This is a genomic window from Pseudomonas sp. TWRC1-2 (assembly GCF_049896685.1).
In the GTDB taxonomy this organism is placed as follows: Bacteria; Pseudomonadota; Gammaproteobacteria; order Pseudomonadales; family Pseudomonadaceae; genus Aquipseudomonas.
This window is the reverse complement of sequence record NZ_JAFCUU010000010.1, coordinates 1-226,133: the sequence shown is the minus strand read 5'-3', so window position 1 is coordinate 226,133 and position 226,133 is coordinate 1. Positions and strand designations below refer to the sequence as shown.

At 60.1% G+C, this 226,133-nt stretch carries 200 protein-coding genes, 2 tRNA genes, 1 other RNA gene and 1 pseudogene (1 of these 204 running past the window's edge); 108 read left to right on the top strand and 96 right to left on the bottom strand.

Going from position 1 to position 226,133, the window contains the following annotated elements:
* Positions 1–548, top strand: the 3' portion of a protein-coding gene (locus tag ACP7B3_RS25860) for a DUF1190 domain-containing protein (RefSeq protein ID WP_159960212.1). Its footprint begins 166 nt before the window's first position; only the last 548 of its 714 coding nucleotides appear in the window; its start codon lies off the left edge, out of view; its stop codon occupies positions 546–548.
* Between the two features lie 12 nt (positions 549–560).
* Positions 561–1,718, top strand: a complete 1,158-nt coding sequence (locus tag ACP7B3_RS25855; protein WP_426181844.1) for a glutathionylspermidine synthase family protein — start codon at positions 561–563, stop codon at positions 1,716–1,718.
* Positions 1,719–1,874: 156 nt separating this feature from the next.
* On the opposite strand, the gene ycaC is transcribed toward ACP7B3_RS25855, so the two are convergent.
* Positions 1,875–2,507 (bottom strand): isochorismate family cysteine hydrolase YcaC, encoded by a 633-nt coding sequence (gene ycaC / locus ACP7B3_RS25850; RefSeq protein ID WP_242201397.1) that lies wholly within the window; start codon positions 2,505–2,507, stop codon positions 1,875–1,877.
* A 450-nt stretch (positions 2,508–2,957) separates the two neighbouring features.
* Here ycaC and ACP7B3_RS25845 point away from each other — a divergent pair, with 450 nt between their 5' ends.
* Entirely contained in the window at positions 2,958–3,194 is a 237-nt protein-coding gene (locus ACP7B3_RS25845) for a DUF6124 family protein (protein ID WP_426181839.1), read from the top strand.
* Between the two features lie 301 nt (positions 3,195–3,495).
* Here the strand turns inward: ACP7B3_RS25845 and ACP7B3_RS25840 are convergent, their stop codons facing one another.
* The 9 genes from ACP7B3_RS25840 to exaC all read right to left on the bottom strand — a co-directional run bounded on the left by ACP7B3_RS25840 (position 3,496) and on the right by exaC (position 13,019).
* Positions 3,496–4,266: a LexA family transcriptional regulator gene (locus ACP7B3_RS25840; RefSeq protein WP_145162536.1), complete on the bottom strand. Its 771-nt coding sequence runs from the start codon at positions 4,264–4,266 to the stop codon at positions 3,496–3,498.
* A gap of 214 nt (positions 4,267–4,480) precedes the next feature.
* The gene (ppa, locus tag ACP7B3_RS25835; RefSeq protein WP_003176323.1) at positions 4,481–5,008 is read right to left on the bottom strand and encodes an inorganic diphosphatase; all 528 of its coding nucleotides are present in this window, start codon (positions 5,006–5,008) and stop codon (positions 4,481–4,483) included.
* Positions 5,009–5,101: 93 nt separating this feature from the next.
* Entirely contained in the window at positions 5,102–5,932 is an 831-nt protein-coding gene (locus tag ACP7B3_RS25830; RefSeq protein ID WP_426181835.1) for a zinc-dependent peptidase, read from the bottom strand.
* 6 nt (positions 5,933–5,938) lie between these two features.
* The gene (locus ACP7B3_RS25825; protein ID WP_106579396.1) at positions 5,939–6,595 is read right to left on the bottom strand and encodes a DedA family protein; all 657 of its coding nucleotides are present in this window, start codon (positions 6,593–6,595) and stop codon (positions 5,939–5,941) included.
* A gap of 420 nt (positions 6,596–7,015) precedes the next feature.
* Entirely contained in the window at positions 7,016–7,474 is a 459-nt protein-coding gene (locus ACP7B3_RS25820; protein ID WP_145162530.1) for a GNAT family N-acetyltransferase, read from the bottom strand.
* A gap of 96 nt (positions 7,475–7,570) precedes the next feature.
* Positions 7,571–8,401, bottom strand: a complete 831-nt coding sequence (gene eutC / locus ACP7B3_RS25815; RefSeq protein WP_426181830.1) for an ethanolamine ammonia-lyase subunit EutC — start codon at positions 8,399–8,401, stop codon at positions 7,571–7,573.
* Positions 8,398–9,792, bottom strand: coding sequence for an ethanolamine ammonia-lyase subunit EutB (locus tag ACP7B3_RS25810; protein WP_426181827.1), 1,395 nt, complete (start codon positions 9,790–9,792; stop codon positions 8,398–8,400). The genes eutC and ACP7B3_RS25810 overlap by 4 nt, the downstream gene beginning before the upstream one ends.
* Positions 9,793–9,845: 53 nt before the next feature.
* Positions 9,846–11,279: an ethanolamine permease gene (gene eat, locus ACP7B3_RS25805; protein WP_145162522.1), complete on the bottom strand. Its 1,434-nt coding sequence runs from the start codon at positions 11,277–11,279 to the stop codon at positions 9,846–9,848.
* A gap of 219 nt (positions 11,280–11,498) precedes the next feature.
* Positions 11,499–13,019 (bottom strand): acetaldehyde dehydrogenase ExaC, encoded by a 1,521-nt coding sequence (exaC, locus tag ACP7B3_RS25800; protein WP_369302435.1) that lies wholly within the window; start codon positions 13,017–13,019, stop codon positions 11,499–11,501.
* A gap of 272 nt (positions 13,020–13,291) precedes the next feature.
* On the opposite strand from exaC, the gene ACP7B3_RS25795 reads away from it, so the two are divergent.
* The 6 genes from ACP7B3_RS25795 (at position 13,292) to ACP7B3_RS25770 (ending at position 22,243) form a co-directional block, all read left to right on the top strand.
* A complete protein-coding gene (locus ACP7B3_RS25795) occupies positions 13,292–15,193 on the top strand; it encodes a sigma-54-dependent Fis family transcriptional regulator (RefSeq protein WP_426181823.1) in 1,902 nt (633 codons plus the stop codon).
* Between the two features lie 392 nt (positions 15,194–15,585).
* Positions 15,586–18,606: a hypothetical protein gene (locus ACP7B3_RS25790; protein WP_426181820.1), complete on the top strand. Its 3,021-nt coding sequence runs from the start codon at positions 15,586–15,588 to the stop codon at positions 18,604–18,606.
* A 195-nt stretch (positions 18,607–18,801) separates the two neighbouring features.
* Positions 18,802–19,773, top strand: coding sequence for a hypothetical protein (locus ACP7B3_RS25785; protein ID WP_426181817.1), 972 nt, complete (start codon positions 18,802–18,804; stop codon positions 19,771–19,773).
* Between the two features lie 217 nt (positions 19,774–19,990).
* Complete coding sequence (gene mpl / locus ACP7B3_RS25780) at positions 19,991–21,340, top strand: UDP-N-acetylmuramate:L-alanyl-gamma-D-glutamyl-meso-diaminopimelate ligase (RefSeq protein WP_145162507.1); 1,350 nt, start codon at positions 19,991–19,993, stop codon at positions 21,338–21,340.
* The gene (ubiX, locus tag ACP7B3_RS25775) at positions 21,337–21,966 is read left to right on the top strand and encodes a flavin prenyltransferase UbiX (RefSeq protein ID WP_003219402.1); all 630 of its coding nucleotides are present in this window, start codon (positions 21,337–21,339) and stop codon (positions 21,964–21,966) included. Before mpl ends, ubiX begins: the two co-directional genes overlap by 4 nt.
* Complete coding sequence (locus tag ACP7B3_RS25770; protein ID WP_145162504.1) at positions 21,959–22,243, top strand: YceK/YidQ family lipoprotein; 285 nt, start codon at positions 21,959–21,961, stop codon at positions 22,241–22,243. Before ubiX ends, ACP7B3_RS25770 begins: the two co-directional genes overlap by 8 nt.
* Before the next feature lie 147 nt (positions 22,244–22,390).
* Here ACP7B3_RS25770 and ACP7B3_RS25765 read toward each other — a convergent pair whose 3' ends face one another.
* From ACP7B3_RS25765 to ACP7B3_RS25755, 3 genes are all read right to left on the bottom strand, one after another.
* On the bottom strand, positions 22,391–23,032 hold the full coding sequence (locus ACP7B3_RS25765; RefSeq protein ID WP_106579386.1) for an oxidoreductase: 642 nt from the start codon (positions 23,030–23,032) through the stop codon (positions 22,391–22,393).
* Between the two features lie 29 nt (positions 23,033–23,061).
* Positions 23,062–24,780, bottom strand: a complete 1,719-nt coding sequence (locus ACP7B3_RS25760; RefSeq protein ID WP_145162501.1) for a C13 family peptidase — start codon at positions 24,778–24,780, stop codon at positions 23,062–23,064.
* Between the two features lie 105 nt (positions 24,781–24,885).
* The gene (locus ACP7B3_RS25755; RefSeq protein WP_145162498.1) at positions 24,886–25,341 is read right to left on the bottom strand and encodes a MaoC family dehydratase; all 456 of its coding nucleotides are present in this window, start codon (positions 25,339–25,341) and stop codon (positions 24,886–24,888) included.
* Positions 25,342–25,499: 158 nt separating this feature from the next.
* On the opposite strand from ACP7B3_RS25755, the gene ACP7B3_RS25750 reads away from it, so the two are divergent.
* From ACP7B3_RS25750 to ACP7B3_RS25740, 3 genes are read left to right on the top strand one after another with little or no spacing between them, the layout of a single operon-like run.
* Entirely contained in the window at positions 25,500–25,853 is a 354-nt protein-coding gene (locus ACP7B3_RS25750; RefSeq protein WP_145162495.1) for a CidA/LrgA family protein, read from the top strand.
* Positions 25,850–26,566, top strand: coding sequence for an LrgB family protein (locus ACP7B3_RS25745; RefSeq protein WP_106579382.1), 717 nt, complete (start codon positions 25,850–25,852; stop codon positions 26,564–26,566). Before ACP7B3_RS25750 ends, ACP7B3_RS25745 begins: the two co-directional genes overlap by 4 nt.
* Before the next feature lie 22 nt (positions 26,567–26,588).
* Entirely contained in the window at positions 26,589–27,182 is a 594-nt protein-coding gene (locus tag ACP7B3_RS25740; protein ID WP_145162492.1) for an LON peptidase substrate-binding domain-containing protein, read from the top strand.
* Here the strand turns inward: ACP7B3_RS25740 and ACP7B3_RS25735 are convergent.
* Together ACP7B3_RS25735 and ACP7B3_RS25730 are read right to left on the bottom strand one after the other, a co-directional pair.
* Positions 27,176–28,492: a bifunctional DedA family/phosphatase PAP2 family protein gene (locus ACP7B3_RS25735; RefSeq protein WP_426181808.1), complete on the bottom strand. Its 1,317-nt coding sequence runs from the start codon at positions 28,490–28,492 to the stop codon at positions 27,176–27,178. The genes ACP7B3_RS25740 and ACP7B3_RS25735 overlap by 7 nt on opposite strands.
* 196 nt (positions 28,493–28,688) lie before the next feature.
* The gene (locus tag ACP7B3_RS25730) at positions 28,689–29,372 is read right to left on the bottom strand and encodes a DNA-3-methyladenine glycosylase (RefSeq protein ID WP_426181805.1); all 684 of its coding nucleotides are present in this window, start codon (positions 29,370–29,372) and stop codon (positions 28,689–28,691) included.
* A 174-nt stretch (positions 29,373–29,546) separates the two neighbouring features.
* On the opposite strand from ACP7B3_RS25730, the gene ACP7B3_RS25725 reads away from it, so the two are divergent.
* The 13 genes from ACP7B3_RS25725 (at position 29,547) to ACP7B3_RS25665 (ending at position 42,067) form a co-directional block, all read left to right on the top strand.
* On the top strand, positions 29,547–30,812 hold the full coding sequence (locus ACP7B3_RS25725) for a glutamate-5-semialdehyde dehydrogenase (RefSeq protein WP_426181802.1): 1,266 nt from the start codon (positions 29,547–29,549) through the stop codon (positions 30,810–30,812).
* Positions 30,812–31,456 carry a nicotinate-nucleotide adenylyltransferase gene (gene nadD, locus ACP7B3_RS25720; protein ID WP_106579377.1) on the top strand — a complete coding sequence of 215 codons (645 nt, stop codon included), beginning with the start codon at positions 30,812–30,814 and terminating at the stop codon, positions 31,454–31,456. Before ACP7B3_RS25725 ends, nadD begins: the two co-directional genes overlap by 1 nt.
* 69 nt (positions 31,457–31,525) lie before the next feature.
* Positions 31,526–32,020 (top strand): ribosome silencing factor, encoded by a 495-nt coding sequence (gene rsfS, locus ACP7B3_RS25715; protein WP_003215432.1) that lies wholly within the window; start codon positions 31,526–31,528, stop codon positions 32,018–32,020.
* A gap of 9 nt (positions 32,021–32,029) precedes the next feature.
* Positions 32,030–32,497, top strand: a complete 468-nt coding sequence (rlmH, locus tag ACP7B3_RS25710; protein ID WP_003176297.1) for a 23S rRNA (pseudouridine(1915)-N(3))-methyltransferase RlmH — start codon at positions 32,030–32,032, stop codon at positions 32,495–32,497.
* Positions 32,498–32,512: 15 nt separating this feature from the next.
* Positions 32,513–34,411, top strand: coding sequence for a penicillin-binding protein 2 (mrdA, locus tag ACP7B3_RS25705; RefSeq protein ID WP_242201786.1), 1,899 nt, complete (start codon positions 32,513–32,515; stop codon positions 34,409–34,411).
* 31 nt (positions 34,412–34,442) lie between these two features.
* Positions 34,443–35,546: a rod shape-determining protein RodA gene (rodA, locus tag ACP7B3_RS25700; protein WP_057703348.1), complete on the top strand. Its 1,104-nt coding sequence runs from the start codon at positions 34,443–34,445 to the stop codon at positions 35,544–35,546.
* 17 nt (positions 35,547–35,563) lie between these two features.
* The gene (gene mltB, locus ACP7B3_RS25695) at positions 35,564–36,574 is read left to right on the top strand and encodes a lytic murein transglycosylase B (protein WP_426181797.1); all 1,011 of its coding nucleotides are present in this window, start codon (positions 35,564–35,566) and stop codon (positions 36,572–36,574) included.
* Positions 36,574–37,584 (top strand): septal ring lytic transglycosylase RlpA family protein, encoded by a 1,011-nt coding sequence (locus ACP7B3_RS25690; protein WP_426181794.1) that lies wholly within the window; start codon positions 36,574–36,576, stop codon positions 37,582–37,584. The genes mltB and ACP7B3_RS25690 overlap by 1 nt, the downstream gene beginning before the upstream one ends.
* Positions 37,585–37,762: 178 nt before the next feature.
* Complete coding sequence (locus tag ACP7B3_RS25685) at positions 37,763–38,920, top strand: D-alanyl-D-alanine carboxypeptidase family protein (RefSeq protein WP_106579372.1); 1,158 nt, start codon at positions 37,763–37,765, stop codon at positions 38,918–38,920.
* 85 nt (positions 38,921–39,005) lie between these two features.
* Positions 39,006–39,287 carry a DUF493 domain-containing protein gene (locus ACP7B3_RS25680; protein WP_017136054.1) on the top strand — a complete coding sequence of 94 codons (282 nt, stop codon included), beginning with the start codon at positions 39,006–39,008 and terminating at the stop codon, positions 39,285–39,287.
* On the top strand, positions 39,287–39,934 hold the full coding sequence (gene lipB, locus ACP7B3_RS25675; protein WP_426181789.1) for a lipoyl(octanoyl) transferase LipB: 648 nt from the start codon (positions 39,287–39,289) through the stop codon (positions 39,932–39,934). Before ACP7B3_RS25680 ends, lipB begins: the two co-directional genes overlap by 1 nt.
* A 2-nt stretch (positions 39,935–39,936) precedes the next feature.
* Complete coding sequence (lipA, locus tag ACP7B3_RS25670; RefSeq protein WP_090401916.1) at positions 39,937–40,956, top strand: lipoyl synthase; 1,020 nt, start codon at positions 39,937–39,939, stop codon at positions 40,954–40,956.
* Positions 40,957–41,134: 178 nt separating this feature from the next.
* Positions 41,135–42,067, top strand: coding sequence for a S66 peptidase family protein (locus tag ACP7B3_RS25665; protein ID WP_426181785.1), 933 nt, complete (start codon positions 41,135–41,137; stop codon positions 42,065–42,067).
* A gap of 176 nt (positions 42,068–42,243) precedes the next feature.
* On the opposite strand, the gene ACP7B3_RS25660 is transcribed toward ACP7B3_RS25665, so the two are convergent.
* From ACP7B3_RS25660 to leuS, 5 genes are all read right to left on the bottom strand, one after another.
* Positions 42,244–43,569 (bottom strand): lytic murein transglycosylase, encoded by a 1,326-nt coding sequence (locus ACP7B3_RS25660; protein ID WP_145162466.1) that lies wholly within the window; start codon positions 43,567–43,569, stop codon positions 42,244–42,246.
* 61 nt (positions 43,570–43,630) lie between these two features.
* Positions 43,631–43,795, bottom strand: coding sequence for an alternative ribosome rescue factor ArfA (gene arfA / locus ACP7B3_RS25655; RefSeq protein ID WP_003176285.1), 165 nt, complete (start codon positions 43,793–43,795; stop codon positions 43,631–43,633).
* A gap of 219 nt (positions 43,796–44,014) precedes the next feature.
* Entirely contained in the window at positions 44,015–45,052 is a 1,038-nt protein-coding gene (gene holA, locus ACP7B3_RS25650) for a DNA polymerase III subunit delta (RefSeq protein WP_426181781.1), read from the bottom strand.
* Positions 45,053–45,091: 39 nt separating this feature from the next.
* Positions 45,092–45,697: an LPS assembly lipoprotein LptE gene (gene lptE, locus ACP7B3_RS25645; protein ID WP_145162460.1), complete on the bottom strand. Its 606-nt coding sequence runs from the start codon at positions 45,695–45,697 to the stop codon at positions 45,092–45,094.
* A gap of 88 nt (positions 45,698–45,785) precedes the next feature.
* On the bottom strand, positions 45,786–48,392 hold the full coding sequence (gene leuS, locus ACP7B3_RS25640; RefSeq protein WP_426181778.1) for a leucine--tRNA ligase: 2,607 nt from the start codon (positions 48,390–48,392) through the stop codon (positions 45,786–45,788).
* A 262-nt stretch (positions 48,393–48,654) separates the two neighbouring features.
* Here leuS and ACP7B3_RS25635 point away from each other — a divergent pair, with 262 nt between their 5' ends.
* On the top strand, positions 48,655–48,966 hold the full coding sequence (locus tag ACP7B3_RS25635) for a hypothetical protein (RefSeq protein WP_426181775.1): 312 nt from the start codon (positions 48,655–48,657) through the stop codon (positions 48,964–48,966).
* A 97-nt stretch (positions 48,967–49,063) separates the two neighbouring features.
* On the top strand, positions 49,064–49,825 hold the full coding sequence (locus ACP7B3_RS25630; RefSeq protein ID WP_426181772.1) for a YdcF family protein: 762 nt from the start codon (positions 49,064–49,066) through the stop codon (positions 49,823–49,825).
* A gap of 138 nt (positions 49,826–49,963) precedes the next feature.
* Here the strand turns inward: ACP7B3_RS25630 and lnt are convergent, their stop codons facing one another.
* The 5 genes from lnt to miaB all read right to left on the bottom strand — a co-directional run bounded on the left by lnt (position 49,964) and on the right by miaB (position 55,376).
* On the bottom strand, positions 49,964–51,487 hold the full coding sequence (gene lnt / locus ACP7B3_RS25625; RefSeq protein ID WP_145162444.1) for an apolipoprotein N-acyltransferase: 1,524 nt from the start codon (positions 51,485–51,487) through the stop codon (positions 49,964–49,966).
* A gap of 8 nt (positions 51,488–51,495) precedes the next feature.
* On the bottom strand, positions 51,496–52,335 hold the full coding sequence (locus tag ACP7B3_RS25620) for an HlyC/CorC family transporter (RefSeq protein WP_015373027.1): 840 nt from the start codon (positions 52,333–52,335) through the stop codon (positions 51,496–51,498).
* Positions 52,336–52,362: 27 nt separating this feature from the next.
* On the bottom strand, positions 52,363–52,836 hold the full coding sequence (gene ybeY, locus ACP7B3_RS25615) for an rRNA maturation RNase YbeY (RefSeq protein ID WP_426181769.1): 474 nt from the start codon (positions 52,834–52,836) through the stop codon (positions 52,363–52,365).
* Positions 52,829–53,830, bottom strand: a complete 1,002-nt coding sequence (locus tag ACP7B3_RS25610) for a PhoH family protein (protein WP_145162438.1) — start codon at positions 53,828–53,830, stop codon at positions 52,829–52,831. Before ACP7B3_RS25610 ends, ybeY begins: the two co-directional genes overlap by 8 nt.
* Positions 53,831–54,047: 217 nt before the next feature.
* Positions 54,048–55,376 (bottom strand): tRNA (N6-isopentenyl adenosine(37)-C2)-methylthiotransferase MiaB, encoded by a 1,329-nt coding sequence (miaB, locus tag ACP7B3_RS25605; RefSeq protein WP_145162435.1) that lies wholly within the window; start codon positions 55,374–55,376, stop codon positions 54,048–54,050.
* A gap of 131 nt (positions 55,377–55,507) precedes the next feature.
* Here miaB and ACP7B3_RS25600 point away from each other — a divergent pair, with 131 nt between their 5' ends.
* On the top strand, positions 55,508–55,834 hold the full coding sequence (locus ACP7B3_RS25600; protein ID WP_003194436.1) for a DUF1820 family protein: 327 nt from the start codon (positions 55,508–55,510) through the stop codon (positions 55,832–55,834).
* Between the two features lie 128 nt (positions 55,835–55,962).
* Here ACP7B3_RS25600 and ACP7B3_RS25595 read toward each other — a convergent pair whose 3' ends face one another.
* The 4 genes from ACP7B3_RS25595 to ACP7B3_RS25580 form a co-directional block, all read right to left on the bottom strand.
* Positions 55,963–56,517 (bottom strand): tetratricopeptide repeat protein, encoded by a 555-nt coding sequence (locus ACP7B3_RS25595; protein ID WP_145162432.1) that lies wholly within the window; start codon positions 56,515–56,517, stop codon positions 55,963–55,965.
* Positions 56,518–56,742: 225 nt separating this feature from the next.
* A complete protein-coding gene (gene hemL, locus ACP7B3_RS25590; protein ID WP_106579359.1) occupies positions 56,743–58,026 on the bottom strand; it encodes a glutamate-1-semialdehyde 2,1-aminomutase in 1,284 nt (427 codons plus the stop codon).
* Between the two features lie 11 nt (positions 58,027–58,037).
* On the bottom strand, positions 58,038–58,667 hold the full coding sequence (thiE, locus tag ACP7B3_RS25585; protein WP_145162429.1) for a thiamine phosphate synthase: 630 nt from the start codon (positions 58,665–58,667) through the stop codon (positions 58,038–58,040).
* Positions 58,668–58,686: 19 nt separating this feature from the next.
* Positions 58,687–59,484, bottom strand: a complete 798-nt coding sequence (locus tag ACP7B3_RS25580) for a hydroxymethylpyrimidine/phosphomethylpyrimidine kinase (RefSeq protein WP_124418525.1) — start codon at positions 59,482–59,484, stop codon at positions 58,687–58,689.
* Between the two features lie 286 nt (positions 59,485–59,770).
* Here ACP7B3_RS25580 and ACP7B3_RS25575 point away from each other — a divergent pair, with 286 nt between their 5' ends.
* The 4 genes from ACP7B3_RS25575 (at position 59,771) to ACP7B3_RS25560 (ending at position 66,255) form a co-directional block, all read left to right on the top strand.
* Entirely contained in the window at positions 59,771–62,149 is a 2,379-nt protein-coding gene (locus tag ACP7B3_RS25575; protein WP_262206751.1) for a hybrid sensor histidine kinase/response regulator, read from the top strand.
* Between the two features lie 89 nt (positions 62,150–62,238).
* Entirely contained in the window at positions 62,239–63,888 is a 1,650-nt protein-coding gene (locus ACP7B3_RS25570) for an acyl-CoA dehydrogenase family protein (protein WP_145162423.1), read from the top strand.
* 186 nt (positions 63,889–64,074) lie between these two features.
* Positions 64,075–65,547, top strand: coding sequence for an AMP nucleosidase (gene amn / locus ACP7B3_RS25565; RefSeq protein WP_178119700.1), 1,473 nt, complete (start codon positions 64,075–64,077; stop codon positions 65,545–65,547).
* Positions 65,548–65,619: 72 nt separating this feature from the next.
* On the top strand, positions 65,620–66,255 hold the full coding sequence (locus ACP7B3_RS25560) for a pseudouridine synthase (protein ID WP_426181760.1): 636 nt from the start codon (positions 65,620–65,622) through the stop codon (positions 66,253–66,255).
* Here the strand turns inward: ACP7B3_RS25560 and ACP7B3_RS25555 are convergent.
* Both ACP7B3_RS25555 and ACP7B3_RS25550 read right to left on the bottom strand, forming a co-directional pair.
* A complete protein-coding gene (locus ACP7B3_RS25555) occupies positions 66,250–66,459 on the bottom strand; it encodes a DUF2788 domain-containing protein (protein WP_007975837.1) in 210 nt (69 codons plus the stop codon). The two genes, ACP7B3_RS25560 and ACP7B3_RS25555, sit on opposite strands and share 6 nt — an antisense overlap.
* A 195-nt stretch (positions 66,460–66,654) precedes the next feature.
* The gene (locus ACP7B3_RS25550; protein WP_003194418.1) at positions 66,655–67,134 is read right to left on the bottom strand and encodes an Lrp/AsnC family transcriptional regulator; all 480 of its coding nucleotides are present in this window, start codon (positions 67,132–67,134) and stop codon (positions 66,655–66,657) included.
* Positions 67,135–67,576: 442 nt separating this feature from the next.
* Here ACP7B3_RS25550 and ACP7B3_RS25545 point away from each other — a divergent pair, with 442 nt between their 5' ends.
* A complete protein-coding gene (locus ACP7B3_RS25545) occupies positions 67,577–68,671 on the top strand; it encodes a DUF6515 family protein (RefSeq protein WP_426181757.1) in 1,095 nt (364 codons plus the stop codon).
* Here the strand turns inward: ACP7B3_RS25545 and ACP7B3_RS25540 are convergent.
* Both ACP7B3_RS25540 and ACP7B3_RS25535 read right to left on the bottom strand, forming a co-directional pair.
* Entirely contained in the window at positions 68,668–69,561 is an 894-nt protein-coding gene (locus tag ACP7B3_RS25540) for a cation diffusion facilitator family transporter (RefSeq protein ID WP_426181754.1), read from the bottom strand. The genes ACP7B3_RS25545 and ACP7B3_RS25540 overlap by 4 nt on opposite strands.
* A 15-nt stretch (positions 69,562–69,576) precedes the next feature.
* The gene (locus tag ACP7B3_RS25535; RefSeq protein ID WP_106579351.1) at positions 69,577–69,996 is read right to left on the bottom strand and encodes a polyribonucleotide nucleotidyltransferase; all 420 of its coding nucleotides are present in this window, start codon (positions 69,994–69,996) and stop codon (positions 69,577–69,579) included.
* 252 nt (positions 69,997–70,248) lie between these two features.
* Between ACP7B3_RS25535 and hrpB the strand changes: the two genes are divergently transcribed.
* Positions 70,249–72,756: an ATP-dependent helicase HrpB gene (gene hrpB, locus ACP7B3_RS25530; protein ID WP_426181751.1), complete on the top strand. Its 2,508-nt coding sequence runs from the start codon at positions 70,249–70,251 to the stop codon at positions 72,754–72,756.
* A gap of 137 nt (positions 72,757–72,893) precedes the next feature.
* Here the strand turns inward: hrpB and ACP7B3_RS25525 are convergent, their stop codons facing one another.
* Complete coding sequence (locus ACP7B3_RS25525) at positions 72,894–73,982, bottom strand: endonuclease/exonuclease/phosphatase family protein (protein ID WP_262206748.1); 1,089 nt, start codon at positions 73,980–73,982, stop codon at positions 72,894–72,896.
* A 39-nt stretch (positions 73,983–74,021) separates the two neighbouring features.
* Entirely contained in the window at positions 74,022–74,681 is a 660-nt protein-coding gene (locus ACP7B3_RS25520) for a YciC family protein (RefSeq protein ID WP_416364965.1), read from the bottom strand.
* A gap of 180 nt (positions 74,682–74,861) precedes the next feature.
* On the opposite strand from ACP7B3_RS25520, the gene ACP7B3_RS25515 reads away from it, so the two are divergent.
* From ACP7B3_RS25515 to ACP7B3_RS25505, 3 genes are all read left to right on the top strand, one after another.
* Positions 74,862–75,629, top strand: a complete 768-nt coding sequence (locus ACP7B3_RS25515; protein WP_416364966.1) for a DUF2076 domain-containing protein — start codon at positions 74,862–74,864, stop codon at positions 75,627–75,629.
* A 128-nt stretch (positions 75,630–75,757) separates the two neighbouring features.
* Positions 75,758–76,234, top strand: a complete 477-nt coding sequence (locus ACP7B3_RS25510; RefSeq protein ID WP_119740929.1) for an NYN domain-containing protein — start codon at positions 75,758–75,760, stop codon at positions 76,232–76,234.
* Positions 76,235–76,263: 29 nt separating this feature from the next.
* Positions 76,264–76,875, top strand: coding sequence for a 3'-5' exonuclease (locus ACP7B3_RS25505; protein WP_145162310.1), 612 nt, complete (start codon positions 76,264–76,266; stop codon positions 76,873–76,875).
* Between the two features lie 256 nt (positions 76,876–77,131).
* Here ACP7B3_RS25505 and ACP7B3_RS25500 read toward each other — a convergent pair whose 3' ends face one another.
* Both ACP7B3_RS25500 and ACP7B3_RS25495 read right to left on the bottom strand, forming a co-directional pair.
* A complete protein-coding gene (locus ACP7B3_RS25500; protein ID WP_426181744.1) occupies positions 77,132–77,440 on the bottom strand; it encodes a DUF3077 domain-containing protein in 309 nt (102 codons plus the stop codon).
* 331 nt (positions 77,441–77,771) lie between these two features.
* On the bottom strand, positions 77,772–78,224 hold the full coding sequence (locus ACP7B3_RS25495; protein ID WP_145162303.1) for an Lrp/AsnC family transcriptional regulator: 453 nt from the start codon (positions 78,222–78,224) through the stop codon (positions 77,772–77,774).
* 160 nt (positions 78,225–78,384) lie between these two features.
* Between ACP7B3_RS25495 and yedA the strand changes: the two genes are divergently transcribed.
* Together yedA and ACP7B3_RS25485 are read left to right on the top strand one after the other, a co-directional pair.
* Entirely contained in the window at positions 78,385–79,281 is an 897-nt protein-coding gene (yedA, locus tag ACP7B3_RS25490; RefSeq protein ID WP_242200337.1) for a drug/metabolite exporter YedA, read from the top strand.
* 48 nt (positions 79,282–79,329) lie between these two features.
* Entirely contained in the window at positions 79,330–80,667 is a 1,338-nt protein-coding gene (locus tag ACP7B3_RS25485; protein WP_426181739.1) for a DEAD/DEAH box helicase, read from the top strand.
* A gap of 122 nt (positions 80,668–80,789) precedes the next feature.
* On the opposite strand, the gene ACP7B3_RS25480 is transcribed toward ACP7B3_RS25485, so the two are convergent.
* Together ACP7B3_RS25480 and ACP7B3_RS25475 are read right to left on the bottom strand one after the other, a co-directional pair.
* Positions 80,790–82,016, bottom strand: a complete 1,227-nt coding sequence (locus tag ACP7B3_RS25480; protein WP_426181736.1) for a TIGR03862 family flavoprotein — start codon at positions 82,014–82,016, stop codon at positions 80,790–80,792.
* A 170-nt stretch (positions 82,017–82,186) separates the two neighbouring features.
* Positions 82,187–83,107: a histone deacetylase family protein gene (locus tag ACP7B3_RS25475; RefSeq protein ID WP_145162292.1), complete on the bottom strand. Its 921-nt coding sequence runs from the start codon at positions 83,105–83,107 to the stop codon at positions 82,187–82,189.
* Positions 83,108–83,183: 76 nt separating this feature from the next.
* Here ACP7B3_RS25475 and ACP7B3_RS25470 point away from each other — a divergent pair, with 76 nt between their 5' ends.
* From ACP7B3_RS25470 to ACP7B3_RS25460, 3 genes are read left to right on the top strand one after another with little or no spacing between them, the layout of a single operon-like run.
* Entirely contained in the window at positions 83,184–83,753 is a 570-nt protein-coding gene (locus ACP7B3_RS25470; protein WP_242200343.1) for a GNAT family N-acetyltransferase, read from the top strand.
* A gap of 41 nt (positions 83,754–83,794) precedes the next feature.
* Positions 83,795–84,664, top strand: a complete 870-nt coding sequence (tesB, locus tag ACP7B3_RS25465) for an acyl-CoA thioesterase II (protein WP_145162285.1) — start codon at positions 83,795–83,797, stop codon at positions 84,662–84,664.
* A complete protein-coding gene (locus ACP7B3_RS25460; RefSeq protein WP_426181730.1) occupies positions 84,661–85,248 on the top strand; it encodes an HAD family hydrolase in 588 nt (195 codons plus the stop codon). The genes tesB and ACP7B3_RS25460 overlap by 4 nt, the downstream gene beginning before the upstream one ends.
* Before the next feature lie 135 nt (positions 85,249–85,383).
* Here the strand turns inward: ACP7B3_RS25460 and ACP7B3_RS25455 are convergent, their stop codons facing one another.
* The 3 genes from ACP7B3_RS25455 to ACP7B3_RS25445 all read right to left on the bottom strand — a co-directional run bounded on the left by ACP7B3_RS25455 (position 85,384) and on the right by ACP7B3_RS25445 (position 87,846).
* Positions 85,384–86,370 carry an alpha/beta hydrolase gene (locus ACP7B3_RS25455; protein ID WP_426181727.1) on the bottom strand — a complete coding sequence of 329 codons (987 nt, stop codon included), beginning with the start codon at positions 86,368–86,370 and terminating at the stop codon, positions 85,384–85,386.
* Positions 86,371–87,258 (bottom strand): KPN_02809 family neutral zinc metallopeptidase, encoded by an 888-nt coding sequence (gene ypfJ, locus ACP7B3_RS25450; protein ID WP_119740949.1) that lies wholly within the window; start codon positions 87,256–87,258, stop codon positions 86,371–86,373.
* A gap of 171 nt (positions 87,259–87,429) precedes the next feature.
* The gene (locus ACP7B3_RS25445; protein WP_145162277.1) at positions 87,430–87,846 is read right to left on the bottom strand and encodes a membrane lipoprotein lipid attachment site-containing protein; all 417 of its coding nucleotides are present in this window, start codon (positions 87,844–87,846) and stop codon (positions 87,430–87,432) included.
* A gap of 197 nt (positions 87,847–88,043) precedes the next feature.
* Here ACP7B3_RS25445 and ACP7B3_RS25440 point away from each other — a divergent pair, with 197 nt between their 5' ends.
* Positions 88,044–88,922 (top strand): DMT family transporter, encoded by an 879-nt coding sequence (locus tag ACP7B3_RS25440; RefSeq protein ID WP_145162274.1) that lies wholly within the window; start codon positions 88,044–88,046, stop codon positions 88,920–88,922.
* A 1-nt stretch (position 88,923) separates the two neighbouring features.
* Here the strand turns inward: ACP7B3_RS25440 and ACP7B3_RS25435 are convergent, their stop codons facing one another.
* The gene (locus ACP7B3_RS25435; protein ID WP_145162271.1) at positions 88,924–90,258 is read right to left on the bottom strand and encodes an MFS transporter; all 1,335 of its coding nucleotides are present in this window, start codon (positions 90,256–90,258) and stop codon (positions 88,924–88,926) included.
* A 221-nt stretch (positions 90,259–90,479) separates the two neighbouring features.
* Between ACP7B3_RS25435 and quiC the strand changes: the two genes are divergently transcribed.
* Both quiC and ACP7B3_RS25425 read left to right on the top strand, forming a co-directional pair.
* On the top strand, positions 90,480–92,381 hold the full coding sequence (gene quiC, locus ACP7B3_RS25430) for a 3-dehydroshikimate dehydratase QuiC (RefSeq protein WP_369302463.1): 1,902 nt from the start codon (positions 90,480–90,482) through the stop codon (positions 92,379–92,381).
* An 81-nt stretch (positions 92,382–92,462) separates the two neighbouring features.
* A complete protein-coding gene (locus ACP7B3_RS25425; RefSeq protein WP_145162264.1) occupies positions 92,463–93,128 on the top strand; it encodes a TetR/AcrR family transcriptional regulator in 666 nt (221 codons plus the stop codon).
* Between the two features lie 124 nt (positions 93,129–93,252).
* Here ACP7B3_RS25425 and ACP7B3_RS25420 read toward each other — a convergent pair whose 3' ends face one another.
* The 4 genes from ACP7B3_RS25420 to ACP7B3_RS25405 form a co-directional block, all read right to left on the bottom strand.
* Positions 93,253–94,101: a shikimate dehydrogenase gene (locus ACP7B3_RS25420; RefSeq protein WP_426181720.1), complete on the bottom strand. Its 849-nt coding sequence runs from the start codon at positions 94,099–94,101 to the stop codon at positions 93,253–93,255.
* Between the two features lie 5 nt (positions 94,102–94,106).
* Positions 94,107–94,547, bottom strand: coding sequence for a type II 3-dehydroquinate dehydratase (aroQ, locus tag ACP7B3_RS25415; protein ID WP_145162258.1), 441 nt, complete (start codon positions 94,545–94,547; stop codon positions 94,107–94,109).
* 175 nt (positions 94,548–94,722) lie between these two features.
* Positions 94,723–95,802, bottom strand: coding sequence for a tRNA (uridine(54)-C5)-methyltransferase TrmA (trmA, locus tag ACP7B3_RS25410; protein ID WP_262206738.1), 1,080 nt, complete (start codon positions 95,800–95,802; stop codon positions 94,723–94,725).
* The gene (locus ACP7B3_RS25405) at positions 95,799–97,094 is read right to left on the bottom strand and encodes an NCS2 family permease (RefSeq protein WP_426181716.1); all 1,296 of its coding nucleotides are present in this window, start codon (positions 97,092–97,094) and stop codon (positions 95,799–95,801) included. Before ACP7B3_RS25405 ends, trmA begins: the two co-directional genes overlap by 4 nt.
* A gap of 210 nt (positions 97,095–97,304) precedes the next feature.
* On the opposite strand from ACP7B3_RS25405, the gene ACP7B3_RS25400 reads away from it, so the two are divergent.
* The 4 genes from ACP7B3_RS25400 to ACP7B3_RS25385 all read left to right on the top strand — a co-directional run bounded on the left by ACP7B3_RS25400 (position 97,305) and on the right by ACP7B3_RS25385 (position 101,535).
* Positions 97,305–97,748 (top strand): DUF4879 domain-containing protein, encoded by a 444-nt coding sequence (locus ACP7B3_RS25400; protein WP_242200359.1) that lies wholly within the window; start codon positions 97,305–97,307, stop codon positions 97,746–97,748.
* A 96-nt stretch (positions 97,749–97,844) separates the two neighbouring features.
* Positions 97,845–98,369 (top strand): (2Fe-2S)-binding protein, encoded by a 525-nt coding sequence (locus tag ACP7B3_RS25395; RefSeq protein WP_145162245.1) that lies wholly within the window; start codon positions 97,845–97,847, stop codon positions 98,367–98,369.
* The gene (locus ACP7B3_RS25390; RefSeq protein ID WP_242200360.1) at positions 98,366–99,355 is read left to right on the top strand and encodes an FAD binding domain-containing protein; all 990 of its coding nucleotides are present in this window, start codon (positions 98,366–98,368) and stop codon (positions 99,353–99,355) included. The genes ACP7B3_RS25395 and ACP7B3_RS25390 overlap by 4 nt, the downstream gene beginning before the upstream one ends.
* Positions 99,352–101,535 (top strand): xanthine dehydrogenase family protein molybdopterin-binding subunit, encoded by a 2,184-nt coding sequence (locus ACP7B3_RS25385; protein WP_262206735.1) that lies wholly within the window; start codon positions 99,352–99,354, stop codon positions 101,533–101,535. Before ACP7B3_RS25390 ends, ACP7B3_RS25385 begins: the two co-directional genes overlap by 4 nt.
* 145 nt (positions 101,536–101,680) lie before the next feature.
* Here ACP7B3_RS25385 and ACP7B3_RS25380 read toward each other — a convergent pair whose 3' ends face one another.
* Positions 101,681–102,937 carry an MFS transporter gene (locus ACP7B3_RS25380; protein WP_426181711.1) on the bottom strand — a complete coding sequence of 419 codons (1,257 nt, stop codon included), beginning with the start codon at positions 102,935–102,937 and terminating at the stop codon, positions 101,681–101,683.
* Between the two features lie 329 nt (positions 102,938–103,266).
* On the opposite strand from ACP7B3_RS25380, the gene ACP7B3_RS25375 reads away from it, so the two are divergent.
* Genes ACP7B3_RS25375 through ACP7B3_RS25365 form a run of 3 tightly spaced genes read left to right on the top strand, consistent with a single transcriptional unit; the run spans position 103,267 to position 105,895 of the window.
* Entirely contained in the window at positions 103,267–104,706 is a 1,440-nt protein-coding gene (locus ACP7B3_RS25375) for a cytochrome ubiquinol oxidase subunit I (protein ID WP_106579300.1), read from the top strand.
* A 1-nt stretch (position 104,707) separates the two neighbouring features.
* Positions 104,708–105,715, top strand: a complete 1,008-nt coding sequence (gene cydB, locus ACP7B3_RS25370) for a cytochrome d ubiquinol oxidase subunit II (protein ID WP_124418507.1) — start codon at positions 104,708–104,710, stop codon at positions 105,713–105,715.
* Positions 105,716–105,727: 12 nt separating this feature from the next.
* A complete protein-coding gene (locus ACP7B3_RS25365) occupies positions 105,728–105,895 on the top strand; it encodes a DUF2474 domain-containing protein (protein ID WP_071489954.1) in 168 nt (55 codons plus the stop codon).
* Positions 105,896–105,962: 67 nt separating this feature from the next.
* On the opposite strand, the gene ACP7B3_RS25360 is transcribed toward ACP7B3_RS25365, so the two are convergent.
* Positions 105,963–107,087 carry a methyltransferase gene (locus ACP7B3_RS25360; protein ID WP_426181706.1) on the bottom strand — a complete coding sequence of 375 codons (1,125 nt, stop codon included), beginning with the start codon at positions 107,085–107,087 and terminating at the stop codon, positions 105,963–105,965.
* A 166-nt stretch (positions 107,088–107,253) separates the two neighbouring features.
* Entirely contained in the window at positions 107,254–107,964 is a 711-nt protein-coding gene (locus ACP7B3_RS25355) for a helix-turn-helix transcriptional regulator (protein ID WP_426181703.1), read from the bottom strand.
* 456 nt (positions 107,965–108,420) lie between these two features.
* Between ACP7B3_RS25355 and ACP7B3_RS25350 the strand changes: the two genes are divergently transcribed.
* Positions 108,421–109,197: a ferredoxin--NADP reductase gene (locus tag ACP7B3_RS25350; RefSeq protein WP_404485099.1), complete on the top strand. Its 777-nt coding sequence runs from the start codon at positions 108,421–108,423 to the stop codon at positions 109,195–109,197.
* A gap of 57 nt (positions 109,198–109,254) precedes the next feature.
* Here the strand turns inward: ACP7B3_RS25350 and mscL are convergent, their stop codons facing one another.
* Positions 109,255–109,671 carry a large-conductance mechanosensitive channel protein MscL gene (gene mscL / locus ACP7B3_RS25345; RefSeq protein WP_106579295.1) on the bottom strand — a complete coding sequence of 139 codons (417 nt, stop codon included), beginning with the start codon at positions 109,669–109,671 and terminating at the stop codon, positions 109,255–109,257.
* 287 nt (positions 109,672–109,958) lie between these two features.
* Between mscL and katB the strand changes: the two genes are divergently transcribed.
* Genes katB through ACP7B3_RS25325 form a run of 4 tightly spaced genes read left to right on the top strand, consistent with a single transcriptional unit; the run spans position 109,959 to position 114,262 of the window.
* Positions 109,959–111,500, top strand: coding sequence for a catalase KatB (gene katB, locus ACP7B3_RS25340; protein WP_426181698.1), 1,542 nt, complete (start codon positions 109,959–109,961; stop codon positions 111,498–111,500).
* Positions 111,501–111,558: 58 nt separating this feature from the next.
* Positions 111,559–112,098, top strand: a complete 540-nt coding sequence (locus ACP7B3_RS25335) for an ankyrin repeat domain-containing protein (protein WP_404485097.1) — start codon at positions 111,559–111,561, stop codon at positions 112,096–112,098.
* A 35-nt stretch (positions 112,099–112,133) separates the two neighbouring features.
* A complete protein-coding gene (radA, locus tag ACP7B3_RS25330; protein ID WP_426181693.1) occupies positions 112,134–113,501 on the top strand; it encodes a DNA repair protein RadA in 1,368 nt (455 codons plus the stop codon).
* Positions 113,502–113,527: 26 nt separating this feature from the next.
* Entirely contained in the window at positions 113,528–114,262 is a 735-nt protein-coding gene (locus tag ACP7B3_RS25325; protein WP_426181690.1) for a hypothetical protein, read from the top strand.
* 25 nt (positions 114,263–114,287) lie between these two features.
* On the opposite strand, the gene ACP7B3_RS25320 is transcribed toward ACP7B3_RS25325, so the two are convergent.
* The 3 genes from ACP7B3_RS25320 to ACP7B3_RS25310 are packed head-to-tail and all read right to left on the bottom strand — an operon-like array spanning position 114,288 to position 115,873.
* Positions 114,288–115,034: a sulfite exporter TauE/SafE family protein gene (locus tag ACP7B3_RS25320; protein ID WP_426181687.1), complete on the bottom strand. Its 747-nt coding sequence runs from the start codon at positions 115,032–115,034 to the stop codon at positions 114,288–114,290.
* 38 nt (positions 115,035–115,072) lie between these two features.
* Positions 115,073–115,498 carry a hypothetical protein gene (locus ACP7B3_RS25315; protein WP_242200445.1) on the bottom strand — a complete coding sequence of 142 codons (426 nt, stop codon included), beginning with the start codon at positions 115,496–115,498 and terminating at the stop codon, positions 115,073–115,075.
* Between the two features lie 6 nt (positions 115,499–115,504).
* Positions 115,505–115,873, bottom strand: coding sequence for a PilZ domain-containing protein (locus ACP7B3_RS25310; RefSeq protein ID WP_404485088.1), 369 nt, complete (start codon positions 115,871–115,873; stop codon positions 115,505–115,507).
* Positions 115,874–116,047: 174 nt separating this feature from the next.
* Here ACP7B3_RS25310 and ACP7B3_RS25305 point away from each other — a divergent pair, with 174 nt between their 5' ends.
* The 3 genes from ACP7B3_RS25305 (at position 116,048) to yjiA (ending at position 119,467) form a co-directional block, all read left to right on the top strand.
* The gene (locus ACP7B3_RS25305; RefSeq protein WP_106579291.1) at positions 116,048–118,114 is read left to right on the top strand and encodes a carbon starvation CstA family protein; all 2,067 of its coding nucleotides are present in this window, start codon (positions 116,048–116,050) and stop codon (positions 118,112–118,114) included.
* 15 nt (positions 118,115–118,129) lie between these two features.
* The gene (locus tag ACP7B3_RS25300; RefSeq protein ID WP_003194308.1) at positions 118,130–118,327 is read left to right on the top strand and encodes a YbdD/YjiX family protein; all 198 of its coding nucleotides are present in this window, start codon (positions 118,130–118,132) and stop codon (positions 118,325–118,327) included.
* A 180-nt stretch (positions 118,328–118,507) separates the two neighbouring features.
* Complete coding sequence (gene yjiA / locus ACP7B3_RS25295; RefSeq protein WP_145162221.1) at positions 118,508–119,467, top strand: GTPase; 960 nt, start codon at positions 118,508–118,510, stop codon at positions 119,465–119,467.
* 183 nt (positions 119,468–119,650) lie between these two features.
* Here yjiA and glyA read toward each other — a convergent pair whose 3' ends face one another.
* Positions 119,651–120,904, bottom strand: a complete 1,254-nt coding sequence (glyA, locus tag ACP7B3_RS25290; protein ID WP_145162219.1) for a serine hydroxymethyltransferase — start codon at positions 120,902–120,904, stop codon at positions 119,651–119,653.
* Between the two features lie 230 nt (positions 120,905–121,134).
* Positions 121,135–124,986, bottom strand: a complete 3,852-nt coding sequence (locus ACP7B3_RS25285; RefSeq protein ID WP_426181680.1) for a sensor domain-containing protein — start codon at positions 124,984–124,986, stop codon at positions 121,135–121,137.
* Between the two features lie 284 nt (positions 124,987–125,270).
* Between ACP7B3_RS25285 and ettA the strand changes: the two genes are divergently transcribed.
* Positions 125,271–126,935 carry an energy-dependent translational throttle protein EttA gene (gene ettA, locus ACP7B3_RS25280; protein ID WP_426181677.1) on the top strand — a complete coding sequence of 555 codons (1,665 nt, stop codon included), beginning with the start codon at positions 125,271–125,273 and terminating at the stop codon, positions 126,933–126,935.
* Between the two features lie 349 nt (positions 126,936–127,284).
* Entirely contained in the window at positions 127,285–128,622 is a 1,338-nt protein-coding gene (gene gdhA / locus ACP7B3_RS25275) for an NADP-specific glutamate dehydrogenase (protein ID WP_369302476.1), read from the top strand.
* Here gdhA and ACP7B3_RS25270 read toward each other — a convergent pair.
* Both ACP7B3_RS25270 and ACP7B3_RS25265 read right to left on the bottom strand, forming a co-directional pair.
* Entirely contained in the window at positions 128,619–129,107 is a 489-nt protein-coding gene (locus tag ACP7B3_RS25270) for a GreA/GreB family elongation factor (RefSeq protein ID WP_369302477.1), read from the bottom strand. The two genes, gdhA and ACP7B3_RS25270, sit on opposite strands and share 4 nt — an antisense overlap.
* Positions 129,108–129,177: 70 nt before the next feature.
* Positions 129,178–129,534 (bottom strand): hypothetical protein, encoded by a 357-nt coding sequence (locus ACP7B3_RS25265; protein WP_242200372.1) that lies wholly within the window; start codon positions 129,532–129,534, stop codon positions 129,178–129,180.
* A 428-nt stretch (positions 129,535–129,962) separates the two neighbouring features.
* Between ACP7B3_RS25265 and ACP7B3_RS25260 the strand changes: the two genes are divergently transcribed.
* The gene (locus ACP7B3_RS25260; RefSeq protein WP_426181672.1) at positions 129,963–130,253 is read left to right on the top strand and encodes a DUF3077 domain-containing protein; all 291 of its coding nucleotides are present in this window, start codon (positions 129,963–129,965) and stop codon (positions 130,251–130,253) included.
* A 190-nt stretch (positions 130,254–130,443) separates the two neighbouring features.
* Here the strand turns inward: ACP7B3_RS25260 and ACP7B3_RS25255 are convergent, their stop codons facing one another.
* The 4 genes from ACP7B3_RS25255 to ACP7B3_RS25240 all read right to left on the bottom strand — a co-directional run bounded on the left by ACP7B3_RS25255 (position 130,444) and on the right by ACP7B3_RS25240 (position 135,044).
* Positions 130,444–131,529: a type I restriction endonuclease gene (locus ACP7B3_RS25255; protein WP_426181669.1), complete on the bottom strand. Its 1,086-nt coding sequence runs from the start codon at positions 131,527–131,529 to the stop codon at positions 130,444–130,446.
* A gap of 178 nt (positions 131,530–131,707) precedes the next feature.
* Positions 131,708–132,034, bottom strand: a complete 327-nt coding sequence (locus ACP7B3_RS25250; RefSeq protein ID WP_426181866.1) for a chorismate mutase — start codon at positions 132,032–132,034, stop codon at positions 131,708–131,710.
* A 577-nt stretch (positions 132,035–132,611) separates the two neighbouring features.
* Entirely contained in the window at positions 132,612–134,465 is a 1,854-nt protein-coding gene (locus tag ACP7B3_RS25245; protein WP_426181666.1) for a DUF4105 domain-containing protein, read from the bottom strand.
* Between the two features lie 90 nt (positions 134,466–134,555).
* Positions 134,556–135,044: a DUF3015 domain-containing protein gene (locus tag ACP7B3_RS25240; protein ID WP_083356699.1), complete on the bottom strand. Its 489-nt coding sequence runs from the start codon at positions 135,042–135,044 to the stop codon at positions 134,556–134,558.
* A 280-nt stretch (positions 135,045–135,324) separates the two neighbouring features.
* On the opposite strand from ACP7B3_RS25240, the gene ACP7B3_RS25235 reads away from it, so the two are divergent.
* On the top strand, positions 135,325–137,763 hold the full coding sequence (locus ACP7B3_RS25235) for a Lon protease family protein (protein ID WP_426181663.1): 2,439 nt from the start codon (positions 135,325–135,327) through the stop codon (positions 137,761–137,763).
* A gap of 334 nt (positions 137,764–138,097) precedes the next feature.
* Positions 138,098–138,427: a hypothetical protein gene (locus ACP7B3_RS25230; RefSeq protein WP_145162200.1), complete on the top strand. Its 330-nt coding sequence runs from the start codon at positions 138,098–138,100 to the stop codon at positions 138,425–138,427.
* 4 nt (positions 138,428–138,431) lie between these two features.
* On the opposite strand, the gene ACP7B3_RS25225 is transcribed toward ACP7B3_RS25230, so the two are convergent.
* On the bottom strand, positions 138,432–140,252 hold the full coding sequence (locus ACP7B3_RS25225; protein WP_426181659.1) for a hypothetical protein: 1,821 nt from the start codon (positions 140,250–140,252) through the stop codon (positions 138,432–138,434).
* A 165-nt stretch (positions 140,253–140,417) separates the two neighbouring features.
* Between ACP7B3_RS25225 and ACP7B3_RS25220 the strand changes: the two genes are divergently transcribed.
* Positions 140,418–140,906, top strand: a complete 489-nt coding sequence (locus ACP7B3_RS25220; RefSeq protein ID WP_106579278.1) for a TIGR00645 family protein — start codon at positions 140,418–140,420, stop codon at positions 140,904–140,906.
* A 16-nt stretch (positions 140,907–140,922) separates the two neighbouring features.
* On the opposite strand, the gene ACP7B3_RS25215 is transcribed toward ACP7B3_RS25220, so the two are convergent.
* From ACP7B3_RS25215 to ACP7B3_RS25165, 11 genes and pseudogenes are all read right to left on the bottom strand, one after another.
* Positions 140,923–142,356: an ArnT family glycosyltransferase gene (locus ACP7B3_RS25215; RefSeq protein WP_426181655.1), complete on the bottom strand. Its 1,434-nt coding sequence runs from the start codon at positions 142,354–142,356 to the stop codon at positions 140,923–140,925.
* Positions 142,357–142,483: 127 nt separating this feature from the next.
* The gene (locus ACP7B3_RS25210; RefSeq protein WP_426181652.1) at positions 142,484–143,509 is read right to left on the bottom strand and encodes a hypothetical protein; all 1,026 of its coding nucleotides are present in this window, start codon (positions 143,507–143,509) and stop codon (positions 142,484–142,486) included.
* 106 nt (positions 143,510–143,615) lie between these two features.
* On the bottom strand, positions 143,616–143,870 hold the full coding sequence (locus ACP7B3_RS25205) for a DUF6124 family protein (RefSeq protein WP_426181649.1): 255 nt from the start codon (positions 143,868–143,870) through the stop codon (positions 143,616–143,618).
* 457 nt (positions 143,871–144,327) lie between these two features.
* Entirely contained in the window at positions 144,328–144,981 is a 654-nt protein-coding gene (locus ACP7B3_RS25200) for an RraA family protein (protein WP_426181646.1), read from the bottom strand.
* Between the two features lie 27 nt (positions 144,982–145,008).
* Entirely contained in the window at positions 145,009–146,064 is a 1,056-nt protein-coding gene (locus ACP7B3_RS25195; protein ID WP_426181643.1) for an NAD(P)-dependent oxidoreductase, read from the bottom strand.
* A gap of 64 nt (positions 146,065–146,128) precedes the next feature.
* On the bottom strand, positions 146,129–148,816 hold the full coding sequence (locus ACP7B3_RS25190; protein ID WP_426181640.1) for a phosphoenolpyruvate carboxylase: 2,688 nt from the start codon (positions 148,814–148,816) through the stop codon (positions 146,129–146,131).
* A gap of 637 nt (positions 148,817–149,453) precedes the next feature.
* A pseudogene (locus ACP7B3_RS25185) lies at positions 149,454–149,841 on the bottom strand (integrase arm-type DNA-binding domain-containing protein); the annotation flags it as partial.
* A 187-nt stretch (positions 149,842–150,028) separates the two neighbouring features.
* Positions 150,029–150,425, bottom strand: a transfer-messenger RNA (tmRNA) gene (ssrA, locus tag ACP7B3_RS25180).
* A 103-nt stretch (positions 150,426–150,528) separates the two neighbouring features.
* Positions 150,529–150,810 carry a hypothetical protein gene (locus ACP7B3_RS25175; protein ID WP_106579272.1) on the bottom strand — a complete coding sequence of 94 codons (282 nt, stop codon included), beginning with the start codon at positions 150,808–150,810 and terminating at the stop codon, positions 150,529–150,531.
* A gap of 135 nt (positions 150,811–150,945) precedes the next feature.
* Positions 150,946–153,756, bottom strand: a complete 2,811-nt coding sequence (locus ACP7B3_RS25170) for an FAD-binding and (Fe-S)-binding domain-containing protein (protein WP_426181637.1) — start codon at positions 153,754–153,756, stop codon at positions 150,946–150,948.
* 70 nt (positions 153,757–153,826) lie between these two features.
* A complete protein-coding gene (locus tag ACP7B3_RS25165; protein WP_426181634.1) occupies positions 153,827–155,521 on the bottom strand; it encodes a lactate permease LctP family transporter in 1,695 nt (564 codons plus the stop codon).
* A gap of 251 nt (positions 155,522–155,772) precedes the next feature.
* Here ACP7B3_RS25165 and ACP7B3_RS25160 point away from each other — a divergent pair, with 251 nt between their 5' ends.
* The gene (locus ACP7B3_RS25160; RefSeq protein WP_242200392.1) at positions 155,773–156,540 is read left to right on the top strand and encodes an FCD domain-containing protein; all 768 of its coding nucleotides are present in this window, start codon (positions 155,773–155,775) and stop codon (positions 156,538–156,540) included.
* Between the two features lie 37 nt (positions 156,541–156,577).
* Here the strand turns inward: ACP7B3_RS25160 and smpB are convergent, their stop codons facing one another.
* Positions 156,578–157,060 carry an SsrA-binding protein SmpB gene (smpB, locus tag ACP7B3_RS25155; protein ID WP_003176160.1) on the bottom strand — a complete coding sequence of 161 codons (483 nt, stop codon included), beginning with the start codon at positions 157,058–157,060 and terminating at the stop codon, positions 156,578–156,580.
* Positions 157,061–157,226: 166 nt separating this feature from the next.
* On the opposite strand from smpB, the gene ACP7B3_RS25150 reads away from it, so the two are divergent.
* Both ACP7B3_RS25150 and ACP7B3_RS25145 read left to right on the top strand, forming a co-directional pair.
* Positions 157,227–157,661 carry a type II toxin-antitoxin system RatA family toxin gene (locus ACP7B3_RS25150; protein ID WP_124418492.1) on the top strand — a complete coding sequence of 145 codons (435 nt, stop codon included), beginning with the start codon at positions 157,227–157,229 and terminating at the stop codon, positions 157,659–157,661.
* Positions 157,654–157,956 carry an RnfH family protein gene (locus tag ACP7B3_RS25145; protein ID WP_426181629.1) on the top strand — a complete coding sequence of 101 codons (303 nt, stop codon included), beginning with the start codon at positions 157,654–157,656 and terminating at the stop codon, positions 157,954–157,956. The genes ACP7B3_RS25150 and ACP7B3_RS25145 overlap by 8 nt, the downstream gene beginning before the upstream one ends.
* Before the next feature lie 65 nt (positions 157,957–158,021).
* Here ACP7B3_RS25145 and ACP7B3_RS25140 read toward each other — a convergent pair whose 3' ends face one another.
* Positions 158,022–158,549: an outer membrane protein assembly factor BamE gene (locus tag ACP7B3_RS25140; protein WP_106579266.1), complete on the bottom strand. Its 528-nt coding sequence runs from the start codon at positions 158,547–158,549 to the stop codon at positions 158,022–158,024.
* A gap of 98 nt (positions 158,550–158,647) precedes the next feature.
* Between ACP7B3_RS25140 and fur the strand changes: the two genes are divergently transcribed.
* Complete coding sequence (gene fur, locus ACP7B3_RS25135) at positions 158,648–159,052, top strand: ferric iron uptake transcriptional regulator (RefSeq protein ID WP_024077449.1); 405 nt, start codon at positions 158,648–158,650, stop codon at positions 159,050–159,052.
* 87 nt (positions 159,053–159,139) lie between these two features.
* On the opposite strand, the gene recN is transcribed toward fur, so the two are convergent.
* Complete coding sequence (gene recN / locus ACP7B3_RS25130; protein WP_426181626.1) at positions 159,140–160,813, bottom strand: DNA repair protein RecN; 1,674 nt, start codon at positions 160,811–160,813, stop codon at positions 159,140–159,142.
* A 254-nt stretch (positions 160,814–161,067) separates the two neighbouring features.
* Between recN and grpE the strand changes: the two genes are divergently transcribed.
* The 8 genes from grpE (at position 161,068) to ACP7B3_RS25090 (ending at position 171,534) form a co-directional block, all read left to right on the top strand.
* Complete coding sequence (grpE, locus tag ACP7B3_RS25125) at positions 161,068–161,628, top strand: nucleotide exchange factor GrpE (protein WP_017139264.1); 561 nt, start codon at positions 161,068–161,070, stop codon at positions 161,626–161,628.
* 102 nt (positions 161,629–161,730) lie between these two features.
* On the top strand, positions 161,731–163,647 hold the full coding sequence (gene dnaK / locus ACP7B3_RS25120; RefSeq protein ID WP_106579264.1) for a molecular chaperone DnaK: 1,917 nt from the start codon (positions 161,731–161,733) through the stop codon (positions 163,645–163,647).
* Positions 163,648–163,963: 316 nt separating this feature from the next.
* Positions 163,964–165,088, top strand: coding sequence for a molecular chaperone DnaJ (gene dnaJ, locus ACP7B3_RS25115; RefSeq protein WP_426181622.1), 1,125 nt, complete (start codon positions 163,964–163,966; stop codon positions 165,086–165,088).
* A gap of 10 nt (positions 165,089–165,098) precedes the next feature.
* A complete protein-coding gene (gene dapB / locus ACP7B3_RS25110; protein ID WP_242200398.1) occupies positions 165,099–165,905 on the top strand; it encodes a 4-hydroxy-tetrahydrodipicolinate reductase in 807 nt (268 codons plus the stop codon).
* A gap of 259 nt (positions 165,906–166,164) precedes the next feature.
* Positions 166,165–167,301: a glutamine-hydrolyzing carbamoyl-phosphate synthase small subunit gene (carA, locus tag ACP7B3_RS25105; protein ID WP_124418491.1), complete on the top strand. Its 1,137-nt coding sequence runs from the start codon at positions 166,165–166,167 to the stop codon at positions 167,299–167,301.
* Between the two features lie 105 nt (positions 167,302–167,406).
* Positions 167,407–170,628 (top strand): carbamoyl-phosphate synthase large subunit, encoded by a 3,222-nt coding sequence (gene carB, locus ACP7B3_RS25100; RefSeq protein WP_145162157.1) that lies wholly within the window; start codon positions 167,407–167,409, stop codon positions 170,626–170,628.
* Positions 170,625–171,101: a transcription elongation factor GreA gene (greA, locus tag ACP7B3_RS25095; RefSeq protein ID WP_083356716.1), complete on the top strand. Its 477-nt coding sequence runs from the start codon at positions 170,625–170,627 to the stop codon at positions 171,099–171,101. Before carB ends, greA begins: the two co-directional genes overlap by 4 nt.
* A gap of 28 nt (positions 171,102–171,129) precedes the next feature.
* A complete protein-coding gene (locus tag ACP7B3_RS25090) occupies positions 171,130–171,534 on the top strand; it encodes an MFS transporter (protein ID WP_106579259.1) in 405 nt (134 codons plus the stop codon).
* Positions 171,535–171,542: 8 nt separating this feature from the next.
* Here ACP7B3_RS25090 and ACP7B3_RS25085 read toward each other — a convergent pair whose 3' ends face one another.
* Positions 171,543–171,851 carry a YhbY family RNA-binding protein gene (locus tag ACP7B3_RS25085; RefSeq protein ID WP_106579258.1) on the bottom strand — a complete coding sequence of 103 codons (309 nt, stop codon included), beginning with the start codon at positions 171,849–171,851 and terminating at the stop codon, positions 171,543–171,545.
* 106 nt (positions 171,852–171,957) lie between these two features.
* Here ACP7B3_RS25085 and rlmE point away from each other — a divergent pair, with 106 nt between their 5' ends.
* From rlmE to ACP7B3_RS25005, 16 genes are all read left to right on the top strand, one after another.
* Positions 171,958–172,608: a 23S rRNA (uridine(2552)-2'-O)-methyltransferase RlmE gene (gene rlmE, locus ACP7B3_RS25080; RefSeq protein WP_034117848.1), complete on the top strand. Its 651-nt coding sequence runs from the start codon at positions 171,958–171,960 to the stop codon at positions 172,606–172,608.
* 200 nt (positions 172,609–172,808) lie between these two features.
* Positions 172,809–174,719: an ATP-dependent zinc metalloprotease FtsH gene (gene ftsH, locus ACP7B3_RS25075; protein WP_426181614.1), complete on the top strand. Its 1,911-nt coding sequence runs from the start codon at positions 172,809–172,811 to the stop codon at positions 174,717–174,719.
* 8 nt (positions 174,720–174,727) lie between these two features.
* A complete protein-coding gene (gene folP / locus ACP7B3_RS25070) occupies positions 174,728–175,579 on the top strand; it encodes a dihydropteroate synthase (RefSeq protein ID WP_145162154.1) in 852 nt (283 codons plus the stop codon).
* Between the two features lie 16 nt (positions 175,580–175,595).
* Positions 175,596–176,933, top strand: coding sequence for a phosphoglucosamine mutase (gene glmM / locus ACP7B3_RS25065; protein WP_426181610.1), 1,338 nt, complete (start codon positions 175,596–175,598; stop codon positions 176,931–176,933).
* Positions 176,934–176,999: 66 nt separating this feature from the next.
* Positions 177,000–177,755, top strand: a complete 756-nt coding sequence (tpiA, locus tag ACP7B3_RS25060) for a triose-phosphate isomerase (RefSeq protein ID WP_426181607.1) — start codon at positions 177,000–177,002, stop codon at positions 177,753–177,755.
* Between the two features lie 4 nt (positions 177,756–177,759).
* Positions 177,760–178,143 carry a preprotein translocase subunit SecG gene (secG, locus tag ACP7B3_RS25055; RefSeq protein ID WP_010206600.1) on the top strand — a complete coding sequence of 128 codons (384 nt, stop codon included), beginning with the start codon at positions 177,760–177,762 and terminating at the stop codon, positions 178,141–178,143.
* A gap of 22 nt (positions 178,144–178,165) precedes the next feature.
* Positions 178,166–178,251 (top strand) — tRNA-Leu (locus ACP7B3_RS25050).
* Positions 178,252–178,347: 96 nt separating this feature from the next.
* Positions 178,348–178,424: transfer RNA gene (locus ACP7B3_RS25045), tRNA-Met, on the top strand.
* Between the two features lie 140 nt (positions 178,425–178,564).
* Entirely contained in the window at positions 178,565–179,023 is a 459-nt protein-coding gene (gene rimP / locus ACP7B3_RS25040; protein ID WP_003235029.1) for a ribosome maturation factor RimP, read from the top strand.
* 47 nt (positions 179,024–179,070) lie between these two features.
* On the top strand, positions 179,071–180,552 hold the full coding sequence (gene nusA / locus ACP7B3_RS25035; RefSeq protein WP_426181604.1) for a transcription termination factor NusA: 1,482 nt from the start codon (positions 179,071–179,073) through the stop codon (positions 180,550–180,552).
* 27 nt (positions 180,553–180,579) lie between these two features.
* Positions 180,580–183,105 carry a translation initiation factor IF-2 gene (gene infB / locus ACP7B3_RS25030; RefSeq protein ID WP_426181601.1) on the top strand — a complete coding sequence of 842 codons (2,526 nt, stop codon included), beginning with the start codon at positions 180,580–180,582 and terminating at the stop codon, positions 183,103–183,105.
* A gap of 159 nt (positions 183,106–183,264) precedes the next feature.
* Positions 183,265–183,660 carry a 30S ribosome-binding factor RbfA gene (gene rbfA, locus ACP7B3_RS25025; RefSeq protein ID WP_016973761.1) on the top strand — a complete coding sequence of 132 codons (396 nt, stop codon included), beginning with the start codon at positions 183,265–183,267 and terminating at the stop codon, positions 183,658–183,660.
* Positions 183,661–183,663: 3 nt separating this feature from the next.
* Positions 183,664–184,581 carry a tRNA pseudouridine(55) synthase TruB gene (gene truB, locus ACP7B3_RS25020; protein ID WP_106579253.1) on the top strand — a complete coding sequence of 306 codons (918 nt, stop codon included), beginning with the start codon at positions 183,664–183,666 and terminating at the stop codon, positions 184,579–184,581.
* Positions 184,582–184,696: 115 nt separating this feature from the next.
* Positions 184,697–184,966, top strand: coding sequence for a 30S ribosomal protein S15 (gene rpsO / locus ACP7B3_RS25015; RefSeq protein ID WP_003176135.1), 270 nt, complete (start codon positions 184,697–184,699; stop codon positions 184,964–184,966).
* A 194-nt stretch (positions 184,967–185,160) separates the two neighbouring features.
* Entirely contained in the window at positions 185,161–187,266 is a 2,106-nt protein-coding gene (pnp, locus tag ACP7B3_RS25010) for a polyribonucleotide nucleotidyltransferase (protein WP_119741048.1), read from the top strand.
* Between the two features lie 294 nt (positions 187,267–187,560).
* Positions 187,561–188,181, top strand: a complete 621-nt coding sequence (locus ACP7B3_RS25005) for a BON domain-containing protein (RefSeq protein ID WP_119741050.1) — start codon at positions 187,561–187,563, stop codon at positions 188,179–188,181.
* 288 nt (positions 188,182–188,469) lie between these two features.
* On the opposite strand, the gene ACP7B3_RS25000 is transcribed toward ACP7B3_RS25005, so the two are convergent.
* From ACP7B3_RS25000 to dksA, 14 genes are all read right to left on the bottom strand, one after another.
* Complete coding sequence (locus ACP7B3_RS25000) at positions 188,470–191,403, bottom strand: DUF748 domain-containing protein (protein ID WP_426181596.1); 2,934 nt, start codon at positions 191,401–191,403, stop codon at positions 188,470–188,472.
* A gap of 87 nt (positions 191,404–191,490) precedes the next feature.
* On the bottom strand, positions 191,491–192,507 hold the full coding sequence (locus ACP7B3_RS24995) for a class I SAM-dependent rRNA methyltransferase (RefSeq protein WP_145162111.1): 1,017 nt from the start codon (positions 192,505–192,507) through the stop codon (positions 191,491–191,493).
* A gap of 54 nt (positions 192,508–192,561) precedes the next feature.
* Positions 192,562–193,431, bottom strand: coding sequence for an oxygenase MpaB family protein (locus ACP7B3_RS24990; RefSeq protein ID WP_145162109.1), 870 nt, complete (start codon positions 193,429–193,431; stop codon positions 192,562–192,564).
* Positions 193,432–193,447: 16 nt separating this feature from the next.
* Positions 193,448–195,385, bottom strand: a complete 1,938-nt coding sequence (acs, locus tag ACP7B3_RS24985; protein WP_426181591.1) for an acetate--CoA ligase — start codon at positions 195,383–195,385, stop codon at positions 193,448–193,450.
* A gap of 105 nt (positions 195,386–195,490) precedes the next feature.
* On the bottom strand, positions 195,491–197,155 hold the full coding sequence (gene pgi, locus ACP7B3_RS24980; RefSeq protein ID WP_426181588.1) for a glucose-6-phosphate isomerase: 1,665 nt from the start codon (positions 197,153–197,155) through the stop codon (positions 195,491–195,493).
* A 237-nt stretch (positions 197,156–197,392) separates the two neighbouring features.
* Positions 197,393–198,244 (bottom strand): pantoate--beta-alanine ligase, encoded by an 852-nt coding sequence (panC, locus tag ACP7B3_RS24975; protein WP_426181585.1) that lies wholly within the window; start codon positions 198,242–198,244, stop codon positions 197,393–197,395.
* Entirely contained in the window at positions 198,241–199,041 is an 801-nt protein-coding gene (gene panB / locus ACP7B3_RS24970) for a 3-methyl-2-oxobutanoate hydroxymethyltransferase (protein ID WP_145162101.1), read from the bottom strand. The genes panC and panB overlap by 4 nt, the downstream gene beginning before the upstream one ends.
* Positions 199,042–199,412: 371 nt before the next feature.
* A complete protein-coding gene (gene folK / locus ACP7B3_RS24965) occupies positions 199,413–199,898 on the bottom strand; it encodes a 2-amino-4-hydroxy-6-hydroxymethyldihydropteridine diphosphokinase (protein WP_426181582.1) in 486 nt (161 codons plus the stop codon).
* Positions 199,899–199,900: 2 nt separating this feature from the next.
* A complete protein-coding gene (locus tag ACP7B3_RS24960; protein ID WP_145162099.1) occupies positions 199,901–201,304 on the bottom strand; it encodes a polynucleotide adenylyltransferase PcnB in 1,404 nt (467 codons plus the stop codon).
* A 708-nt stretch (positions 201,305–202,012) separates the two neighbouring features.
* Positions 202,013–203,452: a sigma-54-dependent transcriptional regulator gene (locus tag ACP7B3_RS24955; protein ID WP_145162098.1), complete on the bottom strand. Its 1,440-nt coding sequence runs from the start codon at positions 203,450–203,452 to the stop codon at positions 202,013–202,015.
* A 22-nt stretch (positions 203,453–203,474) separates the two neighbouring features.
* Positions 203,475–206,429 carry a sensor histidine kinase gene (locus ACP7B3_RS24950; protein WP_426181577.1) on the bottom strand — a complete coding sequence of 985 codons (2,955 nt, stop codon included), beginning with the start codon at positions 206,427–206,429 and terminating at the stop codon, positions 203,475–203,477.
* A complete protein-coding gene (locus ACP7B3_RS24945; protein WP_003176118.1) occupies positions 206,413–206,589 on the bottom strand; it encodes a hypothetical protein in 177 nt (58 codons plus the stop codon). The genes ACP7B3_RS24950 and ACP7B3_RS24945 overlap by 17 nt, the downstream gene beginning before the upstream one ends.
* Before the next feature lie 62 nt (positions 206,590–206,651).
* Positions 206,652–207,539 (bottom strand): tRNA glutamyl-Q(34) synthetase GluQRS, encoded by an 888-nt coding sequence (gene gluQRS / locus ACP7B3_RS24940; RefSeq protein WP_426181574.1) that lies wholly within the window; start codon positions 207,537–207,539, stop codon positions 206,652–206,654.
* An 83-nt stretch (positions 207,540–207,622) separates the two neighbouring features.
* Positions 207,623–208,063 (bottom strand): RNA polymerase-binding protein DksA, encoded by a 441-nt coding sequence (gene dksA, locus ACP7B3_RS24935; RefSeq protein ID WP_034100675.1) that lies wholly within the window; start codon positions 208,061–208,063, stop codon positions 207,623–207,625.
* 320 nt (positions 208,064–208,383) lie between these two features.
* Here dksA and ACP7B3_RS24930 point away from each other — a divergent pair, with 320 nt between their 5' ends.
* Complete coding sequence (locus ACP7B3_RS24930) at positions 208,384–209,556, top strand: pyridoxal phosphate-dependent aminotransferase (protein ID WP_262208919.1); 1,173 nt, start codon at positions 208,384–208,386, stop codon at positions 209,554–209,556.
* Positions 209,556–210,269 (top strand): DNA/RNA nuclease SfsA, encoded by a 714-nt coding sequence (sfsA, locus tag ACP7B3_RS24925; protein ID WP_242200429.1) that lies wholly within the window; start codon positions 209,556–209,558, stop codon positions 210,267–210,269. The genes ACP7B3_RS24930 and sfsA overlap by 1 nt, the downstream gene beginning before the upstream one ends.
* Here the strand turns inward: sfsA and ACP7B3_RS24920 are convergent.
* Positions 210,266–210,583, bottom strand: coding sequence for a Rieske (2Fe-2S) protein (locus ACP7B3_RS24920; RefSeq protein WP_119741079.1), 318 nt, complete (start codon positions 210,581–210,583; stop codon positions 210,266–210,268). The genes sfsA and ACP7B3_RS24920 overlap by 4 nt on opposite strands.
* An 83-nt stretch (positions 210,584–210,666) precedes the next feature.
* Here ACP7B3_RS24920 and ACP7B3_RS24915 point away from each other — a divergent pair, with 83 nt between their 5' ends.
* From ACP7B3_RS24915 to ACP7B3_RS24905, 3 genes are read left to right on the top strand one after another with little or no spacing between them, the layout of a single operon-like run.
* Positions 210,667–211,545 carry a heme/hemin ABC transporter substrate-binding protein gene (locus ACP7B3_RS24915; protein WP_426181569.1) on the top strand — a complete coding sequence of 293 codons (879 nt, stop codon included), beginning with the start codon at positions 210,667–210,669 and terminating at the stop codon, positions 211,543–211,545.
* Positions 211,542–212,579, top strand: a complete 1,038-nt coding sequence (locus tag ACP7B3_RS24910; protein ID WP_369302506.1) for a FecCD family ABC transporter permease — start codon at positions 211,542–211,544, stop codon at positions 212,577–212,579. The genes ACP7B3_RS24915 and ACP7B3_RS24910 overlap by 4 nt, the downstream gene beginning before the upstream one ends.
* Entirely contained in the window at positions 212,579–213,346 is a 768-nt protein-coding gene (locus tag ACP7B3_RS24905; protein WP_404485000.1) for a heme ABC transporter ATP-binding protein, read from the top strand. The genes ACP7B3_RS24910 and ACP7B3_RS24905 overlap by 1 nt, the downstream gene beginning before the upstream one ends.
* A gap of 255 nt (positions 213,347–213,601) precedes the next feature.
* Here ACP7B3_RS24905 and ACP7B3_RS24900 read toward each other — a convergent pair whose 3' ends face one another.
* The 3 genes from ACP7B3_RS24900 to ACP7B3_RS24890 form a co-directional block, all read right to left on the bottom strand.
* Positions 213,602–213,874 carry a TfoX/Sxy family protein gene (locus ACP7B3_RS24900; RefSeq protein ID WP_010562703.1) on the bottom strand — a complete coding sequence of 91 codons (273 nt, stop codon included), beginning with the start codon at positions 213,872–213,874 and terminating at the stop codon, positions 213,602–213,604.
* A gap of 201 nt (positions 213,875–214,075) precedes the next feature.
* Positions 214,076–214,420: a pentapeptide repeat-containing protein gene (locus ACP7B3_RS24895; RefSeq protein WP_426181564.1), complete on the bottom strand. Its 345-nt coding sequence runs from the start codon at positions 214,418–214,420 to the stop codon at positions 214,076–214,078.
* Positions 214,421–214,513: 93 nt separating this feature from the next.
* Positions 214,514–216,070, bottom strand: a complete 1,557-nt coding sequence (locus tag ACP7B3_RS24890; RefSeq protein ID WP_145162078.1) for an AAA family ATPase — start codon at positions 216,068–216,070, stop codon at positions 214,514–214,516.
* 118 nt (positions 216,071–216,188) lie between these two features.
* Here ACP7B3_RS24890 and mrcB point away from each other — a divergent pair, with 118 nt between their 5' ends.
* From mrcB to msrQ, 9 genes are all read left to right on the top strand, one after another.
* On the top strand, positions 216,189–218,513 hold the full coding sequence (gene mrcB, locus ACP7B3_RS24885) for a penicillin-binding protein 1B (RefSeq protein ID WP_145162075.1): 2,325 nt from the start codon (positions 216,189–216,191) through the stop codon (positions 218,511–218,513).
* Positions 218,514–218,529: 16 nt separating this feature from the next.
* Positions 218,530–219,264 (top strand): tetratricopeptide repeat protein, encoded by a 735-nt coding sequence (locus tag ACP7B3_RS24880; RefSeq protein ID WP_145162072.1) that lies wholly within the window; start codon positions 218,530–218,532, stop codon positions 219,262–219,264.
* A complete protein-coding gene (locus tag ACP7B3_RS24875) occupies positions 219,264–219,593 on the top strand; it encodes a YqcC family protein (RefSeq protein ID WP_145162069.1) in 330 nt (109 codons plus the stop codon). The genes ACP7B3_RS24880 and ACP7B3_RS24875 overlap by 1 nt, the downstream gene beginning before the upstream one ends.
* A 431-nt stretch (positions 219,594–220,024) precedes the next feature.
* The gene (locus tag ACP7B3_RS24870; protein ID WP_106579404.1) at positions 220,025–221,749 is read left to right on the top strand and encodes an acetolactate synthase 3 large subunit; all 1,725 of its coding nucleotides are present in this window, start codon (positions 220,025–220,027) and stop codon (positions 221,747–221,749) included.
* A 2-nt stretch (positions 221,750–221,751) separates the two neighbouring features.
* Positions 221,752–222,243 (top strand): acetolactate synthase small subunit, encoded by a 492-nt coding sequence (ilvN, locus tag ACP7B3_RS24865; protein WP_003176102.1) that lies wholly within the window; start codon positions 221,752–221,754, stop codon positions 222,241–222,243.
* 47 nt (positions 222,244–222,290) lie between these two features.
* The gene (gene ilvC / locus ACP7B3_RS24860) at positions 222,291–223,307 is read left to right on the top strand and encodes a ketol-acid reductoisomerase (protein WP_003176099.1); all 1,017 of its coding nucleotides are present in this window, start codon (positions 222,291–222,293) and stop codon (positions 223,305–223,307) included.
* 145 nt (positions 223,308–223,452) lie between these two features.
* Complete coding sequence (gene pssA / locus ACP7B3_RS24855; RefSeq protein WP_145162066.1) at positions 223,453–224,310, top strand: CDP-diacylglycerol--serine O-phosphatidyltransferase; 858 nt, start codon at positions 223,453–223,455, stop codon at positions 224,308–224,310.
* A 63-nt stretch (positions 224,311–224,373) separates the two neighbouring features.
* Positions 224,374–225,387 carry a protein-methionine-sulfoxide reductase catalytic subunit MsrP gene (gene msrP, locus ACP7B3_RS24850; protein ID WP_426181557.1) on the top strand — a complete coding sequence of 338 codons (1,014 nt, stop codon included), beginning with the start codon at positions 224,374–224,376 and terminating at the stop codon, positions 225,385–225,387.
* Complete coding sequence (gene msrQ / locus ACP7B3_RS24845; protein ID WP_426181554.1) at positions 225,387–226,007, top strand: protein-methionine-sulfoxide reductase heme-binding subunit MsrQ; 621 nt, start codon at positions 225,387–225,389, stop codon at positions 226,005–226,007. The genes msrP and msrQ overlap by 1 nt, the downstream gene beginning before the upstream one ends.
* Positions 226,008–226,133: the final 126 nt, after the last annotated feature.

Genomic DNA, 226,133 nt, shown 5'->3' with positions numbered 1-226,133 from the left:
CCTACATGACGGCCATGGCCGAGCATCGGCGCATTGCCCCGGTGTACGACAGCCAGGCCGATTGCGATGCCGACTTTGTCGCCAACTGGTGTCAGCAGGACTCCAACGGTAAGTTCATCCCCAAACTGGGCGGTTTCGAACTGACCGCCGCCGGCCAGGTGACGCAATCCCAGGTCGATGCGGCCAACGCGCAAGTCGGCGGCGCCCAAGCGAACAGTGGCGGCTCAGGCTTCTCCACCAGCAGTCTGCTGACGGGCCTATTGATCGGCAACATGCTCAGCAACAATCGCAACAGCTACCGCTCCGAACCGGTGTACCGCTACCGCGATGATCGCGGCGATTACGGTTCTTCGACGCTCAACCAGCGGGTCTCGAATGGGGCGACGTTCGGCCGGTCCAACCAGGCCAGGTACGGCAGCAGCAATTACACCAACACGCTGCGCTCCTCCAGCAAGCCGGTGTCCGTGGCGTCCTCTACCTCCCGTGGTGGCTTTGGCAGCAAAGCCAGCGCCCGCAGCGGCTGGGGCGGCGGCGGGTCGAGCAGTTAAGGAAACCGGGCCATGAAAAAGATCCACTGCGCAGAGCGTCATGACTGGAAACAAACCGCCGACAGCCTCGGCTTCCTGTTCCACACCATCGACGACGAACCCTACTGGGACGAGCACGCGTACTACCAATTCACGCTCGAGCAAATCGAGCGCGACCTTGAAGACCCGACCACCGAGATCCATGACATGTGCATGGACCTCGTGGCCCGCGTGGTTCAGAGCGAAGAGCTGCTGGAACGCCTGAGCATTCCCGCGCCGTTCTTCGACATGATCCGAACCTCATGGCTCGAAGGCCACCCGCACCTGTACGGGCGCATGGACTTCTCCTACAACGGCAGCGGGCCCGCCAAGCTGCTCGAACTCAACTACGACACACCGACCAGCCTCTATGAAGCCGCGGCGTTTCAATGGGGCTGGCTGGAACAATGCATCGAACGCGGCCTGCTGCCCAAGCACGCTGACCAGTTCAACAGCATCGACACCAAACTGCATCAGGCCTTCGCCCAATTGCAGGTCAACCAGCCGTTCTACTTTGCCTCGATGAAAGACTCGGTCGAAGACAAAGGCACCACCGACTACCTGCGCCTGGTCGCGGAAAAGGTCGGCATCGAATCCCGCCACATCGACATCGAAGACATCGGCCTGACCAGCGAAGGCCGTTTCGTCGACCTGGAAGATCGCTGGATCCCGCACCTGTTCAAACTGCACGCCTGGGAGTTCATCTTCCACGAGCCCTTCGGCGCCGCGATTGCCCAGTGCGATACCCAGTTCTTCGAGCCCGCCTGGAAATCCATCCTCTCCAACAAAGGCATCCTGCCGCTGCTGTGGGAATTCAACAAAGGCCACCCTAACCTGCTCGCATCCCACCTGGATACCGACCCCGGCAAAGCCGTGCCAAAGGGCTGGGTGCGCAAGCCGTTCTTCTCCCGCGAAGGCGCCAACATTGAACTGCACACCGCCGACGGCCTGATCGTAAAAGAAGACGGCCCCTACACGGATGCGCCGTTTATCCTCCAGGAGTTTGCGCCGCTGCCGCGCTTTGGTGACAGCTACACGCTGATCGGCTCCTGGGTGATCGGCGATCAAGCCGCCGGCATCGGCGTGCGCGAAGACAACAGTTTGATCACCAAAGACTCCAGCCGGTTTCTCCCGCACCTGATCCTCGACTGATCGCGCGGGCTTGCCCCAATACTCAAAGGAGCAAAGAACAAATGTGGGAGCGGGCTTGCCCGCGAAGACGGTGTATCAGCCACTGAGTAAATGACTGATTCACCGCCATCGCGGGCAAGCCCGCTCCCACAGGTTTTTTGGGAAACCCTGTCAACCTCAGCCCTGACGCGCCGTCACCGCCGCATACCCATTCATCAAATTCCGATAGTTAGGAATCCGCTGAGACAACAAATTCCCCAACCCTTCCATGTCATTGCGCCAGTCACCCTGCAACTCACACGCCACCGAAAACCAATTCATCAACTGCGCACCGGCCTGCGTCATGCGGCTCCACGCCGCCTGCTGCACCGTGGTATTGAAGGTGCCCGACGCATCCGTCACCACAAACACCTCAAACCCTTCTGCCAGCGCCGACAACGTCGGGAACGCCACACACACATCCGTCACCACACCCGCAATGATGATCTGCTTGCGCCCGGTCGCCTTGACCGCCTTAACGAAGTCCGCGTTATCCCACGCATTAATCTGACCCGGGCGAGCGATATACGGCGCCTCCGGGAACATCTCCTTCAACTCCGGCACCAGCGGGCCGTTAGGGCCTTGCTCGAAACTGGTGGTGAGGATGGTGGGCAGGTTGAAGAACTTGGCCAAGTCCGCCAGGGCCAGCACGTTGTTCTTGAACTCGTTGGGGGAGAAGTCCTGCACCAGCGAGATCAGACCGGTTTGGTGGTCGACCAGCAGGACTACGGCGTCGTCTTTGTTCAAGCGGCTGAGGGTTGGAGTGCTCATGGTTGAAATCCTTTTTTGGTTGGGTTGGTTGGGCGTTGCGTTCAACATGGGCACAGATTAATGGGTGGGGGGTGAGGGATAAATCGGGCGGGAGGGGTAATACTGTCAACTCAGAGGTGACAGTGGTTGGAGGGCCAGCAGTACCGGTCCCTTTCATTTGCAGGACGTTTCCTAGAGAATCCCAGCGGCTTGCGCCAGCAAAATCCCGCGACTAGGCTGCGGACCGTCACTGCATATTCAGTGGTCGGGTTTAGTCGCCCGGACTTCGCTAGGCGCACGCGCCATCCCAAAGCCAGGTGTTTCCTCATCTGCACTTTATGGTGGCTGTGCGCAGGGCACCTTCGGGTGCGCCGGTGCCTAGCGGCCGGTCGACTAACCTGCGTACAGCCGCCACCTCTGCTCGTTTAGTCGCGAAAGGACGGTGGTATCACTTACCGCTAGAGGTTTTCTATGGATAACGTTGTTTCAGATTTGCCGTCATCGGCTGCGACTAACCCATTTACTGTTAACGAAGAGCTGAGCTTTGAAGATGCCTGGGTGCGTGTGGCGGAGTTGCTGCAATGTGCGGTGGCTACGTCGCAGGCGCTGGGTAAACCGCTGGAGGCGCCGCATCGGGCGGTGATGCATTTAGTGGAGATGGCGAAGATGGTGGCGGATCGGGCTGTGGAGTGTATGCAGCCTAAATAACGCGACTGAGGGGAGGGCGAGGCGATTAGCGGCCTGCTTTTGCTTATCCAATAGTCCAACAACGGTTGGACTATTGGTCTGTGGTTCTTACAGGCATTAAAAAGCCGGCTTGTGGCCGGCTTCTCGGGGACTGCCTCAGCTTGTTTTTGACAAACCTCACCAGCCTTCAAATCGCTCAGCCCACATCACGTCTGGCTGAATAGTAAGGGCATCAGCGGGAACTCCTCCGCATCGCCAGGCAGGATGGATAGCGCAAAGCCACCCCCTGCCAAATGTGCGGCGGATGATACCCACATTCACCTCAAATGCCTACCTCCGGGTCCGATTTAGAGCCTTCCCAGCCCAGCAGGTGTTCGTCCAGCGGCACCGGTCGGCGGTTGTTGAGGGTGGACCACCAGAACACCCAGCCCACGATCTGAAAGTTCTGTTCGAAGCGTTGCTCGTGGGTGAGGTATTCATCCGGGTGTTCGCTTGCGTTGTGGCTGCGCATGCGCAGGCCGCCGCCGGGGCGGTTGTAGAGGTATTTGATGCGCAGCATGCCGTCGTGTTCGACGGCGTAGATTTCGCCGTCGGTGATTTGGCTGCGGCCGCGGTCGATGGCGAGGGTGGCGCCTTGCTGGATGATGTCGATCATGCTGTTGTCGACCATGTAGGCGCCTATGGCGCGGTCGGGGTTTACGTTGAGGGTTTCCAGAGTGTGAAGGGAGACGCGGATGCGCTCGGTGGAGGTGAAGGTGGGGTGGAGGGCGATCTCCACGTCGATTTTTTCCGGGAGGCAGGCGGGGCCTGTGAGGTATTTGCCGCTTTCTTCGCGGGTGGGCAGTCCTTTGGTGGTGCCGGGGCCTTCCAGCAGGAAGTTGGCCGGTGGGTGTTTGAGGCCTTCGCCGGTGCGTAGCCAACGGCTGGAGACGCAGAGCAGTTCTGCGATCTCGTTGAGTCGGCCCATGGGCACGCCGCGTTTGAACCAGTTGTTCACGTGTTGAGGCGTGACGCCGCGGTTCTTGGCGAAGTCGGAGGCGGAAAGATGAACTTCCCGTAATAACGCTTTTAGTCGATCACCTGATGTATTCATAAACGCAGAGTTTACTGGCCGGAAAAAGACATCAAATAAACTATGCGTTGAATTGCGCGTGTAGGGATTTACTTAGTTGTAGGTCGATATGTCAGTGTCTTAACGCTGTTAAACATTGCGCATTAAACATTGCACTTGGAGTTTAATTTTTCCCACAAAAAAAGCCCCGAATAGTCGGGGCTTTTTTGATTGCCGGGGCAATGAGGAGCGGGTATCAGCCTTTGTAGGCGGCTACCGACTTCATGATCTCGGCGCGGGCAGCGTCTGCGTTGCCCCAACCGTCGATCTTCACCCATTTGCCTTTTTCGAGGTCTTTGTAGTTCTCGAAGAAGTGCTTGATCTGTTCCAGCAGCAGTGGCGGCAGGTCAGTGTATTCCTTCACGTCCACGTACAGCTGGGACAGCTTGTCGTGGGGCACTGCGATAACTTTGGCATCGCCGCCGCCGTCGTCGGTCATGTTCAGGATGCCGACTGGGCGCGCGCGGATAACCGAGCCTGGGGTAACCGGGTAAGGGGTTACAACCAGCACGTCGAGAGGGTCACCGTCGTCAGCCAGGGTGTTGGGGATGAAACCGTAGTTGGCCGGGTAGAACATTGGGGTGGCCATGAAACGGTCAACGAACAGGCAGTCGCTGTCTTTGTCGATTTCGTATTTGATCGGCGCGTGGTTGGCCGGAATTTCGATGGCGACGTAGATGTCGTTCGGCAGGTCTTTGCCAGCCGGAATCTTGCTGTAGCTCATTGGGCGATGCCCCCGTAGTTGGCCATTGAACATGGCCGGATTGGCCTAAAAGTGGCGGCGATTATAGGCATATTCTGACGCCGATGCCATGCGTCAGACGTCGTACGGCGCGTGGCGTTCCGTCTGATAGCGCGCGTCGCTGGCTTGCAGTTGGTGCAGGCGGGCCAGGGGATCCTGGCGATAGAAGCGGCTCAGTTGCACGTACACCTGTGGATAAGTGCTGACCAGTAAATCCGGGGCGCTGAAAAAATATTCGCTGGTGACGGCAAAGAACTCCGCCGGGTTTTCGGCGGCGTAGGGGTCGATCTCGGTGTCGGCGTCCGGGTTGGTGTCCAACTGGCGATTGAGGTCATCAAAGGCGCTTTGCATCACGCTGGCCCAGTCCTGCACGCGCATGTCGTGGTGCAGCGGCGGCTGGCCGTTGGCGTCGCCGTTGAGCATGTCGAGTTTGTGCGCCAGCTCGTGGATCACCAGGTTGTAGCCTTCCCACTGGCCGCTGGCCAACACGCCGGGCCAGGCGAGAATCACCGGGCCTTGCTGCCAGGCTTCGCCGCTGTGTTCGCCGTCCCACTCGTGTTCGACGCCGCTGACATCGCGATGGCGCTGAGGGCTGATGAAGTCGTCGGGGTACAGCACGATTTCGTGGAAACCCTGATACCAGTCGAGGTCGCCGAGGTTCATCAGCGGCAACTGCGCCTGGGCGGCGAGCAGCAGGCGCTGTTCCTGGTGCAGCTCGACGCCGGGCAGGGCGGTGAGGTGTTTTTCGGCGAGGAAGACTACGCAGGCTTCGCGCAGCCACTGGTCTTGCTCGGCGCTGATGCCATCGAGGAAGCTCAGGTGGTGGCGCACCCGTTGCCAAGTGTCATCGGCAATCGGGTGCTTGGCCAGCAGGCGCCGGCGACGCCAGGCGCTGAGGGACCACATCGCAGGTTACTGCGGTTTGGCTTCGGAGGACGAGCGGCCAAAGCGGCTGCGGAACACACCGATGATCATCGGGATCAGCGACAGCAGGATGATAAACACCACCAGCAGCGACAGGTTCTTCTTGATGAACGGCACATTGCCGAAGAAGTAACCCAGGGTCACCAGGCCGCCGACCCACAGCACGGTGCCGAACACGCTGAACCCAAAGAAGCGCGGGTAAGGCATTTTGGCGATGCCGGCGACGAAGGGTGCGAAGGTGCGCAGGATCGGCAGGAAACGCGCCAGGGTCACGGTTTTGCCGCCGTGCTTGTCGTAGAACTCGTGGGTTTTTTGCAGGTAGTCGCGGCGGAAGATTTTCGAGTTCGGGTTGCTGAACAAGCGTTCGCCCACTGTTCGCCCGATCACGTAGTTGGTGCTGTCACCCAGGATGGCCGCCAGCATCAGCAAGCCGCCCAACAGGATCGGGTCCATGCCGCCGCCTGCCGCGATAGCGCCAGCGATGAACAGCAAGGAATCACCGGGCAGGAATGGCATGACCACCAAGCCGGTTTCGCAAAAGATAACCAGGAACAGAATGGCGTAGATCCACACTCCGTAGTTTCTCACCAGCATGTCGAGGTACACGTCGAGATGCAGGATAAGGTCGAGCGGGTTGAAATCCATGGATGGCACCTGTGTGAATGGCCCGGCTCAGCAGGCCAGTGCGGGGTCTACGGGTAAGTAAGGCTACAAGTGTATGCCGTATTTCTTACAACCCTGAAAGGTCCGCATTATACGTATTGAGAGGTGAAAAGCGTGTGGGTTTTGTAGCGGGGCGTGTCGTGGGTATGTCCGATCTACATTGATCCAAATAGGGGAGCGGGCCTTCTGTGGCCAGCGGGCTTGCTGTGGCGAGCGGGCTTGCCCCGCGTTGGGCTGCGAAGCAGCCCCCCGAGAAGTTCTGCATTCCTTCAGTTATAACTCGGCGGCTGGTTTTGGGGCTGCTGCACAGCCCAACGCGGGGCAAGCCCGCTCGCCACACTCAGCCCGCTCGCCACTGTAAGGCCGTTCACCACAAGGGGAAGCCGAAGCCATTCGGCGTTATCAGTTTTCGCTGATCGGCAACACGTAGTTCTTGAACTCCGTATCTTCGCGAAAGCCGATCGACTCATAAGTCTTCTGCGCCACCTCGTTATCACTGCTGGTCGACACCCGCAGCCGCACCGCCTGGGTTTCCTTGGCCATTTTCTTGGCCGTGCGCATCAGGTTGTCCGCCACCAATTGCCGGCGAGCATCTTCGGCCACGTAGATGTCGTTGAGGATCCACACGCGCTTAAGCGACAGCGACGAAAAGCTCGGGTACAGCTGACAAAAGCCCAGCAACCGCTTGTCATCATCGTCGGCCAGGGCCAGGTAGATCACCGACTCCTTGCGGCGCAGGCGTTTTTCCAGAAACGCCCGCGATGAGTCCGGAAACGGCAGCGCGCCATAGAACTCGCGGTATTTGACGAACAACGGGGTCAACAGGTCCAAGTGTTCCAGGGTCGCTTGAGTAATCCGCATGCCAGGCCTCAACTTCCAAAGGGGGGATGACCACACAAGCGGCCGTGACCGGATGCTGCCTAATGGCGCGAAAAAGCGCAATCGTGCGGCTATCGTTCATTCCGGCGGGCTGAGCAGGAAATTGCCTTTCATCAGGTCAGGATCATCCGATTCAATGGTCTGCACCTGTGCCTCGTCCTTGAGATTGACCCCCGACAGCTGCCGGCGACACGCCTCTTTCATCAAGTAAAGCAGGCGATGCGCGGCCATGCCGTAGCTCAGGCCTTCCAGTCGCACGTTGGAAATGCAGTTGCGGTAAGCATCGGTAAGCCCGACCTTGGGGTTGTAGGTGAAATACAGCCCCAGGCTGTCCGGCGAGCTGAGCCCCGGCCGCTCGCCGATCAGAATCACTACCATCTTGGCGCCCAGCAACTGGCCGATTTCATCGGCCACCGCCACGCGGCCCTGTTCCACCAGGATGACTGGCGACAAGGACCACCCTTCGGCGTGAGTCTGTTCTTCCATGCGTGTCAGAAACGGCAGCGTGTGTTTATGCACGGCCAGCGCCGACAGCCCATCGGCCACCACCACGGCAAGGTCCACACCGCCAGGGTTGGCGGCGGCGTAGTCGCGCAAGCTCTGCGCCGACTCATCACTGAGGCGTCGCCCCAGGTCCGGGCGTTGCAAATACATATGCCGGTCAACAGCGGCGCTGTGCAGCAACAGGCTGTCACGGCCGCGCTCGGCCAATTGGCTGCTCAGGCCTTGATGGTCAAAAGGCAGGTGCACCGCATCGCGCGCCTGGGCGTGGGCGAATTGAAAATCCAGCTGCGCGCTGGTGGGAATGCTGGTGCCGGTGCGGCCCAGGGCGATGCGCGCTGGGGTCAGGCGGCGCAGTTCCAGCCACGGGTTGTCAGGCAGTTCTACTTGCACAGGCGGCTCCTTCATCCCAATTGCTTCAAGGCGTGGCGAAACGCCGGTGGCAGGCTGTTGCCGAAGTGCACCTTGCCATCGGCTTGCGTGAAGATGCCCATCTTGGCCAGCCACTGTTCAAACTCCGGCGCCGGTTTTAAACCCAATGTTTGCCGGGCGTATAACGCGTCGTGGAACGAGGTGGTCTGGTAGTTGAGCATGATGTCATCGGAGCCGGGGATGCCCATGATGAAGTTGATCCCGGCCACGCCCAGCAAGGTCAGCAGGGTGTCCATGTCATCCTGGTCGGCTTCGGCGTGGTTGGTGTAGCAGATGTCGCACCCCATCGGCACGCCGAGCAGCTTGCCGCAGAAGTGGTCTTCGAGGCCGGCGCGAATGATCTGCTTGCCGTTGTACAGGTACTCGGGGCCGATAAAACCTACAACGGTGTTGACCAAAAACGGCTTGAAATGCCGCGCAACGGCGTAGGCGCGGGTTTCACAGGTTTGCTGGTCGACGCCAAAGTGCGCGTTGGCCGACAAGGCGCTGCCCTGGCCGGTTTCGAAATACATCAGGTTCTGGCCCAAGGTGCCGCGGTTCAGGCTCAAACCCGCCTCGTAACCTTCCTGCAGCACGCTCAGGCTGATGCCGAAACTGGCGTTGGCCGCTTCGGTGCCGGCAATCGACTGAAACACCAAGTCCAGCGGTACACCTCGGTTGATGGCCTCGATGGACGTGGTCACGTGGGTCAGCACGCAGGCCTGGGTGGGGATTTCGTAGCGCTGGATGATCGCATCGAGCATCTCGAGCATGGCGCAGATCGAGGCGATGCTGTCGGTGGCCGGGTTGATGCCGATCATGGCGTCACCGTTGCCGTAGAGCAGGCCGTCGAGAATGCTCGCGGCGATGCCCGCCGGTTCATCCGTCGGGTGGTTGGGCTGCAGGCGCGTCGACAGGCGCCCGCGCAGGCCCATGGTGCCGCGAAACTGGGTAACCACGCGGATCTTTTGCGCGACCAGTACCAAGTCCTGCACGCGCATGATCTTGGACACGGCGGCGGCCATTTCCGGTGTCAGCCCGGGCGCCAGGGCGCGTAGGGAATGTTCATCGGCCGCGTCGCTGAGCAGCCAGTCGCGCAGGCCGCCGACGGTCAGGTGGCTAACCACGCTAAACGCCTGTTTATCGTGGGTGTCGATGATCAGCCGGGTGACTTCGTCGCTTTCGTAGGGGATCAGCACTTCTTCGAGGAAGTGTTTCAGCGGGATGTTCGCCAACGCCATCTGCGCGGCCACGCGTTCGCCGTCGTTCTGCGCGGCCACGCCGGCCAGGAAGTCCCCGGAACGCGCCGGGCTGGCCTTGGCCATCACGTCCTTGAGGCTGTCGAAGCGGTAGGTCTGTGCACCCACCGCGTGGGAAAAGCTTGCCATACAGTGTCTCCTTGGCGACGCGGGCCAGTTGCCCGCGTCGAGGTTTACGGCATTCAGTGCAAGGCGGCCTCTGCGGCCTGGATCGCGGCGAATTCTTCTTCGGGCGTACCTGCTACCAAGTGATGCCGGCTGTAGAAAGCAAAGTAAGCAATTAATACTCCATAGATGATCGCGGCGCCAATCACCACCCGTGGATCCACCAGAAAGCCCGCCACTACCGCTACGCAGGCCAGTACCAGCGCGACACCAGAGGTGAAAATGCCGCCCGGCGTACGGTACGGACGGTCCATTTTGGGGCGGCGGATGCGCAGGGTGATGTGCGCGGCCATCATCAGTACGTAGGAAATGGTCGCGCCAAACACCGCCACCAGGATCAGCAAGTCACCCTGGCCGGTCAGCGACAGGCCAAAACCGATGATGCCCGGGATCACCAGCGCCAGCACCGGCGCCTTGCTTTTGTTGGTCTGCGACAGCTTGCGCGGCAAGTAACCGGCGCGGGACAAGGCGAATATCTGCCGCGAATACGCGTAAATAATCGAAAAAAAGCTCGCGATCAGCCCGGCCAGGCCGACCAGGTTGACGAAGCTGCCCATCCAGGTCGAACCGCCGTAGGACAGTGCCAGCGCCTCAACCAATGGGTTGCCCGACTTGATCAACGCGTAAGTGCCGGCGCCGCCGGGGGCGATGACCAGAATCAACAGGGCAAAACTGGTCAGCACCACAATGGCGCCGATCAGGCCACGAGGTAGGTCACGCTTGGGGTTCTTGGTTTCTTCGGCAGCCAACGGCACGCCTTCGACGGCGAGGAAAAACCAGATTGCATAGGGAATCGCCGCCCATACGCCGACGTAGCCGAACGGCAAGAACGTGCTGGCGCCCTTGGCCTCGGTCACGGGGATGTCCAGCAGGTTCGCAACGTTGAAGTGCGGCACCATCGACACCAGGAACACGCCCAAGGCAATCGCCGCAACGGCGGTAATCACAAACATCAGCTTCAAGGCTTCGCCCACGCCGAAGATGTGGATGCCGATAAAGATGATGTAGAACGCCAGGTAAATCATCCAGCCGCCAATGCCGAAAAGCGACTCGCAATAAGCGCCGATAAACACCGCAATGGCGGCGGGGGCGATGGCGTATTCGATCAGGATCGCAGTGCCGGTGAGGAAGCCGCCCCAGGGGCCAAAGGCGCTGCGGGCAAAGCCGTAGCCGCCGCCAGCGGTGGGGATCATGGAAGACAGTTCGGCCAGGGAGAAGCACATGCACAGGTACATGGTGGCCATCAGCAAGGTGGCGAGGAACATGCCGCCCCAGCCACCTTGGGCCAGGCCGAAGTTCCAACCGGCGTAGTCGCCGGAGATCACATAGGCAACGCCAAGGCCGACCAACAGCACCCAGCCGGCGGCGCCTTTTTTAAGTTCGCGTTGTTGGAAGTAGTCGGTGCCGACTTTTTCGAAGTCGACGGAAGAGCCAGTAGGTTCGCTAGGCATGGGAAAGTACCGTCCATTCTTATTGTTTTTAACTCGGCCTCTTTGTGCCGAATGCGAGTTGCGAGTACTTGCGAAGATCTAATGTGGGCGCTGGCTTGCCTGCGAAAGCAATGTGTCAGCCACCACACGCTTAGTTGATACACCGCCATCGCAGGCAAGCCAGCTCCCACACTTGATTGCATTTCAAGTTGAGAACTGGTCGCCTGTTACAGGTTTAAGTTAGAAGAAACCCAACGGATTAATGTCGTAGCTCACCAGCAAGTTCTTGGTCTGCTGGTAGTGATCCAACATCATCTTGTGCGTCTCACGGCCCACGCCGGACTTCTTGTAACCGCCGAACGCGGCGTGCGCCGGGTACAGGTGGTAGCAGTTGGTCCACACGCGGCCGGCCTTGATCGCGCGGCCCATGCGGTAGGCGCGGTTGATGTCGCGGGTCCACACACCGGCGCCCAGGCCGAACTCGGTGTCGTTGGCAATCGCCAGGGCTTCGGCTTCGTCCTTGAAGGTGGTGATGCTCACCACCGGGCCGAAGATTTCTTCCTGGAACACGCGCATTTCGTTGGTGCCCTTGAGCAGGGTCGGCTGGATGTAATACCCGCCGGCCATGTCGCCGCTGAGCTGCTCGACCTTGCCGCCGGTGAGTAGCTGCGCGCCTTCGCCTTTGGCGATTTCCAGGTAGGACAGGATCTTGTCGAACTGCTGCTCGGACGCCTGGGCGCCGACCATAGTGTCGGTGTCCAGCGGGTCGCCGCGTTTGATCTGCTCGATTTTCTTCATCACCACTTTCATGAAGTCGTCGTAGATCGACTCTTCCACCAGCGCGCGCGATGGGCAAGTGCACACCTCGCCCTGGTTGAAGAAGGCCAGCACCAGGCCCTCAGCGGCTTTTTCGATAAACGATGGCTCGGCTTTCATGATGTCGGCGAAGAAGATGTTCGGCGATTTGCCGCCCAGCTCAACGGTGGACGGAATAATGTTCTCGGCCGCCGCGTGCATGATGTGCGAGCCCACCGGTGTGGAGCCGGTAAAGGCGATCTTGGCGATGCGCTTGCTGGTGGCCAGGGCTTCGCCGGCTTCTTTGCCGTAACCGTGCACCACGTTCAGCACGCCTGGCGGCAGCAGGTCGCCGATCAGCTCCATCAGCACGTTGATGCCCAGCGGCGTTTGCTCGGCAGGCTTGAGCACCACGCAGTTACCGGCGGCCAGGGCCGGGGCGAGTTTCCACGCGGCCATCAGCAGCGGGAAGTTCCACGGGATGATCTGGCCGACCACGCCCAGCGGCTCGTGGAAGTGATACGAGGCGGTCAGTTCGTTGATTTCGGCGCTGGTGCCTTCCTGCGCGCGGATGCAGCCGGCGAAGTAGCGGAAGTGGTCGGCCGCCAGTGGGATGTCGGCGTTGAGGGTTTCACGCACGGCTTTGCCGTTGTCCCAGGTTTCGGTGATGGCCAGCAGTTCGAGGTTCTGTTCGATGCGGTCGGCGATTTTCAGCAGCACCAGCGAGCGGTCCTGAGCCGAGGTCTTGCCCCAGGCATCTGCGGCGGCGTGGGCGGCGTCGAGGGCTTTGTCGATGTCTTTGGCCGTGGAGCGCGGGAAGTCGGCGATAGGCTTGCCGTTGACCGGCGAGGTGTTGGTGAAGTAGTTGCCATCCACCGGCGCGACGAATTCGCCGCCGATGTAGTTACCGTACTTGGCCTTGAACGAAACGATCGCGCCTTCAGTACCGGGATGTGCATAACGCATGGTGGGTATCTCCTGACTTTTATGTTTATTGGAGTTCAGCGGTGTTGCGCTTGATAAAGCGTAGAGCAAAGGTCGGGCCACTGCTTTGCAGGCCAGGTAAATCAAGGGCTTGAGGTTTATTGCAAAGCGTTGCTGTGACAGGGCTGGTACAGGCAGGGTGACAGTGTGTGCCACAAACGGTACAGCCTGTGACCGGCGGGTCTGCCCGGGATTGCAATGCCTGGATGGCTGGGGGATGCTGGCTGTTCTCACGCAGAGAGAATAATAAGAACATGCAAAACGATCACTTCAGTCGCCATGCCCAGCAAGTCCTCACCGTCACCCGTGGGCAGGACCTTGCCCAAGGCCCCGGCAGCGACCCGTCCATCGCCCGCTCCTGGCTGCGTTGCCTGGAGGATTATCACCTCGACCCCGCGTTGAGCGTCGCCCCCACCGTGCTCGAACATGGCCGCCTGCTGGAAAGCCGCGAACGCCTGCAGCAGGTGCTGCACATTGCCGGCAGCGAAATGAACAGCCTGCATCAGCAGCTTTCCGGCGCCGGCCATGCGGTATTGCTCACCGATGCGCGTGGGGTGATTCTCAACTGTGTGACAGCACCTTCGGAACGTAAGATTTTCGAGCGCGCCGGGCTGTGGCTGGGCGCCGACTGGAGCGAAGCGTGCGAAGGCACCAACGGCATCGGCACCTGCCTGGTGGAGCGCCAGTCCCTGACCATTCACCGTGATGAACATTTTCGCGGCCGCCACACCGGCCTGACCTGTTCGGCAAGCCCGGTGTTCGACCCTCAGGGTGAGCTGTTGGCCGTGTTGGACGTGTCGTCGGCGCGTGAAGCCGTGTCGCGTCAGAGCCAATTCCACACCATGGCGCTGGTGAACCTGTCAGCGAAGATGATCGAGAGTTGTTACTTCCTGCGTCATTTTGAAAACCAGTGGTTGCTGCGTTTTCACCTGCAGGCCGAATCCGTGGGGCTATTCAGTGAAGGGTTGCTGGCGTTCGATGGCGAAGGGCGGATCTGCGCCGTCAACCAAAGCGCGCTGAACCTGCTGGCACAGGCGCGTGGCGGTTTGCTGGGGCAACCTGTGGAGGCGTTTTTCGAGTGTTCCCTTGATCAGCTGCTCGGCTGTGCCAGCGCCAACGCCACGGCCAGTTGGCCACTGCGTACCCGTGATGGCCGGCATTTATTCGCCGCATTACGCGGCCAGGCGCGCAGCGTACCGGCACCGCTGGCCAAGCCCGAGGCGCCGCGCCTGGCGGGCATCTGCCTGGGCGACCCGGTGCTGCAGAATGAGTTTCGCAAGGCGCTGCGGGTGTTCGAACGCGACGTGCCGTTGCTGATCAACGGAGAAACCGGTTCGGGCAAGGAAGCCTTCGCCAAGGCCGTGCATCAGGCCAGTCAGCGGGCTGACAAGGCGTTTGTTGCGCTCAACTGTGCCGCCATCCCTGAAAGCCTGATCGAAAGCGAGCTGTTCGGGTATCGCGGCGGCAGTTTTACCGGCGCGCTCAAGGAAGGCATGCGCGGCAAGTTACAGCAGGCCGACGGCGGTACCTTGTTTCTCGACGAGATCGGCGACATGCCCCTCGCATTGCAAACCCGCCTGCTGAGGGTGTTGGAAGACCGTCTGGTCGTGCCCATCGGCGGTGAGCCGCAAGCAATCAATGTGCGGATCATCAGCGCAACCCACCGTGATTTGTTGGCGCGCGTGGCCAGCGGCAGCTTTCGCGAAGATTTGTACTACCGCCTCAATGGCCTTGAAATTGACGTACCGCCTTTGCGCGAGCGCAGCGACAAAGCCCAATTGCTGGACTTTTTGCTCGCCGATGAGGCGCCAGGGCAGGTCGTGTTGCTCGACCAGATAGCGCGCCAGGCGCTGCTGGACTTTGCCTGGCCGGGCAACGTGCGGCAGTTGCGCAACGTATTACGCACCTTGGCGGCGTTGTCCGAGGATGGGCGCATCAGGTTTGACGACTTGCCGCCAATCATTCGTCGGGCCCGCCCCGTCGTGGCCTCTGAACCGGTTCCCGGTCTTGCCTTGAACGATGCGGAGCGCGTGGCCTTGCTTGAAGCGTTGCAGCAACACCATTGGCACATGACCCACACCGCTGAGCATTTGGGGGTGAGCCGAAATACGCTTTACAGAAAGTTGCGCAAACACGGGATTGAACGAAGTTCTTGAGCTTAATCAGGCCATTAACGCCGGTTATGTGTTGCGTAATGTAGAGAGAGAAACAAACAGTAATTGACATATCCGAACGCAGACTTTTCGGCAGTCTGTTGTGATGTTTGTAGGCGGTTGCACCACTCAGTGCGTGAACAGTCAGCCAGACTGTTTTGCCTGCGAGGTGTTGAATGACTAATGTTTCGAAGTTTAGTCCACAGCCAATCTTTGCAACTCATGCAGCGGCGCCGGTCGTGAAGTCCGCCCCGGCGCCTGCCGATAACCCTGCCATTGGACAGGCGCGCAATACCGCGTTGCCGGACAGCACCGAGTGCCGTGCTACGGGTGATGCCCAATTGGCGAGGTTCTTCGCTAGCGCATTGGCCACGCGTTCCTACCAGACGTCGGGGATGTCGCCTGATATTCAAGTGCCCGCGGGGTCCACGCTTGGGCGTTGGCGCGCCCAGCTGGACAGCGCGTTCAAAGCCCCTGGGTTCCTCGCATGGGCAAAAGGGCAGGGGCTTGATACGGCGGGCATGCAGCTGGACCCGGCACGCGGGGAGCTTGCCGGTATCGTCGACGGCAAGGTGCGGACTTTTACGCTGCGGGACGATTCGGGGTGGTCCGATGTTTCCCGAACACTGTTGTCGATTGCCAGGGTGATCGCGCCTCAACCCGAGCATGGGTTCAGTTACCCCTGGCCGGAAGGCAAAGTGCCGTTGTACACAGTGGGCCGGTTTTACAACCAGCCGATAGACCTCACGCCGGCGCAAGCGGCCTTGCACCGCAAGAAGCTGGCGAATAAGGCGCTGTTTGAATTCGCGCCCTCGGCTTATGCATCGCTGCGGTCTGCAGAGGCGTTGGCCCAGCAGCAGACGGCGCTGGGTGATGACGCTGACCGTCATGCGCTCATGACTGCGCTGAGGTCTCAGGCAGACGACGCCAACGGGAGCATCGACCTGGACCAGGTCATGCTCCAGATCGACCCGCGTTCCAGCCGATTTGCCAGCGAGCAGCGCCGCCAGATGAGCGTGGCGCAAATGCTCAGGCAGGATGGGCATAAAGTGCCCGTCAATAGTCAGCAGGCCCAGGGTTTGGCGCTGGCGTTATCCTTTGACCTTGCTCATCGGGCGCCGCGGGCGAACGCTGGCGGGGCAAGGCCGATTGCTGGTTTATTGAGCGCTACCTCACTGCGCAAGGTCCGCGCAACGGTAGTTCAATGGCACAAGGCCCAAGTAAACCACCGTTCAAATCCTCAAGCGGGTGCCGGTGCGGGCAGCTTGTTACGGGGGTTGATCAGTGAGCTTCCTCAGGCCACCAGGGCGACGATGGCGAGCAACCCTGCGTCGGCATTGGACCAGCTGATTCGATCACCCAAGGCGCGGGCCCTGGGTCAGGAGATACAAAAAAAGATCAAGGTGATTGAGACGCCCACCAGTGTCATTGAGAGTGTAAGTGTCGCTCTGGTGCAAGAGCTTGATCCTGGAATGGGCAAGTCCTGCTTCAACCTGGCGGGCTACAACCTGTATCAAAGGGACAACGCAGGTTACTCACCTGCAACCATCGTCAAAAGTTTCATCACTCACCTTGAGCGTAAGGTCGGAGTTGAAGCGGCGCCTCTTGCTGCGCAGCTGTTATTAGCGGCAGCCGCCCCGGAGTTCTTGGTAAAAGACATCCCGCCTAACCTTGTTTACGGCTCTCATACATGGGCGAACTTTTCCATCGAAGTTTCACGTATAGAGCAACAAGTGCCTGGCGCTTCGGGGAACATGACGTTCAGCCAGGTCATGGCGTTTGGTGAAGCGCCACTTACGTCCCTGGAAAGCGAGGATCAGCTGAGCGCTGCGTCAGGCATTGCGATTATTACCTGGGGCCTGGCCAACGGTGTTATCGCGCATAAACCCGACCACAACTATACGTACACAGACGTCAAGCGTTCCCAAGAGGCGTTGAATAAACAACAAAAAGAACTGGCATGGGCGCGTGATACCTTGTCAGCGCCTGCGACGACGCGAGAGCAGTTGGCGGCGGCCGAGTTGAAGCGGGTGTTTCCTGAGTTGGACCCCACCCAAAAAGTATTGCAGGCACCGTGGGTCAAACATGACCCTGTTTCGCTGCTTGATGTCTATATGAGCGGGCCGATCAAGCCAGAGCGCTGGCGGTCGCTGAATAACAAGGTGCTGCCTTGGGCGGCAATAACGCCACGCCTTACTCAACTTGTTCCCGATATCAATCAGGTATTTTCTACAACGTTTGAGAACTATAAAGTGGCGCACGACAGTGCCTGGGCCATTCAGTTTAAGTATCAGCTTTCGCTTTTACCCAGGGAGGATCAAGCGCGGATCGAACAGTCGGCGGTCAGTTTTATCGAGGTGTCTCGCCCCTTTCTCAATACAGCGCCCGCACCGGGATTGTCCTGGAACAGTGCAGAGCCTGTATCAGGGCTCTCCTTGTACGCCGATATCAAGCCCCGCACGCCGACAGCACAGGAGATAGAGGCACTCAAGGGCCGGCATGGTTTGCTCATGAAAGTAGCGGGGAGTGCGGGCCAGGCCAGCTACTACAGTTACTTCCCGGCATTGGGGCGGTTCGTCAAGGAAAGCGGGTTTCCGGGTGAACACACCAATGCTAACGATGGCGCTTATTTTGGCGGGAGCACCCAAGGCCGTGTTCCGGGCACGTACAACGTCTATACGCAATACGGCGCGACCCACCACGGGCCTGATCCCCTTGAACGCCCCGGTACATTACACGGGACGTATTTTTCCGCCAAAAGCGGTGCCCTTGGTATCACCGCAGCCAGCTTTTTTACCCGTGACTATGAGGCGCTAAAGTCCAAAGCGGCCGGCATGACAGCGATAGAAAAAGGAAAGCGCTACGACAAACAGTTGAAGGCTTTTTTTCTTGGGCTTATCCCTTTCTACGACGGTATTCAGGACGCGATTAAGGGTGACGTATCGGGCGCGATCTTTAATATCGGCTTCGATATTTTAGGCTTTGCGCTTCCGGCGCTTAACACGGCTCGAAAAGCAGTCAAGGGCGGTCAGTCGCTCGGCAATGTCATCAAGAGTTCGGTCTTTTCCGGTGTCGGCGCTTCGGTGGGCTATACCGATGCGGCCGATATTGCAAAAAACCTTAATCGAGGCGCGAGCGCTGGGTATAAAGATATCAAGTACGTGCTTGAACATGGCGACGAGGTGTTGTCCCGATTAAGAGGGCGCTGGCGCAGCTATGATGTGACAAAAGTTTATAAGGACGATGATATCGTTAAGGGGTTTCATCGCGCGCAAAGCAATAATTTGTGGGTCCCCGTGGTTGCAGTTTTCAAGAAAGGTGCATGGTACGCCTACAATATTCTCACTAATACGCCGTTTGGGCCTCAGTTGCTGCAGTTCGGTGTAGTAAGTGCGATAGCCCCTGCGGCCAAATAATTTGGCAAGTAGTTACATTGTGCTATGTGACGGTCTCTTGGTATTTGAGAAGTTATGGCTGTGGGTAAGTGGCATGCTAATTAATCGGTTGTATATTTATAGGCTCTGGTCGGAACGTTATTGATTGTTTTGCCACGTATTAAATGAAGGAAATGGATGACTTTCTAATGTTAATCAACCATTAGGTAAATCATTATGATGTTTTCAAATTCAATCTCGCGGCCATTGGCATTCTCAAAGATCGGCGATCTTTTCTCCACGGGTTTCAACAGGGTGGATGTCTCGGGTGTTCCTTCCGGTTCTACGCGAGTGATTGACGCGCCGAAACTGGAAGGCGGGGCAGGCAGTAAACCCGGGGCTGGCAATCAGGCCTATGATCAGCAGTTCGTGGACGCACACGTGAATGGCTTCAGCGCGCCAGGCCATGCGAGCGGTACCCGCACGCCGGGAGAGGCACCTGATACGCCTGACACACCGGAAATGGCTGATTATCACGCCAAGCATCAAAAAGAATGGCAAGCCCAGAAAGATGCTGGATTGCGAGATAAGCTGTTTGCGCAGCCGACGCCCGGTCGAGTAGAGGGCCAGGAAGTCGAACCGTTTTCTGCACAGGGCCTGGAAGACAACGCAGTAGAGTTGGTGAAAGCCAGCAGTGCGAAAGCGGACCGCGCGCTTCCACTTCAGCGCAAGGACATTGCAAAAGTCGCCAGCATCACGGCCGCGGTCACAGTACCGCTGTCGACGGTCGGCGTGGTCGTCAGCGGAGCCATTCTGGAGGTTGTAAAACCCCTCATCAGTTCGACGCAGACGGCCGCCACCGAGCAAAGTGTTCAGGATGGGCGTTTGGTGGATCATAGTCAGAAGAGCGTATTCCTGTTGGCGAATACCTTGGCGGATCTTCGTTCCGAGCCGCATGTACAGCCAGGCTTGGAATGGGTAGCGAAAACAAATGAAGAGCGAATGGATTATCTCGAGGAGATGCTTGATTACATTGAGCCGGCATTTGCCAACGAAGCGCAGAAGCTGAGTATTTCCTTTCAGGCCGCCTCAACCGGTGCCGCAAAAGACGACATCAAAAGCCGGGCGCTTGGCTTGGAGTCCAGGATGGCGGCCCTTACCGCGTTGATGGGGGCAATGAAAGTCAAGCATAGGGCCAGCGCCGCCTAGGTGAGCGCCGACGTTCCAGGCTCCGAGCCACGGAGCCAGCAATGAAAGAAGTGCTGTCGATGGGTTGCGTACTGGCAACCACAGCGTATGCGGCGGCACTTCTTTTTCGGTAAACGCACGTCGGGATTGACCCCCGTCAGCGCTGCACGGCGACAGCTAAAGAGTGCGATTTTCCCCTCCCTGCGCTAACCTGCCTCGATGTTTTACGAGGTCAACCATGCACATTCATATTCTCGGTATTTGCGGCACCTTCATGGGCTCGATGGCGGTTCTGGCCAAAGAGCTGGGCCACCACGTCACCGGCTCCGACGCCAATGTTTACCCGCCCATGAGCACGCAACTACAGGCCCAGGGTATCGAGTTGACCCAAGGCTACGATCCGTCGCAATTCGACCCGGTGCCAGACCTGGTGGTGATCGGCAACGCCATGGTGCGTGGCAACCCGGCGGTCGAGTATGTACTCAATAAAGGTTTGCCTTATGTCTCCGGCCCGCAGTGGCTGGCGGACCACGTGCTGCAAGGTCGCTGGGTACTCGCGGTGGCCGGCACTCACGGCAAGACCACCACCAGCAGCATGCTCGCCTGGGTGTTGGAACACGCGGGCATGAGCCCAGGCTTTTTGATTGGCGGTGTGCCGCAGAACTTCGCGGTATCGGCGCGCCTGGGTGACACGCCGTTCTTTGTGATCGAGGCGGATGAATACGACAGCGCGTTCTTCGACAAACGCTCCAAGTTCGTCCATTACCGCCCGCGCACGGCGATCCTGAACAACCTTGAGTTCGATCACGCCGACATCTTCCCCGATCTGCCGGCCATCGAGCGCCAGTTTCACCACTTGGTGCGCACCATTCCGAGCGAAGGCCTGGTCATCCATCCGACCACCGAGCCGGCGTTGCAGCGCGTGATCGACATGGGCTGCTGGACCCCGGTGCAAACCACCGGCGCGGGCGGGCAGTGGCAGGTCAAGCTGCTCAGCGAAGACGGTTCCAGATTTGAAGTGCTGTTTGAAGGGCAAGCCCAAGGCATCGTCGAGTGGGGCATGACTGGCCAGCACAACGTCGCCAACGCCTTGGTCACCCTGGCGGCCGCGCGACATGTGGGCGTGGTGCCCGCCATGGGCATCGCCGCGTTGAGTGCCTTCAAAAGCGTGAAACGCCGCATGGAGAAAGTCGCCGACGTCAACGGCATTACCATCTACGACGACTTTGCCCACCACCCGACGGCCATTGCCACCACGCTGGATGGCCTGCGCAAGCAGGTTGGCGATGCGCCGATCATTGCCATTGTCGAGCCGCGCTCCAATTCCATGAAGCTGGGCGCGCACCGCGATGGCCTGCCGGAAAGCGTCAACGACGCCGACCAAGTGGTCTGGTATGCGCCGCCCAACCTTGGCTGGGACCTGCCGGGCATTGCAGCGCTGTGCACTGTGCCTTCCACCGTCTGCGATTCCATCGAGGGCATCATTGAACACGTCAAGCATCAAGCCACGCCGGGCACCCACATCGTGGTGATGAGTAACGGTGGCTTCGGCGGCCTGCATGGCAAGCTGGCCGAGGCGCTGAAATGAGCGGCCCGGAACGCGTCACGCTGGCGATGACCGGTGCCTCCGGCGCGCCCTATGGCCTGCGCCTGCTCGATTGCCTGGTGCGCGAAGACCGCGAGGTGCATTTTTTGATCTCCAAGGCTGCGCAGTTGGTGTTGGCCACCGAAACTGATGTCGCGCTGCCGCCCAAAGTGCAGATGATGCAAGCCTTCCTCACCGAATACACGGGGGCGGCGGCAGGGCAGATCAAGGTTTACGGCAAAGAGGATTGGATGTCGCCCGTGGCCTCAGGCTCCGGAGCGCCGGCGGCGATGGTGGTGGTGCCGTGCTCGACCGGCACCTTGTCGGCGATTGCGACGGGCGCCTGCAACAACTTGATCGAGCGCGCGGCGGACGTGACCTTGAAGGAGCGCCGCCAGCTGATTCTGGTGCCGCGCGAGGCGCCGTATTCGAGTATCCATCTGGAGCACATGCTCAAGTTGTCGAACATGGGCGTGACCATCTTGCCGGCGTCGCCCGGCTTCTATCACCAGCCACAGACCATTGATGACCTGGTGGATTTCGTGGTCGCGCGGATTCTCAACCTGCTGAATATTCCCCAGGACATGCTGCCGCGTTGGGGCGAGCACCATTTGAGCAGCGATGAATAAGGCGCTGCTGGTGATGCTGGCGCTGCAACTGACGGGCTGCGCCACCGCGCGCACGCTCGACGCCGCGCAGCCTGGCGCGCCGGTGGTGTACGCCGGCACACGGCTGGATTTGTATGCGATTAACGGCGGCTGTTGCGCCAAGGACCGGTTTGGCGCTGAAGCGCCGAGCTATCCGCACATCGACCTGCCGGCCAGTGCGTTGCTCGACACGCTGCTGTTGCCGTTGTCGGCGTTGACGGTATTGGGCGTGGGTTTCAATGCAACCGGTGGTCTGTAGCACTGACCTCGCAGGCAACACAAAACCAATGTGGGAGCGGGCTTGCTCGCGAAGGCGGCGTGTCAGTCGATGCCTAAGTTGACTGGTCCACCGCCTTCGCGAGCAAGTCCGCTCCCACCGTTTGTTGCGTGCCAGAGCTCAACGACGTTACTTGCCGAGTTTGCGTAGCTCATCCGACTCGACCACCCGCACCCCGTCCTGCTCTTCCAGCGCCAGGCGCCACATGGCCCGGGCCAGCTCGCAGACTTCAATGCCGTGGTACTTGCCTGGAATCAACCGCGACAACGGCCCGGCGAGCTGTTCAGCCAAGCGTGGTTCCAGGCGCTCTCCCAGCAGCAGCGAAGGGCGCGCGATGGTCAGTTGCGGCCAGTCCTGAGCCTTCAACGCCTGTTCCATTTCGCCTTTGACGCGGTTGTAGAAGATCGAGGATTTCGGGTCGGCGCCAATTGCACTGATCACGATCAGGTGCCGCGCGCCCATTTCCCGAGCGCGCTTGGCGAAGGCCACCACCATGTCCAGGTCGACGGCGCGAAAGGCCGCTTCGGAGCCAGCCTGTTTGATTGTGGTGCCCAGGCAGCAGAAGGCGATATCGACCTGGCCGCTCAGTTGCGGCAGCAACGCCACTGGGTCACCCACCGGGTTTTCCAGGTGCGGGTGTTCAGCCAGCGGCTTGCGGCTAGGCGCCAGTACGCGGGTCACGGTAGGTTCGTTGAGCAGGCGGTCGAGCAGGTGTTCGCCGGTGAGGCCCGAGGCCCCGGCGAGCAAGATATGTTGTGGTGTCAGGTACATGGTGTTTCCCCCTTGTAACACGTTACAGCTTAGTTGCCTTTGGCTTCCTTGCTATTCATTGAGACGCTTTCGAGCGCCTTTCGTGCCTGCTGTTTACGTAATAACTGCCAATGGGCGATCACGCCTTTGGGCGCCCAGATCTGCGGTTCGGACGCTTCGAAGTTGTCCGCCTGTTCGCGCTCGGCCACGTGCATTTGTGCCAGTTTGAAAGCCTGCTGTAAGTCATCTGTCTGGTTTAAAGCTTGTGCGAAAAGGGCATCGCCAAAGTAGGTGAAGTCCGCTTCCTCGGAGCAGCCAAAGGACACGCGATCGGCACGCGAGGCGGTCATGATCAGCGTGCGCTCATCTTTGAGCGCCGGGATAAACCCACCGGAGTAGCAGGCGGAAATCACGATGACCTTGTCGCGGTTTTTCAGGGGGGCGAGCACGGCGGCGAGTTCATCGGCCGGCAGGTCGGCCAGTTCCATGCGCGGTTGGTCGAGCACCAGTTCGTGTTCGTGGGTGCCATGGCTGGTCATGTAGATAAACACCAGGTCCTCCGGCCCCGTGCGCTCGGCAAGGGTTTGCACGGCGCGGCGCAGGCTTTCGCGCGTGGCCAGAGGGCGGTCGGCAATATGGTCACGGTGGTTGACCAGGCGAATCTGCCCGCGCGCGCCGAAACGGGTAGCGAGCATGTTGCTCACGTAATCGGCTTCGCGCAGGAACACGCTTTGCTTGCCGTCGCCGGCCAGCACCAGGGTGTACAACTCGACGGCGGGGGTGGAGGCGGGCACGGCGGCGAGGGCGGCATCGAGCAAGCGGCCTTGGGCCAGTATGCCGATTTCCAGCGGGTCGGGCAGCAGCTTGCCGTCGGCGTCGCGCACGCGCATGCCGTTGACCCAGGTGCCGGCCTCTACCGTGCCATCGGTGAGCACGAGGGTGCCCTTGCCTTGATAGCTGTCGCTGTCGAAACCCCCGATATAGAAGCTGCCGTCAGTGAGGTTCAAGCGGCCTTCGCCGGTGAAGCGCCAGTCGCTGAACTGGCCGACATAGTGGCTGCCGTCCACGCCGATCAGCTCGCCTTTGCCGCTGAGGGCGCCTTCCTTGAACTGGCCGATCCACACGTCGCCGTCGGCGTTTTCATAGCGGCCTTTGCCGTTGAGCTGGTTCTGTTTGAACTGGCCGACATAGATGTCGCCGTCGGCGCTGTTGAACGTGCCATTGCCTTCGAGTTGGCCATCGACAAAGTGACCGCTGAACTGGTTGCCACTGTCGTCGTTACGCTGGCCTTCGCCATTCGGTTTGCCGTGGGCGAACTGGCCCTGGTATTGGCTGCCGTCGGCCAGCTCGAGGCGGCCAAGGCCGGAATATTGATCGTCCTTGAATTCGCCGCGATAGGTCATTTGCCCCTCTTTGAGGGTGCCCTCGCCGTTGCGCCGGCCATTCTTGAAACCACCGACGTAACTGCTGCCCGCCGTGGTCAGGCTGCCCTGGCCATCGAACAGGCCTTGCTTGAACTGACCTTTATAGACCTCGCCGTTACTGCCATGCCATTCACCCTGGCCGTGCCATTGGCCTTTGTCGAACTGGCCGGCGTACCAACTGCCGTTGGGGTAGTCGACCCGGCCTTGACCTTGCAGCAAACCATTGACCACATCGCCCCGGTAACGGCCGCCGTCGGGCAGGCGCGCATCGGGCGGCAACAGCGATTCGCCGTCTCCGCAAGCGGTGAGCAACAGGGCAAGGGCAAGGGGAGCGAGTGGGCGCATAGCGGGATCCGGATAATTGAGCGCCGAGTATGCCGCAGCTGCGAGTTTCATACATAAATTTACATACGCTGTGGTGAGGTTTATATCCCCACCACAGGCGCGGGCTTACACGAAGTAGAGCGACAACGACTCGGCGACGTAAGCCGGTTTTTCCTGCCCGTCGATTTCCAGGGTGGCGGTGGCTTTGAGTAGCCATTGGCCAGGCTTTTTCTCGGTGACGTCATTGAGCGTCACGTTCAGGCGCACCTTGGAGTTGACCTTGACCGGTTGGATGAAGCGCACGCTGTCCAGGCCATAGTTGACCGCCATCTTCAGGCCCTCAGGCACGATCAGAAGGTCTTCCATCAGCTTGGGTATCAGCGACAGCGACAGGAAACCGTGGGCGATGGTGCCGCCGAACGGGGTCTGCGCGGCCTTGACCGGGTCGACGTGGATGAACTGATGATCGCCGGTGGCCTCTGCGAACAGGTTGATACGCGCCTGGTCGATGGTGAGCCATTCGGAACGTCCCAGTTCCTTGCCGACATAATCTTTGAGCTGCGCTACAGGTACATAGGGCATTGCGACTCTCCTTGGTTCATCGTTTTTATAGGTGGGCCAAATCCAGGGTAGATCATCATGGGCAACCCACCCGGTCAACCCACCATGCTTTTGGCGAATGCCGAAGCATAGAGCCGGCGTGCTTATAATGCGGGCGGGTTTTGAGGGGGAGATAACCGATGCTGTTAAGGGGCCTGACATGGCTGGTGCTGTTTCAATTGATCGGCACCGCGATCAACCATTTGCTGGTGCCGGTGCTGCCTGGGCCGATCATCGGCTTGCTGCTGATGCTGGGCTTTCTGATCTGGCGCGGTGAAGTCGGCGAGCCCTTGAGCCTGGCCGCCAGCAGCCTGTTGCGTTATTTGCCATTGCTGCTGGTGCCGCCGGCCGTGGGCGTGATGGTGTACGCCAGGGACATCGCCGCCGACTTCTGGGCTATCGTCGGCGCACTGGTGTTGTCGCTGGTGATCGCCATGGGCTTTGTCGGCGTGCTGATGCAGCAGATGGTCAAGCGCAAGGAGAAGGATCAATGACCTTCGATTGGCAAGGCGCATGGACGGCGGTCATTCATCACCCTCTGTTCGGCATCGGTATCACCCTTGGTGCCTATCAACTGGTGTTGGCGGCTTTCGAGAAAACCCGCTGGATCTTCCTGCAGCCGGTGCTGGTGTCCATGCTGCTGGTGATCGGCGTATTGCTCAGTTGTGGCCTGACTTACGTCGAGTACCGCAAAAGCACCGAGATCATGGGCATCCTGCTCGGCCCGGCGACCGTGGCTCTGGCGGTGCCGCTGTTTCTGAACCTGCGGCGGATCCGCCAATTGTTCTGGCCGATTTTTACTACGCTGGTGGTAGGGGGCGTGTTGGCCACTGGCCTGTGTGTGCTGCTGGGCTGGTGGTTTGGCGCTGAGCATAGGATGCTGATGACCATGGCGCCCAAGTCGGTGACCTCGCCGATTGCCATGCTGGTGGCCGAGCAGATCGGTGGCGTGGCGGCCCTGGCGGCGGTGTTTGTGTTGATCACCGGAGTGGTCGGCGCGATGATCGGCCCGGCGTACCTGTCGCGCCTGGGCGTGCACAGCCCCGAAGCGCGTGGCATGGCCCTGGGCATGACCGCCCATGCGGTCGGCACCTCGGTCGCGCTGCAGGAAAGCGAAGAGTGCGGCGCCTTCGCGGCGTTGGCCATGAGTCTGATGGGCGTGGCCACGGCGGTGTTCCTGCCGCTGGCCGTGTCCGTGATCGTTTAAACCGGGTTTGAAGGAAACCTCTATGAGTCTGGCGCTGTTCCCGCTCAATACCGTGCTGTTCCCTGGCTGCACCCTCGACTTGCAACTGTTCGAGGCGCGCTACCTGGACATGATCAGCCGCTGCATGAAAAAGGGCGAAAGCTTCGGCGTGGTGTGCATCTTAAGCGGCAGGGAAGTGGGCATGGCCCCGGACGGCTACGCGCTGATCGGCTGTGAAGCGCTGATTCGCGACTTCAAGCAACAGGACAACGGCCTGCTGGGGATTCGCGTCGAAGGCGGGCGCAGGTTCCGCGTGCGTGATACCGGCGTGCAGAAGGACCAGCTACTGGTCGCCGAGGTGCAGTGGCTCGAAGAGCTGCCGGATCAACCGCTGGAAGAAGAGGACGCCGACCTGCTGGCATTGCTCCAGGCGCTGGCTGAGCATCCGATGGTTGCCTCGCTGGACATGGGCACCCACGCCGATGGCCAGCAAGCCTTGGGTAACCAGCTGGCCTATCTGCTGCCGTTCACCGAGGCCGACAAGATCGACCTGCTGCAACTCGACGACCCGCAGCAACGCCTGGACGCCATCCAGATGTTGCTCGACGAGTTGCAGGGCGAGCTCTTCACTCAGTAGGCGTAGCGCAGCAGGGCGTGCGGGGTGCCGGTCAGGGCGATAAAACTCATGAGCGCCACCAGCACCGGCAGCAGCAGCCACCAGGTCGTGCGCGGCATGGCCGGCAGCGGGCTTTGATACTGGGTGACGGTCAGGCTGAACGCACACACCGTCATCGCCAGCAACGTGCCGGCCAGGATGTCCGTGGGCCAATGCGCGCCGAGATAGACCCGCGACAGCGCAATGAAGGCCGCCGGAATACAGCCCAGCAGCATCCAGGTCAGGCGCAATCTGGTGGGTTGGCCGCGACCGGCCAGTACCGCCAGCGCCAGGAAAAACGCAAATGCGCCGGAGGCGTGGCCGCTGGGCATGCTGAAACTGGTCAGCGGGTCGGTGAGGATTTCCGGCCGGCCACGGGCGAAAAACAGCTTGGTGCCGGTGTTGATCACCGCCGCGCCGGCCAGCGTCGCGCCGACGAACACCGCATGACGCCACTGCCGAGCCAGCAGCAACAAACCGGTGAAGATGGCGCTGGCGACAAACATCTTCCTGAACTCACCCAGCTGGGTGATCCGCACCATCACCTCGTCCAGCCATGGGCTACGGTGTTCCTGCACCAGTGCGCTCAACCCTTGATCAAAGTCATTGAGGTGCGGGTAGCCAATGAACAGGGCGATCAACAGCGTCAGGCTGGCGCAACCCATCCACAAAGTGGCGCGACGATGGCCGCGCAGGCTGCTGTTCAAGCTCAGGCCCAGCAACACCGCCAGGCAGGCCGCGACGATACCTGCCTGCGGCCAGAAAGCGGCTGGCAGTGGCAGGCGAAAGGCCGCGCCGGTGGCCCAGCCCGGCAGCAGATAGGCCACCGACCAGCCGGCTGCCGCCAACACGCTCACGGCGGCAAAGCGCGGGAAGGGCATGTCGCACATCCCGGCCACCATCGGTAGCATCGGGCGCAACGGGCCGATGAAACGTCCTACCAACAGGCTGGCGATGCCGTATTTGTGGAAGTAGGTTTCCGCGCCGTTCATCCATTCAGGATGGTGGCGCAGGCCGGGCAAGCGTCGGATGTTCTGATGGAAATGTCGGCCCAGGTAGTAGGAAACCCCATCGCCCAGCAAGCCGCCGAGGAAACCCAGCAACAGGGTTTCACTCAAGGACAGCGCGCCACTGCCGGCCAGCGCCGCAATGGCAAACAGCAACACCGTGCCCGGCACGATCAGCCCGGCGATGGCCAGGCACTCCACGCACGCGACGATAAACACCGCGACGGCCAGCCATTGCGGGTTCAGGGTCAGCCAGCCGGTAATGCTATCGAGCCATTGGCCCATACAATCAACTCCATATCTGTATTGCGAAACCTGAGACAGTGAAGATCAATTGTGGGAGCTGGCTTGCTCGCGAATGCGGTGTCTCAGTGAAGGAATCCGCCGCTGACACACCGCATTCGCGAGCAAGCCCGCTCCCACATTGGATCTGCTGTGTGGCTGGTATCAATGACCCGCGCGAGCAGCAGTCTCAGTCTGTTCAAACCAAAAAGTAATCGCGGCCTTCGACCTGGCCCCGGCGCAGCGGGTTCCGGGTGCAATAAGGCGCATAGCCAGCATCGACAAAGCGGTACATCAAATGTTCATCGCGCCCGCTGGGGATGCCCAGGCGCGTGGTCTGGATGATCTGCGACGGCGCCTGGCCGACGTCTTCAACGTAGAGCAGTTCCTGGTCAAAACGCTTGGCATCCCACATCGGCACTTTCAATCCCAAGGCTTTGCACAGCAGCGTCTGGCCCGCACAGAGTTTCTGCGTGGGGCGAGGGTGGCCGTTGGCGTCGGGGTTGTTGAGCAGCATCTGCGCCAGGCTCGCCGGGCCGGAGATGTCATCGACCCACGGATACGCCGATTTGATCAGCACGGCATTGCCTGGGCCCTGGGCGCTGAAGTTCAGCGAATCACCGCCACGGGCGTAGTACATGTAGATGTGCCCGCCATCCAGAAACAAAGCCTTACGCTTTTCTGTGTAGCCGAGCGACGCGTGACTGCCTTTTTCGGCCACGTAATAGGCTTCGGTTTCAATAATTCGCGCTGAAAGCCAGATATCGCCCACGCGGTGGCGTATGACTTTTCCGAGTAATTCGCGCGCGAGTAGTTGCGCGTCACGGTCGAAGAAGCTGTCGGGCAGGGCGCTGGCGGGGAGCAGAGGGGCAAAACTGGACATGGCGATCAGGGTTAATGCGGCTAAATGTGACGGAATAATAACAACTCCCACCTTAATTACCGCTGAACCCTAAGTTTTTACAGTTCATTTCGACCATCCGCCCCTCACCGCTGTCAGTCGGGCGGCGTCACAGCTATAATCTGCCGCTTTCCTCTTTGCCAAGACTCCCTGACCATGACTGAGTCCGTTCTTGACTACATGACCCGCCTGGGTCGCGCTGCCCGGCAGGCCTCGCGGTTGATCGCCCGTGCGAGCACTGCGCAGAAGAACCGTGCCCTGTTGGCCGCCGCCGATGCTCTGGATGCTTCGCGCTCCGAGCTGGCCGCCGCCAATGAACTGGACCTGGCCAATGGCCGCGCCAATGGCTTGGAGCCAGCCCTGCTGGACCGCCTGGCGCTGACCCCGGCGCGTATCGACGATATGATCGAAGGCCTGCGTCAGGTGGCCAAGCTGCCTGACCCCATCGGTGAAATCCGCGACATGCGTTACCTGCCGTCCGGTATCCAGGTCGGCAAAATGCGCGTGCCCCTGGGCGTGATCGGCATCATCTATGAGTCGCGCCCGAACGTGACCATCGACGCCGCGAGCCTGTGCCTCAAGTCGGGCAACGCTACGATCCTGCGTGGCGGTTCCGAGGCGATTAATTCCAACCGCGCCATCGCCGCCTGCATTCAGCAGGGCCTGGCCGTGGCCGAGTTGCCGGCTGAAGTGGTGCAAGTGGTGGAAACCACCGACCGCGCCGCCGTTGGCGCGCTGATCACCATGCCGGAATTTGTCGACGTGATCGTGCCGCGCGGTGGCAAGAGCCTGATCGAGCGCGTGAGCCGCGATGCCAAGGTGCCAGTGATCAAGCACCTGGACGGCGTGTGCCACGTGTTCATCGACATCGCCGCCGACATCGACAAGGCGATCCGCATCGCCGACAACGCCAAGACCCACCGCTATGCCCCTTGCAACACCATGGAAACCCTGCTGGTGCACGTCGGCATTGCCGATCGCGTGCTGCCGCCGCTGGCTGCCATCTACCGTGACAAGGGCGTGGAACTGCGCGGTTGTGAGCGTACCCGTGAGCTGTTGGGCGCGGACGTGATCGAGGCGATAGAGCAGGACTGGTACACCGAGTACACGGCGCCGATTCTGTCGATCCGCATCGTCGACGACCTGGACCAGGCCATCGAGCACATCAATAAATACGGCTCCAAGCACACCGATGCCATTGTTTCCGAGCATTTCAGCGATGCCCGGCGTTTCCTCAACGAAGTGGATTCCGCTTCGGTGATGGTCAACGCCTCGACGCGTTTTGCTGATGGCTTCGAATATGGCCTGGGGGCGGAAATCGGCATCTCCACCGACAAGCTCCACGCACGCGGCCCGGTTGGCCTTGAAGGCCTGACCAGCGAGAAATACGTGGTGTTCGGCGACGGTCACGTGCGCACTTGATGGCTAAACGCATCGGGCTGCTCGGCGGTACCTTCGACCCCGTGCACATCGGCCATTTGCGCAGTGCCCTGGAAGTGGCGGACGCCCTCGCGCTGGATGAGCTGCGGGTGATGCCCAACGCGCGGCCGCCGCATCGCGATACGCCGCAGGTATCACCGCAACAACGCCTGGAGATGGTGCGCCTGGCGGTAGACGGCATTGCGCCGCTGGTGGTGGACGACCACGAGCTCAAGCGCGATAAACCGTCCTACACTGTCGATACCCTGGAACTGATGCGTGCCGAGTTGGCCGCAGACGACCAGTTGTTTCTGCTTTTGGGCTGGGACGCATTTTGCGGCCTGCCCTCTTGGCATCGCTGGGAGGAACTCCTCCAGCATTGCCACATCCTGGTTTTGCAACGCCCGGATGCCGACAGCGAACCGCCGGATGCCTTGCGCAACCTGCTGGCCGCGCGGTCTGTAAGTGACCCCTTGGCCCTGACCGGGCCAAACGGGAATATTGCATTCGTCTGGCAGACCCCGCTTGCGGTGTCCGCCACCCAGATCCGTCAACTGCTGGCCAGCGGGAAGTCGGTACGTTTCCTGGTGCCTGACGCGGTCCTGGCCTACATCGATGCGCACGGGCTTTACCGTGCGTCGAACTGAAAAGGCGCGTTTGATCGCACGCACAGTCGTGCAGCAAGCGCCCGAACATACGAGCAAAACGAGTTTTATATGACGAACAAAGACGTAAGCAAAGTTAAGCGCAAAGGCACTTTCAAAAGCGCCCCGCTGCCAGTTGAAGCGCACACCGGCCCTGAGCTGGCTGGCGAAGAGCTGGTAAAAGTCGCCGTGGCTGCCCTGGAAGACGTTAAGGCCCAGGACATCCAGGTGCTGGACGTGCGCGACAAGCAAAGCATCACCGATTTCATGATCATCGCCACCGGTACCTCCAACCGCCAGATCGGCGCGATGCTGGACAAGGTTCGCGAAGCCGTCAAAGCCCAAGGCGTGAAGCCGCTGGGTGAAGAAGGCAAGGGCGACAGCGACTGGGTGTTGCTGGATATGGACGACGTGATCGTTCACATGATGACGTCCAACGCCCGTCAGTTCTACGACCTGGAGCGTCTGTGGAAAGGCGCCGAGCAGAGCCGTGCCGCTGATGGCAAGCACCACAGCCCGGAAGTGGGCCACGCGCACTTCGACAAGCTCAACAAAGACCAGGAATAAGGAACGGCTGTGCGCCTGCGTCTGATCGCTGTCGGTTCACGCATGCCCAAGTGGGTGGAAGAAGGTTGGCACGAATATGCCAAGCGTCTGCCCGCTGAGCTGTCGCTGGAACTGGTGGAAATACCGCTCAACACCCGGGGCAAGAATGCCGACGTGGCGCGCTTTATCCGTCAGGAAGGCGAAGCCATGCTGGCCAAGGTCGGCCCCAACGAGCGCATCGTCACCCTCGAGGTGCACGGCAAACCCTGGAGCACCGAGCAATTGGCGGTGGAGCTGGATCGCTGGCGCCTGGATTCGCGTACGGTCAACTTCATGGTCGGCGGCCCCGAAGGGCTGGCGCCGGAAGTCTGTGCGCGGGCGGACCAGCGCTGGTCGCTGTCAGCGCTGACGCTGCCGCACCCGTTGGTAAGGATTCTGATCGGTGAACAGCTGTATCGCGCCTGGACAGTTCTGTCCGGGCACCCTTACCACAAATAATCTGCGCCCCTGCCGATGACCCAGCCGATCCGCATCAAGGACCACGAGAAAGACGCACGTCTGGTACGCGCGCGGGTCGTGTTCGGCGCCTTTCTGGTGGTGGGGCTGATCGGTGTGCTGATTGCGCGCCTGTATTTCTTGCAGGTGATCCAGTACGACTATCACTCCACGCTGTCGGAAAATAACCGGGTGCATGTGCAGCCGATTCCGCCGACCCGTGGGCTGATTTTCGACCGCAATGGCGTGGTGGTGGCCGATAACCGGCCCAGCTTCAGCCTGAGCATGACCCGTGAGCGTTCCGGTGACTGGCAGCAAATCCTCGACGTGATCGTCGAGGTGCTGCAACTGACGCCGGAAGACCGGGTGATCTTCGAAAAACGCATGAAGCAGGGGCGCCGGCCATTCGAGCCGGTGCCGATCCTGTTCGAGCTGACCGAAGAGCAGATTGCGCGAATCGCTGTGAACCAGTTCCGTCTGCCCGGTGTGGAAGTGGTGGCGCAGTTGGTGCGTCATTACCCGCAAGGCCCGCACTTTGCCCACTCTGTCGGTTACATGGGGCGCATCAACGAGAAAGAGCTTAAAAGCCTCGATCCGGTGAATTACAGCGGCACCCACCATATTGGCAAAACCGGTATCGAGCGTTTCTACGAGCCCGAGTTGCATGGCCAGGTGGGTTACGAGGAGGTCGAGACCAACGCCCGCGGCCGCGTGCTGCGCGTGCTCAAGCGCACCGACCCGGTGCCGGGCAAAGACATCGTGTTGAGCCTGGACATCAAGTTGCAGGAAGCGGCCGAAATGGCCCTGGGTGGCCGGCGTGGCGCGGTAGTGGCACTGGACCCGAGAACCGGCGAAGTGCTGGCGATGGTCAGTCAGCCAAGCTTCGACCCCAACCTGTTCGTCACCGGCATCAGCTTCAAGGCCTACGCCGAACTGCGTGATTCCATCGACCGGCCGCTGTTCAACCGCGTGCTGCGCGGGCTGTATCCGCCGGGCTCGACCATCAAGCCGGCGGTGGCAATTGCCGGCCTGGATTCGGGCGTGGTCACCGCGTCAAGCCGTGTGTTCGACCCGGGCTACTACATGCTGCCCAACTACGATCACAAATACCGTAACTGGAACCGCACCGGTGACGGCTATGTCGACCTGGACACCGCGATCATGCGCTCCAACGACACCTATTTTTACGACCTGGCCCACAAGCTGGGCATCGACCGGCTGTCTGCCTACATGGGCAAGTTTGGCCTGGGTCAGAAAGTCTCCCTGGACATGTTCGAAGAATCCCCCGGCCTGATGCCGTCGCGGGAGTGGAAACGCGCAACCCGTCGCCAGGCCTGGTTCCCGGGCGAAACCCTGATTCTTGGTATCGGCCAGGGTTACATGCAGGCAACGCCTTTGCAGCTGGCGCAGGCCACGGCGCTGGTTGCCAACAAAGGCATCTGGAACCGTCCGCACCTGGCCAAGACCATCGAAGGCGAAAAGCCTGTGGATGAAAACCCGATTCCCGACATCGTGCTGCGTGACCCGTCCGACTGGACCAAGGTCAACCACGGCATGCAGCAAGTGATGCACGGCGCCCGTGGCACCGCGCGCAAAGCGGCGGCCGGCGCGCAATACCGCATCGCCGGCAAGAGTGGTACTGCGCAGGTGGTGGCGATCAAGCAGGGCGAGAAATACGACCGCTCCAAGGTTCAGGAACGCCACCGCGACCACGCCTTGTTCGTCGGTTTTGCCCCGGCAGACGACCCGAAAATCGTCGTGGCGGTGATGGTCGAAAACGGCGAGTCCGGCTCCGGCGTGGCTGCGCCCGTGGTGCGCCAGATCATGGACGCCTGGCTGTTGGCCGACGACGGCCGGCTCAAGCCCGAATATGGCGGCCCCCCTTCAAGCACCGAGGTTACGGCCCGTGAAGAGTAATTTTGACCGCATCCTCTCCAGCGAGGATGTGATGCGTCGCCGCGCGACGTTATTGCAGCGCATGCACATTGATGGCCCGTTGCTGATCCTGCTGCTGACCCTGGCGGCCGGCAGTCTGTTCGTGCTGTATTCGGCCAGCGGCAAGAACTGGGACCTGCTGATCAAGCAGGCGTCGTCGTTCGGCCTGGGCCTGTTGTCGATGGTGGTGATCGCCCAGCTCGAACCGCGTTTCATGGCGCGCTGGGTGCCGCTTGGTTATGTCGCTGGCGTATTGCTGCTGGTGGTGGTGGACGTGATGGGCCACAACGCCATGGGCGCGACGCGCTGGATCAACATTCCAGGGGTGATTCGCTTCCAGCCGTCGGAATTCATGAAGATTTTGATGCCGGCAACCATCGCCTGGTATTTGTCCAAGCGCACCTTGCCACCGCAGCTCAAGCATGTGGGCATCAGCCTGATCTTGATTGGCGTGCCGTTCATCCTGATCGTGCGCCAGCCTGACCTCGGCACCTCGTTGCTTATTCTCGCGGGCGGTGCGTTCGTGCTGTTTATGGGCGGCTTGCGCTGGCGCTGGATCCTCAGCGTGCTCGCGGCCGCCATCCCCGTGGCCGTGGCCATGTGGTTCTTCTTTATGCACGACTACCAGAAGCAGCGGATCCTGACGTTCCTCGACCCGGAGAGTGACCCGCTGGGCACTGGCTGGAACATCATCCAGTCCAAGGCCGCGATCGGTTCCGGCGGAGTATTTGGTAAGGGCTGGTTACTGGGCACTCAGTCGCACCTGGACTTTTTGCCCGAAAGCCACACCGACTTCATCATTGCCGTGATGGGCGAAGAGTTCGGCCTGGTAGGCATTTGCGCGCTGTTGCTGATTTATTTGCTGTTGATTGGTCGCGGTTTGGTGATCACTGCACAGGCGCAGACGCTGTTCGGCAAACTGCTCGCCGGCAGCCTGACCATGACTTTTTTTGTTTACGTTTTCGTCAACATCGGTATGGTCAGTGGCCTGCTGCCGGTGGTTGGGGTGCCGTTGCCGTTCATTAGCTACGGCGGAACTTCGCTGGTGACATTGCTGTCAGCGTTTGGGGTTTTGATGTCGATTCACACGCATCGCAAGTGGATCGCACAGGTTTGAATAAGGTGAAGATGTCAATGCAAGTAATGCGCGGCTGGGCGACTCGGCATGCGTCCTGGATGAGCCTGATTGGGCTGCTGGGCGCGACGCAAGAGGCGCAGGCCGGTGACTACGATGGCTCACCCCAGGTCGCCGAATTTGTCGGTGAAATGACCCGCGACTACGGTTTCGCCGGTGAACAGCTGATGGGCGTGTTCCGCGAAGCCCAGCGCAAGCAGGCGATCCTTGATGCGATCTCGCGTCCCGCCGAGCGCGTGAAACAGTGGAAAGAATACCGCCCGATGTTCCTCACCGACGCCCGTGTGGCGCGGGGTGTGGACTTCTGGCGCCAGCATGAAGCCGTGCTGGCCCGCGCCGAGCAGGAATACGGCGTGCCGGCCCAGGTTATCGTCGCGATCATCGGCATTGAAACCTTTTACGGGCGCAATACCGGCAGTTACCGGGTGATCGACGCCTTGTCGACCCTGGGCTTCGATTACCCGCCGCGCGCCGAGTTCTTCCGCAAGGAGCTGCGCGAATTCCTGCTGCTGGCCCGCGAAGAACAAGTCGACCCGCTGACCCTCAAGGGCTCCTACGCCGGTGCGATGGGCTTGCCGCAGTTCATGCCGAGCAGCTTCCGTGCTTACGCGGTGGATTTCGACGGCGACGGCCACATCAATATCTGGAGCAATCCGGATGACGCCATTGGCAGCGTGGCCAGCTACTTCAAGCGCCATGGTTGGGTGTCCGGCGAGCCGGTGGTGATCCGTGCCGATGTCACCGGGGAGCGCGCCGACGAAGGTTTGACCCAGGGAATCGAGCCGGTCAAGACCGTCGGGGAGTTGCGAGCCCTGGGCTGGTCGAGTCAGAATGCGCCACGCGACGATATGCCGGTGACGGCGTTCCGCCTGGAAGGCGAAAACGGCCCGGAATACTGGATGGGCCTGAAGAATTTTTACGCAATCACGCGTTATAACCGCAGTGTGATGTACGCCATGGCCGTGCATCAGCTGTCAGACATGCTGGTCCAAGCACGGGGCAACAAGTAATGCGGGCATCGCCGTTCAATAAACCGCTCAAGCTGGTGGCGTTTGCCGCGTTGTCCTTGCTGGTTGTCAGTTGCTCTTCCACCACCACCAAAAGCCGCGCGCCGGCCCAGAAGGGCGGTGGCGGTATCGTCCGCGCCCAGCCGGGCCTGGACATCAACCGCGCGCACAAAGACGGCGCGCCGTGGTGGGATGTCGACGTGTCGAAAATCCCGGATGCCACGCCGACCCTGCACACCGGGCCTTATAAGGCCAACCCGTATACCGTGTTGGGCAAGAATTACTTCCCGCTGCAGGATTCCAAGACCTACGTCCAATCGGGCACGGCGTCCTGGTACGGCACCAAGTTCCATGGCCAGAACACCGCCAACGGCGAAGTGTATGACTTGTACGGCATGAGCGCGGCCCACAAGACCCTGCCGCTGCCCAGCTACGTACGTGTGACCAACCTGGACAACAACCGCACGGTGATCCTGCGGGTCAACGACCGTGGGCCGTTCTATTCGGACCGGATCATCGACTTGTCCTACGCCGCCGCGAAGAAACTCGGTTACGCCGAAATCGGCACCGCGCGCGTCAAAGTCGAAGGCATCGACCCGGCGCAGTACTGGGCCCAGCGTGGCAAACCGGCGCCGTTGATGCTCAACGAGCCGCAAACGCCACAGCCGCAAGTGACCGCGTCAACCGGCAAGATCGAACAGTGGACACCGCCACCGGCGCAGCACGCACCGGACACGGTGGTCGTGCCGCACGCAGCACCGGGCGCTTCCACGGTGGGCGGTCAGTACCTGCAGGTCGGCGCTTTCGCCAACCCGGATGCGGCAGAACTGTTAAGGTCCAAGCTGAGCAGCATGGTCAATGCGCCGGTTTTCATCAGCTCCATCGTGCGTAACCAGCAGACCCTGCACCGTGTGCGCATGGGGCCAATTGGTTCGCCAAGTGAAGTGGCGCAAGTACAGAACAGCGTGCGCCTGGCCAACCTGGGGCAACCCAGCGTGGTCACCGCCGAATAAGAAAGATTGATGGCTCAGGCGCGTGCGCGGGTCTGGGCCCTGGTTGTTGGCTCGTTGAACAATAAAAACCCAGGGGCAAGGGGTGAGCGGGCAACCGAACACGTGACAGTCTGGCAGCGGGCTGTCTGAATAGTTTTGCCCGCGAGGGCAAGTTTCCATAAGCAATTTCGAGAGACGGATGAACATCACCACCTTAGCCAAACGCACGTGCCTGCTTCTTTCGCTGATCATCACCCCGGCCGCCTGGGCGGTTGAAATGGTGCCGGCTTCCCCGCAACTGGCCGCCAAGGCCTGGGTCCTCATGGATGCCGCCAGCGGCAACGTGCTGGTCGAGAACAACGGTGACCAGCGCCTGCCACCCGCGAGCCTGACCAAGCTGATGACGGCGTACATCGCGACCCTGGAAATCCGTCGCGGCCAGATCGGCGAAAACGACCCGGTTACCGTCAGCGAAAACGCCTGGCGTACCGGCGGTTCGCGGATGTTCATCAAGGTGGGTTCGCAGGTGACTGTCAGCGACCTGCTGCACGGCATCATCATCCAGTCCGGTAACGACGCCAGCGTGGCCTTGTCCGAGCACATCGCCGGCAGCGAAGACGCCTTTGCCGACATGATGAACAAGACGGCCGGCGACCTGGGCATGACCAACAGCCACTTCATGAACCCGACCGGTCTGCCGAACCCGGAGCACTACTCGTCGGCTCACGACATGGCGCTGCTGGCACGCGCGATCATCCGCGTCGACCCGGTGCACTACGCGATCTACTCCCAGAAGGAGTTCTTCTGGAACAACATCAAGCAGCCTAACCGCAACCTGCTGCTGTGGCGCGACAAGACTGTCGATGGCCTGAAAACCGGCCACACCGACGAAGCCGGCTACTGCATGGTGTCGTCTGCTGTACGTGACGGCCAGCGCCTGATCGCCGTGGTCTTCGGTACTAACAGCGAGCAGGCCCGTGCGGCCGAGACGCAAAAGCTGCTGACCTACGGTTTCCGCTTCTTCGAAACCCAGACCTTCTACCAGAAGGGTGCTGAGCTGGCTCAAGCCCCGGTATGGAAAGGCGCTACCCACCAAGTCAAAGCCGGCCTGGCTGATGACCTGACGTTGACCATGCCTAAAGGCCAGCTGAAAAAGCTCGCTGCCAGCATGACCATGAACCCGCAATTGGTTGCGCCAATCGCCAAGGGTGACGTTATCGGTAAAGTCGAAGTGAAGCTGGACGACAAGGTGGTGCACAGCGCCGACCTGATCGCGCTGGACGCCGTCGACGAAGGTGGTATCTTCCGCCGCGTGTGGGATAGCATCCGTCTATTCTTCTACAGCTTGTTCAACTGATAAGTGTGCACCTGCAAAGCCCCGCGTCGACCTGACGCGGGGCTTTGCCCGTCGCCACGGCTTACGCTTACGAGGCCGTTACGCCATGACCGATAAAGAAGTAGAAGTAAAGGCGCCAAAGATCGAATTCCCTAACGTGGACTATCCCGTCAAGGTGATCAGCGATACGGGTGTGGGCAACAAAGACAAGATTCTGGAGATCGTGCGTAAACACGCGACGATCAACGACAACCGTGTGGACGAGCGTTTGAGCTCCAACGGCAAGTACACCACGATCCAGTTGCACATCGTTGCGACCGGTCAAGACCAGCTCTACGACATCAACAGCGAACTGCGGGCCACCGGCTTCGTGCACATGGTGCTGTGATGTCTCAGGTCCTGGGCTTTCGCGAGCTCGGCCAGATGGTCTACGAGCCGGTCTGGCATGCCATGCAGCGCTTCACCAACGAGCGCGGCAGCTCGGCCCCGGATGAAATCTGGCTGGTGGAACACCCGCCGGTATTCACCCAGGGCCAGGCTGGCAAGGCTGAGCATCTGCTGCTGCCGGGGGATATTCCGGTGGTGCAGGTCGACCGAGGTGGTCAAGTGACTTACCATGGGCCGGGTCAGCTTGTTGCTTATCTCTTGCTGGACGTGCGCAAGCTGGGTTTTGGCGTACGTGACCTGGTGAGCCGCATGGAAGCTTGCCTGATCGAGCTGTTGGCCAGTTACGGCGTGAGCGCCGCGGCCAAGCCCGATGCACCCGGTGTGTATGTGGACGGCGCGAAAATCGCCTCCCTCGGTTTACGGATCCGCCACGGTTGTTCCTTTCATGGCCTGGCCCTGAACGTGGACATGGACCTGGCGCCATTCGGGCGCATCAACCCGTGCGGTTATGCAGGGTTGGCGATGACCCAACTGAGCGATCACGCCACACCGATTAAATTTGCCGAGGTAAGTGCCCGGCTGCGTGCGCAGCTCGTCAAACACCTCGACTATGCTGAGCAGACGACCCTTACGGGCGGAATCGACTGATTATGACTACTGATGCAGTGCAAACCATGATCCCGACGCTGGACATCACCGAGCGTCCGGCCCCGCGTGCCAAGGTGGAAGCCGGCGTCAAGCTGCGCGGCGCCGAGAAGGTTGCACGCATCCCGGTCAAGATCATCCCGACCACCGAACTGCCGAAAAAACCTGACTGGATCCGCGTGCGCATCCCGGTTTCGCCGGAAGTCGACCGTATCAAGGCCCTGCTGCGCAAACACAAGCTGCACAGTGTGTGCGAAGAGGCGTCCTGCCCGAACCTGGGCGAATGCTTCTCCGGCGGCACCGCCACCTTCATGATCATGGGTGACATCTGCACCCGTCGTTGCCCGTTCTGCGACGTTGGCCACGGCCGGCCGAAGCCTCTGGACGTCAACGAGCCGGAAAGCCTGGCCATCGCCATCGCCGACCTGAAACTCAAATACGTGGTAATCACCTCGGTAGACCGCGACGACCTGCGTGACGGCGGTGCCCAGCACTTTGCCGACTGCATTCGCGAGATCCGCAAGTTGTCGCCGAACGTGATGCTCGAAACCCTGGTGCCGGACTACCGCGGCCGTATGGACGTCGCGCTGGAAATCACCGCGGCCGAGCCACCGGATGTGTTCAACCACAACCTGGAAACCGTGCCACGCCTGTACAAGGCCGCGCGTCCAGGCTCGGACTACCAGTGGTCGCTGACCCTGCTGCAGAAATTCAAGCAGATGATGCCGCACATCCCGACCAAATCCGGCCTGATGCTGGGCCTGGGCGAGACCGATGAGGAAGTGATCGAAGTCATGAAGCGCATGCGCGAACACGACATCGACATGCTGACCCTCGGCCAGTACCTGCAGCCGTCGCGCAGCCACTTGCCGGTGCAGCGCTTCGTGCACCCGGACACCTTCGCCTGGTTCGCCGAGGAAGGTTACAAAATGGGCTTCAAGAACGTGGCGTCTGGCCCGTTGGTGCGTTCCTCGTACCACGCTGACGAGCAGGCCAAGCTGGTCAAGGCTAGCCTGGTTTCGTAATAACGATGTGCGCAACACCGCAGATCCAATGTGGGAGCGGGCTTATGTAGAAGTGGGCTTGCCCGCGTAGCATCGCCTCGGTTTGACTGAAAACCGAGGCGTTTGCGTCGCAGGCAAGCCCGCTCCCACAGGGTCCGGCTCCCACATTTCGTTCCGCGTCATACAGGGAGACCCATGGATGACAACTCAACTCGCGGCCGCGGTACCTGCACTTCGCCCCGAAGGCATCATCGGCCTGATCGCCCCCGCCGGCCCTGCCGCCCTCGACGTTGAAAAAGCCGGGCAATGGATGCGCGCCCGTGGCCATGAGCTGCGGATTTTCCCAGGTGTATACGAACGCGACGGTTACCTCGCAGGCAGCGATGACGTGCGCCTGCGTGACCTTCACGCGGCCTTCGCCGACCCCGACATCGATGCCATCTTCTGCCTGCGCGGCGGCTATGGCACGCCACGCTTGCTGGATCGTCTGGATTACGACCTGCTGCGCGCCAACCCCAAGCCTTTCGTGGGTTACAGCGACATCACCGCGTTGCACCTGGCGATCAGCCGCTACGCGGGCTTCGTGACTTTCCACGGGCCGATGTTCAATGCCGATTTGCTGGGCGACAAGCAACAGCCCACGGAGTCATCGCTGTTCAGCATGCTGCGCGGCCAGCTTGGCGCCGGCAGTGTAGTGGCGCACCCGGTGGCCTACCCATTGACCACCCTTGAGCCAGGTATCGCCTGTGGACGCTTGTTGGGTGGCAACCTGTCGATGATCGCGGCGGTGATGGGCACGGCTTATGAGATTGATGCCGAAGGCATCATTTTGCTGATCGAAGACGTCAACGAGCCGATCTACCGTATCGACCGCCTGCTGACTCACCTGCGCCTGGCGGGCAAGCTGGAGCAGATTGCCGGTGTGCTGGTGGGCGATGTGGCGGGTGTGGATAAAGCAGCGCTGGAGCGACTGCTGAAGCAGACCTTCGCACCGTTGTGCATTCCGGTGTTGTCCGGCTGGCGCAGTGGGCACTGCGACCCGAACCTGACGCTGCCGATGGGCGCATTGGTACGGCTGGATGCGGGGGCGCAGCGGGTGGTGTTGGAGCAGGATGTAGTGTTCAAGCCCTGACGTGGTGATAAAACCACCGCACGGGCCTTTTTTGTGGCGAGCGGGCTTGCCCCGCGTCGGGCTGCGCAGCAGCCCTAAAACCAGCCACTCAGGCGCAGCTGATACACCGTATTCTGCTTGATCAGGGCCGCTTCGCGGCCCAGCGCGGGGCAAGCCCGCTCGCCACCATTGCAGGTCTATCGGCTCTGCAACGATTCCAGCAACTTCACCGTCGGATACCCATCCGCCGGCCAGCCCAACGACTGCTGCGCTGCGCGGATCGCCTTGCGCGTGTTGGCGCCGATGATGCCGTCTGCATTGCCCGCGTCATACCCTTTGGCGCTCAGCACTGTCTGCAAATCGATGCGCTGGGAGCGGCTCAGTGGAAGCTCATCTTTGGGCCAATCGCCACGAATCACACCACCGCCACCAAACCGCTCTGACAGCAGGCCAACCGCCAGCGCGTAGGACGACGAGTTGTTGTACTTGAGGATGGCGCGGAAGTTGTCCAGTACCAGAAACGCCGGGCCACGGTAGCCTGCCGGCAGCAACAGGGCGGCGGACAGTTGGTCGACGTTGGGCGGCATGCTCGCGCCAGGTGGCAACTGGATACCGAGTTTCAGCCACTCGGCGACGGTCTTGCGCACGCCGCCGTCTGCCAGGGCGTAATCAAAGTTGGCCGGCAGCTGTTGCACCTCAAAGCCCCACGGCTGGCCTTTTTGCCAGCCAGAGCTTTGCAGGTAGTGCGCTGTGGAGGCGAGGGCGTCGGCTGGGCTGTTCCAGATGTCACGGCGACCGTCACCGTCGAAGTCGACCGCGTGGGTGTTGTAGGTGGTCGGGATAAATTGCGTCTGGCCCATCGCGCCGGCCCAGGAGCCTTTCATCTGGTCGGCCTGGATGTCGCCATGCTGGATGATCTGCAGCGCCGCCAGCAGTTGCGCCTGGGCGAATGCCGGGCGACGGCCTTCGTAGGCCAGGGTGGCCAGGGAGCGGATCACCGAATTATTGCCCTGGAACTGGCCAAAATTGCTTTCCATGCCCCACACCGAAACCAGCGCCTGGCGGTCGACGCCATAGCGTTGTTCGATGCTTTGCAGGATGTCGGCGTACTTGATCAGCAACGCTTGGCCATTGCGTACGCGCACCGGCGAGAGTGCGCCGTCGAGGTATTCCCAAACCGGGCGGGAAAATTCCGGTTGGCTGCGGTCAGCGCGAATCACCGCCATGTCGGGGGTGACGCCGGCAAAGGCGTTGTCGAACACCGCGGGCGTGATCCCAGCTTTCAGGGCGTCCACGCGAAAGGCCGCCTGCCATTCGGCAAAGGTCTGGGTCGGTTGGATATCGAGGTTGTCCACGGCCAACGGCGCAACGACGGCGGGCGCGACGGCCGGCACAGTCTGCAGTTTTGGCAGGGGTTGCGCGTCTGCGGCGGTGGGTTTTTCCGCGCAGGCGACAAGCAGAATGAGGCTGGAGGCAGCGATCAATTGGCGAAGGTGCCAACGACGGGAAAGACTAGAGGGCATGCACAGGTCCAGGGATTACAAATCAGGTACAGACCTTATCATGCCGGAGGGGCGCTTGCCTTCAGGCAGCCAGAAAGTAGGAAGCCTCCCAGCTATTAGACTGGAAGGCTTCGCGGCGGTAGCTGCCTTTGCCCTTGCCGGCGCGTTCCTGACGGCTGCGGAACAGTGGCTGGGCGATGATGGATTTGGCCTTGTTGGGGCCATGCTTGGATGGCTTTTTGCTCATGTCGATACTCTCTGTCGGTGGGATGAAGCGGTGCAAATCATCTGCCGAAGTGACGCCGCTGTAAAGCCCGGCGCGGTGTAGGAAAGGTGCACGATCAAAATGTGGGAGCGGGCTTGCTCGCGAATGCGGTGGGCCAGTCGCCTGATCTATAAACTGACACACCGTCTTCGCGAGCAAGCCCGCTCCCACATTGGGATTGTGGTGTTTTTGAGAGCGGTGTTATTCAGCCGGCAACGACAGGCGCTGACCAGACATCAAAAGTGACAAACGGCTCAGGCTCATCCACGGCGAACCGGCCGCCTGGCCCTTGATCTGCGCGTCTATTCGTTGCGCTTCCAGCAGCAATTGCGCCCAGCGTTGCGCCGAGTGCCGTTGCAGGGCTTTGCTCATCAGGGGTTTGCGTTTGTCCCAGACCGGTGGCCGCGCCTGGCTGAAGCATTTGTCCAGCGGAGTGCCCTGGCTGTATTGCAGCGAAATATTGGCCAGCACCCGCAACTCACGGGCCAGCGCCCATAGAATCACCGGGGGTTCCACGCCTTCGCCGCGCAGCCCTTCGAGCATGCGCAGGGCGTGGGCGGGTTCACCGTTAAGAATCGCGTCCACCAGCCCGAACACGTCAAAGCGAGCGCTGTCGGCCACTGCGCCTTGCACGGTTTCGACGGTGATTTGCCCGTCTTCGGCCATCAACTTAAGCTTTTCGATCTCCTGGGCGGCAGCAAGCAAGTTGCCTTCGACCCGGGCGGCGATCAGCTCAACAGCGTCTTGCGTCGCTGACAACCCCGACTGGGACAGGCGCTGACGAATCCACTGCGGCAACTGGTTGCTGTCCACTGGCCAGATCTGGATGAACTGGGTCTGTGGCCCCTCTACCAGCGCCTTGCCCCATTTGGTTTTCTGCGCACTGCCGTCGAGCTTGGGCAAGCTGACCAGCAGCACCGTGTCTTCAGCGGGACGCGAGCAGTATTCCATCAACGCCGCCGCGCCCTTGTCCCCGGGTTTGCCCGAGGGCAGGCGCAATTCCAGCAGGCGTTTTTCGGCGAACAGCGACATGCTCGCACCGGCTTGCAGCAACGTGCCCCAGTCGAAACTGGCGTCGGCGCTGAAGACCTGGCGTTCATCGAAACCCTGCTGGCGCGCGGCGTTGCGAATAGCGTCTGCCGCTTCCTGGCACAACAGCGGGTCATCACCGCTGACGATATAGACAGGCGCGAGGCCACCTTGCAGGTGTTTGGCGAGTTGGGCGGGGGCGAGCTTCATAGGCGGGGCAAACGGGGCGCCAGGGGCGCCCCGTCTGGCTTACTCGACAGGGACTTCAACAGGCGATTGTTTCGGCGTGTTGTCTTCGTACTCTTTTGCGGCTTTCAGGGCGTCGGCGTCAGCCTTGGCCTTGTTGTCGGCGGTTTGCTGCAGAGCGGCCAGTTTTTCCGGCGTCAGCTGTTGCAGACGTACCATCAGGCGCTGGATCAGCTCACGACGCATTTCCTTGCGAACCTGAATGATCTCCGAGTCCGAACCCACCAGGTTGTTGCCGTCGTGGCTCACAACTTTCTGGACTTCGAGCTTGTCGGCCATCAATGACAGGTGGTCACGGCCTTGTACTTCATAGTTGACGGCCGTATTGAGCTCAACGTCCGACGCGCGGCCGGCGCTGGCGTAGCTCAGGCTACGCTGGGATTCCTGCTCGTCCACCAGGACCAGTTTGTAGGTTGCACCGGTGTAGACGTGCACACCGCTGTTTTCCAGGGTCTGGCGCAGCTGAACCACGGTGTCGCCATAGGCGTTGCGGGCGCTGACGTCCAGTTCCTTGATGCTCAGTTCATTGGTGCCGGTGCCGCGCAGCTGGAAGCCGCAAGCGCTCAGCAGCACAGCGAGGCCCATCACCAGCAAATTGCGTTTGATCATTTTGTTGCTCCCCTTGAAACCATGTGGGCCTTATCGAGGCCTTAAAGGTTTGGTTCGGCGCAGGGCCCAAGCCCTGCGCCCGATCCGATTAGCTGGCGACGATGTTGACCAGTTTGCCAGGCACTACGATCACTTTGCGGATCGTCAGGCCTTCGGTAAAGCGCAGCACGTTCTCGTTGACCCGTGCAGCCGCCTCGACGTCTTCACGGCTGGCGCTGGCTGGCATATCAATATGGCCACGCAGTTTGCCGTTGACCTGGATCACCAACTGCAACGTGTCCTGCACCAGTGCGCTGTCATCCTGTACCGGCCAGCCGGCGTCGATCACCGCGCCACTGTGGCCCAAGCGGCTCCACAGGTCATGGCTGATGTGCGGCGTGATCGGAGCCAGCAACAGAACGACCGTTTCCAGGCCTTCCTGGACCAGCGCGCGGTCTTGTTCGGTCGCCTGCGGTGCTTTTTCCAGCACGTTCATCAGCGTCATCACCTGAGCGATAGCGGTGTTGAATTTGTGGTTCTGGCCCACGTCCTGGCTGGCCTGGCGAATGGCCAGGTGAGTGCTGCGGCGAATGGCTTTCTGTTCATCGCTCAACGACGCCACGTCCAGCTTGCCCGGCAGGCCCTGGCTGACATGGGCATGCGCCAGGCGCCAGACGCGCTTGAGGAAACGGTGCGAGCCTTCGACGCCGGAGTCGGACCATTCGGCGCTCATGTCGGGCGGCGAGGCGAACATCATGAACAGGCGGCAGGTGTCGGCGCCGAACTGATCGATCATCGACTGTGGGTCGACGCCGTTGTTCTTGGACTTGGCCATCTTCTCGGTGCCGCCGATTTCCACCGGCAGGCCGTCGGATTTCAGCTTGGCGCTGATCACCTTGGCTTTGCTGTCACGCTCAAGCTCTACGTCCGCCGGGTTGAACCAGGTGTAGGCGCCATTGGCTTCGCGGCGATAGTAAGTCTCGGCGATCACCATGCCCTGGGTCAGCAGGTTCTTGAACGGCTCGTCGGAGCTGACCAAGCCTTCGTCGCGCATCAGCTTATGGAAGAAACGCGCGTACAGCAGGTGAAGAATGGCGTGTTCGATGCCGCCGATGTACTGATCCACCGGCAACCAGTGGTCGGCCGCGGATTTTTCCACCAGGCCGCCTTCATAGTGCGGCGAGGCGTAGCGAGCGTAGTACCACGAGGACTCGACGAAGGTGTCCATGGTGTCGGTTTCACGCTTGGCCGGTGCACCGCATTTCGGGCAGGCGCACTCGTAGAACTCGGGCATGCGCGCCAACGGCGAACCGGCGCCATCGGGCACTACGTCTTCGGGCAGTACCACCGGCAACTGGTCTTCCGGCACCGGCACGTCACCGCAGGTTTGGCAGTGGATGATCGGAATCGGGCAGCCCCAATAGCGCTGGCGGCTGATGCCCCAGTCGCGCAGGCGGAACTGGGTGCGCGAGGCACCGAGGTTTTTCTTGATCAGTGCCACTTCAATGGCGTCGAAGGCACCCTGGAAATCCAGGCCGTCGAACTCGCCGGAGTTGATCAGTTCGCCGTGCTCGCCGTAGGCGTCTTGCCACGGGGCCGGGTTGGTATCACCCGAGCTGGTACGCACGACCGATTTGATCGGCAGGTCGTACTGGGTGGCGAATTCGAAATCGCGCTCGTCGTGAGCCGGCACGGCCATTACTGCGCCATCGCCGTAGTGCATCAGCACGTAGTTGGCGACCCACACCGGCAGTTTTTCACCGGTCAGCGGGTGCTCGACGAACAGGCCGGTTGGCAGGCCTTTTTTCTCCTGGGTGGCGACGTCGGCTTCGGCCACGCTGCCGCCTTTGCATTCGGCGATGAAAGCCTGCAGCTCTGGGTTGTTCTGTGCAGCCTGGGTGGCCAGCGGGTGTTCAGCGGCCACGGCGACGTAGGTCGCGCCCATCAGGGTGTCTGGGCGGGTGGTGAAGACTTTCAGTGCGCCGGCAACGCCAATGGAATCGACGTTGTACGGGAACTGCACTTCCATGCCCTTGGACTTGCCGATCCAGTTGCGCTGCATGGTCTTGACCTGTTCAGGCCAGCCCGGCAAGTCGTCGAGGCTCGACAAGAGTTCATCCGCGTAGGCGGTGATCTTGAAGTAGTACATCGGGATTTCGCGCTTTTCGATCAGCGCGCCGGAGCGCCAGCCGCGACCGTCGATGACCTGCTCGTTGGCCAGTACGGTCTGGTCGACCGGGTCCCAGTTCACGGTGCCGCTTTTCTTGTAGATCACACCTTTTTCGAACAGGCGGGTGAACAGCCATTGTTCCCAACGGTAGTAATCGGGCTTGCAGGTGGTCACCTCGCGCGACCAGTCCACCGCCAGGCCCAGGCTGCGCAGCTGGGTCTTCATGTAGGCGATGTTTTCGTAGGTCCACTTGGCGGGCGCCACGTTGTTTTTCATCGCGGCGTTTTCCGCCGGCATGCCGAAGGCGTCCCAACCCATGGGTTGCAGAACGTTCTTGCCGAGCATGCGCTGGTAGCGCGAAATCACGTCGCCGATGGTGTAGTTACGCACGTGCCCCATGTGTAGCTTGCCGCTGGGGTAAGGGAACATCGATAGGCAGTAGTAAGTCTCCTTGCCTGGCTGTTCACTGACTTCAAAGGACTTTTGCTCGTCCCAGAAGGTTTGGGCGGCATTTTCTATTTCACGGGGCTGATATTGTTCGTGCATGGCTACTTTTGAACTGAATAGGGGTGGCCTAATCCTCTTCGGTGCAATGTTCAGGTTGATCGACACCAAAAAGCGGCGCGTCCGTGCCCAAACCCTGCGGGAAGTGGAGTTACAGGAAGCGCCGTAGCATACATGACCCCACTCTATCGAGGGAAACCCTGATTGCGCAGGCAGGGCCGTCTGTCGCGGCGCCGGGCAGGCGCAGCCACGGGGACTACGCTGTTTATTGGGGAGTGAGTCTTATCTTCAATGAGGTGAGGGGATGGTTGAATCGCAGCGAACTTTAACGAAACCGCAGTTGTACCAAGGACTGATCGACCGTTTGGGGCGGGCATTGGATGCCGCCAGAACCGCAGGCCGATTGCGTGATGAACGGCCTCTGGAATTGGAGTTGCGAGGCTTGAGCCAGGCTGAGCTTGAATTGATCAAGGTTTACCTGGAATTGAATCACCAGCGTGCCTCTCAAGGGCCGGCTTCCCCGCCAGCCCAGGCGCCATCACGTTCGGCCAAGGTAATCTGGTTGAAGGATGTGACGGCCGGTCGCGGCCCCGAAAAGCTTCGGGCCGTTCGGTGAAACATCGCGTTATCCAGTGACCTTCTCGAAATGTGTGGGTAAAGATTGTCGCTAAATCCCGTTGCATCTAGGCTTCGGGCATCTTTGGAGATGCCCGATGCCTTTTCGTTATTTCATTAAACAATTGCTCTTGCCGCCCGGCATTTTTTTGCTGCTGCTGGTGTTTTCCTGGTGGTTTCGTAAAAGCCGTCCGCGCCTGGCCGGGTTTTGCTTTGTGGTGGGGTTGGGCGGGATGTGGCTGACCAGCCTGCCGGTGATGGTGCAATGGGGCGCGCATGCGCTGGAAACCGAGCCACCGTTGGCGCGTGACGCGTGGGCAACGCTGGCGCAGCGCGCCGATGCCATTGTGGTGCTGGGCTCCGGGCGCGAACGCGGTGATCCGGCCTGGGGCAGTGATCAGCCCACCGGCATCGGCCTTGAGCGCCAGCGGTATGCCGCGCGACTGGCCAAGGCCTCCGGGTTGCCGGTATTGACCAGCGGCGGCTTGCACTACGGCACGCCGCCCAGTGAAGCGGAGTTGATGGCCGTGTCGATGCAGGATGACTTCGGCGTGACGGTGCGCTGGAAGGAAGAACGCAGCCGTACTACCTGGGAAAACGCGCAGATGAGTGCCGAGATACTGCTGCCCCAAGGCATCAAGCGCGTAGTGGTGGTGACTCAGGCCTGGCACATGCCGCGCGCGGTGTGGAGTTTTGAGAAGGCCGGCTTCACCGTGGTGCCGGCGCCGGTGGGATTTTTGGGCGTGGACAATGCCCGGCCGCTCGGCGGCTGGATGCCCGAGTTTGTGTCGGTGTGGCGCAGCGGGCAGTTGATCAATGAGGCGGTGGGGCAGGTGGGGTATCGGGTGTTTTATCGATAACACCGTAAATCAACGGTGCGGTGGGCCTATGTGGGAGCGGGCTTGCTCGCGAAAGCGGTGCGTCAGTCAGCCTGTTCATTAGCTGATGCACCCTATTCGCGAGCAAGCCCGCTCCCACATTGATTTTGGGTTTGTCTGTCAGACCGTCTTGGACATCCGCCCCGCCAGCAACGCCCAGCCAAACAGCCCCAGGCACACGATGATCAACGGCCATGAGCGCCATTGCAGGTACGGCGTGAGGTTGTGCATCGGCACCACCTCGCCGTACAGGATCCCGCGCTCAAACTGCGGGATCTGCGCGGTGATCTGCCCGAACGGGTTGATCAGGCCGGTAACGCCGTTGTTGGTCGCCCGAATCATCCAGCGACCAGCTTCCAATGCGCGCATCTGCGCCATTTGCAGGTGTTGCAGCGGGCCGATGGAGCGGCCAAACCAGGTGTCATTACTGATGGTCAGCAACAGATCGCTCTGGGCCGACAGGCCGGCGGCAAATTCCGGGTACACCACTTCATAGCAAATGAAAGGCGCAATCTGATAGCCCTTAGCCTGCAGCATCGCCTGGTCGGACGGGCCGCGAGCGAAGTCCGACATGGGCAGGTCGAAGAACGCAATCAGCCCGCGCAGCATGTCCTGCAGTGGCACGTATTCGCCAAACGGCACCAGCTTTTGCTTAAGGTAAGTGCCTTCGCCTTCGCCGACCACGGTGATGCCATTGAAGAAACGCTTCTGGTGGTGCACTTCCTGGCGGATCGGCACGCCGGTGATCAGCGCCGTGTGCCGGTCTGCAGCAAACTTGCCCATCATGCCCAGATAGCCTTCGACGGAATCCTTGAGCACCGGCACGGCGGTTTCCGGCCACACCAGCAGGTCGACACGCTTGGAGCTGAAGCTCATGTCGCGGTACAGCGCCAACTGCGCATTGAGCTGCTCCGGGTCCCACTTCATGCTTTGTTCGACGTTGCCCTGGATCGCTGCCACCGTCAGGGGCGCGCCCGAGGGCGTGGTCCAGGCGTGGTGCTTGAGCGCCAGGCCGATGGCCCAGGGCGCAACCAGCAGAACCAGGCCTGCGCCGATGAACCCGTTGCGCTTGCTCGCCAGCAGGCGTGGCAGGTTGCACAGCACCGCAGCGGTCAGTGCCAGCGCGAAGGAAATCAGCCACATCCCGCCCAGCGGCGCAAGGCCGGTAAGTGGGCCGTCGAGTTGACTGTAGCCAGAGTAGAGCCAGGGGAAACCGGTGAGGAACCAGCCGCGAAACGCCTCCTGGCCGACCCACAACGCAGCAAACGTCAGCGCGTCGGCCAACGGTGCTTCATTACGGCGCAGCCAGCGCGCCCACAGCCAGGCGGGCAGGGCGAAAAACCAGGCGATGGCGGCGGTAAACAGCAGCATCAAAAAGCCAGCCAGCAGCACCGAAGCGCCGCCGAAATGGTGAATGCTGTAGTAGATCCAGCTGGTGCCGGCGCCAAACAGGCCGAAGCCGAAACACCAACCACGGCCCAGGGCCTGACGTGGCGTCAGCTCGCGCAGGCCGATATAGAACAACCCGACTGCCACCAGTGCAAATGGCCACAGATCGAACGGCGCCAGCGCCAGGGTGGTGATGGCGCCGGCCACCACGGCCAGCAAGTTACCGGGCCAGCCGGGGCGGGTCAGACGGCGCATATCAATCCTTAGCGGGCAATAGGTGTCAGGCGAATCAAATGGATGCGGCGGCTGTCGGCATTCAGGATGCGGAAGCGATAGGCGCCGATCTCGGTGGTCTCGTTACGCTTGGGCAGATGCCCGAACGCGCTCATCACCAGGCCGCCGACGGTGTCGAACTCGTCGTCGGAGAATTCGCTGTCGAAGAACTCGTTGAAGTTCTCGATCGGCGTGAGCGCCTTGACCAGGAAATCACCGCTGGGCAGCGGCTTGATGTAGCTGTCTTCTTCGACGTCGTGCTCGTCTTCGATGTCGCCGACGATCTGTTCCAGCACGTCTTCGATGGTCACCAGACCCGCCACGCCGCCGTATTCGTCGATCACGATGGCCATGTGATTGTGGTTGGCGCGAAATTCACGCAACAGCACATTCAGGCGCTTGGATTCAGGCACGAAGGTGGCCGGACGCAGCAGGTCCTTGATGTTGAAGTTGTCGCCGTTCTCCTTGAGGATCAACGGCAGCAGGTCCTTGGCCAGCAGAACACCCATGACGTCGTCATGGCTTTCACCGATCACCGGGTAGCGCGAGTGCGCCGAGTCGATCACGGCCGGGAGGAATTCCCGAGGGGTCTGGGTCGCCTTGATGCTGATCATCTGCGAACGCGGGACCATGATGTCCCGGACTTGCAGGTCAGCCACCTGAATGGCGCCTTCGACGATGGCCAGCGCTTCGCTGTCCAGCAACTTGTTCTGATGGGCCTCGCGCAGCAGCTCAAGCAGCTCCTGGCGGTTTTTCGGCTCGTGGGCAAAAGCCTGGGTCAATTTACCCAGCCATGACTTCTGCCCGTTGCTCGATCGGTCTTCGCTCATAGCGATTACTCTAAATCCTTTGTTGTTTCAGTGAGGTGTAGTTTCGATTTCGTCGTCTGCATAAGGGTCGCGGTGACCCAATTCAGCAAGCAACGTTTGTTCCAGTGTTTCCATCTCCAGCGCTTCGTCATCGTCTATATGGTCGTAACCCAAGAGATGCAAGCAGCCGTGGATCACTAGATGGGCCCAATGGGCCTCAAGTTCCTTGCCTTGATCCTTTGCTTCGCGTTCCACCACCTCGACACAGATCACCAGGTCGCCCAGCAGCGGGATGTCCAGTAACTCATCCGGCACGTCGGCTGGGAAGGACAGCACGTTGGTCGCGTAATCCTTTTGGCGCCACGTGTGATTCAGTTCGCGGCCTTCGGGCTCGTCCACCAGGCGGATGGTCAGCTCCGAGTCGGCGGTGCGCTGGCGCAGGGCCAGCGTGCACCATTGACGGAACTGTTCTTCGCTGGGGGCGGGCGCCTCGGTGGCCAGCTGCAGGTCAAGCTCAAGCATCGCGGCGAACGTCCTTGGCGGGTGCGTCGTCCTTGTGGTCGAAGCGCTCGTAGGCTTCGACGATGCGCTGCACCAGCGGGTGACGCACCACGTCTTTGGGCATGAAATGCGTAAAGCTGATGCCCGGCACGTCCTTGAGCACTTCGATAACTTGGGCCAGGCCCGACTTGGTGCCCTTGGGCAGGTCGACCTGGGTCACGTCACCGGTGATCACGGCGGTTGAGCCGAAACCGATACGGGTCAGGAACATCTTCATCTGTTCGACGGTGGTGTTCTGGCTTTCGTCGAGGATGATGAAGCTGTTGTTCAGCGTACGGCCACGCATGTAGGCCAGCGGGGCGATCTCGATCACCTGGCGCTCGATCAGTTTGGCCACGTATTCAAAGCCGAGCATCTCGTAAAGCGCGTCATAGAGCGGGCGCAGGTACGGGTCGATCTTCTGGGCCAGGTCGCCGGGCAGGAAGCCAAGCTTTTCGCCGGCCTCGACCGCCGGGCGCACCAACAGAATGCGGCGTACTTGCTCGCGCTCCAGGGCGTCCACCGCACAGGCCACGGCCAGGTAGGTCTTGCCGGTACCGGCGGGGCCGATGCCGAAATTGATGTCGTTACCGAGGATTTCTTTGACGTAGCGCTGCTGATTCAAGCCGCGCGGGCGAATCATGCCTTTTTTGGTGCGCAGGGCCACGCTGGCTTCGGCCACCGGGTTGTTGGCCAAATCTTCCACGGCAGATTCCTGCAGGTACAGGTGCACGGTCTCCGGCGACAGCTCACTACCCTTGGTTTCGCGGTAGAGGCGGCGGAGCAGGTTTTCTGCAGACGTGGTGTGCTGGGGTTCACCAATAAGCTCGAACTGATTGCCGCGGTTGCGGATCTCGATGCTCAGGCGTTGCTCGATCAGGCGCAGGTGCTCGTCGAACTGTCCGCACAGGTTGGCGAAACGGCGAGCCTCAAAAGGCTCGAGGAGAAAACGATGGGGTTCTATGGGTGCGTTCAAGGTCGCTTTTAGCCGCCCTTTGGCTGTTGAGGTGAAAGAGAGGATAACGCCAGCCGTCGACGTGCGAAAGCACTTATCTAGCCCAAGTGCAGCACGGATCCCATGTGGGAGCTGGCTTGCCTGCGATAGCGGTGTATCAGCGCCAGTTGTATCGGCTGACTCACCGCTATCGCAGGCAGGCCAGCCCCACATTTTGATCTACATCAGGTCAGAGCGATCAGTTAACCAACGACCCGCGCAACGAGTGCGGTTGCGCCGCATCAATGTGCACATCCGCAAACTGGCCGATCAGGGTTGGGTTGTCGCAGCGGAAGTTGACGATGCGGTTGTTCTCGGTACGCCCTTGCAGCTCGCCCGGGTCTTTTTTCGAATAGTCGGTGACCAGGATGCGCTGGATCGAGCCGACCATTTGTCGGCTGATCTCGAAACCTTGCTGGTTCAGACGGTGCTGCAGCGCGTTCAAGCGCTCTTTTTTCAGCGCTTCCGGGGTTTCATCCGCCAGGTCGGCAGCCGGGGTGCCCGGTCGCTGGCTGTAGACGAACGAGTAGGAGAAGTCGAAACCGACGTCTTCGATCAGCTTCATGGTCTGCTCGAAATCTTTCTCGGTCTCCCCAGGGAAGCCGACGATAAAGTCCGAGCTGATGCAGATACCCGGCACCGCCGCGCGCAGTTTGCGCAGCTTGGATTTGTATTCCAGGGCCGTGTGGTTGCGCTTCATCGCCGACAGAATGCGGTCCGAGCCCGATTGCACCGGCAAGTGCAGGTGTTTGACCAACTCCGGCACTTCGGCATGGGCCTGGATCAGGCTGTCGGAGAACTCCAGCGGGTGCGAGGTGGTGTAGCGAATGCGCTCGATGCCATCGACGGCGGCCACTACGCGGATCAACTCTGCCAGGTCGGCCAGGCGACCATCGTGGGTCTGACCGCGATAGCCGTTGACGTTTTGGCCCAGCAGGGTGACTTCGCGCACACCGTTTTCGGCCAGGTGGATAATTTCTGCCAGCACGTCATCAAACGGCCGGCTGACTTCTTCACCACGGGTGTAGGGCACCACGCAGAAGGTGCAGTACTTGCTGCAGCCTTCCATCACCGACACATAGGCGCTCGGGCCGTCGATGCGCGGCTCGGGCAAGTGGTCGAATTTTTCGATTTCCGGGAACGACACGTCCACCTGCGGCAGCTTGGTGATGCGCGCGGCGTCGATCATTTCCGGCAGGCGGTGCAGGGTTTGCGGGCCGAAGACCACGTCGACATAGGGCGCGCGGTCGCGGATCGCGGCGCCTTCCTGGCTGGCCACGCAGCCGCCAACGGCAATCACCATGTCCGGGTTGGCCAGTTTCAGCTCACGCCAGCGGCCCAGCTGGGAATACACACGGTCCTGGGCGCGCTCACGAATCGAGCAGGTATTGAGCAGGATAACGTCAGCATCTTCGGCGCGGGCGGTGACTTCCAGGGCCTGATGTTCGCCCAGCAGATCGACCATGCGCGAGCTGTCGTACTCGTTCATCTGGCAACCGTGGGTTTCGATGTAAAGCTTCTTGGCCATGGGAATCGTCAACTGGTGGTAAAGAACCGCGCATTATAGGGGGCATGTCCATTGGTTCCTAGCGTTGTGCATCGGGTGCCATGCTATAGTTCGCGCCCTCTTTTATATCCCCGATGTGTTATTCGCCCACCATGACCAAACGTGAAGCTCCAATCTATAAGGTGATTTTCCTTAACCAGGGCCAGGTGTTCGAAATGTACGCCAAGCAGATCTATCAAAGTGATCTGTGGGGCTTCCTGGAAGTGGAAGAGTTCGTCTTTGGCGAGCGCACCCAGTTGGTCGTCGATCCGGGCGAGGAAAAGCTGAAAGCGCAGTTTGAAGGCGTGGTACGCAGCTTTGTACCGATGCATTCGATTGTGCGCATCGACGAAGTCGAGCGCCTGGGCACGCCAAAGATCAGCGAAGCGCGTGGCACCAGCAATGTGATGCCGTTTCCGATGCCAATGCCTGAGAAGTAGCGCGTTAGACCGAGGTGTGCCCATCGCAGGCAAGCCAGCTCCCACATTCGATTGCATTCCAATCTTGGAGCGCGTTCAAGTGTGGGAGCTGGCTTGTCTGCGATAGCGGTAGAAGGGTTTAGCTGAAATCAGGGAAGGGGCGAGAAGGGCGAACGCCCATCCGCACTCTGCAATTCCTGCAAGTAATTGCGGAAGATCTGGCCCAGCACCTGGGTCGCCACTTCCAACTCATCACGCTGCATGTGCTCGGCGACTTCGTCGGCGGTGTCCAGCGCGTCTTCAGCGCCGTTGACCGCGGCCATTTTCAGCACGATATAGGCCTGGACGTTATTGGCCGGCACGCCTTCGCCATGGAAAAACATTTTTCCCAGTTCGAATTGCGATTGGGCATGGCCCTGCAGCGACGCTTTCTCGAAATAGCTCAAGGCTTTGTTGAGGTCGCGGGCGGGGTTTTTGTCGTCGTGGTAGTACTCGCCCAACTCGTATTGCGCCTGCGCATCCCCGCCGTCGGCCTGTTTCTGGCACGCGCTCAGGGCTTCGGCCTGGCTGTCTGGCTGGGTATTGAGGGTGCAACGACCCATCGCTGGGATTAACAACGAGTTGCCGCCTGCTTGTGCATGTGCCAGCAGCGGCTGAAGGAGCAACAGGCAGCCCAGAACCAGGGTGCGGCCGGTGCGTTTCATGGGAATCGACTTACCTCTGACGGGGCGCGCGGACCCTCGCGGGTCCAATAAGCGCGCATTATGAAATAAGCAGGCCTCTGCTTACAAAGTCTTTACTCGTTTTTCTGCTGCGTGGGCAAGTTATCTGCCGGATTGCAGGTGATTTCTCGAAAAATGCAGGAAAGCGCTGTAAGCAAAGTAGCAAATTCTGACGTCACCCAAGGCAACGTCAGCTTGATAGGCCCCTTATTTCAGGGCAGCGAAGGCGCGCTCGGCAGCATCCAGGGTCAATTTCAACTCTGCATCGCCATGGGCGATCGAGGTGAAGCCCGCTTCGAAGGCGCTCGGTGCCAGGTAAACGCCGCCTTCCAGCATCAAGTGGAAGAAGCGCTTGAACAGGTCGGCATCGCTGCCCATCACGTCATCGAAGGTGACGATATCGTCGGCACCGCTGAAGTACAGGCCGAACATGCCACCGGCTTGCGTGGTGACGAACGGGATGCCGGCCGCATCGGCGCGCTGTTGCAGGCCATCGAGCAGGCGCGTGGTGTAGTCGGTCAGCTCGGCGTGAAAGCCCGGGCGGCTGATCAGGCGCAAGGTGGTCAGGCCGGCCGCCATCGCCAATGGGTTACCCGACAAGGTGCCCGCCTGGTACACCGGGCCCAGTGGCGCGATGTGCTGCATGATGTCGCGCTTGCCGCCGAAGCAACCCACCGGCATGCCGCCGCCGATGATCTTGCCGAAGGTGCTCAGGTCGGGCGTGACGCCGTAGTAAGCCTGGGCGCCGCCGAGGGCGACACGGAAACCGGTCATGACTTCGTCGAAAATCAGCACTACGCCGTGCTTGTCGCACTGCTCGCGCAGGCCTTCAAGGAAACCAGGCGCCGGCGGCACGCAGTTCATGTTGCCGGCGACCGGCTCGACGATGATGCACGCCACCTCTTGGCCCACTTCGCTGAGCATCTGCTCGACGGCGGCGATGTCGTTGAATGGCAGGGTCAGGGTGTGCTTGGCGAAGGCCGCCGGTACACCGGCCGAGCTCGGCACGCCCTGGGTCAGCGCGCCGGAACCGGCTTTTACCAGCAGGCTGTCGGAGTGGCCGTGGTAGCAGCCTTCGAACTTGATGATGCTGTCGCGGCCGGTAAAACCACGGGCCAGGCGAATGGCACTCATGGTGGCCTCGGTGCCTGAGCTGACCATGCGCACCATCTCCATCGACGGCACGATCGAGCACACCAAGTCTGCCATCTCGGTTTCCATGGCGGTCGGAGCGCCGTAGGACAGGCCGTGTTGCAACTGCTGGCGCACCGCATCGAGCACGTCCGGGTGGCTGTGGCCGAGGATCATCGGCCCCCAGGAACCCACGTAGTCAACGTAGCGCTTGTCATCTTCGTCGGTGACGTAGGCGCCTTCGGCATGCTTGAAGAACAACGGCGTACCGCCCACGCTCTTGAACGCACGCACGGGGGAGTTCACACCGCCGGGAATGTGTTTCTGAGCATTGGCAAACAGGGTTTCGGAACGGGACATGGTCGGGCTCTCTAAACTGAAATTTTAAGAAGATCGTTGAATGCGCGCGCGCGGCGCGTGACTTCCTGGGTGCTGTCGGCACCGAACAGGCCGTGCACCACGGCGAGCAGGTCGGCACCGTGGGCCACCAGCGGTTCGGCGTTTTCCAGGGTGACGCCGCCGATCACGCAGATCGGCAGCTGCAGGCGCGCGCGGGCCTGGGCCAGCATGTCAACGGTGGCGGCGGGTGCGCCGGGCTTGGTGTTGGAATTGAAGAAGCGGCCGAAGGCGACGTAGCTGGCGCCTTCTTTGGCGGCCTGTTCGGCCAGTTCGATCTGGCTGTGGCAGGTGGCGCCGATGATCGCTTTGGAACCGAGCAACGCTCGGGCCGGAGTCAGTGGGCCGTCGGTTTGGCCCAGGTGTACGCCCACGCCCAGGCGCGCGGCCAGTTCGGCGTCGTCATTGATAATGAGCTGGGTCTTGTAGCGCGAGCACAGCTCGCGCAGTTTCTCCGCCTCTCGCAGGCGGCGGGCTTCGTCGCTGCTTTTGTCGCGGTACTGCAGCAGGGTTACGCCGCCGTCCAATGCCGCTTCGACGTAGGCGAGAAATTTGCCGGCCAACAGTTGGCTGTCGGTAATGGCATACAGGCCACGTAGTTTCATCGGGCAGGCCTCTTGTGCTTTAAGAGCAGAAATCCAGCGGCAAACGGCGCGGCACGAACTGGCCCTGGCCGAGTTGTTCGGCGTCACGCAAGGTGCGCCAAGTGTAGTTGAGCGCCGACTGCACAGCACTGACCAGGCCTTCGCCCTGGGCGATGCGACCGGCCAGTGCGCTGGCCAGCGTGCAGCCCGAACCATGATAGCTGCCGGGCAGGCGCTGGCAGGTAAAGGTCTGGCGCGTGCCGTCGCGGCTGTACAGGCGATTGTGCACTTCATGCTCGTCGCCGTGGCCGCCGGTTATCAGCAGGTGCTTGATAAACGGCAGCAGCTTCTCGGCGCATTCGTCCGCGGTGCCTTCAGGCAATTCGGCGAGGATGCGCGCTTCAGGCAAGTTGGGCGTGGCGATCAGCGACAACGGCAGCAGCCGCTCGCGCATCGCGTAGCCGACTTCGTCCTTGCCCAGGCTGCCACCGCCGCCGGCCCGCAGCACCGGGTCGCACACCACCGGCAGGTGCGGGTGCGCCTGCAGCAGTTCGACCACGGTGTCGACCATCGCGGTAGAGCCGAGCATGCCAAGCTTGACCGCCGCCACTTCGGAATCGCCGAGCACGGCATTCGCCTGGGCCAGGACCCACTCGCGGTCGAGCACGCGGAAATCGCTGACATTGACGGTGTTCTGCACGGTCAGGGCGGTAACGGCCGGAGCCGCATGACAGCCTTGGGCGAGCAGGGCTTCGATATCTGCCTGCAGGCCGGCGCCACCACTTGGGTCATGGCCGGAGAGACAGAGGACAACGGGGCGAGAGCTGTAGATATTCATGGTGCGCGAGCTTACCACCAAACGCTTTTTGCGTGGCTGTCTGGCGAGGGTTGAATTTTGCCGCTGTCCAGGCGCATTTATGGCTGATAGCCATTATCGAGTGTTGGGTCATAAATGCGTTGAAAGCCGCGTGCTAGAGCCTTTCAAAAAATTATTTCAATGGTGTCTAATGGCCTCCAGCGGCTATGCTAGAGTGGATCCAAACAACTTACTGTATCGCCGGCATACGTCTTCTCAAAAGGAATGGGGGCTTTTGACATAACCGGACAGGCCACGCTGGGGCTCTATGCGCTATTTGCTGATCTTATTATTGTGCGGGCTGCCGATGCTCGCCGGCGCCGTCGAGTTCAATCAGAGCACTCGAAGCCTGCCGCTGGGCCGGGTCATGCAAGTACTCGAAGACCCTACCGACGCCCTCACCATCGCCCAAGTCAGTTCCCCCGCCTACGCCGCCCAGTTCAAGACCCACGACCAAGCCACCCTCAATGCCGGTTATTCACGCTCGGTGTTCTGGCTCAAGGTCGATCTGCATTACACCGCCACTGACCCTCGCGCGCCGCGTACCTGGTTTCTGGAGCTGGCGTACCCGCCGCTGAACCGTCTGGACCTGTACCAGAACGACGGCACCGGCGGCTACCGACTGACCACCCGCACCGGCAGTGCACTGCCTTTTTCCAGCCGTGAAGTGCGCCAGAGCAATTACCTGTTCAAGCTCAACTTTGTGCCCGACCAGCAGCAAACCGTGTACCTGCGCCTGCAAAGCGAAGGCTCGATCCAGGCGCCGTTGACGCTCTGGGCCGGCACAGCCTACCTGGAAGAACAGCCGCTGCGCTTGTATGTGCTGGGCGCCATCTATGGCGTACTGCTGGGGATGCTGGTCTACAACCTGTTTATCTACCTCAGCGTACGCGACACCAGCTACCTCTATTACATCCTGTATATCGCCTCGTTCGGCCTGTACCAACTGTCAGTCAATGGCGTGGCCGTGGAGTACTTCTGGCCGAACAACCCGTGGTGGTCGAATGCAGCGGTGCCGTTCCTGATCGGGTCGGCAGCGCTGTTCGGCAGCCTGTTCGCGCGCAGCTTCCTGCACACCGCGCAGCACAGCCGCTGGCTCGACCGGATCTTGCTGGCGCTGGCGACCTGCGGCGCGGTGGTGATGGTGCTGGCGCTGCTGACCAGCTATGCGGTGGCCCTGCGCCTGGCCACCGGTCTGGCGCTGGTGTTTACCGTGACCATCTTTGTTGCCGCGATCAAGGCCTGGTATTGCGGCCAGCGCATGGCGCGGTATTTCATCATCGCCTGGTCGGCATTCCTGCTCGGCGGGGTGGTCAACACGATGATGGTGTTGGGCTACCTGCCGAATATGTTCCTCACCATGTACGCCAGTCAGCTCGGCTCGGCCATCGAAGTGGCGCTGCTCTCACTGGCCCTGGCGGACCGCATCAATGGCATGCGTGAGCAGCAGGCGCAAATCCTGTTCGACGCCAGCCAGAAACTCGAAGTGCTCAACCAGCAACTCGCGCGCAGCAATCGTCTGAAAGACGAATTCCTCGCCACCCTGACCCACGAACTGCGCACACCGATGAATGGCGTGATCGGCTCCCTTGAGCTGATGCAAACCGTGCCGTTGGACGATGACCTGGCGCAGTACCAGCAAACCGCCGCCGGCTCGGCGCGGGACATGATGCGCATGGTCAACGGCATCCTCACCCTGACCGAACTGCAAGCCGGGCGCCTGACCGCCCAGCCCCAGGTGTTCAGCCTGCGCGGTGCGCTCGACACCTTGCGTCAGCAGTTCAGCACCGGCGCGCAGAACAAGGGCCTGGCATTTTCCATCGACGTGGCGGACGAGTTGCCGGACCGCGTGATCGGCGATGCCGACAAACTGATCCAGTGCATGGATTGTCTGCTCGACAACGCGTTCAAGTTCACCCACGAAGGCGCGGTGCGCCTGCGCGTGGTGGGTGTTCCACAAAACGATGGCAGCTTGCGCCTGAGCTTTATCGTCACCGACAGTGGTATCGGCTTCGCTTTCCTCGACGAGGCCACGCTGTATCAGCGCTTCTTCCAACTCGACGGCTCAACCACCCGCGAATACGGCGGCCTGGGCATCGGCCTGGCGATCTGCCGACAGCTGATCGAACTGCTCGGTGGGCGCCTGACCCATCATTCCGAGCCGCGCAAGGGCAGCCGTTTCCAACTCGAGGTGACGGTAAGCCCGGTGCCACCTGAGCCCAAAGCGACGCCCCAGGAAACCTTGACGCAGCGCGCGCCCCACGAGTGCGCGGTGCTGCTGGTGGACGACAACAGCGTCGGCCAACTGGCGGTGCGTGGCATGCTGCTCAAGCTGGGTTATCGGGTGAAAACCGTGGACAACGGTTCGTCTGCGCTGGCGATGCTGCAGAGTGAAACATTTGATGCGGTGCTGCTGGATGTGCCTGAAGGCGGGTTCTCATTGTGCTGTCAGATTCGTGCACTGCCGGGGTGTGGCGAACTGCCGGTGATCGCCCTGAGTACCTCACTGAATGGGACGGACCGGGAGCGCTGCCATGGCATCGGCATCACTGACCGGCTGGCCAAGCCCGTGCGTTTTGAAGCGCTGCAGGCGGTGCTGGAGCGTCGGCTGCTGTGCCCGTTAGAGGGCGAAAGTGCCGGACATTAGGCGCGTATGCCACTTTTTTAAGCCCGGTGACGGTGCTTAACTGAAATTCAGGCCTCAACTGCACGTGGCCTTTTTTCAGGAGGCCCGTCATGAACCTGCATCAGTTCGCCGAAACCCACGACGTCACCAATCAGCCACCGTCTCTGGACGGCACCAACCTGTACCGCATCGACGTGCCCCTGCAAGAGTGGTCGCGCCGCTTTGGCGCCGGCTGGGCCCATGCGCGTATCGATGCGTATGGCGCACTGGCGGGCGGGCCGTTGATGGCGGCCGGGTTCCTGGCAAACGAGAACAAGCCGGTGTTCAACAGCCATGACCGCTATGGCCATCGCATCGACTGCGTGGCGTTTCATCCGGCGTACCACGAGCTGATGCGCACCGCCGTCGAGCATGGCCTGCCATCGCTGCCGTGGGCGCACCCACAACCCGGCGCCCATGTGGCGCGCGCCGCCATGACCTACCTGCACAGCCAGGCCGAAGCGGGCACCGGCTGCCCGCTGACCATGACCTTCGCCTGCGTACCGGCCCTGCGCCTGCAACCGGATCTGGCGCAGACCTGGCTGCCGAAAATCCTCAGCACCGAATACGACCCGCGCAATGTCGGCATCGCCCACAAGGCCGGGGCCACCATCGGCATGGCCATGACCGAGAAGCAGGGTGGCACCGACGTGCGCGCCAACACCACCCGCGCGTATCCAGTGGGCGCGGGCGGCCCAGGGCAAGCCTATGAACTGGTGGGGCACAAGTGGTTCTGCTCGGCGCCGATGTGTGATGCGTTCCTCACGTTGGCGCAGACCGACAAAGGACTGACCTGTTTCCTGCTGCCCCGGCACCGCCCGGATGACACCCGCAACGAGTTCTACATCCAGCGCCTGAAAAACAAACTCGGTAACTGCTCCAACGCCTCCAGCGAAGTGGAGTTTCGGGGCGCGTTGGCCTGGATGATCGGCGAAGAGGGCCGTGGCGTGCCGACCATTATCGAAATGGTCGCCATGACCCGCTTCGACTGCATGGTTGGCTCCAGCGCGCTGATGCGTCAGGCGTTGACCCAGGCCAGTCATCATTGCGCGCACCGCTTGGTAGGTGGCCGTGTGTTGAGTGAGCAGCCGCTGATGCAAAACGTATTGGCCGACCTGGCCCTGGAAAGCGAGGCGTCGCTGGCATTGAGCATGCGCATGGGCCGGGCGCTGGATCATCTGGATAACGAGCAGGAAGCCAAATTTGCCCGGCTGGTGACGGCAGTGGGCAAGTATTGGATCTGCAAGCGCGCGCCAGCAATGATCAACGAGGCGGCCGAGTGCATGGGCGGTGCCGGGTATGTCGAGGACAGCATCCTCCCGCGCTTGTACCGTGAGGCGCCGGTGAATTCAACGTGGGAAGGTTCCGGCAATGTGCAGTGCCTGGACGTGTTGCGGGCGCTGTCGAAAGAGCCGGGCGTGCTGGAGGCGCTGTTTGTCGAACTCGGGGACGGGCATGGCCACACGCAACTGGCGCGGCATATCGAGCAGCTGAAGTCGGCGTTCATGGACACTCAGGACATCCAGTACCGCGCCCGCCAACTGACCGAGGATATTGCCGTGGCGTTGCAGGCCAAACTGTTGCTGGAGGCCGGGAACGCGGCGGTCAGTGATGGCTTTATCGCCAGCCGCTTGGGCGAGTCGTCCGGTCGGGTGTATGGCACCTTGCCGCGAGGCGTGGATGTAGAAGCGATCGTCGCGCGTTCAACCCCAACCCTCTGACTACATTCGGTCAAAATGTGGGAGCGGGCTTGCTCGCGAATACGGTTCTTCAGTGACTGAGCAGGTGACTGATACACCGCATTCGCGAGCAAGCCCGCTCCCACATTATTAACCGCATTCCAATCACTACTGTTTCAGTGAGGCCGGGATACAGGCAAGATAAAGGCCTGCAAGTCAGAACACAGGATGCTTACCGTGACCGAAGCTTTTGTTGTCGTTCAAACCGCCGAAGAAGCCGTGGATCGGCTGGCGGCTCTTCACGAGCGCGCTACCGGCGCGCTCAATCAAGCCCTCAAGCAATACCTCAAGGACCGCGTCGAGCCCGACGCCGCGCAACGCGCACTGTTTCGCTATCCAGAACTGCGCCTGACCTACCATTGCCATGGCGAAGTCCCACAGACCACTCGGGCGTACGCCAAGGTTCAGTTGCCGGGGACCTACAGCGTCACCGTCACCCATCCGGGCGCATTCCGTAAGTACCTGCTGGAGCAGCTGGTGCCGCTGATGCACGACTTCACCGTGACGGTGGAAGTCGGCGTGAGCCAACAGAATATTCCGTACCCGTATGTGGTGGAGCAGGGCGACGAACTGGCCGGCTCCGGCGTGACCGCCGCGACCCTGGCGCGCGTGTTCCCCAGCACCGACCTGTCCGCGGCCACCGACGGTATCGCCGATGGCCTTTACGACTGGGAAAACACCGACCCGCTGCCGCTGGCGCTGTTCGATGCCGCCCGCGTGGACTTCTCCCTGCGCCGCCTGGTGCACTACACCGGCAGCGACTGGCGCCATGTGCAGCCGTGGATCCTGCTGACCAACTACCATCGCTATGTTGACCAGTTCATCCTGCATGGCCTGGAGCAATTGCGCAGTGACCCGCGGTTTATCCGCATGGTGCTGCCGGGCAACGTGATCATCGACAAGAGCATGGACCACGGCGAAGCCTCGGCGATTGCGGCGGGCGTGGTCTGGCACCGTTACCAGATGCCTGCCTATCACCTGCAGGCCACTGATGGCCACGGCGTGACCCTGGTGAACATCGGCGTCGGCCCGTCCAACGCCAAGAACATCACCGACCACCTGGCCGTGCTGCGCCCGCATTGCTGGCTGATGATTGGTCACTGCGGCGGCCTGCGCCAATCCCAGACCATTGGCGATTACGTACTGGCCCACGCCTACATGCGCCGCGACGGGATTCTGGACCGCGTAGTGCCGCCGAATATTCCGATCCCGGCCCTGGCCGAAGTGCAGATGGCCCTGCAGCAAGCGGCGGCCAACGTTACCGGCGAAAAAGGCGAGGAGCTGAAAAAGCGCCTGCGCACCGGCACCGTGTTGACCTACGACGACCGCAACTGGGAGCTGCGTTGGGCCCAGGAACGGCCGCTGATCAACCTGTCCCGCGCCGTGGCCGTGGACATGGAAAGCGGCACCATCGCCGCCCAGGGTTATCGTCTGCGGGTGCCATATGGCACGTTGCTGTGCGTCTCGGACAAACCGCTGCACAGCGAGATCAAGCTGCCAGGTTCGGCCAACGCGTTCTATGAGCGTGCGGTCAGCCAGCACTTGAAGATCGGCATCGAGGCGGTGGACCTGTTGCGCACCGAACTCAACTCGCTGCACTCGCGCAAACTGCGCAGCTTCGACGAGCCGCCGTTCCGCTAAGCGGTTGGGATGGTCATTTAGCGGTCAGGCCACTAGCATTGTCGGTCCTGACCGTTAGATGTTCCTTTTGCCATGTCCCGTCCCACCCGTCCCGACTCGCGCCGCCCTGGCGTGAAACCTGCGTATCCCGCTCCCCGGCGTGTCGCCAAGGCGCCACCGGCCGAGCCGAAACTGATCCTGTTCAATAAACCGTTCGATGTGCTGACCCAGTTCAGCGACGAAGGCGGGCGCGCGACCCTCAAGGATTTTATCAACATCCCCGGTATCTACCCGGCTGGCCGCCTGGACCGTGACAGCGAAGGCCTGCTGCTGCTGACCAACGATGGCCAACTGCAGGCGCGGATTGCCGACCCCAAGCACAAGCTGGCGAAAACCTACTGGGTGCAAGTCGAGGGCGAACCGACCGAAGAGCAATTGCAGCGCCTGCGCGACGGCGTGGAGCTTAATGACGGCATGACCTTGCCGGCGCAAGCCCGGCAGTTGGACGAACCTGAATTATGGCCGCGCAACCCGCCGGTGCGCTTTCGCAAGAGCGTGCCCACGCACTGGCTGGAGCTGGTGATTCGTGAAGGGCGTAACCGCCAGGTACGGCGCATGACCGCTGCGGTGGGCTTACCGACCTTGCGCCTGGTGCGCGTGCGTATCGGGGATTGGTCGATTGATGGCCTGGACCAAGGCCAATGGAAGGAAGTGCCGGCGCGTTTATAAGGCGCCGGATTCGATCAGGCCGATCACCACGCTCTTGATGATGAACGCGGCCACGCCCAGGCCCAGTACAAAGAACAGAATGAACGAGCCAAAGCGCCCGGCTTTGGATTTCTTCGCCAAGTCCCAAACGATAAAGCCCATGAAAATGATCAGAATGGTGACCAGGCCAGTCATCATCCATTCTTCAAACACGGCGGGGTCGATGTTGTTCATGTGGGAATTTTCCGGCAGGGCAGGCGGGAAGTATAAAGCAGGGCATCAGGCGCAACATTGACCTGAGTCTTGACGCGGTCAATGTGGGAGCTGGCTTGCCCGCGATAGCATCAACTGGGGCTGGCTGATACACCGAGTGGCCTGTATCGCAGGCAAGCCAGCTCCCACATTTGATCTTCTGCAACCTTAAGTACGCAGGTGGGTCAGCGGCAATTCGGTGCTGTTGAGTACCTGATTGAGTACAAAGCTCGAGCGCACGCTGGTCACGCCTTCAATGCGGGTCAGGTGGCCCAGCAGCAGTTTCTGGTAGTGATCCATGTCCGGCACCACCACTTTCAACTGATAGTCCGCATCCATCCCAGTGACCAAACTGCATTCGAGCACTTGCGGCAGGGTGCGAATCGCCGCTTCGAAATTCTCGAAACGCTCGGGTGTGTGGCGGTCCATGCCGATCAGCACATAGGCCGTTAGGCTCAGGCCGAGCATCTTGCGATCGAGCAAGGCGACCTGGCGCGCGATGTAGCCATCGTCTTCAAGCTGCTTGACCCGGCGCGAGCAGGGCGAAGGCGACAAGCCGATACGCTCGGCCAACTCCTGGTTGGAGATCCTCGCGTCGCGCTGCAATTCCGCCAAAATACTCAGGTCGTATCGGTCAAGCTTGCTCATTGGGTTGGCCTTTGTCGTAACTATTGCGGCGAATTATCTATGAAGGGTTAAAAATTGCGCAAGCACTGTTTATTGACGCAATCTTCGCAATCATCTGTCGGCGCGGCGGGCCTATGATTACCAACAGAATCACCGCCTGGACAACAGTCCACTGCAGCCCGCCCAATCAGGCCCGCTGCGGCCGCCGCCCGAGCAGGGTTGAGTCGGCCTCCAGGCTGCACACTGTCCACAAGACGGCGTGAGGTGAGCCAACGTCAAAAGCGTTGAGCACGGACGAAATTCTCAAGGGGTGGCCGACGGGTCACCCCTTTTTCTTTGCGCGCGTTTTTACCCAAAAAAATACTTCTCGTGACTGATAACCTGTCTCAGAACCGGGCGAGGCTTTTCCAGTCTCATCTATGAGGCCGGACGTTCTAGGCCCTTATCCGCAGTGAGGAATAGCATGAAGCGCATCTGGCGTATGGCAGGTGTAGGTTTGCTGATGATGACCGTTGGCTCGCAAGTAATGGCCGACGACCCGCGCTCTGAAGGGGGCGGTCAGCATGAAAGAGGTCCCGAAGGCGGACGGCAAGGCAACGAACAGCCGCGACCGCAAAATAACCAACCACGCCCGCAGAACAATCAACCGCGCCCGGAAATCAACCAGCCGCGCCCGCAGAACCCGCGTGTCGAGAACAATCAGCCTCGGCCGCAAAACCAGCATTTTGATCGCGCCGAACAACAGCAGCACGGCGGTGGGCAATGGCAAGGTCGCCCGCAAGGTGCCGAACAGCCTCGGCCAGCGCCACAGCCCGCGAATAACCTGCCGATTCAGGGGCGCCCGGACACGGTTCGGCAAACCCAGGAGCCGCGCCAGGGTCACTATCAGGACATCCCGCGCCGTAACGATGGCAACCAGCATTGGCAGGCCGGCAATGGCCCCGGGCGCCCAGGTGGCGGGTTCAATAATGGTCACCCCAACGACAACCGCTGGCCGGGTCGCCCCAGTGGGCACGGCACTGGTTGGGGCCCTGGCCCGCAATATCGCCCCGGCTATACGGTAGATCGGTTCCCCGACCGCAACTACCGCGTGCCTTACCGTGGCCAGGATTATTTCTTCTCCGGCGGCTACTGGTATCGCCCGCAAGGCCCGCGTTATGTCGTGGTGACGCCGCCGTACGGCATCCGCGTGCAATACCTGCCGGACTATGCGCGCGAAGTGTGGGTGGGGAGCGCGCTGTTCTTCCTCGCAGCGGGTTCGTACTACACCTACGAAAGCGCCACCCAGCAGTACGTGGTAGTGCAGCCGCCGACAGAAGTGCCGGCACCGCAACCCGCGCCGCAGGGCAATGGCTATGACGTGGTGGCCTACCCGGCCAACGGCCAGTCACCGGCGCAGGTGCAGCAGGACGGCTACGACTGTTATCGCTGGGCAGTGCAACAAAGCGGTTTCGACCCACGGACCGTCACCTACGCCCCGGACCCCGCGGTGGTGCAAACCTACCGCCAAGCCCAGGGCAACTGCCTCACCAGCCGCGGGTATCAGGTGCAGTACTAGGCCTTATTGCCCGTGACCACTTCCCGCGGGTCGGCGTGCACCAGCACTTCGGCGCGCGGGTAGGCGTTGTGAATGGCATCGGCGGCCTGGTCGCTGATGCCGTGGGCAACCGACAACGATAATTCCCCCGGCAACTCCAGATGCAGTTGCACAAACCAGTGGCTGCCGGAAATCCGCGTGCGCAAATCATGTGCACCCAACACGCCTGGCACACCGCGCGCCAGTTCCAGCATGTGCTGGCTCACATCGGCTGGCAGTTCCTCGTCCATCAACACCGCAAAGCTTTCACGGGCGATCTGGATGGCGCTCCACAAAATGTACGCGGCGATGCCCAGGCCGAACCACGCATCGACCTGATTGAAGCCAAACCCCGCCAACACCAACGCCACCAGAATGCTGCCATTGAGCATCAAGTCTGAACGGTAGTGCAGCGAGTCCGCGCGCACGGCGTAGGAGCCGGTTTCGCGGATCACCCGGTGTTGCAGCATCAGCAGCGCCACCGTCATCACCAGCGAAAACACGATGACCCCGATGCTCAGCCAAGGCGCGCCGACCGGTTCCGGATGGTGCAAACGCTGGTACGCCTGGAACGCGATCAACACCGCACTGCCGGCGATAAACAACGCCTGGGCCATGCCCGACAGCGACTCCGCCTTGCCATGCCCATAACGGTGGTCATCATCGGCCGGGCGCAGCGCGTAATGCACTGCCAGCAGGTTGAGCAACGAGGTCACGCCATCAAGCAGCGAGTCGGTCAACCCGGCGAGCATGCTCACCGAGCCACTGAACCACCAGGCAATGGCCTTGGTAATAATCAGCGCACAGGCCACGCCCACCGACGCGCGGGTGGCCAGGCGCAAGAGCCTTGCGTGTTCGGGACTGCTGGTCATAAGCGGGTCGAATCCTTAAGCGGCGGGCTGCAGGCCCAGGGAGGCGAGTTGTTGCACGCTGCCCTTGAACTGGATCATGCGCGGGTCATCCAGCGGCAGAGTGCGGCCGGTTTCCTTCTGGATGATGGTTTGCAGCTTGGCGTTATCGACCTTGCCGTCGGCGCCGATGGCTTCATGCAGTTTCTCGGGCGCGACTTGAGCCGTTTTGCCGGGCTCGAAGTAAATCGCGCCGGTGGCGAAGTCCACGCCGAATGCGATCAGGCCGGGGATCACATAGAACAGCAGGCCCACGGCGTCGAGCACGGCAATCGCCGGGTCGATCTTGCCGTCGATCTGGCCACGGCGGTCCGGGTAGAAAATCGAGCCGCAGGCGGTCAGTTGGCTCAGCAGGGTGACGGCGAGGACACCGCCGATGACACGGGAAGCGATACGCATGGGAATCTCCTGAACACGGTTGAAAGATGACTATAAGCAAGTCTACAAGGCAACGCTGATCAAGTGTGGGAGCGGGCTTGCTCGCGAATGCAGTCTGCCAGTTGATAAGTCTGTTGACTGACCCACCGCTTTCGCGAGCAAGCCCGCTCCCACACTTAACCGCGTTACCCGTGGGATTGTGCGGTGTCTTTGAGACCAGCACCGGCACCCGGCAGTTCGCCGTTATACTCGCCGCTCTGCTTTGGAGCCAGTATGAATTCGTTGCCGATCGATGATGTTTTACCCGCCCTGCGTGACGCCTTGGCGATTCGCCATGAAGCCGTGCTGGAAGCGCCGCCCGGCGCCGGTAAAACCACCCGCGTGCCCTTGGCATTATTGAAAGAACCGTGGCTCGCCGGGCAGACCATCCTGATGCTCGAACCCCGGCGCCTGGCCGCGCGTGCGGCCGCCGAACGGTTGGCCAGCGAGCTGGGCGAAAAGGTCGGCGAAACCGTCGGCTATCGCATCCGTCTCGACAGCAAGGTCGGCCCCAATACACGCATCGAAGTGGTCACCGAAGGCATCCTCACCCGCCGCTTGCAGGACGACCCGGCGCTGGAAGGCGTGGGCCTGCTGATCTTTGACGAATTCCACGAGCGCAGCCTCGACGCCGACCTCGCGCTGGCCCTGAGCCTGAATGGCCGCGATCTGTTTCGCGACGAACAACCGCTGAAAATCCTGCTGATGTCCGCCACCCTCGAAGGCGAACGCCTGTCCGGCCTGCTGGATGACGCGCCGATCCTGCGCAGCGAAGGGCGCATGTTCCCGGTGCAGATGCGCTGGGGCCGCCCGTACCAGGCCGGTGAATTCATCGAGCCGCGTGTGGTGCAGACCGTCCTTGAAGCTGTGCATGACGAGACCGGCAGCATTCTCGTCTTTCTGCCAGGGCAGGCCGAGATTCGCCGGGTTAATCAACAACTCGCCGACGCTTTGGGTGATCGCCCGGATGTGCTGCTGTGCCCGCTGCATGGCGAGCTTGACCTCAACGCCCAACGCGCCGCCATTGACCCGGCGCCCGCCGGCAAACGCAAAGTGGTGCTGGCCACCAACATCGCCGAGACCAGCCTGACCATCAACGGCGTGCGCGTGGTGATCGACGCCGGGCTGGCGCGGGTCCCGCGTTTCGACCCCGGCAGCGGCATGACCCGCCTCGACACCCAACGCATCTCCCGCGCCAGCGCCACCCAGCGGGCCGGCCGGGCAGGGCGCCTGGAGCCGGGCGTGTGTTATCGGCTGTGGTCCGAAGACCAGCATGAAGGCCTGGCGGCGTATGGCAGTGCGGAAATCCTCGCCGCCGACCTTGCCGGGCTGGCCTTGCAACTGGCGCGTTGGGGCGTCACGCCCACGCAACTGGTGTGGCTGGATGTGCCGCCGACTGCCGCGTACGCCCAGGCTCAGGATTTGCTGGTGCGTCTGGGCGCGTTGAACGACGACAAACTCACCGCCCATGGCCAGAAGATGGCCGAGTTGCCCGCGCATCCGCGTATCGCCCACCTGTTGCTGCGCGGGCAGGACCTGGGGCTGGCGGCCACGGCGTGTGACGTCGCCGCGCTGTTGGGCGAGCGTGACATCTTGCGCGGCGCCGGTGCCGATTTGCACAGCCGGCTGGCGCTGATGTCCGGCGAGGAGCGTGCGCGAGGTACTCAAGGCGGCGTGCAGCGCGCCAAGCAACTTGCCCGGCAATACCGCAGCTATTTAAGAGGCCAGGCGACTCAGGCCGTGCCCGATCCCGATCACCCGCGTTGGCTCGGCGCCCTGCTGGCGCTGGCCTACCCGGACCGCGTCGCCCAGCAACGTCGCCCCGGCGGCGCCGAATACCGCCTGGCCAATGGCCGTGCCGCGCTGTTCGCCGAGGCCGACAGCCTGATGAAACAAGCGTGGCTGGTGATCGCCGACCTCGGCAGCCGTCAGGGCCAGCGCGAAGAGCGCATCTACCTCGCGGCCGACTTCGATCCGGCGCTGTTCGACACAGTGCTTGCCGAGCAAGTGCGCAACGTCGATCAGCTGGATTGGGACGAGCGCGAAGGCGTGCTGCGCGCGGAGCGCCAGCGCAAAGTCGGCGAACTGGTGCTCAGTCGCGAACCGCTGAGCGGTCTGGACGAGTCCGCGCGCAGCCAGGCGTTGGTCAACCTCGTGCGCCGCAAAGGCCTGGAGCTGCTGCCGTGGACGCCTGAACTGCGCCAATGGCAGGCCCGCGTCATGCTGCTGCGTCAGCTGGACGCCGGCAAAACCAGTGAGTGGCCGGATATCAGCGACAAGGCTTTGCTCGCCAGCCTGGAGCATTGGCTGATGCCGTACTTGGGCAAAGTCTCGCGCCTGAGCCACTTCGCCAACCTGGATATCTCCAGTTTCCTGCACAACCTGTTGCCCTGGCCGCTGCCCCAGCGCCTGGACGAGCTGGCGCCGCAGCACGTGAAGGTGCCCTCGGGCTCCTCGGTGCGTTTGGACTACAGCGAACAGCCGCCGATTCTGGCGGTGCGCTTGCAGGAATTGTTCGGGCTGGCGGACACGCCGCGTATTGCCGGTGGGCGCCAGGCGGTCAAGCTGCACCTGCTGTCCCCGGCGCGCCGGCCGGTGCAGGTGACCCAGGATCTGGCGAACTTCTGGCGCAGCACGTATGCCGAGGTGAAAAAGGATTTGAAGGGGCGGTACCCGAAGCATTACTGGCCGGATGACCCGTTGGTGGCCGAACCCACCGCCCGGATCAAACCGCGCAAGTAAAGCTTGTGGAGAGCAAATTTGGGAGCTGGCTTGCCTGCGATGCAGACGACTCGGTGTACCTGTTTCACCGAGGCGATGCTATCGCAGGCAAGCCAGCTCCCACAAAAGCCCACACACATTGAGCTTTGTGGTGTGGGTTATTGCGCGGCCGGGAGCAGGAACCGGGCGATCACTGGTAGGTGGTTGGAGATACGCAGTGTGTCTTCTTGCCGTACTTTGGCCTCTATCCGCTTGATCCTTGGGCTGTAGAACAAATAATCCAACGTCCGATCCGGCCCATCCACACTTGGGTCATTGGGGAAGTGCGTAAGCCACTTCGCCCGGTCAATCCCACTGGATTCACTGTTACTGGGGATCATCGGGTATTTATCCCACAGCAAATGCAGCTCGCTGTCTGGCGAATACTGCCCGCGCTTATCGGCGTCCAGGCGCAGGAATTGCCCCAGTGGCAGCAAGTTGAAGTCCCCACCGATCAGCCATGGCGTGCCACGCCCTTCGAATTTATCCAGCAGCTTCACGGTGGCTTTAGCCTGCTCCTGTACCGCCGACCGCCCAGGCATATCGCCATCCAGCCGGGTGTTGAGCACGGCCAATTGGCCACCATCGCTCAGCGGCAGGTAGGTCAGCAGCAACGCAGGCTTGGGTTGGAACTGGCGGCTGATGATGTTAGCTGGGGACACCGGCAGTTGCAGGCGTTCGGCGTGTTCGATCTGGTAGCGGCTGAGGGTCACCAGCTTGCGGCCGACGCTGCCGAAGATATGCAGGCTGGGCACAAAGTCGGCTTTCCAGTCGAAGGCCTGGGCGCTGCACGGGTAGAGATCGACCAAGCGTTCCTGCAGCAGTGCGATCTGGTCCTGGTAATGGGAGGGCTTGGCGTTTTCGTCGAGTTCCTGCAGCAGCAGGATGTCGGGTTGTTCGTCGCGGATCACCCGCGCCACTTCGTCGAGGCTGGAGGCCATGTCTTCCACGGTAGGGCGATCATCCGGGCCGTTGCCGTCGGCGGTGTCGTACCAGAACACATAGTTCTTGCCCGCCAGGTATTGCACATTCCAGGTCATGACCTTCAGCGCCTGCCCGGGCAGCAGCGTTGGCGCACGCGGCGCGACGCAGCTGACGGGCAGGGTTTGTTTGTCGGCAGGGCGCCAGGTCAGGCTGTAGATCAGGGCGGCGAGCAGGCCCGCGATAATCAGCAGGCTCAACAGGGTGATGCGCAATAAACGGGTCATCGGCTCGGCTTATGGCGTTTCAGGAGTGGCAGGAGCATATCACCGCGCGTCGGCATCGCCACCGATCAGCATGAATAAACGGAACAGCACCACGCTGGTAAACAGTTGCAAAAAGCTTTGGGCGCTGTCGAGCACGGTGGCGAGCATTGGGCTCGGGCTGGGGTAGACGGCATCAGTGGCTTCCTTGAGCAGCAACAGCGGCATCATCACACACAGCAGGCATACCAGGATTCGCCAAAAATGCCCGCGAGTCAGGCGCAAACTTTCCTGCATCGCCCCCAGCGCCGACAGGCCGCGCAGCACCAGCAGGTACTCGGCAAAACCGAGCACGACCATCAGCCACAGGCCGGGTAGGTAAAACAGTGACAGGCCCAGCCAGACCAGCAATGTACTTATCGCGGTCAGCACGGCGAAACGTGGCCATAGGGTCAAGGCCGTCGCCCACAAGTCTTTAGTGCGCGGCGAGTCGCCACGCGTGCGGGCATCCAGAAACAAGATCAAGGCGCCGACGTACAGCGGGTACATCACCAACCCCACCACAATGCTGTAGGCGCGCGAAGCATCCGGCGCCAGCGTGTGCTCGATTACCTGTTGCAGCAGGGCTTCGAGGATCACCAGGGGCAGGCACAGCTGTACGATGGCGCCCAGGTTACGCTGAGTAAAACGGAAGGAGTCGCGCAATACGTCTAACGGATTCATCAGGTTCATCACAGACCGAAAAGCAAGGCCCACATTTTAACCGATCATGACGAGAGGTAAGCAAACGTAAACCTTGCGTAAAGACCATTGAAACGTCTGGTAACAGCCCCATAACTAGTGCGTAGCTCGCCTGATCACAGGCGGGCCCATGATTTTTACCGGCAATCTAACGAGGTCGCCATGAACAGCGAAGAGCAAACCCTGATCGATGGACTGTTTTCACGGCTGCAGCAAGCCGAAACGGACTCAGCCCCCCGCGACGCCCTGGCCGAAGCGCGGATCAAGGAGCACATGACTCGCCAACCGGCCGCCGGGTACTACATGACCCAGTCGATCCTGGTGCAAGAACACGCGATCAAGAGCCTCGACGCGCAGAACAAGCAGCAGGCGCAGCAGATCCAGCAATTGCAGGATGAGTTGCAGCAGGCCAAGGCTCAGGCAGCACAGCCGGCGCCGAGCAGTGGCGGTTTTCTGTCGAGCATCTTTGGCGGCGGCTCCCGTGACCCGCAACCTACGCAAAGTGCGCCGGCGGCTTCCGGTGGCGGCTGGCGTGAGCCTGGGCGGCCTTCGTTTGGCCAGCCTGCGCCCCAGCAAAACTACGGCGCGCCGCAGCAAAACTATCAACAGCCACAACAAGCGCCTGCAGCACCGATTGGCAGCGGCTTCCTTGGCGGGGCGTTGAAAACCGCTGCCGGTGTGGCCGGTGGTGTGATGCTGGCCGAAGGCATCAGTAGCTTGTTCAACCACAACTCGCAACAGCCGCAAGTGGTGGAAGAAATCATCCGCGAAGAACCGGCGCCCGCCAGTGATAACGGCAATTGGGGCAACGACGACCAGAAGTTTGCCGGCAATGACAGCTGGGGCAGCGACAACGCCTCGGACAGCTTCGCCGACAGCGACTACAGCGACGATTCTTCCTCGTTTGGCGACGACGATTCCTTCGTCTGACCCGCCTTCAACCGGGGCGCTTCGTCGCCCCGGGCTGATTTTTCGCTGAAACTTTCCCATGGCTGGCATACTGGCGCCTTTGCGGGCTCTCACGTCCGAGGTCCAAGTGGCATCCATGGGGAAGTGCGGTGAAGAAAATTGCGGTGTTCGCCGATGTACAAAACCTCTATTACACCGTGCGCCAGGCCTACGGTTGCCACTTCAATTACGCCGCCCTGTGGGCTGACATCAGCGCGCGCGGGCAGATCGTCGAAGCCTATGCGTACGCCATCGACCGTGGCGACAGCAAGCAGCAGCAATTCCAGCAGATCCTGCGCAACCTGGGCTTTACGGTAAAACTCAAACCCTACATCCAACGCAGCGACGGCTCGGCCAAGGGCGATTGGGACGTGGGCATCACCCTCGACATCATGGACGCCGCCGACCACGTCGACGAAGTGGTGCTGGCCTCCGGCGACGGCGATTTCGACATGCTGCTCGAACGCATCATCCAAAAGCATGGCGTCGAAGCCGTGGCCTATGGCGTCCCGGGGCTGACGGCCAACTCGCTGATCCGCGCCGCCAGCCGCTACGTGCCGATCGAAGGCGCGCTGCTGCTTAAATAAGTCAATTGTCAGACGGAGTTGGAACAGGTTTGGAACGTATAGCGGTCATCGACTTTGAAACCACCGGCATCACCCCGAGCAGCCACTGCCGGGCCACGGAAATCGCGGTGGTCATCCTTGAACGCGGCCAGATCGTGGACCGCTACCAGAGCCTGATGAATGCCGGCGTGCGCGTGCCGGGGTTTATCGAACAACTCACCGGCATCAGCAACGCCATGCTGCGCAGCGCGCCACCGGCCGAGCGGGTGATGAACGAAGTGAATGAATTCGTCGGCACCACGCCGCTGCTGGCGCACAACGCCGCGTTCGACCAGAAGTTCTGGGATTTTGAACTGGGCCTGATCCGTCGCACCCGCCTGCAAAAATTCGCCTGCTCGCTGCTGCTGGCCCGCCGCCTCATGCCGTCGGCGCCGAACCACAAACTCGGCACCCTCAACAGCTACGCCCAACTGCCCCACACCGGCAAGGCCCACCGGGCGATGGCGGATGCCGAAATGGCAGCTAACTTGACGGCGCACCTGGCCGAGCAATTGCGCGGTACGCATGGGTTGCGCGAACTGTCCCACGACCTGCTGTGCACCTTGCAGAAAGTGCCGGCGGCGAAGATCAATGAGCATCTGAAGAAGCATCGCGGGTTCTGAACCCTGCGCAGATCTCATGTGGGCGGAGGACTAATTGTGGAGAGCGGGCTTGTTGTGAGGAGCGGGCTTCTGTGGCGAGCGGGCTTGCCCCGCGTTGGGCTGCGCAGCAGCCCCAAACCCTGGCACCCATTTCCAACTGACAGAACGCGGTGACTTCATTAGGGCCGCTTCGCAGCCCAACGCGGGGCAAGCCCGCTCGCCACAGAAGCCCGCTCGCCACAACAAGCCCATTTGCCCCTAAAGCTCGCTTGTCAGGCTATCTAGGCTGCACGCATTCCAACGCCCGACCCACCACCTCCTTCGCCATCCCCACCAAATGCATCACCGCTCGCTGCTGCGCGCTGATCGTCTCACCCGCCACCTGCGCCGTCTCCACCGCGCAATGCAGCAAATCCGCCGCATGGGCGAGGGCGTCTTCGAAGCTCAGGTTGTCATTCAGCACAAAGTTGGGCGCATCCGGGGCGCAGGCTTTGAGGTAGTAGTCGATGGCTCGTCGGTTGAGCAGGGCGTCTTCGCTGAGGAAGTTTGTATGGTTATCAGTTGAAGCAGAGGTTGTTTTGACCATGTTGAGTCTCCGGGACTTGTAACTCTCTCCTTCGTCAATTTCGGCTTGCACTTCCGGTCACCGAAGGGCCGATGACGTGGGGAAGACTAGCGGCTGAATTTAGCTGGAACAAGGCATGAAATGTCGCTCGGAAACGTCCTTCAAAAGAATGGGAAGCGGTGACACAACTGACGCCATCGCAGGCAAGCCAGCTCCCACAGTAAATTTCCTGTTTGTTCGTTCCCACGCTCCGCGTGGTGACGCATCCTGTGACGCTCCGCGTCACGACCTCAAGAGCGGACGCAGAGCACCCTTGGCGGCACTCCCAAGCAGAGCGTGGGAACGATCGGTGTCAGGTGGCTTTCCCTTCCAACTGCCCCAACGGCACCCGCCGCGCTATCGCGCTCGACAAAATGATCGAGGTTTTACTGAACCCGAACTTCGCCACCCGGTTTATCAGGTTCTCCAGTTCCGGCATCGAGCCCACCGCGGCCTGCATGATCACGCACGGGTCGCCTGTCACGCGGTGGCATTCAGTCAGTTCGGGTATTTCCGCCAAGGCGTCGTAGACCTTCTGGCTGCCATTGTTGGTCAGGCGCAGCTCTATCGTGCATTGAATCGGCAGGCCAATTTTCGACAGGTCGACCTTGGCCTGATACCCGGTGATCACCCCGCTGGCTTCCAGCTTGGCCACGCGTTCAGCCACAGCAGGGGCGGAGAGGTTTACGGTGCGGGCCAACTGCGCATAGGAAGCGCGGCCATCTTCGAGCAGGGCGCTGAGGAGCATGCGGTCGTATTTATCCATGATAAGGCTCCGGTGATGCGTGGCTTTCGAATGCACGGGTTATAGCCTTCATAACCATGTTTTGAAAAGTGTATGGGCGCTTTAAACAGGTTTTGTAACTTATGTTCAGCGTGCTGCCTTTTTAGAATAAGCCTCCAATATTCTGCCGCAGAGCTACCCAATGCCTGGCCCACGTCGCTTTCCCTTACCGTTGATTGCCGCTTTTTTTGCGCTGTATGTGATCTGGGGTTCTACCTACCTGGTGATTCGAATCGGCGTGGAGTACTGGCCGCCGTTGATGCTGGGCGGGATTCGATTCCTGGTAGCGGGGTTGGTGATGTATGGCTATTTGCGCTGGCGCGGGGCGCCTGCGCCGACGTGGGTGCAGTGGAAGGCGGCGGCCAAGATCGGCGTTTTGCTGCTGACTTTTGGTAATGGTGCGGTGACGGTGGCCGAGCACACGGGCGTTGCTTCCGGCGTGGCCGCGTTGGCGGTGGCGACGGTGCCGTTGTTCACGTTGCTGTGTGGGTATTTCTGGGGCGCACGCAATACGCGTCTGGAGTGGGCCGGAGTGGTGCTGGGGATTATCGGCATCGCCATGCTCAACATGGGCTCCAACCTGCAATCGAGCCCCACCGGCGCCATGTTGCTGCTGTTCGCCGCTGCCTCCTGGGCCTTCGGCTCAGTGTGGAGCCGGCACTTGCCGTTGCCTGCCGGCGCCATGGCCAGTGCGGCCGAGATGATCATCGCCGGTGCCCTGCTGCTGGTGGGCAGTGCGCTGACCGGTGAGCGCCTGCATGCCGTGCCGCCGATTGAAGGCTGGCTGGCCTTGGCTTATTTGGCTGTGTTCGGCTCGATCATCGCCTTCAATGCCTATATGTACCTGCTCAAACACGTGCGCCCGGCGGCGGCGACCAGTTATGCCTACGTGAACCCGGCCGTCGCGGTGTTGTTGGGTATTGTCTTCGTCGGCGAGACCATCGGCATGGAGGAAGCCTTGGCGATGCTGGTGATCATCAGCGCGGTGTTGCTGATCAGCCTGCCCCAGTGGCGAAAGCCCAAGCCGGAAATAAGGTAAACTGCCGCGCATTACGCCCTTGCGCTGAATTTTTCCTACGGTAAACACATGACTTTCGCCACCCTTGGCCTGATCGAACCCTTGCTGCGCGCCCTTGAGACGCTTGGCTACCAGACCCCGACGCCGGTGCAGGCGCAAGCCATTCCGGCGGTGCTGGCCGGTCGCGACCTGATGGCCGCGGCCCAGACCGGCACCGGCAAGACCGCAGGTTTCGCCTTGCCGCTGCTGCAACTGCTGACCATGGAAGGGCCGAAAGTCGCCGCCAACTCGGCGCGTGCGCTGATTCTGTGCCCGACCCGCGAGCTGGCCGAGCAGGTTCACGCCAGCGTCGCCGAATACGCCCAACACCTGCCGCTGACCACCTACGCGGTGTACGGCGGCGTGAGCATCAACCCGCAGATGATGAAGCTGCGCAAGGGCGTCGACATTTTGGTCGCCACCCCTGGCCGCCTGATCGACTTGTTCCGCCAGAACGCGCTGAAGCTCAACCAGCTGCAAACCCTGGTGCTGGATGAAGCCGACCGCATGCTCGACCTGGGCTTCTCCGAAGAGCTGGCGAACATCTACCGCATGCTGCCGAAAAAGCGCCAGACCCTGCTGTTCTCCGCGACCTTCTCCGATGAGATCCGCTCGCTCGCCGGGCAGATGCTCAACGACCCGCTGAGCATTGAAGTCAGCCCGCGCAACGTCGCCGCCAACACCGTGAAGCAATGGGTGGTGCCGGTGGACAAGAAGCGCAAGCCGGAGCTGTTTGTGCACCTGATGCGCAAAGGTCGTTGGAAGCAGGTGCTGGTGTTTGCCAAGACCCGTAACGGCGTGGATGCGCTGGTGGACAAGTTGCAGGGCCTGGGCATCAATGCCGACGGCATCCACGGCGACAAACCGCAAGCAACCCGCCAGCGTGCGCTGGATCGCTTCAAATCCAGCGACGTGCAGATTCTGGTGGCCACCGACGTGGCAGCCCGTGGCCTGGACATCGAAGACTTGCCGCTGGTGGTCAACTTTGACCTGCCAATCGTGGCCGAAGACTACATTCACCGTATTGGTCGTACCGGCCGTGCGGGCAACACCGGTGAGGCGATTTCGCTGGTGTGTGCCGATGAGGTGAACATGCTGTCGGCCATCGAGATGCTCACGCGTCAGACCCTGACCCGCAAAACGGAGCCGGATTTCGAACCCGAGCACCGCGTGCCGGACACCGACGCCAGTGGGCAAGTGGTGAAGAAACCGAAAAAGCCGAAGAAACCCAAGACGTCGGGCGGTGGCGGCGGTAAACGTAATTTGGGTAAGTGGGTGGACAGCGGGGACGTAGCGCCGGCTGAACCGTCGATCAAGCCGGTGCGCAAAGTGCCGGTGTTCAACACAGGTCCGCGCAAGAAGAAGTGATTTTGCGGCGCTGCTGATGGCCTCATCGCAGGCAAGCCAGCTCCCACCTTTTGAATGTATTCACAGCTCAAAATGTGGGAGCTGGCTTGCCTGCGAGGGCGGCTCTGAATTCACCGCCGATTTCAGCGCCTAAGCCACTCCAGCATGCCCCGCGCCGCTGCCCGCCCACTGGCAAAGCACCCCGTCAGCAAATAGCCGCCCGTCGGCGCTTCCCAATCGAGCATCTCCCCGGCGCAAAACACGCCCGGCAATTGCTTGAGCATCAACCGCTCATCCAGCGCCTCAAACGGCACACCACCCGCCGTACTGATGGCTTCATCCATCGGCCGCGTTTTCACCAGCGTCAGCGGCAATGCCTTGATATCCACCGCCAGCTGCGCCGGATCATGAAAGTGTTCCGCAGGCGCCAACTCACGCAACAGCGCCGCCTTGACCCCATCCAGGCCCAACTGACTGTGCAAATGCTTGCTCATCGAGCGCGAACCACGCGGCTTGGCCAGTGCAGCCTGCACCTTGTCCAGCGGCTTGCTCGGCAGCAGGTCGATATGCACCGTGGCGGAGCCATCGCGATTGATCGCTTCACGAATCGGCGCCGAGAGCGCGTAGATCAAGCTGCCCTCGATGCCCATGGCGGTGACCACGCATTCGCCCAACCGTGGCTTGTCATCCGCCACACCAATGGCGACGTTTTTCAACGGCGCGCCGGCGAATTTGCTCACCATCAATTCGCTCCAAGCTGACACCTCAAAGCCGCAATTGCTTGGTTGTAACGGCGCGTAAGGCACGCCTTTGTCTTCCAGCAACGTGAGCCAGGCGCCATCGGAGCCCAGGCGCGACCAGCTGCCGCCGCCTAGGGCCAGCAACACCGCATCGCTGTGGACAGTTTTTTCGCCGTCCGGGCTGTGGATAAGTAAACCGCCGTCGGCCGTCCAGCCCAGCCAGCGATGGCGGGTGTGGATAACCACGCCTTGATCGCGCAGGCGTTTGAGCCAGGCGCGCAGCAGCGGGGCGGCTTTCATGTCGGTAGGAAACACGCGGCCGGAAGTGCCAACAAAGGTTTGTATGCCCAGCCCATGAATCCACTCGCACAACGCCTCGGCACCAAACGCTCGCAGCAGCGGCGCCATGTCCGGCGCGCGTTCGGCGTAGCGCGACAGGAACGCCGGGTACGCCTCGGAGTGGGTGATGTTCATGCCGCCCACGCCCGCGAGCAGAAACTTGCGGCCCACCGATGGCATGCCGTCATACAGGTCTACCCGCACGCCCGCCTGGCTCAGGACTTCAGCGGCCATCAGCCCGGCTGGGCCGCCGCCGATAAGAGTGACGTGTCGAGAAGGGAGCTGAGGCATGGGCAAGGCTACGGTCGCTGAATAGGCCGAGCATTCTACCCGACGGCAGCGTGGCTGCCTGATCAAAAAACGTACACTTTCCTACAGGCCATACGGCTGTTCGCTTTCAGGCGCTTACGCTCAAGTTATCCACAGGCCGTTCCACAGGCATTGTGGGTAACGCTCACACTTCAATGACAGCCTGATGACGTCCACACCCGCTGAGCGCTGTGGTGCAGGATGCCATGGCGGCGGGCCAGGGCCGGGCGGTCTTTGCTGTAGCCGCCACCGATCACGCCCATCACCGGAATGTCGCGGCCTAGGCAGTGGCGCATCACGCTTTCATCACGGGCGGCGACGCCTGCGTCTGTCAGCTTGAGGTAACCGAGGGCGTCGTCTTTGTGCACATCGACACCGGCGTCGTACAACACCAGGTCAGGCTGATAGAGCGGCAGCAAGTAGTTGAGCGCATCGTCCACCACCTTGAGGTAATCGGCGTCGCCCATGCCCATGGGCAGCGGGATGTCCCAGTCGCTCTGGGCCTTGCGTGCGGGGAAGTTCTTTTCGCAATGCAGCGACACGGTGATGGCATCCGGCGTGTCGTGGAGGATGCGTGCAGTGCCGTCGCCCTGGTGCACGTCGCAGTCGAAGATCAGCACGCGGTTGACCCGGCCGCTGGCCAGCAGGTAATGGCTGATCACCGCCAGGTCATTGAAGATGCAAAAGCCGGCCGGGTAATCGTAATGGGCGTGGTGGGTGCCGCCCGCGAGGTGGCAGGCCAGGCCGTGTTGCAGCGCTTGTTCGGCCGCGAGGATCGAACCGCCGACCGCGCGCACGGTGCGCCGCGCCAGGGCTTCGTTCCACGGCAGGCCGAGGCGCCGTTGGTCTTCGCGGGACAACTCGCCGCCCATGTAGCGTTCGATATACCCAGCGTCATGGGCCAGGGCCAGAATCTCGGGTGGGCACAGTTCGGGGCGCAGCAATTGGCTGTCCTCGGTCAGCCCGCTGTCCACTAGGTGATCGCGCAACAGGCGAAACTTGTCCATGGGAAACCGGTGGTCTGCCGGGAACTCAGGGCTGTAGTCATCGTGGTAGATCAATGGCAAGGGCATGGGATTTTCTGACGGGAACCTGCGAAGGATCTTACCAGCGCTGTACACTCACGCACATGGCAAGGGAGGGGGACCCATGGAGCCGATACTGGAATTGGAAAGCGCGCGCTTGCTGCTGCGCCAATGGCGCGACAGCGACTTAACGGAATTTGCGCGCATGTGCGCCGACCCGCAGGTGATGCGTTATTTCCCGGCCAAGTTGAGCCACTTGGAAAGCGCGGCGCTGATTGGCCGGATTCGCGGGCATTTCGCTGAATACGGCTTTGGCCTGTGGGCCTTGCAGCGCAAGGACACTGGCGAATTTATCGGCCTGACCGGGCTGCTGAATGTCAGCTTTGAAGCGGACTTTACCCCGGCGGTGGAAATTGGCTGGCGCCTGGCCCGCGAACATTGGGGTTTGGGCTACGCCAGTGAGGCCGCGTGGACCGCGCTGCGGTGTGGTTTCGACCGACTGCAGTTGGATGAAATTCTCGCCTTCACCACCGAAACCAATCTGCCATCACAAAAAGTCATGCAGGCCATCGGTATGCATTACGATCCCCAGGCAGATTTTGAACACCCCAAGGTCGCAGCCGATGACCCGCTGCGCCATCATGTTTTGTATCGCATCACCCGCGCCCAATGGTTGGACACGCTGCACGGATAAGCAGCCCGGAATGCCCTCTCGATTGTTGTAGGAGTTGCTCTATGAGCCAAGTATTGGAAGATCTGGTGGACTTGCTGACGCTGGAGCCGATCGAGGAAAACCTCTTTCGCGGCCGCAGCCAGGACCTGGGTTTTCGCCAACTGTTCGGTGGCCAGGTGCTGGGCCAGTCGCTGTCGGCTGCCAGCCAGACCGTAGAAGAAGCACGACATGTGCATTCCCTGCATGGTTATTTCCTGCGCCCCGGCGACGCGTCATTGCCGGTGGTGTATTCGGTTGACCGCGTGCGCGATGGCGGCAGTTTCAGCACGCGCCGCGTCACGGCTATCCAGAAGGGCAACCCGATTTTCACCTGCACCACGTCGTTCCAATATGACGAAAAGGGCTTTGAGCACCAGACCACCATGCCTGTGGTGGTCGGCCCGGAGAACTTGCCGTCCGAGCTGGAACTGACCAAGCAGCGTGCGCACCTGATCCCCGAGCACATGCGCGACAAGTTGCTGTGCCCCAAGCCGATCGAAGTGCGCCCGGTGACTGAAAAAGACCCGTACAACCCGCAGCCGTCCGACCCGGTCAAGTACGTGTGGTTCCGCGCCGACGGCGCGCTGGCCGACGCGCCCGCGCTGCATAAATACCTGCTGGCCTACGCCTCGGATTTCGGCTTGCTGACCACCTCGTTGCTGCCCCATGGCAAGACCGTGTGGCAAAAAGATATGCAGGTCGCCAGCCTCGACCACGCGCTGTGGTTTCATGCCGACTTGCGCGCCGATGACTGGTTGCTGTACGCAATGGACAGCCCGTGGGCCGGCAACTCGCGCGGTTTTTCGCGCGGCAGCGTGTACAACCGCGCCGGGCAACTGGTGGCCTCGGTGACCCAGGAAGGCTTGATTCGTCATCGCAAGGACTGGGCATGAGCCTGTCGGACGTTAAGCATTGGGTGTTTGACATGGACGGCACCCTCACGGTGGCCGTGCATGATTTTGCGGCGATCCGCGTGGCCCTGGAGATTCCGCCCGAAGACGACATCCTCACGCACCTGGCGGCCTTGCCGGCGGACGTGGCGGCGGCCAAGCACGCGTGGTTGCTTGCGCACGAACGCGAGCTGGCTGTGGGGTCAGTGGCGGCGCAAGGTGCGGTGGAGCTGGTGCGCGAGCTGGCCGGGCGCGGGTATCGCCTGGGCATCCTGACGCGCAATGCGCGCGAGCTGGCGCACATCACGCTGCAGGCGATTGGCTTGGCGGACTGCTTTGCCGTCGACGATGTGCTGGGGCGTGAAGATGCGCCGCCCAAGCCGGACCCGGGTGGGTTGCTGAAACTGGCAGAAGCTTGGGAGGTTTCGCCGGGCGAAATGGTGATGGTCGGGGATTACCGCTTTGACCTCGATTGCGGGCGGGCGGCGGGGACGCGCACGGTGCTGGTGAACCTGCCGGAGAACCCGTGGCCGGAACTGGCGGATTGGCATGCGGCGGATTGCGCAGTGCTGCGCCAGATGATTTAGCCCAAGCACTGAAGATCGAATGTGGGAGCGGGCTTGCCCGCGAAAGCGGTGGATCAGTCACTGATGAGTCGACTGAAAATCCGCCTTCGCGAGCAAGCCCGCTCCCACATTTTTATCCGGTTTCGTCAGCTGTTTTTACTTAGGGAACAACACCTTCTCGCCCTCAGGCGAAGTAAACATCTTATCCCCATCGTGCCCAACCCCTGGCACTTCCACCAACCTCTGAGTCATCTGCGGATGACGCTGCTTGAGGTAGTCAAAATAGTTGTGCCCACGAATCAGGCGATACGCACCCTGGGTTTCGGCCTCGCAGCTTTTATCCAGCGCCGGGTGGTTCGGGTCGGTGTCCTGCTGACCGAGCAAGTAGGTGATGTCGCGTGACACGTAAGCCTGCTCAAGCTGCTGCGCGCTCTGGCCCTTGGCGTAGTCCGGCAGGTTTTGCATGCCGTACTTCCAGTCGTTGAAGCCAGGGCAACTGGCCGTGTCGAATTTCACCGGGCGTTGCGGGCTGAAATAGGCGTAGGACGACGGGTTGGCCACCACATAACGCAGGCTGATGCCTTCGGTTTGCAGCAGCGGGTGGTCGTGGCCGGTGAGGGCGAAACGCTGCACCACCTGGCCGCCGCCGGAATGGCCGGCCACCACGATTTCCTTCAACGCCGGGAACAGCTTGCGGTTGCCCAGGTGCTTGATGATCTGGTCCAGCGCGCCGTAGGAGCTGAGCTGGCCAGGGCCCGTCGAGGCGTCGCCGGCCATCCAGTCATTGCCGTTCCAGCGCAGCACCTGGCTGCCCAAGTGGTTGCGCTTTATGTCGGACTCGTTGAGAAATTGCGGCGCGATCACCAGGGTTTTGGCCGCAAGCCCGGCGTTTTCGGCGGCATCTTCGCCGCTTTGCAGGTAGGTCTGTGCATTGCGCAGGCGGCCATGCACGATGATCAGCGCGCGGGTCACGTTGGGCAGCGGCTGGTTCCAGTCCTGGCTCAAGCCCAGGCTCAGGTCACCGGCGTCCAGGTGGAAACGATCGGGGCTGACCACCTTGACGCCGTGTTCTTTTTCGGCGGCCCAGGTGGAGGAGGAACAGGCAATCATCACGCCGAACAGCAATCCCAATCGTTTATTCATCTAAAGACTCTTCGCTGTAAAAGTGTCGCATTGAGTGATCTGGCCCGCTGCGAAGCCGGTTTTGAACCAGCGAACGCGCTGCGCAGAGGTGCCGTGGGTAAAAGAGTCCGGCACCACGCGGCCCTGACCCTGCTGTTGCAAACGGTCATCGCCGATGGCGTTGGCCGCATTCAGTGCTTCTTCGATATCGCCGGGCTCCAGCCAGTTCAGGCGTTTTTGCGCACGGTTGGCCCACACGCCGGCAAAGCAGTCGGCTTGCAGCTCCTGGCGCACCAGCAGGCCGCCGTCGCCTTGCATCTGGCGGCCCTGTTGGCGCGCGGCTTGAATCTTGGCCGAGATGCCCAGCAGCGTTTGCACGTGGTGCCCGACTTCGTGGGCGATCACGTAGGCCTGGGCGAAATCGCCGGCGGCCTGGAAGCGCTGCGACATTTCCCGGAAGAAATCCAGGTCCAAATACACCTGCTGGTCAGCCGGGCAATAAAACGGGCCGCTGGCCGAGGTGGCGCCACCGCAGGCGGAATTGACCCGACCACGGAACAGAATCAGTTTCGGATTCTTGTAGACCAACCCGTTTTCCTTGAACACCTGGCCCCAGGTGTCTTCAGTGTCACCCAGAATCGCGCGGACGAAATCGGCCTGCTGGTCATTGGCCGGCGGTGCCTGGCGCGACTGCGTGCTCACTGACGGCGCTTGCTCCGCCTGGCCGGTCAACTGGCCGAGGATCTGCAGCGGGTCCTGGCCGGTCAGCCAGCCAATACCGACGATCAGCACAATTGCCGTCAGGCTCAGCCCCTTGCCGCCGCCAAACCGCATGCCGCCACCGCCGCCGCCACTGTCATCGCGGGCATCTACCACGTTGTCGCTGCGTCGGCCTTTTTTCCATAGCATGGGGCAATCCTCTCGTTAAACCTGTCGAACACTTTTGTAAGAGCAGTGTTGTTGGTGCGTATGAATGGCGCCAGCCCGGCTGTCCGACAAGCAACAAGAGTTGCCTAGTATTGCTGCTGTCAGGCCGTGCAGGCAGGGGCGCCAGATGAAAGTTGTGTCAGCTTGATTGGGTCAGTCGCGGCAATAGCCTTCGCCGGTATCGACGATCAGGCAGTCCTTTTTATCCGCCAGCCATTTCAGGCCAGTGGCTTCACCGTCACCGGCGCTCAATTGTTGCGGGCCGTCCGGGCGGGTAAAGGCGATACCGTCTTCGTTGGCTTCACCTTTGAAGGTGCCTTCGTCGTCGGCGTCAAGGCCGTACTTCATGGTCAGAACGTAGTGGCCGCGGCCGATGCTGTCGTCCTTGGCGATGGTCAGGTTCAGGCCTTCGACGCCGATCCACTTGCCGACCCATTTGTCGGTGGGCGGCGTGGCCGGTACCAGGGTGGCCTGCACCGAGGCCGGGGCGGGCTTGGGCGCTTCTTTGGACTCTTGGTTACAAGCAGTGAGCAGGACGAGAGCAGAAAGAGCAAAGAGTGTCTTTTTCATAGCGGCAAGGCCTTGGTTAAAAAGTGCAACGCGCGGGCAAAGGTGCAGCGTTGGACTCGAATCCGGTGATTTAGTGCGCTGTTCGCACGGTGTTTGGTTATGCTCTTGGGGCGCACGCAGGCCCGCCTGCTAGATTACCGGGTTGAGCGCTTGCGTGTTCAGTGCTCAGCATTCAGCCCGCCATGCAAGAGAATTCAATGACTGTCAGTACACCCCTTTCCGGCGTCAACCATCCCTTCAAAGGCATTTTGCTGATTGTGGTGGCAACGTTTCTGTTTTCCAGCCACGACGCCTTGTCCAAATACCTGGCCGGGTTCTACCCGATCGTGATGGTGGTGTGGGCGCGGTACCTGGTGCACACCTTGTTGATGGCCGGCATTTTCCTGCCGCAGTCGGGCTTGCGCGTACTGCGCAGCAAACGCCCGGGCATGCAGGTGGTGCGTGCGTTGTGCCTACTGGGCACCAGCCTGTTTTTTACCGCGGCGCTGCATTACATCCCCTTGGCGGAAGCCACGGCGGTGAACTTCCTGGCGCCGATCCTGGTGACAGCACTGTCAGTGCCCTTGCTAGGTGAACACGTGACACGTGGCCAATGGCTGGCGGTGATCTGCGGGTTTGTCGGCGTGCTGATCATCATCCACCCCGGCGGTGAGCTGTTCACGCCTGCGGTGCTGCTGCCGCTGTGTTCGGCGTTGTTCTTCTGCTTCTACCAGCTGCTCACGCGCATCCTCAGCCAATACGACACGCCGACCACCAGTAACTTTTTCGCTGGCCTGTGCAATACCCTGGTGATGAGTGCGATGGTGCCGTTCTTCTGGCAGTTGCCCACGGTGTGGCATGGCGTGCTGATGCTGGCGCTGGGCACGTGCGGCATGACCGCGCACTTGATGTTGACCCAGGCCTTCCGCTTTGCGGCGCCGGCCTTGCTGGCGCCGTTCGGCTATTGCCAGATCGTGTTTGCGGGGTTGTTGGGCTGGCTGGTGTTCAACCATACCCCCGACATGACCACGGTGGTCGGCATCGGGGTGATCTGCATGAGTGGGTTGGCCGCTGCCTGGCAGCAGCGGCGGCGCTGAATCAAGCCTCGACGGTCGGAATCTTGCGAGGCGCCATGAAGTACATCCAGGTCAGCGCGATGAAGTACATCGCCGGGATCAGGGTGAACAGCACGGTGTAGTTGTTGTTCGTGACCGTGAGGATGTGGCCGACGATCTGCGTCATGAACATGCCGCCGATGGCTGCGCACATGCCGCCGAAACCGAACACCGTGCTCATCATGTGCTTGGGCGTGTAGTCCATTACCAGGCTCCAGATGTTGGCGGTCCAGGCCTGGTGCGCGCCGATGGCCAGGGAGATGGCGAACACGGCGACCCACAACTGGCTGGAGCCGGCGGCCATGATCACGCCGACGATGCAGCAGGCAAACAGCAGCATCGACAACAGCCGCGCCTTGATCGGATTCATCCCACGGCCGATCAGGAATGACGACAGAATCCCCCCACCCACGCTGCCGAAGTCGGCTGTCAGGTAAATGATGATCAGCGGGATGCCCATTTGGGTCACGTTGATGCCCAGGTTGTATTGCTGGTTCAGAAACGGTGGCAGCCAGTACAGGTAGAACCAGAACACCGGCGCGGTCAGTGCGTAGGCGAGGGCGAAGGCCCAGGTGCCGCGCATGCGCAGGATACGGCTGAAAGGCACACTGGGTTGCTCCGGTTCGACTTCCTGTAGCACGTAGTCCAATTCGGATTTTTTGACCGTCGGGTGGTCTTCCGGGTTGTAGTACTTCAGGCCCCAGCACACCAGCCAGATCCCGCCCAGTGCCGACATGCACAGGAACGCCGCCTGCCAGCCCCACACGTGAAGGATCAATGGCAGCAGCATCGGCGTCATCATCGCGCCCACATTGGTGCCGGCGTTGAAAATACCGGTGGCCACCGCGCGCTCACCGGCCGGGAACCACAACCGCGTGGTCTTGACGCAGGCCGGGTAGTTGGCGGCCTCGGTCAGCCCGAGAACGAAGCGGCAGACCATAAAGCCGACGGCCGACGTCGCCAGGCCATGGGCGCCCGTGGCGATGCTCCACAGCAACACGGCGCAGAAAAACACGCGCTTCACGCCAATTCGGTCAATCAGCCGGCCTTGCAGCACAAAGCCGATGGCGTAGCCGACTTGGAACCAGAAGTTGATGTTGGCGTAGTCCATCGCCGTCCAGCTCATCTCCTTGGCCAGGATCGGTTGCATCACGCCCAGCGCGGCGCGGTCGATGTAGTTCAGGGTGGTGGCGAAGAACACCAGGGCCAGCATGCCCCAGCGGGTTTTGCCCACGGCCATGGCGCCGCGGATTTTGTCGCCGATGCCGCTGTGCGGATTGCTGTGGCGCACGGCCACGGCGGGAGTTTGCGAAGGCATGAGGTCGTACCCGTTTTTTTGAAATTTTTATGGTGTGTTCTGGGTCTTGATACGTGTTCGATGGTGCGCAGTGGCTAAAAACTCGTCAATTCGCGGATTACCATTTTGTTCGATAATCGCCCAAAAAACTAACCGGTTCGTACATTTCAATTGCTGTGCACAGTTTAGCGGCCAATAATTTGCCGTAAATAAGACGAGCCTCATTTGTCGGGAGTCGCCCCATGCAACGCTCCATTGCCACTGTTTCCTTGAGTGGAACCCTGCCGGAAAAACTCGAAGCCATCGCCGCTGCCGGGTTTGATGGCGTGGAAATCTTCGAAAACGATCTGCTGTATTACGACGGCAGCCCACGGGAAGTTAGGCAGATGTGCGCTGACCTGGGTATCGCCATCACCTTGTTCCAGCCGTTTCGCGACTTTGAAGGCTGCCGCCGCGACCGTCTGGCGCGCAACATCGAGCGCGCCGAGCGCAAGTTCGACTTGATGCAGGAACTGGGCACCGACCTGGTGCTGGTGTGCAGCAACGCTTCGGCCGATTGCGTCGGCGATGAGCAGATTCTGCTCGACGACCTCAGCCTGCTCGCCGAGCACGCCGGCCGCCGTGGCCTGCGCATCGGCTATGAAGCGCTGGCCTGGGGCAAGCACGTGAATACCTGGCAGCAGGTGTGGAACCTGGTGCGCCAGATCGACCACCCGAGCCTTGGCGTGTTGCTCGACAGCTTTCACACCCTGTCGCTCAAGGGCGACCCGAGTGCAATCGCCCAGATCCCGGGCGACAAAATCTTTTTTGTGCAAATGGCCGACGCGCCGATCCTGGCCATGGACGTGCTGGAGTGGAGCCGGCATTTCCGCTGCTTCCCGGGGCAGGGCGAGTTCGATCTGGCGGGGTTTCTCGCGCCGATTATCCAGAGTGGCTACAGCGGGCCGTTGTCTCTGGAAATTTTCAACGATGGTTTCCGCGCAGCCCCGACGCGGGCGAATGCGGCGGATGGCCTGCGCTCGCTGTTGTACCTGGAAGAGAAAACCCGCGAGCGCCTCAAGCAGCAAGCGCCTGCTCAACCGGTCGACCTGCTGTTTGATACGCCGGCCGCCAGCGAGTACGACGGCATCGAATTTCTTGAGTTTGCCGTGGATGAAAACCTCGCTGCCAAGCTCACCCAATGGCTGGAACGCTTGGGTTTCGTCAAGGCCGGGCAGCACCGTTCCAAGAGCGTGAGCCTGTTGCGCCAGGGCGATATCAACTTGATCCTCAATTGCGAACCCTATTCTTTTGCCCACAACTTTTTTGAAGCCCACGGGCCGTCGCTGTGCGCCACTGCGATTCGGGTCAAGGACAGCGCCAAGGCGTTGCAGCGGGCGGTGGCTTACAAGGGCCAGCCATATCGGGGGCTTGTAGGGCCAAATGAACTGGAGTTGGCCGCCGTGCGTGCGCCGGACGGCAGCCTGATTTACCTGGTGGATCAGAACGCAGGCGGGCTGTACGGCACCGACTTCAATCTGCAACCGACTACCACCTCAAGCGGCGGCCTGCTGCGCATTGACCATATGGCCATGGCCTTGCCCGCCGACAGCCTCGACAGTTGGGTGTTGTTCTACAAGAGCCTGCTGGATTTCGAAGCCGATGATGAAGTGGTGCTGCCTGACCCGTACGGCCTGGTGAAAAGCCGCGCGTTGCGCAGCCGCTGCAGCTCGATTCGCCTGCCGTTGAACATTTCCGAGAACCGCAACACGGCGATTTCCCACGCGCTGTCGAGCTACCGCGGCTCGGGTGTGCACCACATCGCCTTCGACTGTGCGGATATCTTCGCCGAGGTGAGTCGGGCCAAAGAGGCAGGCGTGCCGTTGCTGGACATCCCGCTCAACTACTACGACGACCTGGCGGCACGCTTTGATTTCGACGACGAGTTCCTCAGCGAGCTGGCGTACTACAACGTGCTGTACGACCGTGACGCTCAGGGCGGTGAGCTGTTTCATGTGTACACCGAGCCGTTCGAAGGGCGGTTTTTCTTCGAGATCATCCAGCGCAAAAACGGCTATGCCGGGTATGGCGCAGCCAACGTGGCAGTGCGCCTGGCGGCGATGGCCAAATCGCGTAGCGGGGCGCCGCGACAAGCACGGTTATGACGGCGCGGCCAGGTGCTTCCTTCGGGAAGCGCCTCGGCCCATAATCGCGGCCTGCACAACAAAAATGGCCGTGAGCGCACCATGACCCTGACCCCCGACCTCTCCGCTGTGTCAGACGCACCGCGCAAGAGTCGTAAGAACAATCCGGAAAAGACCCGCGAAAACATCCTGCAGGAAGCGATCGTCGAGTTTGTCCAGCAGGGCCTGTCCGGCGCTCGCGTGGATGCCATTGCCGAACGCATCCACACCTCCAAACGCATGATTTATTACTACTTCGGCAGCAAGGAGCAGTTATACGTCGAGGTGCTGGAGAAGCTCTACGGCGACATTCGCAATACTGAAACCCGCATGAACCTCACCGCCCTGGAGCCGCGCGAAGCGATTCGTCGGCTGGTGGAATTCACCTTTGATCACCATGACCAGAACGTGGATTTCGTGCGCATCGTCTGCATCGAAAACATCAACAACGCCGAATACGTGAAGCGCTCGGATTCGATCAAGGCGATGAACAGCAATATTCTCGAAGCGCTTGGCGCAACCTTGCAGCGCGGCGTTGAGATGGGCGTGTTCCGCCAAGGGCTGGACCCGTTGGACGTGCACCTGCTGATCAACTCGTTCAGCTTTTACCGAGTGTCCAACCGCCATACGTTCAGTGAGATCTTTCAGATCGGGTTGTCGGACGAGGCGGTTAAACAGCGGCATCGGGAGATGATTTGTGAAGCGGTGATGCGTTACCTGCAAGCCTAAATCCATCGAATACCCTTGTGGGAGCGGGCTTGCTCGCGAATGCGGAGTGTCAGTCAATACATCCAGCGACTGACACAGCGCTTTCGCGAGCAAGCCCGCTCCCACATGGGGTCGGTTTCGGCAGTCAGGTATTCATGCTCTGGAAGTGCGCCAACATCCTCTGCGCATCCGGCCTCTCACCACTGAACAGCTCAAACGCTTTTACCGCCTGAAACACCGCCATGTTGCCGCCGTCCAGCGTGCGGCAGCCCAAGGCGCGGGCATCGCGCAGCAGCTCGGTTTCCAACGGGAAATACACGATTTCTGCGACCCATAATGCCGCCCGCAACAGATGGGCAGGCACCGGCGTGCCGGGCAGCTTGGCCATGCCCATCGGCGTGGTGTTGACCAGCCCATCGGCCTCGGCCATGGCGCTTTCCAGGTGGTTGCCGACCTGCGCCCGCCCGGCGCCGAAATGCTGGGCGAGGTTATCCACCAGGTCCCGAGCGCGGGTCACGTCCACGTCGAAAATGCTCAGGTGGTGCACGCCCTCGGCCAGCAGCGCGTGGGCCACCGCCGCGCCCGCACCGCCGGCGCCCATCTGCACGACATGCTGGCGCGCGACGTCATTCAAATTACGCCGGAACCCTTCGGCGAAGCCCAGGCAGTCGGTGTTGTGGCCGATGCGTTTGCCGTTCTTGAACACCACGGTGTTGACCGCGCCAATGCCCCTGGCTTCGTCGGACAATTCGTCGAGCAACGGCAGAATCGCCTGTTTGCACGGGTAGGTAATGTTCAAGCCGGTGAACTGCATCCTCTCGGCGGCGTGCAGCAGGTCGGGCAGGGCATCAATATTCAGTTGCAGCGGTTCCAGGTCGATCAGGCGATACAGGTAGCGCAAGCCCTGGGCATCACCTTCCTGCTCATGCAGGGCAGGCGTGCGGGAGGCTTGGATACCTGCGCCGATCAGGCCGGCGAGGATGCGCGGTTTCATCGGCTTCACCCTTTCAACGTGTGGCTGAAGTGTTCCAGGGCCAGGTGGTAACCATGGCTGCCGAACCCGGCGAGCACCGCCTTGGCAATGGGCGACACAAACGAGTGATGCCGAAACGCCTCACGCGCGTGCACGTTGGATAAATGCACCTCGATCACCGGCACTTCGCTGGCCACCAGTGCGTCGCGAATCGCTACCGAGGTGTGGGTCCAGGCTGCCGGGTTGATCACGATGCCGGCGCACCGGGCGCGGGCGCCGTGGATCCAGTCGAGCAGTTCGCCTTCGTGGTTGGTCTGGCGGAATTCGATTTTCAGCCCGAGTTTTTCCGCGCTGCGCCCGCACAGGGCGGCAATGTCGGCCAGGGTTTCATGGCCGTAGGTGGCGGGCTCGCGGGTGCCGAGCAAGTTGAGATTAGGGCCGTTGAGCACCAGCACGATGGGCGGCATTTTGGGGTATCTCCACAGTTATTATTGGTTGTGGAGATAAAATGTACTGGATGGTTAATTTGGTCAATTGACGGCGGCGGATCTGTTCGATTATCGAACCGTAAATCAGCGCGCGGGAGTTTTCGGTGGTCGGCGACCGCCCTTGCCAATGGCGGTCGCACGCGTGTGAGACGGGTTACCGGCGGGTCAGCAATACGCCGGATTCCATATGGTGCGTCCATGGAAACTGGTCAAACATCGCACACTGGGTAATCCGGTGCGTGTCATGCAGTTGCGCAATGTTCGCCGCCAACGTCTCCGGGTTGCAGGAGATGTAGAGGATGTTGTCAAAGCGCCGCGTCAGCTCGCAGGTGTCCGGGTCCATGCCGGCGCGTGGCGGGTCGACGAACACGCTGCCGAATTCGTAGCTTTTCAGGTCGATGCCATGCAGGCGGCGGAACGGGCGCACTTCGTTGAGCGCCTCGGTGAGTTCTTCAGCCGACAGGCGCACCAGGGTGACGTTATCCACCGCGTTTTCATCGAGGTTGCTCAACGCCGCATTCACTGAGGTCTTGCTGATTTCGGTCGCCAGCACTTTACGCACACGGGTCGCCAGCGGCAGGGTGAAGTTGCCGTTGCCGCAGTACAGCTCCAGCAAATCATCCGGGCGATCGCCCAAGGCTTCATACGCCCAGTTGAGCATCTTCTGGTTCACCGTGCCGTTGGGCTGAGTGAATGCGCCTTCGGGTTGGCGATAGCTGAACGTGCGCCCGCCGACGTCGAGTTTTTCCACCACGTAGTCGTGGCCGATCACATCACGTTTGCCCTTGGAGCGGCCGATGATGCTGACATTCAAGTCGGCAGCGAGTTGGTTGGCGGCCGCGTGCCAATGCTCGTCCAGCGGGCGGTGGTAGCACAGGGTGATCATCGCGTCGCCGGCCAGGGTAGTGAGGAACTCCACTTGGAACAGCTTGTGGCTCAAGGCCGCGCTGGCTTGCCAGGCGGCCTTGAGTTGCGGCATCAACTGGTTGATGCGCTGGCTGGCAATCGGGAATGCTTCGATCAGAATCGGCGTGCGCTTGTCGTCCTGGGAAAACATCGCGTAGTGGCGCTCGCCGCCTTCGCGCCACAGGCGGAACTCCGCACGCAAGCGGAAGTTCTGCAGCGGCGAATCGAAGACCTGTGGCTCGGGGGCGTCGAACGGTGCCAGCAGGTCACGCAAGCGCGTGACCTTGTCTTGCAGTTGAGCGGTGTAGCTTGCGGCGTCAAAAGTCATGCGTTGAACCAGCCCAGCTTGATCACAAACAGAATCGACAGGATCACCAGTGCCGGGTTCAGCTCACGGTAGCGGCCCGAAAGCAGCTTGATGGCGGTCCAGGCGATGAAACCGAAGGCGATGCCGTTGGCGATGGAGTAAGTGAAGGGCATCGCCAGGGCGGTGATCACCACCGGCGCTGCAACCGTAATGTCATCCCAGTCGATTTCGGCCAGGCCCGAGGTCATCAGCACGGCCACGAACAACAACGCAGGCGCGGTGGCGAAGGCCGGAACGCTGGCCGCCAGTGGCGAGAAAAACAGCGCCAGCAGGAACAGGATCGCGACCACGATGGCGGTCAAACCGGTACGGCCACCGGCGCTCACGCCTGCAGCGGACTCGATGTAGCTGGTGGTGGTCGACGTACCCAGCAGCGAACCGGCCATGGCCGCGGTGCTGTCGGCGATCAGCGCACGGCCCATTTTTGGCATGTGGCCGTCCTTGCCCATCAGGCCGGCGCGCTTGGCGACGCCGATCAGGGTGCCGGAGTTGTCGAACAGGTCAACGAACAGGAACGCGAAGATCACGCTGACCAGGCCGATATCCAGCGCGCCTTTGATATCCAGCTGCAGGAAGGTCGGGGCCAGGGACGGTGGCATCGAGATCACGCCGCCGAACGGGGTGACATTCAACAGAATCGAGACAATGGTCACGGCCAGAATGCCGATCAGCACTGCACCGCGTACGGCCAGGGCTTCCAGCGCAACGATGAGGATAAAACCAAAGGTGGCCAGGATAGACGCCGGTTGTTTCAGGTCGCCCAGGCCCACCAGGGTGTTCGGGTTGCCGACCACGATCCCGGCGTTGTGCAGGGCGATCAGCGCCAGGAACAGGCCGATACCGGCGGCAATCGCCGAGCGCAGGGGCAAGGGGATGCTGTTGATGATCCACTCACGGATGCGGAAGATCGACAGCAGGAAGAACAGCACCGCCGAAATAAACACCGCGCCCAGCGCCACTTGCCAGGTGTGGCCCATGTGCAGCACCACGGTGTAGGTAAAGAAGGCGTTGAGGCCCATCCCCGGCGCCAGTGCGATCGGGTAGTTGGCGATCAGGCCCATCACGGTCGAACCGATGGCGGCGGCCAGACAGGTCGCGACAAACACCGCGCCCTTGTCCATGCCGGTCTCGCCAAGGATGCTCGGGTTCACGAACAGAATGTAGGCCATGGCCAGAAAGGTCGTGATACCCGCAAGAATCTCGGTGCGCACGTTGGTGTTGTGTGCTTTGAGTTGAAACAGCTTTTCCAGCATGCCGGCTCCCTGTGACGCTATTTTGCGTCGTTATTTGTTGACCTCTAAGTCAAAGCACAAACTGCGCCAAGCGCCTGTGGTTTCAGAGAGGATCGGAAAAAGCGGCGCATCATACCAGCAGCCGAAGGCCAATGGCGCATAGGCTTGGTTTTGTGGGTGGATGGCCTTGAGGCATACTGCGCCGACGTTTAATCCAGAGTCGTCAACAGCATGAAAAAAGCCAACGCCAGCAGTCTAGCTCTGTTCGCCATAATCGGCCTGGGGCTGGCGGCACCGGCTTGGGGCGCGACTGCACCGGCATTGAGCGAGGTGCGCGTGTTTAAAGTGGAGTCTGCCGGTTGCGCTGAAACTATCCCGGAGCGCGCGACCAGCACGCAGATGTGCACCCATCGCGGGCCCACCAAGGTGTCGGTGATGGAAGTCGGCCTGGGCAAAAGCCCGATGGGCCGTTTCGATGGCGCAGAGTTGAACGGGCAACGCTCGCCGATATGCCAGGTCGGCAACATCAGCCAGGCCTGTCATGGCGTGGGCACTGTGATGGGCTACATCTATGTGTTTGACCTGAACGTCCAGGCCCCGGGCTGGTTCGAGTACAGCAATTCCTCAATCAACGGCTCGCAAACCCCGCTGACGACGATGCTCAACATCCGCTGATCAATCCTCTTGAACGCTCAATACCCCGGGAAGTCGTACCCCTGAGACGGCGACTTTCCTGAACGCCGCGGATATACCCCAACCCGTGAGGTGTTTATGAGCGCAACCCCCAATGGCGCGGCGGCCAGACCGTTCGTCAGCCACCCGATTCGTCTGACCCTGAACGGCCAGGACCGCCAACTTGACGTGTTGCCGTGGACCACCTTGCTGGACCTGCTGCGCGAACAGTTGGACCTGGTCGGCAGTAAAAAAGGCTGCGACCACGGCCAATGCGGTGCCTGCACAGTGTTGCGCGACGGCAAACGCGTAAACGCCTGCCTGACCCTGGCGGTGATGTGCGATGGCGCCGAGTTGACCACCATCGAAGGCCTGGCCGATGGCGACGTGCTGCACCCGATGCAGCAGGCGTTTATCAAGCATGACGCCTTTCAGTGCGGCTATTGCACCCCAGGGCAGATCTGCTCCGCCGTGGGCCTGGCCAATGAAGGCCGCGCCCACGACACCGCGCAGATCCAGGAGCTGATGAGCGGCAACCTGTGCCGCTGCGGCGCCTACAGCAACATCCGTGATGCCATCGAAGACGCCTTGCCGGCCTGCCGTGCTCAGGGAGGTGAGCAATGAACCCTTTCCAGTACAGCAAGCCAGCCGATGTGCACGAGGCCGTGCACATGAGCAGCGCGGCTTCACGCTTTATCGCCGGTGGCACCAACCTGCTGGACCTGATGAAAGAAAACATCAGCCGCCCCGAGCACTTGATCGATATCACCGGCCTGCCGCTGCAGGGCGTTGAAGAAACCGCCAGTGGCGGCGTGATGATTGGCGCGTTGGTGAGCAACGCCGACCTGGCCTGGCACCCCGTGATCGAGGCGCGTTACCCACTGCTGTCCCAGGCCATCCTGGCCGGAGCCTCGCCGCAGTTGCGCAACATGGCCAGCACCGGCGGCAACTTGTTGCAGCGCACCCGCTGCTACTACTTCTATGACGCCAGCGTGCCCTGCAACAAGCGCGAACCCGGTAGCGGCTGCCCGGCGCGCACCGGCTTGAACCGTATCCACGCGATCCTCGGCGCCAGCGAACACTGCGTGGCCACGCACCCGTCGGACATGTGCGTCGCCTTGGCGGCGCTGGACGCGCGGGTGCATGTCGAAGGCCGCGCAGGTGCGCGGGTCATCGAATTTGCTGACTTCCATCGACTGCCCGGCGATACGCCGCAGCGCGACAACCTGCTGGCCGACGATGAGTTGATTACCGCCATCGAGCTGCCCGCCAACCAGCTGGCCAGTCACAGTCATTACCTGAAAATCCGCGACCGCGCCTCTTACGCGTTTGCCCTGGTCTCCGTGGCTGCCGCCCTCGAACTGGACGGCGACCAAATCATCGACGCCCGCGTTGCGCTTGGTGGCGTGGCGCACAAGCCTTGGCGTGACCGCGCGGTGGAAGCCTCGCTGATTGGCCAGACGGTCAGCCGCGAAACCTTCAGCAACGCCGCCGACGCCTTGCTGCAAGACGCCGTACCGCTGGAACACAACGGCTTCAAGATCAAGCTGGCGCGCCGTGCAATTATTCGCGCCCTGAGCGACGCCGCAGTCGCAGGAGAACGCCCATGACCGCTATCGGCAAACCTCTGGACCGCGTCGACGGTCTGCTCAAGGTCACCGGCCAGGCGCGCTATGCCGGCGAGTTTCCAGGCAATGACTTGCTGCACGGCAGTGTGGTCTCCAGCACCATCGCCAAGGGCCGGGTTATCAAGATCGATGCCTCAAAGGCCCTGGCGCTGCCGGGCGTGGTCATGGTGCTGGATCACCACAATCGCCCCAAGCTTGCCAGCTACGATGACGCGTTCGCCGACGACGATGCGGCGGATGGCTCGCCGTTTCGCCCGCTCTACAACGACCGCGTCCTTTATAGCGGCCAGCCCTTGGCGCTGGTGATTGCCGACAACCTGGAGCTGGCGCGACATGCCGGTTCTCTGGTCGAGATCGAGTACGCAAGCGAAGCCTTTGAAACCGACTTGCTGGCCATGCAGGAGCAGGCGCACCCCTCGCCGCAAACGCCGCCCGCGCCCCGCGGCAACTTCCAGGCCGAGTGGAGCGCGGCCGCCGTCAGCCTCGACGTGCACTACAGCACGCCCATCGAACACCACAACCCGATGGAGCCCCACGCCAGTACGGTGCTGTATCAGCCGGACGGCACCCTGCATATCCACGACAAAACCCAGGGCCCGCAGAACTGCCAGGCCTATGTGCAAAAAATCTTCGGCCTGGACAAGAGCCAGGTGAGGATTTTTGCCGCGTTCGTCGGCGGCGCTTTCGGTTCGGGCCTGCGCCCGCAATACCAGTTGCCCCTGGCGGTGATGGCGTCCTTGGCGCTCAAGCGTTCGGTGCGCGTCACCCTGACGCGTCAACAGATGTTCACCTTTGGCTACCGACCGCGCACCTTGCAGCGGTTGCAGATGGGCGCGGCCGCCAACGGTCGGCTGCTGGCGTTGGGGCACACCGCGATTGGCCAGACCTCACGCTTTGAAGACTTCAGCGAGCACGTCGTGGAATGGAGCGGCATGCTCTACCACTGCGACAACGTGCAGCTGACCTACAACCTGGTGCCGCTGGATGTGTACACGCCGCTGGACATGCGCGCGCCAGGCGCTGCGCTGGGTGTGATCGGCCTGGAGTGCGCCATGGACGAACTGGCCTGCGCCTTGGGCATGGACCCGGTGCAATTGCGCCTGATCAACTACGCCGAGCGCAACCAGAACGAAGACAAACCCTGGTCGAGCAAAGCCCTGCGCGAGTGCTACAGCGAAGGTGCCGAACGTTTCGGTTGGGGCCAGCGCAACCCGGAGCCGCGCAGCATGCGTGACGGCAACCAGTTGATCGGCTGGGGCATGGCCGGTGGTGTGTGGGAAGCCATGCAGATGAAGGCCAGCGCCAAGGCGAGCATCGACGCCGAAGGCAAATTGACAGTAAGCAGCGCCACCACCGATATCGGCACCGGCACTTACACGGTGATGACCCAGATTGCCGCGCAGGCCAGTGGTGTGGCGATGGGCGATATCCAGTTTTTGCTGGGGGATTCGTCCTTGCCCACCGCGCCATTGCAGGGCGGCTCGTTTACCGTGTCGTCCGTCGGCACCGCCGTGCAACAGGCATGCGAAGCGCTGAACGCCAAACTGCTGAAGGTTGCCCGCCAGACGTACCCGGTGTTCAAGGACGCCGAGTCCGTGCGCTTTGAAGACGGCCAATTGCACACAGGCGATGTGAGTGTGTCGTTGGCCCAACTGGTTAAAGACAGCGGTGAGGACGCGCTGCAAGTGCAGGTTGACAGCGAGCCCGACAAAAAACGCGAGGGCTACGCCACGGCCACTCACTCGGCGGTATTTGTGGAAGTGCGGGTCGATGAAGACCTGGGCACCATCAAGGTCAGCCGCGTGGTCAGCGCGATTGCCGCCGGTCGTGTGGTCAATCCGAAGATGGCCCGCAGCCAGATCCTCGGCGGCGTGGTGTGGGGCATTGGCATGGCGCTGCATGAAGAGACGCAGATCGACCATCACCTGGGGCGCTACATGAACCACAGCCTGGCCGAATACCACATCCCGGTGAACGCCGACATTGGCGAGATTGACGTGATCTTTGTCGAAGAACACGACGACGTCGTCAATGCCCTGGGCTCCAAAGGCGTGGGCGAAATCGGCATTGTCGGGGTGGCGGCGGCGGTGGCGAATGCGATTTATCACGCCACTGGCAAACGGGTACGCGACTTCCCTATCACCCTGGATAAGGTGCTCTAGCACGCACCTCAAAACCACTGTGGGAGCGGGCTTGCTCGCGAAATCGGAGCGTCAGTCAGTGAATGTATCGACTGACGCACCGCATTCGCGGGCAAGCCCGCTCCCACATTTTTTTGTAGTCCTGCACCCAGTCAGGCGGCGGTGCTCAGACCTTCGCCGCTTCAGCCTTCGGCTCTTCCACCGGCACATGCATCCGGTCGCGATTGGCCAGGGTTGGGAACAGTTTTATCCACACCCCGGTCACCAGCAGCGTGCCGATCCCGCCCATGACCACGGCGGGCACGGTGCCGAACCAGTGGGCGGTGATCCCCGATTCGAACTCGCCCAGTTGATTGGACGCGCCGATAAACAGGCCGTTGACCGCACTGACGCGGCCGCGCATTTCATCCGGCGTTTCCAGTTGCACGAACGACGCACGGATCACCATGCTGATCATGTCCGCCGCGCCCAGCACCACCAGCACCGCCAGGGAAAACCAGAACGATGTCGACAGGCCGAACGCGATGGTCGCCACGCCAAACACGCCGACGGCAGTAAACATCACGCGCCCGACATGCCGGTCCACCGAGAACCGCGCCAGCCACAACGACATCAACAACGCACCCACCGCCGGTGCCGAGCGCAGCAGGCCCAGGCCCCAGGCGCCGGTCAGCAGGATGTCCTTGGCAAACACCGGCAGCAACGCGGTGGCACCGCCCAGCAGCACGGCGAACAGGTCCAGAGAAATGGCGCCGAGGATGTCCGGGCGGCTGCGGATAAAGCGAATCCCGGCCAGCAGCGAGTCCATGGTGGCCTTGGCTTTGTTCAGCGGGGTCTGGCGCGCGGGCAGGTTGAGGGTCAGCACGCAGGCGATCAGGTACAGCGCCACTGTCGGGCCATACACCCACACGCTGCCGAATGCGTAGAGCAAACCGCCCAAGGCCGGCGCGACGATGGTTGCCAGTTGCTGCGCCGATTGCGACGAGGCCACGGCCCGCGGGAACAGTGCGCTGGGCACGAGGCTTGGCAGCAGCGCCTGGGTGGTCGGCATTTCAAACGAACGCGCGGCGCCCAGCAGGAAGGCGAGGATAAAGATCATCTCGCGCGTCACGTTGCCGGTCAGGCCGCCGATGGCCAGGGACAAGGCAATCAGCGCCTGCACGGTTTGGCAGATGGCGGCGACCTTGCGCCGCTCATAGCGATCGGCCACATGCCCGGTGTGCAGCATGAACAATACGCGCGGGATGAATTCCACCAGGCCGACCAAGCCCAGGTCCAGCACGTTGCCGGTCAGTTGGTAGAGGTTCCAGCCGATGGCCACGGTGAGCATCTGGAAGCCGCTGGCGGTGAAAATCCGAGCCAGCCAGAACGCGATGAAAGGGCGATGGTGACGCAACAGCAACGCAGGTTCACTCGTAGGCATCGGAATTCAGGTCGGGAGCAGAGGGAACGGCGAGATTAGCATCATGCTGTAACAAATAGTTGCAAGGGTTTGCTGTGCACCGGCATGAGGCAAGCTGTCACGCGGCAAAAGACCACGCCGTCCTACAGCGAAAATGGGACTACTCTTTGAGCAATGCTTGATCCAGATCAAAACCGGCCCCGGGATTGTTCTGGAGGCCGAAAGGCCCGATTCCCTACGTGGTTGGTTAAAAAAAGAAACGAATTGAAATTCGCCACACTCCATATCCGTGGGGGCAGTGGGTGCAGGCTTCCAGCCAGCAGCCGGTATTACCTGACAGAGGAAGACTTATGTTCGGTTTGGAGGCGCTAGATCTCGCCCGAATTCAATTCGCATTCACTATCTCGTTCCACATCCTGTTCCCGGCGATCACCATCGGCCTGGCCAGTTACCTCGCGGTGCTGGAAGGTTTGTGGCTCAAGACCCATAACGACACCTACCGTGACCTCTACCATTTCTGGTCGAAGATCTTTGCCGTCAACTTCGGCATGGGCGTGGTCTCGGGCCTGGTCATGGCCTACCAGTTCGGCACCAACTGGAGCCGCTTCTCGGACTTCGCCGGCGCGGTAACCGGGCCATTGCTGACGTACGAGGTGCTCACGGCCTTCTTCCTGGAGGCGGGTTTCCTCGGCGTGATGCTGTTCGGCTGGAACAAGGTGGGGCGCAAGCTGCACTTCTTTGCCACGGTGATGGTGGCCGTCGGTACGTTGATTTCGACCTTCTGGATTCTTGCGTCCAACAGCTGGATGCAGACCCCGCAAGGCTTTGAAATCGTCGACGGGCGCGTGATTCCTACCGACTGGCTGGCGGTGATCTTCAACCCGTCCTTTCCGTACCGGCTGATGCACATGGCCACGGCGGCCTTTGTGGCCACGGCGTTCTTCGTCGGTTCGTCGGCGGCCTGGCACCTGTTGCGCGGCAAGGACAACCCGGCGATCCGCACCATGCTCTCGATGGCAATGTGGATGGCGCTGATCGTGGCGCCTATCCAGGCGGTGATCGGTGACTTCCACGGCCTGAACACCCTCAAGCACCAGCCGGCGAAGATCGCCGCGATTGAAGGCCACTGGGAAAATATCGGCAACGAGCCGACGCCGCTGATCCTGTTCGGCCTGCCCGACATGAAGGCCGAAAAAACCAAATACGCGGTCGAAATTCCTTACCTGGGCAGCCTGATCCTGACGCACTCCCTGGATAAACAGGTGCCGGCGCTCAAGGAGTTTCCGCCTGAAGACCGTCCTAACTCGACCATTGTGTTCTGGTCGTTCCGGGTCATGGTTGGCCTGGGCTTCCTAATGATCTTCACCGGCCTGTTCAGCCTCTGGCTGCGCCGGGGCGACAAGATGTACACCTCCAGGCCGTTCCTGTACCTGGCGCTGTGGATGGGCCCGTCCGGCTTGATCGCGATTCTCGCCGGCTGGTTCACCACCGAAATCGGCCGCCAGCCGTGGGTGGTCTACGGCCTGATGCGCACGGCGGATGCGTCCTCCGGGCATAGCCTGGCGCAGATGACGATCACCCTGGTGCTGTTCGTGGTGGTGTACTTCGCGCTGTTCGGCGCAGGGCTGGGCTACATGATGCGCCTGGTGCGCAAAGGGCCGCAGACCCACGAAGGCAGCGAGCCAACCCATGGTGGCCCTGGCCAGAAACGCACGCCGGCCCGTCCGTTGTCCGCCGCCGATGATGGCAGCGATGACGACCACGCCCACATTCAGCACAAGGGGAATTGAGATGGGTATTGATCTTCCGCTGATCTGGGCCGTGATCATCATCTTCGGCATCATGATGTACGTGGTCATGGACGGCTTCGACCTGGGTATCGGCATTCTCTTTCCGTTCATCCCAGGCAAAGTCGACCGTGACGTGATGATGAACACGGTTGCCCCGGTGTGGGACGGCAACGAAACCTGGCTGGTGCTGGGCGGCGCGGCGTTGTTCGGCGCGTTCCCGCTGGCCTACTCGGTGGTGCTGTCGGCGCTTTACCTGCCACTGATCCTGATGTTGATCGGGCTGATCTTCCGTGGCGTGGCCTTCGAGTTCCGTTTCAAGGCCAAGGACGACAAGCGCCACTTGTGGGACAAGGCGTTTATCGGCGGTTCCATTGCGGCGACCTTCTTCCAGGGTGTGGCGTTGGGAGCGTTCATTGATGGCATTCCGGTGGTCGACCGCCAGTTTGCCGGGGGCTCGCTGGATTGGCTCACGCCGTTCACGATGTTCTGCGGCGTTGCGCTGGTCATCGCGTATGCCTTGCTCGGCTGCACCTGGCTGATCATGAAGACCGAGGGCAAGTTGCAGGAGCAGATGCACAACCTGGCGCGGCCATTGGCGTTCGTGGTGTTGGCGGTAATCGGCGTTGTCAGCCTGTGGACGCCTCTGGCGCACCCGGAAATCGCCTCGCGCTGGTTCACCCTGCCGAACCTGTTCTGGTTCCTGCCGGTGCCGATTCTGGTACTGGTGACTATGTACGGCTTGATCCGCGCGGTGGCGCGAAATGCGCACTACACGCCGTTCCTGCTGACGCTGGTGCTGATCTTCCTCGGCTACAGCGGCTTGGGTATCAGCCTGTGGCCGAACATCATTCCGCCGTCGGTCTCCATCTGGGACGCCGCTGCACCGCCGCAAAGCCAAGGCTTCATGCTGGTGGGCACGTTGTTCATCATCCCGTTCATCCTGGGCTACACCTTCTGGAGCTACTACGTGTTCCGCGGCAAGGTCACCCACGAAGACGGCTATCACTAGGAGGGTCGTTTCATGTCCGGCAAACCTTCGTTGCACGAGATCGAACAGGCCGAGAAGCAGCCGTTGTGGCGGCGCCTGGGGTGGCTGGCGATGATCTGGACCGGCAGCGTGCTGGCCCTGTTTGTCGTGGCCAGCCTGATGCGCATGTTCATGAGCGCGGCCGGCCTGACCACCCACTGACATCCCAATCCGGGCCTCGCGGCCCGGCTTTTCAGCCCTGCCACTCGCAAGAGCGGCAGGGTTTTTTTTATTTGCGCGCTTTGAGAATCACAAACTTCGGCGTGGCCGCGACTTGCTCGACGCCACGGAACAGCTTCGCCAGCTTGCTGTGATAGCCCAGATGGCGGTTGCCGACGATATACAGCGCGCCACCAACGACCAGGGCGTCACGCGCCTGCTGGAACATGCGCCAGGCAAGGAAGTCACCGACCACCTGCTGCTGGTGGAAGGGCGGGTTGCACAGCACCACGTCCAGCGACTGCGGCGCCTGGCCGGCCAGGCCGTCGTCGGCGCGCAGGGTGACCTCGCGAGCGCCCAGGGCGGCCTGCCAGTTCTCGGCCGCCGATTGCACGGCCATGTAGGACTCATCCACCAGCGTGTAGTGCGCGTCGGGGTTTTGCAGCGCGCTGGCGATCGCCAATACACCATTACCGCAGCCCAGGTCGGCCACGCGGGCGCTGCCGAGGCTTTTTGGCAGGTGTGGGAGGAAGGCGCGGGTGCCGATGTCCAGGCCTTCGCGGCAGAACACGTTGGCGTGATTGAGCAGTTCGATGGCCGGTGCGTCCAGGGTGTAGCGGGTAGGGTAGGGCGACACGGCGGTTGGGCGAGCCTCTGCGGTGGCGATCAGCAGCCGGGCTTTCTTGACCGCAAGCGAGGCGTGCATCGGCCCGATGTAGCGCTCCAGCAGTTCACCGGCGGCCCGTGGCAGGTGTTTGATCATCGCCCCGGCGATCACTTCGGCGCCTGGCGCCAGCTGGCCTTGCAGGCGAATCAACTGTTCTTCGAGCAGGGCCAGGGTTTTCGGCACGCGGATCAGCACGCGGTCGAAAGGCCCGGTGGCTACTTGCGAGGCTGGCACAAACGCTACGGCGTCAAACGCCTTGGCGTTGCGCACCAGGTTTTTCTCAAGGCCAAGGGCTGCCAGAAACGAATCGCCACTGGAGGTCACCTGCACCTGGCCTTCGAGGCTGGCCGCCAGGGCACCGAAGCCGTCATTGAGCACCAGCACGCGGGTTGCCGAACTCAGCGACTGTTCGGCCAGGTAGTTGAGCAAGTACTCATCGGCGGCATCAAAGGCCTGCAGCGGGTCATTGTGTTGCTCTGGCTGGCGAATCAGATCGAGCTGGGCGAAGGGGCTGTCAAGCAGGGGCATGGCGGGGGAGGCTCTGGTCATCGATGGGCGTTCGACGGGCGTGGTACCCGGCGTAACCGTCTGAGTGTACGGCGAGGCGGCATTAAAGGCGCAGCTTCAACACTCAGAATTGGCCGTAAATGTTACGTTTTTTTCAAGGGGATTACATGCGGTGTTTCCAGCTTGGCTAAAACCACCCCGCTTTTGAGGCGCGCAGTACAGCTGCGATCTTGTTGGTAACGCCCAGTTTCTTCAGGCAACTGCTGATATGAAAGCCCACCGTACGCTCCGACAAGCACAGAATCGTGGCGATTTCCGAGGCGGTCTTGCCGATGGCTGACCATCTGAGAATTTCTATTTCCCGTGGGGTCAGTTTGCAAGGCGGCGTGATACTCGGTGTGTCGGCATATGTTTGCGCTACAACGGCGTGCATGGCGTGACACAGCCACAGTACCTGGCCTGCTTTCTCGTACAGCTCTTCAGGGCTGACGTTGCCGGCACTTCGGGCCAGGGTCAGCATGCTGAACACACCCTGGAAGTCATGCACGGCTTGAGTCCATCCCAGATGCACGCCAAACGATTGGGCCAGCGTCCATAGATGCGGCGCGGTGCTGAACGTTTTTTCATCCCAGACCAGCGGCATTACGCTGCGTTTGCAGTGGGCGACTACGGGATCCACACCAAAAAAATGCGCTTGGTTATAAAGTGTATTCCATTCATTTGGATAGTTGTTTAATCGAATAGGTTTTGTTTGGTTAGCAGGTTGTTGGGAACTCATCGTAAATGAGCAATATTCAAAACCGAGCTGGAAAGTTTGATTGACGATCATCTCGTAAACAGTGGTGATCTTATTCTCGCCTTCCAGTTTTGGGAGTCTCGTGTTGCGCCAGTTAACCATAGGGTGAATCTCCATGGGGTAGGTGTGAGTTGGGTACGTCCTGGCTCCCAATGCGCCACGAACAGGAGTGTAGGATAAAGACTACATATTGAGATGAAAAAAATGTCAGTAAGATCGGCTATTTAAACTTCTTGAACTTGTACAACAACTGGGCTTTTGTGAAGGTTAGTTGCTGGATGAAGAAAACTTATTGATTTTAATAGGTTGCGGAAACGGCCGATTCAGGGCTGTTTTTATGAACGCCATCATCTAATGGCCTATTGGATGAGGGGCGATAGCTAAATAGTTAGTGTGAGCACGACATTCCCGACGAAGGTGCAATTGCCTCGAAAACATCAGCGTTTCACTGGCGTTACATTTGCGAATGCCCGAGCAATGAAAATGCCAGTACAAACCACCGGTGTTTCCCAGCGACGCTTTGAGGGACACTAGGGCACCTGTTCAACGGAGCCCCCCATGACGGCCAGTGCTGAGAAATTTACCCGCCAGACCTTGCTCGACGTGCAATCGCTGACCCCCAGCCTGTTTACCTTGCGTACCACTCGCGACCCGGGTTTTCGGTTTACCGCCGGCCAGTTCGTGCGCCTGGGGGTGAACACGGCGGATGGCAGCACCGTGTGGCGCGCTTATTCAATCGTGTCCTCACCGTTCGACGAGCACCTCGACTTCTTCTCCATTGTCGTTCCGGGTGGCGAGTTCACCAGTCAATTGAGCCGCCTGCGAGTGGGCGACACCTTGATGGTCGAGCGCCAGGCCACGGGTTTTCTGACGCTGAACCGATTTGTGGACGGGCGAGATTTGTGGCTGCTGGGCACTGGCACAGGCGTGGCGCCGTTCCTGTCGATCCTGCAGGACTTCGAGGTCTGGGAGAAATTCGAGCGCATTGTCCTGGTGTACAGCGCCCGCGAGGCCAAGGAGCTTGCGTATCAGGAACTGATCCACGCGCTGGGCGAGCGTGAGTACCTGGCCGAGTATGCGCACAAGCTGGTCTACATCCCCACCGTCACCCGCGAGCAATACCCTGGCGCCTTGAACGGTCGCATCACCACCTTGATCGAGAATGGCGAACTGGAGCGCGCGGCCGGCGTCGAGTTGACCCCCGAACACTCCCGCGTGCTGATTTGCGGCAACCCGCAGATGGTCGACGACACGCGCCAATTGCTCAAGCAACGCGACATGCAACTGAGCCTGAGCCGGCGCCCGGGCCAGGTGGCAGTGGAGAACTACTGGTAATACGGCGCATAAAAAAGGCGCCTGCAACAGGCGCCTTTTTTGCCAAACCCGTGCCGGTTAAAGCGGCTTGTCGTTCTGTGCCTTGAGCAGATCGCGGATCTCGCCCAGCAACACCTCTTCCTTGGTCGGCGTCGGCGGCAGGCTCGGGGCCACAGCCTCTTCACGCTTGAGGCGGTTGATCGCCTTTACGCCCATGAATATTGCAAACGCGACAATCAGGAAGTCGACCACGCTCTGGATAAACTTGCCGTAGGCCAACACCACCGCGGGGACGTTGCCCTGAGCGGCCTTGAGTGTGATTGCCAAATCGCCGAAGTCCACACCACCGATCAACAGACCGAGAGGCGGCATCACGACGTCGCCTACAAACGAGGAAACAATTTTGCCGAAGGCGGCGCCGATGATGATACCGACGGCCATATCGACCACATTGCCTTTGACCGCGAAGGCCTTGAACTCACTGATCACGCCCATAGGTTATTCCTTGTTACAGATGAGAAGGGTGGAGGTCAGTGTAAGTCAGTCGTAGAGGGCTTGCGCGACACAACCGTTAACACTGTCAGTTTTTATCGACACATTAAAACGCAAATAGTTTGCAAAGTGCCACCAATCGCGCGCGAAATACTCGCTATTTCAGTGGCTTACCATCGTATTTTCTTAATCGTCCCGGTGGGGTTTTTCTATTTATCTTCTGCGTCGCGGGTCACTAGCCTCTGGCAAGCACAACTGAATGTGCACTAGAAAAACCAGAGGAAACCTCGATGAAGAATCCAATCAAGCGCCGCCCGGTTATCGCGCGACACGCGCTGATACTGGCGAGCGCCAGCCTGCTTTCACTCTCCGTACACGCTGCCAACCTGACCCGCGATAACGGCGCGGCGGTGGGCGACAACCAGAACTCGCAAACGGCCGGCGCCAATGGCCCGGTGCTGTTGCAAGACGTGCAACTGATTCAAAAACTGCAGCGCTTTGACCGGGAGCGCATTCCCGAGCGCGTGGTGCATGCCCGTGGCACCGGCGCCCACGGCACCTTCACCGTCACTGACGACCTCAGCGACCTGACCAAGGCCAAAGTGTTCGCGGCAGGCGAGGCCACGCCAGTGTTCGTGCGCTTCTCGGCCGTGGTGCACGGCAACCACTCCCCGGAAACCCTGCGCGACCCGCGCGGCTTTGCCACCAAGTTCTATACCGCCGAAGGTAACTGGGACCTGGTCGGCAATAACTTCCCGACGTTCTTTATCCGCGACGCTATCAAGTTCCCGGACATGGTTCATGCGTTCAAACCCGACCCACGCACTAACCTGGATGACGATTCCCGCCGTTTCGACTTCTTCTCCCATGTTCCAGAGTCCACTCGTACGCTCACCGAGTTGTACTCCGACTCCGGCACCCCGGCCAGTTACCGGGAAATGGACGGCAACGGCGTACATGCCTACAAGTTGATTAATGCCAAGGGCGAAGTGCACTACGTCAAGTTCCACTGGAAGAGCCTGCAAGGCATCAACAACCTCGACCCCAAGCAAGTCACCGAAGTGCAAGGGCGTGACTACAGCCACATGACCCATGACTTGGTTACCCACATCAACAAGGGTGACTTCCCCAAGTGGGACCTGTATGTGCAAGTGCTCAAGCCTGAGGACTTGGCCAAGTTCGACTTCGACCCGCTGGACGCCACTAAAATCTGGCCGAACGTACCGGAACGCAAAGTCGGGCAGATGGTGCTGAACCGTAACCCGGCGAATGTCTTCCAGGAAACCGAACAAGTGGCCATGGCGCCGGCCAACCTGGTGCCAGGTATCGAGCCTTCTGAAGACCGCCTGCTGCAAGGCCGGGTGTTCTCCTACGCCGACACGCAGATGTATCGCCTGGGCCCGAATGCCCTGCAACTGCCGATCAACGCCCCACGGGTAACCGTTAACAACGGTAACCAGGACGGCGCGATGAATGCAGGCAAAACCACTACCGGCGTGAACTACCAGCCAAGCCGCCTGCTGCCGCGCGAAGAGCCGCAAACCGCGCGCTACAGCCAGTCGGCGCTGTCGGGCAGCACCCAGCAAGCGAAGATCCAGCGTGAGCAGAACTTCAAGCAGGCCGGTGACTTGTACCGCTCGTACAACGAGAAAGAGCGTCAGGACTTGATCGACAACTTTGGCGGCTCGCTGGCCACCACCGATGACGAGAGCAAGCACATCATCCTGTCGTTCCTCTACAAGGCCGACCCGGAGTACGGCACCGGCGTGACCAAGGTCGCCAAGGGCGATTTGGCTCGCGTGAAAGCGCTGGCAGAAAAACTCACTGACTGACGTTGGTTCCGGTCGGCGCCCTTGTACGGGCGTCGACCCCTGGCAGGAGAACACCCTCATGCGTATTTCGATTGGTTTACTGATGGCGATGCTGGCCTTTGTCGCCCATGCCGAGTCGCCTGACCCGGTCGCGCTCAAGGCGCAGTTGCAGGACTACTATTTCGACGCCGCCCGCCGTGGCGATATCGACATGCTCAACACCTTCATCGAGTCCGGCTACAGCCTCAACACCCAGGACGACAAGGGCTACACCGCGCTGATCCTCGCCGCCTATCACGGCCAGGGCCCGTTCGTGGAGCGCCTGCTCAGCGCCGGCGCCGACGCCTGCGTGCAAGACAAACGCGGCAATACCGCCCTGATGGGCGCCATCTTCAAAGGCGAGCTGAAAATCGCCCAGCGTCTGCTGGCCACCGACTGCAACCCCGACCAACGCAACGGCGCCGGGCAGACCGCGGCCATGTACGCCGGGTTGTTCAAGCGCGTCGAACTGCTCGATGAACTCAAGGCCAAAGGCGCCGACCTCAACGCTGAAGACCCGATCGGCAACAGCGCTTCACGATTGGCCAGTGGTGAAATCCGGACCCCGGCGCCGCGCTGAGCTATCATCGCGGTTTTTCGGTTGGAGGTTCTCAAATGGCAAAGGCCAAGCGCATGTACGGCTGCACGGAGTGCGGCGCGACCTTTCCCAAGTGGGCCGGCCAATGCACCGAGTGCGGCGCGTGGAACACCCTGACGGAAACCATGATCGAAAGCGGCGGCGCCGCAGCGCCCACCGGCCGTGCCGGCTGGACCGGGCAACAGGCGCAGATCAAGACCCTGGCCGAAGTCAGCGTCGAAGAAATCCCGCGTTTCTCCACCGCGTCCGGTGAGCTCGACCGCGTGCTTGGCGGCGGCCTGGTGGACGGCTCGGTGGTGCTGATCGGCGGCGACCCGGGCATCGGCAAATCGACCATCCTGCTGCAAACCCTGTGCAGCATCGCCAGCCGCATGCCGGCGCTGTACGTCACCGGCGAAGAATCCCAGCAGCAAGTGGCGATGCGCGCCCGCCGCCTGGGCTTGCCCCAGGACCAACTGCGGGTGATGACCGAAACCTGCATCGAAAGCATCATCGCCACGGCGCGCATCGAAAAGCCCAAGGTCATGGTGATCGACTCGATCCAGACGATTTTTACCGAACAGCTGCAATCGGCGCCGGGCGGCGTGTCCCAGGTGCGCGAAAGCGCGGCGCTGCTGGTGCGTTATGCCAAGCAGAGCGGCACGGCGATCTTCCTGGTCGGCCATGTGACCAAAGAAGGTGCGCTGGCCGGTCCGCGGGTACTCGAGCATATGGTCGACACCGTGCTGTATTTCGAGGGTGAATCCGATGGCCGTTTGCGGTTGCTGCGGGCGGTGAAGAACCGCTTCGGCGCGGTGAACGAACTGGGCGTGTTTGCCATGACCGACCGTGGGCTTAAAGAAGTCTCCAACCCCTCGGCGATTTTTCTTACACGCGCACAAGAAGAAGTCCCAGGCAGCGTGGTGATGGCAACGTGGGAAGGCACCCGCCCGATGCTGGTGGAAGTGCAGGCGCTGGTGGATGACAGCCATTTGGCCAACCCGCGCCGCGTGACCCTTGGCCTGGACCAGAATCGTCTGGCGATGCTGCTGGCGGTGCTGCATCGTCACGGCGGCATTCCCACCCACGACCAGGACGTATTCCTCAACGTGGTCGGTGGGGTCAAGGTGCTGGAAACCGCCTCCGACCTGGCGTTGATGGCGGCGGTGATGTCCAGCCTGCGCAATAAACCGTTGCCGCATGATTTGCTGGTGTTTGGTGAGGTCGGCCTGTCGGGTGAAGTACGCCCGGTGCCGAGCGGCCAGGAGCGTCTGAAGGAGGCGGCCAAGCACGGCTTCAAGCGCGCGATTGTGCCCAAGGGCAACGCGCCGAAGGAATCGCCGCCGGGCTTGCAGGTCATTGCAGTCACGCGCCTGGAACAGGCGCTGGATGCGCTGTTCGAATAACCGTGGGGCAATCAGGGATGAACGCAATGCAACAGACCAATCGTTGGGGGGTATGTGCCCTGTTCGTGGCCTTGCTCGGGTTGCCGGGCATTGCCTTGGCTGAGTCGGCCCCACTGCCGGCCGGTTACCGCCTGGCCCAGAAACTGGCGACAGCAGACGGCAGCGTGCTGCAGGTGCTGGAAGACCAGCGCATCAGCGCGCAGTTGCACAAAGACAGCTGGGGCAATGGCCTGGATGAGGACTCATTTGAGGAGCCCGGCGATTGGGTGGAAAACCCGTTGCTCAACGCCCAGGTACGTTTGTTGTCGGCGTCCGGCGCTGTGCTGGCGCACGACGATCTTGGCTACCCCTTGGCCAAGGTCAAGAAGGCCCCGCTTAAAGGCCTGCCGGATACTGTGTACTTTTTGAGCATCGACCAGACGGCGCCGATGGGCAGTTACAGCGGCCCGGCGACTCAGCTGCTGCTGCCGGCCAAACAGCAACTCAAACCAATGAGCTATAAGAGTGCGGACGGTAAGGTCGAGCCGCTGACCCTGGCCCAGACCGGCAAAGCCGCCTGGCAGATCGCCACGCCAGCCGCCGGCGGTACGGATGAGTTACTGCAGGTCTCGTCCTTTATGGACGGTGATGGCGACGATGATTTCGCAACCCGCTACACGACCTATCGTTTTATCGATGGGCAATGGCAGGCCGTGTCGCGTCAGAAGGCGGGTTATTGGGACACGGAAAGCGACTTCCCCCCGAGTGCCGCGTTTCCCTGACTGTCGCTTTTGCGTGAGAGAGTCACTACCAAAAGATCATTTTCAACGCCAAGGCAATCACGACTACGTTGAAAGCGCTTTCCATCCACTTATCGCCTTTGTGTAGAGCAAACTTGGCGCCCGCATTGGCGCCAAATAGCGTGCCTATGATCAGGCAACACCCGTACTGCCAATTAATGATTCCGCTGACACCGAATATTATTAACGAGCCGACTGAGAGGATGAGGCCTCCCACCTTACGCGTGCCAATTGACTCACTGATCGATTTTTTAAAAAATATAATATACAAATAAGTTGATAGCTTGGCCTGCCCGCCGAACAGGCCGCCAATCATGCCGACGGGAATAAAGAGGATATAGCCGCAAAAGCGTCTGAGCGAAGAGGGGGCCGTCTTCGGCGAGTGGGGCTTCCTGATGAGTGAAAGCCCCACCAGTAGCAGTGTCAGGCCGCCAATGGTTTTATGCAGCAGCGCCGGATCTATTTGCACGAGTAGACTTGCACCGACCAAGGCGCCAGCCAACCCAAGTGCGGCGGCGGGGGCCGCTAACCTGTAATCCACTTTTCCATTGTTATGAAAGTGTCTTAATCCGGCAAACATCGTCCCTACCGAAGCCAGGCGGGCTGTCGCTATCGACGCCTGTGGGGATATTCCGAGCCAGATCATCACCGGCACTGTTAGAAATACACTGCCGCCGGTATTGGTGCCGATAAAACCCGTCATAACACCCAGTACGACCAACCCTGCGCCTATCAGCCACTCATGCTCAATCATATTGAAAGACCTGCATCCCTGATGACGTGCATTAATTGTTATTCGTTCAAGTAGAGGGGGTCTACCCAATGGTAGCAATTGCGGTCCCTGCTATTAGCGGTTAGATGCAGTTTTGCGGTGTGCACAAAGCTATATTCACCAATGATCGGACGACGGCGATCAAAGGTGTCGCCCATCGCTTTTGAAACAAGACTACTGAGTTTTAATACTTTTTGGCTTTTGCCGCTGCACAATATTGAATTGAAATGAAGATTTGTAATCAGTAGACATGTCTCAGTGATACCGCAGCGTTCGCCGATGCCATTCACGGTGCACGACACAAAGGTAGCGCCTGCTTCGATGGATGCCAGTGTATTGGCCATTGCCAAACCTCTGTCATCATGGAAATGCACTTCTAAGTCAACGTTGGGTAATGCCTGTTTAATCAGCTGAACTGTGGATCGAACCTTGAAAGGCTCACAGATGGGTTTTCAAATCTCTAACAATGCGCCCAGCTCACGCTCCAGTTCTTCCTGATCGCCCACATTCAGCTCAATCAACCGCCGCAGGTGGCTGATCGAGTCCAAGTCAATGTGTTCGCACACAAACCCCAATTGCCCGTGGTCGTCATGGGCCAGCTTCACCTGCATCTTTATATGCGCCTGCGGGTCAAGGCGGATGTCCACGTCGAACGACTCCGTGCGATTGCCCTGCCAGTCATCCGGGCGTTGCACCAGCAAACCTTTGAGCGACACGTCCACCAATTGCACCGGCCAATTCCAGCCGTTCTGCGCAATGGTGGTTCGTGCATCGAAGGCGATACGCCGAAAATGGCGTCGATCGGACGACTGTTCGTTCATGCTCAAATCCTCTGTGGATAGAAGGATTGTAGCCCGGCGCCATCATCGAGCTTTTATTTGTGCTTTTTTTGCCCCTGCAAGGCTCTAGACCAATGTAGGGGGGTGGTCTTTAAAGCCAACAGCGCTAAACTCGGATTCGCTGTCCTTTCTGTCCACCCTGGCTGGAATATAAAAATGAAAAATAATAATAGCCTGCTACGCCACCTACCCTGGCTGGTGCTGGCGATCGTAGGAGCGTGCGCCCTGGGCGTAGTGGCCTTGCGCCGCGGCGAGGCGATCAACGCCTTGTGGATTGTGGTCGCTGCAGTGGCCATCTATCTGGTTGCGTACCGTTACTACAGCCTGTTCATCGCTAACAACGTGATGCAACTCGATCCACGGCGGGCCACCCCCGCAGTGCTTAACAATGACGGTCTGGACTATGTGCCGACCAACAAACACATCCTTTTTGGCCACCACTTTGCGGCGATTGCCGGTGCAGGCCCGCTGGTCGGCCCGGTACTGGCGGCGCAAATGGGCTACCTGCCCGGCACCCTGTGGCTGATTGCCGGCGTGGTGCTGGCCGGTGCAGTGCAAGACTTCATGGTCCTGTTCCTGTCCACCCGTCGCAATGGCCGTTCCCTTGGCGACATGGTTCGCGAAGAGATGGGCCGCATTCCGGGGACCATCGCGCTGTTTGGCTGCTTCCTGATCATGATCATCATCCTCGCGGTGCTGGCGCTGATCGTGGTCAAGGCCCTGGCCGAAAGCCCATGGGGCATCTTCACCGTAATGGCGACCATCCCGATTGCGATGTTCATGGGCGTGTACATGCGCTACATCCGCCCAGGCCGCATTGGTGAAATCTCAGTGATCGGCGTGCTGTTGCTGCTCGGTTCGATCTGGCTGGGCGGGCAGATTGCCGCTGACCCGGTGTGGGCCAAGGCGTTCTCCTTCACCGGGATCCAAATCACCTGGATGCTGATCGGCTACGGCTTCGTTGCCGCAGTACTGCCGGTGTGGCTGATCCTGGCGCCGCGTGACTACCTCTCTACGTTCCTGAAAATCGGCACCATCATCGCCCTGGCGATCGGCATTCTGGTCACCATGCCAGAGCTGAAAATGCCGGCGCTGACCCAGTTCATCGACGGCACCGGTCCGGTGTGGAAGGGCGGCCTGTTCCCGTTCCTGTTCATCACCATCGCCTGTGGCGCGGTTTCGGGTTTCCACGCGCTGATTTCCTCGGGCACCACGCCCAAGTTGCTGGATAACGAAGTCAACGCCCGTTACATCGGTTACGGCGCGATGCTGATGGAATCGTTCGTGGCCATCATGGCAATGGTTGCCGCGTCGGTGATCGAGCCTGGCGTGTACTTCGCCATGAACAGCCCGGCCGCCGTGGTCGGTGGTGATGTGATGGCCGTGGCACAAACCGTCAGCAGCTGGGGTTTTGCGATTACGCCGGAAGCGCTGCAAGCAGTGGCCCATGACATCGGCGAAACCACCATCCTGGCACGTGCCGGCGGTGCGCCGACCCTCGCGGTGGGTATCGCGCAGATCCTGCACAGTGTGTTGCCGGGTGAAAACACCATGGCGTTCTGGTACCACTTTGCGATCCTGTTCGAAGCGCTGTTCATCCTGACGGCGGTTGACGCCGGTACCCGTGCCGGTCGCTTCATGCTTCAGGACTTGCTCGGCTCCTTCGTGCCGTCGCTCAAACGTACCGAATCCTGGACCGCCAACCTGATTGCAACCGCAGGTTGCGTGGCAATGTGGGGTTACCTGCTGTACCAAGGCGTGATCGACCCACTGGGCGGCATCAACACCTTGTGGCCGCTGTTCGGTATCTCCAACCAGATGCTGGCCGGGATCGCGCTGATGCTCGCCACGGTCGTGCTGATCAAAATGAAACGCCAGCGCTACATCTGGGTGACCATGCTGCCGGCGGTCTGGCTGCTGATCTGCACCACCACGGCGGGCTTCATCAAGTTGTTCGACGCGAACCCTGCGATTGGCTTCCTGTCGCTGGCCAAGAAGTACAGCGATGCCCTGGCTGGTGGCCAGATCCTGGCGCCGGCCAAGAACATCGACCAGATGCAACACGTGATCTGGAACGCCTACACCAACGCAACGCTCACGGCGCTGTTCCTGTTCGTGGTGTTCAGCATCCTGTTCTATGCGCTCAAGGTCGGCGTCGCCGCCTGGGGCAACAAAGAACGTACGGATAAAGAAGCCCCGTTCCAGGCGGTTCCGGACGCGTAATCGAGGATTGCAACCATGTTCAATGACATCAGTCGCCTCGGTAAATACCTCGGTCAGGCCGCGCGCCTGATGGTCGGCATGCCCGACTACGACACCTACGTCGAGCATATGCAAACCAAACACCCGGACAAACCGGTGATGGACTACAAGGCGTTCTTCCGGGAGCGCCAGGAAGCCCGTTACGGTGGCAAGGGTGGGCCTAAATGCTGCTGACCTGCCTTTTGGGTTAGCGCAATTGCCCTGTGAACGCAGGGCGTTATGTGGGAGCTGGCTTGCCTGCGATAGCATCACCTCGGTCTGATTGAAAAACCGAGTGGTCTGCATCGCAGGCAAGCCAGCTCCCACATTTGTTTTGTGTTCCTTCAGTCATTTCATCTGAAAAGGAGAATTTTTTTGTCCTCTCCCATCCCCGTCACCATCCTCAGCGGCTTTCTCGGCGCGGGCAAAACCACCTTGCTGCGCCATCTGCTCAAGGCCGAGCACGGCCTGAAAATCGCCGTGATCGAAAACGAATTCAGTGACGCCGGTATCGACACCCAGCTGCTGGGCGCAGAACCGGTGCAGGTCATGACCCTGTCCAACGGGTGCGTGTGCTGCACCATCCACACTGACCTGACCAAAGCCCTGTACCTGCTGCTCGAGCGCCTGGACAGCGGCGAGATTGCCTTCGACCGCCTGGTGATCGAGTGCACCGGCCTGGCCGACCCGGCGCCGGTGGCCCAGACCTTTTTCATCGACGAAGAACTGCGCGAGCGCTACCTCCTCGACGGTATCATCACCTTGGTGGACGCGGCCCACGCCGAACACCACCTGACCCAGACGATCGCCCAGGCCCAGATCGGTTTTGCCGACCGCCTGCTGGTGAGCAAGCGCGACCTGGTGGACGCGGCGACCTTCGACGCCCTCAGCCAGCGGCTGACCCGCATCAACCGGCGCGCGCCGATTCGGGTGGTCGACCACGGCGCCATCGACCTGGCGGAATTGCTCGATGTGCGCGGCTTCAACCTCAACGCCGGCATGAGCCTGCGCCCGGTCAGCGCGGCGCCGGCCATCGACCGCATTTCCAGCCTGGTGCTGCGCACCGACCAGCCGCTGGATATCGACCGCCTCAGCGAGTTCATGAACGAGCTGCTGGAAGACCACGGCAAGCAACTGCTGCGCTACAAGGGCGTACTGAACATTGCCGGCGAAGACCGGCGCATGGTGTTCCAGGGCGTGCTCAAGCTGTACGGGTTCGATTGGGACACCGAATGGGCCGAGGGCGAGGCGCGTGAAAGTGTGATTGTGTTTATTGCTGATGAGTTACCGGAAGACAAAATCCGCGACGGCTTTGCCAAGGTCTACCAATCCTGACTTGAAACATGGTCCACTGTGGGAGCTGGCTTGCCTGCGATTGCGGTGGGTCAGGCAATGATGTGCCCGCTGACAGGCCGCTATCGCAGGCAAGCCAGCTCCCACAGGTGATTGCATTTCAAGTTAATTTGGCCATAAAAAAGCCCGGCGCTAAGGCCGGGCTTTTTATTCAAGCTATTGCAATCAAGCGCCGTACACCGGCAGCTTTTTGCAGATGGCCTTGACCTTCTCACGCACCGCGTCGATCACGGCTTCGTTGTTCAGGTCAGCCAGGATGTCGCAGATCCAGCCAGCCAGTTCCTTGCACTCTGCTTCCTTAAAGCCGCGCGTGGTCACAGCCGGGGTGCCGAAGCGCAGGCCGGAGGTGACGAACGGCGAACGTGGGTCGTTCGGCACGGAGTTTTTGTTCACGGTGATGAAGGCTTTGCCCAGGGCAGCGTCAGCATCTTTACCGGAAATGTCCTGCTTGATCAGCGACAGCAGGAACAGGTGGTTTTCAGTACCGCCGGACACCACGTCGTAGCCGCGTTCAATGAACACGCCGGCCATGGCCTTGGCGTTCTTGACCACTTGTTGCTGGTAAGTCTTGAACTCAGGCTGCAGGGCTTCTTTGAAGCAGATCGCTTTGGCGGCGATGACGTGCTCCAGCGGGCCACCCTGGGCACCTGGGAATACGGCGGAGTTCAGCTTCTTCTCGATCTCGGCGTTGGCGCGCGCCAGGATCAGGCCGCCACGTGGGCCGCGCAGGGTTTTGTGCGTGGTGGTGGTGACCACGTCAGCGTAAGGCACCGGGTTCGGGTAGACGCCAGCGGCGACCAGACCGGCTACGTGAGCCATGTCGACGAACAGGTAGGCGCCGACTTTGTCAGCGATGGCGCGGAAACGTGGGAAGTCCAGGATCTGCGAGTAGGCAGAGAAACCGGCCACGATCATCTTCGGCTTGTGTTCAACCGCCAGTCGCTCGACTTCGTCGTAGTCGATCAGGCCGTTGGCATCGATACCGTACTGAACGGCGTTGTACAGCTTGCCGGAGGAGGAAACGCTGGCGCCGTGGGTCAGGTGACCGCCGTGAGCCAGGCTCATGCCCAGGATGGTGTCTCCGCCTTGCAGCAGGGCCAGGTACACGGCGCTGTTGGCTTGGGAACCGGCGTGTGGCTGGACGTTGGCGTAATCGGCGCCGAACAGTTCCTTGGCACGGTCAATGGCCAACTGCTCAACCACGTCGACGTACTCGCAACCACCGTAGTAGCGCTTGCCTGGGTAGCCTTCGGCGTACTTGTTGGTCAGAACCGAACCTTGAGCCTCCATGACCGCTGGGCTGGTGTAGTTTTCCGAAGCGATCAGCTCAATGTGCTCTTCCTGGCGCACGGCTTCTTGCTCCATGGCGGCAAAGAGATCGGCGTCGTACTTGGCAATAGTCAAATCACGGCTGAACATGGCGGTCCTCAAGGATCGGGGGCAGAAAAGGAGGGCATTCTAACCCAATGGGTTTTAGATGGCATATGAAAGGACATCATGTCGCGGACAAGTGGGGCTCATCTGGGGATAAGCGGTGACTGTGCTGACCCTATCGCAGGCAAGCCAGCTCCCACACTTGAATGGGTTCACAGATCAAAATGTGGGAGCGGGCTTGCCCGCGATGAGGCCATCAGCCGCACCGCAAGATCTCAGTCGAACATGAACAGCGCATCGTTGCTGAACTGCGCCTCAAACCGATTCGCCGGCATCGGCCGTCCAAACAGATACCCCTGCACTTCATCGCAGCCATGCTCGCGCAGGAAGTCCAGCTGCTCATGGGTTTCCACACCCTCGGCGATTACCGCCAGGTTCAGGCTGTGGGCCATGGCGATAATGGCGCGGGCGATTTGCGCGTCTTGCTCGCCGGAGGGCAGGCCATCGACAAAGGTGCGGTCGATCTTCAACACGTCGATGGGGAATTGCTTGAGGTAGTTGAGCGACGAATAACCCGTGCCAAAGTCGTCCACCGCGATGCTCAGCCCGAGGTTTTTCAGGCTGGCGAGAATCTGCATCGCTTCGTTGACTTCGCGCATCAGGATACTTTCGGTCAGCTCCAGCTCCAGGCACGCCGGCGGCAGGCCGGTGTCCCTGAGAATGGAGGCGATGCGCTCGCCCAGTTGGCCATCGGAGAACTGCCGCGCCGAGATGTTCACCGAGACTTTCGGCACCCGCACCTTGTTCTGGTGCCAGGTCTTGAGCTGGCGACAGGCCTCGCTGAGCACCCAGTCGCCCACGTCCACCACCAGTCCCAACTCTTCCAGCACCGGAATGAAATCACCCGGCGGCACCAGCCCGCGGCGCGGGTGGCGCCAGCGCAGCAGGGCTTCGGCGCCGGTCAACCGTTTGCCATCGCCACTGAATTGCGGCTGGTAATACAGCACGAATTCGTTCTGATCCAGCGCGTGGCGCAGGTCGCTTTCCAGCTCCAGACGCTCCAGGGCGCTGGCGTTCATGTCCGCCTGGTAGAACTGGAAGTTGTTTTTGCCGCGTTCCTTGGCGTGGTACATCGCGGTGTCGGCGTTCTTCATCAGCTGGCTCAGTTCGTTGCCGTCCTGCGGGCTCAAGGCGATACCGATACTGGCGGTCACAAAGAACTCGCGGCCTTCGAGCACAAACGGTCTCACCAGGCTGGCCAGGATCTGCTCGGCCACGTGAATCGCGCGGTTCAGCGCCATGTCGCGGCTCACCCGTGGTTGCAGGAGCAAGGTGAACTCGTCGCCGCCCATGCGCGCCACGGTGTCGTCCTCGGCCACGCAGCCCAGCAGGCGCGTGGCCATTTCCTTGAGCATGCGGTCGCCGGCGGCGTGGCCCAGGGAGTCGTTGATCGGCTTGAAACGGTCGAGGTCGAGGAACATCAACACCACCCACGACTTCTGCCGTTCCGCTGCCTGCAAGGCCGTGTGCAGGCGGTCCTGGAACAGCGTGCGGTTGGGCAGGTGGGTCAGGGCGTCGTAATACGCCAGGCGGTGGATGCGCTGCTCGCTGGCCTTGCGCTCACTGATGTCGCTGAAGAAACACACGTAGCTGGCCAGGTCGCCTTCATCATCGAACACGGCGGTAATGCCGACCCACGCCGGGTAATGCTCGCCGTTGCGGCGCTTGAGCCACACTTCGCCTTCCCAGGTGCTGTGCTGGTGCAGTTGCTTGAGCACATAACGCAGGTGGGCTTCCTGTTGTTCGTCAACGGTGAGCATGTTCGGCAACTGGTCGAGCACATCCGCGACGGCATAGCCGCTGACCCGGCTGAAGGCCTCGTTGGCCTGCACGATATAACCGGCCGGGTCGGTGATCAGGATCGCTGAAGTGGAGTGTTCGAATACCGTGGCCGCCATGCGCAGGTCTTTTTCGGCGCGGCGTTGCTGGCTGATATCGCGGCCCACGCCGAGGATGCCCTCAAACGCGCCGTGTTCGTCCCACACCAGCACCAGGCGCAGCTCGATCGGCACCTTGCGGCCATCGGCGCGCAGGCAGTCGAACAGGAACAGCTGGGTTTGCACCTCATCGCGCAGCTTGTTCAGCGCCGCAGTGTCGCCCAGCGAGCGGCTGACCTGCTCCATCAGGCTGTAAATGCCGGACAGTTGTTGCGGGTTGGCGATGATCGACTGCCAGCCATTCTTGAACACCCAATCCACGTCATAACCCAGCACGGCATTGACCGATGGGCTGATGTAGTTGAGGGCCAACTGGCTGTCGGTGGAGCAAATCACGTCGCTGATGCTTTCAGCCAGCATGCGGTAGCGCTGCTCGCTGTCGCGCAGGGACTCGCTGGCTTCTATCTGATCGGTAATGTCTTTGGCCACGCCGATAATGCGCGTGACCACCGCCGTCTTGTCGCGGGCCAGGGCTTGCTCGCGGATATCGAAGCGGCGCCATTGGTTGTTGCGGTGCCGAAAGCGCAGTTGGCAATGCAGCTGCGTGGTGTAGCCGACTTCACGTTGTTGCTGGCGCAGGTCGTGGTAATACTGGGCATCGTCGGGGTGCAGCAGGATTTCCCAGAAGTACTCGCCCATTTGCGCCAGTTCGGCTCTGTTATAGCCAAGGGTGTGGCCCAAATGGTGGTTGCTGAAAATCATCCGCTGGCTGATCACATCCTGCACATACAGGTGATCCGGCACGGTGCGCACCACGTCTGACCAGAAACGCTCACGCTCCACCAGCGACAGCTCGATCAGCTTGCGGCTGGTGATGTCACTGATACTGAGGATGACCGCCTTGAAGTCGTCTTGCTGCTCGGGCAGGCGCATCACCAGCCACAGGTACTGGTCGTTGCCGGCGAGGTCGTTGAGCTGAATTTCCAGCTCCAGCTGTTTTTGCTGGGTCAGTACGGCTTCCAGAACCTGATAACCGATGGCCGTGGCGTTGCGCGGGCAGTCATCGATCAGACGCTCCCAGGCTTGCTCGCAAGAACTGACGTTCAACAGGCGCACAGCCACCTGGTTGACCTCGGTGACGCGTAACTCCTTGAGCAGTTGCTGGCGTTCTTCGACGTGGGTGTGCAGCCAGGCCTGTAATTGCTCGCGGGTGCGCATGTTGGTTTTGTCGAAAAAGGCCTTCAACCCCGACAGATCGAGCACACAAAGCGCCACGCCGGTGCCTTCGAAAATATCCTGATAGCGGCGCCGGCCCTCATGCACCTGGCGCTGGCGACGACGCATGTTCAGCAGCACGATCACCGGGATCAGCGAAAAGGCCAGGCCCAGCAGGCATTTGCCGATGAAGGCCGGCAGCAGTTGCTCCAGCACGGCGCTGCGGTCGAACAGCCCGCGCAACTGCCAGTCACTTTTGCTCAGGGGCGTGACCAGTACGCTTTTGTTCAATTCGTCCGGGGTCAGCGCAGAGGCCCATTGCGCCGGCATGCCGCTGTCACGGCTGACCACGCGGTGGTTGAGGCGGTTCTCGATGGCCCACATCGGGCGCTGGCCCTGGCCGTCCTGGCGGGTCAGGTTGACCAGGTAGTTGGGCGCCAGGCGCAGCGCCCAATACATCCGCGAGCCGCCGCTGGGCTGGTGCAGCAATAAATAGATGATCGTGCCGTCGGGGTTGTTGCTCAGGTAATAAGGTTGCGAGTGACTGCGCTGTACCAGCTCTTCAAGCCAGGCGCTGTCCTCGCTGTCTTTGGCGCTGTCGCTGATCATCGCGCCGCTGGGGGCGAGCAGGGTGACACTGCGCAGTTCCGGCAGCGAACCTTGCAAGGTGCGCACCAGCGCCTGTTGCTGTTCGTCATTGCGCGGCGGCTCGACCATCGGCAGCAAATTCAGGGCGATTTTGGCGCTCAGGGCCATGTTCAAGCTGATCTGTTCAGCCAGGTCGGCGCTGTAGTCGATGGTGTATTGCTGTTGGTTTTTCTGGTTTTGCTGCAGTTGGTCCAGCAGTTGCCAGAACAATAACGCGAGCAGCAGCAGGACAAGCGTCGCCAATGCGCCTTTGAGGGTGCCGTGCAGGGGCGCTCCCGGCGCTATATGAGCGGCGCGCAGGGGAGTGGGCGGCGTGACTTTGGACAAGCTGTGATCCTGCGGTTTGGCTGGACTGGCGCGCGACGTGCACTATAAGCCGGACGCCCGGAGGGCGGCTAGCATGCCTTGACTTGTGGCAAAGTGCCAGCCCTGCCTGGCTGGACTGACCAAGCGCATTCAGGTAGCTTTGCCGGTTACGCGGGGGCGTTCCAGCCCCAGACATTCAGGCTTTTTGCGCACGAAGGCATTGACCACCGTCAACGGCCCGCGCGGCGCATGGCCTGCACGGGCTTCGCCCGCTCAATTCATCAGTCACTGACGCTAGGTTCACCATGGCTCAATACGTCTTCACCATGCATCGGCTGGGAAAAGTTGTTCCGCCGAAGCGGGAAATCCTGAAAAACATTTCACTGTCCTTCTTCCCTGGCGCCAAGATCGGCGTGCTCGGCCTTAACGGTTCGGGTAAGTCCACGCTGCTGAAAATCATGGCCGGCGTCGACACCGAGTTCGAAGGCGAAGCCCGCCCGATGCCCGAGCTGAACATCGGCTACCTGCCGCAAGAGCCGATCCTGGACCCGACCAAGACCGTGCGCGAAGTGGTCGAAGAGGCCGTGGCTGTGATCAAGGACGCCCAGGCGCGCCTGGACGAGGTCTACGCCGCCTACGCCGAACCGGATGCCGACTTCGACAAACTGGCCGCCGAACAGGCCAAGCTCGAAGCCATCCTGCAGGCCGGTGACGGTCACAACCTGGAGCGCCAGCTGGAAGTCGCCGCCGATGCGCTGCGCCTGCCGGCGTGGGACGCCAAGGTCGAATTCCTCTCCGGTGGTGAAAAGCGTCGCGTGGCCCTGTGCCGCTTGCTGCTGTCGGCCCCCGACATGCTGCTGCTCGACGAACCGACCAACCACTTGGACGCCGATTCCGTCGCCTGGCTGGAACACTTCCTTCACGATTTCCCGGGCACCGTGGTTGCGATCACGCACGACCGGTACTTCCTGGACAACGTCGCCGGTTGGATTCTGGAACTCGACCGTGGCGCCGGTATCCCTTACGAGGGCAACTACTCCGGTTGGCTGGAAGCCAAGTCCGACCGTCTGGCCGCCGAATCCAAGCAGCAATCGGCCCACGAAAAAGCCATGAAGGAAGAACTGGAGTGGGTGCGCAAAGGCGCCAAGGCCCGCCAGTCCAAATCCAAGGCTCGTCTGCAACGTTTCGAAGAAATGCAGTCGCAGGAATTCCAGAAGCGCAGCGAAACCAACGAGATCTACATCCCGGCCGGCCCGCGCCTGGGTGACAAGGTCATCGAGTTCAAGAACGTCACCAAAGGCTATGGCGACCGCGTGTTGATCGACAACCTGTCGTTCTCCATGCCAAAAGGCGCGATCGTCGGCGTTATCGGCGGTAACGGTGCGGGTAAATCCACCCTGTTCCGCATGCTGATGGGCAAGGAAACCCCGGATTCGGGCACCATCGAAGTCGGCGAAACCGTGCAACTGGCCTGCGTCGACCAGAGCCGCGAAGACCTGGATGGCAGCAAGACGGTGTTCCAGCAAATCTCCGACGGTTCCGACCAGATCCGCATCGGCAACTATGAAATCCCGTCGCGCACCTACGTAGGCCGTTTCAACTTCAAGGGCGGCGACCAGCAGAAGTTCGTCAAGGACCTGTCCGGTGGTGAGCGCGGCCGCTTGCACCTGGCCCTGACCTTGAAAGAAGGCGGCAACGTGTTGCTGCTCGACGAACCGTCAAACGACCTCGACGTTGAAACCCTGCGTTCGCTGGAAGAAGCCCTGCTGGACTTCCCGGGCGCCGCCATTGTGATCTCTCACGATCGGTGGTTCCTTGACCGCGTCGCGACCCACATCCTGGCGTACGAAGACGACTCCCAAGCGGTGTTCTTCGAAGGTAACTACACCGAGTACGAAGCGGACCGTAAAAAGCGCTTGGGCGAAGCGGCTGCCCAGCCGCACCGTGTGCGCCACAAAAAACTGGCCTGATTTGGGCTGGTTGGAAAAAACGGAGCCTTCGGGCTCCGTTTTTTTTGCGCGTTTTTTCAAGGAGACCGAGGTGGATTCATTCGCGAGCAAGCCCGCTCCCACATTCGACCGCATTCCATCGTTGGAAATCGATCAAATGTGGGAGCGGGCTTGCTCGCGAAGGCGGTTTAACTGCTGGTGCATGCCCTAAGTTGAAATCCCTCTCATGGTGCAAAAAAGCCCACTTATTTATATCAAATGCACCATTTAAATTCACAAAGGCGACATTTTGCGCTTTTCAGGTGCAACATGAATTGCTAAGGTCCGGCTCAATCTCCTTTAAAAACAATCAATTTGCCGAGACTTTTTCATGATCGAATCCGTTGAATCCTTCCTTGCCCGCCTTAAAAAACGCGACCCCGACCAGCCAGAATTCCACCAGGCCGTGGAAGAAGTCCTGCGCAGCTTGTGGCCGTTTCTTGAAGCCAATCCCCACTACCTGACCTCGGGCATTCTGGAGCGCATCTGCGAGCCGGAACGCGCGATCACTTTCCGGGTGTCGTGGGTGGATGATCACGGCAAGGTCCAGGTCAATCGCGGCTTTCGTATCCAGATGAACAGCGCCATCGGCCCCTACAAAGGCGGCTTGCGCTTTCACCCGTCGGTGAACCTGGGCGTACTGAAATTCCTCGCCTTCGAGCAGACGTTCAAAAACTCCCTGACCTCGCTGCCCATGGGCGGCGGCAAAGGCGGTTCGGACTTTGACCCCAAGGGCAAGAGCGACGCCGAAGTGATGCGTTTCTGCCAGGCGTTCATGAGCGAGCTGTACCGCCACATCGGCGCCGACGTGGATGTGCCGGCCGGCGATATCGGCGTGGGCGCGCGCGAAATCGGCTTCCTGTTTGGCCAGTACAAACGCCTCAGCAACCAGTTCACCTCGGTGCTGACCGGCAAAGGCATGACGTACGGCGGCAGCCTGATCCGCCCCGAGGCCACCGGCTTTGGCTGCGTGTATTTCGCCGAAGCAATGCTCAAGCGCGACGGTCAGCGGGTTGAAGGCAAGCGCGTGGCGATCTCTGGTTCCGGCAATGTCGCGCAGTACGCGGCGCGCAAGGTTATGGACCTGGGCGGCAAGGTGATTTCTTTGTCTGACTCCGAAGGCACCCTGTACGCCGAAAGCGGGTTGACCGAGGCGCAATGGTCGGCCCTGCTGGAGCTGAAAAACGTGCAGCGCGGGCGCATCAGCGAACTGGCTACCCGTTACGGACTGGAATTTCGCGCCGGTAAAACGCCCTGGGAACTGGCCTGCGACATTGCCCTGCCATGCGCGACCCAAAACGAACTCGACGCCGACGCGGCGCGCACCCTATTGCGCAACGGCTGCCTGTGCGTCGCAGAAGGTGCCAACATGCCGACCACGCTTGCGGCGGTGGATATCTTTATCGAAGCCGGCATTCTGTTCGCCCCGGGCAAAGCCTCCAATGCCGGCGGTGTGGCCGTCAGCGGTCTGGAAATGTCGCAGAACGCCATGCGCCTGCTGTGGACCGCAGGCGAGGTCGACAGCAAGTTGCACAACATCATGCAGTCGATCCACCACGCCTGCGTGCACTACGGCGAAGAAAACGGCCGGGTCAACTACGTGAAAGGTGCAAATATCGCAGGCTTCGTAAAAGTCGCTGACGCGATGCTGGCCCAAGGCATCGTCTAAACCTCGGGCTCGACGCGCAGCACTTCGATCACTTGATCACCGACGGGGCGCTTCCACAGCACCTCGTCGCCCACCTCGGCGCCCAATAATGCGCGGCCCAGAGGCGAACCCCAGTTGATCAGATTGGCGGCGGCGTCGGCCTGGTCTTCACCCACCAACTGAATGCGCTGGTGTTCGTCCTGTTCGTTGGCAAAGGTGACCCAGCTGCCGATCTGCACCTTGTGGGTGGACGTCGCCGGCGCCACCACTTGGGCGCTTTGCACCCGCTGGTTGAAGTAGCGCAGGTCCCGCTCAAGATCTGCCTGGCGCTGTTTGTCGTCCTTGGCAGACTCGAGGCTGTATTCGTGCTGCAACTGCGCGACCTTGGCCTGCAATTGCGCCAACCCTTGCGCGGTGAGGTGGTTGGGTTGCTCACTGACCTGGCGCTCTACCGGTTGGTCGGCCTGGGCGGCAGCGTTGTCTTCGTTAACAAAAGCTCGGCTCATGACAATCTCCTTCAATGGAGTTTGGGCCATGTTCGCCGCGCTTTAGTTTCGATGGATGTCTGAAAGCGACCTACTGCGCGCGATAAGCCTTGGCGGCGTCACGGTCTTTTTCCTGCTGCCAGTCCCGTTCGCGGTCATCCCAGTGGTTGTCCTTGTAGTCGCGCAACTCTTCGTTCTCGCGCATGGCCTTGCACTGGCGAAAGCCGTCTTCCCAGCCTTCGGCGTACTGGCGGTCTTTCAGATACCGCGGCACGTTCTTGCGAAACTCCCCGCTGATCACACCGGCGGCCTGGCGACCGCTGCTGCAACCGTCATCAAAGCCATCGGCAAAGGCCGGTGGATAACCTTTGGCCAGCAAATCCTGGTGGGTTGATTGGCAACCTGACAACCACACTACTGCGCACAGCATTACCGCAGACCGCCACATGGCGTACTCCCTGACCGTTTCACGGCTGATAGGGTGAGTCTAGTCAGGGATTTGTCGGGCCGGTGTGAAAGAGAGGTGAGAAAGGTGTTGGGTTAAAGGGCCATCAACGACGATTCTCTTTAAATCGCAGGACGTTTCCTAGAGAATCCTTGGCCTATTGCGCCATAGGATTTGAGTGTCTAGCCTCCTCGGGTCGCTGCAAAACAGCGACTGGGTTTAGCGACCCGAGAAACGTAGATACGACCTCTTCAACAAGTTTGGCAGGCATTTTTTGCCTGCCTTATCGTGTTATGGCGGCTGTGCGCGGGAGACCTTCGGGTCTACCGGGTTTCTAGGTTACCGGTTCGCTAACCCGCGTACAGCTGCCACCTCTTCATGTTTAGCGACATGCTGCGGCAGTTTCTACTTCTTAACCTAAGAGAAACACCATGTCTAAAGTTGTCCCCGATCCACCCCTGTCCTCAATCACCACCCTCGGCGTCGTCACCTTTGGCGATTACGGCGAAAACGAAAAACCGCTGTTCCGCGTCAATGCCGGTATGCCGATTGACGAAGCCTTGGAGCACGCCTCCACGTTGCTTTTTTACTCCAAGAAACTTGCCATGGAAGCCGCCATGGACGTGCGCGGCGAACAATACGCCTGGGCCGCGCATTATCTGTGCGAGATGGGCAAAGCCGTCATCGATGACCTAACCCAAGCGATGACACCCGCCGCTTAAAAGGCAGAGCCTGCTTCTGTGGCGAGCGGGCTTGCCCCGCGTTGGGCTGCGAAGCAGCCCTAATAAAGAGGCGCGCGGTGTATCTGATCCGCCTTGGTTGATTGTTTTGGGGCTGCTGCGCAGCCCAACGCGGGGCAAGCCCGCTCGCCACAAGGAGATATCGACAGTTCTGGCTATTCCAGCGCCGCCGTCAGTCGTAATAGCCCACAGTCTTTTTCAGTTGATCCGCATACTCATAAATCTCATCGATAGACGAAATAGCGTGTCGGGTCTCATTTTTTTCCTCGTCGAATATCCCGAGGTACTTTTGACTTCGATTGAAGTGAAGGCGGCAAATCGGCTTGCGATTGTTGTCGTCCAGCAGTATCCCAAAATAGCTTTGGGTATCTCGCTGCACGATCCGCTTTGCATCGACCACTGATCGGACAAGGGCGCGCACGATGTGATAACCCTCAAGCTCTTCCAGAGTCGTCAAAATTTTGTCTTCTGACTCGTCCCTATCTTGTTTCTCTGCGTCCGCGCTGTTCGCGACGGGGATCGATGCCATTGTCGGTTGGATCGTACCGCTCATTGCGGACTTCAACCGATCGTTGATCTGGTCGTTCAGAAATTGCGCTAACGCTTTTCGGGTCAGTTCGAAAAACTGCTCACGCACTTTTTGCGTGATCACTCCCTCGTAAACACGGGATGCAAAGAATTTCACGAAATCGTCTTCTGGTTTGCTGACCTGACTGCCAATAAGCTTTTTAAGCTGGCCGACATACTTCAGCTCCCCAGCGGCATTGATGATGGAGTCAACATCGAAAGCCGACTTGGTGAGTTTGATCAACTCCGGTACCGCATACTCATCAATGTCCAGCAGGTCTAGCTCTAGAAACGGCTTCTCGTCCATTTTGTTGGGGGCGTCCAAATCGGTAAAAAACCTGTAGACCTGGCCGTTGGTAAGAATTGAGATTCTTGCGCTCGTCACGTGAAAATATCGAAAAAGCTGTGAGGCATGGTTGATGCTCAATGACTCACCGATTTTTTTGCATTCAATGAGTATTTGGACTTCGCCCTCTTTCATGATTGCGTAGTCGATTTTTTCACCTTTCTTCGTCCCGACATCACAGACAAATTCTGGCGTTACTTCCTGTGGATCAAATACGTCGTACCCCAATACGGTGTTGATGAAAGGCATTACGAAAGCATTTTTTGTCGCCTCTTCTGTTTGAATGGCGGGGCCTTGTAACCGAACTTTCGCTGCCAAACTGGTTAGCTTTTCAAAGAAATCCATGGTGAGCCTCTTACCTATTCAGATCCGTGTATAGATGGGATGGCAATTTGATTGCCATCCGATACTAATCACAAAACCCCAATAAAGAGAATAAAGTAAGAGCCAGTTAGGCTTGACTGAAAAAAGCTAAAAAACCGTCTTAAATTTCCTGCCTATTTATCAATGGGTTAGACGCGGGCTATGAGCTTGTGTGTGTTGATGATGGTTTCTCTGGATTCGTTAGAACCGCATGCTCGGCCAATTCCTGCTGGATAAACGCCGCAATCATCGCGCGATACACCTGCTCAGTGACCTCGGGGTTGGCACCCACCGCCTCGGATAAACCCCGCACCTTGGCGATTACCTGTTCAACCCGCTGCGGCGCCTTGACGCCATCGGCGTCCTTTTTGAAGCGCGCTGCCTGGGAGACGTAATGGCCGCGCTCGGCCAGCAGCGTGACGATGTGTTGGTCGAGGCGGTCGATGTTTGCGCGGACTTCTTCGAGGGTGGTGCAGTTAACGGCCATGTTGATGAAACTCCTGATGGGATGGGCAATGCGATGTGCCTGAATGTACGCGAGCCAAATGTGGGAGCGGGCTTGCTCGCGAATGCGGTGGGTCATTCAATACATCATTGCCTGAGCGAGCGCCATCGCGGGCAAGCCCGGCTCCCACATTTGAGCGGCGGCGGGCACGGAATTCAGGCCTGGCACAAAACCAGTGTGGGAGCTGGCTTGCCTGCGATGGCGGTGGGGCAGTTAGCCTGGTTGTTACTGATACACCGCTTTCGCGGGCAAGCCCGGCTCCCACATTTGAGCGGCGGCGGGCAGGGAATTCAGGCCTGGCACAAGACCAGTGTGGGAGCTGGCTTGCCTGCGATGGCGGTGGGGCAGTTAGCCTGGTTGTTACTGATACACCGCTTTCGCGGGCAAGCCCGGCTCCCACATTTGAGCGGCGGCGGGCACGGAATTCAGGCCTGGCACAAGACCAGTGTGGGAGCTGGCTTGCCTGCGATGGCGGTGGGTCAGTTAGCCTGGTTGTTACTGATGCACCGCCATCGCGGGCAAGCCCGGCTCCCACATGTTGATTGTTGTCAGGCGTTATTTAGTAGTGATACCACTTCACTTCGAGCAGTACTTCATTCACTGGCGTCGACAAATGGCTGTATTCGCGTTGGGCGCTCAGGCGTAATCCGAGGTTGCGCGACAACTCCCACTGCTGGTTCAGGCTGACACTGCGTCGCACTTCGCCATTGGTGAAGAAATCCCCTTTGGCTTCCAGGCTCAAATTGCCCAGCGGGTTTTTCCACAGCACGCCGGTGTTGAACCCGGCAGCCGGGGAGATGGCTTCGCTGAAGTCGTTGTTGTGTTCCACGCGCACGGTGCCGAGGGCGAAGCCGAGCATGTCGTCGGTGAGTTGCCAGGTGCCGCCGGCGCCGCCGTTGACGTGGGCCACGAGGGTCTCGTCGTCGTGTTTGCCTGGCACGCGCTCCAGGCCGCCAGTCACTTGCCATGACCACGGCTGCAACAGGGCGTTGCGCGGGGTCAGGGAGCGGATGGTGGCCAGGTCCAGTTGCTGCAGTTGCCAGTGGTTGCCTTCGTACTGGCGCAGTTTCATCTGCAGGATTTCAATCTGCGCGCCCAACGGGAAGCCTTCGGCGTTGTCGTTGAGGTCGTGGTAGGCCATGCGCAGGCCGTATTCGCCGAAGGTCTTGCTGCCACGGGTGCCGATGCCGGCCTGCCAGGTGCGCGACTCATGGCCGTCTTCCGGCAGGCCGGGGCGCTCGACGTTCAGGTCTGGCGCCGGGTTCTGGTTGATCGCGCGCAGCAGTTCGAAGCTGCGTTGCGAGCGTTCGGTGTCGCGCTCAAGACCATTGGCGCGGTAGCGACCCAGGCGATAGGCGGCGTCGATGATCAGCGCCTGGCGGTCGCGGGGCAGCGCCTTGAAGGCGGGCTCCTGCAGTTGCTTCTGGTCGTCGCTGATGCTCAATACCCATTGCTGCTCATCACTGTCCAGCGGCTTGGCACGTTCGAGCAGTTCGCGTTCACGGGACGGGCGATAGTCGATCTTCTCCACCAGGCCAGCCTCTTTCACCGCCTTGACGGTGTCGGTGGGGATCGCTGTCAGCGGGAATTGCTCGGTCAGGCGCAGGCTTGGGCGCGCCACTTGCAGCAGCTCCAGCAGGCGATACGAGCAGTTTTCGTCGAAGAAGAAGTAGTCGAACTGGATCTGCTTGAGCTCCCACACGTGCCGGACCATGCGTTCGGTCTCGACCTGGGTGAGGTTCAGGCGGTATTCCCACAGGTCGCGGTTCTCGAGGCTACGGTACTCCGAGAGTTTTTCCTGGTAGGGCACCAACGCAAACAGGCCCGGATAGCCGCCCATCAGGCCTTTCCAGGCGTAGAGAATGCTGTTGTCGGAGCCTTCGATGTAGGCACCGAAATTGATCGCGTAGCTGAGCAGGGCGGTCTTGTCTCTTTGCACGTCAGCCTGGTCGATGCGCAGCAACGTGTGGCCGAACATCGACGACGGGCTATTGAGGTAGGCCGCCGGGAAGATCATCACCGCGCTGTGGGGCGCGACGTCCTTGAACCACTGGGTGAATTCTTTGCACTCCAGGGTGGGCAAGTCGGTCAGTTGCAACTGTTCCTTGAGCCAGCGCGTACGTGCGGGGTAAACACATTGGGCGTGTTTTTCGCCGAGGCTGGCCGGGGCGTACAGCGCCTCTACGGTCGCCTTGAGTTCCTGGTCCGGATGGTGGGCGCCATCAGAGGCGAGGAAGAATTTTTTGTCGCTCACATAGCTGCGCCAGCCCTTGAGCTTGCCGGCTTCGTAATGGCCCAGAGACAGCCAGAACGGATCGTTGGCCAATTGCTGCAAACGTTGATCATCAATATGCGGGGCCGCATACAGCGGGGCGCAGGCGAAGAGTGCCAACCAGGCAAAGCGTTTGAGCATAGGGGCAACTTAAGTCGGAAATAGTGAGACCCAAAGGGGAGGCGGGTCCAAAATAAAACCCGCGCCTCGAAAGGCGCGGGCGGGTCGAGCTTAAGCCTGGGTAGCGTATTTTGCCAGGCGGGCATCGCTTTTCAGTACAGCCAGGGTGTTGTTGTGCACGTCATCGGCGGTCACGTCAGCTTTGCTGAAGATCTGCTGGAAGTGCTCGTGGGTCACGGCCGCGAAGTGATCGCGATCTTCCGGTGCAACGCCCAGTACCACCGCGTAGGTGGTCAGCGCTTCGCCGTTGCCCTTGGCCATGTCTTCGGACAGCTCGTTCATCATGCCATTCATGGCAATCCAGGACTTGCCGCCGTAGGTCAGGGCGCTGTTGGTGCTGCAACCGTTGGTGCCCGAGGTCATGCCGAAAGTGGCGTTACCCGAGGTGCCGTTGGTGGTGGAAGCGAGGAAGTGAGCTGGAGTACCGCGCTGGCCTTCAAACAACATGTTGCCCCAACCGCAGTTCGGGCCACCTGGTGCTTCTGCCATTGCATTGAGGGAGACGACGGTGAAGAGAGTACCAAGAAGGATCCGTTTCATAGCTTTGTTCTCTTTGTGTGCAAACCAATGGACAAGGGTTCAGGCGCGTTGCAGCGCCCTAGGGGCCAGTTATTAGTCCAACCCGCGCAGTTTGGAGTTTAGGCACGTTCCTGGGGTTCCGTTATTTTTTATAAAACAATCGAAGTGATTGCGCACGGTTGTCGCGATTTTTTTGTAGGACGCCTCCCGTGTCTACGCTTTCCCACAGGCGCGCCTTGCCAGAGCGCGCAACCGAGAGCCAGAATGCCGTCATCTGCCCCGCCTGATGTAAGGAAGCCCGATGCCTGATCCTGTTGCTGCCAGCTTGCGTCTAGCGCCTGAAGCGCTGACTCGCCCTTTCTCCGCTGAACAGTTCAGCTTCTCGACCACCAATGATTTGGAGCCCTTTCGCGGTGTGCTTGGCCAGGAACGCGCAGTTGAAGCGTTGCAGTTCGGTGTGGCGATGCCACGCCCCGGTTACAACGTGTTTGTCATGGGCGAGCCTGGTACCGGCCGCTTTTCGTTCGTCAAACGCTACCTGAAAGCCGAAGGCAAACGCCTGCAGACCCCGTCGGACTGGGTCTACGTCAATAATTTCGATGAGCCACGTGAGCCACGCGCCCTGGAATTGCCGGGCGGCGGCGCAGCGGCGTTCATCGCCGATATCAACGCTCTGGTCGACAACCTGGTCGCCACCTTCCCGGCGGTGTTCGAACACCCGACTTATCAACAGCGCAAAAGCGCCATCGACCGCGCCTTCAACCAGCGCTACGACAAGGCCCTGGACGTGATCGAGCGTCTGGCCCTGGAAAAGGACGTGGCGCTGTACCGCGACAGCACCAACATCGCGTTCACGCCGATGCTCGATGGCAAGGCGCTGGACGAGGCCGAGTTTTCGCAGCTGCCGGAAGCTGATCGTGAGCGCTTCCACACTGATATTTCCGAGCTGGAAGAGCGCCTTAACGAAGAGTTGGCCAGCCTGCCGCAGTGGAAACGTGAGTCCAACAACCAACTGCGCCAATTCAACGAAGAAACCATCACCCTGGCCCTGCAGCCTTTGCTGGCGCCGCTGTCGGAAAAGTACGCAGAAAACGCAGCGGTGTGCGGCTACTTGCAAGCCATGCAGGTGTACCTGCTCAAAACCGTGGTCGAGCAACTGGTGGATGATGCCAAGACCGACGCTCAGGCCCGCAAGCTGCTCGAAGAGCAATACTGCCCCAGCCTGGTGGTGGGCCACCCGGTCAACGGCGGCGCGCCGGTGGTGTTTGAGCCGCACCCGACTTACGACAACCTGTTTGGCCGTATTGAATACAGCACCGACCAAGGCGCGCTCTACACCACGTATCGCCAGTTGCGCCCCGGTGCGTTGCACCGTGCCAATGGCGGTTTCCTGATTCTGGAAGCCGAAAAAATGCTCGGCGAGCCGTTTGTATGGGACGCGCTCAAGCGCTCCCTGCAGTCGCGCAAGCTGAAGATGGAATCGCCGCTGGGCGAGCTGGGCCGTCTGGCCACGGTGACCCTCAACCCGCAGATGATTCCGTTGCAGGTCAAGGTGATCATCATCGGTTCGCGCCAGCTGTACTACGCGCTGCAGGACGCCGATCCGGACTTCCAGGAGATGTTCCGCGTCCTGGTGGATTTCGACGAAGACATCCCGATGGTCGACGAAAGCCTGGAGCAGTTTGCCCAGTTGCTTAAAACCCGCACCTCGGAAGAAGGCATGGCACCGTTGACGTCGGACGCGGTGGCGCGGCTGGCGACTTACAGCGCCCGCCTGGCCGAACATCAGGGGCGTTTGTCGGCGCGCATTGGCGACTTGTTCCAGCTGGTCAGTGAGGCGGATTTCATTCGCCACCTGGCGGGCGACGAGATGACCGACGCCGGGCATATCGAACGCGCGCTCAAGGCCAAAGCCACGCGTACTGGCCGTGTGTCGGCACGCATTCTCGACGACATGCTTGCCGGGGTGATCCTGATCGACACCGCCGGTGCGGCAGTCGGCAAGTGCAACGGGCTGACGGTGCTGGAGGTCGGCGATTCGGCGTTCGGCGTGCCGGCGCGGATTTCCGCCACGGTGTACCCGGGCGGCAGCGGCATCGTCGACATCGAGCGCGAAGTTAACCTCGGCCAGCCGATTCACTCCAAGGGCGTGATGATTCTCACCGGTTACCTGGGCAGCCGTTATGCCCAGGAATTCCCGCTGGCGATCTCGGCGAGTATCGCGCTGGAGCAGTCCTACGGTTATGTGGATGGCGACAGTGCTTCGCTGGGCGAGGCGTGCACTCTGATTTCGGCGCTGTCGAAGACGCCGCTCAAGCAGTGCTTTGCCATCACCGGCTCGATCAACCAGTTTGGTGAAGTGCAGGCGGTGGGCGGGGTCAACGAGAAAATCGAAGGCTTCTTCCGCCTCTGCGAAGCACGCGGGCTGACCGGCGAGCAGGGCGCGATCATCCCGCAGGCCAACGTCGCCACGCTGATGCTTGACGAGAAGGTGCTGCAGGCCGTGCGCGCCGGGCAGTTCCATATCTATGCCGTGCGTCAGGCGGACGAGGCGCTGAGCTTGTTGGTCGGTGAGCCCGCCGGTGAGCCGGACGAGCAGGGCCAATTCCCTGAAGGCACCGTGAATGCGCGCGTGGTAGAGCGTTTGCGCGCGATTGCCGAGATGATCAGCGAAGATGACTTGAAGGAAGCGGAAAAGGAGCTGGCACAGCAGGCGCTGGCGGAAGCCAAGCCGACCTGATGGTGCGTAGCGAGCGGGCTTGCCCCGCGTTGGGTGGCGAAGCCGCCCCAAACCAGCCAGTCCAATCTGCCTGACAGATTGCAGTGGGCTTATTGGGGCTGCTTCGCAGCCCGACGCGGGGCAAGCCCGCTCGCCACAACAGGCCCGCTGCCACGACGAGCGCGTTCGCCACAATTTTGACTCGCGTGTAGGGCCAACGCCCGTTGGTCCCTACAAGCTTGGTTTGTACTGGTTTTCTTCTATTCTCACTTCAAGGGATATCCACAGGAGTCGCTGGACAGAGACAGCCTTGCCCTGCGCGAGGTTGAACACCGATCTACCGAGGGTCGCCGCCATGCCGCGCAACCTTTGCCTTACCCGCCAATGCCTGGGCCTGGTCACCCGTATCGAATGCTCCATTCGCCCTCTCGCCGGGGATAACGGGATGTGGACGCTGTTGTTTGCTGCCGGAATGACCGGCGAACAGCCTTCCACCATCAAGTCTCAAGGCCCGTTTCATGGGCCCTTCGTGGCAGAAACCATTCTGGGGTCGATCGTCGAAAGCTTGACGCTGCACGGCTACGAGCTGGCGGACGACCCGCAGATCTGGTGCCTGCACCTGCAGGCACATCTGCGACAGCTCAATGGCGGGCGAGCCCAGACGCTCAGCGATACTCGCCACTGAGCGTTTATTTGCTGTCGGGCTTGTCCAGTTTGACCTCAAAGCCGTATTGCACGGTGTCGAGGTCGGTGCGCTGGTAGCTTTCCAGGCTGGTCGGCTGGCCGTAGAAATAGTGCACGTCAAACAACGCTGTGCCGTATTCCTCGGCACGGTGGCTGACGCCGAGAATTTCCTTCAGGTAGTTGCCGCTCGCGTCCTTGGCGTAGAAGCGCCAGCTGTCGGCGGGAAATTCCTTTTGATCGACGATCAATGCGTTGTCCTTGAGCGACAGGCCCTTGGGCAGCTTGGCAACGTCAATCGTGGCTTTCTCGATGGTGGCAAGAAACAGCGGAATCGAGCCCACCGCAAACGCCGGGGTTTCCGGGAACAGGTTGAGATCGTAGGTGAGCGTGCCGGTGGCGGCGTTCAGCTCGAAGGCCTCGGCCGGCAGTTCGATGGGCTCGCCGCGTTCACCTTTGTCGTCCGCCGCAAAGAAGGTGATGGGCGCGTCGCTGTTGTTGCGATCGGCACCGACCAGGTCGTCATTGAAGGTGAACGGGTGGTCAAAGACGATCTTCGCAGCGCTGGCGTCTTCGGTTGATTGGCTGATCGTCACGCTGTTTTTCAGTTGGTCCTCCGTCATTGCGGCGTCTTTGAGCCAGCTGGCAGCGCTGTCGTCATACACGGTGACCGGCATCGGCAAGGCTTGCACGGTCTTTTGCAGGCTGTTCTTGTCAAAACGCAGCACCGGCAAGTCGAGGTCCTTGCGGGTGACGGTGGCCTTGGAAAAATCCAGGACGTCGACCTGCAGGTTGTCGATCAGGCCATTGAAATACACCTTGGCGTAGTGGCTGCTTTGTTTGTGCTCGAAGGCTTTTTGCTCCTCCGTCAGCTGTTTTTCAAAGGCATCCGACCAGGCTTTCTGTTTTTGCATCTCGGCCAGTTGTTTCTCGTAAAACGCCACTTGCGCGGCGTTTTCATTGATCGAGCCTGAGCGAGTGAGAAATTGCCCGGTGCTGTCGCGCGCCTGCACCAGCAATGGGTTTGGCGATTCGTCGCCGACTTCCGGCGCCAGCGGCTCGCTGTTGGTCAGCTCGATCTCGGCGTAGTTTTTCTCAAGCAGCAGCAGGTTGAGGGTGATGTTGCCCTCGGTGCGTTTGTGGCCGACGTCTTTTTTCGACAAATCGAAGGTCAGCACTTTGCCCGGCGCCACCACCTCGACCGCGCCCTTGAGGCTGACGGGCTGCGGCTGGCTCTTGTTCTCGGTTTCTACGCCCTCGATGAACGGGTAAGTCACCGTCAGGTCGTCGGGGTTGGTCAGGTTGGAACTGCTCGGGCTGAGCTGGATACCCGGGTCGGTTTCCGACCATTCGGGCTGAAAGGGAATGACCTTGTTGTTGCTCAACGTCACCGACTGCCATTCAAGGCCGTGGGGGAAAGGGAATTGGTCCGGGGTGTTGAAGTTGAAGGGGAACACCGGCTGCAAATCGGTCAGGTAGTCGGAATGCGAGGCTTTGCGCAGCACGAACAGGCCATTGATGTAGGTGTCCACCAAGGCCTGGGGCGTGGGGTAGTGCTTGAGCAGGGCCAGGGTGTCTTCGCCGTATTCGGCTTCGATGGGCTTGTTGGCGAGCTTGACCCGCGCCCGCTCCAGCAACAGCAGCGAGCCACCAAGGTCGGCGATGGCGTCTCTGAGCTTGGGGTCTTGAATGCTGTCCAGCGATTGTTCGAACTTCGCGGTTTTCTCTTCGAGGGTGGCCTGCTTCTGCTCTTCTTTGGGCGAGCAGCCGCCAGCCATCAGCAACACCGCACACAGGCCGAAAGTGGCCAAAGGGGATCGCACATCCATTATTCGAGTCTTCCTGTTCGTCAGCATCGAGCCGATTTGATGGGCTCGACACTAGCAGAAAAATTCTCTTACAGATGCCGCTCAGGTCAGTTTTCTCGCGGTTACAGGTGTTTGGTAGCGGCTGGTATACTCGCGGCCATTCTTAGCCAGGCTGTGTGAGATTCAATGGAACGCTTTATCGAAAATGCTATGTACGCCTCGCGATGGCTGCTGGCGCCGATTTATTTCGGCTTGTCCCTGGGGTTGCTGGCGCTGGCGCTGAAGTTCTTCCAGGAAGTGATTCACCTGCTGCCGAGCGTGTTCTCGATGGCCGAGTCCGACCTGATCCTGGTGCTGCTGTCGTTGATCGACATGGCCCTGGTCGGCGGCTTGCTGGTGATGGTGATGATTTCCGGCTACGAGAACTTCGTCTCGCAGCTGGATATCGATGAGAGCAAGGAAAAGCTCAACTGGCTGGGCACCATGGACTCTTCATCGCTGAAGATGAAAGTGGCGGCGTCTATCGTGGCGATCTCGTCCATTCACCTGCTGCGCATCTTCATGGACGCCAAGAACGTCGATCCGCAGCATTTGATGTGGTACGTGATCATCCACATGACCTTTGTGATCTCGGCGTTCGCCATGGGTTACCTGGACAAGCTCACCAAGCACTGATACCCCCGCGCCAGCCTTACTGCTCGACGAAGTAGTAAGGCTGACGGTTGATCGAGATTTGCTTGATCACCGTGACCTTCTCGGCCAACTGCTCCGTGCGGTCCAGCAACGCGATGTTGCCAGGCTTGGCCGTGAGATAGCTGCGCAACTCAGCTTCGGTTTGCAGGATCGGCAAGTAGGCCTGCAGATAGAACACGCTGGCCCCGGCGATGCGTTCGTTGGGCTGGAACAGCACCACGTCCTTGCCTTGGGCCTGGTAGGCCTGAACCTGACTGATAACGGGTACAAACGACTGGCGCACGTCGGCTTTGGGCGCAAACCAGAACGCGGCCGTCAGGTAGCAGGCGATCGCCAAGGTGAAAACCCCGCCGATCACGCCACGGTGATAGCGGTACAGCGCCGTCCTGTTCGCTTTGAGCCATTCCAATAACACCCCGGCGTATTCCGCTGCCAGTACGGCGGCGGCGGGTGTGAGTGCCATCAGGTAAACCACGCGCTTGCTCGAAGCCAGGGTCAGCAGGGTGAACTGCGCCACCAGCCACACGCTGAAAAACAGCCGGTAGCGGTTACGCACCAGGCTTTTGCGAAAGTGCCACAGGCCCAGGTACACCAGGATGTTCCACGGCAGGAAAGCCTCGGGCAGTTTGGCGATGTAGTAGTAGAAGGGCTCATAGTGCCCGGCCTCGACAAACGAACCGCTGAAACGCCCGACGCTGTTGGTCCACAGCACTTCGGCCACAGCCTGCATGCCGCCGCGCTGGAACAGGAAGCCCAACCAGATGAGCAACGGCACCAGGGCCAGCAGCGTGAACAGCGCTGGCTTGAGCCAGTCGCCAATGCGCACACGCTTATCCATCACGCTGGTGCTGGCCAGGTACACGAAGATCACAATGCCCGGCATCGCCAGGCCCAGTACACCTTTGCTCAGGGTCGCGATGACCATGCCGACGGTGAACAACGCCCAGGCCCACGTACTCGAACCCTGGCGCTCGGGGCGCACCGCTTGGTAGAACGCCAGCAGCGCGGTGGTCACGCCGAGGCTGAGCAGCGAGTCTTCACCCACGCCCCGCACGTTGCCCCAGTAACTGGCCATGGTTGCCAGAATCAGCGCCGCGCAGAATGCCATTGGCTTGGGCCGTCCAAACTTGCGCAGCATCGCGTAAAACAGCATCACGCTGAACAGGCCGGCAAATGCCGACGCCAGGCGCACGGCCCATGTCGTGCCGCCGAACAGGCGAATGGCGCCGGCGTCCAGCCATAGGCTCAGGGGCGGTTTTTCCAGGAAGGGTTCGCGGAACAGCCGCGGGATGACCCAGTCATTGTCCAGGTGCATGGCCATGGCGATCCCGGCGACGCGGGCTTCGGTGGAGCCTTGCAGCTCATGGCCACCCAAGGCAAAGAAGAACAACACACCAGCGAGAAGGAGCAGCAGAGGAGCGGGACGCGTCATGGTTTCTGGCTACCGGAGCAAGGGACCGTTCGGGGGAACGGCCGTGGCGATCGGCTAGTATCTGTCAGCACTTCTGAACATTTCATGAATGAGTGTCAGTTTTTTGTAAGGCTGGCTGGCGTGCAACTCAGGGCAGTTTCAAGCTTGGCACGGCTGCCTTGCCTTGCGCTGTGAGTACCGGCTCCAACTGCTCCCAGGTGAAGGACAGGTCGTTGTCGCAGCCGTCTCCCGTGGCCGGTGTCGAGAGTTGCAGGCCTTGGGTGGTGAAGCTCAGGTCAAAGGAGGAATAGCTATTGATGGCCGGGCAGCCCTCGTCAGTGGGGGCTTGCTTGGCCAGCCAGCGGCTGAATGCGCTCGGCAGCTTGATTTGGCCGGAATACGGGCTGTCCCATTCTTCGCGCCCACCCAGCCAGGTCCACGGGTCTACGCTGTCGCCGGTTTGCAGGTTCCAGCTGTGCAAGCCCCAACTGATGCCGCCGCGACCGTAACCGGCTGTCCAGCGGTAAAAGCGCACGGTGATCCACTGCGACGACCAGTAGAAGGGCTCTACGGTGATTTCACTGGTTGAGGTGCTGCCGCTCTGATCCAGCGCGTTGCGCCGCTCGCGGTAGAAGTCTGCCTGGCCCTCGGGGCTGATTGCCAGGCGCGCCAGGTCGCGGTTGATCTTCTCGATCGCCGGCCCGTCGCCTTCGAGTTTCAAGGTGACCTGCCCGCCCTGGGTTTTCACTTGGTAGGCGTGCTCGCCGAACGTTTTCTTCTCGACCGTCACTGCCGGCGGCACCGCCTCCAGCGGGTTGTTATAGGTGTCGCTGGCGCAGCTGTCCGAATCCGCCCGCTTGAGCGCCAATGCCAGGCTTTTACCGCCCAGTGTTTTACTCCAGGTTCCCGTCAGCGTGTCGCCCTGCGGTTCGTCCAGTTGCCAGAAACCGGTATTGCCCTCTTCGGCCCACGGCTCGCTGGCGTTGGCTTGGGTCAGTTGGATGGGGGTGAGAATGCGCTGGTAGTAATAACTGCCATTGGCCCCGTGAGCCCCGTTGAAACAGGCCGTAATGGAAGACTTGCCCAGCGTGCCTTTCCAGACACCTGCCAGGTCGGCAGCAGAGACGAGCAACGGCGCGCAGGCGAGCGCGAGGACAGCGAGAGGCTTGAGCACGGGTATCGGACTTCCGGTTGTCTGATAAAGGCGTCAGGGTAATGGGAAGTGTGAGGCGTTTCCAGAGGGCGAGGCGTTGTGAGGCGGCTCGCCCTTTTTACGTCGCTTAAGGCTGAGGCGTGTGGCTGGGGAAGGGCTGGGTGCTCAACACACGGTCGATGAGTAGCTCGCCCAGAACGGTCAATTGCTGAGCCGCCAGCAGCGTGTGGCGATGCGAGCCTTCAAGCTTGAAGGCCAGGTCTGTGGTCATGGCGTTCAGGGAGGCGAGGGTTTCGCTGGCTTGGATCAGCAGGGTTTCGGGATCGACGCCTTCAGTAATCGTGAAGAGCGTTGTTGGAGGATTGGGGGTGATTTTTTTCATGGCGCAAACTCCTTGATTGATGGAGTCGCCAGACATCGCTGCTAAACGAGAAGGGTGGCGACTGTACGCGGGTTAGCAGACCAGGAATCAAGGAACCCAGCGCACCCGAAAGTGCCCCACGCACAGCCGCCATAATGCAGTCCAGCAGATGCTGGGCAGGTGGTGGCGTTGCAGGCCTTGATATTAACCGAGCTGCTAAACCCGGTCGCTGATTTTGCAGCGACTGGGGGAGGTTAGCGGGGAGGGGAAAGCGCGGCCAGTTCACCAACAGCGCGACATATCGAAGGAAAAATCCGAAGGCCCGCCGGCTGGGCTTTCCACCCTCCAGAAACAACAAAACCCGCACTGGGCGGATTTTGTTGATGCTTCGAATGGGTAAATACCAACTGGAATACCGTGCGAAATGGCATTTCACTTGAGCACCCACAGACACACTCGCCAGCAGTCAACGCTATCGTCAGCTGCGTGGGGTTTGGAGTGCGTGGTAACCATAGTCGGCCCGAGCCTGGCGCAACGGCACGCCTGCCTCGATAGCCGCGCGGATATGCTCTTCGGCCTGGTGGACTTCTTCGGCCACCGCCAGCACTTCGCTCAGCGAACCGGCCGGAATCACCACCAGGCCATCGCCATCGCCGCGCAACCAATCATCCGGTTGTACCCGCACGCCGCCCAGCGTCACGGGCGCCTGGATCGCCTCAACACGCACCCGATCCTTGCCCGTGCGCATCCAGTTACCCCGGGAAAAGATCGGGTAATTAAGCTCCAGCGCACGGTCGACATCGCGGCAGATACCGTCAATCACCGTCCCGGCCAACTGCTTACGGGCGGCGGTAGAGGTCAGCAAGTCGCCCCACACGGTGGTGTCGAGCCGCCCCTGGTTGTCGATCACCACCACCTGGCCGGCCTCAAGGTCGTCGATGTAATCCCCCACCGAGCCGCCGTCCAGACCAATAGGGCCGTAGCGCAGGGTCCAGGCTTTGCCGGTGAGATTGAACGTGCGATCCAGGGGCATGATGTCGGTGCACTGGCAAACGATTTTCAGGCGGTCCATCGCATCGCTGAGGTCGGTGCAACTCAGGGCGTTGAGACGGGTAAAAATAGAGGTTTGCATGGTGTGGCCTTCCTTGTGTCCGATAGGTTAACGCACGCGGGCGGCGTTACTGAATGCATGGATTTTGTCGACGATCTGGCGCGATGCCGTCCTGATTGCCGTGGTGGTATTGCCGGCGATATGCGGCGTCAATTGCGCGCAGGGAATGCCGGTCAGTGGCGACTCGAACCGGTCCTTTTCCAGGGCAAAGGTATCGATGGCGACCGCCTTGATATGCTTGGGAAACTGGCGCATGAAGGCTGCCAGCTGGTGTTCGTCGACGATCCCGCCGCGTGCGGTATTGATCAGGATTGAACCTGGGCGCATCTGCCGGAACTCGGCAGTGCCGAACAAGCCTCGGGTCAGCGTGGTGAGCGGGACGTGGATCGAAACGATGTGCGCCTCGGCCAGTAACTGCGCAAGGTTTGCTCGTCGCTCAAGCTCAAGGCTGCGTGCTACCTGTTCGGTGAAGCGCTCCGACCCGGTGGCGATCACCTTGATGCCCAGCGCTGCCGCCTTGCGTGCCACCTGCCGGGCAATGCTGCCGGTGCCCACCAGCCCAAGCGTGAGTTCGGCGTATTCGGGTGTAGGTGCCAAGGTGCCTTTTGCCCAATGGCCGTTGTGGGTTTGGGCGTTGTAGTAATCCAGGTCGCGAGACAAAAACAGCGTCTGGGCCACGACGTACTCGGCAACAGCGGCCGCGTTGGAACCTGGCGTGTTGAGTATCGCCACGCCGCACTGCTCGCACTCGAGCCGATCAATATGATTAACCCCGGTGCCGGCCTGGGCAATAGCGCGCAGTGGTGTGGCCAACGCGGGCGAGCTGGCGGCGCGGATCAGGCTGGCGCCCAGGGGGATGTTCAAGCGCGTCTTGAACACGCTGTAACCCCCGGCCCGATTCACGGCGGCAATAAAGGCAGGCTCGTCGTGGCAGTTGATCTCGGCATAGTGAATGCGCGTGGTGTAGTGCTGCCGGATGCGCTCTTTGTCCGCGAAATAGTGCAGGTTGAGGGTGACGGCCAGGCCCAGCTCAAGAAAGCGATCAACTTCCTCAAACAGTAACGGTGGGCCGGGGGCATCGAGTATCAGGGTAGTAAATGCCATACAGTTGATCCTCTTGCAGGGTAGCGCCTGCCGATACCCAGGTTGCCCTGGGTATCGGGGCTGATCACCAGGTGAAATGGTGGGCGCTGATGGGATCGACCAGACCTGCATCGGTACTCACGGCTGCGAGGAACCCGCTGTAGAAATCATTCAGCGATGAAGACTGGATGAACTCGGGATTGCTCTTGGCGTAGATAAGAAACAACCGATAGATTCTCAGGTTCTTTTCCTTGCGGTAGACCTCTGCCTTGAGGCTAGGCCACAGGTTGAGCAAGCTGCCTTCCTTGATTTTCCAAGGGTCCGCCGGCTCGGTGCCGATGGTGGCTTTGTAGACGAAACGTTTACCTTCAATCACCTCCAAGTGCAGGCTGGCCAACAGCTGTTCAGCCGTGCCGACGGCTTCGCCCTTCAACGCTTCAGCCAGCGCCAGGATGTGGGCCTTCTCCGGGATGCTGCCGGTCAAGGTCAGCCAGGCGCATTTGAGGTCGGTTCGCGCAATGGCATAGGCCATGCCTTTGACGTAGGTGTGAAAGCTCTCATCTTCGTTGAAGGCCTTCGTGACCTGCGTTGCCGGCTCTTGCGCGAACTGCCCGACGCCGATCAGTTCGCTGTGCAACCCACCGGCCAGCAGGGCGCGGGTCCAGGGAATCGCACGAATGGCATCGGGTCGCGACTCGAAAACCTTGATGTTGAAGATACGCGAAGGCGGCCGGGTGCCCTTGGCGGTGGCCCTGACCACATCAAATCGCGCCAGGTCCCGCAGCAGGGAGGGCAGCGCCGGGTGCTCGAAGAACGTCGCTTGATAGCGTCGCACCACCTCAGCCCAGCGTTGGATCCTGCCCGCAACGACCTCTTCGGACGGTTGCGGCTGGGGCTCGGCGTGCATGCGGTACAACTGGCTGAGGAAGTTGACGGACTGGTTGCGGGTCAGCAGATGAGCGCGCATCTCCGCGCACCCGGCCAGCATGAAGCGGGTTTCCGGGCCCTCCAGCGCGCCGAACTCCTGCAAGGTCTCGGCGATCACGCCGTTACACCGTGCATGTTCCCCGCCCATGATCACGTGGACAACCACCTCGACACCGTAGCGGGCCGCGATCCGCTTGTGCTGGTTGGCAATCGCCATGTTCAGTTTGTGCATGGCCTTGCCGCCTTGTTTGCCGGTGTCGCTGGGGCCAAACGTGATGTATTGGCGGTTGCCCCGCGTTGCCAGGTGCTGGCGGTACAACGGGTTTTCGTACACCTCATGCACCGTCGCCAGCGTGCGCTCGGCACCCGCCAGGTCTTCGGGTTGCAGGGCGATGTCGATACCGTCCCGCACCTGGGCCGCCTTCATCAGGAACAGCACCTCCAGCGCGCTGAGGGCCGAGGTGTATTCGGCGATCCCGTGGATTTTCATGCGGTCGCGATACCGATCGATCATTTCAAACCGCTCGAGCGCGTTGCGCGCATCGTGCATGCGGATGTAGCTCGGGTCCTGCTCCATCAGCGCGATGTAATCCTGGCCGGCGTATTGCTGGGCTTTCTTGGTGTAGATCGACGTGGTGCGTTGCAGATAGCCTTGCCACAGGGCAGCGGGAGCCTGGGACTCGTCGCCTTCCAGCGCGACCTCAAGCGCGGCCTGGCGCGCACGCTCATCCAGCTCGTGATAGTGCCGGCCTTGGCCCAGGCCGATGGTTTCCAGCCACTGGCTGGAAAGAATCTCATCGACCACGCTGCTGAACATCTCGGCGTTTTCACGAAACTCGATATCCAGGTAGTGAAAGCCAAACGCATGCACCCGCAGCAGCAAGCGGTCAATGGCGGCCGGCTGGGTAAAACGGATGCTGCCCAGTGCTTCGATCAGCTCGGCGGGCTGCTCGAAATGCTCGGGATGATCCTTGCCCAGGCGTGCGCGAATCTCTTCCAGGCGATGCCGTGCGCCGCCGTCCTTGATCAGGCTGTCGATATCAGCGATGTAGCGATTACGCAGCGCGGTTTCCAGCGCCACGACCAGGGTTTCGGTGTGCTGGTTGGTGTCATAGGGGCGGCCATCTTTGTCGCCGTATAACCAGGTAAACAAGGTCAGCCATTTTTCCTGCGGCGCCAGGCCCAGGGCGTGATGCACGTCGGGTAACGCGTCATACACACTGTTGGCGTAAAAAATCTGCGACTCGATGTCGGTGCCATTACTGCCCGACCACACGGCGTTGTACAACTCCAGCAGGAGCTGCGCAGTGACTTGGGTTTTTTTCAGGCCACGGTCTTCGATGTGCTGCGCCAGTTTCTGCAAGACCAGCACGACGGAATGCTTGAGCTGGTCGGTCTCTTTGCACAGCAGCCCCAGGCTGATATTTACCCCCGACGGCGCTGCAATCAACTGCGAGTCGAGCGTGAGCAACTGACGGGGCAGGCCGGCTTGCGAAGCAATCTGGGTCGCCACACTCCTGACCGACAATTCGAACAGCAGCTGCTTGATCAGCAACAGCTTCCAGAACGCCTCGACGTCTTTGCTGGAGCGGGATTCGAAGAACGCCTTGCCCAGAGCCGCCGCCAGCTTCGAATCAGCCTTGTCCAGATACGACAGCGTATCGATTTCGGCGTAGATCCTCAGGCAGGCGCGAGTGTGCGGGGTTTGCGAAGCATCATCCGTATTTGCCTTGAGTGCGTGCTCCAATGCCCGCCATAGAACGTCATGCAGTAACGCAGGGTTGGTATGGCCGATTGATGGGCGAGTTGATGCATTTTCCAGTATGGAGTTGATCACATGATTCATGGGTTCAAGCCTCGATAATTACAAATCCCTTATTTGCATTGCGCCAAACAGGCACAAGCAAAATCATCAATGTCCCAGGCTTAACCCACTGCGTCGCAACGAACGGAACTCACCTGTTCGCCGACAGAAAGCCCCCCTTGTCGGTACCGAAAAACGGCAAAAAATTGAAACAACTTGTTACATCTGTGAGCAATAAAGCATGTCCCCGTTTTCTCGACAAAAGACCTTTTTGGAATAAACGGCATCGAAAAAATGATAGCGAGCTATTCAATATTGTTGGGCGAAGTTCTGGTTTTGAGCGCCGATATTTTCTTAAGCTTCTGTTTTTTCGAGATGAAAAAAAGCTAAAAGAAAAAACAGCCAGAAAAGCGTTGGTGGAACGGCGAGGTATTTTCTAGAGGGATATGAAAAAAGTTTCATGAGGCTAACAGCCGCTCCCCGCTCCCATGCACGAGCCTTTATATGGTCCAAATGAAACTCTCGGAGGTTAAATACGCCCGTTGGCGCTTCGAACCTCGTCTTTATCGACATGCGCCAGCGCGACGTCGATCAGCTCCGGATCCCACCCATGCTCATTCAGGACGGTGCTGGCCATCGAGCGCATGTCGGGAAGCACATGCAGCGTGAGCGACCGCTAAATGTCCTCGGCCAGGGCCTGCGTGGCCGTGTCTTTTTTAAGCTCGAACCAGGCAGTGCTACGTTCTCGAAGGTGTGTTCCGTTTCTGCGCGGCGGGCCTCATTTAGCGTATCGCGCTGCACTTTCGGATCGATGCCTTGGGCGAGCAGCTCTCGGGCTTGCACTGCCATCTTTCGGGTGTTCGCCAGCGAAAGCTCTGGGTAGGTACCCAAGCCCTCGTTAATTCAGTTCTTGGTCACCGGTTCACGGTAGTTGAAATTCCATAGCAAAGAGCCGTTGCTGCGTACTTGGAGTTGCAAACCGTCCCCGTCGATGAGGACGTAATCCTCGGACGCGGGTTGACTCCCTTGAGCTGTCGATCGGAAAGGCGCAGGGTTTGAGCAGTCATGAGAGTTCCCTCACACGCTGATTTGGTATTCCAAAGGTGAGCACCGGGGGGGCTGGAATACCATTTGGAATACCCAAACGGTTGGAACTCAAAAAACCTCTGCGGAGCCCAATAGCGCTTAAACCCTTGATTTTGCTGGATTTCAGGCACAAAAAAAGACGTCCGTGGACGTCTTTAGTTGATCAAATGGTGGAGCCGGGGGGATTTGAACCCCCGTCCGCCAGTACTCCGCTGTCGGTACTACATGCGTAGCCGTATCTATTAAGTTAACCCTCAGCGACCCGAAGGGCAGGGTGCTTTGGGCGAGTTGTGTAAGTTTTAGCCGCTTCGTCCACAACGTACTGCACGGCGATTCTGTTCTATATGACAATCACTTTGGGTTTACAGACATCCCCTGGTGATTGCTGGACCCGAAGGTACCAGAAGCTCAGGTCTAAGGCTGCTTACGCAGCGATAGCGAATTCCTGGCCGTAGTTTTCGTCATTGGCAACTATAAGAAGTTGCAACAGTGGATTTACGAGTTCTGTTACCAACTCGGCATGCACCTAAAGTTTCGCGACCGGCGTCGAATCCTAAACGGCCCCGTGCTTGTAACTCGTTGTTTCATAGTGAGTGACAAGCCTGTGCAGTGTACGCCAAACCGTCACAGAAGGCCAACCCGAAGGTTGACCTCTACCGCTGGCGTGGTTACTGATTGCCACCTTTGTCGCTGTTCTGCAGGTCTTGCAGGGCTTTGGAGGTGATCTCGATGCACTTCTTGTCATCACCGGCCGCGTGCGCGGCTTTGGCTTGGGAGACAGCGGTATCGATTTCGCCTTTTTTGCCACTGGTATCGGTTGCGAGCAGGGCTTGGCCGTTATTGATTTTGTCCAGATTGATTTTGCACAGATCAGGCTCACCGGCAGCGAAAACAGGGGAGGCCATCATCGCAGCGGTAATGAACAAGCCAGCAAGAGCGGAACGCTTCATAGGGTATCTCCTTGCGAAAAAAGGCTCGACGCTGCTGGCGTTCAGAGGCGGCCAGCGACATCACTGTTAAGCCTCGTACGCCGAGGCCTATTCAAATGACTACGCAGACGCACAGGCGTTCGGTTTAGTGGCTATTTAATGCACTCGAGCTTGCGTTACCCGGTCCACCAGGTACACCAACCCGTGATAATCAATGCCTCCATGCTGGCTCAGGCCGATCTCGCAGGTGCGGCTGGTGGAAATGCCTTCGCTGCAATGTTGCACGGCGTCCTTGAGCGATCGCAGTGAGTGGGCGTTGAGCTCGGGCGTGGTAAAGCCTTTGTCGCCGGCAAAACCGCAGCAATGGATGCCTTCCGGGATCACCACGTTTTTTGAGCAGCGTCGCGCGAGATCAATCAACGCCTGGCTCTCGCCCAGGTGCTGAGTGCTACAGGTGACGTGCACAGCGATGGGCGCCTCCTGCGGCGTGAAGTCGAGACGGTCCATCAGGTGGGTGCGGATAAAACGCACCGGGTCGTAGAGGTCCAGGCGTGTTTCGCCCAGGTCTTGTACCAAGCGCAGGGTGCAGGGGCTGGTGTCGCAATAGATCGGGTCGAGGCCGCCGCGGCTGGCGTGGAGCAGGGCGCCGATCAGTTCCTGGCGTTTGTGCTCGGCTTGTTCGGCATAGCCTTTGGAGGCGAAAGGCTGGCCACAGCACAGGCTGTCCTGATTGTCGGGAAAGACTACCTGGTAACCGGCTTTTTCCAGCAGCCCTCGGGTCTTTTCGTACAGCGACATCTGCTCTTTATCACCCGCCGCCGGGCCCATGGCGCGTGAGACGCAGGCTGCCAGGTAGACCACGCGCGGTCGCTCATCCGTCACGGACGGACTGAAGCGAATGGCTTTTTCCGGCTGTGGCATGGCGCTGCTCCACTGCGGGATTTGCCCCTTGGACAGCTTAGTCACCGTGGCGGACAGTTTGGCCAGACGTGGCGCGCCCAAGAGCATGCGTGCGCCATTGGCGATATGCAGGGTAAAACGCGCACCTTGCAGTGCCGTGGCGAAATGGCTGGCGAGCCATTCGGCGGTTTTCTGACTGTCGGCGTCACGGGCGCGCAGCTTTTTCACCAGGTCGCCGGTATTGATGCCTACAGGGCAGCGTTGAGCGCATAACCCCGTGGCGGCGCAGGTGTCGATGCCCTGATAGTGGTAAGCCGCTTCCAACTCGGTGGTGTCTGCACCCGCGCGTTTCTTCGCCTGGATATCGCGCCAAATCACAATGCGCTGGCGCGGGCTCAAGGTCAGGCCCTTCGAGGGGCATACCGGCTCGCAGAAACCGCACTCGATGCACTTATCCACAATCTCGTCGGCCGCAGGCAATGGCTTGAGGTGTTTGAGGTGAATGTGTGGGTCTTCGCTGAGCACCACGTCGGGGTTGAGAATGCCGTTGGGGTCGAGCAAGCGTTTGAGCTGCCACATCAATTGATACGCATCGCTGCCCCACTCCAGTTCAACGAACGGCGCCATATTGCGGCCAGTGCCGTGTTCGGCTTTCAGCGAGCCACCGAACTCCACTGCTACCAGTTGCGCGACGTCGTCCATGAACGCTTGATAGCGTGCGATTTCTTCTGTGCTGTTGAAGCCTTGGGTGAACACAAAGTGCAGATTACCTTCCAGGGCATGTCCGAAAAGGATGGCTTCGTCGTAGTGATGTTTGTCGAACAACTCGATCAAGCGATTCACGCCGATGGCCAGTTGCTGGACCGGGAAGGTCACGTCTTCGATGATTACGGTGGTGCCGGTTTTACGTACAGCACCCACTGCGGGGAAGGTGTCTTTGCGGATGGCCCACAGCCTTGCGTTTTCGACCGGGTCTTCGGTGAAGTCGACCTGTTTTTCCACAGGCAAAGGTGCCAGTGACGCCATGATCAGCGACAGCTGCTCGTGCAGCAACGATGGCGACGCGGCGCGGGATTCGATCAGCAGCGCGCAGGCGTTTTCCGATAACTGCTGTACGAAAGCGGGCATGCCCGGTTTGTCCTGTACCGAACGCATGCTGCGCCGGTCCAGCAACTCGACGGCCGAGACCGGCTGGGTTTTCAGCACCGTCACCGCGTTGCAGCAGGTTTCGACATCCGGGAACACGATCAGCGCCGAAGCTTTGTGCGGGTGATCGATCACCGTGTCGTAAGTCACCGCGCTGATAAAACCCAGGGTGCCTTCGGAACCCACGAGCAAGTGGCTGAGGATGTCCAGTGGCTCGTCGAAGTCCACCAAGGCATTGAGTGACAGGCCGGTGGTATTTTTCAGACGGTATTTGTGGCGGATTTTGGCCGCCAGTTCAGCGTTTGCCCGCGTCTCACGTCCCATCGTCGCCAGACGCTCCAGCAGCGCGCCATGTTGGTTGCAAAAAGCCGCGACGCTGGCCGCATCTTCGGTATCCAGGCGGCTGCCATCGGCCAGTACCAAGCGGATGCCAGCCAGGGTGTGATAAGTATTCTGCGCCGTACCGCAGCACATGCCGCTGGCATTGTTGGCGACGATGCCGCCAATTTTGCAGGCATTGATCGACGCGGGGTCCGGGCCAATCTTGCGCCCGAACGGCGCAAGCCACGCATTGGCCTGCGCGCCAATCACGCCGGGTTGCAGGCGGATCTGTGTGCCTTGCCCACGAATCTCGCGACCGTTCCAGTTGTCACCCAGCACGATCAGCACCGAGTCGCTGATGGCTTGGCCTGACAGGCTGGTGCCCGCCGCGCGGAAGGTGACGGGTACGCGATCACGCTGAGCCAATTGCAGCAGTGCAACTACTTCGTCTTCCGACTCCACGCGAATCACCAGCTGTGGGATTAGTCGGTAAAAGCTGGCGTCGGTGCCGAAGGCCAGGGTGGAAAGTGGATCGTCGAAGCGACGATCTTTCGGGATCAGTTGTGCGGCGTCGCTCAGAAAAGCAGCAGGCAGGCTCATCGGTCCTCCAGAAATAGCTGACGCCGGCATGCGTGTCCGGCGTCGATTCTTACCCTATTACGTGCAGGTTTCAGTGCACCAGCATACCGGTGAACCAGTAGGCCTGCGCCAGCGTGATCAGCCCGACGATGGTGGCAAAAAACAGGCTGTGCTTGAGGGTAAAGCGGAACAGATCGGATTCCTTGCCCACCAGGCCGGTGGCGGCGCAGGCGACGGCGATCGACTGCGGCGAGATCATCTTGCCGGTCACGCCGCCGCTGGTATTGGCGGCAACCAAAAGCACGTCGTTGACGCCGATCTGGTGGGCAGTGGTGGCTTGCAGCGAGCTGAACAGGGCATTGGACGATGTGTCAGAGCCTGTCAGAAAAACGCCCAGCCAGCCAAGGAACGGCGAGAAAAACGGGAATGCGGCACCGGTTCCGGCCAGCACCAGTGCCATGGTCGAGGACATGCCGGAGTAGTTGGTGACGAAGGCAAACGCTAGCACCATGCCAATCGAGAGGATCGGCCAGCGCAGCTCGTAGAAGGTCTCTTTTAAAGTGGTCAGACCAGTTTTTACGTTGATCTTGAGCACCAGCATCGACACGAGTGCGGAGAAGAAAATCGCCGTGCCGGTGGCTGAAATGGGGTCCAGTTTGAATATGGCTGGAATCGCCGTTGGGGTGGTGACGATCGGGGCGACCTTGATCACCAACTGGTCCAGGTGCGGGATCGCGAAGTTGAAGACCCAGCTGTACATCGAACCGCCTGCCGCGAACATTGCCTTGAAAGGTTTGAGGGTCCAAAGGGTGACCAGGACGGTCAGGATCAGGAACGGCGACCAGGCTTTGAAAATCTGCCCCAGGCTGTAGGGCGAAGCGACCGTTTGGCGTGGTTGGCCGAAGCCGCCGGCACTGGCGGTAACTGCGGCGCTGGACGTCGCGCCGGCAATCTGCGCGCCCGCGGTGCGCGTGGGCTGCCAGACTTTCAGGAACAAGGTCAGGGCTATCAGGGCGGCCAGCGCGGAAGTGATGTCCGGCAGCTCCGGGCCGATGAAGTTGGAAGTGAAATATTGGGTAACGGCAAAGCTCAGGCCTGCCACCAAGGCGGCCGGCCAGGTTTCACGAACGCCACGCAGGCCGTCCATCATGAACACCAGCCAGAACGGCACGAACAGCGACAGCAGGGGCAGTTGGCGGCCGGTCATGGCGCCGATTTTGAATGCGTCAATGCCGGTGACCTGGCCTGCGACGATGATCGGAATACCTAGCGCGCCGAAGGCCACCGGCGCCGTGTTCGCGATCAGGCACAGACCGGCGGCGTACAACGGGTTGAAACCCAGGCCGACCAGCAGGGCGGCGGTGATCGCCACAGGTGCGCCGAAGCCGGCCGCGCCTTCGAGGAACGCGCCGAAGCAGAAACCGATCAGCAGCACTTGCAGGCGCTGGTCGTCGGTAATCGACAGAACTGAGCTGCGGATGATCTCGAACTGGCCGCTCTTGACCGTCAGTTTGTAGAGGAACACGGCCGTGACGATGATCCACGCGATAGGCCACAGGCCGTAGGCAAAGCCATAACCAGCGGCGGCCAGTGCCATGTCCACGGGCATCTGGAAGGCAAAGATAGCCACCAGGACCGACAGCCCCAAGGTGATGCTCCCGGCGACGTGGCCTTTGAGGCGAAACACGGCCAGGGCGAGGAAGAAAAATACGATTGGAATGACGGCGGCCAATGCGGACAGGCCGAGGCTGCCGAGCGGGCTGTAGAGCTGTTGCCAGGTTTGCATATGGGGTGGCCCCTGATTGTTGTTGTTAGGTTAGCGTGGGTAATTGGTAATACCAATTTACAGTTGCTGTTGGCTAGAGTAAAAGCCTGGGATAGGGTGTGTCAATTTGCCGCTCGCGAAACTTTGGTCGTAGCTGGGCGGCGCAGAGGTTCTGCTCGGGTAAATCGAGGGCGTTCTGATAGGTGCCGCAAGCGCGGCGATAGGCCAGAATAGAGGGCCCGGCGAGTGGTCGGGATTGTGGAGAGTGAGTTATGGGGTTTGATCAGGTGCGTCAGCGCCGTTTGTCTGACGATATCGTCGAGCAGCTTGAGGGCATGATCCTCGAGGGCACGTTGAAGTCGGGCGAGCGCTTGCCGGCCGAGCGCGCGTTGGCTGAGCAATTTGGCGTGTCGCGGCCGTCGTTGCGCGAGGCGATCCAGAAGCTGGCGGCCAAGGGGTTGCTGGTCAGTCGCCAGGGCGGCGGCAACTATGTGGCGGACTCCCTGGGGTCAACGTTCAGCGACCCGCTGCTGCACCTGCTGGAAAATAACCCCGAGGCCCAGCGGGATTTGCTGGAGTTTCGCCAGACGCTTGAAGCATCGTGTGCTTTTTACGCCGCACAGCGCGCCACCGAAGTTGATCGTGAGCGGCTGACTGCAGCGTTTGAGGCATTACAGGATTGCTACACGCGCGTTGATGAAGTGAGTCGGGTGGAGGAGGGTGCGGCGGATGCGAGGTTTCACTTGGCTATCGCCGAGGCCAGTCATAATGCGGTGTTGCTGCACACCATCCGCGGCTTGTTTGATCTGCTTAAGCGCAACGTGGTGACCAACATAGGTGGCATGTATCAACAGCGTACGGAAACCCGCGACATGCTGATCAGTCAGCACCGGGATTTGTACCTGGCGATTATCGAGGGACGGGCCGAACAGGCGCGTGAAGTTTCAACACGCCATCTGCTGTATGTGCAGGAGGTGTTGGAGGAGGTGCGTCAGGAGGTCCAGCGAGTGGCGCGGGCGGAGCGACGTAAAGGCCTGTAGCCCGGGTGAGTCACCCAGGGCTACATTGTCACAAGGATTATTCTTCCTTGCCCTTGTTACGTACGGCGCGATGCAGCTCACGATTGGAATCACGCTCGCGCTCGGTATCGCGCTTGTCGTATTCCTTTTTACCCTTGCCCAATGCGATCTCGCACTTGACCAGATGCTTGCTCCAGTACCACGACAGGCAGATGCAGGCATAGCCCTTCTGCTGTACAGCGGCGGCGAGCTTTTCGAGTTCGCGGGCGTTGAGCAACAGCTTGCGCGTGCGCACCGGGTCAGCAATCACGTGGGTGCTCGCGGTGGTCAGCGGGGTGATATGACTGCCGAGCAGCCATGCCTCGCCATCCTTGAGCAATACGTAGCTGTCGACCAGTTGCAGCTTGCTGGCGCGCAGACTTTTTACTTCCCAGCCGGCCAGGACCAGACCAGCCTCGAACCGATGTTCGATGAAGTAATCGTGTCGCGCCTTTTTATTTTGCGCGATGGTCCCTGTGGGGTGTTTCTTTTGTTTAGCCATAGGGGCGGCATTATAGGGAGTTGCGAGCGTGTCGGCTACGGTCAACCTGCGTGCTTGAGCGTGTTGGACGAATCCCGGACAATACCGGCAGTTCTTTGGTTTTTTTCTCTCGCGGATTGGGCTGTTCTTTCGCGATGTTTGCCTCAGCAGTGGAAGTAACGCTCACATGACGACGCATATTCAACGTTCGGCTTTATTGCCTTATCCGGCGCAGGCGCTCTATGACCTGGTCAATGACGTGGCGCGTTACCCGGAATTCCTGCCATGGTGCAACACCGCCGAGGTACTGGAGAGCAGTGATGAGCACATGGTTGCCAGTGTCGGTGTGGCCAAAGGTGGCCTTAGCCAGCATTTTGTTACGCGCAATGTGTTGGTCCCTGGGCAATCCATCGAAATGAATTTGCAAGAGGGGCCGTTCACCCAGCTTCATGGGGTATGGGTGTTCAAGGCGCTGACTGACAAGGCCTGCAAGATCAGCCTGGACCTGTCTTTTGATTATGCGGGGCCGATTGTGCGGGCAACGTTGGGGCCGTTGTTCAACCAGGCGGCCAATACGCTGGTGGACGCGTTCTGCCAGCGGGCCAAGCAACTGCATGGTTGAGATTGAGGTGGTGTATGCCGCCGAAGACCGCCAGGTCTTGTTGGCGATCACGGTGCCGGCGGGCACAAGCCTGAGGGCTGCGGTGCAGGCGTCGGGTATCGCGGTGCACTTTCCAGCAGTGGCATGGGCTGATTGCCCTTTGGGCATATTCGGCAAGGTAGTTGCGGATGCGGATACGCGCGCTGTGCAGCCGGGTGACCGTATCGAGATTTACCGGCCCTTGCTGGCAGACCCCAAGGAAGTACGCAGGCTGCGCGCGGCCAAGGCGGCGATAGCCCGGCAGAAAATTTCATGACCCCCTGCTAAAAGGCAGGCAACAAAAAGCCCGGCATGCCGGGCTTTTTATCGAGCGCCGCAAACTTACTGCGGGCCGGTGTCCAGAGGCTGAGGCGTCGGGACTGGAACGGTTTGCACGCCGTCCACGTCCTTCTGGATCTGATCCAGCAAGGAGCCTGGCTTGGCCGGCACTTCAGACTTCGGCTTCTCTGCTTCCTGCGCGGGCGCAGTCACATTGGTGCCGTTGTCCTTGCCCAGCAAGGCTTCATCACGGCTTACGCCAGGCATGAAGTCACCGGACAGGCTGACAAGCTGGTCATTGCCATTGAAGATGACACTGACGCGTTCCTGCTGGCGTTCACCGCCACCAGGCTGGATGCTGTAGAGATAATCCCAGCGATCGGCATGAAAAGTGTCGGTCAGCAGGGGGTTGCCCATAATAAACCGTACTTGCCGTCGGGTCATTCCCGGGCGTAACTGGTCTATCATGTCCTGCGTGACGACATTGCCCTGCTGGATGTCGATTTTGTAAACCCCGGGGAATGAACAACCGGCGAGTGCGAGCAGTCCCACAAGGGTGAAACTGGTTAGCAAGAGCTTGGTGTTTTGCATCGGTGGGCGACTTCCACTATCTTGGCTGGGACAACGTAAACGCCGATCATACCCGTATTAAGAGAAGCTGCGAAGCAGCATCCGCGAGAAAGCTAACCATGGTTGAAAATAGCGAACTACGCAAAGCCGGTCTTAAAGTGACTCTGCCACGAGTCAAGATTCTACAAATGCTCGATTCTGCTGAGCAGCGCCACATGAGTGCCGAGGATGTTTACAAGGCGCTGATGGAGTCTAACGAGGACGTTGGCCTGGCCACGGTTTACCGTGTGCTGACCCAGTTTGAAGCCGCAGGGCTGGTGGTTCGTCATAATTTCGACGGCGGTCATGCGGTGTTCGAATTGGCTGACGGTGGTCATCACGATCACATGGTTGACCTGGATACCAACGAGGTTATCGAGTTCACCAGTCCGGAAATCGAGAAGCTCCAGAAGGCTATCGCCGAAGAGCATGGTTTCGATTTGGTGGACCATAATCTGGTGCTGTACATCCGTAAGAAAAAGTAAAAATCGACGCAGATTTGCTCTGCAAAACGATTGAAGGCGACCCTAGGGTCGCCTTCGTGCTTTCTAAATAGAAGAAATTACCGGGTTTTAGGCCTTGGCTGCCACGACCATTTTCTTCGCGTGGGCCAAAGACTCTTTGGTCAGGTCGATCCCGCCCAGCATCCGCGCCACTTCTTCCACACGTTCCGACTTGTTCAGTTTGGAGACGGCCGTGTGGGTCGCATCGCTGCCGCGTACTTTATGTACAAACAGGTGCTGATGCCCTTGAGCGGCCACTTGCGGCAAGTGGGTCACGGTCAAGACCTGCCCACGTTCGCCCAGGCGGCGCAGCAATTGGCCAACAATTTCCGCAGTCGGCCCGCCGATACCCACGTCTACTTCATCGAATACCAGTGTGGGTACCCGTGAGGTTTGCGCGGTAATGACCTGGATCGCCAGGCTGATTCGCGACAGCTCGCCGCCAGACGCCACTTTCGCCAACGCCTTGAGCGGCTGACCGGGGTTGGCGCTCACCAGCAGCTCCACCTGTTCCAGGCCGTGGGGTTGCAGCTCATTGCTGGTGTTGGCATGCAGTTCGATGGTGAAGCGCCCGCCCGGCATGCCCAGGCGCTGAATTTCCTGTTCTACCGCTGCGGCCAGGCCTGTGGCCGCCTGCTGGCGCAGGTCGCTTAATTCGTGAGCTTTCTCCTGGTAGTGGCGAGCAAAGGAGGCGAGCTCGTCACCGAGGCGCTCAATGGATTCGTCATTCGCGTTCAAGGTTTCGATTTCATCCAGCAACTTCTGCTGCATCGTCGCTACTTCGGTTGGTTGAATTCGATGTTTGCGGGCCAGGGTGTAAATAGTGTCCAGACGTTCTTCGATTTCCTGCAGGCGCGCTGGGTCCGCGTCGAAGTGATCAAGGAAGCGATTCAGTTCGCCCACGGCCTCTTCGACCTGGATCTGTGCGCTGGTCAACAGTGTTGTGGCTTCACTCAGCGAGCCGGACGCGTTGTTCACGCTGGACAGTCGATTGAGGCTGGCGGTCAATGCGTTCAGGACATTGCCCGAATCACTTTCGCTGCACTGCTCCACCACTTGGCGACAGATACCCAGCAGGGTTTCGGCATTGGTGAGGTTCTTGTGCTCCTGCTCGAGCTGCTCCAGCTCGGTTTCGCCAAGGCCCAGGCTTTCGAGCTCTTCAAGCTGATAGCTAAGCAACTGATGGCGAGCGCGCTGCTCGTCGCCGGAATTGGAAAGACGCTCCAGCTCCTGACGAGTCTGACGCCAGCGCTGGGCGGCAAGTTGTACCTGCCGGGCCAGGTCGGTGGCGCCGGCATATTCATCGAGCAGGCGGCGATGGGTATCGGTTTTCAGCAGGGATTGGTGTTCGTGCTGGCTGTGGATATCGATCAGCAGCTCGCCCAGGGCTTTCAAGTCGCCAAGAGGGCAGGGCGTGCCATTGATGTAGCCGCGCGAGCGGCCTTCCGCGGTGATGACCCGGCGCAGGATGCACGGGCCTTCATTATTAAGGTCGCGCTCGGCCAGCCAGGTTTCGGCTTCTGGAATGTCTGCCAGGTCGAAGGTCGCCAGGATATCGGCCTTGTCCGCACCGGGTCGTACCACGCCGCTGTCGGCACGGTCGCCAAGCGTCAGGCCTAGGGCGTCGAGCATGATCGACTTGCCGGCACCGGTTTCGCCTGTGATTACGCTCATCCCGCGATCCAGTTCGAGGTCCAGATGTTCAACGATGGCGTAGTTATGTACAGACAGGTGCACGAGCATGGCGGCCGCTCCGAGGCGTTAGGTCTGGTTATTTATACAGTGTTTTGTTTGAGGCTGACAATCCTGATGCTTAGCTCGATTTGCTTGATTGCAGAAGTTTCTTAGCTCAATGAGGAATGAGTGCGCAGGAATTGATCCAGAGCAGGCGAAAGACTTTTGGTAACGCCTGCGCTCTTGAACCTGGAAATTGTGGCCCCATATACCGGAACAGAAGCGCGAGTTGAGTTCGCGCATGATTTTGAAAGGAGAAATCTATGGCTGACGAACAGACGCAGGATACGCAAACTCCAGACGCCAATTCGGCTGCCGGTGATGAGCTGGCGACTCGTGTGCAAGTGCTCGAAGAGCAATTGGCTGCTGCGCAGGATCAGTCTTTGCGTGTTGCCGCCGATCTGCAGAACGTCCGCCGCCGTGCCGAGCAGGATGTCGAGAAGGCTCACAAATTCGCGTTGGAAAAATTCGCCAATGACCTGCTGCCGATTATCGATAGCCTGGAGCGTGGCCTTGAGCTGTCTAACCCGGACGATGAAAACATCCGCCCGATGCGCGAAGGGATTGAGCTGACGCTGAAAATGTTCCAGGACACCCTCAAGCGTTATCAGCTGGAAGCTATCGATCCGCAAGGCGGCGAGCCGTTCAATGCAGAGCATCACCAAGCCATGGCCATGCAGGAAAGCCATGACCTGGAGCCCAACAGCGTATTGAAAGTGTTCCAGAAGGGTTATCAGCTCAACGGTCGCTTGTTGCGCCCGGCAATGGTGGTGGTGAGCAAGGCTCCTGCACCTGTTGCACCTTCTATTGATGAGCAGGCTTGAAATCAGTCGTAACGGCCCCATCTATAAGTCAAGCGTTTAAGTGCTACCGCAGTTAGCCACCACTGCTGCGGCAACCAAATTAAAGTTTCGGGAGAGTAAATCATGGGCAAAATTATCGGTATCGACCTGGGGACTACCAACTCCTGCGTCTCCGTGCTGGAAAACGGCGTTGCTAAAGTTATCGAAAACGCTGAAGGCGCGCGTACCACGCCGTCGATCATTGCATACGCCAACGACGGTGAAATCCTCGTCGGTCAGTCGGCCAAGCGTCAGGCTGTGACCAACCCGCACAACACCCTGTACGCGGTGAAGCGTCTGATCGGTCGTAAGTTCGACGAAGAAGTCGTACAGAAAGACATCAAGATGGTCCCTTACAAAATCGCCAAGGCTGACAACGGTGACGCTTGGGTTGAAGTAAACGGCCAGAAAATGTCGCCGCCGCAAATCTCGGCTGAAATCTTGAAAAAGATGAAGAAGACCGCCGAAGACTACCTCGGTGAAGCAGTGACTGAAGCGGTGATCACCGTTCCGGCCTACTTCAACGACAGCCAGCGTCAGGCGACTAAAGACGCCGGCCGCATCGCGGGCCTGGACGTAAAACGTATCATCAACGAGCCAACCGCAGCGGCTCTGGCTTACGGTATGGACAAGGCCAAGGGCGACCACACTGTGATCGTTTACGACCTGGGTGGCGGTACTTTCGACGTCTCCGTGATCGAGATCGCTGAAGTTGACGGCGAGCACCAGTTTGAAGTGTTGGCCACCAACGGCGACACCTTCCTGGGCGGCGAAGACTTTGACATTCGTCTGATCGACTACCTCGTTGACGAATTCAAGAAAGAAAGCGGCATGAACCTCAAGGGTGACCCGCTGGCCATGCAGCGCCTGAAAGAAGCCGCTGAGAAAGCCAAGATCGAGCTGTCTTCCGCTCAGTCGACCGACGTGAACCTGCCGTACATCACTGCAGACGCCACCGGTCCTAAGCACTTGAACGTGAAGATCTCGCGTTCCAAGCTGGAAGCACTGGTTGAAGACTTGGTTCAACGCACCATCGAGCCTTGCCGCATCGCGCTGAAAGACTCCGGTATCGACGTTGGCTCGATCAACGACGTGATCCTGGTTGGCGGTCAGACCCGTATGCCACTGGTTCAGAAACTGGTTACCGAGTTCTTCGGCAAAGAAGCCCGTAAGGACGTGAACCCGGACGAAGCCGTTGCCATGGGTGCTGCTATCCAAGGTGCGGTACTGGCCGGTGACGTGAAAGACGTACTGTTGTTGGACGTCAGCCCGCTGACTCTGGGCATCGAAACCATGGGCGGCGTGATGACCGCGCTGATCGAGAAAAACACCACGATTCCTACCAAGAAATCGCAAGTGTTCTCGACTGCCGACGACAATCAGGGCGCTGTGACCATTCACGTGCTGCAAGGTGAGCGTAAGCAAGCGGCGCAGAACAAGTCTCTGGGCAAGTTCGACCTGGCTGAGATTCCGCCAGCACCACGTGGCGTGCCGCAAATTGAAGTGACCTTCGACATCGACGCCAACGGCATTCTGCACGTAGGCGCCAAAGACAAGGCCACAGGCAAAGAGCAGAAGATCACCATCAAGGCCAACTCCGGTCTGTCTGATGAAGAAATTCAACAGATGATTCGTGATGCTGAAGCCAACGCTGATGCAGATGCCAAGTTTGCTGAGCTGGCCGGCGCCCGTAACCAAGGCGATGCCCTGGTTCACTCGACGCGCAAAATGATCTCTGAAGCAGGCGACAAAGTGACTGCTGAAGAGAAAACCGCAATCGAAGCAGCTGTGGTTGCCCTGGAAGCCGCCATCAAAGGCGATGACAAGGCTGCCATCGAAGCCAAGGTTGAGGAGCTGTCGAAAGTTTCCGCACCGGTTGCTCAGAAAATGTACGCCGAACAAGGCCAGCCGGCAGAAGGCGCTGCGCAGCACGCAGAGCCTGAAGCCAAGCACGACGATGTTGTCGATGCCGAGTTCGAAGAAGTTAAAGACCAGAAGTAAGTTGGTCGCCCGGTTGACCGCTATCAAGCGGTGACTGGTAGGATGTCGCCGCGCGGGAGCTTGCTCCCGCGTTGGCGTGTCTGGGGTATGCGAATTTTTACAACATGCGACAAGGTTCGGATGTTGGCGGTGTGACTGGGAATGCTCCTGCTTCCTGGCAACAGTCACCGCGTTTTTGGCCGGCTCCCTGGCTAAAAGCAGTTATGACCAGGATCGTTGAATTGACGTGAGTTGGGTCCGGGCCTGTATTGGGGCTCAACGAGTTTGGCAAGGCTCAGGAGGGTCTGGCCGAACGTCCTTAAGAGTGCAAAGACTTATGGCAAAGCGTGACTATTACGAAGTGTTGGGTGTGGAGCGTGGCTCCAGCGAGGCGGACCTGAAAAAGGCTTACCGTCGCCTGGCGATGAAGCACCACCCGGACCGTAATCCGGATAGCAAAGAATCCGAAGAGCTGTTCAAAGAGGCCAATGAGGCCTACGAGTGCCTGTCTGATCCCAACAAGCGTGCGGCCTACGACCAGTATGGTCATGCGGGGGTTGACCCAAGCATGGGCGGCGGCGGTGCTGGCTTTGGTGGTCAGAATTTCTCCGATATTTTCGGCGACGTATTCAGCGACTTCTTCGGCGGTGGCCGTGGCGGCCAGCGTGGCGGCGCTCAGCGTGGCAGCGATTTGCGCTACACCCTGGAGCTGAACCTGGAAGAAGCCGTGCGCGGCACCAGCGTCAATATCCGTGTGCCGACGCTGGTCAATTGCAAGCCGTGCGATGGCTCGGGCGCCAAGAAAGGCTCTTCGCCGATCACGTGCCCAACCTGTGGCGGTGTCGGCCAGGTGCGTATGCAGCAGGGCTTCTTCTCGGTGCAGCAGACCTGCCCGCGTTGCCATGGTCAGGGCAAGATCATTTCTGATCCGTGCAACTCCTGCCACGGCGAAGGCCGCGTAGAAGAGTACAAGACCCTCTCGGTGAAGGTGCCGGCGGGTGTCGATACCGGTGATCGCATTCGTCTGTCGGGCGAAGGTGAGGCGGGGACTCAAGGTGGGCCTACGGGCGACCTGTATGTGGTGATCAATGTGCGCGAGCACTCGATCTTCCAGCGCGATGGCAAACACCTGTTCTGTGAAGTGCCGATCAGCTTTGTCGATGCGGCCCTGGGTGGCGAGTTGGAGATTCCGACGCTGGACGGTCGGGTCAAACTCAAGATTCCTGAAGGTACGCAGACCGGCAAACAGTTCCGTATTCGTGGCAAAGGCGTTGCGCCGGTACGCGGTGGCGGTGCTGGCGACCTGATGTGTCGCGTGGCGGTGGAAACACCGGTCAACCTCGGGCGTCGTCAGCGTGAACTGCTGGAAGAGTTCCGCAGTTCGTTGGAAGGTGATGACTCCCATTCGCCGAAAACCGCCGGCTTTTTCGATGGCGTGAAGCGCTTCTTCGGCGACCTGTAAGGAAGTGAGTATGCGACGTATAGCCGTAATGGGCGCTGCCGGGCGCATGGGCAAGACGCTGGTTGAAGCGGTGCAGCAGCGCTCGCCGGCCTCCGGGCTGACGGCGGCGATTGTCCGCCCGGGCAGCACGTTGATCGGTGCGGATGCAGGTGAGCTGGCCTCGCTGGGGCGCATCGGCGTTTCGTTGTCGGGCAACCTGGAGCAGGTGGCTGACGAGTTCGACGTGCTGATCGATTTCACCCTGCCGGAGGTGATGCTGAAAAACCTGGCGTTCTGCCGCAAGGCGGGCAAAGCCATGGTGATCGGTACTACGGGCTTGAGTGCTGAGCAGAAGCAGTTGCTGGTGGAGGCGGGCAAGGATATTCCAATCGTCTTCGCTGCCAATTTCAGTGTGGGCGTGAACCTGTCGCTCAAGTTGCTGGACCTGGCCGCTCGCGTGCTGGGTGATGAGGCGGATATCGAGATCATCGAGACCCATCATCGCCACAAGATCGACGCGCCGTCGGGTACCGCATTGCGCATGGGCGAAGCCATCGCCGATGCGCTGGGGCGTGATCTGTCGAAAGTCGCGGTGTATGGCCGTGAAGGTCATACCGGGGCGCGTGCACGTGACACCATCGGTTTTGCCACTGTGCGCGGTGGCGATGTGGTGGGTGATCACACTGTGTTGTTCGCCTCCGAAGGCGAGCGCTTTGAGATCACGCACAAAGCCTCAAGCCGCATGACATTCGCCAAGGGTGCGGTACGTGCCGCCCTTTGGTTGGAAGGTCGTGAAGCGGGGCTGTACGACATGCGTGATGTGCTGGATCTGCACTAATCAGTAGCTAAAACGGGGCCTCAGGATTATCCTGAGGCCCCGTTTTTACCCGCTAGGCGACTTCCTGTCGCATTCCCCTGCCTTTAAGGCTCATTAGCGGTGGACCAAAAAAGCCTTTTTCTGTAAGCTACAGCTTTAGTGTGTCCACTAAAAGCGCGCAGAATAATTCAGTGAAGAAGCGGGGTGACGTGTCCATACGTCACTCCGCTTTTTTACAACCTGCGATCGCCCTTTCAGGCTTTATTTACGGGAGGTCTTCTTGACTAAGCCAGCCATACTCGCCCTTGCTGATGGCAGCATTTTTCGCGGCGAAGCCATTGGAGCCGACGGTCAAACCGTTGGAGAGGTAGTGTTTAACACTGCCATGACCGGCTATCAGGAAATCCTTACCGATCCTTCCTACGCCCAACAGATTGTTACCCTGACCTATCCGCACATCGGCAACACCGGTACTACACCGGAAGACGTCGAGTCTGATCGTGTCTGGTCGGCTGGTCTGGTCATTCGTGACCTGCCGCTGGTTGCGAGCAACTGGCGTAACACGATGTCGCTGTCCGATTACCTGAAAGCCAACAATGTTGTGGCAATCGCCGGTATCGACACGCGCCGCCTGACACGCATCCTGCGTGAAAAAGGCTCGCAGAACGGCTGCATCATGGCGGGTGACAATATTTCCGAAGAAGCGGCGATTGCCGCAGCGCAAGGCTTCCCTGGCCTGAAAGGCATGGACCTGGCGAAAGTTGTCAGCACCAAAGAGCAGTACGAGTGGCGCTCCACTGTCTGGGACTTGAAGACCGACAGCCACGAGACCATCGCCGCTGCCGACCTGCAATACCACGTGGTCGCCTACGACTACGGGATCAAGTACAACATCCTGCGCATGCTGGTTGAGCGCGGTTGCCGCGTGACCGTGGTGCCGGCGCAAACCCCGGCCAGCGACGTGCTGGCCCTGCAGCCGGACGGTGTGTTCCTGTCCAACGGCCCGGGTGACCCCGAGCCTTGCGACTACGCCATCAAAGCGATCAAGGAAGTGCTGGAAACCGAGATTCCGGTATTCGGTATCTGCCTCGGTCACCAGCTGCTGGCCCTGGCCTCCGGCGCCAAGACCCTGAAAATGGGTCACGGCCACCACGGCGCCAACCACCCTGTGCAAGACCTGGACACTGGCGTTGTGATGATCACCAGCCAGAACCATGGTTTTGCGGTGGATGAAGCGACTTTGCCGGCTAACGTTCGCGCTATTCACAAGTCGCTGTTCGACGGTTCCCTGCAAGGCATCGAGCGCACCGACAAGAGCGCGTTCAGCTTCCAGGGCCACCCTGAAGCCAGCCCGGGCCCGAACGACGTAGCGCCGCTGTTCGACCGTTTCATCAATGAGATGGCCAAGCGACGCTGACTGAGCGGCCTGCGGGCGGCCCCGAATGTCGGTGGCCCCCGCAGGCTCTTCAAAGAGTGTTCAAGACGGCTTGCCGACTGACCTGCGGATTTGAGTGACAAACCCATGCCAAAACGTACAGACATAAAAAGCATCCTGATTCTCGGCGCTGGCCCGATCGTGATCGGCCAGGCCTGCGAATTCGACTACTCCGGCGCCCAGGCCTGTAAAGCCCTGCGCGAAGAGGGTTACCGCGTCATCCTGGTGAACTCCAACCCGGCCACCATCATGACCGACCCGGACATGGCCGACGCCACCTACATCGAGCCGATCAAGTGGCAGACCGTTGCCAAGATTATCGAGAAAGAGCGTCCGGACGCGCTGCTGCCAACCATGGGCGGCCAGACCGCACTGAACTGCGCCCTGGACCTGGAGCGCGAAGGCGTCCTGGAAAAATTCGGCGTAGAGATGATCGGCGCCAACGCCGACACCATCGACAAGGCTGAAGACCGCTCGCGTTTCGACAAGGCCATGAAGTCCATCGGCCTGGATTGCCCGCGTTCCGGTATCGCCCATAGCATGGAAGAGGCCAATGCGGTCCTCGAGAAGCTGGGCTTCCCGTGCATCATCCGTCCGTCTTTCACCATGGGCGGCACCGGTGGCGGTATCGCCTACAACCGTGAAGAGTTCGAAGAAATCTGCGCCCGTGGTCTGGACCTGTCGCCGACCAAAGAGCTGCTGATCGACGAATCCCTGATCGGCTGGAAAGAGTACGAGATGGAGGTTGTCCGCGACAAAAAGGACAACTGCATCATCGTCTGCTCGATCGAAAACTTCGACCCGATGGGCGTGCACACCGGTGACTCGATCACCGTTGCTCCGGCACAGACCCTGACGGACAAGGAATACCAGATCATGCGTAACGCCTCGTTGGCGGTACTGCGTGAGATCGGCGTTGAAACCGGCGGTTCCAACGTTCAGTTCGGCATCTGCCCGGACACCGGTCGTATGGTCGTGATCGAGATGAACCCGCGTGTATCGCGTTCTTCGGCGCTGGCATCGAAAGCCACCGGCTTCCCGATTGCGCGTATCGCTGCCAAGCTGGCGATCGGTTACACCCTGGACGAGTTGCAAAACGAAATCACTGGTGGCGCTACGCCGGCATCCTTCGAGCCGTCCATCGACTACGTCGTGACCAAGCTGCCACGGTTTGCCTTCGAGAAGTTCGCCAAGGCTGACGCTCGCCTGACCACCCAGATGAAATCCGTCGGTGAAGTCATGGCCATCGGCCGGACCTTCCAAGAGTCCCTGCAGAAAGCCCTGCGTGGCCTGGAAGTGGGTGTTTGCGGTCTGGACGAGAAGCTCGACCTGAGCAACCCGGAAAGCATGAGCGTGCTCAAGCGCGAGCTGACCGTGCCGGGCGCTGAGCGCATCTGGTACGTGGCCGATGCTTTCCGCGCCGGCATGACTGTCGAACAAATCTTCGGCATGAACATGATCGACCCGTGGTTCCTGGTGCAGATCGAAGATCTGATCAAGGAAGAAGAGAAGGTCAAGACCCTTGGTCTGTCCTCCATCGACCGCGACCTGATGTTCCGCCTCAAGCGCAAAGGTTTCTCCGACCAGCGTCTGGCCAAGCTGCTGGGTGTGACCGAGAAGAACCTGCGCACGCATCGCCACAAGCTGGATATCTTCCCGGTCTACAAGCGCGTTGACACCTGCGCTGCCGAGTTCGCCACGGACACTGCGTACCTGTACTCCACCTATGAGGAGGAGTGCGAAGCCGCACCGTCGGGCCGCGACAAAATCATTATTCTGGGCGGCGGTCCAAACCGTATCGGCCAGGGCATCGAGTTCGACTACTGCTGCGTACACGCCGCTCTCGCCCTGCGCGAAGACGGGTACGAGACCATCATGGTCAACTGCAACCCGGAAACCGTTTCCACTGACTACGACACTTCCGACCGTCTGTACTTCGAGCCGGTCACCCTGGAAGACGTGCTGGAAATCTGCCGCGTCGAGAAGCCAAAAGGCGTGATCGTCCAGTACGGTGGCCAAACTCCGCTGAAACTGGCTCGCGCCCTGGAAGCAGCGGGCGTGCCTATCATCGGCACCAGCCCTGACGCCATCGACCGTGCCGAAGACCGTGAGCGCTTCCAGCAGATGGTTGAGCGCTTGAGTCTGCGTCAGCCGCCTAACGCCACCGTGCGCAGCGAAGACGAAGCCATCCGCGCAGCCAGCAAGATCGGTTACCCGCTGGTGGTGCGTCCGTCCTACGTATTGGGCGGCCGTGCGATGGAAATCGTCTACGAAGAAGAAGAACTCAAGCGTTACCTGCGTGATGCGGTGAAAGTGTCCAACGACAGCCCGGTGCTGCTGGACCACTTCCTCAACTGCGCCATCGAGATGGATGTGGATGCTGTTTGCGATGGCACCGACGTAGTGATCGGCGCGATCATGCAGCACATCGAGCAGGCGGGCGTTCACTCCGGTGACTCCGCATGCTCGCTGCCGCCATACTCGCTGCCGGCGCACATCCAGGACGAGATGCGCGAGCAGGTCAAGAAGATGGCTCTGGAACTGGGCGTGGTCGGCCTGATGAACGTACAGTTGGCGCTGCAAGGCGAAGACATCTACGTCATCGAAGTCAACCCGCGTGCTTCGCGTACCGTGCCATTTGTTTCCAAGTGCATCGGCGTTTCTCTGGCGATGATTGCTGCCCGTGTGATGGCCGGTAAGACCTTGAAGGAAATCGGCTTCACCAAGGAAATCATTCCTAACTTCTACAGCGTGAAAGAGGCGGTGTTCCCCTTCGCCAAATTCCCCGGCGTGGACCCGATCCTGGGCCCAGAGATGAAGTCCACCGGTGAAGTGATGGGCGTGGGCGACACCTTCGGTGAAGCGTTCGCCAAAGCCCAGATGGGTGCAAGCGAAGTGCTGCCGACCGGCGGTACCGCGTTCATCAGTGTGCGGGATGATGACAAGCCGCTGGTTGCAGGCGTGGCCCGTGATCTGATCAACTTGGGCTTTGAAGTCGTGGCCACCGCCGGGACCGCCAAGCTGATCGAAGCTGCCGGCCTGAAAGTGCGTCGCGTGAACAAGGTGACGGAAGGCCGTCCGCACGTGGTCGACATGATCAAGAATGACGAAGTCACCCTGATCATCAACACCACTGAAGGTCGCCAGTCGATCGCGGACTCCTACTCCATTCGTCGTAATGCCTTGCAGCACAAGATCTACTGCACCACTACCATTGCTGCTGGCGAAGCCATCTGCGAAGCGCTCAAGTTCGGTCCGGAAAAGACCGTGCGTCGCTTGCAGGATCTACACGCAGGATTGAAGGCATGACCAAATACCCAATGACCGTCCAGGGCGCCAAGGCCCTGGAAGAGGAACACGCCCATCTGACCAAGGTTGTCCGTCCGAAGCTGAGCCAGGACATCGGTACGGCCCGCGAGCTGGGTGACTTGAAGGAAAACGCTGAATACCATGCTGCTCGCGAGCAGCAAGGTATGGTCGAAGCGCGGATCCGTGACATTGAAGGCCGTATGCAGAACGCGGTGATCATCGACGTCACGACCATCCCGCATACCGGCAAAGTGATTTTCGGTACCACTGTGGAAATCGCCAACGTCGAGACGGATGAGCGCGTTGTTTACCACATCGTCGGCGAGGACGAAGCTGACTTCAAACTCGGCAAGATCTCGGTTGGTTCGCCTCTTGCTCGCGCCTTGATTGCCAAGGAAGAGGGTGATGTGGTGGCGGTGAAAACGCCCGGTGGCGTGATCGAGTACGAGATTGTTGAAGTTCGTCACATCTGAAAGACAGCGCCCGCTTCGTGCGGGCGCCATGCTTTGGCAGCTTGCCCAGATGCTTTGGGTGGGCGGCGTGTGGTTGTTACACATTGGTTTATTGCCGACGCTGGGTCTGATTGGCCTGGCGCCGTTGCTGATCGATGAAATCGACGGATTGCTCAGCGCGCTGCTGGTAGGTTTTGCGGCGGCGTGCGTGACGCTCCAGGTGCTGGTGCTGATCAAGGCCGAGGGCTTGGGGAGTTTGTGGCGGGATATTCGCGGCCAACTGCTGTTGATGGCGCTGTACGCATGCGCAATGTTTTGCGTGGTGCATACGTGGCTGCCGGAAGCGTTGCGCTGGCAGTTATTCAGCTATCTTGTGCTAGGGTTCTCCGGCTTGGTGCTGGTTTTACAACCGGCGCCAGGATGGAGTGGCGGGGCGCGCGAAGCACGCCCGTGACCCTTTTGTTACTTGAAGCGGTGTACGTTCGACAGTTGCTTGTTGACGCTGAAGTTCTTGCGATACAGCAGCGCCATCTTGCCGATGACCTGAACCAGATCCGCTTTGCCGACCTTGCACAGTTCTGCAACGGCGGCCAAACGCGCTTCGCGGTCAAGGATGTTGACCTTGATCTTGATCAGTTCGTGATCGCCCAATGCGCGTTCAAGTTCGGCTAACACACCCTCAGTCAAACCGTTGTCTGCCACAATCAGAACTGGTTTCAGATGGTGGCCAATGGATTTGTACTGTTTCTTCTGCTCTTGAGTGAGCGGCATAATCTGACCCCTGCGTCTGATCTTGTAAAAAGCGGCGGCCAGTTTACCCGAGCGAGTCCGGGACCGCCCAGTTAATCACGACCCGTTTTATTTTTCGAGGTGGCCCGTGGCCCGTTCCAAAACTAGCCTTAAGTGGCTGCAAGAGCATTTCAACGATCCTTACGTCAAAAAGGCGCAAAAGGACGGGTACCGTTCGCGGGCCAGCTACAAGCTCCTTGAGATCCAGGACAAGGACAAATTGATTCGCCCCGGCATGAGCGTTATTGACCTTGGCGCGGCCCCTGGTGGCTGGTCCCAAGTGACCAGTCGTCTGATTGGTGGGCAGGGCCGCTTGATCGCTTCCGACATCCTGGAAATGGACAGCATCCCGGATGTGACCTTTGTTCACGGTGACTTCACCCAGGACGCCGTGCTCGCAGAGATCCTCGAGGCAGTGGGAAATTCGCAGGTAGACCTTGTGATTTCCGACATGGCCCCCAATATGAGTGGATTACCGGCCGTCGATATGCCGCGCGCAATGTTCCTGTGTGAACTGGCGCTGGATTTGGCGGGTCGGGTGTTGCGTCCGGGTGGTGATTTTTTGGTGAAAGTCTTCCAGGGCGAAGGTTTTGACGAGTACCACAAGAACATCCGCAAGTTGTTCGACAAGGTGCAAACGCGCAAGCCAGACTCTTCTCGGGACAGGTCTCGGGAGCAATACCTGCTGTGCCGCGGCTTCCGCGGTGTTGAAGGTGCGGCGAGTGAAGAGCGTTTTTAAGGAATTCGAGGAAGGCGATAGGTTTTTTTATATCGCTTTCGTCACGAAGCTTTACGAATATTGTGTAGTCAAAGTTTCACAAAGGGTTACAGACGGCGCCTGCCAGAGTTGTAGGTAATGTAGTAAGTTAGGCCGGTGAATATCATGCGAAGCGCGCGCCAGTAGCGGAGCTTGCTTCAGAGGGTAGTTAATTGAACGATATGGCAAAGAATCTGATCCTGTGGTTGATCATCGCGGCAGTCCTGGTGACGGTGATGAACAACTTCTCCAGCCCTAACGAGCCGCAGACCCTCAACTATTCCGACTTCATCCAGCAAGTTAAGGATGGCAAGGTCGAGCGCGTAGCGGTTGATGGCTACGTGATCACCGGCAAACGCAACGATGGCGACAGCTTCAAGACCATTCGTCCGGCTATCCAGGACAACGGTCTGATCGGCGATCTGGTGGATAACCACGTAGTCGTTGAAGGCAAGCAGCCTGAGCAGCAGAGCATCTGGACTCAACTCCTGGTCGCCAGCTTCCCGATTCTGGTGATTATCGCCGTGTTCATGTTCTTCATGCGCCAGATGCAAGGCGGTGCGGGAGGCAAGGGCGGGCCGATGAGCTTCGGCAAGAGCAAGGCGCGCCTGCTCTCCGAGGATCAGGTCAAGACCACCCTGGCTGACGTTGCAGGTTGCGACGAAGCCAAGGAAGAAGTCGGCGAGCTGGTCGAGTTTCTGCGCGATCCGGGCAAGTTCCAACGCCTGGGCGGCCGTATTCCACGCGGCGTACTGATGGTTGGTCCTCCGGGTACCGGTAAAACCTTGCTGGCCAAGGCGATTGCCGGCGAAGCCAAAGTGCCGTTCTTCACTATTTCCGGTTCTGACTTCGTCGAAATGTTTGTAGGTGTGGGTGCCAGCCGTGTTCGCGATATGTTCGAACAGGCCAAGAAGCACGCACCGTGCATCATCTTCATCGATGAAATCGACGCTGTTGGTCGCCATCGTGGTGCTGGCATGGGTGGCGGTCACGATGAGCGTGAGCAGACCCTCAACCAGTTGCTGGTGGAGATGGACGGCTTCGAAATGAATGACGGCATCATCGTCATTGCTGCAACTAACCGTCCTGACGTATTGGACCCTGCGCTGCTGCGTCCAGGTCGTTTTGACCGTCAGGTCGTGGTTGGCCTGCCGGATATCCGCGGTCGCGAACAGATTCTGAAAGTGCACATGCGCAAAGTGCCGATGGGCGACGATGTGGCGCCTGCCGTGATTGCTCGTGGTACGCCAGGCTTCTCGGGTGCAGACCTTGCCAACCTGGTAAACGAGGCTTCGCTGTTCGCAGCCCGTACCGGTAAACGCATCGTTGAAATGAAAGAGTTCGAGCTGGCAAAAGACAAAATCATGATGGGCGCCGAGCGCAAATCCATGGTCATGTCCGAAAAAGAGAAGCAGAACACCGCTTATCACGAAGCCGGTCACGCCATTGTGGGTCGTGTTGTGCCTGAGCATGACCCGGTCTATAAAGTGTCGATCATCCCTCGTGGTCGCGCGCTGGGTGTCACTATGTTCCTGCCGGAAGAGGATCGTTACAGCCTCTCCAAGCGAGCGCTGATCAGCCAGATCTGCTCGCTGTACGGTGGCCGGATTGCTGAAGAAATGACCTTGGGCTTTGACGGTGTGACCACCGGTGCCTCCAACGACATCATGCGTGCCAGCCAGATTGCACGAAACATGGTGACCAAGTGGGGCTTGTCGGAAAAACTCGGTCCATTGATGTATGCCGAGGAAGATGGTGAAGTGTTCCTGGGGCGTGGCGGCGGCGGTCAAAGCGCCAGCTTCTCCGGTGAGACGGCCAAGCTGATCGACTCCGAGGTGCGCAGCATCATTGACCAGTGCTACGGCACTGCCAAGCAGATCCTGACTGACAACCATGACAAGCTGGATGCCATGGCTGATGCGCTGATGAAGTACGAGACCATTGACGCCGACCAGATCGACGACATCATGGCCGGTCGTACGCCTCGTGAGCCTCGCGACTGGGAAGGCGGTTCAGGCACCTCTGGCACCCCGCCAGTGGTTCAGAACGAACGCCCTGAAACCCCGATCGGTGGCCCTGCGGCTGACCACTAAGGTTTGAAATGACTTCTGCGTCGTCCTCCACCCGGTTGCCTTGCGGCAACCGGGTTCTTGATTTGGCCCATACACACGTCATGGGCATTCTTAATGTAACCCCTGATTCCTTTTCCGACGGCGGCCGTTTCAGTCAGCAGGACGCCGCGTTGCGTCACGCCGAGGCTATGGTGCTGGCGGGGGCAACGTTGATTGATGTTGGTGGCGAATCGACTCGCCCGGGAGCACGTGTTGTTTCTCCCCTGGAGGAGCTGGAGCGCGTCGCGCCGATAGTTGAGCGTATCGCCCGCGAGCTTGATGTGATCATCTCGGTTGATACATCTACGCCGGCGGTAATGCGTGAAACGGCACGCCTGGGGGCGGGCCTGATCAACGATGTGCGCTCCCTGCAGCGAGACGGTGCCCTGGATGCAGCGGCGGCAACCGGTCTGCCGGTGTGCCTGATGCATATGCTGGGAGAGCCCGGCAACATGCAAGACAGCCCGCACTACGACGACCTGGTAGGTGAAGTGAGTGGGTTTCTCGCCGAACGAATCGCTCAGTGCGCCAAAGCGGGAATCGCTGCCGAAAAGATCATCCTTGATCCCGGGTTTGGGTTTGCCAAGACGCTCCAGCACAATTTGAGTCTCTTTAAGCATATAGAAGCCCTGCATGCCCTTGGTCGGCCCTTGTTGGTCGGTGTTTCGCGCAAGAGCATGATAGGGCTGGCCTTGAATCGCCCGGTAGGCGAGCGGCTGTACGGCGGTCTGGCGCTTGCTGCGCTTGCCATGACCAAAGGTGCGCGAATTTTGCGCGTGCATGATGTCGCCGAGACGGTCGACGTGGTGCGTATAATTGCCGCTGTAGAATCAGCCGTATAAGAATGATGGAGCACTTATGACTAAAAAATATTTTGGCACCGACGGTATTCGCGGTCGGGTCGGCGAATTTCCGATTACTCCTGATTTCATGCTCAAGTTGGGCTGGGCGGCAGGCATGGCGTTCCGCAGCATGGGCGCTTGCCGCATTCTGGTGGGCAAGGACACCCGTATTTCGGGTTATATGTTCGAATCGGCGCTGGAGGCAGGTTTGTCCGCCGCCGGTGCTGATGTGATGCTGTTGGGGCCAATGCCTACGCCTGCAATCGCTTACCTGACGCGTACCTTTCACGCTGAAGCCGGGATCGTGATCAGTGCGTCGCACAATCCCCACGATGACAACGGCATCAAGTTCTTCTCGGGCCAGGGCACCAAGTTGCCGGACGAGATCGAATTGATGATTGAAGAGCTGCTGGATGCACCGATGACGGTGGTTGAGTCCAGCAAGCTGGGCAAGGTGTCGCGTATCAACGACGCATCAGGCCGTTATATCGAATTTTGCAAAAGCAGCGTTCCGAGCAGTACCAATTTTGCCGGGCTGAAGATCGTTGTCGACTGCGCCCATGGTGCGACCTATAAGGTGGCTCCGAGTGTATTCAAAGAGCTGGGTGCGGACGTGACGGTGCTTTCGGCGCAACCGAACGGCTTGAACATCAATGAAAATTGCGGTTCCACCCACATGGGGCAGTTGCAGGCGGCCGTTCTGGCTGAGCATGCCGACCTGGGCATTGCCTTTGATGGCGATGGCGACCGTGTGTTGATGGTGGACCACACCGGTACCGTGGTTGATGGCGATGACCTGCTGTTTATCATTGCTCGCGACCTGCATGAGCGTAACAAGCTGCAAGGTGGTGTCGTCGGCACATTGATGAGCAATCTTGGGCTTGAGCTCGCTCTGGCGGAACTGGGTATTCCGTTCGTACGCGCTAACGTCGGTGACCGATATGTGATCGCCGAGCTGCTGGAGCGTAACTGGCAGGTGGGGGGTGAAAACTCCGGGCATGTTGTCTGCTTCCAGCACACCACCACGGGCGATGCCATCATTGCTGCTCTGCAAGTGTTGTTGTCGTTGCGTCGCCGTGAAGAGAGCTTGGCTCTGGCGCGACAGGCGCTGCGTAAGTGCCCGCAAGTTCTGCTCAATGTGCGTTTTGCCGGTGGCGAAAACCCGATCGAGCACCCTGCTGTCAAAGACGCGTGCGAGCGCGTAACCCTGGCAATGGCGGGGCGTGGACGGGTGCTGTTGCGCAAGTCCGGCACAGAGCCTCTGGTGCGCGTCATGGTCGAAGGCGAAGACGAAACACAGGTTCGCGGCCATGCCGAAGACCTGGCAAAACTGGTAACTGAAATTTGCGCCTGAATTCGGCTTGCCAGTGATGATGTGGTTGGGTAACATCTGCGCCCACTTTGACCGACGAGGTACAGCATGCGTCGCACTATGGTAGCTGGTAACTGGAAGATGCACGGTACCCGCGCCAGTGTCGCTGAGCTGATCAATGGCCTTCGTCACTTGGCCTTGCCTAGCGGTGTTGATGTTGCGGTTTTCCCGCCTTGCTTGCATATCAACCAGGTTGTTGATGGCTTGAAAGGTAAGTCGATTCAGGTCGGCGCGCAGAATTCTGCGGTGGAGCCCATGCAAGGTGCGTTGACCGGCGAGATTTCGCCGAGTCAGCTGGTAGATGCGGGTTGTTCCTATGTGCTTGTCGGGCACTCCGAGCGCCGTCAGATGATGGGCGAGCGTGATGGGACACTCAACCGCAAGTTCGCAGCGGCACAGGCTTGTGGCTTGATTCCAGTGTTGTGCATAGGGGAGACCCTGGAGCAACGTGAATCGGGCAAGACTCTTGAAGTTGTCTCGCGTCAGCTGGGCAGCATCATCGAGGAGCTGGGTTTTGGTGCATTTGCAAAGGCAGTCATTGCTTACGAGCCGGTCTGGGCCATTGGCACCGGACTGACTGCTACGCCGCAACAGGCGCAGGATGTGCACGCAGCCATCCGCGCTCAGTTGGCGGCAGAGAATTCTGAAGTCGCGCAAGGTGTGCGGCTTCTATACGGCGGCAGCGTGAAGGCGGCCAATGCGGTCGAACTGTTCGGCATGCCGGATATCGATGGGGGGCTCATTGGTGGAGCTTCCCTGAATGCAGATGAGTTCGGTGCGATCTGTCGCGCCGCGGGAAACTGAAAAAATGCTGGAAACAGTCGTAGTCGTTTTTCATCTGTTGGCTGCCCTGGGCGTAGTTGCCCTGGTTTTGTTGCAACAGGGTAAAGGTGCGGATGCTGGTGCGTCTTTCGGTGCAGGTGCTTCAAATACTGTGTTCGGAAGCCAAGGTTCCTCTACCTTTCTTAGTAAGTTTACTGCTATACTTGCCGCCGGTTTCTTCATAACCAGCTTGGGGTTAGGTTACTTTGCTAAAGAGAAAGCTCATGTGCTGACTCAAGTAGGTCTCCCAAACCCAGCAGTGTTGGAAGTACCAAAAGCAAAACCGGCTTCTGATGATGTCCCGGTGCTTCAAGAGCAAAAGTCGGCTACTCCAGCGACTGACGTACCTCCAGCTCAAGAGCAGAAGTAAGAAGGGTTGTAAACGCTGTATTGCCGAGGTGGTGGAATTGGTAGACACGCAACCTTGAGGTGGTTGTGCCCATAGGGTGTAGGGGTTCGAGTCCCCTTCTCGGTACCAATTATCAGGAGAGCCCGCTGTTGCGGGCTTTCTTGTAGGTGGAAGGTTACATTGACCCTGTAAGGGATCGGTCGTATACTTCCGCCCCAGCTTTGTCGCGGGGTGGAGCAGTCTGGTAGCTCGTCGGGCTCATAACCCGAAGGTCGTCGGTTCAAATCCGGCCCCCGCAACCAGTTTTAGCGGAGCCCCTTTTAAGGGGCTTTTTGTTAGCTGGACACTTTCAACGCCGCTGTTCGACGGCGTTTCAAGGATGGGCGTTTCGCCCATTTTTTTATTTTGCACAGCATGCACATACATGCACGAGGGGGTTCAGGTGTCGAGCAAGCTAGAAGAGTTGCAGGCCTTGTTGGCCCCGGTGGTCGTGGCCCTAGGCTATGAATGCTGGGGTATTGAGTTTTCGGCTCAAGGTCGCCACTCAATGTTGCGCGTTTATATCGATAAAGAGGGCGGCGTGCTGGTGGACGATTGTGCCATTGTCAGCCGTCAGATCAGCGGTGTCCTGGATGTTGAAGATCCGATTTCCGTTGAATACACCCTCGAAGTTTCCTCGCCAGGCATGGAACGCCCACTGTTCACTATTGATCAGTTTGCAAAATTTGCCGGTGAACAAGTGAAGATCAAGCTGCGCTCTCCCTTTGAAGGGCGACGCAACTTTCAGGGCCTTCTGCGCGGTGTAGAAGAACAGGATGTCGTGGTGCAGGTAGAAGACCATGAATTCCTGTTGCCGATCGATATGATCGACAAGGCCAACATTATTCCCAGTTTTGACTGAGACGCGGATCCCGCGGATCCAATGGCTTGCGAAAGGCGAGGCGTACGATGAGCAAAGAAGTACTGCTGGTTGTTGAGTCGGTATCCAATGAAAAGGGCGTACCGGCAAACGTGATTTTTGAAGCGCTGGAGCTGGCCCTGGCCACTGCTACCAAAAAGCGTTTTGAAGACGAAGTTGATCTGCGTGTGGAAATCAACCGCCACACCGGTGCCTATGAGACTTACCGTCGCTGGACGGTCGTCGAAGAAGCCGATCTTGATGATCCGGCCATCGAAACCTGGCCAAGCAAGGTTGCCGAAACGCACCCTGGCGCCAAGGTCGGTGATGTCGTCGAAGAAAAGATCGAGTCGATCGAATTCGGCCGTATTGCTGCACAGACCGCCAAGCAGGTCATCGTGCAGAAGGTTCGCGAAGCTGAGCGCGCTCAAGTCGTTGATGCTTACCGCGAGCGCCTGGGTGAAATCATCTCCGGTACCGTGAAAAAAGTTACCCGCGACAACGTGATCGTTGACCTGGGCAACAACGCTGAAGCGTTGCTGGCCCGCGAAGACATCATCTCTCGCGAAACCTTCCGTGTCGGCGTGCGTCTGCGTGCGCTGCTCAAGGAAATCCGCACCGAGAACCGCGGCCCTCAGTTGATCCTGTCGCGTACCGCGCCGGAAATGCTGATCGAGCTGTTCCGTATCGAAGTGCCGGAAATTGCCGAAGGCCTGATCGAAGTCATGGCTGCGTCCCGCGACCCGGGTTCGCGCGCCAAGATCGCGGTCCGCTCCAAGGACAAACGCATCGACCCGCAAGGCGCTTGCATTGGTATGCGCGGTTCGCGCGTCCAGGCAGTGTCGGGCGAGTTGGGCGGCGAGCGTGTGGACATCGTCCTGTGGGACGATAACCCGGCGCAGTTCGTAATTAACGCCATGTCGCCGGCTGAAGTGGCGGCAATTATCGTTGACGAAGATGCTCATGCAATGGACATCGCCGTTGGCGCAGATAATCTGGCTCAGGCCATTGGTCGTGGTGGTCAGAACGTGCGTCTGGCCAGCCAACTGACCGGCTGGACCCTGAACGTGATGACCGAATCGGACATCCAGGCTAAGCAGCAAGCTGAAACCGGTGACATCCTGCGCAACTTCATCGACGAGCTGGAAGTCGACGAAGACCTGGCGCAGGTGCTGGTAGATGAAGGCTTCACCAGCCTGGAAGAGATTGCCTACGTACCGTTGGAAGAAATGCTCAACATCGACGGCTTTGACGAAGACACCGTCAACGAGCTTCGCGCTCGGGCCAAGGATCGTTTGTTGACTAAAGCCATCGCTACTGAGGAAAAGCTGGCAGACGCCCATCCGGCCGAAGACCTGCTCTCGCTTGAGGGTATGGACAAGGATTTGGCGATGGAACTGGCGGTGCGCGGCGTAATTACCCGCGAAGACCTGGCCGAGCAGTCTATTGACGATCTGCTCGACATCGACGGCATTGACGATGATCGTGCCGGCAAGTTGATCATGGCCGCCCGAGCCCATTGGTTCGAGTAACTAGGCGCGGCCTGAGGAGAGAAGTGCATGACGCAAGTCACGGTGAAACAACTGGCCGATGAGGTCAAAACACCGGTAGAGCGCCTGTTGCAGCAGATGCGTGAGGCAGGTCTGCCGCACACCGCCGCCGATGAAGGTGTGAGCGACAGTGAGAAGCAGTCTTTGCTGACTCACTTGAAGAGCAGCCACAAGGCGAAAGTGGAAGAACCGCGCAAGATTACATTGCAGCGCAAAACCACCAGCACCCTGCGTGTTGCTGGTAGCAAGAGCATCAGCGTTGAAGTACGCAAGAAGAAAGTCTTCGTACAGCGCAGCCCGGAAGAAATCGAAGCCGAGCGCAAACGCGAACTGGATGAACGTCGCGCAGTAGAAAATGCTGCTCGTCAGAAGGCTGAAGAAGAAGCCAAGCGTCGCGCCGAAGAAGAAGCGCGCCGCCAGCCTGCTGCTGCGCAACCTGCTGGTACTGACGCGGTCGCCGCTGCTGCAGCGCCTGTTGAAGCTGTGCGTGAGGCTGCTCCGGTTGCCGCTGCACCTGCTCCTGCAGCAGACGCTCGCAAGCGCGACGAGCCTCGTCGTCCGGACAAACCACGTGCCGACGATAACAATCGTCGCGGTGGTGGTGGCGATGGCGAGCGTAAAAACGCCCCACATCGTGCCTCGGTCAAAGAGAAAGCGCCTGCTCCACGCGTTGCCCCACGTACTACCGACGAAGAAAGCGATGGCTTCCGTCGTGGTGGTCGCGGCAAGGCCAAGCTGAAAAAGCGCAACGCCCACGGTTTCCAGAGCCCAACCGGCCCTGTCGTGCGTGATGTGCAGATCGGCGAGACCATCACAGTTGGCGACCTCGCCAATCAGATGTCGGTCAAGGCTGCTGAAATCATCAAGTTCATGTTCAAACTGGGTACTCCAGCGACCATCAACCAGGTACTGGACCAGGAAACTGCCCAACTGGTTGCTGAAGAGCTGGGCCACAAAGTGACCCTGGTCAGCGACACCGCCCTGGAAGATTCCCTGGCCGAGTCCCTGAAGTTTGAAGGTGAGTCGTTCTCCCGTGCGCCGGTTGTGACCGTAATGGGCCACGTTGACCACGGTAAGACCTCGCTGCTCGACTACATCCGTCGTGCCAAGGTAGCTGCTGGCGAAGCCGGCGGTATCACCCAGCACATCGGTGCATACCACGTTGAAACCGAACGCGGCATGGTCACTTTCCTCGACACCCCTGGTCACGCCGCGTTTACCGCAATGCGTGCCCGTGGTGCCAAGGCGACTGACATCGTGATTCTGGTGGTTGCAGCGGACGACGGCGTGATGCCGCAGACCATTGAAGCTGTCCAGCACGCCAAGGCCGCTGGTGTTCCACTGGTTGTTGCCGTGAACAAAATCGACAAGCCGGGCGCCGATCTCGATCGCATCCGTAGCGAACTGTCGGTTCACGGCGTGACGTCCGAAGAGTGGGGCGGTGATACGCCGTTCGTTTCGGTCTCGGCAAAAGTCGGTACCGGTGTAGACGAACTGCTCGAAGCGGTCCTGCTGCAAGCTGAAGTACTCGAACTGAAAGCAACGCCATCGGCCCCGGGGCGCGGTGTTGTGGTTGAATCGCGTCTCGACAAAGGTCGTGGCCCGGTTGCAACCGTTCTGGTTCAAGACGGTACGCTGCGCCAAGGCGACATGGTGCTGGTTGGTTCGAACTACGGCCGTGTACGTGCCATGCTCGACGAGAACGGCAAGCCAATCAAGGAAGCCGGTCCTTCCATCCCTGTCGAGATTCTCGGCCTGGACGGTACCCCGGACGCTGGCGACGAGATGAGCGTAGTAGCCGACGAGAAGAAAGCCCGTGAAGTGGCTCTGTTCCGTCAAGGCAAGTTCCGCGAAGTCAAACTGGCCCGTGCTCACGCCGGCAAGCTGGAAAATATCTTCGAAAACATGGGCCAGGCAGAGAAGAAGACGCTTAACATCGTCCTCAAATCTGACGTCCGTGGTTCCCTCGAAGCGTTGAACGGCGCCTTGAACGGCCTGGGTAACGACGAAGTGCAAGTGCGCGTTGTCGGTGGCGGTGTCGGTGGTATCACCGAGTCCGACGCCAACCTGGCACTGGCTTCCAACGCTGTACTGTTCGGCTTCAACGTGCGTGCCGATGCTGGCGCTCGCAAGATCGTCGAGCAGGAAGGCCTGGACATGCGTTACTACAACGTCATCTACGACATCATCGAAGACGTCAAGAAAGCCCTTACCGGTATGCTTGGCAGCGACGTTCGGGAGAATATCCTGGGTGTTGCCGAGGTGCGTGACGTGTTCCGCTCGCCGAAATTCGGCGCGATCGCCGGTTGCATGGTTATCGAAGGTGTTGTGCACCGTAACCGTCCAATCCGTGTACTGCGTGAAGACATCGTTATCTTCGAAGGCGAGCTGGAATCCCTGCGCCGCTTCAAGGATGACGCTTCCGAAGTGCGTGCCGGCATGGAATGCGGTATCGGCGTCAAGAGCTACAACGACGTCAAAGCTGGCGACAAGATCGAAGTCTACGAGAAGGTTCAGGTTGCTCGCAGCCTCTAACTCGCGCACTTCCGGAGCCACGCGACGCGTGGGCATGCACATGCCCCGCGCAGCGTACGGACTCTAAACGCAACGCCCGGTCTGGCTTTTGTCAGGCCGGGCGTTTGCCGCTTTCAGACCCCACGGGTTTCACCGTGTGGCAGTAACAGGTAACAAGACATGGCAAAAGAATACAGCCGTACCCAGCGTATCGGCGATCAGATGCAGCGCGAGCTGGCCCAACTGATCCGTCGCGAAGTCAAAGACCCACGCGTTGGCTTGGTCACCATCACCGCCGTTGAAGTGAGCCGCGACGTAGGTCACGCGAAGATCTTCATCACCGTGATGGGCCAGGACAGCAGCGAAGAAATCGCGCAAAGCATCAAGGTGCTCAACTCGGCTGCAGGTTTCCTGCGCATGCAGTTGGCCCGCGAAATGAAGCTGCGCAGCGTGCCTCAGTTGCACTTCCACTACGACGAAAGCGTCGTGCGTGGTGCGCACCTGTCGGCGCTGATCGAGCGCGCCGTGGCTGAAGACAGTCAGCACCCATCCACACCTGAAGACGCCAAGGAGTAAGCGGTGGCTCAGGTCAAACGTATCCGTCGCAACGTCAGCGGCATTATTCTGCTCGACAAGCCCATTGGCTTTACCTCCAATGCTGCCTTGCAGAAAGTTCGCTGGCTGCTCAATGCCGAGAAGGCCGGGCATACCGGCAGTCTCGACCCCCTGGCCACCGGCGTGCTGCCGTTGTGCTTTGGTGAGGCGACCAAGTTCTCGCAATACCTGCTCGATTCCGACAAGGGTTACGAAACCCTGATGCAACTGGGCAAGACCACCACCACGGCCGATGCTGAAGGTGATGTTCTGCAGGTTCGCGACGTGACCGTTGGTCGTGCTGATATTGAGGCTGCTTTACCCGGTTTTCGTGGGCAAATCAGTCAGATACCGCCGATGTACTCGGCCCTCAAGCGTGATGGCCAGCCTCTGTACAAGCTGGCACGTGCGGGCGAAGTAGTGGAGCGCGAACCGCGTTCTGTTACTATTGCGCGCTTGGAATTGCTCGCCCATGAAGGCGACACTGCCCGCTTGGCCGTGGACTGCAGCAAAGGCACCTATATTCGTACCCTGGTGGAAGATATTGGTGAAAAGCTCGGTTGCGGCGCGTACGTTGCAGAACTGCGACGCACCCAGGCCGGTCCTTTCAGCCTGGCCCAGACGGTCACGCTGGAAGAGTTGGAAGCAGTACACGCCGAAGGCGGCAATGAAGCAGTTGATCGCTTCCTGATGCCATCGGACAGCGGTTTGCTGGATTGGCCATTGCTGCACTTCTCGGAGCACAGCGCGTTCTACTGGCTCAACGGCCAGCCGGTACGTGCCCCGGACGCTCCGAAGTTCGGTATGGTGCGGGTACAGGATCATAACGGTCGCTTTATCGGTATCGGTGAAGTGAGCGAAGACGGGCGCATCGCGCCGCGTCGACTGATTCGGTCAGAATGACCGAACGAGTGTGGCTGTTAACAGGCACGGTCAACACTCATTTTTAGATACAGGGATTTGTCCCTGGCCTGTTGAGATCACCCTTTGGGTGGTTTCCTGAAAAAAGGATTGCCTCATGGCTCTCGACGTTCAAGAAAAAGCACAAATCGTAGCTGACTATCAGCAAGCTGTTGGTGACACTGGTTCGCCAGAAGTGCAAGTTGCACTGCTGACCCACAACATCAACAAGCTGCAAGGTCACTTCAAGGCCAACGGTAAAGATCACCACTCCCGTCGTGGTCTGATCCGCATGGTAAACCAGCGCCGTAAGCTGCTGGACTACCTGAAAGGCAAGGATCTGGGTCGTTATCAGGCTCTGATCGGTCGCCTGGGTCTGCGTCGCTAATCAGCGATTGCGCTAGAGGTTGGTTGTCTGCCGTGTGTCAGTGGGATTCCCGCTGGCCCATGGCAGGCTCCCAGCCTCAAGTTTTATCTGGATACACGTTTTACCCTGGACGAGCGTCGGGCCGATTCCCGGCATTGCCCAAGAATTTCGCAAGAAGACAAGTTCCCCAAGAGCCACAAAGAAGGTAGGACACCGTGAACCCGGTTATCAAAAAATTCCAGTTCGGTCAGTCGACCGTTACCCTCGAGACAGGCCGTATCGCCCGTCAAGCCTCCGGCGCAGTGCTGGTTACCGTTGACGACGACGTCACCGTATTGGTGACCGTTGTTGGCGCCAAGACCGCTGACCCAAGCAAAGGCTTCTTCCCTCTTTCCGTTCACTACCAGGAAAAGACTTACGCTGCCGGTAAGATCCCTGGCGGTTTCTTCAAGCGCGAAGGCCGTCCTTCCGAAAAAGAAACCCTGACTTCCCGGCTGATCGACCGTCCGATCCGTCCGCTGTTCCCAGAAGGCTTCATGAACGAAGTGCAGGTTGTCTGCACCGTCGTTTCCACCAGCAAGAAGACCGATCCGGACATCGCTGCGATGATCGGTACTTCGGCTGCCCTGGCCATCTCCGGTATTCCTTTCGATGGCCCGATCGGCGCAGCTCGCGTTGCTTTCCACGAAAGCACCGGCTACCTGCTTAACCCGACTTACGAACAACAGAAAGCGTCGAGCCTGGACATGGTCGTTGCCGGTACGTCGGAAGCCGTGTTGATGGTTGAATCGGAAGCCAAAGAGCTGACCGAAGACCAGATGCTGGGCGCGGTACTGTTTGCTCACGACGAGTTCCAGGTTGTGATCAACGCTGTTAAAGAACTGGCTGCCGAAGCTGCCAAGCCGACTTGGACCTGGGCTCCACAGGCTGAAGCGACTGAACTGCTGGGTGCTATCCGCTCCGAGTTCGGCGCTGCCATCTCCGACGCCTACACCATCACCGTCAAGGCCGACCGCTACGCTCGCCTGGGCGAGCTGAAGGAGCAGGTTGTGGCCAAGCTGTCCGGCGAAGAAGGCCAGCCTTCTTCCAGCGACGTCAAAGCTGCCTTCGGTGAAATCGAATACCGCACCGTTCGCGAAAACATCGTTAACGGCAAGCCGCGTATCGATGGTCGCGACACGCGCACCGTACGTCCGCTGAACATCGAAGTCGGCGTTCTGCCGAAGACTCACGGTTCGGCTCTGTTCACCCGTGGTGAAACCCAGGCTCTGGTTGTTGCAACACTGGGTACTGCCCGTGACGCACAGCTGCTGGACACCCTGGAAGGCGAGAAAAAAGACCCGTTCATGCTGCACTACAACTTCCCTCCGTTCTCGGTAGGTGAGTGTGGTCGCATGGGTGGCGCTGGTCGTCGCGAAATCGGTCACGGCCGTCTGGCCCGTCGTTCGATTGCAGCCATGCTGCCTGCCGCCGACGTGTTCCCGTACACCATCCGTGTTGTGTCGGAAATTACCGAGTCCAACGGTTCCAGCTCCATGGCTTCGGTCTGCGGTGCTTCCCTGGCGCTGATGGACGCTGGTGTGCCGATGAAGGCACCGGTTGCCGGTATCGCCATGGGCCTGGTTAAAGAAGGCGAGAAGTTCGCCATCCTGACCGACATCCTGGGCGATGAAGACCACCTGGGCGACATGGACTTCAAAGTAGCCGGTACCGCTAAAGGTGTTACCGCGCTGCAGATGGACATCAAGATCAAGGGCATCACCGAAGAGATCATGGAGATCGCTCTGGGCCAAGCCCTGGAAGCACGCCTGAACATCCTCGGCCAGATGAACCAGATCATTGGTCAGTCGCGTACCGAGCTGTCGGAAAATGCTCCGACCATGATCGCGATGAAAATCGACACCGACAAAATCCGTGATGTTATCGGTAAAGGCGGCGCGACCATTCGTGCGATCTGTGAAGAGACCAAGGCTTCGATCGACATCGAAGACGACGGCTCGATCAAGATCTTCGGCGAAACCAAAGAAGCTGCAGAAGCTGCACGTCAGCGCGTTCTGGGTATCACCGCAGAAGCCGAGATCGGCAAGATCTACGTCGGTAAAGTTGAGCGCATCGTCGACTTCGGCGCATTCGTCAACATCCTGCCGGGCAAAGACGGTCTGGTGCACATCTCCATGCTGAGCGACGCTCGTGTTGAGAAAGTGACCGACATTCTGAAAGAAGGTCAGGAAGTGGAAGTGCTGGTACTGGACGTGGACAACCGCGGCCGTATCAAGCTGTCCATCAAGGACGTAGCAGCAGCCAAGGCTTCGGGCGTTTAATTACCCGGCCTCACGCTGAAAAAAAAGGACTCTTCGGAGTCCTTTTTTTATGCGCTTAGGAAAATGCCGATAAATCAGAAGCTTAGTAAATCCCAAAAGCCGCAACTTGCATGCAAGGACGGCCTTCTTCATGCAAGTTGCACGATTCCGAAAATTGGTCGTTTTTATAAGTTGTTGTTTTATAAGGATTTAATTCGAAAATCTAACTTGGCACACTGCCTGCAATAATCCTGGTAACGCTGCAGCATCAAGGTTTACCCACTGCAGACTTTCAATAAAACAGGAGTTACTCGTATGAAGAAGTTCGCTCTCGCTACTGCTACCGCTCTGACCCTGGCCATGGGTGCTAACGTGGCCTTTGCTCAGACTTCCCAAGCTCCAATGACCATGGCTGCTGGCGAAGTGACCAAAGCCAAAGAATCCACCTCGGATACTTGGATCACCACCAAAGTCAAAGCTGACCTGCTGACCGAGAAAGGCATTCCTGGTTCGGACATCAAGGTTGAAACCAACAAAGGTGTGGTTTCCCTGTCGTCGACCGTAGCGATCTCTGATTCGCAGAAAGCCACTGCAGTAGCAATCACCAAGCGTATCAAAGGTGTGACCGCTGTTTCTGCTGACGGCCTGCTGGCAGGCGGCGCAACTAAAGCCGACAACGTCGACAAAACCAAAGGCGCAGCAGCTGACGCCAAGGGCGCCACTTCCGATACCTGGATCACCACCAAAGTGAAAGCTGACCTGGTAACCGAGAAAGGCATTCCTGGCACCGACATCAAAGTCGAAACCAACAAAGGCGTAGTTTCTCTGTCCTCTTCGGTCGCTGTGACTGAAGCACAGAAAACCACCGCGGTGAATATCGCCAAGAAAATCAAAGGCGTTAAAGCTGTATCGGCCGATGGCCTGAAAGCAGAGTAACGCTTAACTGTTCGTCTGAACTGAATAGCGGCGGCTTAGGGTGAGTTAGATATCCACCCAAAGCACCTCTGGAGTTCATGCGACCGACCACACGGATGTGGTCATTACAGGCCCCGGCACTTGTGTCGGGGCCTGTTCTATTCTGGGCGCAAACAAAACCCCAGGCCGAGCACAAACAAATGTGGGAGCTGGCTTGCCTGCGATAGCATCACCTCGATTCAACTGAATGACCGAGGTGTCTGCATCGCCGGCAAGCCAGCTCCCACATTTGGATGGGTGTCTCAGGTGTTACTCAGCATCCAGATGCATTGGGGTTACCACCCGGCCATCCTTCTCCGCCTGCCCCAGGTTGGCATCGATGAAGTACACCCGGTCATCTTCCAGTTGGCCCTTGTCCACCAGGTAATCCTTGATGGCACTGGCTCGGTCTTGCCCCAGTTGACGCAGCAGTACATCACTGGCGCCCCAGAACTTGATCAGCCCGTCACGCAGCTTCGCGGTGCGTTCATCGCTGCTCAGGTCTTTCCACTCGGCCGGCGGTTGTTGTTTCAGACGGGTGCGGTAGATGCCTTCCAGCAACGGCGCTTTTTCCTTCTCGGGGACGACCAGCAGCGAAGCCTGGGCCGGAACCTTATCGCCACGGCGCTGCAGTATCTTGTAGTAGTTGTATTGATATTCACGTTCCAGTCGCTCGGCAGCGAGCAAGGGACCGTCACTGCTGGCAGCCGCCGTGCCTTCGATTTCAAGGCGCAGGGTAGGGCGCTCTTTGAGTGCTTTGGCCAGGGTATTCAGCGCGCCTTGAGCGTCTTTGTTCAATTCGCTGGAGCCTGGGGCGAACGACACATTGCCCAAGTCTTCCGAGCCGCCACCCGTGACCAGCCCACCGATGAACTTGAACGGCGCCGTCGCCGCGCGCACCACCAGGTTACGCAGGGTTTGCCAGACAATCGGCATCACGCTGAATTGCGGGTTGTTCAGGTCGCCGGTGACCGGCAGTTCGATGGATATCTTGCCGTCGGAGTCCTTGAGCAGGGCGATGGCCAGGCGAATCGGCAAATCCACGGCGTCGGCGCTGTCGACTTTCTCACCCAGTTGCAGTTGCTCAACCACTACCTTGTTTTCAGCCTTCAACTGGCCTTTGGTGATCACATAATGCAGGTCCAGGTTGAGCCGGCCCTTGCGGATGCGGAAACCGGCGAACTTGCCGGAATACGGCGTCAACGTGGTCAACTCGACGCGTTTGAAGCTGGTGGCGATATCCAGCGCCGCCATCGGATCAAACGGGTTCACGCTGCCTTTGATGGTCACTGGCGCATAGCGATCCACCTTGCCCTTGATGTCGACGCTGGCCGGTTTGGCTTGGCGACTGTCAATGGTGCCGATCTGCCCGTTGAGCTGTTGAATGGCCGTGGCAAAGTTGGGCGTGAGGCTGAAGTCGGCAAAGTTGGCCGAGCCGTCATTGATCGCGATCTGCCCTATATGGATGCCCAGCGGCTTGTCTTTGCTGGCCGCCGGCTTGGCTGCCGATTTGGCCCCACTGTCGGCCGGCTGCGGGATCAACAGGTCATCGATGTTGGTGGTGCGGTCATCATTGATCATGAAGCGCGCGTACGGTTGCAGCAGGTTGACCTTGTCGATCGACAGGCTGTCGCCGTGTTGATAATTGACACCTTCGAGCACCAGGCGCTGCCATTTGAGGAAGTCGCGGGTCTTGAGCGTGTCCAGGGTGTGCAATTGGTCGACCTGAGCGCGGCCGGTGACCTGAAGCGCCAAGGGCTCGGTGCTCTTGAGGTTCACATCCAGGTTGCTGCCCAACATGCCGCTGCGCAGTTCCAGCCGAATGAACGGGCTGATATAGGACTGAGCAACCCGCAGGTCGATGTCCTGGGTATTCACTTTGAGTTTGGCGCTGACCGGGTTCAGATTGACCTCGCCGGTTGCCTGGATCTTGCCTTGTTTACCCAGGCCGGAGTCGACCTTCAAGGTAAACGGGCTTTGGTTGAGGCTGTCGAAGTTCTGCACATCGACGTTCAAGGGGCCCAGTTCCAGCGCTACCGCAGGTTTGGCCTGACGGTCGGCCAGGTGCACCTGATAGTTACGCAGCTGCACATCCTTGAGCAGTACTTGCCAGGGCTTGCCAGGCGCGGCCGGTTCAGCCTTTGGCGAGTCGGCCGTTGCCGGCGCATTGGCGGGCTCGGGCGCCTTGGCCGGCTTGCTCGGTTGGCTGGCGAACAGTTTTTGCCAATCCAGTTGCCCATCGGCTTCGCGGGCGGCCCAGGTTTCCAGCTTGTTGCTGCGAATCTTGCCGACCACTACGTGCTGCTTGGCCAGGTCCACCGTAGTGTCACTGACGTCCAAGCGTTCCAGGCGTACCAATGGGCGGCCATCGGGCGTCTTGATAGCAAACGGCGCAATGCTGGCGACGGTGTTGGTCAGGTTCAGTTCGGTTTCTTTGGCCAGGCTGAATGTGTAGTCGGTGCTGAAATTCAGCACACCGTCTTCCAGCACGAGCGGCACGGCATCACGAACATACGGCCACCAGGCCTTCATCTTGCCGTCGGTGACTTTCAGCGTGCCCTTGGAGGTGATCGGCACCAGGCTGAAATTGCCTTTCCAGTCGATTTGCCCACCCTCAGGGCCGGCGGCCACCAGCGTCATGTCGGCGTTGTCTTCCGGCAAGGTGCTGAGGTTTTTGAGTTCAAAGTCGAGTTTGTCGTAGAGAAATTCGATCGGTTCGCTGGGACGCAGGTCTCGAAAATGCACATAGCCGCCCGCCAGCTTGATGCTGTCGATGCGCAGCGGGAATGGCTTGGCGTCGGGATCGGCCGGGGTCGGCTCGCTCGGCGGCAGCTTGAACAACTGCGCCAGGTTCAGTTGGCCGGATTTGTCGAACAGCAGCTCGGTCTTGGGTTGGTCGAGTTGCACATCGGCCAGGTGCAGGGCGCGAGTCCAGAGGCTGTCGATCTGCAGGTTGGCGTAGAGACGCTCGAAACCCACTTGCTCTTTGCCCGGTTCGCCGATTTTCAAGCCCCAGGCTGTCACTTCCAGGCTGAACGGATTGAGTTCGATACGCTCGATGCGTGCCGGCACCGTGGCGTAATGGGCCAGCTGTTGATTGGCAATACGAAGGGCGATGCCCGGCAAAATCAGAAAACCCAGCAAGCTGTACAGAGCCAGGGCGGTCAACAAGGCGCCAGCGGCGCGGATCAATCCTTTGGGCATGAGTGACGCCATCTATGTCGAACAGGAGTGCCTTGGAGTATGGCACGGGATTTCGGTTCCGAAGCACCGGGCCGCTTGGGAAAAGTACTACAACTGCAGGATGAGGGTTTTCAACGGTGGCTGCTGGTCCTGGGAAGGGAAGTCGGCACCCGGTGTCATGATTTGCCAGTCGCGTACCGGGCGACCGGCTTTCTCGGCGCAACGCAGCACCTGTTCGCGCCAGTCATCCATGCTGACTTTCGCCAAATTGTTGCAGCAGATCAGCACGCCATTGTCGGCCGTCGCGAGCAGCGCAGGCTTGAGCAGGCTTTGGTAGTCACGCAACAGGTCAACGGTGCCAAAGGCGCTCTTGGCCCATGCCGGTGGGTCGAGCAATACCAGGTCATATTGGCGCTGGTCCAAGCGTGGATAGCTCGGCAGTTTCTGCCCGCGACGTTGAGTGATCGGCAAGCCCGCCAGTTGGCGAATCGCCGGGAAGTAGTCGGACTGCACGAATTGCATGGTTGGCAATTGTGGGTTGAGCAGACCGTTTTCGCGACCGACCGCCAGGTTGCCCTCGGCGAAGTCCAGGTTGCACACCTCACGCGCGCCACCGGCCGCCGCGCTCAGGCCGACGCCGCAGGTGTAGGCGAACAGGTTGAGCACGCTCTTGCCGGCGCTGTGCGCCTTGACCCAGCCGCGGGTGTTGCGCAGGTCCAGAAACAGCAGCGGGTCTTGCCCGGCATGGCGCCCACGCACACGATAATTGAGGCCCCATTCATGGCCCACCAGGTCTACCAGCGCGGCAGGCTCGGCGCGGTACACCGTGTCTTCACGGTCGATCCGCGAGTTGCCACGGGAGCGGTCGTTGTAGACCAGCAGCAATTCCAGGCCCATGAACTGGTTGATCAACTGGTGCAGGTCCAAAAGGTCGGCTGTTTCCAGGGATTGGTGGAAACTCTGCACCAGCAACTGTGGGCCGTAACGGTCGATAGTCAGGCCGCCGGCGCCTTCCTGGCTGCCATGAAACAAGCGGTAGCAGTCAGTGCCTTGGGCATGCAACTCGTGGATCAGGTCTTGGCGGTAATCGAGGGCGGCGCGCAGCGCCTGATTCAAGGAAGTCATGGAGCGCGCCTTGCTGTAAATGGGGCGCGGAGTTTAACAGCTATAGGCGCCGGCCTACATCAACCCCATCCGCCGATGGGCACGCTGCACCGAGCCATTGCGCATCGCCCAGCGCAGCAACGGCGCACTGCGCTTGACCCCGGCGCGGATCATTTGCCGTTGCAGCGGGCTTTGGTGTTGCTCGAGCAGGCTGCTCGCCCAGTCGGGCAGCAAGTCGATCCCGGCCTGCATCATCAGCGCACCAAAAGGTTTGGCCAGCGTGCTGGGTGACGGTGCATTGAGCAGCAGACGCAATACTTCGCGGCTGCGCTCGTCGCACAGCAGTTGCGGACGAATGCGCGCCAGGTAATCCGAAATTTCCTGCCGTGAACGCGGAACATGCCGCGCGCCCAAGCGTTCGGCCACCAACGCAATTTCACTGTAGTAGCGGTCCTGATCCCGACCCGAAAGGCGCGGGTTGCAGTAACGCAGGTGGGCCGCGAGGAAGTTGCTGACCTCCGCCACATGCACCCACGTCAGCAACGCCGGATCGCTGGCCGCGTAAGGTCGCCCGTCCGGGGCGTGCCCCGTCACTTGCAGGTGAATGGTGCGCACTTTTTCGATCAGCCATTCGGCGTCTTTGCGCGAGCCGAACGTGGTTCCGGAAATGAACTGCGAGGTGCGCCGCAAACGCCCGAGCATGTCCTGGCGAAAATTCGAGTGGTCCCACACACCCGCCAGGGCCAACGGGTGCAAGGCTTGCAGCATCAAGGCGCTGATGCCACCAATCAACATGCTGCTGAAATCGCCATGGACTTGCCAACTGATCGAGTCCGGCCCGAACAGGCCTGGATCGCCCTTGGGGTTTTCCAGGTCCAGCTGGCCCAGCGACAGGCCGGTGAGGCTCATCAGCTGGGTTTCGATACGGCTGCGGATAAATTCCATGGCGACTCGAGGGTTCCTAGCGGTTCAGGCGTTTGTCGATCAGGCCATCCACGACGCTGGGGTCGGCCAGGGTCGAGGTGTCACCCAGGCTGTCCAGTTCGTTGCAGGCGATTTTGCGCAGAATCCGCCGCATGATCTTGCCGGAGCGGGTTTTCGGCAAGGCCGGCGCCCATTGGATCAGTTCCGGCTTGGCAAAGCTGCCGATTTCCTTGCTGACCAGCTCAAGCAGGTTTTTCTTCAACGCATCGCTGGGTTCAACGCCATTCATGGGCGTGACGAAGGCATAAATTCCCTGGCCCTTGACGTCGTGGGGATAGCCCACCACGGCGGCTTCGGCCACTTGGTCATGCAGCACCAGCGCGCTTTCCACCTCGGCAGTGCCGATGCGGTGGCCGGACACGTTGATCACATCGTCGATGCGCCCGGTGATCCAGTAGTCGCCGTCTTCATCGCGGCGTGCGCCGTCGCCCGTGAAGTAGTAGCCCGGGTAGGGTTTGAAATAGGTGTCGATCATGCGCTGCGGGTCGCCGTAGACGCTGCGAATCTGGCCCGGCCAACTGGCCTTGATCGCCAGCACGCCACTGCCGGCGCCGTTGATTGGCTTGCCTTGCTCATCCAACAGCACCGGCTGCACGCCAAACATCGGCTGGGTTGCGCAGCCGGGTTTGATCCGCTGGGCGCTGACCAGGGGGCTGAGCATGATGCCGCCGGTTTCGGTCTGCCACCACGTATCGACAATCGGGCAGCGTTGTTCACCGACGGCGTTGAAGTACCAGTCCCAGGCTTCGGGGTTGATCGGTTCGCCGACACTGCCCAGCAGGCGCAGGCTGGCGCGGGAGGTATTCTCCAGTGGCCCGTGACCCTCACGCATCAGGGCGCGCAGGGCGGTGGGCGCGGTGTAGAAGATGTTCACCTGATGTTTGTCGATCACCTGCCAGAAGCGCGAGCTGTCCGGGTAGCTCGGCACGCCTTCGAACATCAGCGAGGTGGCGCCATTGGCCAGCGGGCCGTACACGATGTAGCTGTGGCCGGTCACCCAACCGACGTCGGCGGTGCACCAGAACACTTCGCCGTCGCGGTAATCGAGCACGTACTTGAAGGTCATCGCCGCTTGCAGCAGGTAGCCGCCGGTGGTGTGCAGCACGCCTTTGGGTTTGCCGGTGCTGCCGGAGGTGTAGAGGATGAACAGCGGGTCTTCGGCGTCCATGGGCTCGGGCGGGCAGTCGTCGCTGGCGGCATCCAGCGCTTGCTGGTACTTGAGGTCGCGGCCTTCGTGCCAGGCAAGGTCAGCGCCGGTGCGCTCCACCACAAGCACTGTGCTGACGTTCGGGCAGCTGGCCAGGGCCTTGTCGACGTTCTTTTTCAGCGCCACCGGTTTACCGCCGCGCACGCCTTCATCGGCGGTGATCACGGTGCGGCAGTCGGCGTCGAGAATACGGTCACGCAGGGCGTCCGGTGAGAACCCGCCAAAGACCACCGAGTGCACCGCGCCAATGCGTGTGCAGGCCAGCATTGCGTAGGCGGCTTCCGGGATCATCGGCATGTAGATGCACACGCGGTCGCCTTTTTTCACGCCACGGCTTTTCAACACATTGGCCAGGCGGCTGACGTTTTGATGGAGCTGGCGGTAGGTGATTTTTGCAGACCGTGTCGGATCATCGCCTTCCCAGATGAAGGCAGGCTGGTCGGCGCGTTGCGCCAGGTGACGGTCGATGCAGTTGTAGCTGACGTTCAGTTGGCCGCCGGCAAACCATTGGGCGCCGCCGGTGTGAATGTCTGAATGCTGGACGGTGTGCCAGGGTTTGATCCAGTCGAGAAAGCTGTTGGCCTGTTCTGCCCAAAAAGTGTCGGGTTGCTCGATGGATTGGCGATAGAGGCGCTGGTAGTCGGCTTGACTGAGCTGCGCGGCCTGGCGGACGGCATCGGCGTTGGGGAATGTGCTGATATCGAACATGAGCGGTCCTTATTCTTGTTTTGGCGACAAGTCATAAAGATGCACGCAGTGGGGGGAGGGTTCAAGGCCAACGTCCAGACGGACGTTGGCCTTGATGTACCGGCTTCAGCCGCGGTGACGACCGCGGAAGTAGTTGATCAGGCCTTGGGTCGAAGCATCCTCGGCCGAGGTTTCTTCGGCGCCGGTCAGACGGTTATACACGCCTTTGCCCAGCTCTTTGCCCAACTCCACGCCCCATTGGTCGAAGGCGTTGATACCCCAGACCACGCTTTGTACAAACACTTTGTGTTCATACATAGCTACCAGTGCGCCCAGGCGGCGCGGGCTGATGCGTTCAACCACAATGGTGTTGCTCGGACGGTTGCCCGGGATGACCTTGTGCGGGGCCAGCTTCTGCACTTCGGCTTCGGCAACGCCTTTCTCACGCAGCTCGGCTTCGGCTTCGCTGCGGGTTTTGCCGAGCATCAGTGCCTGGCTTTGCGACAGGCAGTTGGCGTACAGCCACTGATGGTGGTCGGACACCGGGTTGAAGCTGACAATCGGCACGATGAAGTCGGCCGGAATCAGTTGGGTCCCCTGGTGCAGCAACTGGTGGTAGGCGTGCTGGCCGTTGCACCCTACGCCGCCCCAGATGACCGGGCCGGTATCGGTGGACACTGGCGTACCATCCTGGCGCACACTCTTGCCGTTGGATTCCATGTCCAACTGTTGCAAGTGTTTGGTGATGTTGCGCAGGTAGTGGTCGTACGGCAGGATCGCGTGGCTCTGCGCACCCCAGAAGTTGCCGTACCACACGCCCAGCAGGCCCAGCAGCACGGGCATGTTGGCTTCGAATGGGGCGTTCTGGAAATGCTGGTCCATGGTGTAGGCACCGGACAGCAGTTCCTTGAAGTTGGACATGCCGATCGCCAGGGCAATCGGCAAGCCGATGGCCGACCACAGCGAGTAACGCCCGCCCACCCAGTCCCACATCGGGAAGATGTTTTCTTCGCGGATACCGAAGGCCACGGCCGCTGCGTTGTTGCTTGAGACGGCGATGAAGTGGCGATACAGCTCGGCTTCCGAGCCACCCTGGGCCAGGTACCAGGCGCGGGCGGCCTGGGCGTTTTTCAGGGTTTCCAGGGTGTTGAAGGATTTTGACGAGACGATAAACAGCGTGGTCTCGGCGCGCAGCTTCTGGGTCAGCTCGTGGAACTCGCTGCCGTCAATGTTCGCCAGGTAGTGGCAGCGCACACCTTTGTGGGCGTAGGACAACAGCGCTTCGGAGACCAGCTCCGGGCCCAGGAACGAGCCACCGATGCCGATGTTCACCACATCGGTGATCGGCTTCTCGGTGTAACCGCGCCACAGGCCATCATGGATGCGGCCGACCAGGTCGGTGATCTGGTTCAGCACCTTGTGCACGTCCGGCATGATGTTCACGCCGTTGACCGACAACTTGTCGCCAACCGGGCGACGCAGTGCGGTGTGCAGGGCCGGACGGCCTTCGGAGGAGTTGACCGGCTCGCCGGCGTAGAGCGCGTTGATCGCGTCTTTAAGCCCGACTTCATTGGCCAGGTTGACAAGCAAGGCGCGCGTTTGGGCAGTGATGAGGTTTTTCGAGTAATCGAGGAAAAGCCCGCAGCTGCTTAAGGTGAATTGGGAAAAGCGCTGGGGATCGGCATTGAATGCGTCGCGCATGCTGAAATCCTGCATGGCTTGGCGATGTTTATCGAGCGCTTGCCAAGCGGGCAGAGCGGTAACGTCATGAGGAGTGCGGTAATACGCCATCGCTGCGGGTTTCCTTTTTATTACGGGGACTTGCCTTTAGGATACTTCTAAATCCGGAACGTCCAGTCTTTCATCAGGCGTTGGGTTCCGGTCAGCGCCAACAATGGCACAGGGCGTTTACATTAAACCTAGCGTGTCGATATGTCTTGGCTTTGTCTGCGCTGTAGCCGGTACTTTTTTATACCGGCACAGCGGGAAGGGCAACAAACGCGCTTTTTTGACGGAGAAAAAGCGGGGTCAGGCCAGGGTCAGGTGCAGGTTGTCGATCAGGCGTGTGGCGCCCAAGTACGCGGCCACCAGGATCACTACATCGCGATCCTCTGGCGTGGCGGGACGCAGGTGCACACCTTGGCGCACTTCCAGGTAATCCATGCGCAATCCGGCCGCTTCGATCTGCTGGATCTGCTTGGCACGCAGCTTGGCGAAATCGTGGTCGCCGCCTTTGATGGCGGTGGCAATCTGGCTGAGGCTGCGGTACAGCACCGGCGCGATGGCGCGTTGCTCTTCGCTGAGGTAGCCGTTGCGCGAGGACAGCGCGAGACCGTCAGCGGCACGCACGGTGGGCTCGCCGATGATCTGGATGGGCATGTTCAGGTCATGCACCATGGCGCGAATCACTGCCAGTTGCTGATAATCCTTCTGGCCAAACACGGCCATATCCGGCTGGACCATGTTGAACAGCTTGCTGACCACCGTCGCGACACCTTCGAAGTGCCCGGGGCGGCTGGCGCCGCAGAGGCCTTCGGACAGTTGCGGGACGCTGACGCGGGTCTGGCCGGTCATGCCGCCGGGGTACATTTCTTCGACGGTGGGCGCGAACAGCAGGTTGCAACCGGCTTGCAGCAGTTTTTCCTGATCGGCAGCCAGGGTGCGCGGGTATTTGTCCAGGTCTTCGCCGGCACCGAACTGCAACGGGTTGACGAAGATACTCGCCACCACGAAATCCGATTGCTGGGCGGCCTTGGTCACGAGGGTGGCGTGGCCGCTGTGCAGGTTGCCCATGGTGGGCACAAAGCCAATGCGCTTGCCGGCGCTGCGCGCGTGGGCGACTGCAGCGCGCAGTTCTCGTACGGTTTTAACGGTGTTCATGCAGAGAATCCGTGTTCGGCGCCTGGGAAAGTAACGGCTTTGACTTCGTCGACGTAAGCGCTCAACGCGGCCTGAATGCTGTCTTTACCTGCCATGAAGTTTTTCACGAACTTGGGTGCACGCCCGGTCAGCGACAGGCCGAGCATGTCATGCAAGACCAGAACCTGGCCGTCTGTGGCAGAGCCCGCGCCAATGCCGATTACCGGCACTTTGACTGCCTGGGTGATCTCTGCCGCCAATTCGCTCGGTACGCATTCGAGCAGGATCATCGCGGCACCGGCTTGTTCCAGGGCGATGGCATCCGCGCGCATCTGACGCGCTTGGGCTTCATTGCGGCCTTGTACCTTGTAACCGCCGAGGATGTTCACTGACTGTGGCGTCAGGCCCATGTGCACGCACACCGGCACACCGCGCTCGGCCAGCAGGCGGATCGACTCGGCCAGCCATACGGCGCCTTCGACCTTGATCATGTGCGCGCCGGCCTGCATCAGTTTGCCGGCGTTCTGAAAGGTCTGTTCCAGCGTGGCGTAGCCCATGAACGGCAGGTCGGCGATGATGAAAGCGCCATCGTTACCGCGCTTGACGCTGGCGGTGTGGTAGGCGAGTTCATCGGTGGTGACGGGCAGGGTGCTGTCATTCCCTTGAAGAACCATGCCCAGCGAGTCGCCTATCAACAACACTTCGACACCGGCCTGGCAACTGGCGTGGGCGAAGGTGGCGTCGTAGCACGTCAGCATGGTGATTTTTTCACCTTTGAGCTTGAGGCTCTGCAAGGTGGTCAGGGTAATGTCTGGCATGAAAAGGGTCCTCGTTCAGGCGCTTGGAAACAGCGAGTAACGCGCGTGAGTCTTCGTTTATACAGGCGCACCGTCTTGAGAGCAGTGCTTATAAGGCCTGGATTGCGCCCTTCAGCGCCGGGTTGGCGGCAGCGGGACGCCTATAGTCGTGATGAGGACTCGGGAAGTCAATTGGATGTGTTACCGCATTGTTACGACGGCGGTGTTACCGCTGTTACTGACGCGATTCAGCACGTTGAAGACCGCTTTTGATGGCCTGCGAGATCAATGTGGGAGCGGGCTTGCTCGCGAATGCGGTGGGTCAGTCAAAGCCTGTAGCGACTGGATCACCGCATTCGCGAGCAAGCTCGTTTTCCCACAGGGGGGCTGCATCAGACGGTAGAGAGGCGTTCCAGGCCGACAAACGGGCAGGCCTTCAACAACTCTGCGAGCGTTCGGCCGTCGGGCAGTTGCAGCTCGGCGGGAGCCAGTTCGGCCAGCGGGTACAGCACGAACGCGCGCAGGTGCATCTGGTAGTGAGGCACTTTGAGGCGCGGCTCGTCGATCAGGCGATCGCCAAACAGCAGGATATCCAGATCCAGCGTACGCGGGCCCCAACGCTCGAGACGTTCGCGGCCCTGGCCGTTTTCGATGGCTTGCAGTGCATCGAGCAGCGCCAGTGGCGCAAGGCTGCTCTCCAAGGCCGCGACCGCATTGGTATAGCGCGGCTGACCGGGGAGCAGGGAGTCACTCTGATAGAAGTCGGACACACCGACGAGGGCGGTGCCTGGCAATAACGCCAACGCCGCAATGGCGCTGCGCAATTGCTGGTCCGGGGCAGCGAGGTTGCTGCCCATACCGATGTAGATACGTTCCACGTTTATTCGCCTGCAGCGCCCGAGGCATCGGCAGACGTGCGTTTGCGCTTGCTGGAGCTGCGACGACGCTTCTTCGGCCCATCGCTGGCGCCATCGCCTTTGCTGCCAAGGTCACGAATCATGTCGCGGCGCTGGCTGTCGTTGGCGTCCTGGTAGTCGGTCCACCATTCGCCCAGGCCGTCGGTTTGCTCGCCGGCGCTTTCGCGCAGCAGCAGGAAGTCGTAGCCAGCACGGAAGCGCGGGTTGTCCAGCAGCAGGTCGGCGCGTTTGCCGCTGCGCCGTGGCAGGCGCTCCTGCATGTCCCAGATCTCGCGGATCGGCAGGGTGAAACGTTTCGGAATGGCGATGCGTTGGCATTGCTCGGCGATCAGCTCGTGCGCAGCTTCCTGCATGGCAGGAATCGGCGGCATGCCACGGTCCTGCAGGCGCAGTACGCGTTTGGGCAGGGCCGGCCACAACAGGGCGGCAAACAGGAACGCCGGGGTCACCGGTTTGTTCTGTTTGATGCGCAGGTCGGTATTGATCAAGGCTTCGCTGATCAGCGTGTGGGTGTACGTCGGGTTGTATTCCAGAGCCTCGGCGCTGGCCGGGAACAGTGGGTCGAACAACTGCAGGTCGACGAGCATTTCGAAGGTGTCGGCGGCGTACCCCGAGAGGAACAGCTTGAGCACTTCTTCGAACAGGCGTGCCGAAGGAATTTCCCGCAGCATGGGCGCCAGGTCGCGAATCGGCGCGGCCGTGTGTTTCTCGATACCGAAATTCAGCTTGGCAGCAAAACGCACCGCTCGCAGCATGCGCACCGGGTCTTCCTGGTAGCGCTGCGTCGGGTCGCCGATCAAACGGATCAGATTGTTACGAATGTCGTGTACGCCATTGGCGTAATCGAGGATGCGCTCGCTGACCGGGTCGTAATACAAGGCGTTGATGGTGAAGTCGCGGCGTTGCGCGTCTTCTTCCAGGGTGCCATAGACGTTGTCGCGCAGGATGCGGCCGCTCTCGTTGCGGGAAGACTGGTTGGTGTCTTCCTCTTCATCGTTTTGCGGGTGGCCGGCGCGGAACGTGGCGACCTCGATGATTTCGCGGCCGAAGTGGATATGCACCAACTTGAACCGGCGACCGATGATTCGCGCGTTGCGAAATTCGGCACGCACTTGCTCGGGCGTGGCGCTGGTGGCGACGTCGAAATCCTTGGGCGTGATATTGAGCATCATGTCACGTACACAGCCGCCCACCAGATAAGCCTGGTAGCCGGCGTTCTGCAAACGTTCGACGATGTTCACCGCATAGCGGCTGAATTGAGCACGCTGCAATGAATGCTGATTGCTGTTAAGCACTTCAGGCGTGCTGCGAATGTGTTGCGTACGACGCAAGGGAGAACGGAATGACTGGAACAACTTCTTCAGCATGGGATGCACTGTTTGAAGGAATGTTCGGCCATAACGAAGAATGACCGCATGATGGGCGGGGATTCTAGCATTTAGTCGAGGGATGGTGTAGGAACAAGCTGCAGGCCTTGCGCCATAAGCTTAAAAGACAGGGGAACCGGCCAAATGCCGGAAACTACAAGGGGAGCCGAAGCTCCCCCAGAAGTAGTTGCGTGCTCTATTTTTATTATTGATTTCGGGCTTCTTGTTTTTGTTGATCGCCCTCGCCATGAAGCTTCACCTTCATGACACTCCCAATCGGGAGTCAAGAGCAAACGGATTGCTTTGGTCGCTGTGTTGCTGATCTACGATCCAACCAGTTCAGGCTCTGCCTTAGGGCAGTTTTTGTTGTTCTCGGCCTGGTTGCGGGGCAAGCCCCAAATGCAACGCCTCTCCAAAAGAATCAGTTAGCTGCGCCTCCGCCGTGTTGTTTTTATTGTGCGTGAGTCGATACGTCTTATTTTTATTGTCGGGTACTGAGCTTGTTATTGTTTTTGTACTAAGCATATAGCAGGGTGCGTGCCAACTTTTGTGCCGTCCAGCAAAACCGGGGGGTTGAGGCGCTTTCGGCGTTTTCGGGGGCGAAAAAAAGCCGGGGCTTCGTTACCGTAAGCCCCGGCTTTTGTTACGTGAAAATTCAGCGGTAACAGTTTTTTCACATCTGAGGGTGTTACCTGTGGGGGCGCACCCTCAACTCTCGCTGGCCACGCCGGTCTTGCGACGCGGAATGCCCAGGCGCTGGCGCCGTTCCCACAGGCACTTGCGGCTCACGCCCAGCTTGCGCGCCAGCTCGGTCTCGGTCATGTGGTCCTGGTGCTCAAGGACGAAATGCTGGAAGTAATCTTCCAGTGACAAATCTTCCGTCGGCTCGTGGCTGGTATTGCTACCACCGCCCTGTTGTGGGGCCAGGCCGATGAAGTCGTCGTCTTCCAGGTCACTCAGCTCGATGTCGATGCCCAGCAGCTCGGCGGAAATCTCCGGGCTCTCCGACAGAATCACCGCGCGCTCGACCGCGTTCTCCAGCTCTCGCACGTTACCCGGCCACGAATAGTGACGAATCGCCTGCTCGGCGTCCGGGGCAAACTTGAGGTCGGTACGGTTGATCCGCGCGCTCTGGCGCAGCAGGAAGGCGCTGGCGATTTCGTTGACGTCGGCACCACGCTCACGCAGGGCCGGCAGCTTGAGGGCGATCACGTGCAGGCGGTAATACAAGTCTTCACGGAACTGGCCGATCTTGGCCAGGCTCTTGAGGTCGCGGTGGGTCGCTGCGATCAGGCGAACATCGACCTTTTGCGATTGCACCGAACCTACGCGGCGAATTTCGCCTTCCTGCAACACGCGCAGCAAGCGCGCCTGGGCTTCCAGCGGCAGTTCGCCGATTTCGTCGAGGAACAAAGTGCCGCCGTCCGCCGCTTCGACCAGGCCCGCACGCCCGGCGCTGGCGCCGGTAAACGCGCCTTTTTCGTGGCCGAACAGTTCGGACTCAATCAGCGATTCAGGGATCGCCGCACAGTTCACCGAAATCATCGGCGCCTTGGCGCGCTTGGACAGGTTGTGCAGCGCGCGTGCGACCAGTTCTTTACCGGTGCCCGACTCGCCCTGAATCAATACATTGGAGTCGGTGGGCGCGACTTTGCGAATCTTGCTGTACAGGTCCTGCATCGGTGGGCAGGAGCCGATAATGCCGATTTCGCCATTGCTGTTGTTGACGCCCGGCTTGTCCGCACCGCTCGCGGTCTTGCCGGCGGGGCGCTGTTCGGCGGGCGCGCTGCTGGCCGACTGACGGTCGCGCAGAATGCGGGCCACGGCCTGCAGCATTTCGTCGTGGTCGAAAGGCTTAGCGATGTAATCCACCGCGCCCATCTTCATCGAGTCCACCGCCGAACGCAGGCTGGCGTAACTGGTCATGATCAGCACCGGCGTGCCCTGGCCAAGCTTGATCAGCTCGGTGCCTGGCGCGCCCGGCAAACGCAGGTCGCTGACAATCAGGTCGAACGTGGGAATGCTGAATCGCTCTTGGGCTTCCTGCACCGAGCCGGCTTCGCTGACCTGATACTGATTACGTTCAAGCAGGCGACGCAAGGCAGAGCGGATAATTGTTTCGTCTTCGACGATCAAAATGTGCGGCATTGATTCAATTCTCTCGACGGTCTCAGTTCACAGCGGACGTCGCTTCGACATGACGCGGCAAGGTCACCCGAATACGGGTGCCGCGTTGGCTTTCGGTGTCAGCCGGGCTGTCGATGGTGATTTGTCCATAATGCTCTTCAACGATGGAATAGACCAGTGCAAGGCCCAGACCGGTACCTTCACCCGGATCCTTGGTGGTAAAGAAAGGTTCGAACAATCGGTCCATGATGTTCTGTGGAATACCGCTGCCTTCATCCTCCACGATCAGATCGACCGTGTGCTCGAAAGCCTCGCTCTTGACGCGTACCGCGCTGTGCGGCGGGGATGCGTCACGGGCGTTGGACAGCAAGTTGATCAACACCTGCGCCAAGCGTTGGGAATCGCCGTCGACCCAGTGGTCCGGGTCGCACAGATTGAAGAACTGTACTTCGAAATTGCGCCGGTTCAAGGCCAGCAGCCCAATGGCATCCTGCGCGACTTCGGCCAGGCACACGGCCTCGTCCTGATTTTGATGAGCGCCGGCATGGGCGAAGCTCATCAACGACTGCACGATGCGTGAAACGCGCTTGGTCTGCTCAAGGATCTGCCCGCTGATTTCGGTGATTTCGCCGTCCTCTTCGCGCTCTTCCCGCAGGTTCTGCGCCAGGCAGGCGATACCGGTGATCGGGTTGCCAATCTCGTGGGCCACGCCTGCCGCCAAACGACCAATGCTGGCCAGGCGCTCGGAGTGCACCAGCTTGTCTTCGAGCATTTGCGTGTCGGTCAAATCTTTCACCAGCAGCACCAGGCCGCTGTTGCCGGGTGCCAGCGGTTCGTCGATCGCCGCTTTGTGCAGGTTGAGCCACCGCGTCTGGCCGTCGAGTGCCAAGTGCTGCTTGTGCAAATGCTCGTCGGGCAGGTTGATAAAGCCCTGCAGCAGTTCTTTCCACGGATCGCCCAAGGTGTTCAGGCGCGAACCCACTACCCGTTGCGCGGCGATGCCGGTGAGTTCTTCCATGGCCTTGTTCCACATCAGGATCTCTTGATCCTTGGCCAGGGAGCACACGCCCATCGGCAGTTCCTGCAGGGTCTGGCGGTGGTAGCGGCGCAGCGCATCGAGTTCGGCGGCAAGGCCGGTGAGGCGCGAGTGGTAATCCTCCAGCCGGCTCTCGATGAAATGGATGTCTTCGGTGACGTAGTTTTCGCCGCCAGCCTTGTAGGGCAAGAACGTTTCGACCATGTCCTGGGACACGCTTGGCCCCATCAGCCCGGACAAGTTGGCCTCGATACGGTCACGCAAGCGTCGCAGCGCATACGGGCGGCGCTCGTCGAACGGCAGGTAGAGGTCGCGCAGTGCCTGTTCGACTTCCTTTTGCGCGGCTTTCGCACCCAGCGGCTTGGCCAGTTGCGTGGCGAACTCCTGGGGTGAGGCGGCATGCAGCTCGCGGCGCTGCGGGCGGCGCACGTTGTCCACCGCGCAGGCTTCGGCGGCGCTGGTTTCTTCGGGGCTGGCGTTGGTGAACAGCGAGATCAAGGTGAACATCAAGACGTTGGCAGCCAATGAAGCGATGGCGGCCATGTGCCAACTGGTGTCGTCCAGCACGTAAATCATGTTCAGCAACGGAATGTAGAAACCCTGCAGGTTGCCGACCAGCGGCAACAGCATGGTAACGATCCACACCAGAATCCCCGCCAGCAGGCCGGCGATAAACCCGCGGCGATTAGCGGTCGGCCAGTACAGCACCGACAACACGCCCGGCAGGAACTGCAAGGTGGCAACGAACGCGACAATGCCGAGGTTGGCAAGGTCTTGCCCGGCGCCCAGCAACAGGTAGAAGCCATAACCGGCCATGATGATCGCGACGATCAGCGCGCGGCGCGTCCACTTCAGCCAGCGGTAGATGTTGCCTTCGGCCGGCGGCTGATACAGCGGCAACACCAAGTGGTTGAGCGCCATGCCCGACAACGCGAGCGTGGTCACGATGATCAAGCCGCTGGCCGCCGACAAACCGCCGACGTACGCCAGCAACGCCAGGGATTTGCTGTTGGCGGCAATGCCGACGCCGAGGGTGAAGTATTCCGGGTTGGTGGTTGCGCCCAGCTTGAGGCCGGCCCACAGGATCAGCGGCACCGCCAGGCTCATCAGCAGCAGGAACAGCGGCAAGCCCCAGCTTGCACTCACTAATGAGCGCGGATTGAGGTTCTCGGTGAAGGTCATGTGGTACATGTGCGGCATCACAATCGCCGAAGCGAAGAACACCAGCAACAGCGTGCGCCATGGGCCTTCCTGCAACGGCGTGTGCAGGGCGGCGAGGGCGGTCTGGTTTTGCAGCAGCCACAGTTCCAGCTGTTGCGGGCCGTCGAACACGCCATACAGCGCATACAGGCCGACGCCGCCGATGGCGATCAGCTTGATTACTGACTCAAAGGCAATCGCAAACACCAGGCCCTCGTGTTTTTCACGGGTGGCGATATGGCGCGAACCGAAGAAAATCGTGAACAGGGTGATCAGCGCGCAAAAAGCCAGCGCGACGCGATGTTGCACGGGCTCACGGGTCAGGATGCTGATGGAATCTGCCACGGCCTGGATCTGCAGGGCCAGCAGCGGCAACACGCCGAGCAGCATGAAAATCGTGGTCAGCGCGCCGGCCCAGGTGCTGCGAAAGCGGAAGGCAAACAGGTCCGCCAGGGATGACAGCTGGTAGGTACGGGTGATTTTCAGGATCGGGTACAGCAACACTGGCGCCAGCAGGAACGCGCCGGACACCCCGAGGTAACTGGACAGAAAGCCGTAGCCGTACTGATAGGCCAGGCCCACGGTGCCATAAAACGCCCAGGCGCTGGCGTAAACGCCCAGGGACAAGGTGTAGGTCAACGGATGGCGAATGATCGCCCGCGGAATCATTCCGCGCTCACTGATCCAGGCCACGGCGAACAGCGCGGCCAGGTAGGCGGCGCTGATCAGCAGCATCTGGGTGAGGCTAAAGCTCATCGGCATCTTTTTGGCTCTGCAGGATGAAGGTCACGACGATCAGGATCAGCCACAGCAGATAAGGGCGATACCAGGCGCCCGTGGCGTCGATCCACCAATCCATGATGGCGGGGGAAAACAGGTAGATCCCGACGACCAGCAGCAGGACCAATCGATAGATGTACATGTTGGCCTCTGATTAAAAAACTGCCGCGATGGTAACGGATGGCTGGCAAGCTGCAAGCGCCTTCAGCGCAATTGCGCTTCGGCCAGCGTGAGTGTGCGCGGGATCAGGGTTGCATCCCAGTGCGCAATGCCCCAATCGAGCAGTTCCCGTGGGCTGGCGTGCAGCAGTTCAGCGCCGGCGGGCTGGCCGAGGGCGCGCAATGCCCTTAACAGCAAAGGCGTGGCCTGGTCCGGTGTCAACGGCGGGGAACGGTAGGTTTTGCCCAACTTGTTACCGTCCGGCTGCACGATCAACGGCACGTGCAGGTAGCGCGGCTGGCGCAGGCCCAGCAGTTCTTGCAGGTAGAGCTGGCGTGGCGTGGAATCGAGCAGGTCGGCGCCGCGCACGATGTCGGTTACACCTTGCCAGGCGTCGTCGAGCACGACGGCCAATTGATAGGCATACAAGCCGTCGCGGCGACGGATGACGAAATCGCCTGCATCGCGGCCCAGGTGCTGTCGGAATTCGCCCTGTGCGCGGTCGGTAAAGTGGTATTCCAGCTCGGGTACGCGCAGGCGAATGGCCGCGTCGTGCTGATCGTGCCCGGCATTGCGGCATAAACCCGGGTAAATCCCGTGGTAGGGCTCCAGCTGTTTGCGCGAGCATGTGCAGGCGTAGGCCAGGCCGTGGTTGAACAGGCCGTCGAGGACTTTGGCGTAGGCATCATGCCGCTCGCTTTGTCGGACCAGTTCGCCATCCCACTCGAAGCCGTAGCTTTCCAGGGCGTGCAGGATCGCCGTCTGGGCGCCGGGTTCTTCACGCGGCGGGTCGAGGTCTTCCATGCGCATCAGCCAGCGGCCGTGATTGGCGCGGGCATCGAGGTAGGAGGCGAGGGCGGCAACCAGCGAGCCGAAATGCAAATGGCCGCTGGGCGTGGGGGCGAAACGCCCGATATAGGTAGAGGCTGTCATGGGCCGGATACTACTGGAAAATCGGTAAACGCCAGAAACAAAAATGGGGCGTTTGCACGCCCCATTCGTTCAGCCCGGCAGGATTATTTGCCGACCTGTTTTTCCTTGATTTCAGCCAAGGTTTTGCAGTCTACGCACAGGTCCGCGGTTGGGCGGGCTTCCAGGCGGCGAATACCAATCTCGACGCCGCAGGATTCGCACCAGCCATATTCCTCGTCTTCGATCAGTTGCAGCGTTTTGTCGATTTTCTTGATCAGCTTGCGTTCACGATCACGGGCGCGCAGTTCGAGGGCGAATTCCTCTTCCTGGCTGGCACGGTCTGCCGGGTCCGGGAAGTTGGCGGCTTCGTCCTTCATGTGGTCAACGGTGCGGTCGACCTCTTGCATCAAGTCCTGCTTCCACTTTTGCAGGATCTTGGTGAAGTGCTGGCGCATGGGCTTGCCCATGTACTCCTCACCTTTCGTTTCGACGTAAGGTGTGAAGCCACTGAGGCTCTGCTGCTGTTGCTTTGCTTGGGTGGACATGAATAGACCGCCTCTCACTCTTCTAATCCATTGCGCAGGATTGCAACGTCACCGACACCTGCCGGCCCTGCGGCTGCAAGCGGGCGAACTTACCAGATAGATTCGGGGTGCGCCACTCCCGGTTGTCGAGGCCCAACTTGGCGGGGGTGCAAACTGCAACAGCCCGCCATGGCTGGGTATAGCGTGTCTCGAATGTTGATTTTAGTCGTTTTGCAAGCGCTTGCTCGGTTCGTCATGGACGGCCGAGCAGGCAATAGAGCATGTTTTACCGCGAGGGTTCGGTAGAATCCTGATTTTGTCCTCACCGTTAAGGAAGGCTAATGGCTCAGCCCTACAGTGCGCGCAGTCGCGCCATCGAACCTTTTCATGTCATGGCGCTGCTGGCGCGAGCCAATGAGCTGCAGGCAGCCGGCCATGACGTGATCCACCTGGAAATCGGCGAGCCGGATTTCACCACGGCCGAGCCCATCATCCAGGCCGGCCAGGCGGCGCTGGCCAACGGCAAGACCCGCTACACCGCAGCGCGCGGGTTGCCGGAGTTGCGCGAGGCCATCAGCGGTTTCTACCAGCAGCGTTACGGGCTGAACATCGATCCTGAGCGCATTCTGATCACTCCCGGTGGTTCCGGTGCGTTGCTGCTGGCGAGCAGCCTGCTGGTCGATCCGGGCAAACATTGGTTGCTCGCCGACCCGGGCTATCCGTGCAACCGACATTTTCTGCGCTTGGTGGAAGGCGCGGCGCAGCTGGTGCCGGTTGGCCCGGACGTGCGCTACCAATTGACCGCCGAGTTGGTGGCCAAACATTGGGACCAGTACAGCGTGGGCGCGTTGGTCGCTTCCCCGGCCAACCCCACCGGCACGATCCTTACACGGGACGAGTTGGCAGGGTTGTCCAGTGCAATCAAGGCGCGCGACGGCCACTTGGTGGTGGACGAGATCTATCATGGCCTCACGTACGGCACCGATGCCGCCAGCGTGCTGGAAGTGGACGACGACGCGTTCGTCCTGAATAGTTTTTCGAAGTATTTCGGCATGACCGGCTGGCGCCTCGGTTGGCTGGTGGCGCCACCCGCGGCGGTGGGTGAATTGGAAAAGCTCGCGCAAAACCTCTACATCAGCGCGCCGAGCATGGCCCAGTACGCGGCACTGGCGTGTTTTACCCCGCAAACGTTGAGCATTCTGGAGCAGCGCCGCGCCGAGTTCGGTCGCCGTCGGGATTTCCTGTTGCCCGCCCTGCGCGAACTTGGATTCGGGATCGCCGTAGAGCCGGAAGGGGCGTTCTATTTGTATGCCGATATCAGCGCGTTCGGCGGTGATGCCTTCGCGTTCTGTCGGCATTTCCTCGAAACCGAACACGTGGCGTTTACGCCCGGGCTGGATTTTGGCCGCTATCAAGCCGGCCACCATGTGCGTTTTGCCTACACGCAAAATATCGATCGGCTACAACAGGCGGTAGAGCGTATCGCCCGTGGTTTGCGGAGCTGGCAAGGCTGATGCGTTTTCATCCTCCTCTCGAAGAAGCGCGGCTGATCCGCCGCTACAAGCGTTTTCTCACCGATATCGAAACCGTTACCGGCGAGTTGCTGACGATTCACTGCCCGAACACCGGCTCGATGCTCAATTGCATGGTGGAGGGCGGCCAGGTCTGGTTCAGTCGCTCCACGGACCCCAAGCGCAAGTTGCCCGGCACCTGGGAAATTGCTGAAACGCCGCAGGGGCGGCTGGCGTGCGTCAACACGGCGCGCGCCAACCAATTGGTCGAGGAGGCGTTGCGCGCGGGTGTGATCACTGAGCTCAACGGGTTTACTGCCTTGAAGCGCGAAGTGCCTTATGGCCAGGAGAAAAGCCGCATCGATTTTCGCCTCGATTACCCGCAAGGCGCGGCGTTTGTCGAAGTCAAAAGCGTCACCCTGGGCTTTGATGACACGGCGGTGGCAGCCTTCCCCGATGCGGTGACCCAGCGCGGCGCCAAGCACCTGCGCGAGTTGGCGCACCTGGCGCGTGACGGGGTGCGGGCGGTGCAGTTGTATTGCGTCAACCTGTCGGGGATCGAGGCGGTGCGCCCAGCGGTTGAAATCGACGCTGGTTACGCTGCGGCATTGCGTGAGGCCAAGGCCGCCGGTGTGGAGGTATTGGCCTACGGTGTGCGAGTCACGCCTGAGGAAATTGTTGTGGAACGTCGTTTGGATGTACTGATCAGCGACTAGAGTTGCACCCACAGGCCCTGCGCGTCTTCGCGGCCGGGCAGGGCGGTGAGGCTCTGGCCCGCGCAGGGGCCGGCGATGCATTCGCCGCTTTCGATCAGGAACAGCGCGCCGTGAGTGGCGCACTGGATCAGGCTGGCGCTGGTGTCGAGGAACTGATCGGGTTGCCATTCCAGCGCGATGCCGCGATGGGGGCAACGGTTGATATAGAAGTAGGCAACGCCGTCCCGGCGCACGGCCAGCAGTTTGCAACCGTCGATCTCGAAGCCGAGGCTGCTGTTGGCTGCAAGGGCGTCGGAGGTGCAGAGAAACTTCATTTCAATCCTTAAGTGCCTTGACGTTCAAATGCAAACAATTATCAAATGCCGGCTTCGCCCCGCCCCTGGAAGGAAACCCTGTTATGCGTCTGAGTACCAGCGCTATTGCGTTTGTTGCCTCACTGCTGGTCCACCACGGGGCGCAAGCCTCTGAACTGCCGCAACGTTGGGTGAGTGCCGGTGGAGCGCTGTCGGAGTGGGTGACGGCCTTGGGCGGCGAATCGAAACTGGTGGGCGTGGATACTACCAGCCAGCACCCGGAATCGCTGAGGGCCTTGCCGAGCATAGGTTACCAGCGCCAGTTGTCGGCGGAAGGCATTCTCAGTCTTCGCCCGCAAGTGCTGGTCGGCACCGAGGAGATGGGGCCGCCGCCGGTACTTGCGCAAATTCGCGGCGCCGGCGTGCAGGTGGAAATGTTTTCGGCCGAGCCGGACCTGCCAACCCTGAAAGGCAACTTGCAGCACCTTGGCAAGTTGCTGGGCAGCGAGGCTAAAGCCAACGAATTATTTACCGGATATGAACAAGCACTCGAGCAGCAGAAGCGCTGGGTCACTCAGGCCCAGGCCACGCAAAAATCCCCGGGTGTGCTGTTGGTGCTCGGTCATGCGGGCGGCAAGCCGCTGATCGCAGGTAAAGACACCGCCGCCGATTGGCTGTTGCAGCAGGCGGGCGGACGCAACTTGGCCACCCATACCGGCTACAAACCTTTTTCGGTGGAGTCGTTGGCGGGGCTGAGTCCTGATGTGCTGGTATTTGCTGACCGTGCCTTGACCGGCGATGCAGCGCGCGCGGCGCTGTTCAAGGAAAACCCTATTTTGGCCTCAACGCCGGCGGCCGAAAATGGCCGGGTGTTTGAGCTGGACCCCACCTTGCTGGTGGGCGGCCTGGGCCCGCGTGTGCCGCAAAGCCTGGTGCAACTGTCTGCCGGGTTCTATCCGTCCCAGGCTAAACCTGCTCCATGACCCCTCTGGTTAAGCCGAAAACACTGTTTATCGGGCTGGCGCTGTTGTGTGTATTGGCGACCTGGCTCTCATTAGCCTTGGGGCCGGTCAGCCTGCCGTTGCTGGACACACTCAGGGCCGCGTTGCGCTTGATGGGCGTGCCGATTGCTGCCGACGGCCTGGAGCAGGCCGAATTGATCCTGGGGCAGATTCGCCTGCCGCGCACATTGCTTGGCCTGGCGGTCGGCGGCGTGCTGGCGTTGTCGGGCGTGGCGATGCAGGGGTTGTTCCGTAATCCGCTGGCGGATCCCGGGCTGGTCGGGGTGTCGAGTGGCGCGGCGCTGGGGGCGGCGATTGCGATTGTCGGGGGTTCGTTTTTTGGCGGGCTGCCGGATGCGTTCGGGCCTTACTTGCTGTCGCTGTGTGCGTTTCTCGGTGGTTTGGGAGTGACTGCGCTGGTCTATCGCCTGGGGCGCCGTAACGGCCAGACCAATGTTGCGACGATGCTGCTTGCCGGCATCGCGCTCACGGCCCTCGCCAGCTCGGCGGTCGGGCTGTTTACCTATTTGGCCGACGACGCCACTCTGCGCACCCTGACGTTCTGGAACCTGGGCAGCCTCAATGGCGCGAGCTACTCGCGGTTGTGGCCGTTGCTGCTGGTGAGCGCGGGTGTCGCGCTTTGGTTGCCGCGCCGCGCCAAGGCGCTGAATGCCTTGTTGCTGGGTGAGTCCGAGGCCAGCCACCTGGGGATTGATGTGGAAGGGCTCAAGCGTGAGCTGGTGTTCTGCACCGCTTTGGGCGTGGGGGCGGCAGTAGCGGCGGCGGGGATGATCGGGTTTGTCGGGCTGGTGGTCCCGCACTTGGTGCGGTTGCTGGCCGGGCCCGACCATCGTGTGCTGTTGCCAGCCTCGGTGCTGGCCGGCGCGAGTTTGTTGCTGTTTGCAGATTTGGTGGCGCGCCTGGCCTTGGCGCCCGCGGAGTTGCCGATCGGCATTGTTACGGCGTTTATCGGTGCGCCGTTTTTTCTTTTTCTGTTGTTGCGAGGACGCGCCTGATGCTGCGAGTGGAAGCGCTGCAGATCCGGCGTGGTCGCAAGACTGTGTTGGCCGATGTCAGCCTGGACCTGTTACCGGGCCAGGTACTTGGCGTGCTGGGCCCCAATGGTGCTGGCAAAAGCACCTTGCTCAGCGCGCTGTGCGGTGAGCTGCGCCCTGATCAGGGCGCGGTGTGGCTGGATGAGCAGGCGCTCAAAAGCTGGACCGGCCCGCAGCGCGCCCAGCGCTTGGCGGTGTTGCCGCAAACCTCGACCCTGGATTTTGCGTTTCGCGTTGAAGAAGTTGTCGGCATGGGGCGTTTGCCGCATCAGACCGGGCGCGTGCGTGACGACGAGATCATCCGTGCGGCGTTGCAGGCGGCGGACATCAGCCATTTGAGCGGCCGCAGCTACTTGGCGTTGTCTGGCGGGGAGCGCCAACGTGTGCACCTGGCGCGCGTATTGGCGCAACTATGGCCGGGCGAGGCGGGGCAGACGTTGCTGCTGGATGAGCCGACGTCGATGCTTGACCCTTTGCATCAGCACACGACCTTGCAGGCTATTCGCAGTTTTGCCGATCGAGGCGCGGCCGTGCTGGTGATCCTCCATGACCTGAATCTGGCTGCGCGTTACTGTGATCGCATTCTGCTGCTGGAAGGCGGGCGTCCGCATGCCTTGGATACGCCCGCACACGTCTTGCGACCTGAGCCGCTCAAAGCTGTGTTTGGGCTGGATGTGTTGGTGCAGCCGCACCCGGAGCGTGGGCATCCGTTGATTATCGCGCGCTGAGCCTCACGGTTTTATAGGCGTTTTACAGGCAAAAAAAGACCCGGCAAGAGCCGGGTCAAATAACCGTGATTAGCCTGATGAGGAGATAATCTGAGAGTCCGAACCAATGGTCTTTCAGTTATCGGCTGATCTCGCGACCAGTTGTGATAATCATAACGATTCTCATTTGAGAGTCAACATTTGTTTTTGCTCGACCTGTGGATTTTCTCAAACAGGCGTTCGTAATGCCTGTAAACGTTGAGTTTTATCGCTGAGCTAATTCTTCTGACGTGCCGAAATCGCATCCAGCTGGCGGTTCAGCGCTTCCTTTCGCTCCGCGGGAATGTCGTTCCAGTGCACATCCATCAATGCGCCTTCAATGGCGTACAGCAATACCTTCGACGCCCGGAAACCGCGAGTTCGCACTGCCCGGTAGGCATCGACCGCTCCCAGACGGCGCAAGTCGGAGGCGCTGTGGATGCCCACCGCATGCAGCCACTGCGCCGACGTCTTGCCAAGGTTTTTCAGGTGTTGCAGCTCATCGTTCATCAAGCCTCCTTGCGACGGCCGAATGGTTCGGTGGGTATCGTGACCAGGCAAGCCTGAAAAGGAGTGTAGCGCTCAGTAGGAAAAGCGTAGTTCTTTGGTCAGGAACGGCTGAAACGCTTATAAGAATGCTCAGGAAGTTTTAAGCAGAGGCACGGCGAACCACCCGGCACTTGATGCGTAGCCGGGGGCGGGCATATGGCGTCACTTGGTGCGATAGCGCAGGCGAGTACCGAAATTAACCGACATGAGGATCTCGTCGGCGGTCAGTTCAGGTGGAAAGTAGGTGCCGGAAATTTGTGCATGCGCCAGGCTGGCGCCTTCCAGTGAGCAGTCGCGTAGATCCAGGCCACGCAGATCGGCAGAACGGAAATACGCATCGGTGAAATCTACACCTGTGGCGTCCAGGTCGCGCAGGTCCAGCCCACGAAAGTCACCGCCACGCATGTCGATGCTGCCGTCTTTAGGCCGTTCCTGGTTGAAGCCTCGAATGTCGTCCTTGTGCAGGAGCGCGTAGAGCGGAGTATCAAGAAGCTTGGGCTGACTCATGACGGCGACTCCTGTTGGAATTATGACGCCATTATAGTGCCACTATTGCTCGGTCGTGCACCGTAGATCGGTGACACGACCAAGAAATATTTCTTACAGGCCTGGCAGGCGTTGGCGAATATGCGCCACCAGAGCATCCAGGGTTCCGCTTTCATTGGTCTCTACACGCTTGCTGAGCAGCAATTCTTCAGCCGTCAGCGGGTCTCGGTTGGCCTGCTGCTCTTCAATGATGGTCAGCGTCGCGTCGGAAGGGTCGTTCTTATCCGCCTGACGTTGTGCCAACCAGCTGGCGATAACGGCTTGCGGTGCGTTGCAATCCAGGATCAGGAATGGCGCGCCGGTGGCCTCGGCAATCTTCGCGGCGGCGTCGCGCTGTTCACGTTTGAGGAAGGTGGCATCCAGTACGACCGGGTAGCCGGCGCGCAAGACGATATCGGCGATTTCATTCAGGCGAGCATAGGTTGCTGCGCTGGCGTCGGCGGCATAGATGCCGGCCTGTGGTGTGTTTTCCACGTGCTGTTCGCCAAACAGGCGTTTGCGTTCCACATCCGAGCGCAGGCGCACGGCGCCCAAGGCTTCCACCAGACGCATGGCAACGTGGCTCTTGCCGACTGCCGATACGCCGTGGGTAATTGCCAGAAAGCGCGAAGGAATAGTGCTGTAGCTTTCGGCCAGGTTGGCGTAGTTGCGGTACTGGCGCAGGGTAGTGGCGCGCTGCACCGGGCTTGCCTCGCTCGGCATGCTGAACAGTGCAACCTTGGCGCGTACCAGCGCCCGGTAAGCTTTATAGAAGTTCAGCACTTCCAGGCCTTGGTAATCGCCGGTCAGTTCCAGGTATTGGCTGATAAAGCGACGTGCCAGGGATTTGAGGCCACGGTCTTCCAGGTCCATCGCCAGGAAGCCGGTGTCGGCGTACACATCGGTGAAGCGGAACGGCTCGTTGAACTCGATGCAGTCGAAGATGACGACTTGGCCGTCGATCATCGTCGCATTGCCCAAGTGGATATCGCCGTGACATTCACGCGTGAAACCCTCGAGCTTGCGCTGAGCCAGCAAAGGCTTGAGGCGCTCGAAGCTGCTTTCGGCCCAGGCCTGCAGAGCTTCCAGCTGGGCCAGGTCGGCCTTGTCGCTGAGGAAAGGGCGAATCTGATCGAAGTTCTGGCGCACCGGCGCCATCACCTCGTCCGGGGTGCCGGCCGGGTGCGCCTGTGGAACCTTTGGTGCGGTGAGGTGGAAATGCGCAATCTGCTTGGCCATTTCATCGATGTGCGCGCTGGTCAGTTCGCCGTTGGCCTGCAAAGTGCTCAGCAGTTGGCTTTGCGGGAACTGGCGCATTTTCAGCGCGTACTCGATTACCGGGCCATCGCCGCCCAGTTGCGGAGCCTCAGCGGTGCCGGTAATTGGCAACACTTCAAGATACAAATCTTCGGTCAGGCGCTGGTTGAGGCGTAGTTCTTCGTTGCAGAAGTGCCCCCGGTCGTCCAGTTGGGTGAAATCCAGAAAGCCGAAGTTCATCGGCTTCTTCAGTTTGTAAGCGAAGGGGCCAGTCAGAATGACCCAGGAAATATGGGTCTCGATAACTTGAAACGCTTCAACCGGATGGGGATACAAAGCCGGGTTTTGCAGGGCAGCGATCAGGGACTGGCTCACGGGCGATCCTTCAAAGTCTGGGGGAAATCATGGCGGGCATTATGGCTGTTACAGCCGGTCGTGCAAACCGCTGTCCGGCTCATGTTGATCATCAATAAAGTGCGTATAATCCGCCGCCATGACTCGAACCCGATCTCCCCGTTCCCGTAAAAAACCTCCTTCCCGCGGCCTGCGTCCGTGGCTGGGCTGGGCGCTCAAGCTCAGCCTGGTAGGCCTTGTGGTGCTCGCCGGCTTCGCGGTGTACCTCGATGCTGTGGTCCAGGAGAAGTTCTCCGGCAAGCGCTGGACCATTCCGGCCAAGGTGTACGCACGCCCGCTGGAACTGTTCACCGGCCAGAAGCTGAGCAAGGATGACTTTCTCACCGAGCTCGACGCCTTGGGTTACCGCCGCGAAGCCGTGAGCAATGGCCCTGGCGCCGCGGCCGTCAGCGGCAATACCGTCGACTTGAATACCCGCGGCTTCCAGTTCTATGAAGGCCTGGAAAAAGCCCAACCGGTGCGCGTGCGCTTCTCTGGCGATTACGTCGCCGAGCTGTCGTCGCTCAATGGTTCGAAGTTGCCCGTGGTGCGCCTGGAGCCGCTGCTGATCGGCGGCATTTACCCCAAGAACCTGGAAGATCGCATCCTGATCAAGCTCGATCAGGTGCCGCCGTATCTGCTTGAAACACTGGTTGCCGTCGAAGACCGCGACTTCTACAGCCACTGGGGCGTCTCGCCCAAGTCGATTGCCCGCGCCATCTGGGTCAACACCTCTGGCGGCAAGATGACGCAGGGTGGCAGTACGCTGACGCAACAATTGGTCAAGAACTTCTACCTGACCAACGAGCGCAGCCTGACCCGCAAGCTCACCGAAGCCATGATGGCGATGCTGCTGGAGCTGCATTACAGCAAGCAGGAAATCCTCGAGGCTTACCTCAACGAAGTATTCGTCGGCCAGGATGGCCAGCGCGCCGTTCACGGCTTTGGCTTGGCCAGCCAGTTCTTCTTCGGTCAGCCGTTGTCCGAGTTGAAGCTGCATCAGGTCGCGTTGCTGGTGGGCATGGTCAAGGGACCGTCCTATTACAACCCGCGTCGCAACCCGGAGCGTGCGCTTGAACGTCGTAACCTGGTGCTGGACGTACTCGAGCAGCAGGGCGTGGCTACCGCTGAACAAGTCGCGGCCGCGAAAAAAATGCCACTGGGTGTAACCACTCGCGGCAAGCTGGCCGACAGCTCCTTCCCAGGCTTTATCGACCTGGTCAAACGTCAGTTGCGCGAAGATTACCGTGACGAAGACTTGACCGAGGAAGGCCTGCGGATCTTCACCAGTTTCGACCCGATTTTGCAGATGAAAGCCGAAGCGTCGGTCAACGACACCTTCAAACGCTTGACCGGCCGCAAGGGCGCCGATGAAGTCGAGGCGGCCATGGTGGTGACCAACCCGGAAACCGGTGAAGTCCAGGCGATGATCGGCAGTCGCCAGGCCAGTTTTGCCGGTTTCAACCGCGCGCTGGATGCCGTGCGGCCAATCGGCTCGCTGGTCAAGCCTGCGGTCTACCTGACGGCCCTGGAAAAACCGAGCAAATACACCCTGACCAGTTGGCTCTCAGATGACCCGTTGTCGGTCAAAGGTGCCGATGGCCAAGTGTGGACGCCGCAGAACTTCGATCGCCGCTCTCACGGCACGGTGTTCCTGTATCAGGGGCTGGCGCATTCCTACAACATCTCCACCTCACGCCTCGGGCTGGAAGTCGGGGTGCCGAATGTGTTGAAAACCCTGGGTCGCCTGGGCATCAACCGTGAGTTCCCGTCGTTCCCCTCGATGCTGTTGGGCGCTGGCGCCATGACCCCGATGGAAGTGGCCACGATGTACCAGACCCTCGCCAACGGCGGCTTCAATACCCCGATGCGCGGTATCCGCAGCGTGCTGACTGCCGAGGGCGAGCCGCTCAAGCGCTATCCTTTCCAGATTCAGCAGCGCTTTGATGCAGGCTCCATTTACCTGATCCAGAACGCCATGCAGCGCGTAATGCGCGAAGGCACCGGGCGCTCGGTTTACAGCGTGCTGCCGTCGAACCTGACGCTGGCGGGCAAGACCGGTACCAGTAACGATTCGCGTGACAGCTGGTTCGCAGGCTTCGGCCAGGACGTGCTGGCCGTGGTTTGGCTGGGGCGTGACGACAATGGCAAGACGCCGTTCACCGGTGCCACCGGTGCGCTGCAGGTCTGGACCAGCTTCATGCGCAAGGCCGACCCGCTGCCGCTGAACATGCCGCAACCGGACAACATCGTGCAGGCCTGGATTGATCCGCACACGGGGCAGGGCTCCGATGCCAACTGTCCGGGCGCGGTGCAGATGCCGTATATTCGCGGCAGCGAGCCACCACCCGGCGCCGCATGCGGTGGCAGTGCCCCTGCTGACGCGGAATCGGTGATGGATTGGGTCAAGGGCTGGATGAACTAAGCAAAGAGGGTTTCACGTGAACAAGTGGTTGATTCCAGCTATTACAGCTCTGGCAGTGCTCAGCGGTTGCTCCAGCGTGCAGCGCGGTTCGATTCCCGTGGTGGATTCGAGTACCACCGTTTCCAATAACGATCGCATTTCGGCCAACGGCGGCTTCCGTCAGACCGTGGTCAAGCGTCCGGCCCAAGCCACACCGCAGGCCATGCCGCAGGATTCGGGTGTGGTAGTGATGGTGCCGGGCGGTGGTGCTGCAACGTCGGCGCCGATCAGCGCCGAGCCGTGGACCCCAGGCCCAAGCACGTCGGGGCCGGTTGATTCCACGCCGATCCAGACGGCGCCGGTTAACCAGGGCACCTACAACATGCCGTCGACGCCGAGCGGTATTCCGTCGTCGTCGAACGCGGGCGGCCTGTCGGCTGATGAGCAACTGGACGGACCAGTGCTGTCGCTGTTGACCACCGCCCAGCAACAGCAGGCCGGTGGTGATTTGAACGGCGCTTCGTCCAGCCTTGAGCGTGCCCAGCGCGTGGCACCTCGCGAGCCGCAAGTGTTGTATCGCCTGGCCCAGGTGCGTATGGCTCAAGGTGATGCGCCGCAAGCCGAACAGTTCGCCCGTCGCGGCCTGAGCCTGGCCAATGGTCGTCCCGATCTGCAAGCCAACCTGTGGGCCCTGATTGGTGACGCGCGTGCTGCCCAAGGCGATGCTGCCGGTGCTGCGCAGGCTCGCCAGAAAGCCAAGGTCAGCCTCTGATGGATGCACGTTTTCCCGCGATTGCCGAGCAGTTATTGCTGATCGAGCGCGAATTGCGCGTGCAGGGCTGGTGGGACGAGGTGTCCCCCAGCGCAGAGGCGCTCAGCAGTGTCGAGCCTTTTTCGGTTGATACCCTGGATTTTCATCAGTGGCTGCAATGGATCTTCCTGGTGCGCATGAAGCAGATCCTCGAGCAGGATCTGCCGTTGCCTAATGCGTCGGGGATTCTGGAGATGGCGGAGATGGTTTACGCCGATCGCCCGCGTGAGAGCCTCGGTTTGCGTAACGCGCTGAAAAAGTTCGACCAATTGATCGTCGACGCTCGTTAATTGCCTGACTGCCGGGTTTTCCGGCAGTCTTGCGCACATTTCTACCGCTTGACGACATTCAGGCGAGTTTTATCCCTCCTCAAACCCCTTTAATCTACGTTCTCATGCGCTTAGTTGGAAAAAAGCGCAATTATTGCTTGACTTGAAGGGGCTGAAACAGAAGAATCCAAAGTCCGCTGTATCGGGACTGCCAGAAGCAGACCCGCTCAGCAGATCATGAGGCGCATATCCGCGCCGACCTGTAACACCCGCAACGCGTTACCTCGCGCTGGGTGGGAAAAGCCCGCAACACTTGGGACGATCCCAATACTTGCTCAGTCAGTGCTGACGTAGTCGGCGACCACCGTCGCTCATGCTCTGTTGAGAAGTAAACCTATTAAGACCCGTCGGTTTTTAACGGACGGTATTCTGGCGTTTTAGAGGTGAACAACGTGGAGCTTTTATCTGGCGGTGAGATGCTCGTCCGCTTTTTGCGTGACGAAGGCGTCGACTATATCTACGGGTACCCAGGTGGTGCTCTGCTGCATGTTTACGACGCACTGTTCAAGGAACCGGCTGTTACCCACATCCTGGTTCGCCACGAACAGGCCGCGACCCATATGGCTGACGGTTACGCCCGTGCCACCGGTAAAGCCGGTGTGGTACTGGTGACGTCCGGCCCAGGCGCAACGAATGCCATTACCGGCATCGCGACTGCGTATATGGACTCTATTCCGATGGTGATTATTTCCGGCCAGGTCGCAAGCACCATGGTGGGTACCGATGCATTCCAGGAAACCGACATGATCGGTATCTCCCGGCCGATCGTGAAACACAGCTTCATGATCAAGCATGCCTCGGAAATCCCGGAAGTCATGAAAAAGGCGTTCTACCTCGCACAGTCCGGTCGCCCGGGCCCTGTTGTGGTCGATATCCCGAAAGACATGACCAACCCGGCTGAAAAGTTCGAATACATCTTCCCGAAGAAAGCCAAGCTGCGTTCCTACAGCCCGGCTGTTCGTGGGCACTCGGGGCAAATCCGCAAGGCGGCAGAAATGCTTCTGGCGGCCAAGCGCCCGGTGCTGTACTCGGGCGGTGGCGTGATCCTGGGTGGCGGTTCTGCTCCACTGACCGAGCTGGCCAAGCTGCTTAATTTGCCAGTCACCAACACGTTGATGGGCCTCGGCGCATTCCCGGGCACGGACCGTCAGTTCGTCGGCATGCTCGGCATGCACGGCAGCTACACCGCCAACCTGGCCATGCACCACGCCGACGTGATCCTGGCAGTGGGCGCGCGTTTTGATGACCGTGTGATCAACGGCGCGAGCAAGTTCTGCCCGAATGCCAAGATCATCCATATCGACATCGACCCGGCGTCCATCTCCAAGACCATCAAGGCCGATGTGCCGATCGTGGGTCCGGTAGAAAGTGTGTTGACCGAGATGGTTGCCGCGCTCAAGGACATCGGCGAAACGCCGAACAAGGAATCCGTTGCCAGCTGGTGGAAGCAGATCGATGAATGGCGCGGTGACCGCGGCCTGTTCCCTTACGACAAAGGCGACGGCAGCGTTATCAAGCCACAAACCGTGATCGAAACCCTGTGCGAAGTGACCAAGGGCGATGCTTTTGTAACCTCCGATGTGGGCCAGCACCAAATGTTCGCCGCGCAGTACTACAAGTTCGACAAGCCTAACCGCTGGATCAACTCCGGTGGCCTGGGCACGATGGGCTTTGGTTTTCCTGCGGCCATGGGTGTGAAGCTGAGCTTCCCCGACACCGACGTCGCGTGCGTCACCGGTGAGGGCAGCATCCAGATGAACATTCAGGAGTTGTCGACGTGCTTGCAGTACGGCCTTCCGGTGAAGATCGTCTGCCTGAACAACGGCGTACTGGGCATGGTTCGTCAGTGGCAGGACATGAGCTACGGCAGCCGTCACTCCCATTCCTACATGGAATCGCTGCCAGATTTCGTAAAATTGGTCGAAGCCTATGGCCACGTCGGCATTCGCATCACCGATTTGAAAGATCTGAAGCCGAAGATGGAAGAGGCGTTCGCCATGAAGGACCGCCTGGTGTTCCTCGATATTCAAGTGGATACCAGCGAGCACGTCTACCCGATGCAGATCAAAGACGGCTCTATGCGCGACATGTGGCTGAACAAGACGGAGCGTACTTAATCATGCGGCACATTATCTCCCTGCTTCTGGAGAACGAACCCGGCGCTCTGTCTCGTGTTGTCGGCCTGTTTTCGCAACGCAACTACAACATCGAAAGCCTGACCGTGGCGCCGACCGAAGACCCGACCCTGTCGCGCCTGACGTTGACCACCGTGGGCCACGATGAGGTGATCGAACAGATCACCAAGAACCTCAACAAGTTGATCGAAGTGGTCAAGCTGGTCGATCTTTCGGAAAGTGCCCACATTGAGCGTGAGCTGATGTTGGTTAAGGTCAAGGCTACGGGTGCCCAGCGTGCCGAGATTAAACGGACTACTGACATTTATCGCGGGCAGATCGTCGATGTGAGCGCCAGCGTTTATACCGTTCAACTGACCGGTACAAGCGACAAGTTGGACAGTTTCATCCAGTCGATCGGGACGGCCTCGATTCTGGAAACCGTACGCAGTGGTGTCACCGGGATTGCCCGTGGCGACAAAGTACTCAGCATCTAACCCAAATTAGCGAATGGCCTTACGGCCTGGATATATAGAGGAACCTCATGAAAGTTTATTACGATAAAGATTGTGACCTGTCGATCATCCAGGGCAAGAAAGTCGCCATCATCGGCTACGGTTCCCAGGGCCACGCCCAAGCGTGCAACCTGAAAGATTCCGGCGTTGACGTCACTGTCGGCCTGCGCAAAGGTTCGGCCACTGTTGCCAAGGCTGAAGCCCATGGCCTGAAAGTGACCGACGTTGCTTCCGCCGTTGCTGCTGCTGACCTGGTCATGATTCTGACCCCGGACGAGTTCCAGTCCGCGCTGTACAAGAATGAAATCGAGCCGAACATCAAGAAGGGCGCCACCCTGGCCTTCTCCCACGGTTTCGCGATTCACTACAACCAGGTTGTTCCGCGCGCTGACCTCGACGTGATCATGATCGCGCCGAAAGCCCCGGGCCACACCGTGCGTTCCGAGTTCGTCAAAGGCGGCGGTATCCCTGACCTGATCGCGATCTACCAGGACGCCTCGGGCAACGCCAAAAACGTTGCACTGTCCTACGCAGCTGGCGTGGGTGGCGGTCGTACCGGCATCATCGAAACCACCTTCAAGGACGAGACTGAAACCGACCTGTTCGGCGAGCAAGCCGTTCTGTGCGGCGGTACCGTTGAGCTGGTCAAAGCTGGTTTCGAAACATTGGTTGAAGCTGGCTACGCGCCAGAGATGGCCTACTTCGAATGCCTGCACGAACTGAAGCTGATCGTTGACCTCATGTACGAAGGCGGTATCGCCAACATGAACTACTCGATCTCCAACAACGCCGAATACGGCGAGTACGTGACTGGCCCGGAAGTGATCAACGCCGAGTCCCGTCAGGCCATGCGCAACGCTCTGAAACGTATTCAGGACGGCGAATACGCCAAAATGTTCATCAGCGAAGGCGCAACCGGCTACCCTTCGATGACCGCCAAGCGTCGTAACAATGCCGCTCACGGTATCGAAGTCATCGGCGAGCAACTGCGATCCATGATGCCGTGGATCGGTGCCAACAAGATCGTCGACAAAGCCAAAAACTAAGTCGTACGCATCAACAGAAAACGCGGCTTAGGCCGCGTTTTTTCGTTTGAGGGGCTGGTTCTGGTATAAAGCTGCATCGTTTGCGGGCGAACACTCGCCGCAAGTTTCTGTCGAATTTTTTTCACACCGTTGCAAGGTAAAATCCATGAGCGAACGTCCCGAAGAGCCACACCAGGCCTCTGACGCCGAAAGCCTGCTGCCGATCGATGAGCATGTCGAAGAAGGGCATGACGCGGAAGGTCGCAAGGTCCGGCATCGTGGCATCTATCTTCTGCCTAACCTGTTCACCACCGCGAACCTGTTTGCCGGCTTCTATTCCATCATCAACTCCATGAGCGCCCAAAGTGCGCTGGCGGCGGGTGATGCGGTGAGTGCCAGCAAGTATTTCGGTTTTGCCGCCATCGCAATCTTCGTGGCCATGGTGCTTGATGGCCTTGATGGCCGTGTGGCGCGCATGACCAACACGCAAAGTGCCTTTGGCGCCGAGTACGACTCGCTGTCGGACATGGTCGCTTTCGGGGTCGCACCGGCGCTGCTGGCGTTTGCCTGGGCGCTGGGGGATATGGGCAAGGTCGGCTGGATGGTCGCCTTCATCTATGTCGCCGGCGCCGCTTTGCGTCTGGCGCGCTTCAATACCCAGGTGGGTACCGCTGACAAGCGTTACTTCATCGGCCTTGCCAGCCCGGCGGCGGCGGGCGTGGTGGCGGGTATTGTCTGGGCATTCAGTGACTATGGAATCCAGGGCTCGAAAATGTCGTTCCTGGTGGCCTTGATGGTGGCTGCGGCTGGCATGCTGATGGTCAGCAACATCAAGTACAACAGTTTCAAGGAGTTCGACCTCAAGGGGCGCGTGCCTTTCGTGGCGATCCTGGTGGTGGTGCTGGTGTTCGCTGTAGTGTTCAGCGACCCGCCGCGTATCCTGCTGCTGGCGTTCCTGGTCTACGCTGCTTCGGGGCCGATTCAGTACTTGCTGCATCTGCGCCGCGACAAAACATTGTCTTAATGTAATGTCCGCCATACTCCGCAGTCTATTGGTGCATCAGTCCTCCAATGCTGCGGAGTTGCCATGTTAATCAAGATCCCCAAAGCGTCCGATTGTCACGAATCGGATGTCACGCCTGAATCCTTCTATTCATCTCGCCGCAGCTTGCTCGGTGGTGCGCTTGCTGGCGTCGCTGCCAGTACTTTGCCGCGCTGGGCCAGTGCTGACGATGCAGCGCGTTATGCCGACGTCGAGCCGGGCAATGCCCCGAGTTGGTTTGCCCAGAAGCTGCCAGGCACCCAGTGGCAGGCTGTTACGGTAAAGGACGAAGCCATCACGCCGTTCAAGGACGCAACCCACTACAACAACTTCTATGAATTCGGTACTGACAAGGGGGACCCGGCGAAGAACGCGGGTTCACTCAAGACCGAGCCCTGGAGTGTGGTGATTGATGGAGAGGTCGGTAAGCCGGGGCGTTATGCCTTGGAAGACTTTATGAAGCCTTATCAGTTGGAAGAGCGCATCTACCGTTTGCGCTGCGTCGAGGCGTGGTCGATGGTGATTCCGTGGATGGGTTTCCCCCTTTCCGCCTTGCTCAAGCAAGTGGAGCCGACCTCCAAAGCCAAGTACATCCGTTTTGAAACGCTCCAGGACCCCAAAAGCATGCCGGGGCAGCGCTCAAGTTTCGGCTTGATCGACTGGCCATATGTAGAAGGGGTGCGCCTGGACGAGGCCATGAACCCATTGGCTATCCTTGCCGTTGGCATGTACGGGCGTGAACTGCCTAACCAGAACGGCGCGCCACTGCGTCTGGTGGTGCCGTGGAAGTATGGCTTCAAGAGTGTGAAGTCCATTGTGCGGATCAGTCTTGTAAGCGAACAACCCAAGACGACCTGGCAGAGCATCGCGGCCGATGAGTATGGGTTCTACGCGAACGTGAATCCTACGGTCGACCATCCTCGTTGGACTCAGGCGCGAGAACGTCGCCTGCCCAGCGGCTTGTTCAGCCCGAACGTGCGCGAGACGCAGATGTTCAATGGCTACTCGGATGAGGTCGCTTCTCTTTATACGGACCTCGATCTGCGGAAGAATTACTGATGCGTTATCCGATCTGGCGCATAGGCGTCTTTATAGCCGCGGCGATATGGCCATTTTTCTGGTTGTACGAGGCATGGAGTTCTGTGCTCGGGCCTGATCCAGGCAAAGTGCTGATGGATCGGTTGGGGCTTGGGACCTTGGTTCTGTTGCTGATCACGCTGAGCATGACGCCATTGCAGAAGCTCAGTGGGTGGGCGGGGTGGATTGCTGTCCGCCGGCAGCTGGGTCTCTGGTGTTTTGCGTATGTGGTTTTGCACCTGGCGGCTTACTGCGTCTTTATCCTGGGACTCGATTGGTCGCAATTCGGGGTGGAGCTGCGTAAGCGGCCCTACATTATTGTGGGCGCGTTGGGTTTCCTCTGCTTATTGATGCTGGCAGTGACCTCCAATCGCTATAGCCAGCGTCGACTTGGCAGTCGTTGGAAGAAGCTGCATCGCTTGGTGTATGTGATCCTTGGGCTTGGTTTGCTGCATATGTTGTGGATTGTGCGGGCCGATCTGAAGGAGTGGGCAGTATATGCATCTATAGGTGCGCTGCTTTTGGCCCTGCGTATTCCGCCTGTCATGCGCCGGATTCCCCGCCTTATCGCGAAAAAACCAGTTTCTGCACCAAAAGCGTAATTAGTGCTTGACGGCAGATTCTGGAAGTCTATAATTCGCCCCACTTCCGGCGCAGTCGAAACGGAAAACTCCTTGGTAAACAAAGAGTTACGCGAGATTCGACAGCGAGTTGCTTCAGTTCATCGA

What these genes read in the sequence shown, in the direction of transcription:
- ACP7B3_RS25400 (WP_242200359.1), top strand. Translation starts at nt 97,305, where the DNA reads ATGAAAAAAGCCAACGCCAGCAGTCTAGCTCTGTTCGCCATAATCGGC.
- glyA (WP_145162219.1), bottom strand. Translation starts at nt 120,904, where the DNA reads ATGTTCAGCCGTGATTTGACTATTGCCAAGTACGACGCCGATCTCTTT.
- ACP7B3_RS24900 (WP_010562703.1), bottom strand. Translation starts at nt 213,874, where the DNA reads ATGAACGATGAGCTGCAACACCTGAAAAACCTTGGCAAGACGTCGGCG.
- ACP7B3_RS25730 (WP_426181805.1), bottom strand. Translation starts at nt 29,372, where the DNA reads ATGTCCAGTTTTGCCCCTCTGCTCCCCGCCAGCGCCCTGCCCGACAGC.
- ppa (WP_003176323.1), bottom strand. Translation starts at nt 5,008, where the DNA reads ATGAGCTACAGCAAGATTCCGGCTGGCAAAGACCTGCCGAACGACATC.
- ACP7B3_RS25425 (WP_145162264.1), top strand. Translation starts at nt 92,463, where the DNA reads ATGACCCTGACCCCCGACCTCTCCGCTGTGTCAGACGCACCGCGCAAG.
- hemL (WP_106579359.1), bottom strand. Translation starts at nt 58,026, where the DNA reads ATGTCCCGTTCCGAAACCCTGTTTGCCAATGCTCAGAAACACATTCCC.
- ACP7B3_RS25455 (WP_426181727.1), bottom strand. Translation starts at nt 86,370, where the DNA reads ATGAATAAACGATTGGGATTGCTGTTCGGCGTGATGATTGCCTGTTCC.
- ACP7B3_RS25215 (WP_426181655.1), bottom strand. Translation starts at nt 142,356, where the DNA reads ATGACGCGTCCCGCTCCTCTGCTGCTCCTTCTCGCTGGTGTGTTGTTC.
- ACP7B3_RS25150 (WP_124418492.1), top strand. Translation starts at nt 157,227, where the DNA reads ATGACGACGCATATTCAACGTTCGGCTTTATTGCCTTATCCGGCGCAG.
- ACP7B3_RS25390 (WP_242200360.1), top strand. Translation starts at nt 98,366, where the DNA reads ATGAACCCTTTCCAGTACAGCAAGCCAGCCGATGTGCACGAGGCCGTG.
- ACP7B3_RS25140 (WP_106579266.1), bottom strand. Translation starts at nt 158,549, where the DNA reads ATGCAAAACACCAAGCTCTTGCTAACCAGTTTCACCCTTGTGGGACTG.
- lipB (WP_426181789.1), top strand. Translation starts at nt 39,287, where the DNA reads ATGTCTCAGGTCCTGGGCTTTCGCGAGCTCGGCCAGATGGTCTACGAG.
- ACP7B3_RS25320 (WP_426181687.1), bottom strand. Translation starts at nt 115,034, where the DNA reads ATGATTGAGCATGAGTGGCTGATAGGCGCAGGGTTGGTCGTACTGGGT.
- ACP7B3_RS25360 (WP_426181706.1), bottom strand. Translation starts at nt 107,087, where the DNA reads ATGCCCCTGCTTGACAGCCCCTTCGCCCAGCTCGATCTGATTCGCCAG.
- mrdA (WP_242201786.1), top strand. Translation starts at nt 32,513, where the DNA reads ATGACCCAGCCGATCCGCATCAAGGACCACGAGAAAGACGCACGTCTG.
- ACP7B3_RS24945 (WP_003176118.1), bottom strand. Translation starts at nt 206,589, where the DNA reads ATGTACATCTATCGATTGGTCCTGCTGCTGGTCGTCGGGATCTACCTG.
- ACP7B3_RS25255 (WP_426181669.1), bottom strand. Translation starts at nt 131,529, where the DNA reads ATGGATTTCTTTGAAAAGCTAACCAGTTTGGCAGCGAAAGTTCGGTTA.
- ACP7B3_RS25350 (WP_404485099.1), top strand. Translation starts at nt 108,421, where the DNA reads ATGACGGCCAGTGCTGAGAAATTTACCCGCCAGACCTTGCTCGACGTG.
- ACP7B3_RS25250 (WP_426181866.1), bottom strand. Translation starts at nt 132,034, where the DNA reads ATGGCCGTTAACTGCACCACCCTCGAAGAAGTCCGCGCAAACATCGAC.
- hrpB (WP_426181751.1), top strand. Translation starts at nt 70,249, where the DNA reads ATGAATTCGTTGCCGATCGATGATGTTTTACCCGCCCTGCGTGACGCC.
- dapB (WP_242200398.1), top strand. Translation starts at nt 165,099, where the DNA reads ATGCGACGTATAGCCGTAATGGGCGCTGCCGGGCGCATGGGCAAGACG.
- ACP7B3_RS25690 (WP_426181794.1), top strand. Translation starts at nt 36,574, where the DNA reads ATGCGGGCATCGCCGTTCAATAAACCGCTCAAGCTGGTGGCGTTTGCC.
- ACP7B3_RS25830 (WP_426181835.1), bottom strand. Translation starts at nt 5,932, where the DNA reads ATGTGGTCCCTCAGCGCCTGGCGTCGCCGGCGCCTGCTGGCCAAGCAC.
- nusA (WP_426181604.1), top strand. Translation starts at nt 179,071, where the DNA reads ATGAGCAAAGAAGTACTGCTGGTTGTTGAGTCGGTATCCAATGAAAAG.
- ACP7B3_RS25205 (WP_426181649.1), bottom strand. Translation starts at nt 143,870, where the DNA reads ATGAAAAAAATCACCCCCAATCCTCCAACAACGCTCTTCACGATTACT.
- mpl (WP_145162507.1), top strand. Translation starts at nt 19,991, where the DNA reads ATGCACATTCATATTCTCGGTATTTGCGGCACCTTCATGGGCTCGATG.
- ACP7B3_RS25660 (WP_145162466.1), bottom strand. Translation starts at nt 43,569, where the DNA reads ATGCCCTCTAGTCTTTCCCGTCGTTGGCACCTTCGCCAATTGATCGCT.
- ACP7B3_RS25595 (WP_145162432.1), bottom strand. Translation starts at nt 56,517, where the DNA reads ATGAAACGCACCGGCCGCACCCTGGTTCTGGGCTGCCTGTTGCTCCTT.
- lipA (WP_090401916.1), top strand. Translation starts at nt 39,937, where the DNA reads ATGACTACTGATGCAGTGCAAACCATGATCCCGACGCTGGACATCACC.
- quiC (WP_369302463.1), top strand. Translation starts at nt 90,480, where the DNA reads ATGCAACGCTCCATTGCCACTGTTTCCTTGAGTGGAACCCTGCCGGAA.
- ycaC (WP_242201397.1), bottom strand. Translation starts at nt 2,507, where the DNA reads ATGAGCACTCCAACCCTCAGCCGCTTGAACAAAGACGACGCCGTAGTC.
- ACP7B3_RS25335 (WP_404485097.1), top strand. Translation starts at nt 111,559, where the DNA reads ATGCGTATTTCGATTGGTTTACTGATGGCGATGCTGGCCTTTGTCGCC.
- ACP7B3_RS25220 (WP_106579278.1), top strand. Translation starts at nt 140,418, where the DNA reads ATGGAACGCTTTATCGAAAATGCTATGTACGCCTCGCGATGGCTGCTG.
- ACP7B3_RS24955 (WP_145162098.1), bottom strand. Translation starts at nt 203,452, where the DNA reads ATGCCGCACATTTTGATCGTCGAAGACGAAACAATTATCCGCTCTGCC.
- ACP7B3_RS25175 (WP_106579272.1), bottom strand. Translation starts at nt 150,810, where the DNA reads ATGAAGCGTTCCGCTCTTGCTGGCTTGTTCATTACCGCTGCGATGATG.
- ACP7B3_RS24950 (WP_426181577.1), bottom strand. Translation starts at nt 206,429, where the DNA reads ATGCCGATGAGCTTTAGCCTCACCCAGATGCTGCTGATCAGCGCCGCC.
- arfA (WP_003176285.1), bottom strand. Translation starts at nt 43,795, where the DNA reads ATGAGCAAAAAGCCATCCAAGCATGGCCCCAACAAGGCCAAATCCATC.
- sfsA (WP_242200429.1), top strand. Translation starts at nt 209,556, where the DNA reads ATGCGTTTTCATCCTCCTCTCGAAGAAGCGCGGCTGATCCGCCGCTAC.
- ACP7B3_RS25750 (WP_145162495.1), top strand. Translation starts at nt 25,500, where the DNA reads ATGCTGTTAAGGGGCCTGACATGGCTGGTGCTGTTTCAATTGATCGGC.
- infB (WP_426181601.1), top strand. Translation starts at nt 180,580, where the DNA reads ATGACGCAAGTCACGGTGAAACAACTGGCCGATGAGGTCAAAACACCG.
- ACP7B3_RS25745 (WP_106579382.1), top strand. Translation starts at nt 25,850, where the DNA reads ATGACCTTCGATTGGCAAGGCGCATGGACGGCGGTCATTCATCACCCT.
- eat (WP_145162522.1), bottom strand. Translation starts at nt 11,279, where the DNA reads ATGCCTAGCGAACCTACTGGCTCTTCCGTCGACTTCGAAAAAGTCGGC.
- ACP7B3_RS25305 (WP_106579291.1), top strand. Translation starts at nt 116,048, where the DNA reads ATGAAAAATAATAATAGCCTGCTACGCCACCTACCCTGGCTGGTGCTG.
- dnaJ (WP_426181622.1), top strand. Translation starts at nt 163,964, where the DNA reads ATGGCAAAGCGTGACTATTACGAAGTGTTGGGTGTGGAGCGTGGCTCC.
- ACP7B3_RS25000 (WP_426181596.1), bottom strand. Translation starts at nt 191,403, where the DNA reads ATGCCCAAAGGATTGATCCGCGCCGCTGGCGCCTTGTTGACCGCCCTG.
- ACP7B3_RS25620 (WP_015373027.1), bottom strand. Translation starts at nt 52,335, where the DNA reads ATGAGCGAAGACCGATCGAGCAACGGGCAGAAGTCATGGCTGGGTAAA.
- tesB (WP_145162285.1), top strand. Translation starts at nt 83,795, where the DNA reads ATGAGCCAAGTATTGGAAGATCTGGTGGACTTGCTGACGCTGGAGCCG.
- ACP7B3_RS25440 (WP_145162274.1), top strand. Translation starts at nt 88,044, where the DNA reads ATGACTGTCAGTACACCCCTTTCCGGCGTCAACCATCCCTTCAAAGGC.
- ACP7B3_RS25260 (WP_426181672.1), top strand. Translation starts at nt 129,963, where the DNA reads ATGTCTAAAGTTGTCCCCGATCCACCCCTGTCCTCAATCACCACCCTC.
- ACP7B3_RS25245 (WP_426181666.1), bottom strand. Translation starts at nt 134,465, where the DNA reads ATGCTCAAACGCTTTGCCTGGTTGGCACTCTTCGCCTGCGCCCCGCTG.
- ACP7B3_RS25525 (WP_262206748.1), bottom strand. Translation starts at nt 73,982, where the DNA reads ATGACCCGTTTATTGCGCATCACCCTGTTGAGCCTGCTGATTATCGCG.
- mltB (WP_426181797.1), top strand. Translation starts at nt 35,564, where the DNA reads ATGCAAGTAATGCGCGGCTGGGCGACTCGGCATGCGTCCTGGATGAGC.
- smpB (WP_003176160.1), bottom strand. Translation starts at nt 157,060, where the DNA reads ATGGCTAAACAAAAGAAACACCCCACAGGGACCATCGCGCAAAATAAA.
- ACP7B3_RS25600 (WP_003194436.1), top strand. Translation starts at nt 55,508, where the DNA reads ATGACCAAACGTGAAGCTCCAATCTATAAGGTGATTTTCCTTAACCAG.
- ACP7B3_RS25090 (WP_106579259.1), top strand. Translation starts at nt 171,130, where the DNA reads ATGCTTTGGCAGCTTGCCCAGATGCTTTGGGTGGGCGGCGTGTGGTTG.
- radA (WP_426181693.1), top strand. Translation starts at nt 112,134, where the DNA reads ATGGCAAAGGCCAAGCGCATGTACGGCTGCACGGAGTGCGGCGCGACC.
- ilvN (WP_003176102.1), top strand. Translation starts at nt 221,752, where the DNA reads ATGCGGCACATTATCTCCCTGCTTCTGGAGAACGAACCCGGCGCTCTG.
- carB (WP_145162157.1), top strand. Translation starts at nt 167,407, where the DNA reads ATGCCAAAACGTACAGACATAAAAAGCATCCTGATTCTCGGCGCTGGC.
- ACP7B3_RS25310 (WP_404485088.1), bottom strand. Translation starts at nt 115,873, where the DNA reads ATGAACGAACAGTCGTCCGATCGACGCCATTTTCGGCGTATCGCCTTC.
- ACP7B3_RS24895 (WP_426181564.1), bottom strand. Translation starts at nt 214,420, where the DNA reads ATGAGTCAGCCCAAGCTTCTTGATACTCCGCTCTACGCGCTCCTGCAC.
- ACP7B3_RS25365 (WP_071489954.1), top strand. Translation starts at nt 105,728, where the DNA reads ATGTCCGGCAAACCTTCGTTGCACGAGATCGAACAGGCCGAGAAGCAG.
- ACP7B3_RS25735 (WP_426181808.1), bottom strand. Translation starts at nt 28,492, where the DNA reads ATGGGCCAATGGCTCGATAGCATTACCGGCTGGCTGACCCTGAACCCG.
- yedA (WP_242200337.1), top strand. Translation starts at nt 78,385, where the DNA reads ATGCCTGGCCCACGTCGCTTTCCCTTACCGTTGATTGCCGCTTTTTTT.
- ACP7B3_RS25445 (WP_145162277.1), bottom strand. Translation starts at nt 87,846, where the DNA reads ATGAAAAAGACACTCTTTGCTCTTTCTGCTCTCGTCCTGCTCACTGCT.
- ACP7B3_RS25500 (WP_426181744.1), bottom strand. Translation starts at nt 77,440, where the DNA reads ATGGTCAAAACAACCTCTGCTTCAACTGATAACCATACAAACTTCCTC.
- ACP7B3_RS25795 (WP_426181823.1), top strand. Translation starts at nt 13,292, where the DNA reads ATGCAAAACGATCACTTCAGTCGCCATGCCCAGCAAGTCCTCACCGTC.
- glmM (WP_426181610.1), top strand. Translation starts at nt 175,596, where the DNA reads ATGACTAAAAAATATTTTGGCACCGACGGTATTCGCGGTCGGGTCGGC.
- ACP7B3_RS25685 (WP_106579372.1), top strand. Translation starts at nt 37,763, where the DNA reads ATGAACATCACCACCTTAGCCAAACGCACGTGCCTGCTTCTTTCGCTG.
- panC (WP_426181585.1), bottom strand. Translation starts at nt 198,244, where the DNA reads ATGAACACCGTTAAAACCGTACGAGAACTGCGCGCTGCAGTCGCCCAC.
- gdhA (WP_369302476.1), top strand. Translation starts at nt 127,285, where the DNA reads ATGATCGAATCCGTTGAATCCTTCCTTGCCCGCCTTAAAAAACGCGAC.
- ACP7B3_RS25235 (WP_426181663.1), top strand. Translation starts at nt 135,325, where the DNA reads ATGCCTGATCCTGTTGCTGCCAGCTTGCGTCTAGCGCCTGAAGCGCTG.
- ACP7B3_RS24990 (WP_145162109.1), bottom strand. Translation starts at nt 193,431, where the DNA reads ATGGAATTTATCCGCAGCCGTATCGAAACCCAGCTGATGAGCCTCACC.
- ACP7B3_RS25240 (WP_083356699.1), bottom strand. Translation starts at nt 135,044, where the DNA reads ATGAAACGGATCCTTCTTGGTACTCTCTTCACCGTCGTCTCCCTCAAT.
- ACP7B3_RS25385 (WP_262206735.1), top strand. Translation starts at nt 99,352, where the DNA reads ATGACCGCTATCGGCAAACCTCTGGACCGCGTCGACGGTCTGCTCAAG.
- ACP7B3_RS25405 (WP_426181716.1), bottom strand. Translation starts at nt 97,094, where the DNA reads ATGCTGGAAAAGCTGTTTCAACTCAAAGCACACAACACCAACGTGCGC.
- folP (WP_145162154.1), top strand. Translation starts at nt 174,728, where the DNA reads ATGACTTCTGCGTCGTCCTCCACCCGGTTGCCTTGCGGCAACCGGGTT.
- ACP7B3_RS25165 (WP_426181634.1), bottom strand. Translation starts at nt 155,521, where the DNA reads ATGCAAACCTGGCAACAGCTCTACAGCCCGCTCGGCAGCCTCGGCCTG.
- ACP7B3_RS24915 (WP_426181569.1), top strand. Translation starts at nt 210,667, where the DNA reads ATGCGTCTGAGTACCAGCGCTATTGCGTTTGTTGCCTCACTGCTGGTC.
- ACP7B3_RS25380 (WP_426181711.1), bottom strand. Translation starts at nt 102,937, where the DNA reads ATGCCTACGAGTGAACCTGCGTTGCTGTTGCGTCACCATCGCCCTTTC.
- ACP7B3_RS25420 (WP_426181720.1), bottom strand. Translation starts at nt 94,101, where the DNA reads ATGAAACCGCGCATCCTCGCCGGCCTGATCGGCGCAGGTATCCAAGCC.
- ettA (WP_426181677.1), top strand. Translation starts at nt 125,271, where the DNA reads ATGGCTCAATACGTCTTCACCATGCATCGGCTGGGAAAAGTTGTTCCG.
- acs (WP_426181591.1), bottom strand. Translation starts at nt 195,385, where the DNA reads ATGTTCGATATCAGCACATTCCCCAACGCCGATGCCGTCCGCCAGGCC.
- ACP7B3_RS24920 (WP_119741079.1), bottom strand. Translation starts at nt 210,583, where the DNA reads ATGAAGTTTCTCTGCACCTCCGACGCCCTTGCAGCCAACAGCAGCCTC.
- ACP7B3_RS25265 (WP_242200372.1), bottom strand. Translation starts at nt 129,534, where the DNA reads ATGTGGCGGTCTGCGGTAATGCTGTGCGCAGTAGTGTGGTTGTCAGGT.
- ACP7B3_RS25375 (WP_106579300.1), top strand. Translation starts at nt 103,267, where the DNA reads ATGTTCGGTTTGGAGGCGCTAGATCTCGCCCGAATTCAATTCGCATTC.
- ACP7B3_RS25820 (WP_145162530.1), bottom strand. Translation starts at nt 7,474, where the DNA reads ATGCGGATTACTCAAGCGACCCTGGAACACTTGGACCTGTTGACCCCG.
- aroQ (WP_145162258.1), bottom strand. Translation starts at nt 94,547, where the DNA reads ATGCCGCCCATCGTGCTGGTGCTCAACGGCCCTAATCTCAACTTGCTC.
- ACP7B3_RS25755 (WP_145162498.1), bottom strand. Translation starts at nt 25,341, where the DNA reads ATGCCCTATGTACCTGTAGCGCAGCTCAAAGATTATGTCGGCAAGGAA.
- ACP7B3_RS25495 (WP_145162303.1), bottom strand. Translation starts at nt 78,224, where the DNA reads ATGGATAAATACGACCGCATGCTCCTCAGCGCCCTGCTCGAAGATGGC.
- ACP7B3_RS24875 (WP_145162069.1), top strand. Translation starts at nt 219,264, where the DNA reads ATGGATGCACGTTTTCCCGCGATTGCCGAGCAGTTATTGCTGATCGAG.
- ACP7B3_RS25190 (WP_426181640.1), bottom strand. Translation starts at nt 148,816, where the DNA reads ATGAATCATGTGATCAACTCCATACTGGAAAATGCATCAACTCGCCCA.
- ACP7B3_RS24910 (WP_369302506.1), top strand. Translation starts at nt 211,542, where the DNA reads ATGACCCCTCTGGTTAAGCCGAAAACACTGTTTATCGGGCTGGCGCTG.
- ACP7B3_RS25665 (WP_426181785.1), top strand. Translation starts at nt 41,135, where the DNA reads ATGACAACTCAACTCGCGGCCGCGGTACCTGCACTTCGCCCCGAAGGC.
- lptE (WP_145162460.1), bottom strand. Translation starts at nt 45,697, where the DNA reads ATGATCAAACGCAATTTGCTGGTGATGGGCCTCGCTGTGCTGCTGAGC.
- rsfS (WP_003215432.1), top strand. Translation starts at nt 31,526, where the DNA reads ATGACGAACAAAGACGTAAGCAAAGTTAAGCGCAAAGGCACTTTCAAA.
- ACP7B3_RS25195 (WP_426181643.1), bottom strand. Translation starts at nt 146,064, where the DNA reads ATGGCATTTACTACCCTGATACTCGATGCCCCCGGCCCACCGTTACTG.
- ACP7B3_RS25845 (WP_426181839.1), top strand. Translation starts at nt 2,958, where the DNA reads ATGGATAACGTTGTTTCAGATTTGCCGTCATCGGCTGCGACTAACCCA.
- ACP7B3_RS25170 (WP_426181637.1), bottom strand. Translation starts at nt 153,756, where the DNA reads ATGAGCCTGCCTGCTGCTTTTCTGAGCGACGCCGCACAACTGATCCCG.
- mrcB (WP_145162075.1), top strand. Translation starts at nt 216,189, where the DNA reads ATGACTCGAACCCGATCTCCCCGTTCCCGTAAAAAACCTCCTTCCCGC.
- ACP7B3_RS25325 (WP_426181690.1), top strand. Translation starts at nt 113,528, where the DNA reads ATGCAACAGACCAATCGTTGGGGGGTATGTGCCCTGTTCGTGGCCTTG.
- exaC (WP_369302435.1), bottom strand. Translation starts at nt 13,019, where the DNA reads ATGCGTTATGCACATCCCGGTACTGAAGGCGCGATCGTTTCGTTCAAG.
- ACP7B3_RS25740 (WP_145162492.1), top strand. Translation starts at nt 26,589, where the DNA reads ATGAGTCTGGCGCTGTTCCCGCTCAATACCGTGCTGTTCCCTGGCTGC.
- fur (WP_024077449.1), top strand. Translation starts at nt 158,648, where the DNA reads ATGGTTGAAAATAGCGAACTACGCAAAGCCGGTCTTAAAGTGACTCTG.
- ACP7B3_RS25770 (WP_145162504.1), top strand. Translation starts at nt 21,959, where the DNA reads ATGAATAAGGCGCTGCTGGTGATGCTGGCGCTGCAACTGACGGGCTGC.
- msrP (WP_426181557.1), top strand. Translation starts at nt 224,374, where the DNA reads ATGTTAATCAAGATCCCCAAAGCGTCCGATTGTCACGAATCGGATGTC.
- ACP7B3_RS25145 (WP_426181629.1), top strand. Translation starts at nt 157,654, where the DNA reads ATGGTTGAGATTGAGGTGGTGTATGCCGCCGAAGACCGCCAGGTCTTG.
- holA (WP_426181781.1), bottom strand. Translation starts at nt 45,052, where the DNA reads ATGAAGCTCGCCCCCGCCCAACTCGCCAAACACCTGCAAGGTGGCCTC.
- ypfJ (WP_119740949.1), bottom strand. Translation starts at nt 87,258, where the DNA reads ATGCTATGGAAAAAAGGCCGACGCAGCGACAACGTGGTAGATGCCCGC.
- ACP7B3_RS24930 (WP_262208919.1), top strand. Translation starts at nt 208,384, where the DNA reads ATGGCTCAGCCCTACAGTGCGCGCAGTCGCGCCATCGAACCTTTTCAT.
- ACP7B3_RS25630 (WP_426181772.1), top strand. Translation starts at nt 49,064, where the DNA reads ATGCCTTTTCGTTATTTCATTAAACAATTGCTCTTGCCGCCCGGCATT.
- amn (WP_178119700.1), top strand. Translation starts at nt 64,075, where the DNA reads ATGCTTACCGTGACCGAAGCTTTTGTTGTCGTTCAAACCGCCGAAGAA.
- ACP7B3_RS25575 (WP_262206751.1), top strand. Translation starts at nt 59,771, where the DNA reads ATGCGCTATTTGCTGATCTTATTATTGTGCGGGCTGCCGATGCTCGCC.
- ACP7B3_RS25725 (WP_426181802.1), top strand. Translation starts at nt 29,547, where the DNA reads ATGACTGAGTCCGTTCTTGACTACATGACCCGCCTGGGTCGCGCTGCC.
- cydB (WP_124418507.1), top strand. Translation starts at nt 104,708, where the DNA reads ATGGGTATTGATCTTCCGCTGATCTGGGCCGTGATCATCATCTTCGGC.
- gluQRS (WP_426181574.1), bottom strand. Translation starts at nt 207,539, where the DNA reads ATGACAGCCTCTACCTATATCGGGCGTTTCGCCCCCACGCCCAGCGGC.
- ftsH (WP_426181614.1), top strand. Translation starts at nt 172,809, where the DNA reads ATGGCAAAGAATCTGATCCTGTGGTTGATCATCGCGGCAGTCCTGGTG.
- ACP7B3_RS25300 (WP_003194308.1), top strand. Translation starts at nt 118,130, where the DNA reads ATGTTCAATGACATCAGTCGCCTCGGTAAATACCTCGGTCAGGCCGCG.
- ACP7B3_RS25810 (WP_426181827.1), bottom strand. Translation starts at nt 9,792, where the DNA reads ATGGCAAGCTTTTCCCACGCGGTGGGTGCACAGACCTACCGCTTCGAC.
- greA (WP_083356716.1), top strand. Translation starts at nt 170,625, where the DNA reads ATGACCAAATACCCAATGACCGTCCAGGGCGCCAAGGCCCTGGAAGAG.
- ilvC (WP_003176099.1), top strand. Translation starts at nt 222,291, where the DNA reads ATGAAAGTTTATTACGATAAAGATTGTGACCTGTCGATCATCCAGGGC.
- ACP7B3_RS25005 (WP_119741050.1), top strand. Translation starts at nt 187,561, where the DNA reads ATGAAGAAGTTCGCTCTCGCTACTGCTACCGCTCTGACCCTGGCCATG.
- pssA (WP_145162066.1), top strand. Translation starts at nt 223,453, where the DNA reads ATGAGCGAACGTCCCGAAGAGCCACACCAGGCCTCTGACGCCGAAAGC.
- ACP7B3_RS25550 (WP_003194418.1), bottom strand. Translation starts at nt 67,134, where the DNA reads ATGAGCAAGCTTGACCGATACGACCTGAGTATTTTGGCGGAATTGCAG.
- ACP7B3_RS25160 (WP_242200392.1), top strand. Translation starts at nt 155,773, where the DNA reads ATGGGGTTTGATCAGGTGCGTCAGCGCCGTTTGTCTGACGATATCGTC.
- ACP7B3_RS25225 (WP_426181659.1), bottom strand. Translation starts at nt 140,252, where the DNA reads ATGGATGTGCGATCCCCTTTGGCCACTTTCGGCCTGTGTGCGGTGTTG.
- rbfA (WP_016973761.1), top strand. Translation starts at nt 183,265, where the DNA reads ATGGCAAAAGAATACAGCCGTACCCAGCGTATCGGCGATCAGATGCAG.
- ybeY (WP_426181769.1), bottom strand. Translation starts at nt 52,836, where the DNA reads ATGCTTGAGCTTGACCTGCAGCTGGCCACCGAGGCGCCCGCCCCCAGC.
- katB (WP_426181698.1), top strand. Translation starts at nt 109,959, where the DNA reads ATGAAGAATCCAATCAAGCGCCGCCCGGTTATCGCGCGACACGCGCTG.
- trmA (WP_262206738.1), bottom strand. Translation starts at nt 95,802, where the DNA reads ATGACTTTTGACGCCGCAAGCTACACCGCTCAACTGCAAGACAAGGTC.
- rodA (WP_057703348.1), top strand. Translation starts at nt 34,443, where the DNA reads ATGCGTCGCCGCGCGACGTTATTGCAGCGCATGCACATTGATGGCCCG.
- ACP7B3_RS25270 (WP_369302477.1), bottom strand. Translation starts at nt 129,107, where the DNA reads ATGAGCCGAGCTTTTGTTAACGAAGACAACGCTGCCGCCCAGGCCGAC.
- grpE (WP_017139264.1), top strand. Translation starts at nt 161,068, where the DNA reads ATGGCTGACGAACAGACGCAGGATACGCAAACTCCAGACGCCAATTCG.
- miaB (WP_145162435.1), bottom strand. Translation starts at nt 55,376, where the DNA reads ATGGCCAAGAAGCTTTACATCGAAACCCACGGTTGCCAGATGAACGAG.
- ACP7B3_RS25540 (WP_426181754.1), bottom strand. Translation starts at nt 69,561, where the DNA reads ATGACCAGCAGTCCCGAACACGCAAGGCTCTTGCGCCTGGCCACCCGC.
- ACP7B3_RS25475 (WP_145162292.1), bottom strand. Translation starts at nt 83,107, where the DNA reads ATGCCCTTGCCATTGATCTACCACGATGACTACAGCCCTGAGTTCCCG.
- ACP7B3_RS25515 (WP_416364966.1), top strand. Translation starts at nt 74,862, where the DNA reads ATGAACAGCGAAGAGCAAACCCTGATCGATGGACTGTTTTCACGGCTG.
- ACP7B3_RS24995 (WP_145162111.1), bottom strand. Translation starts at nt 192,507, where the DNA reads ATGACTTCCTTGAATCAGGCGCTGCGCGCCGCCCTCGATTACCGCCAA.
- ACP7B3_RS25560 (WP_426181760.1), top strand. Translation starts at nt 65,620, where the DNA reads ATGTCCCGTCCCACCCGTCCCGACTCGCGCCGCCCTGGCGTGAAACCT.
- ACP7B3_RS24905 (WP_404485000.1), top strand. Translation starts at nt 212,579, where the DNA reads ATGCTGCGAGTGGAAGCGCTGCAGATCCGGCGTGGTCGCAAGACTGTG.
- pgi (WP_426181588.1), bottom strand. Translation starts at nt 197,155, where the DNA reads ATGGCGTATTACCGCACTCCTCATGACGTTACCGCTCTGCCCGCTTGG.
- ACP7B3_RS25760 (WP_145162501.1), bottom strand. Translation starts at nt 24,780, where the DNA reads ATGCGCCCACTCGCTCCCCTTGCCCTTGCCCTGTTGCTCACCGCTTGC.
- ACP7B3_RS25480 (WP_426181736.1), bottom strand. Translation starts at nt 82,016, where the DNA reads ATGCCTCAGCTCCCTTCTCGACACGTCACTCTTATCGGCGGCGGCCCA.
- ACP7B3_RS25520 (WP_416364965.1), bottom strand. Translation starts at nt 74,681, where the DNA reads ATGAATCCGTTAGACGTATTGCGCGACTCCTTCCGTTTTACTCAGCGT.
- ACP7B3_RS25580 (WP_124418525.1), bottom strand. Translation starts at nt 59,484, where the DNA reads ATGAATATCTACAGCTCTCGCCCCGTTGTCCTCTGTCTCTCCGGCCAT.
- ubiX (WP_003219402.1), top strand. Translation starts at nt 21,337, where the DNA reads ATGAGCGGCCCGGAACGCGTCACGCTGGCGATGACCGGTGCCTCCGGC.
- ACP7B3_RS25485 (WP_426181739.1), top strand. Translation starts at nt 79,330, where the DNA reads ATGACTTTCGCCACCCTTGGCCTGATCGAACCCTTGCTGCGCGCCCTT.
- ACP7B3_RS25435 (WP_145162271.1), bottom strand. Translation starts at nt 90,258, where the DNA reads ATGCCTTCGCAAACTCCCGCCGTGGCCGTGCGCCACAGCAATCCGCAC.
- ACP7B3_RS24960 (WP_145162099.1), bottom strand. Translation starts at nt 201,304, where the DNA reads ATGCTGAAGAAGTTGTTCCAGTCATTCCGTTCTCCCTTGCGTCGTACG.
- secG (WP_010206600.1), top strand. Translation starts at nt 177,760, where the DNA reads ATGCTGGAAACAGTCGTAGTCGTTTTTCATCTGTTGGCTGCCCTGGGC.
- ACP7B3_RS25200 (WP_426181646.1), bottom strand. Translation starts at nt 144,981, where the DNA reads ATGCAAACCTCTATTTTTACCCGTCTCAACGCCCTGAGTTGCACCGAC.
- eutC (WP_426181830.1), bottom strand. Translation starts at nt 8,401, where the DNA reads ATGAAGGAGCCGCCTGTGCAAGTAGAACTGCCTGACAACCCGTGGCTG.
- ACP7B3_RS25470 (WP_242200343.1), top strand. Translation starts at nt 83,184, where the DNA reads ATGGAGCCGATACTGGAATTGGAAAGCGCGCGCTTGCTGCTGCGCCAA.
- tpiA (WP_426181607.1), top strand. Translation starts at nt 177,000, where the DNA reads ATGCGTCGCACTATGGTAGCTGGTAACTGGAAGATGCACGGTACCCGC.
- ACP7B3_RS25355 (WP_426181703.1), bottom strand. Translation starts at nt 107,964, where the DNA reads ATGGTTAACTGGCGCAACACGAGACTCCCAAAACTGGAAGGCGAGAAT.
- ACP7B3_RS25855 (WP_426181844.1), top strand. Translation starts at nt 561, where the DNA reads ATGAAAAAGATCCACTGCGCAGAGCGTCATGACTGGAAACAAACCGCC.
- rpsO (WP_003176135.1), top strand. Translation starts at nt 184,697, where the DNA reads ATGGCTCTCGACGTTCAAGAAAAAGCACAAATCGTAGCTGACTATCAG.
- ACP7B3_RS25085 (WP_106579258.1), bottom strand. Translation starts at nt 171,851, where the DNA reads ATGCCGCTCACTCAAGAGCAGAAGAAACAGTACAAATCCATTGGCCAC.
- ACP7B3_RS25570 (WP_145162423.1), top strand. Translation starts at nt 62,239, where the DNA reads ATGAACCTGCATCAGTTCGCCGAAACCCACGACGTCACCAATCAGCCA.
- dksA (WP_034100675.1), bottom strand. Translation starts at nt 208,063, where the DNA reads ATGTCCACCCAAGCAAAGCAACAGCAGCAGAGCCTCAGTGGCTTCACA.
- ACP7B3_RS25825 (WP_106579396.1), bottom strand. Translation starts at nt 6,595, where the DNA reads ATGGATTTCAACCCGCTCGACCTTATCCTGCATCTCGACGTGTACCTC.
- mscL (WP_106579295.1), bottom strand. Translation starts at nt 109,671, where the DNA reads ATGGGCGTGATCAGTGAGTTCAAGGCCTTCGCGGTCAAAGGCAATGTG.
- ACP7B3_RS25635 (WP_426181775.1), top strand. Translation starts at nt 48,655, where the DNA reads ATGGTTGAATCGCAGCGAACTTTAACGAAACCGCAGTTGTACCAAGGA.
- dnaK (WP_106579264.1), top strand. Translation starts at nt 161,731, where the DNA reads ATGGGCAAAATTATCGGTATCGACCTGGGGACTACCAACTCCTGCGTC.
- panB (WP_145162101.1), bottom strand. Translation starts at nt 199,041, where the DNA reads ATGCCAGACATTACCCTGACCACCTTGCAGAGCCTCAAGCTCAAAGGT.
- ACP7B3_RS25790 (WP_426181820.1), top strand. Translation starts at nt 15,586, where the DNA reads ATGTCGCCTGATATTCAAGTGCCCGCGGGGTCCACGCTTGGGCGTTGG.
- ACP7B3_RS25840 (WP_145162536.1), bottom strand. Translation starts at nt 4,266, where the DNA reads ATGAATACATCAGGTGATCGACTAAAAGCGTTATTACGGGAAGTTCAT.
- lnt (WP_145162444.1), bottom strand. Translation starts at nt 51,487, where the DNA reads ATGCGCCGTCTGACCCGCCCCGGCTGGCCCGGTAACTTGCTGGCCGTG.
- ACP7B3_RS25545 (WP_426181757.1), top strand. Translation starts at nt 67,577, where the DNA reads ATGAAGCGCATCTGGCGTATGGCAGGTGTAGGTTTGCTGATGATGACC.
- ACP7B3_RS25230 (WP_145162200.1), top strand. Translation starts at nt 138,098, where the DNA reads ATGCCGCGCAACCTTTGCCTTACCCGCCAATGCCTGGGCCTGGTCACC.
- ACP7B3_RS25460 (WP_426181730.1), top strand. Translation starts at nt 84,661, where the DNA reads ATGAGCCTGTCGGACGTTAAGCATTGGGTGTTTGACATGGACGGCACC.
- leuS (WP_426181778.1), bottom strand. Translation starts at nt 48,392, where the DNA reads ATGCACGAACAATATCAGCCCCGTGAAATAGAAAATGCCGCCCAAACC.
- ACP7B3_RS25765 (WP_106579386.1), bottom strand. Translation starts at nt 23,032, where the DNA reads ATGTACCTGACACCACAACATATCTTGCTCGCCGGGGCCTCGGGCCTC.
- ACP7B3_RS25785 (WP_426181817.1), top strand. Translation starts at nt 18,802, where the DNA reads ATGATGTTTTCAAATTCAATCTCGCGGCCATTGGCATTCTCAAAGATC.
- nadD (WP_106579377.1), top strand. Translation starts at nt 30,812, where the DNA reads ATGGCTAAACGCATCGGGCTGCTCGGCGGTACCTTCGACCCCGTGCAC.
- thiE (WP_145162429.1), bottom strand. Translation starts at nt 58,667, where the DNA reads ATGAAACTACGTGGCCTGTATGCCATTACCGACAGCCAACTGTTGGCC.
- recN (WP_426181626.1), bottom strand. Translation starts at nt 160,813, where the DNA reads ATGCTCGTGCACCTGTCTGTACATAACTACGCCATCGTTGAACATCTG.
- ACP7B3_RS25535 (WP_106579351.1), bottom strand. Translation starts at nt 69,996, where the DNA reads ATGCGTATCGCTTCCCGTGTCATCGGCGGTGTCCTCGCCGTCACCCTG.
- msrQ (WP_426181554.1), top strand. Translation starts at nt 225,387, where the DNA reads ATGCGTTATCCGATCTGGCGCATAGGCGTCTTTATAGCCGCGGCGATA.
- ACP7B3_RS25395 (WP_145162245.1), top strand. Translation starts at nt 97,845, where the DNA reads ATGAGCGCAACCCCCAATGGCGCGGCGGCCAGACCGTTCGTCAGCCAC.
- ACP7B3_RS25680 (WP_017136054.1), top strand. Translation starts at nt 39,006, where the DNA reads ATGACCGATAAAGAAGTAGAAGTAAAGGCGCCAAAGATCGAATTCCCT.